At 57.8% G+C, this 227,178-nt stretch carries 210 protein-coding genes, 6 tRNA genes and 7 pseudogenes (2 of these 223 running past the window's edge); 147 read left to right on the plus strand and 76 right to left on the minus strand.

Annotated elements, in window-relative coordinates; all coding sequences use genetic code 11:
* The 6 genes from mlaE to murA form a co-directional block, all read left to right on the plus strand.
* Positions 1-90 carry the final stretch of a lipid asymmetry maintenance ABC transporter permease subunit MlaE gene (gene mlaE / locus C2E16_RS02680; protein WP_038628786.1) on the plus strand. Its footprint begins 693 nt before the window's first position, so the window shows 90 of its 783 coding nt (coding positions 694-783); its start codon lies off the left edge, out of view; it ends in the stop codon at positions 88-90.
* A gap of 4 nt (positions 91-94) precedes the next feature.
* Positions 95-643, plus strand: a complete 549-nt coding sequence (mlaD, locus tag C2E16_RS02685) for an outer membrane lipid asymmetry maintenance protein MlaD (protein ID WP_038628785.1) — start codon at positions 95-97, stop codon at positions 641-643.
* Between the two features lie 12 nt (positions 644-655).
* A complete protein-coding gene (gene mlaC, locus C2E16_RS02690) occupies positions 656-1,294 on the plus strand; it encodes a phospholipid-binding protein MlaC (protein WP_084969947.1) in 639 nt (212 codons plus the stop codon).
* On the plus strand, positions 1,287-1,592 hold the full coding sequence (gene mlaB, locus C2E16_RS02695; protein ID WP_038628781.1) for a lipid asymmetry maintenance protein MlaB: 306 nt from the start codon (positions 1,287-1,289) through the stop codon (positions 1,590-1,592). The genes mlaC and mlaB overlap by 8 nt, the downstream gene beginning before the upstream one ends.
* Before the next feature lie 117 nt (positions 1,593-1,709).
* Complete coding sequence (gene ibaG / locus C2E16_RS02700) at positions 1,710-1,964, plus strand: BolA family iron metabolism protein IbaG (RefSeq protein WP_038628779.1); 255 nt, start codon at positions 1,710-1,712, stop codon at positions 1,962-1,964.
* 68 nt (positions 1,965-2,032) lie between these two features.
* Entirely contained in the window at positions 2,033-3,292 is a 1,260-nt protein-coding gene (murA, locus tag C2E16_RS02705) for a UDP-N-acetylglucosamine 1-carboxyvinyltransferase (RefSeq protein ID WP_084969946.1), read from the plus strand.
* 75 nt (positions 3,293-3,367) lie between these two features.
* Here murA and C2E16_RS02710 read toward each other — a convergent pair whose 3' ends face one another.
* Together C2E16_RS02710 and ispB are read right to left on the minus strand one after the other, a co-directional pair.
* Entirely contained in the window at positions 3,368-3,634 is a 267-nt protein-coding gene (locus C2E16_RS02710; RefSeq protein ID WP_038630163.1) for a helix-turn-helix domain-containing protein, read from the minus strand.
* Between the two features lie 362 nt (positions 3,635-3,996).
* Positions 3,997-4,968 carry an octaprenyl diphosphate synthase gene (ispB, locus tag C2E16_RS02715; protein ID WP_038628775.1) on the minus strand — a complete coding sequence of 324 codons (972 nt, stop codon included), beginning with the start codon at positions 4,966-4,968 and terminating at the stop codon, positions 3,997-3,999.
* Positions 4,969-5,226: 258 nt separating this feature from the next.
* Between ispB and rplU the strand changes: the two genes are divergently transcribed.
* The 3 genes from rplU (at position 5,227) to cgtA (ending at position 7,192) form a co-directional block, all read left to right on the plus strand.
* Positions 5,227-5,538 carry a 50S ribosomal protein L21 gene (gene rplU / locus C2E16_RS02720; RefSeq protein WP_038628773.1) on the plus strand — a complete coding sequence of 104 codons (312 nt, stop codon included), beginning with the start codon at positions 5,227-5,229 and terminating at the stop codon, positions 5,536-5,538.
* A 15-nt stretch (positions 5,539-5,553) separates the two neighbouring features.
* A complete protein-coding gene (gene rpmA, locus C2E16_RS02725; protein ID WP_038628771.1) occupies positions 5,554-5,811 on the plus strand; it encodes a 50S ribosomal protein L27 in 258 nt (85 codons plus the stop codon).
* Between the two features lie 208 nt (positions 5,812-6,019).
* Positions 6,020-7,192: an Obg family GTPase CgtA gene (gene cgtA, locus C2E16_RS02730; protein ID WP_038628769.1), complete on the plus strand. Its 1,173-nt coding sequence runs from the start codon at positions 6,020-6,022 to the stop codon at positions 7,190-7,192.
* Between the two features lie 193 nt (positions 7,193-7,385).
* On the opposite strand, the gene pmrB is transcribed toward cgtA, so the two are convergent.
* From pmrB to dacB, 3 genes are read right to left on the minus strand one after another with little or no spacing between them, the layout of a single operon-like run.
* Positions 7,386-8,441, minus strand: coding sequence for a two-component system sensor histidine kinase PmrB (gene pmrB, locus C2E16_RS02735; RefSeq protein ID WP_084969945.1), 1,056 nt, complete (start codon positions 8,439-8,441; stop codon positions 7,386-7,388).
* Positions 8,438-9,100 (minus strand): two-component system response regulator PmrA, encoded by a 663-nt coding sequence (gene pmrA, locus C2E16_RS02740; protein ID WP_084969944.1) that lies wholly within the window; start codon positions 9,098-9,100, stop codon positions 8,438-8,440. Before pmrA ends, pmrB begins: the two co-directional genes overlap by 4 nt.
* 5 nt (positions 9,101-9,105) lie before the next feature.
* Positions 9,106-10,539 (minus strand): serine-type D-Ala-D-Ala carboxypeptidase, encoded by a 1,434-nt coding sequence (gene dacB, locus C2E16_RS02745; protein ID WP_084969950.1) that lies wholly within the window; start codon positions 10,537-10,539, stop codon positions 9,106-9,108.
* A gap of 249 nt (positions 10,540-10,788) precedes the next feature.
* On the opposite strand from dacB, the gene greA reads away from it, so the two are divergent.
* Positions 10,789-11,265, plus strand: a complete 477-nt coding sequence (gene greA / locus C2E16_RS02750; RefSeq protein WP_038628763.1) for a transcription elongation factor GreA — start codon at positions 10,789-10,791, stop codon at positions 11,263-11,265.
* A 122-nt stretch (positions 11,266-11,387) separates the two neighbouring features.
* Here the strand turns inward: greA and yhbY are convergent, their stop codons facing one another.
* Complete coding sequence (yhbY, locus tag C2E16_RS02755; RefSeq protein ID WP_038628761.1) at positions 11,388-11,681, minus strand: ribosome assembly RNA-binding protein YhbY; 294 nt, start codon at positions 11,679-11,681, stop codon at positions 11,388-11,390.
* A 125-nt stretch (positions 11,682-11,806) separates the two neighbouring features.
* On the opposite strand from yhbY, the gene rlmE reads away from it, so the two are divergent.
* The 16 genes from rlmE to C2E16_RS02835 all read left to right on the plus strand — a co-directional run bounded on the left by rlmE (position 11,807) and on the right by C2E16_RS02835 (position 29,855).
* Positions 11,807-12,436, plus strand: a complete 630-nt coding sequence (gene rlmE / locus C2E16_RS02760; RefSeq protein WP_038628759.1) for a 23S rRNA (uridine(2552)-2'-O)-methyltransferase RlmE — start codon at positions 11,807-11,809, stop codon at positions 12,434-12,436.
* Positions 12,437-12,491: 55 nt separating this feature from the next.
* Positions 12,492-14,426, plus strand: coding sequence for an ATP-dependent zinc metalloprotease FtsH (ftsH, locus tag C2E16_RS02765; protein WP_038628757.1), 1,935 nt, complete (start codon positions 12,492-12,494; stop codon positions 14,424-14,426).
* Positions 14,427-14,509: 83 nt separating this feature from the next.
* A complete protein-coding gene (gene folP, locus C2E16_RS02770) occupies positions 14,510-15,343 on the plus strand; it encodes a dihydropteroate synthase (protein ID WP_038628755.1) in 834 nt (277 codons plus the stop codon).
* Positions 15,344-15,347: 4 nt separating this feature from the next.
* Positions 15,348-16,682, plus strand: a complete 1,335-nt coding sequence (gene glmM / locus C2E16_RS02775; protein WP_038628753.1) for a phosphoglucosamine mutase — start codon at positions 15,348-15,350, stop codon at positions 16,680-16,682.
* Between the two features lie 330 nt (positions 16,683-17,012).
* A complete protein-coding gene (secG, locus tag C2E16_RS02780) occupies positions 17,013-17,345 on the plus strand; it encodes a preprotein translocase subunit SecG (protein ID WP_038628751.1) in 333 nt (110 codons plus the stop codon).
* A gap of 54 nt (positions 17,346-17,399) precedes the next feature.
* Positions 17,400-17,486: transfer RNA gene (locus C2E16_RS02785), tRNA-Leu, on the plus strand.
* Positions 17,487-17,545: 59 nt separating this feature from the next.
* Positions 17,546-17,622, plus strand: a tRNA-Met gene (locus tag C2E16_RS02790).
* Between the two features lie 210 nt (positions 17,623-17,832).
* Positions 17,833-18,285: a ribosome maturation factor RimP gene (gene rimP, locus C2E16_RS02795; RefSeq protein ID WP_038630160.1), complete on the plus strand. Its 453-nt coding sequence runs from the start codon at positions 17,833-17,835 to the stop codon at positions 18,283-18,285.
* Positions 18,286-18,309: 24 nt separating this feature from the next.
* On the plus strand, positions 18,310-19,797 hold the full coding sequence (gene nusA / locus C2E16_RS02800) for a transcription termination factor NusA (protein ID WP_084969943.1): 1,488 nt from the start codon (positions 18,310-18,312) through the stop codon (positions 19,795-19,797).
* Positions 19,798-19,814: 17 nt separating this feature from the next.
* Positions 19,815-22,505, plus strand: a complete 2,691-nt coding sequence (infB, locus tag C2E16_RS02805) for a translation initiation factor IF-2 (RefSeq protein ID WP_038628747.1) — start codon at positions 19,815-19,817, stop codon at positions 22,503-22,505.
* 98 nt (positions 22,506-22,603) lie between these two features.
* Positions 22,604-23,008: a 30S ribosome-binding factor RbfA gene (rbfA, locus tag C2E16_RS02810; RefSeq protein ID WP_038628745.1), complete on the plus strand. Its 405-nt coding sequence runs from the start codon at positions 22,604-22,606 to the stop codon at positions 23,006-23,008.
* A complete protein-coding gene (gene truB / locus C2E16_RS02815; protein WP_084969942.1) occupies positions 23,008-23,952 on the plus strand; it encodes a tRNA pseudouridine(55) synthase TruB in 945 nt (314 codons plus the stop codon). The genes rbfA and truB overlap by 1 nt, the downstream gene beginning before the upstream one ends.
* A 106-nt stretch (positions 23,953-24,058) precedes the next feature.
* Positions 24,059-24,328, plus strand: a complete 270-nt coding sequence (rpsO, locus tag C2E16_RS02820; RefSeq protein WP_038628742.1) for a 30S ribosomal protein S15 — start codon at positions 24,059-24,061, stop codon at positions 24,326-24,328.
* Between the two features lie 286 nt (positions 24,329-24,614).
* Positions 24,615-26,744, plus strand: a complete 2,130-nt coding sequence (pnp, locus tag C2E16_RS02825; protein ID WP_038628741.1) for a polyribonucleotide nucleotidyltransferase — start codon at positions 24,615-24,617, stop codon at positions 26,742-26,744.
* 123 nt (positions 26,745-26,867) lie between these two features.
* Positions 26,868-27,752 (plus strand): lipoprotein NlpI, encoded by an 885-nt coding sequence (gene nlpI / locus C2E16_RS02830; RefSeq protein ID WP_084969941.1) that lies wholly within the window; start codon positions 26,868-26,870, stop codon positions 27,750-27,752.
* A 177-nt stretch (positions 27,753-27,929) separates the two neighbouring features.
* Positions 27,930-29,855, plus strand: a complete 1,926-nt coding sequence (locus C2E16_RS02835; protein ID WP_038628738.1) for a DEAD/DEAH family ATP-dependent RNA helicase — start codon at positions 27,930-27,932, stop codon at positions 29,853-29,855.
* Between the two features lie 77 nt (positions 29,856-29,932).
* Here the strand turns inward: C2E16_RS02835 and C2E16_RS02840 are convergent, their stop codons facing one another.
* The 3 genes from C2E16_RS02840 to ubiU all read right to left on the minus strand — a co-directional run bounded on the left by C2E16_RS02840 (position 29,933) and on the right by ubiU (position 33,030).
* Positions 29,933-30,946: a luciferase-like monooxygenase gene (locus tag C2E16_RS02840; protein ID WP_084969940.1), complete on the minus strand. Its 1,014-nt coding sequence runs from the start codon at positions 30,944-30,946 to the stop codon at positions 29,933-29,935.
* A gap of 200 nt (positions 30,947-31,146) precedes the next feature.
* Entirely contained in the window at positions 31,147-32,025 is an 879-nt protein-coding gene (locus tag C2E16_RS02845) for a U32 family peptidase (protein WP_038628736.1), read from the minus strand.
* Between the two features lie 9 nt (positions 32,026-32,034).
* On the minus strand, positions 32,035-33,030 hold the full coding sequence (gene ubiU / locus C2E16_RS02850) for a ubiquinone anaerobic biosynthesis protein UbiU (RefSeq protein WP_084969939.1): 996 nt from the start codon (positions 33,028-33,030) through the stop codon (positions 32,035-32,037).
* 205 nt (positions 33,031-33,235) lie between these two features.
* On the opposite strand from ubiU, the gene ubiT reads away from it, so the two are divergent.
* Together ubiT and C2E16_RS02860 are read left to right on the plus strand one after the other, a co-directional pair.
* Positions 33,236-33,760, plus strand: coding sequence for a ubiquinone anaerobic biosynthesis accessory factor UbiT (gene ubiT, locus C2E16_RS02855; protein ID WP_038628734.1), 525 nt, complete (start codon positions 33,236-33,238; stop codon positions 33,758-33,760).
* Positions 33,754-34,263, plus strand: coding sequence for a GNAT family N-acetyltransferase (locus C2E16_RS02860; protein WP_038628732.1), 510 nt, complete (start codon positions 33,754-33,756; stop codon positions 34,261-34,263). Before ubiT ends, C2E16_RS02860 begins: the two co-directional genes overlap by 7 nt.
* Here C2E16_RS02860 and C2E16_RS02865 read toward each other — a convergent pair.
* A complete protein-coding gene (locus tag C2E16_RS02865; RefSeq protein WP_038628731.1) occupies positions 34,244-34,546 on the minus strand; it encodes a GIY-YIG nuclease family protein in 303 nt (100 codons plus the stop codon). The genes C2E16_RS02860 and C2E16_RS02865 overlap by 20 nt on opposite strands.
* A gap of 89 nt (positions 34,547-34,635) precedes the next feature.
* Between C2E16_RS02865 and C2E16_RS02870 the strand changes: the two genes are divergently transcribed.
* Entirely contained in the window at positions 34,636-35,067 is a 432-nt protein-coding gene (locus tag C2E16_RS02870; RefSeq protein ID WP_038628730.1) for a YhbP family protein, read from the plus strand.
* 51 nt (positions 35,068-35,118) lie between these two features.
* Here C2E16_RS02870 and C2E16_RS02875 read toward each other — a convergent pair whose 3' ends face one another.
* Positions 35,119-35,640, minus strand: a complete 522-nt coding sequence (locus C2E16_RS02875; RefSeq protein ID WP_038628729.1) for a type 1 glutamine amidotransferase domain-containing protein — start codon at positions 35,638-35,640, stop codon at positions 35,119-35,121.
* A 145-nt stretch (positions 35,641-35,785) separates the two neighbouring features.
* On the opposite strand from C2E16_RS02875, the gene C2E16_RS02880 reads away from it, so the two are divergent.
* Positions 35,786-36,427, plus strand: a complete 642-nt coding sequence (locus tag C2E16_RS02880) for an NAD-dependent epimerase/dehydratase family protein (RefSeq protein WP_038628728.1) — start codon at positions 35,786-35,788, stop codon at positions 36,425-36,427.
* A 164-nt stretch (positions 36,428-36,591) separates the two neighbouring features.
* Here C2E16_RS02880 and nrdG read toward each other — a convergent pair whose 3' ends face one another.
* From nrdG to C2E16_RS02895, 3 genes are all read right to left on the minus strand, one after another.
* Positions 36,592-37,056, minus strand: a complete 465-nt coding sequence (gene nrdG / locus C2E16_RS02885; protein WP_038628727.1) for an anaerobic ribonucleoside-triphosphate reductase-activating protein — start codon at positions 37,054-37,056, stop codon at positions 36,592-36,594.
* Positions 37,053-39,173: an anaerobic ribonucleoside-triphosphate reductase gene (gene nrdD / locus C2E16_RS02890; protein WP_084969938.1), complete on the minus strand. Its 2,121-nt coding sequence runs from the start codon at positions 39,171-39,173 to the stop codon at positions 37,053-37,055. The genes nrdG and nrdD overlap by 4 nt, the downstream gene beginning before the upstream one ends.
* A 214-nt stretch (positions 39,174-39,387) precedes the next feature.
* Positions 39,388-40,515 carry a MurR/RpiR family transcriptional regulator gene (locus tag C2E16_RS02895; RefSeq protein WP_084969937.1) on the minus strand — a complete coding sequence of 376 codons (1,128 nt, stop codon included), beginning with the start codon at positions 40,513-40,515 and terminating at the stop codon, positions 39,388-39,390.
* A gap of 328 nt (positions 40,516-40,843) precedes the next feature.
* Here C2E16_RS02895 and C2E16_RS02900 point away from each other — a divergent pair, with 328 nt between their 5' ends.
* The 4 genes and pseudogenes from C2E16_RS02900 to celB all read left to right on the plus strand — a co-directional run bounded on the left by C2E16_RS02900 (position 40,844) and on the right by celB (position 44,299).
* Positions 40,844-41,149, plus strand: coding sequence for a PTS sugar transporter subunit IIB (locus tag C2E16_RS02900; RefSeq protein ID WP_038628725.1), 306 nt, complete (start codon positions 40,844-40,846; stop codon positions 41,147-41,149).
* A gap of 72 nt (positions 41,150-41,221) precedes the next feature.
* On the plus strand, positions 41,222-41,575 hold the full coding sequence (locus C2E16_RS02905; protein ID WP_373996380.1) for a PTS lactose/cellobiose transporter subunit IIA: 354 nt from the start codon (positions 41,222-41,224) through the stop codon (positions 41,573-41,575).
* Positions 41,568-42,868: pseudogene (locus C2E16_RS02910) on the plus strand (6-phospho-beta-glucosidase). Before C2E16_RS02905 ends, C2E16_RS02910 begins: the two are co-directional and overlap by 8 nt.
* Before the next feature lie 48 nt (positions 42,869-42,916).
* The gene (gene celB, locus C2E16_RS02915; RefSeq protein ID WP_084969935.1) at positions 42,917-44,299 is read left to right on the plus strand and encodes a PTS cellobiose transporter subunit IIC; all 1,383 of its coding nucleotides are present in this window, start codon (positions 42,917-42,919) and stop codon (positions 44,297-44,299) included.
* Between the two features lie 61 nt (positions 44,300-44,360).
* On the opposite strand, the gene treC is transcribed toward celB, so the two are convergent.
* Positions 44,361-46,028: an alpha,alpha-phosphotrehalase gene (gene treC, locus C2E16_RS02920; RefSeq protein WP_038628718.1), complete on the minus strand. Its 1,668-nt coding sequence runs from the start codon at positions 46,026-46,028 to the stop codon at positions 44,361-44,363.
* A 355-nt stretch (positions 46,029-46,383) separates the two neighbouring features.
* On the opposite strand from treC, the gene C2E16_RS02925 reads away from it, so the two are divergent.
* Positions 46,384-48,780 (plus strand): beta-N-acetylhexosaminidase, encoded by a 2,397-nt coding sequence (locus tag C2E16_RS02925; RefSeq protein WP_038628716.1) that lies wholly within the window; start codon positions 46,384-46,386, stop codon positions 48,778-48,780.
* Positions 48,781-48,841: 61 nt separating this feature from the next.
* Here C2E16_RS02925 and ridA read toward each other — a convergent pair whose 3' ends face one another.
* The 4 genes from ridA to argF all read right to left on the minus strand — a co-directional run bounded on the left by ridA (position 48,842) and on the right by argF (position 51,972).
* Positions 48,842-49,228, minus strand: coding sequence for a 2-iminobutanoate/2-iminopropanoate deaminase (gene ridA, locus C2E16_RS02930; RefSeq protein WP_038628713.1), 387 nt, complete (start codon positions 49,226-49,228; stop codon positions 48,842-48,844).
* 81 nt (positions 49,229-49,309) lie between these two features.
* Positions 49,310-49,771 (minus strand): aspartate carbamoyltransferase regulatory subunit, encoded by a 462-nt coding sequence (gene pyrI, locus C2E16_RS02935; protein ID WP_038628711.1) that lies wholly within the window; start codon positions 49,769-49,771, stop codon positions 49,310-49,312.
* A 12-nt stretch (positions 49,772-49,783) separates the two neighbouring features.
* Complete coding sequence (gene pyrB / locus C2E16_RS02940) at positions 49,784-50,716, minus strand: aspartate carbamoyltransferase (RefSeq protein WP_038628708.1); 933 nt, start codon at positions 50,714-50,716, stop codon at positions 49,784-49,786.
* 236 nt (positions 50,717-50,952) lie between these two features.
* Positions 50,953-51,972, minus strand: a complete 1,020-nt coding sequence (argF, locus tag C2E16_RS02945) for an ornithine carbamoyltransferase (RefSeq protein WP_038628706.1) — start codon at positions 51,970-51,972, stop codon at positions 50,953-50,955.
* 161 nt (positions 51,973-52,133) lie between these two features.
* Here argF and rraB point away from each other — a divergent pair, with 161 nt between their 5' ends.
* Positions 52,134-52,559: a ribonuclease E inhibitor RraB gene (rraB, locus tag C2E16_RS02950; protein ID WP_038628704.1), complete on the plus strand. Its 426-nt coding sequence runs from the start codon at positions 52,134-52,136 to the stop codon at positions 52,557-52,559.
* A 70-nt stretch (positions 52,560-52,629) separates the two neighbouring features.
* Entirely contained in the window at positions 52,630-53,400 is a 771-nt protein-coding gene (gene miaE / locus C2E16_RS02955) for a tRNA isopentenyl-2-thiomethyl-A-37 hydroxylase MiaE (RefSeq protein WP_038630158.1), read from the plus strand.
* 43 nt (positions 53,401-53,443) lie between these two features.
* Here miaE and C2E16_RS02960 read toward each other — a convergent pair whose 3' ends face one another.
* From C2E16_RS02960 to pepA, 6 genes are all read right to left on the minus strand, one after another.
* Positions 53,444-53,755, minus strand: a complete 312-nt coding sequence (locus tag C2E16_RS02960) for a DUF2645 family protein (RefSeq protein WP_084969934.1) — start codon at positions 53,753-53,755, stop codon at positions 53,444-53,446.
* Complete coding sequence (locus C2E16_RS02965; RefSeq protein WP_052133967.1) at positions 53,752-54,048, minus strand: hypothetical protein; 297 nt, start codon at positions 54,046-54,048, stop codon at positions 53,752-53,754. The genes C2E16_RS02960 and C2E16_RS02965 overlap by 4 nt, the downstream gene beginning before the upstream one ends.
* Positions 54,049-54,147: 99 nt before the next feature.
* Positions 54,148-54,651 (minus strand): GNAT family N-acetyltransferase, encoded by a 504-nt coding sequence (locus tag C2E16_RS02970; protein ID WP_038628699.1) that lies wholly within the window; start codon positions 54,649-54,651, stop codon positions 54,148-54,150.
* Between the two features lie 256 nt (positions 54,652-54,907).
* Positions 54,908-57,763 (minus strand): valine--tRNA ligase, encoded by a 2,856-nt coding sequence (locus C2E16_RS02975; RefSeq protein WP_084969933.1) that lies wholly within the window; start codon positions 57,761-57,763, stop codon positions 54,908-54,910.
* Positions 57,764-57,768: 5 nt separating this feature from the next.
* A complete protein-coding gene (locus C2E16_RS02980; protein ID WP_038628695.1) occupies positions 57,769-58,227 on the minus strand; it encodes a DNA polymerase III subunit chi in 459 nt (152 codons plus the stop codon).
* 175 nt (positions 58,228-58,402) lie between these two features.
* Positions 58,403-59,914 carry a leucyl aminopeptidase gene (pepA, locus tag C2E16_RS02985; protein ID WP_084969932.1) on the minus strand — a complete coding sequence of 504 codons (1,512 nt, stop codon included), beginning with the start codon at positions 59,912-59,914 and terminating at the stop codon, positions 58,403-58,405.
* Positions 59,915-60,178: 264 nt separating this feature from the next.
* On the opposite strand from pepA, the gene lptF reads away from it, so the two are divergent.
* The 4 genes from lptF (at position 60,179) to C2E16_RS21295 (ending at position 64,441) form a co-directional block, all read left to right on the plus strand.
* Positions 60,179-61,279, plus strand: a complete 1,101-nt coding sequence (gene lptF / locus C2E16_RS02990; RefSeq protein WP_084969931.1) for an LPS export ABC transporter permease LptF — start codon at positions 60,179-60,181, stop codon at positions 61,277-61,279.
* Positions 61,279-62,355, plus strand: a complete 1,077-nt coding sequence (gene lptG, locus C2E16_RS02995; RefSeq protein WP_038628689.1) for an LPS export ABC transporter permease LptG — start codon at positions 61,279-61,281, stop codon at positions 62,353-62,355. Before lptF ends, lptG begins: the two co-directional genes overlap by 1 nt.
* A gap of 417 nt (positions 62,356-62,772) precedes the next feature.
* A complete protein-coding gene (locus C2E16_RS03000; RefSeq protein WP_084969930.1) occupies positions 62,773-63,180 on the plus strand; it encodes a DUF2382 domain-containing protein in 408 nt (135 codons plus the stop codon).
* 28 nt (positions 63,181-63,208) lie between these two features.
* A complete protein-coding gene (locus C2E16_RS21295) occupies positions 63,209-64,441 on the plus strand; it encodes a YsnF/AvaK domain-containing protein (protein ID WP_280173646.1) in 1,233 nt (410 codons plus the stop codon).
* An 8-nt stretch (positions 64,442-64,449) separates the two neighbouring features.
* Here the strand turns inward: C2E16_RS21295 and C2E16_RS03010 are convergent, their stop codons facing one another.
* Both C2E16_RS03010 and C2E16_RS03015 read right to left on the minus strand, forming a co-directional pair.
* Positions 64,450-65,733 (minus strand): DUF445 domain-containing protein, encoded by a 1,284-nt coding sequence (locus C2E16_RS03010; RefSeq protein WP_038628687.1) that lies wholly within the window; start codon positions 65,731-65,733, stop codon positions 64,450-64,452.
* 72 nt (positions 65,734-65,805) lie between these two features.
* Positions 65,806-66,288 carry a winged helix-turn-helix domain-containing protein gene (locus C2E16_RS03015; RefSeq protein ID WP_167401651.1) on the minus strand — a complete coding sequence of 161 codons (483 nt, stop codon included), beginning with the start codon at positions 66,286-66,288 and terminating at the stop codon, positions 65,806-65,808.
* A 565-nt stretch (positions 66,289-66,853) separates the two neighbouring features.
* On the opposite strand from C2E16_RS03015, the gene C2E16_RS03020 reads away from it, so the two are divergent.
* From C2E16_RS03020 to C2E16_RS03035, 4 genes are all read left to right on the plus strand, one after another.
* Positions 66,854-67,372, plus strand: a complete 519-nt coding sequence (locus tag C2E16_RS03020; protein WP_052133963.1) for a fimbrial protein — start codon at positions 66,854-66,856, stop codon at positions 67,370-67,372.
* Between the two features lie 89 nt (positions 67,373-67,461).
* Positions 67,462-68,094 (plus strand): fimbrial biogenesis chaperone, encoded by a 633-nt coding sequence (locus tag C2E16_RS03025; protein ID WP_257152251.1) that lies wholly within the window; start codon positions 67,462-67,464, stop codon positions 68,092-68,094.
* A 130-nt stretch (positions 68,095-68,224) separates the two neighbouring features.
* Positions 68,225-70,645 carry a fimbria/pilus outer membrane usher protein gene (locus C2E16_RS03030; protein ID WP_244555249.1) on the plus strand — a complete coding sequence of 807 codons (2,421 nt, stop codon included), beginning with the start codon at positions 68,225-68,227 and terminating at the stop codon, positions 70,643-70,645.
* A 20-nt stretch (positions 70,646-70,665) separates the two neighbouring features.
* Complete coding sequence (locus C2E16_RS03035) at positions 70,666-71,613, plus strand: fimbrial protein (RefSeq protein ID WP_159378765.1); 948 nt, start codon at positions 70,666-70,668, stop codon at positions 71,611-71,613.
* Positions 71,614-71,684: 71 nt separating this feature from the next.
* On the opposite strand, the gene C2E16_RS03040 is transcribed toward C2E16_RS03035, so the two are convergent.
* A complete protein-coding gene (locus tag C2E16_RS03040) occupies positions 71,685-72,206 on the minus strand; it encodes a DUF2501 domain-containing protein (protein ID WP_038630151.1) in 522 nt (173 codons plus the stop codon).
* Between the two features lie 243 nt (positions 72,207-72,449).
* On the opposite strand from C2E16_RS03040, the gene C2E16_RS03045 reads away from it, so the two are divergent.
* A tRNA-Leu gene (locus C2E16_RS03045) sits at positions 72,450-72,534 on the plus strand.
* A 164-nt stretch (positions 72,535-72,698) separates the two neighbouring features.
* Positions 72,699-73,967, plus strand: a complete 1,269-nt coding sequence (locus C2E16_RS03050) for a tyrosine-type recombinase/integrase (RefSeq protein WP_084969925.1) — start codon at positions 72,699-72,701, stop codon at positions 73,965-73,967.
* A gap of 22 nt (positions 73,968-73,989) precedes the next feature.
* Here the strand turns inward: C2E16_RS03050 and C2E16_RS03055 are convergent, their stop codons facing one another.
* The 5 genes from C2E16_RS03055 to C2E16_RS03075 all read right to left on the minus strand — a co-directional run bounded on the left by C2E16_RS03055 (position 73,990) and on the right by C2E16_RS03075 (position 77,434).
* Positions 73,990-74,445, minus strand: a complete 456-nt coding sequence (locus C2E16_RS03055; RefSeq protein WP_084969924.1) for a hypothetical protein — start codon at positions 74,443-74,445, stop codon at positions 73,990-73,992.
* Between the two features lie 8 nt (positions 74,446-74,453).
* A complete protein-coding gene (locus C2E16_RS03060) occupies positions 74,454-75,395 on the minus strand; it encodes a hypothetical protein (protein ID WP_084969923.1) in 942 nt (313 codons plus the stop codon).
* 467 nt (positions 75,396-75,862) lie between these two features.
* Positions 75,863-76,138, minus strand: coding sequence for an ogr/Delta-like zinc finger family protein (locus C2E16_RS03065; protein WP_084969922.1), 276 nt, complete (start codon positions 76,136-76,138; stop codon positions 75,863-75,865).
* A 1-nt stretch (position 76,139) separates the two neighbouring features.
* A complete protein-coding gene (locus C2E16_RS03070) occupies positions 76,140-76,697 on the minus strand; it encodes a phage polarity suppression protein (RefSeq protein ID WP_084969921.1) in 558 nt (185 codons plus the stop codon).
* A complete protein-coding gene (locus C2E16_RS03075; RefSeq protein ID WP_084969920.1) occupies positions 76,694-77,434 on the minus strand; it encodes a phage polarity suppression protein in 741 nt (246 codons plus the stop codon). Before C2E16_RS03075 ends, C2E16_RS03070 begins: the two co-directional genes overlap by 4 nt.
* A 535-nt stretch (positions 77,435-77,969) precedes the next feature.
* On the opposite strand from C2E16_RS03075, the gene C2E16_RS03080 reads away from it, so the two are divergent.
* The 13 genes and pseudogenes from C2E16_RS03080 to C2E16_RS03145 all read left to right on the plus strand — a co-directional run bounded on the left by C2E16_RS03080 (position 77,970) and on the right by C2E16_RS03145 (position 88,245).
* On the plus strand, positions 77,970-78,236 hold the full coding sequence (locus C2E16_RS03080) for a helix-turn-helix transcriptional regulator (RefSeq protein ID WP_084969919.1): 267 nt from the start codon (positions 77,970-77,972) through the stop codon (positions 78,234-78,236).
* The gene (locus C2E16_RS03085) at positions 78,233-78,451 is read left to right on the plus strand and encodes a hypothetical protein (RefSeq protein ID WP_084969918.1); all 219 of its coding nucleotides are present in this window, start codon (positions 78,233-78,235) and stop codon (positions 78,449-78,451) included. Before C2E16_RS03080 ends, C2E16_RS03085 begins: the two co-directional genes overlap by 4 nt.
* A 7-nt stretch (positions 78,452-78,458) precedes the next feature.
* Positions 78,459-78,887, plus strand: coding sequence for an ash family protein (locus tag C2E16_RS03090; protein ID WP_084969917.1), 429 nt, complete (start codon positions 78,459-78,461; stop codon positions 78,885-78,887).
* Positions 78,884-79,108: a hypothetical protein gene (locus C2E16_RS03095; RefSeq protein WP_084969916.1), complete on the plus strand. Its 225-nt coding sequence runs from the start codon at positions 78,884-78,886 to the stop codon at positions 79,106-79,108. Before C2E16_RS03090 ends, C2E16_RS03095 begins: the two co-directional genes overlap by 4 nt.
* Positions 79,105-79,428, plus strand: coding sequence for a DUF5375 family protein (locus C2E16_RS03100; RefSeq protein ID WP_084969915.1), 324 nt, complete (start codon positions 79,105-79,107; stop codon positions 79,426-79,428). The genes C2E16_RS03095 and C2E16_RS03100 overlap by 4 nt, the downstream gene beginning before the upstream one ends.
* 14 nt (positions 79,429-79,442) lie before the next feature.
* Positions 79,443-81,776: a phage/plasmid primase, P4 family gene (locus C2E16_RS03105; RefSeq protein WP_084969914.1), complete on the plus strand. Its 2,334-nt coding sequence runs from the start codon at positions 79,443-79,445 to the stop codon at positions 81,774-81,776.
* A 277-nt stretch (positions 81,777-82,053) separates the two neighbouring features.
* Positions 82,054-82,497 carry an STM2901 family protein gene (locus C2E16_RS03110; RefSeq protein WP_084969913.1) on the plus strand — a complete coding sequence of 148 codons (444 nt, stop codon included), beginning with the start codon at positions 82,054-82,056 and terminating at the stop codon, positions 82,495-82,497.
* Complete coding sequence (locus tag C2E16_RS03115; protein ID WP_084969912.1) at positions 82,491-82,841, plus strand: DUF1493 family protein; 351 nt, start codon at positions 82,491-82,493, stop codon at positions 82,839-82,841. Before C2E16_RS03110 ends, C2E16_RS03115 begins: the two co-directional genes overlap by 7 nt.
* 442 nt (positions 82,842-83,283) lie before the next feature.
* Positions 83,284-84,432: pseudogene (locus C2E16_RS03125) on the plus strand (tyrosine-type recombinase/integrase); the annotation flags it as partial.
* Positions 84,433-84,487: 55 nt separating this feature from the next.
* Positions 84,488-85,185 (plus strand): IS1-like element IS1A family transposase gene (locus tag C2E16_RS03130; protein ID WP_233987823.1). Its coding sequence is split into 2 segments (ribosomal slippage): positions 84,488-84,737 and positions 84,737-85,185, totalling 699 coding nucleotides; the frame shifts between segments, so codons are not numbered across the junction.
* A 188-nt stretch (positions 85,186-85,373) separates the two neighbouring features.
* Positions 85,374-85,997, plus strand: coding sequence for an RNase A-like domain-containing protein (locus tag C2E16_RS03135; protein ID WP_306552685.1), 624 nt, complete (start codon positions 85,374-85,376; stop codon positions 85,995-85,997).
* A 7-nt stretch (positions 85,998-86,004) separates the two neighbouring features.
* The gene (locus C2E16_RS03140; RefSeq protein ID WP_038628661.1) at positions 86,005-86,304 is read left to right on the plus strand and encodes a contact-dependent growth inhibition system immunity protein; all 300 of its coding nucleotides are present in this window, start codon (positions 86,005-86,007) and stop codon (positions 86,302-86,304) included.
* 222 nt (positions 86,305-86,526) lie between these two features.
* Positions 86,527-88,245 carry a DUF4153 domain-containing protein gene (locus C2E16_RS03145; RefSeq protein ID WP_084971476.1) on the plus strand — a complete coding sequence of 573 codons (1,719 nt, stop codon included), beginning with the start codon at positions 86,527-86,529 and terminating at the stop codon, positions 88,243-88,245.
* 86 nt (positions 88,246-88,331) lie between these two features.
* Here the strand turns inward: C2E16_RS03145 and C2E16_RS03150 are convergent, their stop codons facing one another.
* The 3 genes from C2E16_RS03150 to C2E16_RS03160 all read right to left on the minus strand — a co-directional run bounded on the left by C2E16_RS03150 (position 88,332) and on the right by C2E16_RS03160 (position 90,691).
* Complete coding sequence (locus C2E16_RS03150) at positions 88,332-89,000, minus strand: YecA/YgfB family protein (RefSeq protein ID WP_084971478.1); 669 nt, start codon at positions 88,998-89,000, stop codon at positions 88,332-88,334.
* Positions 89,001-89,099: 99 nt separating this feature from the next.
* On the minus strand, positions 89,100-89,678 hold the full coding sequence (locus C2E16_RS03155) for a class I SAM-dependent DNA methyltransferase (protein ID WP_038628655.1): 579 nt from the start codon (positions 89,676-89,678) through the stop codon (positions 89,100-89,102).
* The gene (locus C2E16_RS03160) at positions 89,678-90,691 is read right to left on the minus strand and encodes an HNH endonuclease (RefSeq protein ID WP_038628653.1); all 1,014 of its coding nucleotides are present in this window, start codon (positions 90,689-90,691) and stop codon (positions 89,678-89,680) included. Before C2E16_RS03160 ends, C2E16_RS03155 begins: the two co-directional genes overlap by 1 nt.
* Positions 90,692-90,941: 250 nt before the next feature.
* On the opposite strand from C2E16_RS03160, the gene C2E16_RS03165 reads away from it, so the two are divergent.
* The 8 genes and pseudogenes from C2E16_RS03165 to crtB all read left to right on the plus strand — a co-directional run bounded on the left by C2E16_RS03165 (position 90,942) and on the right by crtB (position 99,195).
* A complete protein-coding gene (locus tag C2E16_RS03165; RefSeq protein ID WP_038628651.1) occupies positions 90,942-91,364 on the plus strand; it encodes a hypothetical protein in 423 nt (140 codons plus the stop codon).
* A gap of 194 nt (positions 91,365-91,558) precedes the next feature.
* Entirely contained in the window at positions 91,559-92,113 is a 555-nt protein-coding gene (locus C2E16_RS03170) for a YtfJ family protein (protein ID WP_038628649.1), read from the plus strand.
* A gap of 238 nt (positions 92,114-92,351) precedes the next feature.
* Entirely contained in the window at positions 92,352-93,257 is a 906-nt protein-coding gene (locus C2E16_RS03175; protein ID WP_038628647.1) for a polyprenyl synthetase family protein, read from the plus strand.
* 43 nt (positions 93,258-93,300) lie between these two features.
* On the plus strand, positions 93,301-94,344 hold the full coding sequence (fni, locus tag C2E16_RS03180) for a type 2 isopentenyl-diphosphate Delta-isomerase (protein WP_038628645.1): 1,044 nt from the start codon (positions 93,301-93,303) through the stop codon (positions 94,342-94,344).
* Positions 94,341-95,606, plus strand: coding sequence for a glycosyltransferase (locus tag C2E16_RS03185; protein ID WP_104951408.1), 1,266 nt, complete (start codon positions 94,341-94,343; stop codon positions 95,604-95,606). The genes fni and C2E16_RS03185 overlap by 4 nt, the downstream gene beginning before the upstream one ends.
* Positions 95,603-96,778, plus strand: coding sequence for a lycopene beta-cyclase CrtY (gene crtY, locus C2E16_RS03190; RefSeq protein WP_104951409.1), 1,176 nt, complete (start codon positions 95,603-95,605; stop codon positions 96,776-96,778). The genes C2E16_RS03185 and crtY overlap by 4 nt, the downstream gene beginning before the upstream one ends.
* Positions 96,771-98,252, plus strand: a complete 1,482-nt coding sequence (locus C2E16_RS03195; protein ID WP_084971623.1) for a phytoene desaturase — start codon at positions 96,771-96,773, stop codon at positions 98,250-98,252. Before crtY ends, C2E16_RS03195 begins: the two co-directional genes overlap by 8 nt.
* Positions 98,249-99,195, plus strand: a pseudogene (crtB, locus tag C2E16_RS03200) (15-cis-phytoene synthase CrtB). The gene C2E16_RS03195 and the pseudogene crtB overlap by 4 nt, the downstream one beginning before the upstream one ends.
* On the opposite strand, the gene C2E16_RS03205 reads toward crtB, so the two are convergent.
* Both C2E16_RS03205 and C2E16_RS03210 read right to left on the minus strand, forming a co-directional pair.
* Positions 99,113-99,682: a sterol desaturase family protein gene (locus C2E16_RS03205; RefSeq protein ID WP_038628635.1), complete on the minus strand. Its 570-nt coding sequence runs from the start codon at positions 99,680-99,682 to the stop codon at positions 99,113-99,115. The pseudogene crtB and the gene C2E16_RS03205 sit on opposite strands and share 83 nt — an antisense overlap.
* A 162-nt stretch (positions 99,683-99,844) precedes the next feature.
* The gene (locus tag C2E16_RS03210) at positions 99,845-100,855 is read right to left on the minus strand and encodes a LacI family DNA-binding transcriptional regulator (RefSeq protein WP_038630150.1); all 1,011 of its coding nucleotides are present in this window, start codon (positions 100,853-100,855) and stop codon (positions 99,845-99,847) included.
* A gap of 1,317 nt (positions 100,856-102,172) precedes the next feature.
* Between C2E16_RS03210 and ascF the strand changes: the two are divergent.
* The 5 genes and pseudogenes from ascF to C2E16_RS03235 all read left to right on the plus strand — a co-directional run bounded on the left by ascF (position 102,173) and on the right by C2E16_RS03235 (position 112,896).
* Positions 102,173-103,632 (plus strand): annotated as a pseudogene (ascF, locus tag C2E16_RS03215) (PTS cellobiose/arbutin/salicin transporter subunit IIBC).
* A 12-nt stretch (positions 103,633-103,644) separates the two neighbouring features.
* Positions 103,645-105,072, plus strand: coding sequence for a 6-phospho-beta-glucosidase (locus tag C2E16_RS03220; RefSeq protein ID WP_038630148.1), 1,428 nt, complete (start codon positions 103,645-103,647; stop codon positions 105,070-105,072).
* Positions 105,073-105,726: 654 nt separating this feature from the next.
* Positions 105,727-108,759 carry an autotransporter outer membrane beta-barrel domain-containing protein gene (locus tag C2E16_RS03225; RefSeq protein WP_084971150.1) on the plus strand — a complete coding sequence of 1,011 codons (3,033 nt, stop codon included), beginning with the start codon at positions 105,727-105,729 and terminating at the stop codon, positions 108,757-108,759.
* Positions 108,760-109,122: 363 nt separating this feature from the next.
* Positions 109,123-110,511: an MFS transporter gene (locus C2E16_RS03230; protein ID WP_084971142.1), complete on the plus strand. Its 1,389-nt coding sequence runs from the start codon at positions 109,123-109,125 to the stop codon at positions 110,509-110,511.
* A gap of 3 nt (positions 110,512-110,514) precedes the next feature.
* Entirely contained in the window at positions 110,515-112,896 is a 2,382-nt protein-coding gene (locus C2E16_RS03235) for a glycoside hydrolase family 3 N-terminal domain-containing protein (protein WP_038628631.1), read from the plus strand.
* Between the two features lie 78 nt (positions 112,897-112,974).
* Here the strand turns inward: C2E16_RS03235 and C2E16_RS03240 are convergent, their stop codons facing one another.
* From C2E16_RS03240 to C2E16_RS03250, 3 genes are all read right to left on the minus strand, one after another.
* Positions 112,975-113,616 (minus strand): response regulator, encoded by a 642-nt coding sequence (locus tag C2E16_RS03240; RefSeq protein WP_084971144.1) that lies wholly within the window; start codon positions 113,614-113,616, stop codon positions 112,975-112,977.
* A 7-nt stretch (positions 113,617-113,623) separates the two neighbouring features.
* A complete protein-coding gene (locus C2E16_RS03245; protein ID WP_084971146.1) occupies positions 113,624-115,138 on the minus strand; it encodes a PAS domain-containing sensor histidine kinase in 1,515 nt (504 codons plus the stop codon).
* A gap of 85 nt (positions 115,139-115,223) precedes the next feature.
* On the minus strand, positions 115,224-115,769 hold the full coding sequence (locus C2E16_RS03250; RefSeq protein WP_103790867.1) for an RNA polymerase sigma factor: 546 nt from the start codon (positions 115,767-115,769) through the stop codon (positions 115,224-115,226).
* 286 nt (positions 115,770-116,055) lie between these two features.
* Between C2E16_RS03250 and sctW the strand changes: the two genes are divergently transcribed.
* From sctW to sctU, 12 genes are read left to right on the plus strand one after another with little or no spacing between them, the layout of a single operon-like run.
* Positions 116,056-117,186: a type III secretion system gatekeeper subunit SctW gene (gene sctW / locus C2E16_RS03255; protein WP_084971148.1), complete on the plus strand. Its 1,131-nt coding sequence runs from the start codon at positions 116,056-116,058 to the stop codon at positions 117,184-117,186.
* A gap of 12 nt (positions 117,187-117,198) precedes the next feature.
* Complete coding sequence (locus tag C2E16_RS03260) at positions 117,199-119,409, plus strand: FHIPEP family type III secretion protein (RefSeq protein WP_104951410.1); 2,211 nt, start codon at positions 117,199-117,201, stop codon at positions 119,407-119,409.
* Positions 119,409-120,269 (plus strand): FHA domain-containing protein, encoded by an 861-nt coding sequence (locus tag C2E16_RS03265; protein ID WP_038628625.1) that lies wholly within the window; start codon positions 119,409-119,411, stop codon positions 120,267-120,269. Before C2E16_RS03260 ends, C2E16_RS03265 begins: the two co-directional genes overlap by 1 nt.
* Positions 120,263-121,618: a type III secretion system ATPase SctN gene (gene sctN / locus C2E16_RS03270; RefSeq protein ID WP_104951411.1), complete on the plus strand. Its 1,356-nt coding sequence runs from the start codon at positions 120,263-120,265 to the stop codon at positions 121,616-121,618. The genes C2E16_RS03265 and sctN overlap by 7 nt, the downstream gene beginning before the upstream one ends.
* Positions 121,602-122,057: a hypothetical protein gene (locus C2E16_RS03275; RefSeq protein ID WP_052133958.1), complete on the plus strand. Its 456-nt coding sequence runs from the start codon at positions 121,602-121,604 to the stop codon at positions 122,055-122,057. The genes sctN and C2E16_RS03275 overlap by 17 nt, the downstream gene beginning before the upstream one ends.
* A complete protein-coding gene (locus C2E16_RS03280; protein ID WP_052133957.1) occupies positions 122,054-122,716 on the plus strand; it encodes a type III secretion system HrpP C-terminal domain-containing protein in 663 nt (220 codons plus the stop codon). The genes C2E16_RS03275 and C2E16_RS03280 overlap by 4 nt, the downstream gene beginning before the upstream one ends.
* Positions 122,713-123,237, plus strand: a complete 525-nt coding sequence (locus tag C2E16_RS21055) for a hypothetical protein (RefSeq protein ID WP_257152252.1) — start codon at positions 122,713-122,715, stop codon at positions 123,235-123,237. Before C2E16_RS03280 ends, C2E16_RS21055 begins: the two co-directional genes overlap by 4 nt.
* 41 nt (positions 123,238-123,278) lie before the next feature.
* Positions 123,279-123,752, plus strand: coding sequence for a FliM/FliN family flagellar motor switch protein (locus C2E16_RS21060; protein ID WP_257152253.1), 474 nt, complete (start codon positions 123,279-123,281; stop codon positions 123,750-123,752).
* Positions 123,753-123,755: 3 nt separating this feature from the next.
* A complete protein-coding gene (gene sctR / locus C2E16_RS03290) occupies positions 123,756-124,412 on the plus strand; it encodes a type III secretion system export apparatus subunit SctR (protein ID WP_038628618.1) in 657 nt (218 codons plus the stop codon).
* A 7-nt stretch (positions 124,413-124,419) separates the two neighbouring features.
* Positions 124,420-124,680: a type III secretion system export apparatus subunit SctS gene (gene sctS / locus C2E16_RS03295; protein WP_038628616.1), complete on the plus strand. Its 261-nt coding sequence runs from the start codon at positions 124,420-124,422 to the stop codon at positions 124,678-124,680.
* The gene (sctT, locus tag C2E16_RS03300) at positions 124,680-125,495 is read left to right on the plus strand and encodes a type III secretion system export apparatus subunit SctT (RefSeq protein WP_038628614.1); all 816 of its coding nucleotides are present in this window, start codon (positions 124,680-124,682) and stop codon (positions 125,493-125,495) included. The genes sctS and sctT overlap by 1 nt, the downstream gene beginning before the upstream one ends.
* Positions 125,488-126,573: a type III secretion system export apparatus subunit SctU gene (gene sctU, locus C2E16_RS03305; RefSeq protein WP_038628612.1), complete on the plus strand. Its 1,086-nt coding sequence runs from the start codon at positions 125,488-125,490 to the stop codon at positions 126,571-126,573. The genes sctT and sctU overlap by 8 nt, the downstream gene beginning before the upstream one ends.
* Before the next feature lie 126 nt (positions 126,574-126,699).
* On the opposite strand, the gene C2E16_RS03310 is transcribed toward sctU, so the two are convergent.
* The 11 genes from C2E16_RS03310 to C2E16_RS03360 form a co-directional block, all read right to left on the minus strand.
* On the minus strand, positions 126,700-127,131 hold the full coding sequence (locus C2E16_RS03310) for a type III secretion system chaperone (RefSeq protein WP_038628609.1): 432 nt from the start codon (positions 127,129-127,131) through the stop codon (positions 126,700-126,702).
* Between the two features lie 12 nt (positions 127,132-127,143).
* Positions 127,144-132,660 (minus strand): AvrE-family type 3 secretion system effector, encoded by a 5,517-nt coding sequence (locus C2E16_RS03315; RefSeq protein WP_104951412.1) that lies wholly within the window; start codon positions 132,658-132,660, stop codon positions 127,144-127,146.
* Between the two features lie 186 nt (positions 132,661-132,846).
* Positions 132,847-133,035 carry an HrpT family type III secretion system protein gene (hrpT, locus tag C2E16_RS03320; protein ID WP_102752010.1) on the minus strand — a complete coding sequence of 63 codons (189 nt, stop codon included), beginning with the start codon at positions 133,033-133,035 and terminating at the stop codon, positions 132,847-132,849.
* 8 nt (positions 133,036-133,043) lie between these two features.
* Complete coding sequence (sctC, locus tag C2E16_RS03325; RefSeq protein ID WP_227746505.1) at positions 133,044-135,107, minus strand: type III secretion system outer membrane ring subunit SctC; 2,064 nt, start codon at positions 135,105-135,107, stop codon at positions 133,044-133,046.
* Positions 135,108-135,208: 101 nt separating this feature from the next.
* Complete coding sequence (locus C2E16_RS03330) at positions 135,209-135,436, minus strand: HrpF protein (RefSeq protein WP_038628603.1); 228 nt, start codon at positions 135,434-135,436, stop codon at positions 135,209-135,211.
* A 74-nt stretch (positions 135,437-135,510) separates the two neighbouring features.
* Positions 135,511-136,113 carry a type III secretion system stator protein SctL gene (sctL, locus tag C2E16_RS03335; protein ID WP_038628601.1) on the minus strand — a complete coding sequence of 201 codons (603 nt, stop codon included), beginning with the start codon at positions 136,111-136,113 and terminating at the stop codon, positions 135,511-135,513.
* Positions 136,100-136,666 carry a serine kinase gene (locus tag C2E16_RS03340; protein WP_104951413.1) on the minus strand — a complete coding sequence of 189 codons (567 nt, stop codon included), beginning with the start codon at positions 136,664-136,666 and terminating at the stop codon, positions 136,100-136,102. The genes sctL and C2E16_RS03340 overlap by 14 nt, the downstream gene beginning before the upstream one ends.
* Positions 136,663-137,439 (minus strand): type III secretion system inner membrane ring lipoprotein SctJ, encoded by a 777-nt coding sequence (gene sctJ / locus C2E16_RS03345; protein WP_084971627.1) that lies wholly within the window; start codon positions 137,437-137,439, stop codon positions 136,663-136,665. Before sctJ ends, C2E16_RS03340 begins: the two co-directional genes overlap by 4 nt.
* Positions 137,440-137,444: 5 nt before the next feature.
* Positions 137,445-137,816 carry an EscI/YscI/HrpB family type III secretion system inner rod protein gene (locus tag C2E16_RS03350; protein WP_038628597.1) on the minus strand — a complete coding sequence of 124 codons (372 nt, stop codon included), beginning with the start codon at positions 137,814-137,816 and terminating at the stop codon, positions 137,445-137,447.
* A 67-nt stretch (positions 137,817-137,883) separates the two neighbouring features.
* On the minus strand, positions 137,884-138,123 hold the full coding sequence (locus C2E16_RS03355; RefSeq protein WP_038628595.1) for a hypothetical protein: 240 nt from the start codon (positions 138,121-138,123) through the stop codon (positions 137,884-137,886).
* A gap of 167 nt (positions 138,124-138,290) precedes the next feature.
* Positions 138,291-139,283: a sigma 54-interacting transcriptional regulator gene (locus tag C2E16_RS03360; RefSeq protein ID WP_038628593.1), complete on the minus strand. Its 993-nt coding sequence runs from the start codon at positions 139,281-139,283 to the stop codon at positions 138,291-138,293.
* Between the two features lie 466 nt (positions 139,284-139,749).
* Between C2E16_RS03360 and C2E16_RS03365 the strand changes: the two genes are divergently transcribed.
* Together C2E16_RS03365 and C2E16_RS03370 are read left to right on the plus strand one after the other, a co-directional pair.
* Positions 139,750-140,520, plus strand: a complete 771-nt coding sequence (locus C2E16_RS03365) for a hypothetical protein (RefSeq protein WP_038628591.1) — start codon at positions 139,750-139,752, stop codon at positions 140,518-140,520.
* 73 nt (positions 140,521-140,593) lie between these two features.
* Positions 140,594-141,610 (plus strand): hypothetical protein, encoded by a 1,017-nt coding sequence (locus C2E16_RS03370; protein WP_257152255.1) that lies wholly within the window; start codon positions 140,594-140,596, stop codon positions 141,608-141,610.
* 123 nt (positions 141,611-141,733) lie between these two features.
* Here C2E16_RS03370 and C2E16_RS03375 read toward each other — a convergent pair whose 3' ends face one another.
* The gene (locus C2E16_RS03375) at positions 141,734-142,723 is read right to left on the minus strand and encodes a lytic transglycosylase domain-containing protein (RefSeq protein WP_104951415.1); all 990 of its coding nucleotides are present in this window, start codon (positions 142,721-142,723) and stop codon (positions 141,734-141,736) included.
* 191 nt (positions 142,724-142,914) lie between these two features.
* Between C2E16_RS03375 and C2E16_RS03380 the strand changes: the two genes are divergently transcribed.
* The 8 genes from C2E16_RS03380 to C2E16_RS03415 all read left to right on the plus strand — a co-directional run bounded on the left by C2E16_RS03380 (position 142,915) and on the right by C2E16_RS03415 (position 151,256).
* The gene (locus C2E16_RS03380) at positions 142,915-145,677 is read left to right on the plus strand and encodes a sigma 54-interacting transcriptional regulator (RefSeq protein ID WP_038630136.1); all 2,763 of its coding nucleotides are present in this window, start codon (positions 142,915-142,917) and stop codon (positions 145,675-145,677) included.
* Between the two features lie 89 nt (positions 145,678-145,766).
* A complete protein-coding gene (locus C2E16_RS03385; protein ID WP_038628585.1) occupies positions 145,767-146,189 on the plus strand; it encodes a PTS sugar transporter subunit IIA in 423 nt (140 codons plus the stop codon).
* Between the two features lie 15 nt (positions 146,190-146,204).
* Entirely contained in the window at positions 146,205-146,675 is a 471-nt protein-coding gene (locus C2E16_RS03390) for a PTS sugar transporter subunit IIB (RefSeq protein WP_038628583.1), read from the plus strand.
* Positions 146,676-146,689: 14 nt separating this feature from the next.
* Positions 146,690-147,466, plus strand: coding sequence for a PTS mannose/fructose/sorbose/N-acetylgalactosamine transporter subunit IIC (locus C2E16_RS03395; protein ID WP_038628580.1), 777 nt, complete (start codon positions 146,690-146,692; stop codon positions 147,464-147,466).
* Positions 147,447-148,283 carry a PTS system mannose/fructose/sorbose family transporter subunit IID gene (locus C2E16_RS03400; protein WP_084971454.1) on the plus strand — a complete coding sequence of 279 codons (837 nt, stop codon included), beginning with the start codon at positions 147,447-147,449 and terminating at the stop codon, positions 148,281-148,283. Before C2E16_RS03395 ends, C2E16_RS03400 begins: the two co-directional genes overlap by 20 nt.
* Positions 148,284-148,293: 10 nt before the next feature.
* Entirely contained in the window at positions 148,294-149,355 is a 1,062-nt protein-coding gene (locus C2E16_RS03405) for an SIS domain-containing protein (RefSeq protein ID WP_038628576.1), read from the plus strand.
* Positions 149,356-149,376: 21 nt separating this feature from the next.
* Positions 149,377-150,387 carry an SIS domain-containing protein gene (locus tag C2E16_RS03410; RefSeq protein WP_038628574.1) on the plus strand — a complete coding sequence of 337 codons (1,011 nt, stop codon included), beginning with the start codon at positions 149,377-149,379 and terminating at the stop codon, positions 150,385-150,387.
* 101 nt (positions 150,388-150,488) lie between these two features.
* The gene (locus C2E16_RS03415) at positions 150,489-151,256 is read left to right on the plus strand and encodes a class I SAM-dependent methyltransferase (RefSeq protein ID WP_038628572.1); all 768 of its coding nucleotides are present in this window, start codon (positions 150,489-150,491) and stop codon (positions 151,254-151,256) included.
* 105 nt (positions 151,257-151,361) lie between these two features.
* On the opposite strand, the gene C2E16_RS03420 is transcribed toward C2E16_RS03415, so the two are convergent.
* Positions 151,362-151,799 (minus strand): DcrB-related protein, encoded by a 438-nt coding sequence (locus C2E16_RS03420; protein ID WP_038628570.1) that lies wholly within the window; start codon positions 151,797-151,799, stop codon positions 151,362-151,364.
* Between the two features lie 248 nt (positions 151,800-152,047).
* Between C2E16_RS03420 and C2E16_RS03425 the strand changes: the two genes are divergently transcribed.
* On the plus strand, positions 152,048-152,611 hold the full coding sequence (locus C2E16_RS03425; protein ID WP_084971452.1) for an RcnB family protein: 564 nt from the start codon (positions 152,048-152,050) through the stop codon (positions 152,609-152,611).
* Between the two features lie 145 nt (positions 152,612-152,756).
* Here the strand turns inward: C2E16_RS03425 and C2E16_RS03430 are convergent, their stop codons facing one another.
* From C2E16_RS03430 to C2E16_RS03450, 5 genes are all read right to left on the minus strand, one after another.
* Positions 152,757-153,884, minus strand: a complete 1,128-nt coding sequence (locus tag C2E16_RS03430) for an NAD(P)/FAD-dependent oxidoreductase (RefSeq protein ID WP_038628566.1) — start codon at positions 153,882-153,884, stop codon at positions 152,757-152,759.
* Positions 153,885-153,927: 43 nt separating this feature from the next.
* Complete coding sequence (locus tag C2E16_RS03435) at positions 153,928-154,998, minus strand: Gfo/Idh/MocA family protein (protein ID WP_104951416.1); 1,071 nt, start codon at positions 154,996-154,998, stop codon at positions 153,928-153,930.
* Entirely contained in the window at positions 154,998-155,771 is a 774-nt protein-coding gene (locus C2E16_RS03440) for an amino acid ABC transporter ATP-binding protein (protein WP_052133955.1), read from the minus strand. Before C2E16_RS03440 ends, C2E16_RS03435 begins: the two co-directional genes overlap by 1 nt.
* Entirely contained in the window at positions 155,761-156,588 is an 828-nt protein-coding gene (locus C2E16_RS03445; RefSeq protein WP_038628562.1) for an amino acid ABC transporter permease, read from the minus strand. The genes C2E16_RS03440 and C2E16_RS03445 overlap by 11 nt, the downstream gene beginning before the upstream one ends.
* A gap of 79 nt (positions 156,589-156,667) precedes the next feature.
* Positions 156,668-157,486, minus strand: a complete 819-nt coding sequence (locus C2E16_RS03450; protein ID WP_038628560.1) for an ABC transporter substrate-binding protein — start codon at positions 157,484-157,486, stop codon at positions 156,668-156,670.
* Between the two features lie 201 nt (positions 157,487-157,687).
* Between C2E16_RS03450 and C2E16_RS03455 the strand changes: the two genes are divergently transcribed.
* On the plus strand, positions 157,688-158,758 hold the full coding sequence (locus C2E16_RS03455; RefSeq protein WP_084971335.1) for a LacI family DNA-binding transcriptional regulator: 1,071 nt from the start codon (positions 157,688-157,690) through the stop codon (positions 158,756-158,758).
* Between the two features lie 107 nt (positions 158,759-158,865).
* On the opposite strand, the gene opgB is transcribed toward C2E16_RS03455, so the two are convergent.
* Entirely contained in the window at positions 158,866-161,157 is a 2,292-nt protein-coding gene (gene opgB / locus C2E16_RS03460) for a phosphatidylglycerol--membrane-oligosaccharide glycerophosphotransferase (protein WP_084971336.1), read from the minus strand.
* On the opposite strand from opgB, the gene C2E16_RS03465 reads away from it, so the two are divergent.
* Positions 161,135-161,473: a hypothetical protein gene (locus C2E16_RS03465; protein WP_144380572.1), complete on the plus strand. Its 339-nt coding sequence runs from the start codon at positions 161,135-161,137 to the stop codon at positions 161,471-161,473. The genes opgB and C2E16_RS03465 overlap by 23 nt on opposite strands.
* 18 nt (positions 161,474-161,491) lie before the next feature.
* Here C2E16_RS03465 and C2E16_RS03470 read toward each other — a convergent pair whose 3' ends face one another.
* Both C2E16_RS03470 and C2E16_RS03475 read right to left on the minus strand, forming a co-directional pair.
* Positions 161,492-163,258 carry a glycerol-3-phosphate dehydrogenase/oxidase gene (locus tag C2E16_RS03470; RefSeq protein ID WP_084971338.1) on the minus strand — a complete coding sequence of 589 codons (1,767 nt, stop codon included), beginning with the start codon at positions 163,256-163,258 and terminating at the stop codon, positions 161,492-161,494.
* A gap of 156 nt (positions 163,259-163,414) precedes the next feature.
* Positions 163,415-163,804 (minus strand): tautomerase family protein, encoded by a 390-nt coding sequence (locus C2E16_RS03475; RefSeq protein WP_084971340.1) that lies wholly within the window; start codon positions 163,802-163,804, stop codon positions 163,415-163,417.
* A gap of 105 nt (positions 163,805-163,909) precedes the next feature.
* On the opposite strand from C2E16_RS03475, the gene C2E16_RS03480 reads away from it, so the two are divergent.
* The gene (locus tag C2E16_RS03480) at positions 163,910-164,836 is read left to right on the plus strand and encodes a LysR family transcriptional regulator (RefSeq protein ID WP_084971342.1); all 927 of its coding nucleotides are present in this window, start codon (positions 163,910-163,912) and stop codon (positions 164,834-164,836) included.
* 137 nt (positions 164,837-164,973) lie between these two features.
* A complete protein-coding gene (locus C2E16_RS03485) occupies positions 164,974-166,518 on the plus strand; it encodes a methyl-accepting chemotaxis protein (protein ID WP_084971344.1) in 1,545 nt (514 codons plus the stop codon).
* Positions 166,519-166,527: 9 nt separating this feature from the next.
* Here the strand turns inward: C2E16_RS03485 and C2E16_RS03490 are convergent.
* A pseudogene (locus tag C2E16_RS03490) lies at positions 166,528-166,806 on the minus strand (histidine phosphatase family protein); the annotation flags it as partial.
* 77 nt (positions 166,807-166,883) lie between these two features.
* Positions 166,884-167,396, minus strand: a complete 513-nt coding sequence (locus C2E16_RS03495) for a hypothetical protein (protein ID WP_038628545.1) — start codon at positions 167,394-167,396, stop codon at positions 166,884-166,886.
* 730 nt (positions 167,397-168,126) lie between these two features.
* On the opposite strand from C2E16_RS03495, the gene C2E16_RS03500 reads away from it, so the two are divergent.
* On the plus strand, positions 168,127-169,374 hold the full coding sequence (locus C2E16_RS03500; protein WP_038628543.1) for an acid phosphatase: 1,248 nt from the start codon (positions 168,127-168,129) through the stop codon (positions 169,372-169,374).
* 61 nt (positions 169,375-169,435) lie between these two features.
* On the opposite strand, the gene C2E16_RS03505 is transcribed toward C2E16_RS03500, so the two are convergent.
* The 5 genes from C2E16_RS03505 to C2E16_RS03525 all read right to left on the minus strand — a co-directional run bounded on the left by C2E16_RS03505 (position 169,436) and on the right by C2E16_RS03525 (position 174,422).
* Positions 169,436-170,842: a PepSY-associated TM helix domain-containing protein gene (locus tag C2E16_RS03505; protein WP_104951417.1), complete on the minus strand. Its 1,407-nt coding sequence runs from the start codon at positions 170,840-170,842 to the stop codon at positions 169,436-169,438.
* Between the two features lie 44 nt (positions 170,843-170,886).
* Positions 170,887-171,399, minus strand: coding sequence for a DUF2946 domain-containing protein (locus tag C2E16_RS03510; protein WP_084970671.1), 513 nt, complete (start codon positions 171,397-171,399; stop codon positions 170,887-170,889).
* Positions 171,400-171,596: 197 nt separating this feature from the next.
* Positions 171,597-172,055, minus strand: a complete 459-nt coding sequence (locus C2E16_RS03515; protein ID WP_038628537.1) for a YbaK/EbsC family protein — start codon at positions 172,053-172,055, stop codon at positions 171,597-171,599.
* Positions 172,056-172,150: 95 nt separating this feature from the next.
* A complete protein-coding gene (gene fhuF / locus C2E16_RS03520) occupies positions 172,151-172,954 on the minus strand; it encodes a siderophore-iron reductase FhuF (protein ID WP_084970670.1) in 804 nt (267 codons plus the stop codon).
* A 364-nt stretch (positions 172,955-173,318) separates the two neighbouring features.
* Entirely contained in the window at positions 173,319-174,422 is a 1,104-nt protein-coding gene (locus C2E16_RS03525) for a GGDEF domain-containing protein (RefSeq protein ID WP_084970669.1), read from the minus strand.
* 238 nt (positions 174,423-174,660) lie between these two features.
* Between C2E16_RS03525 and C2E16_RS03530 the strand changes: the two genes are divergently transcribed.
* On the plus strand, positions 174,661-174,945 hold the full coding sequence (locus C2E16_RS03530) for a DUF1435 family protein (protein WP_038628531.1): 285 nt from the start codon (positions 174,661-174,663) through the stop codon (positions 174,943-174,945).
* 241 nt (positions 174,946-175,186) lie between these two features.
* On the opposite strand, the gene C2E16_RS03535 is transcribed toward C2E16_RS03530, so the two are convergent.
* The 4 genes from C2E16_RS03535 to rsmC form a co-directional block, all read right to left on the minus strand.
* Positions 175,187-175,273 (minus strand) — tRNA-Leu (locus C2E16_RS03535).
* Between the two features lie 25 nt (positions 175,274-175,298).
* A tRNA-Leu gene (locus tag C2E16_RS03540) sits at positions 175,299-175,385 on the minus strand.
* A gap of 34 nt (positions 175,386-175,419) precedes the next feature.
* Positions 175,420-175,506, minus strand: a tRNA-Leu gene (locus tag C2E16_RS03545).
* A gap of 151 nt (positions 175,507-175,657) precedes the next feature.
* Complete coding sequence (gene rsmC, locus C2E16_RS03550) at positions 175,658-176,689, minus strand: 16S rRNA (guanine(1207)-N(2))-methyltransferase RsmC (protein WP_038628529.1); 1,032 nt, start codon at positions 176,687-176,689, stop codon at positions 175,658-175,660.
* Positions 176,690-176,796: 107 nt separating this feature from the next.
* On the opposite strand from rsmC, the gene C2E16_RS03555 reads away from it, so the two are divergent.
* From C2E16_RS03555 to yjjG, 3 genes are read left to right on the plus strand one after another with little or no spacing between them, the layout of a single operon-like run.
* Entirely contained in the window at positions 176,797-177,210 is a 414-nt protein-coding gene (locus C2E16_RS03555) for a DNA polymerase III subunit psi (protein ID WP_038628527.1), read from the plus strand.
* Positions 177,179-177,619: a ribosomal protein S18-alanine N-acetyltransferase gene (gene rimI, locus C2E16_RS03560; protein ID WP_038628525.1), complete on the plus strand. Its 441-nt coding sequence runs from the start codon at positions 177,179-177,181 to the stop codon at positions 177,617-177,619. Before C2E16_RS03555 ends, rimI begins: the two co-directional genes overlap by 32 nt.
* A gap of 46 nt (positions 177,620-177,665) precedes the next feature.
* Positions 177,666-178,346: a pyrimidine 5'-nucleotidase gene (gene yjjG, locus C2E16_RS03565; RefSeq protein WP_038628523.1), complete on the plus strand. Its 681-nt coding sequence runs from the start codon at positions 177,666-177,668 to the stop codon at positions 178,344-178,346.
* Positions 178,347-179,024: 678 nt separating this feature from the next.
* Here the strand turns inward: yjjG and C2E16_RS03570 are convergent.
* Positions 179,025-179,264 carry a hypothetical protein gene (locus C2E16_RS03570; protein WP_084970668.1) on the minus strand — a complete coding sequence of 80 codons (240 nt, stop codon included), beginning with the start codon at positions 179,262-179,264 and terminating at the stop codon, positions 179,025-179,027.
* 10 nt (positions 179,265-179,274) lie between these two features.
* Between C2E16_RS03570 and C2E16_RS03575 the strand changes: the two genes are divergently transcribed.
* The 36 genes and pseudogenes from C2E16_RS03575 to C2E16_RS03765 all read left to right on the plus strand — a co-directional run bounded on the left by C2E16_RS03575 (position 179,275) and on the right by C2E16_RS03765 (position 220,545).
* The gene (locus C2E16_RS03575) at positions 179,275-179,778 is read left to right on the plus strand and encodes a hypothetical protein (RefSeq protein WP_038628520.1); all 504 of its coding nucleotides are present in this window, start codon (positions 179,275-179,277) and stop codon (positions 179,776-179,778) included.
* Positions 179,779-179,805: 27 nt separating this feature from the next.
* Positions 179,806-180,330, plus strand: a complete 525-nt coding sequence (gene tssJ, locus C2E16_RS03580; protein ID WP_084970667.1) for a type VI secretion system lipoprotein TssJ — start codon at positions 179,806-179,808, stop codon at positions 180,328-180,330.
* 12 nt (positions 180,331-180,342) lie between these two features.
* Entirely contained in the window at positions 180,343-181,686 is a 1,344-nt protein-coding gene (gene tssK, locus C2E16_RS03585; RefSeq protein ID WP_084970666.1) for a type VI secretion system baseplate subunit TssK, read from the plus strand.
* Between the two features lie 22 nt (positions 181,687-181,708).
* A complete protein-coding gene (locus C2E16_RS03590) occupies positions 181,709-182,947 on the plus strand; it encodes a DotU family type VI secretion system protein (RefSeq protein ID WP_084970665.1) in 1,239 nt (412 codons plus the stop codon).
* A 3-nt stretch (positions 182,948-182,950) separates the two neighbouring features.
* Positions 182,951-186,571 (plus strand): type VI secretion system membrane subunit TssM, encoded by a 3,621-nt coding sequence (gene tssM / locus C2E16_RS03595; protein WP_038628512.1) that lies wholly within the window; start codon positions 182,951-182,953, stop codon positions 186,569-186,571.
* 16 nt (positions 186,572-186,587) lie between these two features.
* A complete protein-coding gene (gene tagF / locus C2E16_RS03600; RefSeq protein ID WP_038628509.1) occupies positions 186,588-187,298 on the plus strand; it encodes a type VI secretion system-associated protein TagF in 711 nt (236 codons plus the stop codon).
* 21 nt (positions 187,299-187,319) lie between these two features.
* Positions 187,320-188,342, plus strand: coding sequence for a type VI secretion system protein TssA (gene tssA, locus C2E16_RS03605; protein ID WP_038628507.1), 1,023 nt, complete (start codon positions 187,320-187,322; stop codon positions 188,340-188,342).
* A 78-nt stretch (positions 188,343-188,420) separates the two neighbouring features.
* Positions 188,421-188,948, plus strand: coding sequence for a type VI secretion system contractile sheath small subunit (tssB, locus tag C2E16_RS03610; RefSeq protein ID WP_084970664.1), 528 nt, complete (start codon positions 188,421-188,423; stop codon positions 188,946-188,948).
* 2 nt (positions 188,949-188,950) lie between these two features.
* Positions 188,951-190,456 carry a type VI secretion system contractile sheath large subunit gene (gene tssC / locus C2E16_RS03615; RefSeq protein WP_084970663.1) on the plus strand — a complete coding sequence of 502 codons (1,506 nt, stop codon included), beginning with the start codon at positions 188,951-188,953 and terminating at the stop codon, positions 190,454-190,456.
* Positions 190,457-190,935: 479 nt separating this feature from the next.
* The gene (locus C2E16_RS03620) at positions 190,936-191,934 is read left to right on the plus strand and encodes a hypothetical protein (RefSeq protein ID WP_084970662.1); all 999 of its coding nucleotides are present in this window, start codon (positions 190,936-190,938) and stop codon (positions 191,932-191,934) included.
* Positions 191,931-192,347 carry a hypothetical protein gene (locus C2E16_RS03625; protein WP_084970661.1) on the plus strand — a complete coding sequence of 139 codons (417 nt, stop codon included), beginning with the start codon at positions 191,931-191,933 and terminating at the stop codon, positions 192,345-192,347. The genes C2E16_RS03620 and C2E16_RS03625 overlap by 4 nt, the downstream gene beginning before the upstream one ends.
* 74 nt (positions 192,348-192,421) lie before the next feature.
* A complete protein-coding gene (locus C2E16_RS03630) occupies positions 192,422-192,820 on the plus strand; it encodes a lysozyme inhibitor LprI family protein (protein ID WP_084970660.1) in 399 nt (132 codons plus the stop codon).
* Between the two features lie 231 nt (positions 192,821-193,051).
* The gene (locus tag C2E16_RS03635; RefSeq protein ID WP_084970659.1) at positions 193,052-193,534 is read left to right on the plus strand and encodes an Hcp family type VI secretion system effector; all 483 of its coding nucleotides are present in this window, start codon (positions 193,052-193,054) and stop codon (positions 193,532-193,534) included.
* A gap of 254 nt (positions 193,535-193,788) precedes the next feature.
* Positions 193,789-194,148, plus strand: coding sequence for a T6SS amidase immunity protein Tai4 family protein (locus C2E16_RS03640; protein ID WP_084970658.1), 360 nt, complete (start codon positions 193,789-193,791; stop codon positions 194,146-194,148).
* A 118-nt stretch (positions 194,149-194,266) separates the two neighbouring features.
* Positions 194,267-195,091 (plus strand): lysozyme inhibitor LprI family protein, encoded by an 825-nt coding sequence (locus C2E16_RS03645; RefSeq protein ID WP_081981838.1) that lies wholly within the window; start codon positions 194,267-194,269, stop codon positions 195,089-195,091.
* Between the two features lie 192 nt (positions 195,092-195,283).
* A complete protein-coding gene (tagH, locus tag C2E16_RS03650; RefSeq protein WP_104951418.1) occupies positions 195,284-197,293 on the plus strand; it encodes a type VI secretion system-associated FHA domain protein TagH in 2,010 nt (669 codons plus the stop codon).
* On the plus strand, positions 197,293-198,087 hold the full coding sequence (locus C2E16_RS03655) for a PP2C family protein-serine/threonine phosphatase (protein WP_038630133.1): 795 nt from the start codon (positions 197,293-197,295) through the stop codon (positions 198,085-198,087). Before tagH ends, C2E16_RS03655 begins: the two co-directional genes overlap by 1 nt.
* Positions 198,088-198,106: 19 nt before the next feature.
* Positions 198,107-199,093: a hypothetical protein gene (locus C2E16_RS03660; RefSeq protein WP_084971554.1), complete on the plus strand. Its 987-nt coding sequence runs from the start codon at positions 198,107-198,109 to the stop codon at positions 199,091-199,093.
* Positions 199,094-199,109: 16 nt separating this feature from the next.
* Entirely contained in the window at positions 199,110-199,940 is an 831-nt protein-coding gene (locus C2E16_RS03665) for a type VI secretion system accessory protein TagJ (protein ID WP_038628491.1), read from the plus strand.
* The gene (tssE, locus tag C2E16_RS03670; RefSeq protein ID WP_038630131.1) at positions 199,933-200,511 is read left to right on the plus strand and encodes a type VI secretion system baseplate subunit TssE; all 579 of its coding nucleotides are present in this window, start codon (positions 199,933-199,935) and stop codon (positions 200,509-200,511) included. Before C2E16_RS03665 ends, tssE begins: the two co-directional genes overlap by 8 nt.
* A gap of 2 nt (positions 200,512-200,513) precedes the next feature.
* Positions 200,514-202,388: a type VI secretion system baseplate subunit TssF gene (gene tssF, locus C2E16_RS03675; protein ID WP_104951419.1), complete on the plus strand. Its 1,875-nt coding sequence runs from the start codon at positions 200,514-200,516 to the stop codon at positions 202,386-202,388.
* A complete protein-coding gene (tssG, locus tag C2E16_RS03680) occupies positions 202,385-203,425 on the plus strand; it encodes a type VI secretion system baseplate subunit TssG (protein WP_038628489.1) in 1,041 nt (346 codons plus the stop codon). The genes tssF and tssG overlap by 4 nt, the downstream gene beginning before the upstream one ends.
* A gap of 101 nt (positions 203,426-203,526) precedes the next feature.
* Positions 203,527-206,139, plus strand: a complete 2,613-nt coding sequence (gene tssH, locus C2E16_RS03685; RefSeq protein ID WP_038628487.1) for a type VI secretion system ATPase TssH — start codon at positions 203,527-203,529, stop codon at positions 206,137-206,139.
* A 27-nt stretch (positions 206,140-206,166) separates the two neighbouring features.
* On the plus strand, positions 206,167-207,609 hold the full coding sequence (locus C2E16_RS03690; protein ID WP_104951420.1) for a serine/threonine protein kinase: 1,443 nt from the start codon (positions 206,167-206,169) through the stop codon (positions 207,607-207,609).
* A gap of 68 nt (positions 207,610-207,677) precedes the next feature.
* A complete protein-coding gene (locus tag C2E16_RS03695) occupies positions 207,678-208,574 on the plus strand; it encodes a DUF3829 domain-containing protein (RefSeq protein ID WP_084971746.1) in 897 nt (298 codons plus the stop codon).
* Between the two features lie 86 nt (positions 208,575-208,660).
* Positions 208,661-210,799, plus strand: coding sequence for a type VI secretion system Vgr family protein (locus tag C2E16_RS03700; protein WP_104951421.1), 2,139 nt, complete (start codon positions 208,661-208,663; stop codon positions 210,797-210,799).
* A gap of 2 nt (positions 210,800-210,801) precedes the next feature.
* Complete coding sequence (locus C2E16_RS03705; protein ID WP_038628482.1) at positions 210,802-211,956, plus strand: DUF2169 family type VI secretion system accessory protein; 1,155 nt, start codon at positions 210,802-210,804, stop codon at positions 211,954-211,956.
* Positions 211,949-213,217 carry a DUF4150 domain-containing protein gene (locus tag C2E16_RS03710; RefSeq protein WP_084971446.1) on the plus strand — a complete coding sequence of 423 codons (1,269 nt, stop codon included), beginning with the start codon at positions 211,949-211,951 and terminating at the stop codon, positions 213,215-213,217. The genes C2E16_RS03705 and C2E16_RS03710 overlap by 8 nt, the downstream gene beginning before the upstream one ends.
* A gap of 9 nt (positions 213,218-213,226) precedes the next feature.
* Entirely contained in the window at positions 213,227-213,994 is a 768-nt protein-coding gene (locus C2E16_RS03715) for an ankyrin repeat domain-containing protein (RefSeq protein ID WP_052133953.1), read from the plus strand.
* A 233-nt stretch (positions 213,995-214,227) separates the two neighbouring features.
* Positions 214,228-214,551 carry a hypothetical protein gene (locus tag C2E16_RS03720; RefSeq protein WP_144380571.1) on the plus strand — a complete coding sequence of 108 codons (324 nt, stop codon included), beginning with the start codon at positions 214,228-214,230 and terminating at the stop codon, positions 214,549-214,551.
* A 68-nt stretch (positions 214,552-214,619) separates the two neighbouring features.
* A pseudogene (locus tag C2E16_RS20945) lies at positions 214,620-218,244 on the plus strand (RHS repeat-associated core domain-containing protein); the annotation flags it as partial.
* 93 nt (positions 218,245-218,337) lie between these two features.
* Positions 218,338-218,649 carry a hypothetical protein gene (locus tag C2E16_RS21065; RefSeq protein ID WP_167401645.1) on the plus strand — a complete coding sequence of 104 codons (312 nt, stop codon included), beginning with the start codon at positions 218,338-218,340 and terminating at the stop codon, positions 218,647-218,649.
* An 11-nt stretch (positions 218,650-218,660) separates the two neighbouring features.
* Positions 218,661-218,930, plus strand: a complete 270-nt coding sequence (locus C2E16_RS03745; RefSeq protein WP_038630129.1) for a hypothetical protein — start codon at positions 218,661-218,663, stop codon at positions 218,928-218,930.
* Between the two features lie 60 nt (positions 218,931-218,990).
* A protein-coding gene (locus C2E16_RS03755) for an IS1-like element IS1A family transposase (RefSeq protein ID WP_233987823.1) occupies positions 218,991-219,688 on the plus strand; the annotation gives its coding sequence in 2 pieces (ribosomal slippage) (positions 218,991-219,240 and positions 219,240-219,688; 699 coding nt in all).
* Between the two features lie 12 nt (positions 219,689-219,700).
* Positions 219,701-219,955 (plus strand): annotated as a pseudogene (locus tag C2E16_RS03760) (ADP-ribosylglycohydrolase family protein); the annotation flags it as partial.
* A 251-nt stretch (positions 219,956-220,206) separates the two neighbouring features.
* Positions 220,207-220,545 (plus strand): hypothetical protein, encoded by a 339-nt coding sequence (locus C2E16_RS03765; protein WP_038628466.1) that lies wholly within the window; start codon positions 220,207-220,209, stop codon positions 220,543-220,545.
* A 3-nt stretch (positions 220,546-220,548) separates the two neighbouring features.
* Here C2E16_RS03765 and C2E16_RS03770 read toward each other — a convergent pair whose 3' ends face one another.
* Both C2E16_RS03770 and C2E16_RS03775 read right to left on the minus strand, forming a co-directional pair.
* Complete coding sequence (locus tag C2E16_RS03770; RefSeq protein WP_133052043.1) at positions 220,549-221,352, minus strand: DUF4225 domain-containing protein; 804 nt, start codon at positions 221,350-221,352, stop codon at positions 220,549-220,551.
* Positions 221,353-221,659: 307 nt separating this feature from the next.
* Complete coding sequence (locus C2E16_RS03775) at positions 221,660-221,965, minus strand: hypothetical protein (protein ID WP_038628465.1); 306 nt, start codon at positions 221,963-221,965, stop codon at positions 221,660-221,662.
* 262 nt (positions 221,966-222,227) lie between these two features.
* On the opposite strand from C2E16_RS03775, the gene C2E16_RS03780 reads away from it, so the two are divergent.
* The 6 genes from C2E16_RS03780 to C2E16_RS03805 all read left to right on the plus strand — a co-directional run.
* Positions 222,228-223,259, plus strand: a complete 1,032-nt coding sequence (locus tag C2E16_RS03780) for an SPOR domain-containing protein (RefSeq protein WP_133052042.1) — start codon at positions 222,228-222,230, stop codon at positions 223,257-223,259.
* Between the two features lie 313 nt (positions 223,260-223,572).
* Positions 223,573-225,162: a peptide chain release factor 3 gene (gene prfC, locus C2E16_RS03785; protein WP_038628460.1), complete on the plus strand. Its 1,590-nt coding sequence runs from the start codon at positions 223,573-223,575 to the stop codon at positions 225,160-225,162.
* A 314-nt stretch (positions 225,163-225,476) separates the two neighbouring features.
* A complete protein-coding gene (gene osmY / locus C2E16_RS03790; protein ID WP_038628458.1) occupies positions 225,477-226,091 on the plus strand; it encodes a molecular chaperone OsmY in 615 nt (204 codons plus the stop codon).
* A 126-nt stretch (positions 226,092-226,217) separates the two neighbouring features.
* The gene (locus C2E16_RS03795) at positions 226,218-226,379 is read left to right on the plus strand and encodes a DUF1328 domain-containing protein (RefSeq protein ID WP_071883711.1); all 162 of its coding nucleotides are present in this window, start codon (positions 226,218-226,220) and stop codon (positions 226,377-226,379) included.
* 56 nt (positions 226,380-226,435) lie between these two features.
* A complete protein-coding gene (locus C2E16_RS03800; RefSeq protein ID WP_038628457.1) occupies positions 226,436-226,621 on the plus strand; it encodes a CsbD family protein in 186 nt (61 codons plus the stop codon).
* An 8-nt stretch (positions 226,622-226,629) separates the two neighbouring features.
* Positions 226,630-227,178 carry the 5' portion of a patatin-like phospholipase family protein gene (locus C2E16_RS03805; protein WP_084970038.1) on the plus strand. It continues 507 nt past the right edge of the window, so the window shows 549 of its 1,056 coding nt (coding positions 1-549); its start codon is at positions 226,630-226,632; its stop codon lies off the right edge, out of view.

A 227,178-nucleotide genomic window follows, 5' to 3' on the forward strand; every position in this document is an offset into this window, starting at 1 on the left:
AGCCGGGCTACGACGCGCACCGTCGTACACGCGTCGCTGGCGGTACTCGGTTTAGATTTTGTGCTGACGGCACTGATGTTTGGGAATTAAGGCAATGCAAACCAAAAAAAGTGAAATCTGGGTAGGCGCGTTTATGCTGCTGGCGCTGGTCGCCATCCTGTTTCTCTGTCTGCGCGTAGCGGACGTGAAATCGCTGGGCACTGAACCGACATGGAAGCTTTACGCGACCTTTGACAATATTGGCGGCCTGAAAACCAGTTCGCCGGTGAAAATCGGCGGCGTGGTTATCGGCCGCGTCACGGACATCTCGTTGGACGAGAAAACCTTGTCGCCGCGCGTCACGATGGCGATTGAAGACAAATATAACCATCTTCCCGACACCAGCTCGCTGGCAATCCGCACCCAGGGGCTGCTGGGCGAGCAGTATCTCGCGCTAAACGTCGGCTTCGACGATCCTGATATGGGAACGGCGATCCTGAAAGACGGCGACACGCTGCAGGACACGAAATCGGCGCTGGTGCTGGAAGACCTTATCGGTCAGTTCTTGTATAAGAGCGGCGACGGCGGCCAGAACAGCCAAAATACGCAGCAGGAGCAGGACGCGCCGGCGCAGCCGGCGCCTGCGACCCCGGACCAACCTTAAGAGGCTATAGATATGTTTAAACGTTTATTGATGGTCGCTATGCTGGTCATCGCACCGCTGGCGGCAAACGCGGCGGACCAAAGCAACCCCTACAAGCTGATGAACGAGGCGGCGCAAAAAACTTTTACCCGTCTGAAAAATGAGCAGCCGAAAATCAAGCAGGATCCGAACTACCTGCGCGAAATCGTGCGTCAGGAACTGCTGCCTTATGTGCAGATCAAGTATGCCGGCGCGCTGGTGCTCGGCCGTTACTATCGTGAAGCGACGCCGGCGCAGCGCGAAGCCTACTTCAAGGCGTTCGGCGATTACCTGGCGCAGGCGTATGGCCAGGCGCTGGCGCTCTATCATGGTCAGACTTACCAAATCGCCCCGGAGCAGCCGCTTGGCAATGCCAACATTATCGCTATCCGCGTCTCAATCATCGATCCTAACGGCCGTCCGCCCGTGCGCCTGGATTTCCAGTGGCGTAAAAACAGCCGCACCGGCGAGTGGCAGGCGTATGACATGATTGCAGAAGGTATCAGCATGATTACCACCAAACAAAATGAGTGGAGTGACACGCTGCGCACCAAAGGCGTTGATGGTTTGACGCAGCTGCTGAAAAACTATGCGGCTCAGCCGATTACGCTGGATCAGAAAAACAATGGCTGACGATCTGCGCTGGCACGTAGAGGCAAAAACGCTTTTCCTGCAGGGCGAACTCGATCGCGAAACGTTGATTGGTCTGTGGCAGCAACGGGAAAAGGTGATGCAGCACATTGAGACGATCGATGTCTCTGGCCTGCAGCGTGTCGATTCTGCGGGACTGGCGCTGCTGGTGCATTTGCGCCAGATAGCGCAGCAGCAGGGAGCCCGCCCCGTTTTTAGCGGCATCACGGATAAATTACACTCCCTGATTACGCTATACAATTTACAGCAGATCATTGTTTCTGCTAATAATCCTGTCTGACCAAACGGGATTGCCGTCTAAGCCCCTGCATCGTCAGGGGCTTTTTGCTTGTTTAAGATAAATGCGCTTTCAACTAATATAACAGCCTGTTTATCATCAACCGAATCCAGAAAAATCATGGAAAATAGCGAAATTCAGACAGTGCTGATGAACGCACTGCCTTTAACTGAGGTCCACGTAAGCGGCGACGGCAGTCACTTTCAGGTTATTGCCGTAGGCGAAATTTTTGCCGAGCTGAGCCGTGTGAAAAAGCAACAGACGGTATATGCGCCGCTGATGGAATATATTGCCGATAACCGTATCCATGCTGTTTCGATCAAAACCTACACACCTGAAGAGTGGGCGCGGGATCGTAAGCTAAACGGTTTCTAAGCTGTTGACGCGGCACACGGCCCGCGATTCAACAGCCTTTTGAGTATTGACAACAGAGAGCAGTTGCAATGGATAAATTTCGTGTACAGGGTCCGACCCGGCTGAGTGGTGAAGTAACCATATCCGGCGCCAAAAATGCCGCGCTGCCGATCCTGTTCGCCGCTCTGCTGGCTGAAGAGCCGGTAGAGATTCAGAATGTCCCAAAACTTAAGGACATCGATACCACCATGAAGCTGCTGAGTCAGCTGGGTGTCAAAGCGGAGCGCAATGGGTCGGTGCATCTGGACGCCAGCAAGGTCGATGTTTACTGCGCCCCTTATGAACTGGTGAAAACCATGCGCGCGTCCATTTGGGCGCTGGGGCCGTTGGTGGCGCGCTTCGGCCAGGGGCAGGTTTCTCTGCCGGGCGGCTGCGCCATCGGCGCGCGCCCTGTCGATCTGCATATTACCGGTCTTGAGCAGCTGGGCGCCGAAATCAAGCTGGAAGAGGGCTACGTTAAGGCGTCGGTTAATGGGCGTCTGAAGGGCGCGCATATCGTAATGGATAAGGTGAGCGTCGGCGCGACGGTGACCATTATGTCCGCCGCGACGTTGGCGACCGGCACCACCGTGATTGAAAACGCCGCGCGCGAGCCTGAAATTGTCGATACCGCCAACTTCCTGAACACCCTGGGCGCTAAAATCACCGGCGCGGGCGGCGATCGCATTACTATCGAAGGCGTGGAGCGCCTGGGCGGCGGCGTTTATCGCGTGCTGCCGGATCGTATCGAAACGGGCACCTTCCTGGTGGCTGCGGCTATCTCTGGCGGCAAAGTGGTGTGTCATAAGACGCAGCCCGATACGCTGGATGTGGTACTGGCGAAGCTGCGCGACGCGGGCGCGGATATCGAGACGGGCGAAGACTGGATCAGCCTGGATATGCACGGCAAACGTCCGAAGGCGGTGAATGTGCGCACGGCGCCGCATCCTGGTTTCCCTACCGATATGCAGGCGCAGTTTACGCTGCTGAACCTGGTGGCGGAAGGCACCGGCGTCATTACCGAGACGATCTTCGAAAACCGTTTTATGCATATCCCGGAACTGATCCGTATGGGCGCGCATGCGGAAATTGAAAGCAATACGGCGATCTGTCACGGCGTTGAAAAACTGTCCGGCGCGCAGGTCATGGCGACCGATTTACGCGCCTCGGCCAGTCTGGTGCTGGCGGGCTGCATTGCCGAAGGCACTACGATCGTGGATCGTATCTACCATATCGATCGCGGCTATGAGCATATCGAAGATAAGCTTATCGCAATGGGCGCCAGCATCGAGCGCGTCAAAGGCGAATAGAATCGCGTATTCTTTCGGGAATCATGCTGAACAACAGCCTCCGCTTTGCGGGGGCTGTTTTTTTTAGGACTGGCGTCAGGGACGAGAGCGGATAAGATTCTTGCGATCCAGCAGCTTATTCGTTTTGGGGTCGTAATAGCGGCTGGGCCAGATTTCTGCAGGATGAACGGCAAGCGCTTCAGCAATCAGCCATTCGCCTTTCGGCCAGGGACGATTAAGCGCATTAGCCAGCGTTGATGAACTTAGTCCCGCTTTACGCGACACGGCCGCCAGAGAGGTTCCCTTTTTATGCAGGGCGGCGATGATATCGGCAGTGTGCCAGTCCTTTTTTGTACGGTTCACATTCTTTTTCATAGCGCATTTCTCCCTATGCTTATTTCACCTGATGGAAACAACCGGATTTTTTAAGAAAATTTAAGTTAAACAGGATTTGCTAATCAGGTTGTTAACCCACAATATTTTTCTTATTAAACAATTTATAGTGGGTTTTTATAGCAAACAGGCTCCATATGTTTCCAGTAATTTTTGAATGAGGCCGACAAAATGTGTTTTTCTTCGCAAAAAGATTAATAAAGACTGCAACACAAACGGTGAAGCGGAAGGCAGATAGCAGAATGGGTTAAAAGCGGCGCGGAAAGCGACGCAAGAGAAGAGATTACCGAAGGAGAGAAACGGGAGCCTGAGTCAGCTCCCGCCGTCATATATCAGGAATCGCGCTGTACGGCCATATGCGCCAGCGCTTCGAGCGCGCTGCGCCAGGGGGATTCAGGCAGCGCCTGCAGGGCGGCAATCGCTTTATCCGCTTCCTCTTCGGCGCGGCTGCGCGTCCACTCCAGCGATCCGCACTGACGCATCGTTTCCAGAACCGGATCCAGCAGATGGCGACCATTTCCCTGCTCAATCGCTTCACGAATCATCGCCGCCTGCTGCGCGTTGCCGTGGCGCATCGCATGCAGCAACGGCAGCGTCGGCTTGCCTTCGCTCAGATCGTCGCCCACATTTTTACCCAGCGTTTCGCCGTCGGCGCTGTAATCGAGAAGATCGTCGATCAGCTGAAATGCGGTGCCGATATAGCGGCCATAATCCTGCAAAGCCTGCTCCTGCGTCGCGCTGCCGCCGGCGAGAATACCAGAAGATTGCGCCGCCGCCTCAAACAGGCGCGCCGTCTTGCTGTAAATGACGTGCATGTAGCTTTCTTCGGTGATGTCGGGATCGTTGCAGTTCATCAGCTGCAGCACCTCGCCTTCAGCGATGACGTTTACCGCCTCCGACATCAGCGCCAGAATGCGCAGCGAGCCCAGGCTGGTCATCATCTGAAAGGCGCGGGTATAGATAAAATCGCCTACCAGCACGCTGGCCGCGTTGCCGAAAGCGGCATTGGCGGTCGCTTTGCCGCGGCGCATATCCGATTCATCGACGACATCATCATGCAGCAGAGTGGCGGTATGAATGAATTCAATCAGCGCGGCGATAGTGACGTGCTGATTCCCCTCATACCCTAAAGCGCGCGCCGCAAGAATGGCGATCATCGGACGAATACGCTTTCCGCCGCCGCTGATGATGTAGTAACCCAACTGATTGATGAGCGAAACATCTGAATTCAGCTGTGAGAGAATGGTCTCGTTGACGGCCGCCATGTCTTGCGCGGTTAATTCATTAATTTGTTCTAAATTCATCAGTCTGTTCAGCTATTGCTCTGTTCAGCGCCATGTTAAGCGACTTTGCCCATGTCTGTGCCACGTAATGTATTACAGATTGTACTTGAAAAACGAGGCTCTTGAATCCTGAGTATGGCGCTGCGTTTTTTTTCTGCAATCCTTTGCTATGTCCTCTTGTCAAGCCAGGGAATTTTGCGTAGAATTCGCGCCCTATTGTGAATATTTTATCGCGCCGCCTGACAATTGAAGAAGGCAAGCGCAGAAGCGGAGTTTTATATGTACGCGGTTTTCCAAAGTGGTGGTAAACAACACCGAGTAAGCGAAGGTCAAACCGTTCGCCTGGAAAAGCTGGACATCGCAACCGGCGAAACTATTGAGTTCGATCAGGTTCTGATGATTGCAAACGGTGACGACGTAACTATCGGCGCACCGCTGGTTTCAGGTGGCGTGATCAAAGCAGAAGTTGTAGCTCATGGTCGTGGCGACAAAATTAAGATCGTTAAGTTCCGTCGTCGTAAACACCACCGTAAGCAGCAAGGCCACCGTCAGTGGTTCACTGATGTGAAAATCACTGGCATCAGCGCCTGAGAGGAGATCTGACAAATGGCACACAAAAAGGCTGGCGGCTCGACACGTAACGGTCGCGACTCTAACGCACAGCGCCTGGGCGTAAAACGTTTTGGCGGTGAATCAGTACTGGCTGGCAACATCATCGTTCGTCAGCGTGGCACCAAATTCCACGCAGGCACCAACGTTGGTCTTGGCCGTGACCATACTCTGTTTGCTACTGCAAACGGTAAAGTAAAATTCGAAGTTAAAGGCCCGAACAACCGTAAATACGTCAGCATCGTTGCTGAGTAAGGTTGTCGCGCTGCAGGTTGATTAATCAGCCTGCCAGAGAATGAAAGCCCCGCAGAGTATTGCGGGGCTTTTTACATTTTGAGCTTGCCTGATTTGCTGTACACTTTACGTACAGCCTTTCCGCAACGGGTCATCGCTTATGGCCTCGGCGGAATACAGCCGCACCGGCATGTCCGGTCGCCAGGTGAATGATTTACGGAGAAGGTAAATGAAGTTTGTTGATGAAGCGACAATTCTGGTTGTCGCAGGTGATGGCGGTAATGGTTGCGTCAGCTTCCGTCGTGAAAAATATATCCCGAAAGGCGGCCCTGACGGCGGTGACGGCGGTGACGGCGGTGATGTCTACCTGCTGGCTGACGAAAACCTCAACACGCTGATCGACTATCGTTTCGAGAAATCGTTCCGCGCCGAGCGTGGACAGAACGGTCAGAGCCGCGACTGTACCGGCAAACGCGGCAAAGATATCGTGATTAAAGTGCCGGTCGGCACGCGCGTGATCGATCAGGGCACCGGCGAAACGTTGGGTGACCTGACGCGGCATGAGCAGAAGCTGATGGTGGCGAAGGGCGGCTGGCACGGCCTGGGCAACACCCGTTTTAAATCGTCCGTTAACCGTACGCCGCGTCAAAAGACGATGGGGACGCCGGGCGAAAAACGCGATCTGCAGCTGGAGCTGATGCTGTTGGCGGACGTCGGCATGCTGGGCCTGCCTAACGCCGGTAAATCCACCTTTATCCGCGCCGTTTCCGCCGCAAAGCCAAAAGTTGCCGACTATCCGTTTACCACCCTGGTGCCAAGCCTTGGCGTGGTGCGCATGGACAGCGAAAAAAGCTTTGTGGTAGCGGACATCCCTGGTCTGATTGAAGGGGCTGCTGAAGGCGCAGGTCTGGGCATTCGCTTCCTGAAACATCTTGAGCGTTGCCGCGTGCTGTTGCACCTGATCGATCTGGCGCCGATCGACGAATCCGATCCGGTGGAAAACGCGCGCATTATCCTCGGCGAGCTGGAAAAATACAGTGAGAAACTGTACCGCAAACCGCGCTGGCTGGTGTTCAATAAGGTCGACCTGCTGGATCAGGAAGAGGCGGAAGCCCGCGCGAAAGCGATCGTCGAAGCGTTGGGCTGGGAAGAAAAATATTACCTGATCTCTGCCGCCAGCCAGACCGGTGTTAACGCGCTTTGCTGGGACGTCATGTCCTTCCTGATCGCCAATCCGAAAGAGGCGGAAGAGGAAGAGAAGAAACCTGAGAAAGCAGAATTCATGTGGGATGACTACCACCGTGAAGCGCTGGAGCAGGCGGAAGAAGAAGTGGACGAAGAGTGGGACGACGACTGGGATGAGGATGACGACGAAGGCGTCGAAATCATCTACCAGCGCTAAATGGCCGCTCAACGATAAGCCCGGTTACGCCGGGCTTTTTTATGCCCATTTTTTACTACCAGAGCAAAAAATAGCCAGATGATAAAGAAAATGTTTATCATCCCCTAATTATTTATCGTTGGGGGACACCACGCCTTATCGTCATTTCCTTTTTCTTTTCAGTGCGCTGTTTACTCTGTTTGCCGCCGCTTCTTCAGTTCAGGGTGGCGGGCAACCGGCATTGCGCATCCAGACCGGAACGATCGCGGCGATTGCTGAGCTGCAGCTTGCCGCCGTGCAGCTGTAAAATGCGCAGCACAATATTTAATCCCAGCCCGCTGCCGCCGTAGCGACGATCGCGACGATGAAACGCCTGCGTCAGCTCGCTCGCGGTCTCTTCATCAATGCCACCGCCCTCGTCCAGCACGCGCAGCAGGCTGCCTTCCTGTTCGATCTGGAGCTGTAGCGTGATTGCAGAGGCTTCCGGGCTGTAACGCGACGCATTCTCCAGCAAATTACGCAGCATCAGGCGCAGCAACACGGCATCGCCCTGCACCCGACCATCCTCTTGCGGCCAGACCAGACGCTGTTGGCGCTGCTTCATCATCTCTTCTATTTCGTCCTGTAACGGAGCGAAAATATCCTGCTGCCAGCTCAGCGTTTGATAATGCCCGCTGGCCAACGCCTGTCCGGCGCGCGACAGCATCAGCAGTTGCTCAATGACATGCATCAGCTGGTCGACGCGCGCCACCAGCATCGGCGCCTGCTTAATTTCCTGTTGCGCCAGCAGTTCCAGATGCAGTCGCAGGCCCGCCAGCGGCGTGCGCAGTTCATGCGCCGCATCGGCGGTGAATAATCTTTCCTGTTGCAGCGTCTGGTTAAGACGCGCCAGCAGCTGGTTGAGCGCGCGCGTCACCGCCACGATCTCCTCCATATCGGAAAAGGTCGGCAGGGGAGTGAGGTTATCAGCGGAGCGTTCGGCCAGGCTGGCCTGTAGCGCGTTCAACGGGCGAATGATCCAGCTGATGGCCCAGAAAGAGAGAATAAGGGTAAAGCCCACCATCACCAGCGAAGGCAGCAGCAGCGAGGCGATCGCTTCGCGAATTTCGTTTTCGACATGTTGATTGCGCGACTTCGCCGTCAGCGTTTCGTTGACCAGAAAGCCGATCTGTTCCCGGCTCTCATGCCAGAGCCAGATCGCGCTCATTAGCTGACAGGTCAGCAGGATCAGCGCCAGCATCATCAGCAGCCGCCGACGCATGCTGTTCATTGACGTTCTTCCAACCGGTAGCCGACGCCGCGCACCGTTTTAATGCGATCTTTGCCCAGTTTGCGGCGCAGATTATGAATATGCACTTCCAGCGTGTTGGAGCCGTTATCATCCTGCCAGCTGTAAAGATCCTGCTGCAGCGTCTCGCGATGCACCGTCTGGCCAATACGCATCAGCAGGCGCGTCAGCAGCGCGAACTCTTTCGGCGTTACTTCAATCGGCTGATTTTCGACGGAAACCTGAAGCGAGGCGAGATTCAACGTCAGATCGCCGTGCTGAATTTGGTTATCGCTGCGCCCCTGATAGCGACGGATCAGCGCGCGCACGCGCGCCTTCAACTCCGCCAGGGCAAATGGCTTAACCAGATAATCGTCGGCGCCGGCATCCAGTCCGCTGACCCTATCCTCCAGCGCATCACGCGCCGTCAGGATCAGCACAGGCAGATCGATGCCCTGCCGACGCCAGCGCCGCAGCAACGCCGCGCCGTCCATATCCGGCAGGCCGAGATCGAGAACGATGAGGCTGTATTGCCCGCTGTGCAGCAGCGTCTCCGCCTGCGCGCCTTTAGCGGCACAGTCGGTGACATAGCCTTCGCCGCCCAGCGCAAGGGCGACGCCCTCCTGCAACAGCGCATCATCTTCTACGATAAGTATTTTCATCAGTCTCAGTTATTTTGATAGAGATCCTTATATAAACGGCTTTCGAAGCGCACCAGCGGTACCCGACGTATTTTCTTATCCTCAGGCGGCACGGCGTAACCGGAGAGGAACTGCACGAAAGCGACGCGCTGCCCGCTGGCGGTAGTGATAAAGCCAGCCAGATTATAGACGCCGGAGAGCGAACCGGTTTTCGCGGAGACTTTGCCGTCGACGCCCGCCTCATGCAGCCCGCCGCGATAACGCAGCGTGCCGTCGTAGCCTGCCAGCGGCAGCATCGAGATAAAGTTTAGCTGCTGATCGTTTTGCGCAATATATTGCAACACTTCCATCATGGTCGCCGGGGCGATCAGATCGTGACGCGACAGCCCGGAGCCGTCGACCTGAATGCTGTTGCCCAGATCGATATTCGCCTTTTGACGCAGAATGCGACGCACGGCGTCGGAGCCTGCGCGCCAGGTGCCCGGCACGTTAAAATAGTGATGACCGATAGTACGGAACACCGTATCGGCAATCATATTGTCCGATTTTTTCAGCATGGTTTTCAGCAGGTCGCGCAGCGGCGCGGACTGCGTTTCCGCCAGCACGGCGCCAGGTTCGGTGACGCGCGTCTGGCGGACAAGATGGCCGGTATAGTCAATACCCGCGTCATGCAGCATCGCTTTCAAAATCGCGCCCGCCCAGGCGGCGCCGTCCTGTATCGAAAAAGCCAGCGGCAGAGGCTCGCTGCGTTGCGTCATGCAGCCCGTCAGCGTAAAGCGGTTCAGCTCGCCCGGCACCACGTCCAGCTCACAGTAGGGCGCGTCCGGCGAGCCCTTAGCTAAGGTGCGCACCTGGCTGAACATATTGACGGGATAGTAAGACGCGACGCGGATAAAGGCGTTGTCGTCAGGGCGTTCGGCGCTATAAAGCGAAACGGAGAAACAGTTCTTATCGACGATGGCGGCGGCTGGCGGTGCGCTAAAACATTGCGTGATATCATTCCATGGCCAGCCTGGCGCCTTGTCGTGGCTGGCGAAGACCGAGGTATCGATCACCAGATTGCCCTGAATATGGGTGATGCCCTGTTTGGTCAGCGCCGCCACCATATTGCGCAAATCCTGACGCGACAGCGTCGGATCGCCGGCGAAGCGTGCGACCAGATCGCCTTTCAGCGTGCCGTCGGCAACTTTGCCCTGGGTTTCCAGCGTGGTGCGAAAGCGAAAGTCAGGGCCCAGCTCCAGCAGGGCTGCGAGCGCCGTCACTACTTTCATGGTGCTGGCTGGCAAAGCCATTTGTTTACTGTGATAATCGACCAGCGGCGTTGATGAACCCACTTTTTGTGCCATCAGCGCCAGGTTTGCGCCATCCGGTAAGTATTGTGTGTATTCTTCCACAGGTGCTGCGTGAGCTTGCAGCATAAACGCACAGGTTAGTCCGGTAACAAGTCGTGAAAATCGCATAATCTCGCGGTAACTGACGGGTGAAGCCGTCATACTACGGTGCATCACGGTAGAAAGTAAACGATGACCCACAGGGAACTCTGGGTTAAAATACGTATCAAAATGCAAACCTGAATCCTGACCTGGAGCTTGCTCCGGGTCAGGTTTCTTTTGTTTGCGAATCAGCCGGTAGCGTTGCACAACGCGTCTGGCCGACGACCACTGGTCAGGACGACAACAAGCAAACAGGACCGATGACGAGGTATTAAAATGAATCAGATTCCGATGACGTTAAGGGGCGCAGAGAAGCTGCGTGAAGAACTCGAAGAGCTGAAGACCGTCAGACGCCCCCGTATTATTGCCTCCATTGCGGAAGCGCGTGAACATGGCGATCTGAAAGAGAATGCCGAGTATCATGCCGCACGCGAAGAGCAGGGCTTTTGTGAAGGGCGTATTCAGGAGATCGAGGCCAAGCTGTCTAACGCGCAGGTTATCGACGTAACGAAAATGCCAAACAATGGCCGCGTGATTTTCGGCGCGACAGTTTCCGTTCTGAATCTTGATACTGACGAAGAGTCGACCTGGCGTATCGTCGGCGACGATGAGGCAGACTATAAGCAGAATTTAATTTCCGTGAACTCGCCGATGGCGCGCGGACTGATCGGTAAAGAGGCGGACGACGTGGTGGTGATCAAAACGCCAGGCGGCGACGTCGAGTATGAAATTCTGAAAGTAGAATATCTTTAATCACTGCAACGCAGCTTTAAAGCGTCGCATGATTGTAAAGAAAGGAAAAAGGCCGCATCGCGGCCTTTTATCCAGTGCAGGAGCGTGGCAATTTCTTCCGGCTGAGTCATCAGCGAACGCGATTAACGCGGCAGGGAGATTTTACGTTCTTCTGTCGGGCGGTACAGCACCAGCGTCTTGCCGATAACCTGCACGTTACAGGCTCCCGTTTCGCGAACAATGGCTTCCACCACCAGGTTTTTCGTTTCCCGATCTTCGGTAGCGATCTTCACCTTAATCAGTTCGTGATGCGTAAGCGCCTGATCGATCTCGGCCAGCACGCCTTCGGTAAGGCCGTTGTTGCCCAGCATAACGACAGGTTTCAGCGGGTGCGCCAGACCTTTCAGGTGCTGTTTTTGTTTGGTACTCAGATTCATCGTATATTTTTACTTACATTGGGATTGAAAACGGTACATTCTACCGCCATCTCTGGTATATCACCAAACGCGACAGCCGTCAGTTTGGTTATTTATCGCTACGATGAAGAATAGTTGGAAAAAGTATGACAGGTAAAAAGCGTTCAGCCAGTTCCAGCCGCTGGCTTCAGGAACACTTTAGCGATAAATATGTGCAACAGGCACAGAAAAAAGGGTTGCGTTCGCGCGCCTGGTTTAAACTTGATGAAATACAGCAGGGCGATAAGCTGTTTAAGCCCGGCATGACGGTAGTTGATCTCGGCGCCGCCCCCGGCGGATGGTCACAGTATGTCGCAACCCAAATCGGTTCGAAAGGGCGTATCATTGCCTGTGACATTCTGCCTATGGATCCTATCGTTGGTGTCGATTTCCTTCAGGGCGATTTTCGTGAAGAATCGGTAGTGAAGGCGCTGCTGGAACGCGTCGGCGAAGAGAAAGTTCAGGTTGTCATGTCCGATATGGCGCCCAACATGAGCGGCACCCCCGCTGTGGATATTCCCCGGTCGATGTATCTGGTTGAGCTGGCGCTGGAAATGTGTCGCGATATTCTGGCACCCGGTGGCAGCTTTGTAGTGAAAGTATTTCAGGGAGATGGCTTCGATGAATACCTGCGGGAAATTCGCTCCCTGTTTACGAAAGTGAAAATTCGTAAGCCGGACGCTTCGCGGTCACGTTCACGCGAAGTGTACATTGTAGCGACAGGGCGCAAACTATAGTACCCTACGCTGTCTGTTAACACAGTTGTAATATGAGGTTAATCCCTTGAGTGACATGGCGAAAAACCTGATTCTCTGGTTAGTCATCGCGGTCGTGCTGATGTCTGTCTTCCAGAGCTTTGGGCCCAGCGAGTCGAATGGCCGTAGGGTTGATTATTCAACCTTCCTGTCGGAAGTGAACCAGGATCAGGTCCGCGAGGCACGTATTAACGGGCGTGAAATCAACGTTACCAAAAAAGACAGTAATCGATACACGACCTACATTCCCGTCAACGATCCCAAGTTGCTCGATAACCTGTTGACTAAAAATGTAAAAGTTGTCGGTGAACCGCCGGAAGAGCCGAGCCTGCTGGCTTCTATCTTCATCTCCTGGTTCCCGATGCTGCTGCTGATTGGCGTCTGGATCTTCTTTATGCGTCAAATGCAGGGCGGCGGCGGCAAAGGCGCGATGTCCTTTGGCAAAAGCAAAGCCCGCATGCTGACGGAAGATCAGATTAAAACCACTTTCGCCGACGTCGCAGGCTGTGACGAAGCGAAAGAGGAAGTCGGCGAGCTGGTGGAATACCTGCGCGAGCCGAGCCGCTTCCAGAAACTGGGCGGTAAAATTCCGAAAGGCGTTCTGATGGTGGGCCCGCCGGGTACGGGTAAGACGCTGCTGGCGAAAGCGATCGCCGGCGAAGCGAAAGTGCCGTTTTTCACCATTTCCGGCTCCGACTTCGTGGAAATGTTCGTCGGCGTGGGTGCGTCACGCGTACGCGATATGTTCGAGCAGGCGAAAAAAGCTGCTCCCTGCATCATCTTCATCGATGAGATCGACGCCGTTGGCCGTCAACGCGGCGCTGGCTTGGGCGGCGGTCACGATGAGCGTGAGCAGACCCTGAACCAGATGCTGGTCGAGATGGATGGTTTTGAAGGCAATGAAGGCATCATCGTTATCGCCGCGACCAACCGTCCCGACGTGCTTGACCCGGCGCTGCTGCGTCCAGGCCGTTTCGACCGTCAGGTCGTTGTTGGTCTGCCGGACGTGCGCGGCCGTGAGCAAATTCTGAAAGTCCATATGCGTCGCGTGCCGCTGGCTACCGACATTGACGCGGCAATTATCGCGCGCGGCACCCCTGGCTTCTCCGGCGCCGACCTGGCTAACCTGGTCAACGAAGCGGCGCTGTTTGCCGCACGTGGCAACAAGCGCGTTGTATCGATGGTAGAATTCGAGAAAGCGAAAGATAAAATTATGATGGGTGCGGAACGTCGCTCCATGGTAATGACGGAAGCGCAGAAAGAGTCTACCGCCTACCACGAAGCGGGCCATGCCATTATCGGTCGCCTGGTGCCGGAACACGATCCGGTGCACAAAGTAACGATTATCCCGCGCGGCCGCGCGTTGGGCGTGACCTTCTTCCTGCCGGAAGGCGATGCGATCAGCGCCAGCCGTCAGAAGCTGGAAAGCCAGATTTCTACGCTGTACGGCGGTCGTCTGGCGGAAGAGATCATCTACGGACCGGAGCATGTTTCCACCGGCGCCTCCAACGACATTAAAGTTGCCACCAATCTGGCGCGTAACATGGTGACGCAGTGGGGCTTCTCGGAAAAACTGGGTCCGTTGCTCTATGCGGAAGAAGAGGGTGAAGTGTTCCTCGGCCGCTCAGTAGCGAAAGCCAAGCATATGTCTGACGAAACCGCGCGCCTGATCGATCAGGAAGTGAAGCAGCTGATTGATACCAACTATCAGCGCGCTCGTCGTATCCTGAACGAAAATATGGATATCCTGCACGCGATGAAAGACGCGCTGATGAAGTATGAAACCATCGACGCGCCGCAAATCGACGACCTTATGGCGCGCCGTGAAGTGCGTCCGCCGGCAGGCTGGGAAGATCCAGGCACCGGTTCCGGCAGCTCGGATAACAACGGTTCGCCGAAGGCGCCGCGTCCGGTTGATGAGCCGCGCACGCCGAATCCAGGCAATACCATGTCTGAGCAGTTTAATAAATAACTGTAAAAGACATCTGAAAACCCCGGCTGGTCCGGGGTTTTTTACATCCAGAATATGACCAAACGCAGAAAGGAAAGTTAAAGATGAAGCTGTACGCTCGGGATTCCCACCTGGATTTGTCACATCCCCATGTCATGGGCATTCTTAACGTCACACCTGACTCTTTTTCCGACGGCGGCCAGCACAATACGCTGGTTGCGGCGCTGACCCATGCTAATGAGATGATTAACGCCGGTGCGACCATTATCGATATCGGCGGTGAATCTACCCGGCCCGGCGCAGAGGAAGTCAGTACTGAGCAGGAACTGGAGCGCGTTATTCCCGTCGTGGAGGCAATCGCGCAACGCTTCGAAGTGTGGATTTCCGTCGATACGTCAAAACCTGAAGTCATAAGGGAATCAGCGCGAGTAGGCGCTCACATCATTAACGATATCCGCTCGCTTCAGCTTCCCGGCGCATTGGAGGCGGCGGCGGAAACTGGCTTGCCGGTTTGTCTGATGCATATGCAGGGCGAACCGGCCAGCATGCAGACGGCACCGCACTATGACAATTTGCTGCAGGAGATCGATGAGTTTTTCGCCCGGCAAATCGCCCGCTGTGAAGCTGCCGGGATTAAAAAATCGCAGCTGCTACTCGACCCAGGCTTCGGATTCGGTAAGAATCTCAGCCACAACTATCAATTACTGGCGCATCTGGCCGACTTTCACCATTTTGGTCTGCCGCTGCTGGTTGGTATGTCGCGCAAATCGATGATTGGACAACTGCTGAATGTAGGGCCTTCTCAACGTCTGACCGGCAGCCTGGCTTGTGCAGTGATTGCAGCTATGCAGGGTGCGCAGATTATCCGCGTACACGACGTTAAAGAGACCGTAGAGGCGATGCGCGTCGTCGAAGCGACACGTTCAGCGAAGGAATAAACGCATGAGTAACCGTAAATATTTTGGCACCGACGGCATTCGTGGCAAAGTAGGCGAAATGCCTATCACGCCTGATTTTGTACTTAAGCTTGGCTGGGCGGCAGGTAAGGTGCTGGCGCGCCACGGCTCTAAAAAAATCATTATCGGCAAAGATACCCGCATTTCCGGCTATATGCTGGAATCGGCGCTGGAAGCGGGTCTGGCCGCCGCCGGGCTTTCCGCCTCCTTTACCGGCCCGATGCCTACGCCAGCTGTTGCCTATCTGACGCGCACTTTTCGCGCAGAGGCAGGCATCGTTATTTCTGCATCGCATAACCCGTTTGAAGATAACGGCATTAAATTCTTCTCCTCTGAAGGGACCAAGCTGCCGGATGACGTGGAAGAGGCGATTGAACAGGAAATGGAAAAGCCGCTGACCTGCGTGGAATCGGCGGAACTGGGCCGCGCCAGCCGTATCGTCGATGCCGCAGGCCGCTATATTGAATTCTGTAAAGGCACCTTTCCCAGCGAGCTGAACCTTAACGGCCTGAAGATCGTTGTCGACTGCGCGAATGGCGCTACTTATCACATCGCGCCGAACGTTATGCGCGAGCTGGGCGCGAAAGTCATCACTATCGGCGTGCAGCCGGACGGCATGAATATCAACAAAGAGTGCGGCGCTACCGACGTGCGCGCCTTACAGCAACGCGTGCTGGAAGAGAAGGCTGACGTCGGCCTCGCTTTCGACGGCGACGGCGATCGCGTGATGATGGTCGACCATCTCGGCAACAAGGTCGACGGCGATCAGATTCTCTATATCATCGCACGCGAAGGTCTGCGTCAGGGGCAACTGCGCGGCGGCGTCGTGGGCACGCTGATGAGCAATATGGGTCTCGAACTGGCGTTAAAACAGCTCGGCATTCCATTCGCGCGCGCGAAAGTCGGCGACCGTTACGTACTGGAAAAATTGCAGGAAAAGGGTTGGCGTCTGGGGGCAGAAAACTCCGGTCACGTTATCCTGCTAGATAAAACTACCACCGGCGACGGCATTGTGGCTGGTTTGCAAGTACTTACCGCTATGGCGCGTAACCATATGACGCTGCACGATCTTTGCAGCGGCATGAAGCTGCTGCCGCAGATTCTGGTAAACGTCCGCTTCAGCGGGGCTACCGATCCGCTGGAAAACGCCGAAGTAAAAGCGGTGACCGCCGAGGTGGAAAAAACGCTGGCGGGACGCGGACGCGTGCTGCTGCGCAAGTCGGGCACCGAGCCGCTGATCCGCGTCATGGTGGAAGGCGAGGATGAGGCGCAGGTTACCGCGCTGGCGCACCGTATTGCCGATGCGGTAAAAGCGGTATAATTTTCATTGAAGACGGCCTGAAGCGTTTTATCGACGTGCGCCGCACGGCTGCATTTTATGGCGGCGCGCGCGTTAAGCTGTCTGAAAACTGTAAAGATAACGGGTGGCGCAATAGCGGTCACTCACTAACGGAACCAGTTGTTTCGGCGTAAAAAAACAGCGCTTTGCCGCTTTTTTCTGCAATCGACGCGCGTGTTTAAAAATGCGCTTGCAGATGCCGACACCTTTGGTTAGTATTCACACCCGCTTCTGATGGGAGATGACAATCATTCCCCGTTATTGGTTTGAAGCTTTTGATGTGCGGTGACCGCGCAAGGAAACAGGTTGATTATGTACGAAGCTCTGTTAGTCGTTTTTCTGTTAGTGGCAATTGGCCTTGTGGGTCTGATCATGCTGCAACAGGGTAAAGGCGCTGATATGGGAGCCTCTTTTGGTGCAGGCGCTTCCGCGACGCTGTTTGGATCTGCTGGTTCTGGTAACTTCATGACCCGTATGACCGCAGTGCTGGCGACCCTGTTCTTCATTATCAGCCTGATTCTGGGTAACCTGAACAGCAACAAGACAGCCAAAGGCAGCGAGTGGGAAAATCTGACTCAGCCGGCACAGTCTCAACAGACTGCTCCAGCTAAACCGGCAGCGCCGGGCAGTGATATCCCGCAGTAAGCAGTAAGTTTCAAGCTTTCGACGTGACTCAGGATAGGGTCGCAGTCTTAAAGTGCCGAGGTGGTGGAATTGGTAGACACGCTACCTTGAGGTGGTAGTGCCCGATTGGGCTTACGGGTTCAAGTCCCGTCCTCGGTACCAAATCTCAGTTTTACTTGCATTTTGTGCATGTTCGGCGTAATATTCGCCACGTTTTCGGACGCGGGGTGGAGCAGCCTGGTAGCTCGTCGGGCTCATAACCCGAAGGTCGTCGGTTCAAATCCGGCCCCCGCAACCACTTTCCCTTAGAGTTATTTTTCAAATATACTGTATGCATCTTCGGACGCATCTTCAGCTAATTTTGAAAAAAATTCTTTGGATGGTGTGCCGAGCCGCAGCTGCGGCATACAGGGTCCAGTCGCATTAAGCCCCGAATTTTCGGGGTTTTTTGTTATCAGGAATCGCAACACTGGGCTATATGCCCTTTTTTTATGTCTTGGGGGTGGGCTTGTCCACATTAGAGCAGAAATTAACAGAGATGATTTCAGCACCGGTAGAAGCGCTTGGCTACGAACTGGTCGGTATCGAGTTCATTCGTGGTCGCACATCAACGTTGCGCATCTATATTGATAGTGAAGATGGCATCAATGTTGACGATTGTGCTGATGTCAGCCACCAGGTAAGCGCGGTAATGGATGTGGAAGATCCCATCACGGTCGCTTACAACCTTGAAGTTTCCTCGCCGGGTCTTGATCGCCCACTGTTTACCGCTGAGCATTATGCACGATTCGCAGGTGAGGAAGTGAGCCTGGTCCTGCGTATGGCCGTCCAGAACCGCCGCAAATGGCAGGGCATCATTAAAGCTGTCGAAGGCGAAATGATTACGGTGACCGTCGAGGGTAAAGACGAAGTGTTCGCGCTGAGTAATATTCAGAAAGCGAACCTGGTCCCCCACTTTTAAAAGTCCGGATTGAGGCTAACCAGGATGAATAAAGAAATCTTAGCTGTTGTAGAAGCCGTTTCTAATGAGAAAGCCCTGCCGCGCGAAAAAATCTTCGAGGCGCTGGAGAGCGCACTGGCCACTGCAACCAAGAAAAAATATGAGCAGGAAATCGACGTGCGCGTCAGCATCGATCGCAAAAGCGGCGATTTCGATACTTTCCGCCGCTGGCAGATCGTTGAAGAAGTAACGCAGCCGACGCGCGAAATCACGCTGGAAGCTGCCCGTTACGAAGATGAGACCGTCAATCTCGGCGATTTCGTTGAAGATCAGATTGAATCAGTAAAATTCGATCGTATCACTACGCAGACCGCTAAACAGGTTATCGTACAGAAAGTACGTGAAGCCGAGCGCGCGATGGTTGTCGATCAGTTCCGCGAGCAGGAAGGCGAAATCATCACCGGCGTGGTGAAAAAGGTTAACCGCGACAATATTACGCTCGACCTCGGCAACAATGCTGAAGCGGTGATCCTGCGTGAAGATATGTTGCCGCGTGAAAACTTCCGTCCAGGCGACCGTATCCGCGGCGTGCTGTATGCTGTACGCCCGGAAGCGCGCGGCGCTCAGCTGTTCGTCACCCGTTCCAAGCCGGAAATGCTGATCGAACTGTTCCGTATTGAAGTGCCGGAAATTGGTGAAGAAGTCATTGAGATCAAAGCAGCGGCCCGCGATCCGGGTTCACGCGCTAAAATTGCAGTGAAAACTAACGATAAGCGTATCGATCCTGTTGGCGCCTGTGTCGGCATGCGCGGCGCGCGCGTTCAGGCTGTTTCCAGCGAGCTGGGCGGCGAACGCATCGATATCGTACTGTGGGACGACAACCCGGCGCAGTTTGTGATTAACGCCATGGCGCCTGCCGATGTCGCCTCAATTGTGGTGGATGAAGATAATCACACCATGGATATCGCCGTAGAAGCTGGAAATCTGGCTCAGGCGATTGGCCGTAACGGCCAAAACGTACGTCTGGCTTCACAACTGAGCGGTTGGGAGCTGAACGTGATGACGGTCGATGATCTGCAGGCGAAACATCAGGCGGAAGCGCACGCCGCTATCGATGTCTTCACCAAACACCTGGACATCGATCAAGAGTTCGCCACCGTGCTGGTCGAAGAAGGCTTCTCCTCCCTGGAAGAGTTGGCGTATGTGCCGATGAACGAGTTGCTGGAAATTGAAGGCCTGGACGAAGAGACCGTAGAAGCACTGCGCGAACGTGCGAAAAATGCGTTGACCACCCTGGCGCTGGAGAAGGCTGAGAGCCTTGGCAACCGCGAACCTGCGGACGATCTGCTGAACCTTGAAGGTGTGGATCGCGCTCTGGCCAATAAACTGGCGGCAAGAGGTGTTTGCACGCTGGAAGATCTGGCTGAGCAGGGTGTCGACGATCTGACAGATATCGAAGGCCTTGATGACGAGAAGGCCGGCGCTTTGATTATGGCGGCGCGTAATATCTGCTGGTTCGGCGATGACGCGTAATAACAGGAAGGAACAGCATGACAGATGTAACCGTAAAATCGCTGGCCGCAGAGATACAGACTTCAGTGGAACGCCTGGTACAGCAGTTCGCTGATGCAGGGATCCGTAAGTCTGAAAATGACTCTGTGACCCAGCAAGAAAAAGAAACCTTACTGACGCACCTGAATCGCGATAATGGCAGCCCGTCAGGCAAATTAACGCTGCAGCGTAAAACGCGCAGTACCTTGAATATTCCTGGCACCGGGGGTAAAAGTAAGTCGGTGCAAATCGAAGTCCGCAAAAAGCGCACCTATGTAAAAGAGGATGCTGAGGCTGAAAAAGCTAAAGCTGAGGCAGAAGCGCAGGCGCAGCGTGAAGCGGAAGAACAGGCTCGTCGTGAGGCGGAAGAGAAAGCCAGGCGCGAAGCAGCGGAAAAAGCGAAGCGTGAAGCCGAAGAGCAAGCCAAACGCGAGGCCGCGGAAAAGGCTAAGCGCGAAGCAGCGGAAAATGAGAAAGTGAGCAACCAACAAACCGACGATATGACCCGGGCCGGCCAGTCTGATAAAGCCCGCCGTGAAGCCGAAGCCGCAGAGCTGAAGCGTAAAGTGGAAGAAGAAGCCCGCCGTAAGCTGGAAGAAGATGCGCGCCGTGTTGCTGAAGAAGCACGCAAACTGGCCGAGCAGAAAGCAGGCGACTGGGAAGTAAAACCAACCGAGAGCGATGACGCTGACTACCACGTCACCACGTCTCAACATGCCCGTCAGGCTGAAGATGAAAACGACCGTGAAGTTGAAGGCGGCCGTAGTCGTACTCGCACGGCAAAAGCACCGCGTGCACGTAGCAAAGGCAATAAGCATTCGGAAGCGAAAACCGATCGCGAAGAAGCCCGTGCGGCCATTCGTGGCGGTAAAGGCGGCAAGCATCGTAAAGGCAGCGCGCTGCAGCAGGGCTTTAACCGTCCGGCTCAGGCCGTTAACCGTGACGTCATCATTGGCGAAACCATCACCGTTGCGGAACTGGCTAACAAAATGGCGGTTAAAGGCTCACAGGTCATCAAAGCAATGATGAAAATGGGCGCCATGGCTACCATCAACCAGGTCATCGATCAGGAAACTGCCCAGCTGGTCGCGGAAGAGATGGGACATAAAGTGATCCTGCGCCGCGAGAACGAGCTGGAAGAAGCGGTAATGAGCGATCGTGATACCGGCGCTGCTGCTGAATCCCGTGCGCCTGTAGTTACTATCATGGGACACGTTGACCATGGTAAAACCTCGCTGCTGGACTATATTCGCTCTACTAAAATCGCCTCTGGCGAAGCGGGCGGCATTACCCAGCATATCGGTGCTTACCACGTTGAAACCGATAACGGCATGATCACCTTCCTCGACACCCCGGGCCACGCCGCGTTTACCGCGATGCGTGCGCGCGGCGCGCAGGCGACGGATATCGTGGTGCTAGTTGTTGCGGCGGACGACGGCGTGATGCCGCAGACCGTTGAAGCCGTTCAGCATGCGAAAGCGGCTGGCGTGCCGGTTGTGGTTGCCGTTAACAAGATCGATAAGCCTGACGCCGATCCGGATCGCGTGAAAAACGAACTGACTCAGTACGGCATCATTCCAGAAGAGTGGGGCGGCGAGAACATGTTCGTTAACGTTTCTGCGAAAGCAGGTACTGGCGTTGACGATCTGCTGAACGCGATTCTGCTGCAGTCTGAAGTACTTGAGCTTTCAGCAGTTCGCGCCGGCATGGCGAGCGGCGTGGTTATCGAATCCTTCCTGGATAAAGGTCGTGGTCCGGTGGCTACCGTTCTGGTGCGTGAAGGCACTCTGCATAAAGGCGACATCGTACTGTGCGGCTTTGAATATGGCCGTGTGCGCGCGATGCGTGACGAGATGGGTCATGAAGTCACCGAAGCGGGACCTTCCATTCCGGTTGAGATTCTGGGCCTTTCCGGCGTACCGGCGGCAGGTGATGAAGCGACCGTAGTTCGTGACGAGAAGAAAGCGCGTGAAGTTGCGCTGTATCGTCAGGGCAAGTTCCGCGAAGTCAAACTGGCGCGTCAGCAGAAATCGAAGCTGGAAAACATGTTCGCCAATATGAACGAAGGCGACGTGTCCGAACTGAACATCGTTCTGAAAGCCGACGTACAAGGTTCTGTCGAAGCGATTTCCGACTCCCTGCTGAAGCTGTCTACTGATGAAGTGAAAGTGAAGATCGTGGGTTCAGGCGTGGGTGGTATCACCGAAACCGACGCAACGCTGGCCGCGGCTTCCAACGCTATCATCCTGGGCTTCAACGTCCGTGCCGACGCTTCTGCGCGCCGTGTTATCGAAGCGGAAAGCCTGGACCTGCGCTACTACTCGGTCATCTATAATCTGATCGATGAAGTGAAGGCGGCGATGAGCGGTATGCTGGCGCCGGAATACAAACAGCAGATCATCGGCCTGGCCGAAGTGCGCGATGTGTTCAAATCACCGAAGTTTGGCGCGATTGCTGGTTGTATGGTTACCGAAGGCGTGGTTAAACGTCATAACCCAATCCGTGTACTGCGTGACAACGTGGTTATCTATGAAGGCGAGCTGGAATCCCTGCGTCGCTTTAAAGATGACGTCAACGAAGTGCGTAACGGCATGGAGTGTGGTATCGGCGTTAAGAACTACAACGACGTTCGCACCGGCGATATGATCGAAGTCTTCGAAGTGATCGAAATCCAGCGTACCATCGAATAACGATCGCATCGCAAGTGGCATTTGGGAAGCTCGGCGCTTCCCCTAACTGAGCCCCGCCCTGTCTGGTCGGGGCTCAGCCATTATCAGGAGAAATAATTATGGCGAAAGAATTTGGTCGCCCGCAGCGCGTCGCACAAGAACTGCAAAAAGAGCTCGCGATGATCATTCAGCGGGAAATTAAAGATCCGCGCGTAGGCATGATGGTGACCGTCTCTGGCGTGGAAGTTTCACGCGATCTGGCTTATGCCAAAGTGTTTGTTACCTTTCTGAATGACGAAGATGCCAATTCCATTAAAGCAGGCGTAAAAGCGCTACAGGATGCATCAGGTTACATTCGTTCGCTGCTCGGCAAAGCGATGCGTCTGCGCATCGTGCCTGAACTGACCTTCTTTTACGATAACTCGCTGGTTGAAGGGATGCGCATGTCCAACCTGGTGACTAACGTAGTGAAAAACGACGCTGAGCGCCGCGGACCGGCGGAAGAAGACGACAAGGAGGAGTAATGAGCCGTCCTCGTCGTCGCGGCCGCGATATTCATGGCGTGCTGCTGCTGGATAAGCCGCAGGGACTGTCCTCCAATGACGCTTTGCAAAAAGTGAAGCGTATCTTCCGTGCGAACAGAGCGGGCCACACCGGCGCGCTGGATCCCCTGGCGACCGGCATGCTGCCTGTCTGTCTGGGAGAAGCGACAAAGTTTTCCCAGTATCTGCTGGACGCCGATAAGCGTTATCGCGTGATTGCCCGCCTGGGCGAGCGTACCGACACCTCGGACGCGGACGGGCAGATTATCAGCGAGCGGCCCATCGCTTTCAATCAGGCGCAGCTTGACGCCGCGCTGGAAAGCTTTCGCGGCGAAACGCAGCAGGTGCCGTCGATGTATTCGGCGCTGAAATATCAGGGCCGCCCGCTGTATGAATATGCGCGTCAGGGCATCGACGTGCCGCGCGAAGCACGCGCCATCACCGTTTACGAGCTGCAGTTTATTCGCTGGCAGGATAACGAGCTGGAGCTGGAAATTCACTGCTCTAAAGGCACCTATATCCGCACCATTATCGACGATCTGGGCGAGAAGCTCGGATGCGGCGCGCATGTCATTATGCTACGTCGCCTACAGGTCGCGCGCTATCCCATCGGAAAAATGGTCACGCTCGATCAGCTTTACGCGTTGCAGGGCGAGCCGGGCGATTTGACTCCAGAAGCGCAGGCGCAGCTGGACGCGTTGCTCATGCCGATGGACAGCCCGGCGTCGGATTATCCGGAAGTGAACCTGAGCGAAACGGCCGCAGGCTACTTCAGACAGGGGCAGCCGGTGCAGGCCGCCAACGCGCCGCGCGACGGTCTGGTGCGCGTAACCGAAGGGGAAGCGCGTAAGTTTATCGGCATGGCGCAAATCGCCGAAGATGGCCGCGTGGCGCCCCGCCGTTTGGTAGTAGAATATTCTGCCTGAGTCATTTGCACTCATCTCAGCCTGAGAGTAGAATAATGCGGCTTTACATGGGGTCGCTGAATTAGAGATTGGCACCCTGACATTCATCATTTAACTGGAGTTCATTATGTCTCTAAGTACCGAAGCTAAAGCAGAGATCGTTGCTAAATACGGTCGTGGCGCTAACGACAGCGGCTCAACCGAAGTTCAGGTTGCTCTGCTGACTGCTCAGATTAACCACCTGCAGGGTCACTTCTCTGAGCACAAAAAAGACCACCACAGCCGTCGCGGTCTGCTGCGCATGGTTTCCCAGCGTCGTAAGCTGCTGGATTACCTGAAGCGTAAAGACGTTGCGCGTTATACCAGCCTGATCGAAAGCCTGGGCCTGCGTCGCTAAGTCTCAACGTGCTGTTTTATGGCGCTCGCGCGAGAAGGACAGCATGGTGCAAGTTTCGTAAAAAAGGGGGCCTCCGGGCCCCTTTTTTCAAGCAAGCCGCAGCAATCCATAGCAAACTATTGTATTGTTGCAGTATGTGATCTTCACTTGCAGAGGTTCGCGCGGCTAATGAGAAACCTTCTCCCAACGGGCGTAAGGTTTGTCATTAGTCGCGAGGATGCAATGAAGGTTGAAACCCCACAGCAGGCCGTTTAGTTGGGCCTGCTTTGACGTAAAGGAAGTTATTTTGCTGAATCCGATTGTACGTAAATTCCAGTACGGTCAGCATACCGTGACGCTTGAGACCGGTATGATGGCGCGTCAGGCTACCGCGGCTGTTATGGCCAGCATGGACGATACTGCTGTATTTGTAACCGTTGTTGGTCAGAAAAAAGCGAAACCTGGTCAGGACTTCTTTCCGCTGACCGTTAACTATCAGGAGCGTACCTACGCTGCTGGCCGTATTCCAGGCAGCTTCTTCCGTCGTGAAGGCCGCCCAAGCGAAGGCGAGACCCTGATCGCGCGTCTGATTGACCGCCCGGTTCGTCCGCTGTTCCCGGAAGGCTTCGTGAACGAAGTGCAGGTTATTGCGACCGTTGTGTCCGTTAACCCGCAGGTTAACCCGGATATCGTTGCGATGATCGGCGCCTCTGCCGCGCTGAGCCTGTCCGGTATTCCGTTCAACGGTCCGATCGGTGCTGCGCGCGTTGGTTATATTAACGATCAGTATGTGCTGAACCCGACTTCTGACGAGATCAAACAGTCTCGTCTGGACCTGGTCGTCGCGGGTACTCAGGGCGCGGTGCTGATGGTGGAATCCGAAGCGGATATCCTGACCGAAGAGCAGATGCTGGGCGCAGTGGTATTTGGCCACGAGCAGCAGCAGGTTGTGATCGAAAACATCAATGCGCTGGTCGCCGAAGCGGGCAAACCGCGTTGGGACTGGCAGCCTGAAGCCGTTAACGAAGCGCTGAATGCGCGTATCGCCGCGTTGGCGGAGTCTCGCCTGAGCGACGCTTACCGCATCACAGAAAAACAGGAGCGCTATGCTCAGGTTGATCTGATCAAATCTGAAACTATCGCTGCGCTGCTGGCGGAAGATGAGTCGCTGGACGAAGGCGAAATCAGCGATATCCTGCACGCTATCGAGAAAAACGTGGTGCGTAGCCGCGTTCTGAACGGCGAGCCGCGTATCGACGGCCGTGAAAAAGATATGATCCGCGGTCTGGATGTTCGTACCGGCGTACTGCCGCGTACGCATGGCTCCGCGCTGTTCACCCGTGGCGAAACGCAGGCGCTGGTCGCCGCGACGCTGGGCACCGCGCGTGACGCGCAGAGCCTTGACGAGCTGATGGGGGAGCGTACCGACAACTTCCTGTTCCACTATAATTTCCCTCCGTACTCCGTAGGCGAAACCGGTATGGTGGGCTCACCGAAGCGTCGTGAAATTGGTCACGGCCGTCTGGCGAAGCGTGGCGTTCTGGCCGTTATGCCGAAAATCGATGAATTCCCGTACACCGTACGCGTGGTGTCTGAAATCACCGAATCCAACGGATCTTCTTCTATGGCTTCCGTTTGCGGCGCTTCTCTGGCGCTGATGGATGCGGGCGTGCCGATCAAAGCGGCCGTAGCCGGCATCGCGATGGGTCTGGTGAAAGAGGGCGAACGCTATGTCGTGCTTTCTGACATCCTGGGCGACGAAGATCACCTCGGCGATATGGACTTTAAAGTTGCCGGTAGCCGCGACGGTATCACTGCGCTGCAGATGGATATCAAAATCGAAGGCATCACCCGCGAAATCATGCAGGTGGCGCTGAACCAGGCTAAAGGCGCGCGTCTGCATATCCTGGGCGTAATGGAGCAGGCTATCAGCACGCCGCGTGGCGATATCTCTGAGTTCGCACCGCGTATTCATACCATCAAGATCAATCCGGACAAGATTAAGGACGTGATTGGTAAAGGCGGTTCGGTCATCCGTGCGTTGACTGAAGAGACCGGCACCACGATCGAAATCGAAGATGACGGCACCGTGAAAATCGCGGCGACCGACGGCGACAAAGCGAAGCATGCGATTCGTCGTATCGAAGAGATCACCGCTGAGATCGAAGTAGGCCGCATCTACAACGGCAAAGTAACCCGTATCGTCGACTTCGGCGCCTTTGTGGCTATCGGCGGCGGTAAAGAAGGTCTGGTCCACATTTCTCAAATCGCTGACAAGCGCGTTGAGAAAGTGACCGACTACCTGCAGATGGGTCAGGAAGTGCCGGTTAAAGTGCTGGAAGTGGACCGTCAGGGCCGCGTGCGTCTCAGCATCAAAGAAGCTTCAGAACAGCAGCCGCAGGCGGAAGCGGCAGCCGCTACCCCTGAAGCAGAGTAAAAGCGCGTTCGACATTGAGCCCTCCTCCAGAGGAGGGCTGTTTCGTTGCGAGGGCGGGAATCCTTGTGCATGGCAGGCGGATGACAGGATGTACATCCCAATGTTGGTATTCGGGAGTGGGAAATGAAGCCTTTTTTGCGCTGGTGTTTCGTTGCGACAGCTATCACGCTGGCAGGATGCAGCAACTCAAATTGGCGTAAGAGCGATGTGCTGGCGGTTCCGCTACAGCCAACTCTGCAACAGGAAGTGATCCTGGCGCGCATGGAACAAATTCTTGCCAGTCGCGCCCTGACCGATGATGAGCGTGCACAGCTATTATATGAACGCGGAGTGTTGTATGATAGCTTAGGTCTGAGGGCATTAGCGCGGAACGATTTTTCGCAAGCGCTGTCTATAAGACCAGATATGCCTGAAGTATTTAATTATTTAGGTATATACTTAACGCAGGCGGGCAACTTTGATGCCGCCTATGAAGCGTTTGATTCTGTACTTGAGCTTGATCCAACTTACAATTATGCGCATTTAAACCGTGGTATCGCCCTCTATTACGGCGGTCGATACAAGTTAGCGCAAGATGATCTGCTGGCGTTTTATCAAGACGATCCTAACGATCCGTTCCGCAGTCTGTGGCTTTATCTCGATGAACAGGAGATAAACGCTAAACAGGCCAGGGTGATGCTGAAACAGCGTTACGAGAAGGCGAATCGCGATCAATGGGGATGGAATATTGTCGAGTTCTACCTTGGCGACATCAGTGAAAAAACGCTGATGGAACGTCTCAAGGCGGACGCAACGGATAACACCTCGCTCGCTGAACATCTCAGTGAAACCAACTTCTATTTAGGTAAGTACTACCTAAGTCTGGGGGAGAAGGATAACGCGGAAGCGTTATTCAAACTGGCGGTTGCTAACAACGTACATAACTTCGTTGAGCACCGATACGCATTGTTGGAACTGGCGCTGTTAGGCCAGACACAAGACGATTTAACAGAATCTGACCAGCAATAGCTGACGAACACCTGAGTCCTTTTTTGAAAAAATGTCATCACCTTTCGGGGTGACGGCTTTTTTGTTCGTCAAAACATCTAATTTGAGCCGGTTCACATTTTTCAATGAAAATGATTGCATATTTTCAGGACGAGTTATGTAGACTGGCCGCCGTAATCTAAGAGGCACTTGTACTACATGACTGATATCCAAACCACTTTTTCCGACCTGGGTCTTAACGAATCTATCCTCACCGCTCTGAATGACATGGGCTATGAGAAGCCGTCTCCGATCCAGGCCGCCTGTATCCCGCATCTGCTGGAAGGCCGCGATGTGCTGGGTATGGCGCAAACCGGTAGTGGCAAAACCGCAGCGTTCTCCTTGCCGCTGCTGAACAATATCGACAGCGAATTGAAAGCGCCGCAGATTCTGGTTCTGGCGCCGACGCGTGAGCTGGCGGTTCAGGTTGCAGAAGCCTGCAACGATTTTTCTAAACATATGCGCGGCGTAAACGTGCTGGCCCTGTATGGCGGTCAGCGTTACGACGTGCAGCTGCGCGCGCTGCGTCAGGGACCGCAAATCGTGGTCGGTACGCCGGGTCGTCTGCTTGACCACCTGAAACGCGGCACGCTGGATCTTTCTAACCTGCGCGGCCTGGTGCTGGACGAAGCGGATGAAATGCTGCGCATGGGCTTTATCGAAGACGTAGAAACCATCATGGCGCAGATCCCGGAAGGTCATCAGACCGCTCTGTTCTCTGCCACCATGCCGGAAGCGATTCGTCGCATTACGCGTCGTTTTATGAAAGATCCGCAGGAAGTGCGCATCCAGAGCAGCATCACTACGCGTCCTGACATCAGCCAGAGCTACTGGACCGTCTGGGGCCGTAAAACGGATGCGCTGGTGCGTTTCCTGGAAGCTGAAGACTTTGATGCGGCGATCATCTTCGTTCGCACCAAAAACGCGACGCTGGAAGTGGCTGAAGCGCTGGAGCGCAGCGGTTACAACAGCGCCGCGCTGAACGGCGACATGAACCAGGCGCTGCGTGAGCAGACTCTGGAGCGTCTGAAAGATGGCCGTCTGGATATTCTGATCGCGACTGACGTTGCGGCACGTGGTCTTGACGTGGAGCGTATTAGCCTGGTGGTTAACTACGACATCCCGATGGACTCAGAATCCTACGTTCACCGTATCGGTCGTACCGGTCGTGCTGGCCGCGCCGGTCGCGCGCTGCTGTTCGTGGAAAACCGCGAACGTCGTCTGCTGCGCAATATTGAGCGCACCATGAAGCTGACCATCCCGGAAGTCGAGCTGCCGAACGCAGAACTGCTGAGCGCCCGTCGTCTGGAGAAATTCGCCGCTAAAGTACAGCAGCAGCTGGAAAGCAGCGATCTGGAGCAATACCGCGCGCTGCTGAGCCAGCTGTCGCCGGAGAGCGATCTGGATATGGAAACGCTGGCGGCCGCGCTGCTGAAAATGGCGCAGGGCGAACGCCCGCTGATTCTGCCGCCGGATGCGCCGCGTCCTCAGCGTCGTGAATTCCGCGAGCGTGATGACCGTCGTGACGATCGTCGCGGCAGCCGTGAAATGCGTGGCGAGAGCCGTGAAGGCGGCGAACGTCCGCGTCGCGAGCGTCGTGACGTTGGCGACATGGAGCTGTATCGTATCGAAGTGGGCCGTGACGATGGCGTTGAAGTACGTCATATCGTGGGCGCTATCGCCAACGAAGGCGATATCAGCAGCCGTTACATCGGTAACATCAAGCTGTTCGGCACTCACTCAACGATCGAACTGCCGAAAGGCATGCCGGGCGAAATCCTGCAGCACTTCACCCGTACGCGTATTCTCAACAAACCGATGAATATGCAGCTGCTGGGCGATGCGCAACCGCGTGAGCGTGGCGAACAACGTGCCGATCGCGGCGGTGAGCGTCGTGGCGGCGGTCGCGGCAGCTTTGGCGGCGAACGTCGCGAAGGTGGCCGTGAAGGCGGTCGTCGTTTCAGCGAGCGTCGTGAAGGCGGCCGCAGCGGCAGCTTCAGTCGTGAAGGCGGCAACAGCCGTGGTCCGCGTCGTGAAGAAGGTGCTGGCGCAGGCGCCGGTGCAGTGCGCCGTCGCGATTACTAATCGCTTAGCGTAAAAAATAAAAAACCAGCCGCAAGGCTGGTTTTTTTATGCCTGTTATTCAGGCCGCGCAGAAATTATCAGAGCGCCTGAGACGCCTGCATCGCCAGCTCAAAAGAGCGCAAACGCGCCTGATGATCGAAAATCTGCCCGTTGACCATAATCTCATCCGCCTGCGTTTCACGTATCAGCGCCGCCAGGCCATGCTGAACCTTGGTGCTGTCGCCCACGATCGACATGCTTAACGCCTGCTGAACGCCATACTGCTCGGATGGCGACCAGAGGTTGTCCATGTTTTCCACCGGCTTCGGCAGCGGGCCCGGCTTACCGCGGCGCAGGTTGATAAACTGCTGCTGCATAGACGTGAACAGGAAGCGCGCCTCTTTTTCGCTGTCGGCGGCGACGATATTGACGCATACCATGGCGTAAGGCTTATCAAGCCGTTCGGAAGGCTGGAAATTCTCACGATACATATGCAGCGCCTGGAACAGCAGGTCGGGCGCGAAATGCGACGCGAAAGCGAACGGCAGACCCATTTTCGCCGCCAGCTGCGCGCTGTAAAGACTGGAGCCCAGCAGCCAGACCGGTATCTGCAAGCCAAGCCCCGGCACCGGCTGCACCGGCAGTTCCGCATCTTTATCCGCATCGAACCAGGCAATCAGCGTTTCCACATCTTCCGGGAAACTGTCGATCATGCCGGCGTTGCTGTGATGACGACGTAAGGCCATCATGGTGCGCTGATCGGAGCCCGGCGCGCGTCCCAGTCCGAGGTCGATACGGCCCGGATAGAGCGACTCCAGCGTGCCGAACTGTTCAGCAATCACTAACGGCGCGTGGTTGGGCAGCATAATGCCGCCGGAACCAAGACGCAGCGTAGTGGTATTCGCCGCCAGATAGCCGATCAGCACCGACGTTGCGGCGCTGGCGATGCCGGTCATATTGTGATGTTCTGCCAGCCAGTAGCGATTAAAGCCCAGTCTTTCCGCCTGCCGCGCCAGCGAAAGCGAGGCGTGAAAAGCGTCACGCGGTGTGGCCCCCTGCGGAATAGGGGCCAGATCGAGTACTGACAGGGGAACGTTTTTTTTCTCAGACATATCTGCTCACTTTGTTGGCTGTAGTGCGGACGCGGCAGTTGCCCGTCGACGTTACAGAAAAACATGCGCCTACTTTACCGTATTGCAGTTTTAGCAGAGTAGCCAGAATATGCCCTGAGAGCAAAGCGGCTTGCGAAGAGTAAGGCCAGCGTAACGTAAGAAAAACGGCGGTTCAGAGAGCGATCCGCCGCTTTGTGACATCAGGACTGAAGCGCCATGCCAGCCAGTTTGCGCCAATAGCCGTTGCAGTCGTTGCGTTGCGCCATCATCAGCGGCGCCTGGCCCTGTTCATTTGCGCGGAAGCGGTCAATCAGCGCCAGCGTCTGTTTGTTTTCCGGCGACAGACGAACCACATCGACCAGGCCGTGCATGCTGGTCAGGTCATTGCCGAGGTTATAACAGTAGCCGCTCATGGTCTGGATGCCGTTCAGCACGAAAACCTGTTGATCCTCCTGCGACAGCACGCGGCGGCCCTGCGGATAGTTAATGCAACAGGTTTCGCACTCATCTTTAGGCTTGTTTTCCGAGCGCGCGGTAAAGCAGCGCGCCGACAGCGCCAGCGGCAGATGGCCATAAGCCAGCACTTCGGTTTCAAACTTGCCGTGGATGCCTAATTCGTCGCACTGCTGCTGAATGCCCAGCAGCCAGTCACGCGACAGCTCGACCGGCATGCACCAGCGCGTCATGCCAAGCCGCAGCAGCATACGCAGCGTCATTGCGTTATAGCAGTTAAGCGCATGGCCCACGACGAACGGCAGTTTCTGCTCCGCCGCCATATTAACCGTGCCGAGATCGTTCGCCTCGATAAGAAATTCGCCGTTGTCGACGTAGCGTTTAATTTCCTGTAGCTCAGAAGTGGATTGCACCAGCGCCAGTGTGCTGAACACCACCTGTTTGCCGCTTTCCTGCAACAGATGGGCGAACTCAAGCCATTGCGGAAAGCGAGTGGCCCGGCGCTTGCTGCATACTGACTCGCCCAGATAGACGATCTCCGCGCTGCTTTCTGCGGCGGCCTGATAAAAATCAGCCAGCGTTTCCGTCGGCCAGTACCAGAGCACCGGCCCTAAAGAATATTTCATCACCTTTCCTTATTGCCATTTGCGGTGGTAGGCGCCCAGCGTGGTTTGCGTGCCTTCCGACAGCGAACCCAGCTCCGTCATCCAGCTCTCCTGAACGGCGAAGGCGGAAGGATTCGCTTTGCAACGATCTATAGCCTGGCGCCAGATGCGCGCGACCTGGGCGACATAGGCTGGGCTGCGCTGGCGACCTTCGATTTTCACCGAGGCGATATTGGCGGCCAGCAGCTCCGGCAGCAGCTCAAGCGTATTCAGGCTGGTAGGCTCCTCCAGCACGTGATAGCGCTGTCCGTCGACCTGATAGCGCCCTTTGCATAAGGTGGGATAGCTAGCGTTTTCATTGAGATCGTAACGATCGATCAACACCTCGTTCAGGCGCGACTCCAGCCCGGACGGCGTCTGCTGCCAGCGTACAAAGCGCGCGGGCGAGCAGGCACCGACGGTATTCGGCGATTCGCCGGTCATCCAGGAGGAAAGATAGCAGCGTCCTTCCGCCATAATGCACAGGCTGCCGAAGGCGAAAACCTCCAGCGGCACCGGGGTATTCCGCGCCAGCTGGCGCACCTGATGTATGGAAAGCACGCGCGGCAGCACCACGCGCGCGACGTCGAAATGCTGATGATAGAAGCGGATCGCTTCCAGGTTCGTAGCCGATGCCTGTACTGAGACATGGCGCTCGATATGGGGATAGCGGCTGGCCGCATATTCCAGCATCGCCAGATCGGCGATAATCAGCGCGTCGGCGCCGATGTCGGCGGCCATATCGATGGCGTTCTGCCAGCGGATAAAGCCATTGGGATGCGCGAATGTATTGATGGCGACATGCAGTTTGCGCTGATGCTGATGCACAAAGCGCGCGGCCTCTTTCAGCCGTTTATCGGTAAAGTTCAGACCGGCGAAATGACGCGCGTTCGTGTCATCTTTCAGACCGATGTAAACTGCATCCGCTCCATTTTCGATCGCTGCCTTCAGCGCGGGCAGGTTGCCCGCCGGGCAAAGGAGTTCCATGACATATCCTGTCAGCAATAAATACTTGCGCCCGAGTGTAGACAAGCTCAGCGCGAGAAATTTTGATTTAAGGCAGCGAATGGCGTATTGATCGGGTAAGTGTTGCTGAATTGTTCAACTTGATGTGTGATTTATTGATCCAGCCACCCAGGGAAAAATAGCGCTGTGGCAAAATAGTGCTTATTTGTTTTGAGGAGTGAAAACTGTGTTAAATATGCTTCGCGCTCAGTGCGTTAATCAGGGACCGCGCCTGCTGCGGCTGCCGGTGCGGTACACGCCGTTTGCGATGAAAAAAATCCTGCTACAGCAGCTATTAAATATGCAGTTTCGTCATGCGCTGGCGGAAGGTGAGTTAGACTTTCTGCAGGGGCGCTGGCTGGGCATTGAGATTCAGGACATCGCATTGCGCTGGGCCGTTACGCTGGAAAACGGCGAGCTGGCGATCGACAATCGCGATGAGGCCGACGTCTGGTTTCGCGGCAATGCCAACGATCTGCTGCTGGTCGCCGCGCGTAAAATCGACCCGGACACGCTTTTTTTCCAACGCCGCCTGGTGATCGAAGGTGATACCGAGCTGGGGCTGGAAGTGAAGAATCTGATGGATGCGATCGAGCTGGAACATATGCCAGCGCCGCTGCGCATTGGGTTAATGCAGCTGGCTGACTTTGTCGAAGCCGGCCTGAACGAGGACGCGAAATCCCCGGGAGATCGCGCAGGTGTTTCATGTTAATTCGTACCGAAATAGGGGTGGACGCCGCCGGAATAGACAGCCTGCTGCGCCGCTGCTTTCCTGGCGGGGCCGAAGCTGATCTGGTGCAACGGCTGCGTGAAGATGGCCAGTTGACGCTGGGCGTGGTAGCGACCGACGATGAAGGACAGGTATTGGGCTATGCGGCCTTCAGCCCGGTCACGTTGCAGGAGGAAGATCGCAACTGGGTAGGGCTGGCGCCGCTGGCGGTTGACGAGAGCGTCCGTCGCCAGGGCATTGGCAAACAGCTGGTTTTTGAAGGGCTCGATACGCTTAACGAATTTGGCTATGCGGCAGTCGTGGTGCTGGGCGATCCCGCCTGGTTCGGCCGTTACGGCTTTGAACCGGCGGCGCGTCACCAGCTGCGCTGCGCCTGGCCGGGCACGGAAGCGGCGTTTCAGGTCTATAAGCTGGCGGACGATGCGTTTGTCGATGTGAGCGGCGAAGTGCAATATTCAACGCACTTTAACCGTTTCTCTCGCTAAGCCACGCCAGCAGCGAGACGGGCTGGCTGGCGACCAGCCTGAGCTTTTCCTGCCGTGACAGCTGTTTAACCTGATACTCCAGGCGGGAAGCCATCGCCCGATCGCCCGCTTCGCAGGTCAGCAGCAGCTCCAGCGGGCCTTTTCCTCGCAGCGCTTTTGCGCCGGTGCCTTTCTGATGCTGTTGAAAACGGCGCGGCACATTATTGCTGATGCCGGTGTAAAGCAGGCCGGCGGCGGTGCGTACAATATAGAGCTGCCAGCGCGCAGCGGTGGTTTCACTCATGTTCATAACCCTGGTTGCGATCGGGGCATTGTAGCGGCATCCACCATCGTGCGTCATGAGCGGCCAGCATTTTATTACCGGAGAGCGGGTTGTCTGACGTTAGCGCAATAGTACGTTATTTAAAAAAGCAGCATGTGCTGTCGCTGTGTTGTCGTGATGATGATGCGCTCTGGTGCGCCAACTGTTTCTACGTTTTCAATGAGGCGCGCATGGCGTTCTGGATTATGACGGAGACGGAGACGCGGCACGGCGCGCTAATGGCGCAGCAGCCGCAGGTGGCCGGCACGATAAACGGTCAGCCTAAAACGGTAATGCTGATTAAAGGCGTACAGTATCGCGGTGAGGCGCATCGCCTTTACGGCGAACAGGAAAGTGCGGCGCGTGCCGCCTACTGCCGACGGTTTCCCGTGGCGCGCGCGGTTTCTGCGCCCGTCTGGGAGATCAGGCTGGATACGTTAAAAATGACTGATAACGCGCTGGGATTCGGCAAGAAGCTGCAATGGTTGCGGCAGAACGTCTGAGGCGCGGCGGAAAGCTGTGCGGCAAATCAGGGCCGCACAGCCGAGCGGCTTTTAGCTCATATTCAGAATGCGCAGTGATTCCTGATTAAAGGCGGGCAGATCTTCCGGCGTTCGGCTGGTCACCAGCTTATCATTATCCACCACCACTTCTTTATCATAAAAATCCGCGCCGGCGTTCTTCAGATCGACCGCAATCGCTTTTACGCAGGTCATCTTACGTCCTCGCACGCCGTTCGCGCTGATCAGCAGCTGCGGGCCGTGACAGATAGCGAAAATCGGCTTGCCGCTGGCGACAAACTCTTTGGTAAAGTTCACGAAGCGATCGTCGCCGCGCAGGCTATCCGGCGAATGGCCGCCAGGCAGCAGCAGCGCATCAAACTCCGCCGGGCTGACGTGGTCGATATCTTTATCTATTTTTACCTGAGCCTTTCCCTGCTTGCCCGTTACCGTTTTACCGGCTTCCATTTCGATGGTCACAACTTCATGGCCCGCTTTGGTATAGGCTTCTGCAGGGGAGGTAAATTCAGAGTCTTCAAATTCATCGGTAATCAGTACCGCTATTTTCTTGCTCATCTTTATCCTCCTGTATGTGTGGAACTACTGGTTAAGCCTGGTTGAGTATGCTGAAAAATCAAATCCTCACCGGCAACATCTCTGCTAATCTCAGCTTCAGCAGACTGCTGTGCCTCAGCGCAGCGCGCGTCGAAGGGGAGGGAAGATGAGTCGGATATTGTTAACCGGAGCCAGCGGTCTGGTGGGAAGCCACCTGCTGCGTATGCTGATTGCGGAGCCGCGCGTCAGTGAGATCGTTGCGCCCACGCGTCGGCCGCTGCCGCCCATGAATAAAGTGATTAATCTGGTCGAGGAAGATCTGACGGACGTATTGCGACCGCTAAAGCTGCCCATTGATATCGTGTTTTGCTGTCTTGGCACCACGCGCAAGCAGGCGGGCAGCAAAGCGGCCTTTGTGCATGTCGACTATACGCTGGTGGTGGATAGCGCCATCGCCGGGCAGCGGCTTGGCGCAAAGCATATGCTGGCGGTGAGTGCGCACGGCGCCAGCGTTCGCTCGCTGTTCTTCTACCGGCGGGTCAAAGGCGAAATGGAACGGGCGCTACGACAGCAAAACTGGCCGCGTCTTACGCTCATTCGTCCCTCGCTGCTGCTGGGCGATCGTCAGCAGCCGCGTCCGGGGGAAGATTTCCTTGCGCCGCTGTTTAAGCTGTTGCCCGGCAACTGGCGCGCGGTCGCGGCGAAAGATGTCGCCGGCGCGCTGATGCGCGAGGCGTTCTCTCCCTCGCCCAGCGACGTAAATATCATTGAATCGGCGGCTATCCCCCGACGCTCGTTAATAAAATAAGTGAATAAAAGCCAACCTGTATTCATTTCTTCGCGGCCTGCCCGAAATATTATTCACCCCTTTCCACGGTCCAGGTCGCTACGTTATTCAGGTTGCATGCGCGTCCATTATGTCGCCAATCTCGTCTTCATTAACTGGCGCGTTGACGCTGTTGTGGAACTGATTCAGCGCAGATAGTGAATCACCTGGTTGCTGCTGCCGCGCCAGACCAGCGCGGGGTCTTTCAGGGCCTGGACAAATTTACCGTCTACCAGCACATCCAGCTCGGCGACCACTTTACGCTGCGCGGCGCTTAGCGCCGCCAGCGTATAGCCGGTCCACATCCAGATATCCTTTCCTGGGCAGTCGCGGCGCACGCGGCGCACCAGCCGCAGCACATCCGGCACGTTGGCCGGATGCAGCGGGTCGCCGCCGGAAAGCGACAGCCCCTGACGCGGAATACGGCGATCGTTCAGATCGCCGATCAGCTGCTCTTCCATTTCGATGGTAAACGGCACGCCGGAGTTAAGTCGCCAGGTGCGCTGGTTATAGCAGCCGGGGCACTGATGCTCGCAGCCGGCGACAAACAGCGTACAGCGGGTGCCGGGGCCGTTTACGACATCGACCGGATAGTACTGATGTATGTTCACAGGTGTTTTACCCGCCGTTTCACCTCTTCCTGTTTCCCTGCGTTAAACGGTCGCGCGTCGGGGCTGCCGAGATAGCCGCATACCCTGCGCGTTATCGATACCCGTGCCGGATCGTGATTGCCGCAGGCGGGGCAGGTAAAGCCTTTACTGGTGCAGTCGAACTCGCCGGTAAAGCCGCATTCGTAACACTCGTCGATAGGCGTATTGGTGCCGTAATAGGGAACGCGGTCATAGCTGTAATCCCAGACATCCTCCAGCGCTTTCAGGTTGTGCTGCAAATTGGGATATTCGCCGTAACAGATAAAGCCGCCGTTGGCGATAGCCGGATAAACCGCCTCGAAATCGAGCTTATCGTACGGGTTAACCTTTTTCTCTACGTCGAGGTGGAAGCTGTTGGTGTAGTAACCTTTATCGGTTACCCCTTTCACCTGACCGAACTCAGCGGCATCCAGACGGCAGAAGCGATCGCAGAGGTTTTCACTGGGCGTGCTGTAGAGGCTAAAGCCGTAGCCGGTCTCCTCTTTCCACGCATCCACCGCCTCGCGCAGGCGGGTGACAATAGCGACCGCCCTGGCGCGCAGCGTGTCATCGTCATAGAGATGCGTTTCGCCGCCGCTCAGGGCGTTAATGGTTTCATGCAGGCCGATATAGCCCAGCGAGATAGAGGCGCGGCCGTGGCGGAAGATCTCCGCCACATTATCATCCGCCTTGAGCCGCACGCCGCAGGCGCCTTCCATATAAAGAATCGGTGCCACGCGCGCTTTGGTATGCTCCAGACGGGCAATGCGCGTCATCAACGCTTTTTTGGCGAGCTCTAAACGTTCATCCAGCAGCTGCCAGAAACGCGCTTCATCGCCGCGCGCCTCCAGCGCGATGCGCGGCAGGTTCAGGCTGATGACGCCGAGATTATTGCGTCCGTCATGCACCTGTTCGCCATTTTCTTCCCAGACGCCGAGGAAACTGCGGCAGCCCATCGGCGTTTTAAAGGAGCCGGTCACGCTGACCACACGGTCGTAGTTAAGAATATCGGGATACATGCGTTTGCTGGCGCACTCCAGCGCCAGCTGCTTGATGTCGTAATTAACATCGCCAGGACGGCGGTTCAGCCCTTCGCGAATGGCGAAGACCAGTTTGGGGAAAACGGCGGTTTTACGATTCTTGCCCAGCCCGGCGATGCGGTTGCGCAGAATAGATTGCTGAATCAGGCGCGCCGCCCAGCTGGTGCCGAGTCCGAAGCCAAAGGTGACGAACGGCGTCTGGCCGTTGGCGGTATGTAGCGTATTAACCTCATACTCCAGCGACTGAAAAGCGTCGAAGCACTCTTTCTCCGTGCGTTCGCGCGCGTAGCGCTCGCTTTCGGCAATCTGCCACTCCTGCGCCACCGCCAGATGTTTCTCGTAGCTGGCCTCGACAAACGGCGCCAGAATTTCATCGATGCGGTTAATGGTGGTGCCGCCATAAATGTGGCTGGCGACCTGCGCGATAATCTGCGCCGTCACGGCGGTTGCGGTAGCGATGGATTTCGGCGGCTCGATTTCCGCATTGCCCATCTTAAAGCCGTTGGTCAGCATCCCTTTCAGATCGATCAGCATGCAGTTAAACATCGGGAAGAAGGGCGCGTAGTCGAGATCGTGATAGTGGATTTCGCCGCGCTGGTGGGCACGCACCACGTCGCGCGGCAACATATACTGCTGGGCATAATGTTTCGCCACGATGCCCGCCAGCAGATCGCGCTGGGTAGGGATCACCTTGCTGTCTTTGTTGGCGTTTTCGTGCAGCAGCGCAGGGTCGCTTTGCTCCACCAGGCCGCGGATCGCTTTGCTCAGCTTGCCGCGCTGTTCGCGCGCCAGATCCCGGTCATGACGGTATTCAATATACTGGCGCGCCAGCTGAGGATAACGTCCCGCCATCAGCAGATCTTCTACCGTCTGCTGGATCTCATGAATATCCACGCGATCGCGGCTGCACATTTTTTCGCTGACCTGCTGCGCGACCGTCACGCAGTAAGCATCATCTTCAACCTGAGCGGCGCGCGCTGCAGCGCGAATAGCCTCAGCGATGCGCTGTTGATCAAAGGGTACCTGACAGCCGTCCCGTTTTACCACCGTCGTTGTCACCACCGATCTCCTTCGACGTCATTACTATATGTAGATTTGGTGGTAAATAGTAAACGCTATATATGGTGTTTTCGCCTTATTTAACCCTTCTTTTATTGATGCAGGACAAAGATCGCGGAGGGCGGCTGAAAAGTTAAACGAAGAGGGGAAAGCGGGGTGTTTTATCGCCTCCCAGGGTTGAGAAAGGAGAGAGAAAAGGCGTTGGGAAGGCTGCTCATTCACCTTTTTCCGCCTCGGCTTTCAGCAAATCCAGCGTCATCAGCAGGCCATAGCGCGCCAGACCGGGATCGTCAGGCAGCACCAGCAGCGTATCCGCCAGGGAGGCCAGCGGATCGGTGGCCGTAGTCAGCGCAATCACCGGAATATCACGGGCGCGCGCCTGTAACGCGGCGTTGCGTATAGCCGCACCCGACGGTCCAATAGCGAGCGCCAGCAAGAGCTGGTCCCTTTCCAGCATGGCGACGCTCATGCCGATCAGCGCCGCCTCCTGGCAAAGCGTAGACATCAAGCCCTGCGCCATGAGCTGATGCTGCACCTGCAGGCCGAAAATCGCCTCGCTGCCGCCGTTTGCGACGATGGTCACGCCGCGCGCCTGACCCAGCAGGCGGGCAGCCTGAGCGTAATGCGCAGGGACGTTTTGCTGTAACTGCTGGTGCAGCGCCTGTTGAACTGTCGCCAGCCGCTGCTCGCCTGCGGAAGAGGGCATGGCCGCGGCGGGAGACGACAGGTAAGGGGAATGACTGGCGGAGGCCTGGGCCAGCTTCATACGCAGCTCGCGGATATCTTCGCAGCCTACCGATTTTGCGAAGCGGGTAATGGTCGCCGGGCTGACGCCCGCATAGCTCGCCAGCTGCTCAATGGTGGCGGAGGCGGCGAAATTGACATCATCCAGTACCGCACGCGCGACGCGGCCTTCCTGCTGGCTGAGCTCATTCAGACGTTTACGAATCTGAAACAGAATATCGTTGAAATCTTCGCGCCCAATCGAGCGGGCGAAACGCTTCAGCGTTTCAGCGCTGACGCCAGCATTCACCGCTACTTTCTCCAGCGAGGAAGACATGGCGTAATCGAGATCGCCGGTAACCGCAGGCGGCACCTGACCATCCGGGTCGCCGGGATGATTGAGCGAACGCAGCTGCTGCATAAAATCATCCAGATCGCGGCAGCCGACGGAGCGGGCGAAGGCGGAAAGGGTGTCGGTGCTGACGCCAGCCCGCAGCGCCAGTTGCTCAAGGGTCGCGCTGCCGGAAAAGCGTAAATTATCCAGCACAAAGCGCGCCAGACGTGATTGCGGGCGGGGCAGCGTATTCAGGCCGTTCTCAAGTTGCCAGACAAGATCCATAACGGTTAAGGCTCCTGCAAACCGGATGGGATTATCATAACCGCCATCCTGCTGTGAAAATAATTTTCATGGCTATTTTTTCGATCTGGATCGGATTTTTAATTTAAATTTATGAAATAAAAAGATAAAAAGTTAAACAGGTAATTTTACGTCATAAATAATTGCCATGGCGATCACAGCTATGAAAATTATTTTCAAAAAATGATCTTCCTAATGTCTTATTTATCAAACAGTTAATAAATCCAGCTAAAAAACGATGACGGCGGGGTATTTACAGCGTCAATTCTCTCTGGCTTATATTTGAGCAAATCTGAACGGGAGAAACACGATGCATATTGTCCTTTGCTGTGCGGCAGGCATGTCCACCAGCATGCTGGTGTCGAAAATGAAGGCGGAAGCGGAGAAGCGTCAACTGGCGGTGCGCATCGACGCCGTACCGGTCGCGGAATTTGAACGTATTATCGATGACGCCGATATCGTGCTGTTAGGGCCGCAGGTGCAGTTTGAGGCGTCGCGCCTGACCGCCATCGCCGCGCCGCTGGGCAAACCGGTCGCCGTTATCAACATGATGGATTACGGCACGATGCGCGGCGATAAAGTGCTTGATACCGCGCTGGCCCTGATGCCGTCCTGATTACGTCGGCGTTCCGCCGACATTTTACCCATTATCGAAGCAAACGCGTCCAGGCGACGTGCGGCTTGCTGCATGCGAATTTTGGTACGGGAGGAAGGGATGGAGCTGGAAAACCTGATTATGGAACTGCTGGTTCATGCTGGCAGCGCGCGCAGTCATGCGCTTGCGGCGCTGCGTCAGGCGCGGGCCGACGATTTTGACGCGGCGGAAACGTCACAGCAGGCCGCCCGGGTGGCGATCGGCGCGGCGCACCGTCTGCAAACTGAACTGATCGGCCTGGACGAGGGCAGCGGCAAACTGCCGGTCACGCTGATCGTCGTGCATGCGCAGGATCATCTGATGAACGCGATGCTTATTCAGGATCTGGCGGCGGATATCATCGCGCTCTATCGCCGCCTCCCTTACGCAGGAGAACAGTATGCTTAAAATTGCGGTTATCGGCGGCGGCAGCAGCTATACCCCGAGTTGATGGAAGGGCTTATCCGCCACTATCAGCAGGTGCCGATCACAGAGCTGGCGCTGATGGATGTCGAAAGCGGACGGCAAAAGGTGGCCATTATCGCCGACCTGACGCGCCGTATGCTGAAACGTCACGGTATGGAGCAAGTACAGGTCAGCGTCCACTTTGAACTGGACAGCGCCATTGAAGGCGCCGCCTTTGTGCTGACGCAGCTGCGGGTCGGCCAGCTGGCGGCGCGCGCGGCGGATGAGCGGCTTGGTCTGAAATATCAGATGCTGGGCCAGGAAACGACCGGCGTTGGCGGCTTCGCTAAGGCGCTGCGCACCATTCCCGTGCTGCTGGAGGTGGCGCGTAAAGTCGAGGCGCTGGCACCCGACGCTTTTATCATCAACTTCACTAATCCTGCGGGGATCGTGACCGAAGCGGTTTCGCGCTACAGCCGGGCGAAAATCATCGGCCTGTGCAATGTGCCGGTCACCATGCACCATATGATCGCCGATATGCTGCAGGCGCCGCACGATCAGGTAAAGCTGCGCTTTGCCGGGCTGAACCATATGGTCTGGGTGCATCAGGTAATGCAGCAGGGCAGGGATGTCACCGATCAGGTGATTGAGATGCTCTGCGCCGGACATGCGCTCTCGATGAACAATATTCAGGAAGTGCCCTGGCCCGCCCATTTCCTGCGCGCGCTCAACGCGATTCCCTGCCCCTATCACCGTTACTTCTGGCAAACCCGCGCCATGCTGGCGGAAGAGATCGAAGCGGCCGCTGCAAAAGGCACGCGCGCGGAGCAGGTGATGAAAGTTGAAGAGGAGCTGTTTCGGCTTTATGCCGATCCGCAGCGCGATCGCAAGCCGGAGCAGCTTAATTTCCGCGGCGGCGCTTTCTACTCGGAGGTGGCGGTCGATCTGATCCGCAACATTCACACCAATAGCGGTCGGGAGATGGTGGTGAACTGCCGCAACAACGGTGCTATTCAGGGGCTGCCCGACGATGCCGTGGTGGAAACCAACTGCCTGATCGACGCGCTGGGCGCGCACCCGCTGGCGTTTGGCCGCCTACCGCCGGCCATGAACGGCTTGACGCAACAGGTAAAAGATTTCGAGCGCCTGACGATCGAGGCGGCGGTGCATGGCGATCGACGCAGCGCGCTGCTGGCATTGATCGCTAATCCGCTGATCGGCGACCTGAGCGTCACCGACGATCTGCTGGCGGAAGTGCTGGCGATCAACAAAGCCTGGCTGCCGCAGTTCGCGTAAGCAGGCGCAGGCTGCTAACCATCATCTCGTTCTACGGGAGGGGAAACTATGACTGGCAAGAGATCGTTGATAGAGCGTTACGTGCTGCCCGCGGCGCTTAAGGTCGCCGGGCAGAAGCATGTGTTGTCGGTGCGTGACGGCATCATACTAAATATGCCTTTTATGCTGATCGGCTCATTCTTTTTGATATTCGCTTACCTGCCGATCCCCGCCTGGGCGAGCATGATGGCGGGGCTGTTTGGCGATGCCTGGCGCGATAAGCTGCTTTATCCGGTGAAGGCGACCTACGACATCATGGCGATTATCTCCAGCTTCGGCATCGCCTATCGCCTGGCGGAGAAATACCGCACTATCGATCCGCTGACCAGCGGGGCGATGGCGCTGGTGGCCTTTATCATGACCATTCCGCAGCATACGCTGTTCGCGCCCGTAGAAGGCGCGGCGCAGCAGATCGTGGACGGCGTGATCCCGATGAACCTGGTCGGCAGTCAGGGCCTGTTCGTGGCGATTGTGATTTCGCTGATGTCGACGGAGATTTATCGTTTTATCAGCGGGCGCAATCTGGTTATCCATATGCCGGAAGGGGTGCCGCCAGCGGTCGCTAAATCTTTTCTCGCGTTGATCCCCGGCTTCTGCGTGCTGGCCGTGGTACTGCTGCTGCGCCTGGCGGTTGAGGCGTCGCCCTTTGGCGATATCAACACCATGATCAGCACCATTATCGGCATTCCGATGCATCACGTTGGCGGAACGCTGCCGGGTATGATCTTCTCGGTGATCCTGATTGGCGTGCTCTGGACGCTGGGGCTGCACGGCGACGCCATCGTGCTGGTGTTTATTCAGCCGGTCTGGCTGTCGAACATGACGGAAAACCTGGAGGCGTTCCAGCATAACCAGCCCGTTCCGCACATCATTACCCAGCAGTTCTACGATCTCTGGATTGCGCCGGGCGGCACGGGCGCGCTGCTGGGGCTGGTGATTTTTATGCTGCTGCGCAGCCGCAGCGTGCAGATGAAACAGCTGGGTAAAATCGCCGCGCCAGGCGCGCTGTTTAATATCAGCGAGCCGATGGTGTTCGGTATCCCGCTGGTAATGAACCCCTGGTTTTTCCTGCCGTTCATTCTGACGCCGGTGGTGCTGGTGCTGGTCACCTGGACGGCGATGTCGCTGGGATGGGTGGCGCCGCCTGCGGGGATCGCTTTGCCGTTCACTACGCCGATCTTCTTCAGCGGCTACCTCGCCACCGGCGGCCATATTTCCGGCAGCGTGTTGCAGGCGGTGAATCTGGGTATCTCAATGGTGATCTACTATCCCTTCTTCCGCGCCTGGGACAATTTAAAACGGCGTGAGGAGCAGGAGGCGATCAGCAGCGCTGAAAAAAACGCGGCCGAAAGCGGTCTGGTTGCTGGCGGAGAGCGTCAGGCCCGGATATAAGTCGGCAGAGGCTGCGGTAAGAAAAACGGCGCGCCGGTTGACCGACGCGCCGATAACAGAGCTAGTGGTTTTTCTTCTGGTACCACCAGACGGCTTCCCAGGGACGCAACATCATCTCGCCAGGTTCCGCTTTGGCGTCAGGGTAGTTGCTCATCAACACTTCCCAGCTGTCGCCAAAGTTTTCTTCCGGGTGCCAGCTTTGCGCTTCCCGGCTGAAGTTGGCGATCACTACCAGCGTTTCGCCTTCATACTGACGACGATAACACCACAAATAAGGATGCGACGGCAGCAGATCGAGATAGTCGCCCCACGTCAGGATTAAATAGCGCTTACGCAGCTGAATCAACTTCTGATAGGCGTAAAAAATCGAATCAGGATCGGCTATCGCCGCTTCCGCATTGATGGTTTCATAGTTGCGGCTCATGCCGATCCAGGGCGTGCCGACGGTAAAACCGGCGTTTTCGCTGGCGTCCCACTGCATCGGCGTACGGCCGTTATCACGCGATTTACTGGCGAGGATCGCCAACAGATTTTCGCTGTCGCGGCCCTGCGCGCGCAGCTCGGCGTACATATTGTGGCTTTCGATGTCGCGGTAATCGATGATACGGGTAAAGCCGGGGTTGGTCATGCCCAGCTCCTCGCCCTGGAAGATATAGGGCGTGCCCTGCATGCCGTGCAGCACCATCGCCAGCATCTTCGCCGACTGTACGCGATATTCGCCGTCATCGCCCCAGCGCGACACTACGCGCGGCTGATCGTGGTTACACCAGAACAGCGCGTTCCAGCCCCGGTTATGCATGCCTTGCTGCCAGTGGGTGAAAATTTTCTTCTGCGCCACCAGATCCAGCGGCGTTAACGTCCACTTCTGACCGTTCCAGAAATCAACCTCGACATGGTCGAAGCTGAACACCATCGACAGCTCGTCGCCCTCCAGCGAGCCATATTGCTGGCAGTGCTCCAGCGTGGCGGAAGACATTTCGCCCACCGTCACCAGCTCGCGCGGTCGGAAGACGTCGCGGCTCATTTCGCGCATATATTCATGAATGCGCGGGCCGTCGGTATAGAGACGCAGCCCGTCGCCATCGGGATCGTCAGGAAAATCCTGATGCTTGGAGACCAGGTTAACCACGTCGAGACGCAGCCCGTCGATGCCGCGATCGGCCCAGAAGTTGACGATCTGCTTCAGCTCGGCGCGGACGTTCTCGTTTTCCCAGTTCAGGTCCGCCTGCTCCGGCGCCCACAGGTGCATGTAGTACTGGTTGCTCTCTGGGTGCCAGCGCCAGGCAGAGCCGCCGAACTTCGACTTCCAGTTATTCGGCGGTTCGGTCGGCGTACCGTCGCGCCAGATATAGTAATCGCGGTACGGGCTTTCCGGGTTCAGCGACTCGTGAAACCAGTGGTGCTGTGTTGAAGAGTGGTTAAACACCATATCGAGGATAACGCGCAGCCCGCGCTTGTGCGCCTGTTCAACCAAATGGTCGAAATCGCTCATCGTGCCGTAAGCGGGATCGATGGCGGTGTAGTTCGCCACGTCGTAGCCGTTATCAACCTGCGGTGAAATATAAAAAGGCGTGAGCCAGATCGCATCGACACCCAGCAGTTTCAGGTAGTCCAGACGCTGAATCACACCGGCCAGGTCGCCTGTGCCACTACCGGTCGTATCCTGAAAACTTTTGGGATAGATTTGATAAATGACGCCGTTCTGCCACCATGGTGGAGTTTTATTCATTGCTCAATCCTGATTGCTTATTGGGGCGCAAATGCCCGCCCGTTTTATAGAAAGTGTCTTCATTTACACACTCAATAAGGTTAGCTACTCCTTGCGAATCCGAAACGTTTAACGTGACGGAATTCACTGAAAAACGCAGTTTTCCCTAACAGACGGAGCGGCGGCATCGCCGTCACAGCACGGTTTTCATTATCTTCGCTTTTTAACGCGGAGTGGGTAAATCTGTTTTGACGGATGTTGCAAAAATTTACCGTGCTCCAGGATTTGCCCCGCCGTTATCTTGTCCGCTGTAATGAAATGTGATTAATGGAATTTTTACACGGTTTCCGATCCGCCATGATAAAAGGACCTCGCCATGTCGCTGCGTCATACCGTTTTTACCTTGCCTCTGCTGTTTTCCTGTTGCTTTACCGTTTTCGCCGACCCTGTCCCGCTGCCGCTGATGCCCTGGCCGCAGCAGGTAGAGCAGCCGCCGACCGGCGGCCGGCTGGCGCTGACGCCGCAGCTTCAGCTGCATATCGTCGGCGATCTTCCTGAAGGCGCCGAGGCGCGCTGGCGTGAACGCATCGAACGTCAGACCGGCTGGACGCTGCTGCCCGATACCTCCTCCGCTGCGCCGACGCTTACCGTGCGCGTCGCCAGGCAGGTTGATGCGCTGCCGCAGCTGGAAAGCGATGAAAGCTACCGCCTGGTGGTTAACGGCACGGGCGCGACGCTCAGCGCACCCACGCGTTTCGGCGCCTTGCGCGGTATGGAAACCTTGTTGCAGCTGGTGCAGAACGACGGCGAGGGCGCTTTTATTCCTTTCGTGACCATCAACGATCGTCCGCGCTTTCCGTGGCGCGGCGTGTTGATCGACTCCGTGCGTCACTTTATTCCCATTGAAACCATTAAGCGCCAGATCGACGGCATCGCCGCCGCCCGCATGAACGTCTTTCACTGGCATTTGACGGACGATCAGGGATGGCGCTTTGCATCTTCGCACTATCCGCAGCTGCAAGAGAAGGCCAGCGATGGGCTGTTCTACACGCAGCAGCAGATGCGCGACGTGGTGCGTTACGCGGCGGATCGCGGCGTACGCGTGGTGCCGGAGCTGGATATTCCTGGCCACGCCTCCGCTATCGCCGTCGCGATGCCGGAACTGATCGCCGCGCCGGGCCCTTATCAGATGGAGCGCGGCTGGGGCGTATTTAAGCCGCTGCTCGATCCGTCGAACGAGGCGGTATATCGCGTTATCGATACGCTGGTGGGCGAGATGGCGGCGATCTTCCCCGATCCCTGGCTGCATATCGGCGGCGATGAGGTGGATGCGCAACAGTGGAACGACTCACCGCGCATTCAGCAGTTTATGCGTGAGAAAGGGCTGGCCGACAGCCATGCGCTACAGGCCTGGTTTAACCAGCGGGTCGAGAAAATTCTTGAAAAGCATCAACGGCGTATGGTCGGCTGGGATGAGATCTGGCATCCCGATCTGCCGAAGTCGATCCTGATCCAGTCCTGGCAGGGACAAGATGCGCTGGGCGGCGTGGCGAAACAGGATTATCGCGGCATTCTCTCCACCGGATTTTATCTCGATCAGCCGCAGTTCGCCTCTTATCACTACCGCAACGAGGTCTGGCCGACGGCGCTAAACGATGTCGACCGCATCAGGGTGGACGAGCGCGCCCAGAGCTGGCAGTTTACGCTGCCGCGCCTGAAGGGCAGCCCGGTAAAAGGCAGCTTTACTCTGGTGGAAGGAAAGTCGGGCTGGCGCGGGTTTATCGATTTCGCCGGCAAGTCGCGGCGTCTGGTGCAGCAGGTAACCTGGCTGTCGCCGCAGGAGGTCACTTTCAACGTCGACAGCTGGATGGGGCCGCTGCAACCGGTCGTCACGCTGCAACAGAACCAGCTGACGGGCTATTTCCGCGTGGGCAACGTCCGCTATCCGGTAACGGGAGAGCGCCTTGCCGCCACGCCGCAGGGCATTGAACCGGCGGTGCCGAACGCGACGCAGCTACAGGCCAACCTGAAGGGCGGCGAAGCGGCGCTCTGGGGAGAAAATGTCAGCGCCGGGGTGCTGGATATTAAACTGTGGCCGCGCGCTTTCGTGGTCGCCGAGCGGCTCTGGTCAGCGCAAAACGTCACGGACGAAGAGAATATGTATCAGCGGCTGGCGGCGGTCGACCGCTGGTCGGCGGTATCGGTGGGATTGCAGCAGCATACTCAGGCGTTGACCGGCATGATGCGTTTAGCCAACCGCACCGATGTCGTGCCGCTGCAAATTTTCGCGCAGGCGCTGGAGCCCGCGCACTATTACACTCGCCAGCATCTGAAATTCCAGGCGGGACACTATACGCTGGCCGAGCCGTTGAACCGGCTTGCGGACCTGTTGCCCGCCGAGAGCATGTCGGTAAGAAGGCTGACGCAGCAGGTTGACGCGTTGATCGGGAATCGCGGCAGTCAGCAGGCGGCGCAGGCGATCCGTCAGCAGCTGACGCAGTGGCGAGACAACGTGCCGCAGGTCGCGCCGTTACTCGACGCCAATTATCAGCTTAAAGCGCTGCGGCCAGTGGCGACGCAGATCGCGACGCTTAGCGATATGGGGATGACGCTGATCAATGCATGGGAAAACGGTCAGCGCATCCATGCGGAGGCGATCGGGAAGATGCGCGGTCAGCTGGACGCGGCGGCGCAAACGCAGGATGAACTGGTCATTGCGCTGGTCAGGCCGCTGGAAATACTGCTGCGCGCCGTGGCGTCAGAAAAGCGGTAAAAGCGGGATAGCCGTTAAACAAGTGAGCAGGCTGCCGCAACCGGCGCGGCAGCCTGGCGTTTTAGCGACGAACGGCGATCGCTTCGATTTCGATTTTCACATCTTTCGGCAGACGCGCCACTTCTACGCAGGAGCGGGCCGGGAAAGGCGCGCCGTGTTCGCTGAAGAAGGCTTCATAGGCGGCGTTAACGGTAGCGAAGTCATTGAGATCTTTCACGAACACGGTGGTTTTCACGATATCGCTGACCTTCAGTCCGGCCGCTTCCACGATGGCCTGAACGTTTTCCAGCGACTGACGCGCCTGCGCCGCGACGTCATCAGCGACCGCGCCGGTTTTGGGATCGACCGGAATCTGGCCAGAGGTGATGATCATGCTGCCCAGATCAACGCCCTGAACGTACGGACCAATGGCGGCTGGGGCTTTTTCCGTGCTGATTTCGCGTGACATAAATTCTCCTGATTAGTGGCATGTTGCGAGGCGGGCGGCCTGCCCGCCGTATCGCCCCCATTATAGGGAGACGAAAAGTGATTACCAGTTCGCCAGCACCACCTGATGAGCGAACTCTTTCTCGCAGTATTTACACTTCAGTAGCACCGACTCGGCGCGTTTTCTTACCTGAAAGCTGGAGCAGACCGGCTCGCTGCGGCTGATGCAGTTGCTGTTAGGGCAGGTCAGCACACGCTCAATGCGATCCGGCAGCGTCGGCACGATTTTAGCGACCACGTTGTAATCATCGATGCGGTTAACGGTGGCGTGCGGCGCATAGACCGCCAGCTGGTTGATCTGATCGTCGGTTAAAAAGGTGTTCTCGATCTTGATGAGATCTTTCCGGCCCAGCGCGCCGGAAGGCAGGTTAAGCCCGATAGTGATGCGCTGATCGGTTTCCGTCAGGCGGAACAGCGTCAGCAGCTTAAAACCGATCTGCGCCGGGATATGATCGATCACCGTACCGCGCTTGATCGCTTCAACCTGGAGTTTATCTTGCATCATCTTCTCTTCTCCTTACAGAACCGGATCGCTGTTCAGCACCAGCGCCAGCAGCGCCTGACGTGCGTAAATGCCGTTGCCGGCCTGCTGGAAATACCAGGCGTGCGGCGTTTTATCCACATCGGTGGCGATCTCATCCACGCGCGGCAGCGGGTGCAGCACTTTCATATTGTCGCGCGCGCCCTGCAAACCGGCGGCGCGCAACACGAACTGGGCTTTGACGTTGGCGTATTCGGAAGGATCGAGACGCTCTTTCTGCACGCGCGTCATATAGAGGATATCCACCTGCGGCACCACCTCTTCGATACTGCCGTGACGGCTCCATGGAATATTCCGCTCATCCAGCATATCGGTGATGTAGGCGGGCATCGCCAGCGCTTCCGGGGCGATAAAGAAGAAGCGGTTGCCCTCGAACTTCGCCAGCGCCTGAGTCAGCGAGTGAACGGTGCGGCCATATTTCAGGTCGCCGACCATCGCCACGTTGAGGTTGCTGAGACGGCTTTGCGTTTCCTGAATAGTGAACAGGTCGAGCAGCGTCTGCGTCGGATGCTGGTTGGCGCCGTCGCCGGCGTTCAGCACCGGAATGCTGCCGGAAAATTCGGTGGCGAGGCGGGCCGCGCCCTCCTGCGGATGGCGCATCACAATGGCGTCGACGTAGGTGCTGATAACGGAAATGGTGTCGGCCAGCGTTTCGCCCTTTTTGCCCAGCGAGGTATTGCTGCTGTCGGAGAAGCCGACCACCGCCGCGCCCAGGCGCTGAATGGCGGTTTCAAAAGAGAGGCGCGTGCGCGTCGAGGCTTCAAAAAAGCAGCTGGCGATCACTTTATGCTTCAGCAGCTCCGGCTGTGGATTCGCTTTCAGGCTGGCCGCCGCGTGCAGCACCAGCTCCAGCTCTTCGCGGCTGAGATCGTTAATCGAAATAATATGCTTGTGATACAGCGGATTCATGCGTCGCTCTCCTTCAGGCGTGCCGGATTAAGGACGAAAAAAAAGCCCCTGCAATGAGGGGCTTTTACGATCGGTCGCTGACGGAAGGAAACAGGCGCCGCGCCTGCGTTCAGGCGTGATTGAGCGATGCTTATCGTGGTGCTCAGCGGCATAGGTCCTCCCGGCAAATTGTCGGGCATTATACGCAATCAGCTTTCTGCTTCAAGCAAAAATCGCGTAGAGGTTAACCGTTTGCGTTACGCTGTCGGCGCGGGTTTCGTCAGCGTGGCGACCATCACCGCTTTGATAGTGTGCAGCCGGTTTTCCGCCTGATCGAAGACAATACTGTGCGCCGATTCGAATACCTCGTCGCTCACTTCCATGCCGCCGTGCAGGTCATACTGTTCCGCCATCTGTTTGCCGAGCGTGGTCTGATCGTCATGGAAGGCGGGCAGGCAGTGCAGGAACTTCACCTGCGGATTGCCGGTAAGCCGCAGCATCGCCATATTCACCTGATAGTCGTGCAGCAGGGCGATGCGCTCCTGCCAGCGCTCTTTCGCCTCGCCCATCGATACCCAAACGTCGGTATAGATAAAGTCCGCCTGCTGCACGCCTTCGGCGATATCCGCCGTCAGGGTGATTTTGCCGCCGTTCTGGCTGGCGACGTTTCGGCACTCCTCAACCAGATCCGCTTCCGGCCAGCAGCTTTGCGGCGCCACCAGACGCAGGTCGAAACCCATCAGCGCGGCGGCCTCCATCAGGCTGTTGCCCATATTGTTGCGCGCGTCGCCAACATAGGCCAGCGTCATGGCGCGCAGCGATTTTTGCGGCAGATGCTCCTGCATGGTCAACAGGTCGGCCAGCAGCTGCGTCGGATGAAACTCATCGGTCAGGCCGTTCCAGACCGGTACGCCAGCGTGCTGCGCCAGGGTTTCCACTACCGCCTGGCCGTGGCCGCGATACTGAATGCCGTCATACATGCGGCCCAGCACGCGCGCGGTATCTTTAATTGACTCTTTATGGCCGATCTGGCTGCCGCTGGGGCCAAGATAAGTCACCCGCGCGCCCTGATCGTAGGCGGCAACTTCGAAAGAGCATCGGGTGCGGGTCGATTCTTTTTCGAAGATGAGCGCGATATTCTTGCCCTGTAGCTGCGGAATCTCCTCGCCATTTTTTTTCGCGATTTTTAATTCAGCGGCGAGCGCCAACAGCGCGTTGATTTCAGCAGGGGTAAAGTCGAGCAGCCTGAGGAAATGACGTTGGTAAAAGTGGCTCATACAGCGCTCCTTGTTCTGTAACAAATGAATTAAAATTCAATCTAACCGTATGAATATGCATTTTCAACCCTGAGTGCAATAAACTTTTGCTTTTGTGTAGTGGCGCGGAGTGCAGTGTGGGAAAATAATCACATTGTTTGCCACACACTGAGGAACCCATCATGGCATATGAAGAATTACTGGAAGAGCAGCGCGAAGAGACCCGAGCGATTATCGAAGAGCTGCTGGAAGACGGTAGCGACCCTGATGCGCTCTACACCATTGAGCATCACCTCTCCAGCGACAGCTTCGACGCGCTGGAAAAAGCGGCGGTCGATGCGTTCAAGCTGGGCTATGAGGTCACCGACCCGGAAGAGCTGGAGCTGGAAGATGGCTCAACCGTGATGTGCGTGGATATCCTGAGCGAACTGGCGCTGAACCCTGAACTGATTGACGCCCAGGTTGAGCAGCTGGTTATTCTGGCCGGCAAACATAATGTGGATTACGACGGCTGGGGCACCTATTTTGAAGATCCCGATGCGGAAGACGAAGATGAAGAAGGCGAGGGTGACTACCTCGATGACGACGACAACGGCGTTCGTCACTGATCTTCCGCCGTCTGACCATTGATCCGGCGCGTCGCTGTTGTTCGGCGCGCCCTTTAACCGTAGCTATGCCATGAATTACGCCGATCTTCTTGCCCCTGTTCATCAATTTCTGCACTGCCGCACGCCGCAATCCTGGATCGAGGAGGCGCGCAAACCTGAGAACCTGACGCTGCTGCTGACCGACCATCTGGTTTGTGAACTCAAAGCGGCCCAGACCGCCGTCTGGCTGATCCGTAAATATGTGGCCGATAAGCCGAGCGGCGACGCCATCCTGGCCTGGCTCCAGCCCTATGAAGCTTTTATCTTTCGCGAAGATCCCGACAGCGGCTTTATCGAGGCGCATAAAAACCTGTCGAAGCGCATTATCGCGCGCAACGATATCCCCTGGGGCGACGAGCTGCTGGATAAAATGGTGCTGCTGATTAAAGAAGAGCTGCACCATTTCTATCAGGTTTGGGAAATCATGCAGGCACGCGGCATTCTCTATCAGAAAATCACTGCCAGCCGCTATGCCAAAGGGCTAATGCGCGAAATCACCACGCACGAGCCGGAAACGCTGGTGGATAAGCTGATCTGCGGCGCCTACATTGAAGCGCGCTCCTGCGAACGTTTCGCCAGCCTGGCGCCGTTTCTTGATGAGGAACTGGCGAAGTTTTACGTCTCGCTGCTGCGTTCCGAAGCGCGTCACTATCAGGACTATCTGGCGCTGGCGGCGCGCATCGCGCCCTTTGACATCAGCGAGCGCGTACAGCAAATCGGCGCGGCGGAAGCGCGCCTGATTCAGGCGCCGGACAGCGAGCTGCGTTTTCACAGCGGCGTGCCGGACTGGACGAATCAGTAAACCATTCGCTCCCGGAGGAAAACGGCTGGGAGCGAAGCCGCTATCAGCAGAACTGTAACCGACCGAAAAAACACCAGTACCAGAACGCCAGTAATAATATGGAGAGCAGCATCAGATAAAGTGCGCGATGTTTGCGGCACAGGCTGAACCAAAGAAGCGGCAATATCATCAGTAGCGTCAAAGGCGCGGTAAAATCACGGCTGTCATCGACGACCAGATACTGCATAGCATCACATACCGTGTTTATTCCCTCGTCGCCAATATATTGCTCTTCTTTGAAGTAAGAGAGATATGCGATGTTAAAAAAGCAAAAGCCGCTGTAAAGCAGGGCTAAGCAAAGTTTCTTCCAGTTCATTTTCCCTGCCCCAGTATTCTTTTTAGCGTTTCTTTTTTTCTACAATACGTCTGCCATAAGACTCCAACTTCAGCAATCGCTACGCCAGCTAATAATATGGCTGGAATTTTTTCCTCCTGCGCTATTTTTATTACCCTGCTTTTGTTATATACCAGCCAGGCGGCTTTATATGCCCACAAATAATTTTCCCCAGTAAGAAAACGTCGGTTATTAGGCAAAAACCAAAACCGCATGAAATCTACCCCGTTCCAGTGAGGGAAACCTTCCTCATCAACTTTACAAAACATATTCATAGCGCCTCCCTGGCATAATGCATACGTGCTAACTTTCACTGACTGTTTACTGTTAGGTCAATAATCGTTCTATCCACGCGCCGACAATAAAAAAGGCGCTTACAGCGCCTTCAGCATTCTGACCTCGCAGTCGACGTGGCCGGTACAGCCCAGCGGCCCGTCGATATGTTCAAAGCCGAGCTTCTCATACAGCCGAATCGCCTGCGTCAGGCTGGCGGTGGTTTCCAGATAGCAGCGCTTAAAGCCGCGTTCGCGGGCGAAATCGAACGCCTGCTGCGCCAGCTGCCATGCCACGCCCCGGCCGCGCAGCTGCGGCAGAAAATACATCTTTTGCAGCTCACAAATATCCGGCGCGCTGCATTGCAACGGCGCAATTCCGCCGCCTCCTGCTACCTTGCCGTCCAGCTCGATAATCCAGTAGGCGCTGTTTGTTTCGCTGTAAAGCTCAAACAGATGATCCAGGTTCGGATCGGAAACGGTATAGCCTTTATCGGCGGTCAGGCCGAATTCCGCCGAAACGTGACGGATAACCTGGGCGATATGCGGATTATCCGCCAGCGTGATGGGGCGAATGCGTAGCGAAGTGTCGGAAGCGATAGTCATCGTCTGGCTCGGAATAAGAAAATCAAAAAGAGTGTAATAACATCGCTCGCCGGGTGATGCAATGGCTGCGGCGTTGAGAAAATTTCAGTCTGGCGCAGGGAGAAAAGGGGATATCGCAAAAACCGTAGCATCCTGCTCACCCTGACGCCGGTAAAGCACGGCGCATAAAAAAACACCCCGGCGGCGTAAGCCGTCAGGGTGAGTAGAAAGGCGGAATAAACCGTAACGAAGCGCGACGCCACGGTTGCTTCCAGCCTTACAGCGCGGCGATCACGCCCTGCTGTTCGATCAGTTTGGCTTTGCCCTGTTCCAGCTCCGCCATACGGTCGCGTTCTTTTGCTACTACCGCTCCTGGCGCGCGCGCGACGAAGGATTCGTTGCCCAGACGAGACTGAATTTTCTCCATCTCGGCTTCGACTTTCGCCAGCTCTTTCGCCAGACGATCCAGCTCCGCCTCTTTATCCACCAGACCCGCCATCGGGATCAACAGCTCGGCGCCGTCCACCAGTTTGGTGACGGAAAGTGGGCCTTTATCGCCCTGCGGCAGCAGCGTGATATCGCTAAGACGCGCCATCGCCTGCAGGAAGGTGCGGTTATCGGTCACGCGACGCTGGGCATCGGCGCTGGCGCCGCGCAGCAGCAGCTCCAGCGGTTTGCCCGGAGAGATGTTCATCTCGGCGCGAATATTACGCACCGCCACGATCGCCTGCTTCAGCCATTCGGTATCGGCCAGTGCCGCATCGTCCGTTTTCGTCGCGTCATACGACGGGAACGGTTGCAGCATGATGGTATCGTCGCTGATGTTTTTCAGCACTTTCACGCGCTGCCAGATGGTCTCGGTAATGAACGGAATGATCGGATGCGCCAGACGCAGCAGCGCCTCCAGCACCGTCACCAGCGTATGGCGCGTGCCGCGCAGCTCCGCCTCGGAACCGTTGTGCATTACCGGCTTGGTCAGCTCCAGATACCAGTCGCAGAACTGATTCCAGGTGAACTCGTACAGAATGTTGGCGGCGATATCGAAGCGATAGCTGTCCAGCGCCTCGCGGTACGCCTTCACCGTGTTGTTGAACTCGGCCAGAATCCAGCGATCCGCCAGCGACAGCGTCATTTCGCCGCCGTTCTGTCCGCAATCCTGATCTTCGGTGTTCATCAGCACAAAGCGGCTGGCGTTCCACAGCTTGTTGCAGAAGTTGCGGTAGCCTTCCAGACGCTTCATATCCCAGTTGATATCGCGGCCGGTAGAGGCGAGCGCCGCCAGGGTAAAGCGCAGCGCGTCGGTGCCCGCCGGCTCGATGCCGTTCGGGAACTGCTTCTCGGTGCGCTTGCGGATTTTCTCCGCCAGCTGCGGCTGCATCATGTTGCCGGTGCGTTTTTCCAGCAGCGCTTCAAGCGTAATGCCGTCCACCATATCCAGCGGATCGATGACGTTGCCTTTCGATTTCGACATCTTCTGGCCTTCTTCATCGCGGATCAAACCGGTCATATAGACGGTTTTAAACGGCACCTGCGGCTTGCCGTTTTCATCCTTCATGAAGTGCATGGTCAGCATGATCATGCGCGCGATCCAGAAGAAGATGATGTCGAAGCCGCTTACCAGCACGCTGGTCGGGTGGAAGGTGCGCAGCGCTTCGGTGTTTTCCGGCCAGCCCAGGGTAGAGAAGGTCCAGAGACCAGAGGAGAACCAGGTGTCCAGCACATCTTCATCCTGACGCAGCGCGATGCTGGCGTCGATCTGGTTTTCCGCGCGCACTTCTTCTTCGCTGCGGCCAACATAGACGTTGCCTTCTTCGTCATACCAGGCGGGAATGCGGTGACCCCACCACAGCTGACGGGAGATACACCAGTCCTGAATATCGCGCATCCAGGAGAAGTACATGTTTTCATACTGCTTCGGCACAAACTGAATGTCGCCGTTTTCTACCGCTTCCACCGCAACTTTCGCCAGCGGCGCGGTGCGCACGTACCATTGGTCAGTCAGCATCGGCTCGATAACGACGCCGCCGCGATCGCCGTAAGGCACGGTCAGATCGTGGGCTTTCACTTCTTCCAGCAGGCCCAGCTCGTCCACGGCGGCGACGATCGCTTTACGCGCGGCGAAACGTTCCATATTGCGGAACGCTTCCGGCAGCGTGGCGTCGTAGACGTCGGACGCTTCGCCGTTAGTGTCGTAAACCTGCGCGCTTTCACGGATATCGCCGTCAAAGGTCAGGATATTGATCATCGGCAGCTTATGACGACGACCAACTTCATAGTCGTTAAAGTCGTGCGCCGGGGTGATCTTCACACAGCCGGTACCTTTTTCCATATCGGCATGTTCGTCGCCCACGATCGGAATACGACGGTTCACCAGCGGCAGCATAACGAATTTGCCGATCAGATCTTTATAACGCGGATCTTCCGGGTTGACCGCCACACCGGTATCGCCCAGCAGGGTTTCCGGGCGAGTGGTGGCCACGACCAGGTAATCTTTGCCGTCAGCGGTTTTCGCGCCGTCGGCCAGCGGGTAGCGGATATGCCACATGGACCCTTTGGTTTCGCGGTTTTCCACTTCCAGATCGGAGATGGCGGTGCGCAGTTTCGGGTCCCAGTTGACCAGGCGTTTGCCGCGGTAGATCAGGTTTTCTTTATGCAGGCGAACAAAGACCTCTTTAACGGCGTTAGAGAGACCCTCATCCATGGTAAAGCGCTCGCGCTCCCAGTCGACGGAGTTGCCGAGACGGCGCATCTGGCGGGTAATGGTGCCACCAGACTCCGCTTTCCACTGCCACACTTTGTCGATAAAGGCGTCGCGACCATAATCCTGGCGTGTTTTGCCTTCTTCAGCGGCGATCTTACGCTCTACGACCATCTGAGTCGCGATACCGGCGTGGTCGGTGCCCACCTGCCACAGCGTGTTCTTACCCTGCATGCGCTGGTAACGCACCATGGTGTCCATAATGGTTTGCTGAAAGGCGTGACCCATATGCAAGCTACCGGTAACGTTCGGCGGCGGGATCATGATGCAGAAGCTTTCCTGGCTGGCATCGCCATTCGGTTTGAAGTAGCCCTGCTTTTCCCAATGCTCGTAAAGCGGCTGTTCGATCTCTTGCGGATTATATGTCTTTTCCATTTCTGCTATGTCGTTTGCGGCTGTGGCGGGGTTGCCGTATTCAAGTGGAAGCCGACGCTGCGATACGCTTTATAACGGTCGCGCGCCTGCTGTTTCAAAGATTCTTCGTAAGGGACAAAGTCTATCACTTCATGGAAAGCGGTGGCAAAATCTGCAAACTGCGGCAGCAGGCTGATCAGCAGATCGCGCGGCGCGTTGCCGCGGCGCTGCGGCCAGGCGAGCTCTACCGGTGCGCCATATTTCGGCCCTTCGCCAGCCAGATTGTGCGGCACAAAGGCGTTGGCCGGACGCTGCCACAGGGCTTCATCCAGTCGGATGGCCTGCTGCTCATCTTCACAAGCGATCAGCACGCGCTTGCCTTCACGCCAGCGCATTTCCGCTAAATCGCACACCAGCGCCTCGACGGCGCTCAATCCTTCCGTCTGCGCATCGGTTTCCAGAAGATAGAAGGTGGCCTTTTTCATCATTTATGCCTGTCGGCGTCGGACGTTGATGTCAGACGCGGAGTTAATGCCTGATTCGTGTTCTAACGTTTGACGCGGCGTACCGGTAAAACGCGGCGGCCTGCGTCGTTTCCGAAAGCGCAAACCGGCTACGCCGCTTAAGTTTTGGCGGCGTAGCCGTCAGCGTTATAACAGCTTAGTCGTCGCCGTTCATTCCGGCGCGGTTCAGCAGGAACTGAGAGAGCAGGGCGACCGGACGGCCGGTGGCGCCTTTGGCCTTACCGGAACGCCAGGCGGTGCCGGCGATATCCAGGTGCGCCCAGTTATATTTACGGGCGAAGCGCGCCAGGAAGCAGGCCGCGGTAATCGCGCCGCCGGGACGGCCGCCGATATTCGCCATATCGGCGAAGTTGGATTCCAGCTGTTCCTGATATTCGTCAGCCATCGGCAGACGCCAGGCGCGGTCGCCCGCCTGCTCGGAAGCGCCGATCAGCTCGTGCGCCAGCGGATTATGGTTCGACAGCAGGCCGCTGATATGGTGGCCCAGCGCGATCACGCAGGCGCCGGTCAGTGTGGCGACGTCAATCACCACTTCAGGATCGAAGCGTTCAACGTAGGTCAGCGCGTCGCACAGCACCAGACGTCCTTCCGCATCGGTGTTCAGCACTTCCACCGTCTGGCCTGACATGGTGGTCAGCACGTCGCCCGGACGGAACGCGCGACCGCCCGGCATGTTTTCACAGCCCGCCAGCACGCCCACCACGTTCAGCGGCAGGTTCAGCTCCGCCACCATACGCATGACGCCATAGACGGACGCGGCGCCGCACATATCATATTTCATCTCATCCATGCCTTCAGCCGGCTTGATGGAGATGCCGCCGGAGTCGAAGGTCAGCCCTTTGCCCACCAGCACAATCGGTTTCGCTTCCGGGTCGGGGCTGCCTTTATAGTCGATCACCGACATCAGCGATTCGTTCTGCGAGCCCTGGCCCACCGCCAGATAGGCGTTCATGCCCAGCTCTTTCATCTGCTGTTCGCCGATGACGCGGGTGGTGATGTTCTTGCTGTAGGCGTCGGCCAGCTGGCGCGCCTGTGAAGCGAGATAGGCGGCGTTGCAGATGTTCGGCGGCATGTTGCCCAGATCTTTCGCCGCTTTTACGCCGGCGGCGATCGCCAGTCCGTGCTGGATCGCGCGCTCACCGCTGGTCAGTTCGCGGCGCGTCGGCACGTTGAATACCATTTTGCGCAACGGACGACGCGGTTCGACTTTATTGCTTTTCAGCTGGTCGAAGCAGTAAAGGGTCTCTTTCGCCGTCTCTACCGCCTGACGCACTTTCCAGTAGGTGTTGCGTCCTTTCACGTGCAGTTCAGTCAGGAAGCAGACCGCTTCCATCGAGCCGGTGTCGTTCAGCGTATTGATCGTTTTCTGAATCACCTGCTTATACTGACGTTCATCCAGCTCGCGTTCTTTACCGCAGCCAATGAGCAAAATACGCTCGGAAAGAATATTCGGCACATGATGCAGCAGCAGCGTCTGGCCTACTTTACCTTCCAGCTCGCCGCGGCGCAGCAGGGCGCTGATATAGCCGTCGCTGATTTTATCCAGCTGCTCGGCGATCGGCGACAGACGGCGCGGTTCGAAGACGCCCACAACGATACAGGCACTACGCTGTTTCTCCGGGCTACCGCTTTTTACACTGAACTCCATGCACTCTCCTGAATCTTAAAGACAACGGCGCTGGCTGCGGCTAGAATGTACCGCTTCGTAACGCTTACGCCGTTGCGTACGACGTTTCTGATAAAAAAGGACGTCAGTTTGTGTTTCAGTGACATTGTTATTTTTTACGTCACCTGAACGCTTGTGTCATACACTAGATCTATGACAACGGCCATTGATGATGAAAAATGGCGAATAAGCGTTGAAACTATCGATTTTCCAGCAAAAAGACAAGTTTTCACAGGCATACGAAGCGTGATTATCATTAGATATCTGGTTCGGGAAACGCTCAAAAGCCAGCTGGCAATACTCTTTATCCTGCTGTTGATCTTCTTCTGTCAGAAGCTAGTCAGGATCCTGGGCGCTGCCGTCGATGGTGAGATCCCGACAAACTTAGTTCTTACCCTGTTGGGGCTCGGCGTGCCGGAAATGGCGCAGCTTATCCTGCCTCTCAGTCTGTTTCTGGCCATTTTGATGACGCTGGGGCGGCTCTACACCGAAAGTGAAATTACGGTGATGCACGCCTGCGGCCTCAGCAAGGCGGTGCTGGTCAAAGCGGCGATGTTCCTGATGCTGCTGACCGCGGCGGCGGCGGCGGTCAACGTCGTCTGGCTCAGCCCCTGGTCGTCGCGCTATCAAAGCGAAGTGACGCAGAACGCCAAGGCCAACCCCGGCGCCGCGGCGCTGGCGGCCGGGCAGTTCCAGCAGTCGAGCGACGGCAACAGCGTGCTGTTTATAGAAGACGTGAAGGGCAATCAGTTTGGCCACGTTTTCCTTGCGCAGCTGCGTCCGAAAGGCAACGCGCGTCCATCGGTGGTGATGGCGGACAGCGGCCATATGGAGCAGCGGCCGGACGGCTCGCAGGTGGTGACGCTGGACAAAGGCACGCGCTTTGAAGGCACCGCGCTGCTGCGCGACTTCCGCATTACCGACTTCACTAACTATCAGGCGATCGTCGGTTATAAATCCGCGACGCTCGATCCTGACGACGCGGAGCAGGCGGCGTTCGTTAACCTGTTCGGCAATCCGTCGCCGGGTTTCCGTTCTGAGCTGCACTGGCGCCTGACGCTGATCTTCTCGGTGCTGGTGATGGCGTTGATGGTGGTGCCGCTGAGCGTGGTGAACCCGCGCCAGGGCCGTGTGTTGTCGATGCTGCCGGCGATGCTGCTTTATCTCATCTTCTTCCTGTTGCAAAGCTCGCTGAAATCAAACGCCTCGAAAGGGCGGCTCGATCCGGCGATCTGGATGTGGGTGGTGAACCTGAGCTATCTGGCGCTGGCGATTGGGCTGAACCTGTGGGATACGGTGCCGATGCGGCGCCTGCGCGCCCGCTTTACGCGTGGAGGCTCAGTCTGATGTTTGGCGTACTCGACCGCTATATCGGTAAAACTATCTTTAATACCATCATGCTGACGCTGTTTATGCTGGTTTCCCTTTCCGGCATTATCAAGTTCGTCGATCAGCTGCGTAAAACCGGACAGGGCGCCTATACCGCGCTGGATGCAGGCTACTACACGCTGCTGAGCGTGCCGAAAGATATCGAAATCTTCTTCCCGATGGCGGCGCTGCTTGGCGCGCTGTTGGGGCTCGGCACGCTGGCGCAGCGCAGTGAACTGGTGGTGATGCAGGCGTCCGGCTTCACCCGCTTGCAGATTGCGCTCTCGGTGATGAAAACCGCGATTCCGCTGGTACTGCTGACCATGGCGATCGGCGAATTCGTCGCCCCGCAGGGCGAGCAGATGGCGCGTAACTTCCGCGCGCAGCAGCTACTCGGCGGTTCGCTGCTCTCCACGCAGACCGGCCTGTGGGCGAAAGACGGCAATAACTTCATCTATATCGAACGCATCAAGGGCGACAACCAGCTGGACGGCGTCAGCATCTACAACTTCAACGATGAACGTCGTCTGAAGAGCGTACGCTACGCGGCCACTGCGACGTGGGATAAAGAGACGCGTCGCTGGAAACTGGGGCAGGTGGATGAATCAGACCTCAATAATCCGCAGCAGATTAGCGGCAAGCAGAGCCTCAACGGCGAATGGAAAACTACCCTGACGCCGGACAAGCTTGGCGTCGTGGCGCTCGATCCCGACGCGTTGTCGATTCGTGGTCTCTATAACTACGCCAAATATCTGACGCAGAGCGGCCAGGAAGCGGGACGCTACCGCCTCAATATGTGGGGCAAAATTTTTCAGCCATTATCGGTCGCCGTGATGATGCTGATGGCGCTCTCCTTTATCTTCGGTCCGCTGCGCAGCGTATCGATGGGCGTGCGCGTCGTTACCGGTATTAGCTTCGGCTTTCTGTTCTACGTGCTGGATCAGATCTTTGGCCCGCTCAGCCTGGTGTATGGATTGCCGCCGATAATGGGCGCCATTCTCCCCAGCGCGGCTTTCTTCGCCATCAGCGTCTGGATGCTGATGAAGCGTCGTTAATCCTCTGGCGCGGCACGCTGCTGCCGCGCCAGCTTATCTTCCCCTTTATTTTTACCTTCCCGCGATAGCGAACGCCTTATGGCCCTGACAGGATAAATGTAAATTTGGGCGCTTCACTGCCTTCTGCCGCTACGTTTATTAAATCCTGATTATTTAGAGTCAGTTATTACGCCGCGCGTTTTTATCCCAACCAGGATACATATAGAAGTTAATTTTTTGTTAATGAAAATGGCAGCAAACAGGGCCATTTAATCATTCATTGTCAGGCCAATTTATATTTCTTAACAATTTGCCCTGGTCGATTATTTCATAATTCACCGTTTGGTCTATGCTTTATAACTATTACGGTAAGTTATCGGTAAACAACCAGATAATGAACGCAAACTCTGACACGGCGCTATTCGCGGAGGAAAAGTAATGGATAAGAAAATTGCGCCGCAACAGGACGAAGCGGAACAGCATGAAATCATTCCGTTGGCAGAGGAGCAGGCGGAGGTTACCACCACTCGCGTAGTGGACCGCCGCATCCGTATTCACCGCTCTACCACGACGGCTGAGAAGCTGCTGGAGACGGAACTCTGGCATGAAGAGGTAGAGATAAAACATATCGAAAAAAATGAAACGCTTGAGGAAGGTTATTTTCCCCAGGTGCGACAGGAAGGCGATGTGTTAGTTGTGCCGGTAATTGAAGAGCAGGTAGAAATTATTCGGCGCCATATATTAAAGGAAGAAGTTCATATTCATAAGCTGAAAAAGAATGAGCAATTTCAGCAAAAAGTTACATTACGTAGCCAGGAGATAGAGATCAGCAAGGAAGATAATTAACCGTAAACCTAAGCACGAGGAGACTATTATGGCACATGAAAAAATCGTTACTGCTTTTAATCAAATACAGCAGGCGGAAGTCGCTAAAGAGAAACTGATTGCCGAAGGTATCGCGGAAAATCATATTGATATTATTTCAGGTGAAAGATTACGCGTAGAAGGTAAAGAGATCCGTCACCCAAGCTTCTGGCAGCGCCTGTTCGGCGATGACGTAGATGACGACTACGCAACCGAGTACAACAAAGCCATTCAGGGCGGCGGCGTACTGCTGACAGTCCGTGCGCGCAAAGAAGATGCGGATCGTATTGAAACGCTGTTGGATCAATACTCCACCGACTATACCGCTTCTTATAACCGCGGCGCCTCGACCACTGACCGTGAATTCCTGGGCGAAACCGATGATGTTTCTGGTCGCACCACTTCAGCTGGTTTCAACGCTGGCGCTAAAGGCGTAACAGGCGATACTGACCCGACGGCGGGCGTACCGGGCACGCTGGATCACGACAGCGGTAAATCTACGGTGGGCAAAACAGGCGCAACCGATCTGCTGACCGGCAAGGATAGCACCACCGGCGTAACCGGTGCTTCAACCACCGGCGTAACTGGCACCACCGCAGCAGGCGTAACGGGCGCAGCCCTGACGGGCAGTGAAAACCATGAAGCGCTGAAGCTGGCGGAAGAACAGGTTGATATTGGCAAACGTCAGGTCAGCGATGGCGTGGTGCGTCTGCGTCGTTATACCGTTGAAGACGAAGTGGCTGAAGACGTTTCGCTGTTTGAACAGCATGCTGACGTATTCCGCACTGCGGTTGACGAGCCCGCTTATCTGAGCGACGTCGACTGGTCTGAAAAAACCATCGAAGTGGAAGAATCCCATGAAGTGCCGACGGTAAGCAAAACAGCGCGCATTAAAGAAGAGGTTGGCGTACGCAACGAAACGTCTGAGCGCGTAGAAACGGTGAAAGATACCGTACGTCGTCAGGAAGTTGAAGTGGAACAGACCGGCGGCACCGGCCTTGAAAAAGATCGCCTGACCGGCGTCGGCTCAACTACCGGAACCACGGCTGGCACGACCGGAACCACAGCAGGCACGACCGGAACCACAGCTGGCACGACCGGAACCACGCCTGGCGCGACCGGAACCACCACCGGCGTTACTGGCGCGACAGGCGTCACCGGCACTACGACCACCGGCTTTGAGAAAGACAGCCTGACCGGCAGCGACCTGGATAAAGATCCGCTGACCGGCGTTAAGAAGTAATCATGCCCTTAGCCCGCGCTGAGCCATTGCCACAGCGCGGGCAGCTGCGTTATTCCCCACAGCAGCAGTCCGATACAGCCTCCCACCAGCGTGCCGTTAATCCGTATAAACTGTAAATCTTTACCGATATTCAGCTCGATCTGCTGCGACATCTCGCGTGCGTCCCAGCTTTTCACCGTGTCGCTGATATGTCGGGTAAGAAAGGCGGCGAACTCCGGCGCCACCGTCTGCGCCGCCTGTTCCATATGCTGATTCAGCGATGCGCGCAGCGCGCCGTCAGTTACCAGCGTTTCGCCCAGCCACAGGCCCGCTTCGGTAACACGCTGGCCGATGCGTGAATCTTCTGCGTTCAGATCGGCCTTCAGCCAGCTTCGCAGGTCGCCCCACAGCTCGCCGATATAGCGGTTAAGCGCCTCGTCTTCTTTCAAATAGCCTTTAATCGTTTCCGCGCGCTCCGCCATATCGGGATCGTTCTTCAGGCGCGTAATCAGTTTTTCCACGGCGCGGTTAAAGCCCAGACGAAGCTCATGGCCCTGATCCTGGCTGACATCGTCCAGCAGCGAATTTACCGCACTGGAGACCAGCTCGGCGCTGTGCTCGCCCAGCCATTCGGTCGGCAGCACCCTGGCCTTAATCGGATGTTCGCGTTTCAGCCAGCGCACAATCTGCATGGCGATAAACTCACGCGTGCTCTCCTTATTAAGCAGACGCAGCAGTTGTTCAATCGCCGCATCGAGCAGCGCCTGATGGCGATTATTTTTGGTCAGGCTTTCCAGCAGCAGGGCGCTGGACTGGGTTAAATCGACCTTATCGATCGCCTTATGCACCGCGCGGCGGATAAAACCCTGGATGCGCGCGTCGTCGGTAAAGTCGAGAAAGCCGCGCATCAGTTGCAGCAGATGTTGCCCTACCCGCTGTGCATTGTCCGGGGCGCTCAGCCAGTTACCGATCAGCTGCGCAGGATCGTGACGGCGTATCAGCGCCAGCAGTGACTCGGTGCCTAAAAACTTCTCCTGAACAAAACGGCCGAGATTTTCGCCGATGCGATCTTTATTGCGGGGAATAATGGCGGTATGGCGGGAAATAAAGGGCACCGGCACACGACGAAACAGGGCTACGACGGCAAACCAGTCGGCCAGCGCCCCCACCATGGCGGCTTCCGCGATCGCTTTTACGCCGCTGACCCAAAGCCGGGGTGGCAAAAACAGTGTGGTAATAAAGGTAGCTGCGGCAATCAGCAGCAGTGAAAGCGCCAGGCGCTTAGCTCGCTTGAGTTCGTTTATTTTCTCCATGCTACCAGCATAGCGTAGCGCGTTAAGAAAATCGTGCGCCTTTCGTCGCGAGCATCGGCTTTGAAATCCGTTTCAGCCAAAGGCGATCCACAGCGCAAGTAAGGTAGCCAGCAGAAGCAGCCACAGCGCCAGCAACAGCCTGGTGCCGCCTTTCTTCCGCTGCGGCGCATTGGTTTTGTCTGTTGCCGTTGCATCCGACACTAACGCTATCAGCGCCTTATCTTCGCTTTCTTCTACCCGCGCAGAAAGGGTAATGCCTTTTTTCGGTACGGTAATAATGATGTTTTCATCGATACCGGCGCGCTTTAAAGTTTTTCGTAAGATAGAGATGTTTTGATAAAGCGTATTAACTGTTACTTCCATCCCATGTTTCCGCCAAACCTCGTTCATAAACTCATCCTGCTTAATAATATCTCCTCTGCGCTCAATCAGTAATGCCAGACAGCGGCTTGCTGGCTGATTAATTTTCATATCTTTTTCCGGGTAAAATTTACTTGAGGTTAAAGTATGATTTACCGGATCGAAGATAACATTATTATTAATGCAGTAGAACATGATTAATTCCTCGGAGGTATTATCCATAAGTAACAACATGCAACTGGCGAATAGCGGCTCACGCTAGCATAACGACATTACCCATTCAAACGCTGCCAGGAAATAGATGTGTTAAAAAAGATACAAGATCTCAATTAGAATGCTTTTTGATTTTTTTGATTTTTAATTATGTAATGTTTCACTTTTGATTTATTGATTTTAATCACTTTTAACGACTCCTGAGGCATGGAAATTAAATAATTTATTCTGATGTTATGAACTTTTATTTTCTTTTTGTGAACTTTTAATTTTTCACTTTTACTTCCCCGGTTTTGTTGTCATTTTACTTTCGGCAAAGCGATTTTGGCGTGGTTATCAGCTGTCTCTATTATATAAGCGCCTGTATCTTACATAATCGAGTAATAACCTGACGTAATTATTCTTTGCTTCTGTTGCTCTGTGTAGTTTCCGTGCGATTGCGTCTTAACACTTTTTAAAGACGTTTTTTACTGCCCGGGAATAGAGCCGTGTCCTTACCTTTTCAGGACATTGAAATATTAATCTGACACTTTATTAAGGGGTATATATGAAAGGCTTTAAACTAACTCTGGGTATGGCACTGCTATTTTCCTCCGCTGCGGCGATGGCCTTTGACGGCACCGTTAATTTCAACGGTGAGATCATTGATAACACCTGTACCGTGGCGCTGGGAAATGGCAGCAATAGCCTGGTCGTGCCGATGGGCTCTGTTAACAAAAGCAGCTTTACCGGCAGAGGCTCTATCGCGTCTACCACGCAGTTTGTGCTGACCATGACCGAATGTCCGTCAGTCAATGCGCGCGTGAAATTTGATGGCCAGGCTTATGATGGTGATGATACCGTGCTGCAGCTGATGGGTGGCCCAGGCGTAGCGACCGGTGTCGGCATTCAGCTCTATGATCAGAATATGGAGGTGCTGCCGCTGTTCACGCCGTCTTCTGTCTATGCATTGCAAGAGGGTGAGCCTAACGATCTGAAATTCTATGCAAGCTATATCGCTATGTCTAACAGCGTAACGGCTGGTGCGGCGAATTCCGTAGCAAACTTTACCGTCACCTATAATTAATTAACGTGGCAATGGGCCGGTTCGCTGGCCCATTGCTTTTTGAGATTGCGGCAATGAATAAACGGACTTTTTCCTTTCTGTTGCTTTTTATGCTGCTGAATAATGCCGCGTCGGCAGGCGTTATTGTCGGCGGCACGCGTATTATTTTTAACGGCGCGGTAAAAGAGAACACGCTTAGCGTCACAAATCCCGATGAATCGCCATGGCTGATTCAGTCCTGGGTTGAAAGCGATGGCAAAAGCAAAGCGCCTTTTATTTTCTCGCCGCCGCTTTTCCGTCTTGATGCCAGGCAGAAAAATATATTGCGCATTATTCACACCGGCGGCGATTTACCCACGGATCGGGAGAGCCTTTTTTGGGCGAATATTAAATCTATTCCCACCGCGCCCGATGTGGATAACGCACTGCAAATCGCTATTAAAACCCAGATTAAACTGATCTATCGCCCGGCGAGCCTGAAAAACGGCTTTTTACCGGAGCAGATGAAAAAGCTGCAATGGCGCTGGCAACAGGGGAAGCTTCAGGTTACTAACCCCACGCCTTTTTATATGAACTTTCAATCAATTGAAATTAATGGCAAAGCGGTTTCTGAACCGCAATGGGTTGCGCCGTTTGCCGAGAAGCAATATTTACTTCCCCAGCTCGCTGCGACCGGCACGGTGCGGTGGCGCCTGATTAATGATTATGGCGCGCTGACTGAGACATTTCAGGCCAGCTATTAATTTATCTCTTAATAATAAAAACAGTAACGCTATTCGGAAAGGACAACATATGGCGGGCGCATGGATACGCCTTTTATTATTACTAACGATAACTTTCGCCATTATACAGCCCGCGATAAGCGATAGCAGTTTGCATTTTAATCCGGCGCTGCTGGAACAGCAGGGTGCTGAAAACGGCGCGGTGGACCTCTCCGCCTTTGAAAATATGCCGCAGCCGCCCGGCGTCTATCGGGTAGAAGTGGTGTTGAACAATGATATCCAGGAGACGCGCGACGTCGCTTTCTCTCTGCGTGATGGTCAGCTACAGCCCTGTTTGAGCGTGGAGACGCTGGCGCGCTACGGCATTAACGTGGCGCGTTACCCGAAGCTGCAACAGGAAGAAGGCTGCGCCGATCTGAAGCAGATCGACGATGCCAGCGCGCGACTGGATGTTAGCGCGCAGCGGCTGCTGTTGAGCGTTCCGCAGGCGGCGCTAAGCAACGTTGCACGCGACGCGGTGCCGCCGACGCGCTGGGATAACGGCATCAACGCGCTGATGCTGAACTATCGCTTTAGCGGAGCGCAGAGCCAGGCACTGGAGGCGCATCGCAGCGGCAGCGATAGTCAGTTCCTGAGCCTGCGTCCCGGCGTCAACGTCGGTCCGTGGCGGCTGCGCAACTACAGTACCTGGTCGCGCAGCCAGGACGGCACAACAAGCTGGGATCACCTTTACACCTGGCTGCAACGGGAGATTGTGCCGCTGCGTGCGCAGCTGACGCTTGGTGAGAGCAGCGCGCCTGGCGATATCTTTGACAGTATCCCTTTTCGCGGCCTGCAGCTCGCCTCGGATGAAGATATGCTGCCCGACAGCCTGAAGGGGTATGCGCCGGTTGTGCGCGGCATCGCCCGCAGCCATGCGCAGGTTAACGTCTGGCAGAACGGCCATGTTATCTATCAGACCTACGTCGCGCCTGGCGCTTTTGAAATCACGGATATCTATCCTACCGGCGGCAGCGGCGATCTTTATGTCACTATCAAAGAGGCGGACGGCAGCGAACAGCGGCTGGTCGTGCCCTTCGCCTCGGTGCCGGTGCTACAACGCGAAGGCCATCTTAAATACAGCCTGACCGGCGGTGAGTATCGCGGCTATGGCCATAACGCGGACGGCAAACGTTTTTTGCAGGGAACCGCGATTTATGGCCTGCCGCAGGCGTTTACGCTCTACGGCGGGCTACAGCAGGCGGAGAACTACCGCTCGCTGGCGGCGGGCGTCGGGAAAAACTTCGGTTATCTGGGGGCGCTATCGCTGGATGTTACGCTGGCGCGCGCCAAACCGACGCATCAGGATTATGAGCAGGGGCACGCCTGGCGCATGCGCTATGGCAAAAATTTTGTCGAGACCGGCACCAGCGTGGCGCTGGCAGGCTACCGCTATGCGACGGAAGGCTTTTACAGCCTGAGCGAGATGCTGGATCGCGACGGCGACAGTCAGCGCTGGCCGTGGGATCGACGACGGCAGCGGGCCGAGATGACGCTCAATCAGAACTTATGGACAGGCGCCGGCGCGTTGACGCTGAGCGCCATCAATGAAGATTACTGGGACAGCGCTCGCCATGTGCGTTCGCTGAGCGTTGGCTACAACAACAGCTGGCGCAGCATTAGCCTCAGTCTGAACTACAGCTATAACCGCAACGTGCTGCGACAGGATGCGGGCGATACCATTGCGCAGGAAGATAAGGTGCTGGCGCTTTCGCTCAGCGTGCCGCTCGGCCGTGAAAGCGGGCGGACCTGGGCAAACTATCAGTTGAACAGCACTCGCCACGGCGGCGACAGCCAATCGCTGGGGCTGAGCGGCATGGCGCTGGCGGATAACAACCTGAGCTGGAGCGTGCGGCAGGGTTATGCCACGCGCAACGAAGGCAGCAGCGGCAGCGCAGAGCTGGACTATCGCGGCGGCTACGGCGAGGTGGATGCGGGCTACGCCTGGGATCGCCACAGCCGACGCCTCAGCTATGGCCTCAGCGGCGCGCTGATGGCGCACCGGGACGGCATTACCCTCAGCCAGCCGCTGGGCGAGACGGCTGCACTGATAAAAGCGCCAGGTATCGCCGGCGCGTCGGTCGCCAACCAGACCGGCGTCCGCACCGACTTTCGTGGCTATACCCTGGTGCCCTATGTCAGGCCATTTCGGGTGAATGAGCTGTCGCTTGATCCGCTGTCGCTGGCGGATAACGTGGAGCTGGATCAGACCAGCGCCCAGGTCATTCCTACGCGCGGCGCCGTGGTGCGCGCTGATTTTAGCGGTCGTACCGGCCAGCGCGCCCTGATCAGGCTGACGCGCAGCAATGGCCAGCCGGTTCCCTTCGGCGCCACGGTCAGGCTGGCGGATGAGAACGCCGACTACAGCAGCATTGTCGGCAATGAAGGTGAAGTCTGGCTCAGCGGCCTGGGCCCACAGGGCACGCTGCTGGTGAGCTGGGGCAAAAACGCCGACAACCAGTGTCGCGCCAGCTTTGTCCTGCCGGAAGGAAAAAGTCAGCCAGTGAGCCAGCTTCAGGCGACCTGCCGTTAAACGCACCATAAGGAATGGATATGAAGAAGTTAACAGGAGCGGCGGGCGGGATGATGTTGGTAGCCATGCTGCCCGCCAGCGGCTGGGCCGCAGGCTGCGATATCGATGCGACCAGAACGCAGCGCGTCACGCTGCCGGATCTGCTGATCGATCCTAACCTGCCGCCGGGCAGCGTCATCGGCAGTAAAATCGTCAGCCTGGCGGGCGCGGCCGCGCAGCGCTGCTCCGGCAGCATTTCCTATCAGTCGATGATGACCGGCAGCTGGAGCCGACCGAGCGGCGTGTTGCCCGATGTTTATGAGACCGGCGTGCCGGGCGTGGGAGTAAAGATCTCTGATTATCTGTTCAGCGATCGGTCTGTTCCGGTTTCGGAGACGCTGACGCCCAACCCGAACGCGCCGCTGCCCGGTTTTGATATTCAACTGCTGTTTTACCGCATCGGCGACATCACGCCGGGCAGCTTCCCCGGCGGCGAAGTGGCGCGCTTTACGCTGCCCGACAGCAGCGGCAACGCCGCCGTCGCGCTTAGCTTACAGGCGGCCTCCGGCAGCGTGCGCATGAAAAGCTGTTATGCCAAATCTCCGAACCTGATTGTGCAGCTCGGCAGCGTTAACCGCCGCACCTTTGTCGGCATGGGCAGCACCGTGACGCCGACCGCTTTTAACGTGGAGCTGATTTGTCAGGGCGACCTGCCGGTCAATGTTTCTTTCTCGACAGCCAGCGGCGCGTCGTCGCCGGAGCCGGGCATCGTGCCGATTGAGAACGGAGAAGGATCTGCCAGCGGCGTGGCGGTAAAGGTTATGCATCGCGACGGATCGCCGCTGCGGTTTGATACGCCGCAGCCTTATCACCTTAATGGCGAACCGGAGATCAAGATTCCGCTGCTGGCGACCATGACGCCAGTCGGCAACCGTATCACGCCCGGCAAGGTACGCGCGACGATGACCTTTACCATTACGCAGAACTAGAGGAAAAGGGAATGTCATGATGGAGACGCTCTGCGCCCGCAGAGAGCAGGGCGCAGAGCGGGAGGCGAGTATCAGGAGATAAAGTTTTTACCCTGTTTCAACACCACATCACAGGCTTTGGTTTTCACCTTCTCACCGAGCGGGGTGTTGCTCAGGCTTTTCAGGTTTAGCTGCTGGCCGTTGCCAGTGTTCAACAGCCCCATCAGACCCTGTTGATAGTCAGGCTGCTGCGCCTGCGCGGTGCTGTTTTGCAGGCCGAGCTTGCTCAGCACCTGATCCTTGATGCTGGCGACATTGTTATCCACCACGTTATGCTTCACGCAGTATTCCATGATGCCGGCGGCGTTAGTCATGCTGTTGCTGCTTACCGCCTTATCGCCGCCGTTCAGCAGGCCGGCAAGGGAGGAGAGCGACAGGCCGTTCTGCGCATTTGCGCCGTTCTGAGTGTTGCTGGTGGTATTACTGTTTTGCTGGCTCAGCTGCGACGCCGCGCTGCTGAGCTGATCCTGCCAGCTTGCCGCCAGCGCCGTTCCCGCCACCATAAAAGAGAGCATACCTGTCGTCAGCGTCACCCGCTGTAAGAGCCTTTTCATTTTTAACCCCATTTTTATATCCGGCGCGCCAACAACAGCGCGCCCGCTATCAGCTGGATAGGACTGCCGATGGGGCGGGGAGTTCCGGCTAATGCGCCGCAAAGCGGCGTCAGAGGCGGTGATTGAGAATAGTCTGTATGGTGAGGCGAAATTTTCGGCACTTAGCGCACACGACGGACAATTGAGGTTGCGCAGGTGGCCGGTAAGGGTATAATCCTCAACGTTTTCCGCATACCCTTCAGTGCCGAAGTGGCGAAATCGGTAGACGCAGTTGATTCAAAATCAACCGTAGAAATACGTGCCGGTTCGAGTCCGGCCTTCGGCACCAAGACCTCTTCCAAGACCATCCGAGAAAGTCCATCAAACCCTTTAAAATCAAGGCGTACAGCGGTTTTTGTATCCGGTGTTGTCCGAGTCCGTCCGTTGAAATCCAAGGGGCACTGGGGGCATAATTGGGGGCATCTTAACTTCGATTAGAAATGTGCCCCCAAAATGAAGCTCAACGCCAGACAGGTAGAGACCGCAAAGCCTAAAGACAAAACCTACAAAATGGCCGATGGTGGCGGTTTGTATCTTGAGGTTTCGGCTAAGGGTTCTAAATACTGGCGCATGAAATACAGGCGCCCCTCTGACAAAAAAGAGGATCGCCTTGCTTTTGGTGTTTGGCCTACTGTTACGCTTGCTCAGGCTAGAACAAAGCGCGATGAAGCTAAAAAGCTGTTAGTGCAGGGCATAGACCCAAAAGCCGAACAGAAAGAAGCTCAGGCCGAGAATTCAGGGGCATATACTTTCGAAACCATTGCTCGTGAATGGCATGCCAGTAACAAGCGCTGGAGTGAAGACCACCGATCACGCGTCTTACGCTATCTTGAGCTTTATATCTTCCCTTATATCGGTTCATCCGACATTCGCCAGCTTAAAACTAGTCACCTGTTAGCCCCGATTAAAAAAGTTGATGCCAGTGGAAAGCATGACGTCGCTCAGCGCTTGCAACAGCGCGTCACGGCCATTATGCGTTATGCCGTACAGAACGATTACATCGACTCAAATCCAGCCAGTGATATGGCCGGTGCTCTATCGACAACCAAAGCGCGACATTACCCTGCTTTACCCTCAAGCCGATTCCCTGAGTTTCTTGCTCGTCTTGCTGCATATCGTGGCCGTGTAATGACGCGGATCGCGGTCGAGCTTTCATTACTCACTTTTGTGCGTTCCAGTGAGTTACGTTTCGCGCGTTGGGATGAGTTCGACTTCGATAAATCTCTCTGGCGTGTACCTGCAAAACGAGAAGAAATTAAGGGCGTGCGTTATTCGTACCGTGGCATGAAGATGAAAGAGGAGCATATTGTTCCACTTAGTCGACAAGCGGTGATTTTGTTAGAGCAGTTAAAGCAGATTAGCGGTGATAAGGAGCTGCTGTTTCCGGGGGATCACGACGCAACTAAGGTTATGAGTGAAAACACCGTAAATAGCGCACTACGTGCGATGGGATATGACACGAAAACTGAGGTCTGCGGGCATGGATTTAGGACGATGGCGCGGGGGGCGCTTGGTGAATCAGGATTATGGAGTGATGATGCGATAGAGCGCCAGTTGAGCCATTCAGAGCGTAATAATGTACGTGCAGCTTATATTCATACTTCTGAACATCTAGATGAGAGGCGTCTTATGGTTCAATGGTGGGCGGATTATTTAGATATAAGTAAGCATTCTCAAGTCACGCCATATGAGTTTGGAAACACGCTTAAAGTTAAATATTAAGAAATGCCGGTCAAAAGCTAACTTATTTTTTCTGCATTTGACCAAGTGTAATTACAGTTATTAATATTATGTGAACAATATTAAGAATGAGAATGTATAAACCACATTTCAAAATTGTTAATGCAACATTAAATGGCATTATGATAGCCACCATGCATAATAAAAATGTTACCAATAAAAAAATAATGCTCTGCCCATATATATGGTAGAATATATTTATATATCCTTGCTGTCGCCACCTTAGAAAAGAAGTCTTATCAGATACCGATATAATGTAAGCGCCAATTGCAGCAATGAATCCAGTCATTGTGAAACTGAAAGTCCCTAATAATGTAGCGATACCGATTATACCTTCAGGTTTTATCGCTATGTATTGGTTTTCACAAAACACCGCAATGAGAGAAAAAACAACAGCAGTAAGAATGCTTACACCCCACGTGGCTATATTAATTTTCATTATTGCTTGGTTAGTAAGCATCGTTATCCTCAACTTTTTGTTTTGTGGTAACTTTCTGTTTTTAGAGCAGCCCACACCGGATCAATAATACCTGAATGTATGCGTCCAGTAAATTTTTGTGCATATGTACTCACTTCACTTATAACAACTTGGTTTTTATATATTTTTTCAAGTATTTGCTCTTCAATCTTTGTTTTGAGATGAGGGTTTATTATATCAAAAATATTCTGATTTTGATCTAAAATAAACTCTTTCACATTTGATTGAAATTCATCCGCCTTAGCTCTGAAATAAATTTCTGCATACTCTTTGTCATTGGATGAAGATAAGCTTGAGAGTAATGGTTGTATATAATCCTTCACATTCTCTTTTCTATCTTTTCTTTTTACGATAATTTGTACTTCCATATTGTCTGATGGGTCCTTGCCAAACAATCCATTTATTACATCCCCAACAGAATCATTATTTAACTTCACTCGCGCTTCAGTGATGAGTTTGAATTTCGTAGCCGATGTGGATTTGATTTCTATTTTTAGCGTGCAAAGCTCGAAGGTGTAAATATGCGATTGAAAATCTTGATTAATTATTTCGTTAATAAAGAATTGCAAATCATCAATGTCAGCATTACCTTTACCCTCGGTTACTCCGATTATTGAATGTTTAGGGTCAACAAAAAAGTAAGTGACTTTCTCTAGACTATCTTTACCAAGCACAGACGCCAAGTCATTTACCACACCAGTTGCTCTATCTACAGCTTTAAATGCTGTAGTAATTGCTGGCGTGGTCAAATAGTATATGCCATCAAATGAGGTGGGCATGGCTAGGTACAGTCTTTTTAACCCTTTATTTTTCTCAAAAAGAGATTTTTTTCTATGCAAACAAAAATTTTTGATAATATCTGAAATGTTATCAAAATAAACTTGTTGATTTCTATTGTCGGTTATTCTGTAAGTGAAATAATTTAATTTCATGTTCTCTTTCGCCTAGAGTGTTGATTTTTTTATCATTGATCAGAAATATACTTTTAACAAGTATGCCTGCTCATTTTTTTGGGGAGGTCAATATATTATGTATTGGTATTGTTCACCTGCGTGCCTCGTAAGAGCATCAAACCTACTTTATGCATTTGCCACTGACCCATAAACGTTTATCTGCATACATCTGCGATGTACACAGGGTACGAAAATAAATGTGCATCATTGCTATTGGCGCGCAATGCTCTCCCCACCCCGCCTGCCCGCTTCATGTAGCGGTTTTCATGCAGGTGCATGAGCGTCCCGAAACCGCGCCGCCACTGGTCGGAACGGGAGAATTGCAGGTGCATTTATTCATGCGTTTTCATGCGGCATAGTCATGCACTGCCGCAACGGCGGGCCAGCCAGAGAAAAAGCCACAAAAAACCCGGCGCGGTGGCCGGGGAAGGAATCAAGTCGAATGCTCAGGCGGGAGCGTGCTGCCGGTTCGACAGCCTGCTGGCTGCGCCGTAGCGGTTAAGCGTCTGCGGTGCCCGCTTCGGGGTTTCCGGCGCCGGTTCGGGTGTTTCTGCTGCCTTCTGCGGCTTCATAATGATGCTGTCCAGGCTTTCCAGCGTGGTGAAGGTGCAGGAGCAGTCAATATTACGGCACTGATACCAGGTCTTTTTCAGCGTGCCGGTCTGGTACTCACTGGTACGGGTGTGGGCGGTGGTGCCGCACTCCGGGCATTTCATGGCCATCTTAGCGGCCCTCCTGCTGTGCATTCAGCTTTTCCAGCCGAAACCGGTAGCCTGCATCCCTGGCCGGGGTGCGGATGGCGGCAGCGTCATCGCGCACTGCGCTGTCAGGATACAGCCCTGTCTCATTGAGGATGGCCTGGTATTCTTCAGCCACCACGGGCGCGCTGATTTCAGCCTCGCGGACAACGGCGGCACGCAACGTTCGCATGGCGGTTTCCAGCCCGGCGGGGCCGTTCAGGTAAGGTGCCAGCGCACCGGTCAGCGCAGCGCCATGCGCATCCATAAAGGCGGTCAGCGCTTCACTCACACACGTATCAATCACATAACGATGTGCCTGAAGCACGTCACCGGCGGCACAGATAATCTGCCAGGTCAGCACGTCCTGCCATTCACGCAGGTTATCCGCCTGCTCGGCGTAATCAGTGGGTTTGCCCTCACTACTGAACAGTGTTTCAAGCTGCTGCTGTTTGTTTTCACGGTCAGCGCGCAGGATGCGCCAGCTTTCACCGGCACTGCGGTACTGGCTCAGGGCATCCTGTGGGGTGATTGCGTTTATCATGCTTTATCTCCTGCGGCCTTCTGTTGCTTAACCCTCATTCTGTGGCGGGCTGCGGGAGTGGGGGCCAGGCGCGCATCGCTGTATGCCTGCGGGGCCGGATACAGCCCGGTTTCTTCAAGCAGCGCATCGCCCTCAGCCGACGGGTTGTGGTCCACTGCTTTCGTCATGATTTCTTCGTGGATGAACTGCCTGAACATCGTGGTGCTGTCATTCACCCCTTCAACCCCTCCGTCGTGTTCGTTCCGCATGGCAAGCCAGCGCAGGCTCAGGGCGTGTATCAGCGCCTGGCCGTGTTCTTTCATAAATTGCGCCCAGACGTGACGGGCATGGGCATTTATCAGGGACTGGTGCGCGCTGGTATAGGCCACAGCCCGGTCGCCGGTGGTCCAGGGCAGGGTTTCAGTTTCGGCCTGGTGCGCGGCCAGCAGGTCATCGAATTCGTCCAGCGTTTCGCGGCCCAGCGCAATTTCGGCGCGCAGCTTCTTCATGCGTGGCGTCATTGCGCCCTGGTTTTCACGGAACAGCTGGCGCCATTCTTCGTTCTGCGCTCTGGCTTCTGCCTCCGTTTCTCCACGGCGTTTGCGGATGGTCTCCGCCATGCCTGCGGCATCTGCCTGTTTCTGGCGTGCGGCAAGCCATGCGGATTTGCTGCTTTTTACGCGCTCCAGCGCCTGCTGTGTGGCGGCAGGCAGGGCGGCAATGGCATCAGTGGTCGGGGTCCGGGTGGTGTCGGTCATAAATGGCTCCGTTGCGGTGTTTTCGTTAACGCCATTGTGCCGTTGCTGGCACAACCCGGCTAACGGACAGCGTTGTGTCAGCCACCAGACAAAAAAGCCTTTCTTCTGGCGAGCCAGGGAAGGTTTCACGCAAGCCATTATTCAGCTTTTAGTTTTATATATATCCTTCACCATTCTTCACCAGAAAGAAAAATAAAGGAAATACAGCTAATTAAGAGGTGAACAGTTTAGAAACAATCCTTCACCCTCTGTTCACCATTCTTCATCCCTCAGAGGGCACTAATAAATTATTTCGCATGGTAATTCCTTTTAATTTAACGGTTTTCATTGGCGGAAACTTACTCTTCGTTTTACTCCGTTTCTATTCGTTCATATTCGTTTTTATTTGTTAGTAATGAGCGAAAAACAACCGTTTTGTAGAGGCGCTGGCACAATCCGGGCTTGTTGCTTTGAGCGAAAATATGCTGAAAATAAAGAGCTACCCGACGCCGGACACGTTCGCCCGGCCCCGTATGGAACAAACAAGAGGTAGCCCATGCACAGCACGTTATCCGCACATTCTTCCGCTCCGGCGGCCCCGGTTATGCCTGCAACGATGCCGGTTCAGGAGCGCTTTATGCGCCTTCCGGAAGTCATCCACGTCTGCGGCCTGTCCCGCTCGACCATTTATGACCTTATCAGCCGCGACGCCTTTCCGGCCCAGATTTCCCTGGGCGGCAAGAACGTGGCATGGCTTGCCAGCGAGGTAAGCGCCTGGATGAACGAACGCATCGCCGCGCGCGGTCAGGAGCGTGCCGCATGATTATGCTGACCATTGGCGGTAAAACGCATGACCTGTCCGTGGCCGACGCGAAGCAGCTGGCGCTGGCGATTGCCGCTGAGGTGGACGAGCCGGGGCAGGCACGACGTTTTCGCGGCACTGATACCGCCTTTTGCGTGCAAAGCGCAGGCGCGGCCCCTGCAAAAACCGATATGCAGACGTTTTCCCGCGCCGGTATCACCCTCACTGACTGCTGAGGCCCATATGCTGTTTTTTCCTGCTTTCCCCGGCTTGCACGCCGGGGCCTTTCCCTGGTACAGTATTTCCGCTGTCGCAAAATCGGCAGCCGGGATTGGCGTCCCGAATACAACATTGGCGACACCAGACGCGCCTTGCGTCTTTTTTTGTGTCTGTGCCCTGATGCACCCATTTTTCGCGCAATGGCTTGTAATCCCTTGTGCCTGTCGAGTAATGGTGGCTCAGGCGGGGGCTTCTCACGAAGCGCCGGTTTCCAATGTTGCCGGTTACGCCAACCCTGTCTGGGCTACCACCAGTGAAATTGGCGTTTCCGGTGGTAGCAGCAAGCTACTAACATTGGAGATTGCCCTTATGGCTACGGTCCTTAACTCCCCACACCCTCAGTTCTCACTGATCTTCGCCGCCCGCCTGCCGGTCCGGGAGGGGCGCGCATGAACCACATCCTGATTTCGTATTCAGACCTGCTTCGTCTGGAGCATCTGCGCAATGCCGGGCGCTTCGTCAGTGACATGACGGCCCTTCAGGACTGCCACGAACAGCCGCAGCCGCTTCAGCACGCGCAGCTGGCCTCACTGGTGTTTCTCATCACTGAACAGCTCGACGCCGTGGTGACACGCTGCCATGACGGCGTGATGAATGAAGAGGTGAAACCATGAATACCCATGCCCTTTCTCCTGACCTGCGCGCTGCGCTTTCCCGCCGGGCGGTGGCCTGTGCCTGGCTTTCCCTGTGCCGCAGACAGCAGCGCTACCCCATGCTGACGCTAACGCGTCTTGAGCAGGCGATTGAAAACGAGCTGGAAGGCTTTTACCTGCGCCAGCATGGCCGGGTGCGCGGGCAGGAGATTGCCTGCGCGCTGCTGGATGACCTGCTGGCCACCGGGCCGCTGAAGTCAGCCCCGTGCCTGAGCTTTCTGGGTCAGGTGGTGATGGACGAGCTGTGCGGACGTCTGGAAAGCACGCCGCTGCTGCACTGAGGGAGAAAATCATAATGAAAATGACCGTATCAGACGCGGCAAAAGCCGCCCGGGGCCACTGGCCCCGCATTCTGCCCGCACTGGGCCTGAACGTGGTGAAGAACCGCCACATGCCGTGCCCGGTGTGCGGCGGCACCGACCGCTTCCGCTTTGACGACCAGGAGGGGCGCGGCACCTGGCTCTGCAACCAGTGCGGGGCCGGTGACGGCATGGACCTGGTGAAAAAGGCGCTGCGCATTAACCTGACCGAGGCCGCCGCGCGCGTGAACGGCCTGACCGGCAACCTGCCGCCGGTGGATGATACTGCCGTTGCCCCTGCAGACGCCGAAGATGATGAAGCGGCACGCGAAACTGCCGCCGCGCTGGCCCAGGAGCTGGTAAGCAGCGCCCGTGAAGCCGCCGGTAACGCCTACCTGTCTCACAAGGGCTGGCCTGAGCAGTCCTGTCTGACGCTGACGAAGCCGCAGAAGATAGCGATAACCATCTACCGTCCCGGCGACATGATGGTGCCGCTGCATGACATGAGCGGTCAGCTGGTTAACGTGCAGCTCATTAACGCGGAGGGCGTCAAGCGCACCCTGAAGGGCGGACAGGTTAAAGAGGCCTGCCACATTTTTGGCAGCGGAAAACCGGCAAAACGCATCTGGCTGACCGAGGGATACGCCACCGGCCTGACGGTGCATAACCTGAGCGGCGATGAGGTGTGGGTTGCCCTGTCGTCCTCTAATCTTCTTTCCCTGGCTGGCCTGGCGCGGGAGAAACACGCCACGCTGCCGCTGCTGATTGCCGCCGACCGGGACCTGAACGGCGACGGCCAGCGGAAGGCGCAGAAGGCCGCTGAAGCCTGCAACGCCACGGTGGCGCTGCCGCCGGTGTTTGGTGACTGGAACGATGCGTACACGCAGCAGGGCGAAGCAGTTACCCGGCAGGCCCTGCGTGAGGCCGCCGTACCGCCTGCGGCCAGTCCGTTTGACGTGATGAGCGAGGCGGAGTTTACCGCCATGAGCGCCAGCGAGAAGGCAGAGCGCGTGGCGGAGCATTACCGCAGCAATCTTGCCGTGGACGCCAGCGGGGAGATTCTCTGTCGCTACGAGGCAGGCGCCTGGAAGGTGATTTCCGGTAACCAGTTCGGGCGCGACGTGGCGCAGCTGTTCCAGCGCCTGCGCGCGCCGTTCTCAGCGGGCAAAATCGCGGGCGTGGTGGACACGCTGAAGCTGATGCTGCCGCAGCAGGCCGCACCACAGCGTCAGCTTATCGGCTTTCGCAACGGCGTACTCGATACGCGCACCGGCCTCTTCAGCCCGCACCGCCGGGAAAACTGGCTGCGCACCGTCAGCGACGTGGACTATACCCGCCCGGTAGAGGGCGAAACGCTGGAGCGCCACGCGCCGCACTTCTGGCAGTGGCTGGACCGTGCCGCCGGGCGTAACGCGGAGAAACGCGACATCATTCTGGCCGCGCTGTTTATGGTGCTGGCGAACCGCTACGACTGGCAGCTGTTTCTGGAGGTGACCGGTCCCGGCGGCAGCGGCAAAAGCATTATGTCAGATATCGCCACCATGCTGGCCGGTGCGGATAATGCCACCTCCGCGACCATCGAGACGCTGGAATCGTCGCGTGAGCGCGCGTCCGTTATCGGCTACTCACTGATTATTCTGCCGGACCAGGAGAAGTGGAGCGGCGACGGCGCGGGCCTCAAGGCGATTACCGGCGGTGATGCGGTGTCCGTGGACCCGAAGTACAAAGACGCCTACTCCACGCACATCCCGGCGGTGATTCTGGCCGTGAACAACAACCCGATGCGCTTTACCGACCGCAGCGGGGGCGTGTCGCGCCGCCGGGTGATCCTGCATTTCCCGGAAATCATCCCGGCAAACGAGCGCGACCCGCAGCTGAAGGAAAAGATACAGTCAGAGCTGGCCGTTATCGTGCGCCAGCTGATGCAGCGCTTCAGGGACCCGCAGGACGCCCGCAGGCTGCTTCAGTCGCAGCAGAACTCCGGCGAGGCGATGCGCATCAAGCGCGACGCTGACCCGATGGTGGACTTCTGCGGCTACCTGTTTGCCACCGCTGAGCCGACTGGCCTGCACATGGGCAACGCCAGCATCCGCCCGTTACAGCCCAGGCGCTACCTCTATCACGCCTATCTCGCGTATATGGAAGCCAACGGCTACCGCAACCCGCTCAGCATGAAATCATTCAGCCAGGCACTGGAAAGTATCCTGCGTGAGTACGGCCTGAACTACCTGAAGCGGCGCACGAAAACAGGAATACAGACCAACCTCGACCTGACGGATGAAAGCAGCACTGACTGGCTGCCGAAGTGTGACGATCCGGCAGCAGCCTGACTACCCGAACCGGCGAAAGCCGGTTTTTTTACGCCCATCGTTCATCCGGGGTGAAGGGTATACGTCACCCTTCACTCATGCATCACCAGATAACTTGCTGATATATAATAATAAATTTCATGGATGAACAGTGTGAAGGATTATTTATAAAATCTTTTTTTATGCTGCTTTTTCGAGCCAGCATTTCCAGGTGTAATTACACAATCTCAAATTTTGATTGTGGACGAATATTAATCCGGTAGATATGGTATTGATACAGCCATAAATGAGGTGCGAAATGGATACAGTTGAAGAGCTAGGCGGCACATATTTTTACAAAGGAATGTTTAATCTCACCGCAGGGGAGCTTTTTTTCTTCGTGTTTTTGGATGAGGCTCAAAAACAACTTGGTGTAGAGGATATAGCTACATTAGCACTGATAATTTTAGGTCAGCCAACCCAAAGTACGCGAGCGAAACCAGCCGGGACGACGAAAGGAACGTCAATCTTGAGCGCAAATCTTCGCGTTTGGTTAAAAATCAGGGTACACCGCTGGCCTACCCTTACAACTGAGAGCATTAAACGGCTAAAGTTTACTTACGTTAATAATCTGGGTGCTTTTGCTGGACGCTGGATACCTATACTTGGGATAGGTTTTATAATGAATGATGTGACTCAAATCGCATGGAAAACGACCCATAACTATAACCTGATTGCAAAGAAAGGTGACAAGCTATGGTAAAAGACACGACAGAAAGCGCTGTTTTGGAATGGTATGACAATAACTATAATTCTAAACCTCTTTTCTCAAGAGAGAAGCCTGAGTTAACGCTTGAAACCAGCCTATCGACAGGAAAATATCCCTGGGCCAGGGAAACAGGTGATGAAATTATGAAAGATTATTTTGAACGTTTTAATGTTGATAATAGCGAATTCGACTTTATTGCATATTGGCCTTATGAAAAAGGTTTGCTGCCTAACTTCTTAAGACCTAAATCTCAAAAAATCCCCAATGTTGAACCAAAGCCTCTGACGCTTCGTATGCTCATTGAATCAGCAAAAGCTGGTCGTTGGCTTTTCAGCTAATTGGCTTAACAACATCTCCCTGTCGGGAAGTATATTCTGCGGTTAGGTTCCGTTCATCGGATCCTAACCCATAAGCCGGAAAAGTTTGCTAAAAGAGTATTTTTCAATCGCATAGAGCATCTGGCAGCAGACGATCGCTTAAAAAAATCAGGGGGCACAAAAGGGGGCATTTAATAATTTGTTTTTTACAATTACATTATAAAACAAAAGCTTAAATGATTGTTTGAGTCCGGCCTTCGCACCATCGGAACATCAATAGACGTCAACGGACGTCTTTTTTTGTGCCTGAAATCCAGTATCCGCAAGGCTTTCCTCGCTTTTTCACTCAACCTAAGTCAACCTGATTCAATCTACATCAACTTACTGATGCGGGTACAACTGCGGGTATATCCCGGTTCGATAATGTTTGTACCCACACAGAACCCTTGAAAGGATACTCATCATGGCTCTGAGTGATGTGAAGGTTCGTTCGGCAAAGCCGGAAGCAAAAGCCTATAAGCTTACCGATGGTGACGGCATGGTATTGTTGGTTCACCCGAATGGCTCGAAATACTGGCGGCTTCGTTATCGCTTTGGCGGTAAAGAGAAGATGCTGGCGTTGGGGAAATATCCTGAAGTTTCGCTGGCGGATGCCAGGGCACGCAGGGATGAGGCCCGTAAGCTATTAGCTAATGGTGTCGATCCCAGTGAGAATAAGAAAGCCGTTAAGGTAGAGCAGGAGCAAGAGGCGATAACGTTTGAAGTGGTCGCCAGAGGCTGGCATGCCAGCAATCAGAAGTGGTCTACATCGCACAGTGCCCGTGTTTTGAAAAGCCTTGAAGATAATCTCTTTGCTGCTATTGGTAAGCGGAACATTGCGGAGCTGAAGACACGAGATTTGCTTGTACCCATTAAGGCGGTGGAATCATCCGGACGACTCGAAGTTGCCGCCCGTTTACAACAGCGTACTACCGCGATTATGCGCTTTGCTGTGCAGAGCGGCTTAATCGACTATAACCCCGCGCAAGAGATTGCCGGTGCGGTTGCTACGGCGAAAAGACAGCATCGTGCTGCATTGGAACTTAACCGCATTCCTGAATTACTTCACCGCATCGATCACTACTCTGGCAGACCGTTAACCCGACTGGCTGTCGAACTCACGTTGTTAGTTTTCATCCGTTCAAGCGAACTGCGTTTTGCCCGCTGGTCAGAAGTGGATTTTGATACTGCCATGTGGACGATTCCAGGGGAGCGTGAACCGCTGGAAGGCGTTAAACATTCTCAGCGTGGTTCAAAGATGCGGACTCCACATCTTGTTCCTTTGTCGCGGCAGGCTCTGGCTATTTTGGAAAAGATCAAAAGCATGAATGGGAACCGTGACCTGATCTTCGTAGGAGGTCACGATCCGCGTAAACCCATGAGTGAGAACACGGTGAACAAGGCTCTACGAGTGATGGGTTATGACACAAAAACAGAAGTATGTGGACATGGTTTCAGGACGATGGCTTGTAGCTCATTGATTGAGTCGGGGCTGTGGTCGAGGGATGCGGTGGAGCGGCAGATGAGTCACCAGGAGCGTAGCTCTGTTCGAGCAGCTTACATCCACAAGGCGGGTGATGCTGCCAACTTACTGATTTAGTGTATGATGGTGTTTTTGAGGTGCTCCAGTGGCTTCTGTTTCTATCACCTGTCCCTCCTGTTCAGCTACTGACGGGGTGGTGCGTAACGGCAAAAGCACTGCCGGACATCAGCGCTATCTCTGCTCTCACTGCCGTAAAACATGGCAACTGCAGTTCACTTACACCGCTTCTCAACCCGGTACGCACCAGAAAATCATTGATATGGCCATGAATGGCGTTGGATGCCGGGCAACCGCCCGCATTATGGGCGTTGGCCTCAACACGATTTTACGTCACTTAAAAAACTCAGGCCGCAGTCGGTAACCTCGCGCATACAGCCGGGCAGTGACGTCATCGTCTGCGCGGAAATGGACGAACAGTGGGGCTATGTCGGGGCTAAATCGCGCCAGCGCTGGCTGTTTTACGCGTATGACAGGCTCCGGAAGACGGTTGTTGCGCACGTATTCGGTGAACGCACTATGGCGACGCTGGGGCGTCTTATGAGCCTGCTGTCACCCTTTGACGTGGTGATATGGATGACGGATGGCTGGCCGCTGTATGAATCCCGCCTGAAGGGAAAGCTGCACGTAATCAGCAAGCGATATACGCAGCGAATTGAGCGGCATAACCTGAATCTGAGGCAGCACCTGGCACGGCTGGGACGGAAGTCGCTGTCGTTCTCAAAATCGGTGGAGCTGCATGACAAAGTCATCGGGCATTATCTGAACATAAAACACTATCAATAAGTTGGAGTCATTACCTGTCGCCTGTACAGCTGGCGGCCGTACTTTCAGACAAGACAGTAACGGAAGCCGAGACTATCAGTAACAGACTGCTTGGTGGATTAGGCGTTTTGCTTGGCGGCGTTGAAATGGCCGGAGCAGCAACGTTATGTATAGCGCCAGAGCCAACTGGTCTGACTAAAGCAGGATGTATGGTCGTTGGCGCTCATAGCCTGGATAGCGTACATGCCGCAGCTCAGCAGATGATATCCGGTAGGGATACGCGTTCAGCTACATATCAGTTAGCAGTGAGCGCAGCCCGACAGCTAGGGGCTGATGAAGATACAGCATTAAAAATAGGCATGACGGTTGATATTGCTGTTCCGATTGGATTTGCAATAGTTATTGGCGCAGCAAGAGTCGCAGCTGTCAAAGCTGGCCGTGTCAGGCTGATCGAGCATGAATCCTTAACCGGATTAAAACCGGGCGGTCATACTCTGGCAAATCATGTAGGCAAAACAGACAGTGAACTGTTGGCTCGATTTGAACAAAATAAGCGGCTCATGATGTCGTCAACATTTAAAAATCTGAATGTTGCTGAGAGCGTTATTTCACGGGCGCTTTATATTAACCGGGATGGTATCAAATCTGCATTAGCTGGCGGTAAGCGAGGTGTACGTCTTACTATCAACTATCCTGCCGGACGTGAAATAGGATATGGATATGCCCGTGGAAATACCCAGCGAATAAACATGTACGCTGTACGTATTGTTATTGATATTCAGGAATATAAAGGGAAACCTTATTATATTCTTACCGCCTTCCCGACCCCATAGGTGAGTTATGCAAAGTTTTTATCACCTTGATCAATTGATTCAGGGCTATTTTAATCAGGATCACGACATCATTAATGATGATAAGGACACGGTTGAAGGCATCATCGGATTGTTCATAAAAGCTGCGCCGGAATGGATGTTGAAAGAGCTGATAGAAGAAGTCGATGATTTTATAGACAGCTATAAAGGGCATCTGAATGAGGAGTTTAAAAACCGATATGGCTACGATTTTTCACCGGAGCTTTGGGAAACGACAGCTTATGACTTCTTGATAACGGTGCGCAGACTGGCGCTTAGCAGCATGTAAGCGCCAGCCATTCTACGTGCTCTCATAAAAAATAGGGGAGCGCAAACGGGAGCATTGAAGGCTTTTTTATTAGCTTATATCGTGAGGCGAGTCCGACCTCCGCATCCACAGAACGCCAACAGACCTTTCCCTCTTTATTTCCCACCCTCCTAAACTGGCCTTTCACCAAAAACTGGCGTATGAATAACGGCATTTCGAACAATAAATCAGCAAGGAATCGCTATGTTGCAAAAAGAGATTTTCCCGGAGAGCACTAAGTGGACAATTATCGCTATCGGCATTCTCGCTGGACTGCTATGGGCGTTACCGGCCGGGCTCCATCTGCAAGACCGCTATGCGTTTTACCTGCCGCCGCTTGTGCTGTCTGCGGCCTGCGTGCTCGCTTTTACCCTTTATCGCCTCAACGCTGTTAAGCCCTGGCTTTGTGCGCTGCTGACGCTGCCGTTTATCGCGCTGATGACAGGCTGGCGGCGCTGGAACTTCCCTGAGATGTCGACAGGCGAATTTCAATTCCAGAACAACTGCGCCGTCCTGTTTCTGCTCATTCTGGTGATGCCATTTTTGGCTGCCTTCTGCAATAAACCGACGCACAAGCAGGGTAAAGCGTCATTAAGCGCGTTCATCACCGGGGCGCTGTGGAGCCACACTTTTACCGTTGGCGTCACCGCCATTATGACCGGGCTGTTCTGGCTGGTGCTGATGTTGTGGAGCAAACTCTTCAGCATGATCGGCATTAAGCTGTTTGAGCAGCTCTTTTTTGATAATGCTTTTTTCCCGTCAATGGCGACCGGAGCGGCCATCGCCGCCGGTATTGTATTTTGTCGTCGTCTGCCGGGTGCCGCTGGCATGTACCGTCATGTGATCACGCTGGCGGTCAATGTACTGCTGCCGTTGCACGCCATCACCTCACTGCTGTTCCTGGCCTGTTTACCTTTTACCGGGCTGTCGATTATCCCGAAGTATTTTTCAGCCGCGACGCTGCTGCTGTCCATGACGCTGCTGATGCTGGCATTCAGCGCGATAGTCGGCGAAAAAGCACCTGGGGAATCACGCTGGCAGCGTGGAATAGCGCGTCTGGTGCTGGTTGCGCAATGTCTTACGCCGCTACTGGCTGCGCTGGCGGGGTGGGCGCTGTGGCTACGTATCGCCGAATATGGCTGGACGGAAGAGCGGGTTTATGGCGTTGCCAGCGCGCTTCTTGCCTTTAGCGGCTCGCTGCTGCTGTTAAGGGCTCAGCGACGCGCCTGGTCACAGGGCGCTGGCAACATGAACACCTTTATCGTTTTGATGTTGGTGTTGTCGGCCTGCGGCTGGTTTTTGCTGCATACGCCAGTGTTAGACCCGTTGCGCATTAGCGTGAAAAACCAGCTGGCGCGGTATGAGCAAGGCGAAGCAAAAGCGGACACGGCAGATCTTTATACCTTCAGCAACGCAGGACGTCGGGGTAAAGAGATGCTGAAAAGGCTCAAGGCGCATCCGCAGTGGCTTAAAGAGCCTGGTGAGCAACAAGCGATGCTGATGCAAATCCTGGCCGAAAAACAGACCGCCAGCACTAAGCCAGGCGTTAGCGATTTGCAGCGTAGCATCCCGCTGCGCGCAGGCAGCGAAGCGCCACCGGAAAGCTGGTGGCAGTCTCAGGCACAATATATTGATAACTCGCTTAGCCTCTGCCTGATGGATGCGGGTTCCTGTCTGGTCTGGATGCAGGATCTCAATAATGATGGCGTGCCGGAAGTGCTGCTCTATAACCGCAATCGCCCTGGGATTACGGTTTATACCCGGCGGGGTGAAGATTGGCGTTACGCGGGCAACGTGACGCTGTCGAAAAGTGCCGATAAAGCCATCCGCGAAGCGATGCCGAAAGCGGTCATCAAGCCCTGGCGAGATCTGGAGATTAACGGTCAGCGCTATCCGGTACAGTATTATGGTTTTGACGATTAACAGGGCGTTCCTCGCTCAGCCAGCGCCTGTCACGTCAGCGCGCCGATAGAAAACAAATAAAAAATGCGCCCGCAGGCGCATCTCATTTAGTGCAAACAGCACTGCTTATACTTCTTACCGCTGCCGCAGAAGCAAGGGTCGTTCCGGCCCGGCTTCTGTTCAGCGACGATCGGCTGCTGCGGCTCGGGCACCGCTTCCGGCTGAGCAATCCAGTAATCGTGCAGCGCCAGCGCGGCAGGGCGGATGGCGGCGAAACGCTCCTCCATTTCCTCCGGGGAAAGCGTCTCCAGCTGCGGGAAGTTCTCTTCCTTGCCGTGCAGGGCGATGGCGTCCAGCGCGGGATGCAACGCTTCCGGCAGCGCTGACCAGTCGCTCAGCGCCACGCCGCGCATATAACCGAAGCACCACTCTTCCACCACGGTGAAATCTTCGCCTTCGGTCTCACGCACGCCAAACAGCGGATCGAACTGATCGGGAAACTCCGCAAGACGATCGGCGATGTCGTTCATATGCTGGAAGCAGAGTTCCATAAAGCGGTTCATCTCGCGCTCGTTGCTCCATTTAGGGACACGGTTCTGCCCGCCCCAGAGCGCAACCAGCCACTCGCTCGGCTCGATGGTTCTCGGACCGGAAAGCACGGCGGTTAACAGGCCATCCAGTTCGGCGACATCCACAATCGACTCGTCGCTGCCATATTTCTCCAGTATTTCGTCAAGCCATTGCAGCTCTTTCTCGGTCAATGGGCCTTCTTTCATACTGTGCCTCCTGGGCGCTTAAGTTTAAAACCGCAGCAGTGTACACGCTTATTCACTGAGCTTAGCGATAAATCTGGCAACAGGCCTGACGGGGGCTTATCACTTCCGCCTGACCAGCCCGTTTACCCACACTTCATGTCGTCCCGGACGCTTATCCTCGCTCAGCCAGATATCCTGTAGCGTCACGCCATCCAGTTCTTCAATCAGCTCACGCAGTCGCGCCTCGGTAAGATCGGTAAAGCGTCGGCCACTCTGTTCGCGCTCGCCGCTGCCGCGCTTAAAAGACAGATACCAGACGCCGCCCGGCTTTAGCGCCTGCGCTAAGCGAGTAAACGTCTCCGGCAGTTCCGCTTCGGCGACATGCAGCAGCGAAGCGCAGCACCAGATGCCGCCGTAGCGCGCCGGGGCGCTGAACTCATCGAAGCGCAGCGTTTTTACCGGCAGACCGGTCAGCGCGCGGGCGCGTGCCGCCATCTCGCTGGCGGCGTCAAACGCGTCGACCAGATAGCCGCGTCTCAGGAAAGCCAGCGCGTCGCGCCCGGAGCCGCAGCCCGCGTCCAGAATAAGCGCCTCCGGCTCCAGGCAGGCGAGAAAGCGATCGTGCAGCGCGGACATATCCACCGTGACCGTCTCGTCGAAAAAGCGCTGCGCGTGCTGCTGGTAATAATCGATGCTCATCAGAATATCGCGTCTCCCTGCGCTGTGGGTTCCCATTGATGAATCAGCGTATCCAGACCGGTCTGCCAGGCGCGCTGCAAAAAGGCATGGCGCTGTTCCGGCTGCTTGCCGGTCTGCCGTAGCAGCGTCTCGCGCAGGGGCAGGTGGCTGTTAATAAAATACTCGTTGCGATGGTGCAGGCGCGCCAGCAGATAAAGCGAAGGAATGCGGGCGAACTTGCCGCTCTCGCCGCGGTTGCAGTTCTGGCAGGCCAATACCAGGTTCCAGACGCCGTTGATATTACTTACCTTATGTTGCAGGCTCCATGGCAGAAAATGGTCGACGTCCGCCAGGTTCTCATCGCCCGGCGTCAGGCTGATGGCGCGATAGCAATAAAAGCAGCGCCCCTTCTGGTAACCGTTCAGGCTGTTGCGGCAGCTGGTGATATTTACGCGCCGCTCGCGCTGACGGCTGAACAGCAGCTGCTGCTGGTCGTCATACTCCACCGCAATCAGGTTGCGCGACACGCCCATCTCCCAGGCCTGCTCCACCAGACGCCAGCGCGCGTCGGTCTCATGGATCAGGTTGTTAAACTGCTCGCTCTCCGTCAGGCGATAAAAGTTATCGGTCAGGCGAATGCCCTTTGCGGTTTTACGCTCATCGACAAAAAAGCGCTGCGCTATCTCGGCGTGGTTCACGTTGTGAAACGCGTTGAGAACGTTATTAAAACCGCGCCTGATGGTGATCTCCGTCAGCTGCGCTTCGCTCAGCTCACCCTGATTAAACTGCGCGCAGGCGTCCAGAAACTGGCTGCGGTTAGCGGTAGTCTGCTTCGGCGCGTGCTGCAAATGTTGACACAGATGGCGGGCAAAAGGAGCGGCCAGCGCCTCAAGGGTGATCAGCTCGCTGGGCTGCGCATGCAGATCGTAAAGCGCGTGCGCCAGGGCGAACTTATAGGAGGCGGCGTTCTTGCCGAAAAGGATTACGCCGCGCCAGTAGTTCTCCAGCGTCGGGTCAGCCTGATAGAAGCGCATAGGGTTATCCTGATGATGCTGCCTGTGCAGGGCAGTAAGCGTTAACTTAACCTGTAACGGCATCACATAATAAACCATCAGCGTTCGAATGATGAGCGAATCAACGATCTGTTATACGACTCTGCCAGCCATGACAGGATCCGATCTGGCGGAAAGCAGGGCCGGAGTTTCCCGGAAGAAAGGGTGTTGATATTATAAAAATGCGCCTTACGGCGACGATTCTATGGATGGATAAAAAAGGGCATTAAATATGCAATGGAAAACGGTTATTAAGCGGCTGCACGGTGCGTTAACGGCAATATTATTGTTAATCGTCATCAGCTTTATCGCTTTAAATTCTTCTGACGAGCGCTCTGAAGAACGACTTATCTCATCACGCCAGCTAAACGAAAATACATGGCTTTATGTCACTGGCTACAGTGGCGGCGGCGCGACTGTTGCGAACAGTTACCGCTATTACCTCTCAGGTAAAATTAAAGGCGATATCGGCGCCAGCCTCGCTAAACAGGTTCCTTTTCTTATTGCCGCCGGCAGCGGGGTGAACGTAACGATGGATGGCGATGTTATCGATATCAAATATGGCGGCCGGGTATTTTCATTTAATAACTCAATTATTTATGAATATCGTGGGGAGACCTTCCGGCCGCATCTGAATTTTCAGGCAAGCAATTAACTTTTATACATCGTCTTTCCCGCACCTTGTCATATCAATCCTGTCGGCTGCCATTGCCCACAATCGCTATAGCCGTCCCGCGCCACGCTAAAACCTATATTGCCAGACCTTACCCTTTAATCCTCCGCTTCGTCTTATACTTCATCCTGATTAATCTTTACCGTGGGCGGATTGCCCCATTACCGGAGAAGCGAATGACATTACGCGCGGCGATAGTGCTGTTAACCGGCGGGCTGCCTTTTTTCGCCTCGGCCCATAACTTTGTGGAAGGGGAGCGCGTGGCGCCGGTCGGCGTGGCGGAACGAGGCGAACTGCAATTACAGCAGGGCGAGCTGCGCTATCAGGCCTGGAACAGCGCGCGCCTCAGCGGAAAAGTGGGCGTGGTGCTGCATATGGCGGGACGGCTGTCGGCCAAAGATCAAAACGCCGCGCTGATCGACGCCATCGGCAAAGCGGGCTTTCCGGCGAACCGATTCGCGGTCACCACCATCGTCAATACCGACGACGCCATTCCCGGCAGCGCGCTGTTCGTGCGGCGCAGTCTGGAAGAAAGCAAACGAGAAACCCCGGCCGCGCAGTTCGTGGTGGACGATCGCGGCGCGACGCAGCGCGCCTGGCGGCTCCAGACGGGCGGTTCCGCCATCGTCGTGCTGGATAAAGGCGGACGGGTGCGCTTCGCCAAAGATGGCGCGCTGACTGCCGCCGAGGTGGATCAGGTGATGGTGCTGCTGCGTCAGCTACTGGCGTAGCCGCACATTGTTAAATCCAGGTAAATAGTTGTGACGCCGCCGCTGCATAAAAGGAAATATCTGTAGATTGCGCTACGCTTTCCAGACACAGCAGGGGAGAAATAAGCGGGCAAGCGGCTGTTCATGCTGCAAAAGTTCTCTCCTGTCCCAGCGTACTGCAGGTCATTACGGCTTACTGGCAGCCGTTACATGCGCCATTCGTCTTACTCCGCCACGACGAGGAACCAGGACCGTAACGATGAATGCCAACGCCGATAAATGCGTCAACCATGAAGATGAACTAAAGGCGCTGCGCGAGGCGCTGCAAACCCGCCTCGATCAGCTGCTGCCTGCGGGCGAGCAGCAGGATCTGGTTTATACGGCGATGCGCGAAGGCACGCTGGTGGCGGGCAAGCGGGTGCGTCCGCTGTTGCTGGTGCTGGCGGCGCGCGACCTTGGCTGCCGCGCCGATCAGCCCGGCCTGCTCGATCTCGCCTGTGCGGTGGAGATGGTTCATGCCGCTTCGCTGATGCTCGACGATATTCCCTGCATGGACAATGCGCTATTGCGTCGCGGCCGTCCCACCATTCACCGGCAGTATGGCGAAAACGTCGCTATCCTCGCCGCCGTAGCGCTGCTTAGTCGCGCCTTCGGCGTGGTGGCGGAGGCGCAGTCGCTGTCGCACGCCTGTAAAACCCAAGCGGTGGCGGAACTCTCCACCGCCGTCGGGCTGCAAGGACTGGTGCAGGGGCAGTATCTCGATCTGTACGAGGGCGCCGAGACGCGCAGCGCCGAAGCGATCCTCCTTACTAATGAACTGAAAACCAGCCGCCTGTTCGACGCCACGCTGCAAATGGCGGCGATCGTCGCCGACGCGACGCCGCAGGCGCGCCACCGGCTGCGCTGCTTCGCGCAGGATCTGGGGCAAGCGTTTCAGCTTCTGGACGACCTCGCCGACGGGCTGCACGGCACCGGTAAAGATCTGAATAAAGATCACGGCAAATCGACGCTGGTGGCGATGCTTGGCGCGGAGGCGGTGCATCAGCGGCTGCGCGAACATCTGCGCAGCGCGGATGAGCATCTCTCCAGCGCCTGTCAGCGCGGCGTCTCTACGCGGCGTTTTATGCACGCCTGGTTCGACAAGCAGCTGGCGCTGTTCGGCTAAGACACGGTTTTTATCTCAGGATGCCATAGCGACTGGAGCGGCAATGAAGGATAGGGAACTGACCCAACGCAAAAACGATCATCTGGATATCGTGCTGAATCCGGCGCGCGCGCTGAAAAAGCACGGCACCGGCTTTGCGGAATGGCGCTTTGAACACTGCGCGACGCCGGAGTTGCATCTGGATGAGATAGATCTGCGCAGCGCGCTGTTCGGCAAGGCGCTGCGCGCGCCGCTGTTGATCAGCTCAATGACCGGCGGCGCCAGCCGCGCCAGAGAGATTAACCGTCATCTGGCGGAAGCGGCGCAGGCGTTAGGGCTGGCGATGGGCGTCGGTTCGCAGCGCGTGGCGCTGGAAAGCGAAGATAACTGGGGTCTGACGCGCGAACTGCGCCAGGCGGCGCCCGATATCCCGCTGCTGGCGAATCTGGGCGCGGCGCAGATCGCCGGACGCAACGGCGTCGACTACGCGCGCCGCGCGGTCGATATGATCGAAGCGGACGCGCTGATTATCCATTTAAACCCGTTGCAGGAAGCGTTGCAGGGCGGCGGCGACCGCGACTGGCGCGGCGTGCTGACGGCGATAGCCAACACGGTGAAAGCGCTGCCGGTGCCGGTGGTGGCGAAAGAGGTCGGCGCCGGCATCTCGGTGCCGGTGGCGCGACGGCTGGCGGAAGCGGGCGTGACGATGATTGATGTGGCGGGCTCCGGCGGCACCAGCTGGGCGGCGGTAGAGGGTGAACGCGCCGCGACGCCGCATGCCCGCGCCGTGGCGATGGCCTTTGCCGACTGGGGCATTCCCACCGCGCAGGCGCTGCGCAATCTGCATCAGGCGCTGCCGCAGATGCCGCTTATCGCATCCGGCGGCGTCAGCGACGGCATCGATGTCGCGCGCGCCATCGCGCTGGGCGCGACGCTGGCGGGGCAAGCCGCAGGCGTGCTGGGCAGCGCCACCGCCTCCAGCGAGGCGGTTATCGCCCACTTTCAAATTATTATCGATCAGCTGCGGGTCGCCTGTTTCTGCACCGGCAGCCCCAACCTGCGCGCGCTGCGTCAGGCGACGCTGGTGCGCGTCGGGGATGAGGGATGAGCCACTACGCGGTTATCGCGCCTCCGCTCTACAGTCACGTCCGCGCGCTGGAAGCGCTGGCGCAGCAGCTGATCGCCCGCGGCCATCGCGTTACCTTTATGCAGCAGGCGGAAGCGCGCACGCTGCTCAGCGACGCGCGCATCGGCTTTTGTCCGCTCGGTGAACGCAGCCATCCGCCGGGCAGCCTGGCGCGCACGCTACGCTTAACCGCGCACCCGGCCGGAATGGGCATTTTTCGGCTGATCGAGGATATGGCGAAAACCAGCGATATGCTCTGCCGCGAGCTGCCCGCCGCGCTGGAACAGGCGGACGTTGACGGGCTGATCGTCGATCAGATGGAGGCGGCGGGCGGGCTGGCGGCGGAAGCGCTGGGGCTACCTTTCGTGTCGGTCGCCTGCGCGCTGCCGGTGAACCGCGAACCGCACCTGCCGCTGCCGGTCATGCCGTTTAACTACGCGACCGACGCGCGCAGCCAAAAGCTTTATCACTCCAGCGCCCGCGTCTATGACTGGCTGATGCGCCGCCACGGCGAGGTTATCGCGCGCCATGCGCGCGCCTTCGGCCTCGGCGAACGACGCGCTCTGCACGAGTGCCTGTCGCCGCTGGCGCAGATCAGCCAGACGCTGCCCGCCTTCGATTTTCCCCGGCGGCACCTGCCGTCGCACTTCCACGCCGTCGGGCCGCTGCGCCACAGCCGCGCCGCGCCCGACGAGGCGCCATCTTCTGCGCAGCCGCTGGTGTTCGCCTCGCTGGGTACCCTCCAGGGACACCGTTATTCGCTGTTTCGCACCATCGCGCGCGCCTGCCGCCAGCTTAATGTTCGACTGCTGATCGCCCACTGCGGCGGGCTGAACGCAGAGCAGGCGGCGCGGCTGCGACGCTATGGCGCCGGGGTGACCGATTTTGCCGACCAGCCCGCCGTGCTGCGCCAGGCGCAGGCGGTGATCACTCACGGCGGGCTGAATACCGTGATGGACGCGATAGAGAGCGTCACGCCGATCCTGACTATCCCGCTGGCGTTCGATCAGCCGGGCGTCGCCTCGCGCGTCGTCTACAGCGGTATTGGTCGTCGCGCCTCGCGTTTTACTACCGTTGACGCGCTGGCGAAGAACCTGGACGCGCTGCTCAGCGATAAAGGCTACCGTCAGCGGCTGACAGTGATGCAGGCGCAGCTTGAGCATGCCGGCGGCGCATCTTACACGGCGGAGGTGGTCGAGCAGGCGCTGCGCGAGCGCCATCCGGTGATGGCGGCCTGCGCATGAAGCCGCAGTGGGATCTGATTCTGGTCGGCGGCGGACTGGCCAACGGGCTGATCGCCTGGCGGCTGCGCCAGCTTCAGCCGCAGCTGAAGATGCTGCTGCTGGAAGCGGGCGCGGAGCCGGGCGGCAATCAAACCTGGTCGTTCCATCAGGACGATCTCACACCGGCGCAGCACGCCTGGATCGCGCCGCTGGTGGCGCACCGCTGGTCTGGCTACGACGTGCGCTTTCCGGCGCTGACGCGCCGGCTTGACGGCGGCTATCTGAGCATCACTTCCGGGCGTTTCGCGGCGGTGATCGCGGAGGCGCTGGGCGATAGCCTGCGCACGCGGACGCCGGTCAGCGCCCTGACGCCGGAAACGGTGACGCTGGCGGACGGCAGCCTGCTGCGCGCCAGCGCGGTAATTGACGGGCGCGGCTATCAGCCAGGTGCGCATCTGACTATCGGCTTTCAGGCGTTTCTTGGGCAGCAATGGCGGCTGAGCCAGCCGCACGGGCTGACGCGCCCGCTGTTAATGGACGCCACGGTGGATCAGTCGGCGGGCTACCGTTTTGTTTACACCTTGCCGCTCTCGGCTGACAGCCTGCTGATCGAAGATACCCATTACATCGATCGCGCCACGCTCGGCGATGACCGGGCGCGCCAGCATATCGCCGACTACGCGGCGGCGCAGGGCTGGGCGCTGGAGAGGCTGGAGCGCGAGGAGCAGGGCAACCTGCCGATCACGCTGGCGGGCGACTGCCGCGCCTTCTGGCAGCAGAAAGCAGGCCAGCCCTGTAGCGGACTGCGCGCCGGGCTGTTCCACTCCACCACCGGCTACTCCCTGCCGCAGGCGGCGGCGCTGGCCGATCTTATTGCCCGGCAGCGCGATCTCTCGTCGGGCGCGCTGTTCGCCCTGACGCGCGACTACGCGCAGCGGCAGTGGCGACGCCAGCGCTTCTTTCGCATGCTTAACCGTATGCTGTTCCTTGCCGGACGTCCCGACGGACGCTGGCAGGTGATGCAGCGTTTTTACCGACTCAACCACGGGCTTATCGCCCGCTTTTACGCCGGTCAGCTTACATTGGCCGACAAGGCGCGGATTCTGACGGGCAAACCACCGGTACCGGTCGGCGAAGCCTTGCAGGCCGTACTCAAACAGACTCCCCGGCTGCGAGCGTTCAGTGATGAATAAAACAGTTGTAATCGGCGCCGGTTTCGGCGGCCTGGCCTTAGCGATCCGCCTCCAGGCGGCGGGCATTCCCACGCTGCTGCTGGAGCAGCGCGACAAGCCGGGCGGCCGCGCCTATGTTTATGAAGATAAAGGGTTTAACTTTGACGCTGGCCCGACGGTGATCACCGACCCCAGCGCAATAGAGGAGCTGTTCACTCTGGCGGGCAAACGCATGGCCGACTATGTCGAGCTGCTGCCGGTGACGCCGTTTTACCGCCTTTGCTGGGAATCGGGCCAGGTCTTTGACTACGACAACGATCAGGCGCGGCTGGAGGATCAGATCCGCCGCTTCAATCCGCGCGACGTCGAAGGCTATCGCCGCTTTCTGGCCTACTCCAAAGCGGTGTTTAAAGAGGGTTACCTGAAGCTCGGCACGGTGCCGTTTCTTTCGTTCCGCGATATGCTGCGCGCTGGTCCGCAGCTGGCGCGTTTACAGGCGTGGCGCAGCGTCTACGGCATGGTGGCGAAATTTATCGAGGATGAGCGATTGCGCGAGGCGTTCTCGTTTCATTCGCTGTTGGTGGGCGGCAATCCGTTCGCCACCTCCTCTATCTACACGCTGATTCATGCGCTGGAGCGGGAGTGGGGCGTCTGGTTCGCGCGTGGCGGCACCGGCGCGCTGGTGCAGGGGATGGTGCGGCTGTTTCAGGATCTCGGCGGCACGCTGGAGCTGAACGCCGAAGTGACCCGGCTGGAGGCGGAAGGCGCGCAGATTAGCGCAGTACAGCTGGCGGACGGCCGCCGCATTGAGGTGGCGGCGGTCGCCTCCAACGCCGACGTGGTGCATACCTACGAAAAGCTGCTGGGGCATCATCCGGTAGGCGCGTCGCGCGCCGCGTCACTGAAACGCAAGCGCATGAGCAACTCGCTGTTCGTGCTCTATTTTGGTCTGAACCATCACCACAGCCAGCTGGCGCACCACACCGTCTGCTTCGGACCGCGCTATAAAGCGCTGATCGAGGACATTTTTAACCGCGACACGCTGTCGGACGATTTTTCGCTCTACCTGCATGCGCCCTGCGTCACCGATCCTTCGCTGGCGCCGCCCGGCTGCGGCAGCTACTACGTGCTGGCGCCGGTGCCGCACCTTGGCACCGCCGATCTCGACTGGGATGTCGAAGGGCCGCGCCTGCGCAACCGCATCTTCGCTTACCTGGAGCAGCACTATATGCCTGGCCTGCGCGACCAGCTGGTGACGCACCGCATGTTCACGCCGTTTGATTTCCGCGATCGGCTCGGCGCGCATCACGGCTCGGCCTTTTCCATCGAACCGATTCTGCGCCAGAGCGCCTGGTTCCGCCCGCACAACCGCGACAGCCGTATTCCCAATCTCTATCTGGTCGGCGCGGGCACCCATCCGGGCGCGGGGATTCCCGGCGTGATCGGCTCGGCGAAAGCGACCGCCGGCCTGATGCTGGAGGCGCTGTCACGATGAACGGCACGCTGATGGATCACGCCACCGAAACCATGGCGGCAGGCTCGAAAAGCTTTAATACCGCTGCAAAGCTGTTTGACGCGTCGACCCGTCGTAGCGCGCTGATGCTCTACGCCTGGTGCCGCTATTGCGACGATGTGATTGACGGTCAGGCGCTGGGTTTCCGCGATGCGTCCGCTCTCAGCGGCAGCGCGACGCAGCGGCTGGCGATGTTGAAAACGCAAACGCAGCGCGCTTTTGCTGGCGCGGAGATGCAGGAGCCTGCCTTCGCCGCCTTTCAGGAGGTGGCGACGCGCCATGCCATTCCGCCGCAGCAGGCGTTCGATCATCTGGAAGGGTTCGCGATGGACGTGCGCGACACCCATTACGAAACCTTCGAGGATACGCTGCGCTACTGCTATCACGTCGCGGGCGTGGTGGGGCTGATGATGGCGCGGGTTATGGGCGTACGTAATGAAGCGGTGCTGGATCGCGCCTGCGATCTGGGGCTGGCGTTTCAACTGACCAACATTGCGCGCGATATTGTTGAAGATGCGGAAACAGGGCGCTGTTATCTACCGGCGCAGTGGCTGGCGGAAGAGGGGATCGGCAGGCAGCAGGTCGCCGATCCGGTTAACCGTGAGAAGCTGGCGCGTCTGGCTCAGCGGCTGGTGGCGGCCGCCGAGCCTTACTACGACTCCGCGCGCGTCGGGCTGGCTGGCCTGCCGCTGCGTTCCGCCTGGGCGATCGCGTCGGCGCACGGGTTTATCGGGAGATCGGGGTGAAGGTCAGCGCCGCCGGGCCTCGCGCCTGGGATCGGCGTCAGGGCACCAGCCGCGCGGAGAAAATCGCGCTGCTAATGAAAGGCGCGGCGCTGGCGATCAGTTCCCGCGTCGCGTCGACGCCGCCGCGTTCTTCCGATCTTTGGCAGCGTCCGCATCGGCATGGCGGTCATGCGGAGTAGCGTTTTCGCCGCGCGACGCTCTGGTGTTGCGGCTGCGCAGCACCGCCTGCAATTTTGACACCGGCGGCGCATAGAGAAAGCCGAAGGAGACGCAATCCTCTTTGCCGCGCACCGCATGATGCAGGCGGTGCGCCATATACAGCCGTTTCAGGTAGCCGCGGCGCGGAATATAGCGAAACGGCCAGCGCTGATGCACCAGGCCGTCATGCACCATAAAATAGAGCGCGCCGTAGAGCGTCATACCGGCGCCGATCCACTGCAACGGCCAGACGCCGGAGGTGCCGACGGCGATCAGCACAATCGCCAGCACGGCGAACAGCAATGCATAGAGATCGTTGACTTCGAACCAGCCGGTGCGCGGTTCATGGTGTGAAAGATGCCAGCCCCATCCCCAGCCGTGCATGATGTATTTGTGCGCCAGCGTCGCCACGATTTCCATGACGGCGACGGTCGCCAGCACAATCAGGGTGTTCCACAGCACGAGCATCGTGACTCCTGTTTTAGCGGATAAATAGCGTGTCCATCGCATTAAACGGCAAGGGCTCTGCTTTGCGTTGCCCGTGGTTGCAGGCGTCTGAAAGGCGTCAGCCGCTTCGATGAGTGTACGTGATGCAGAGTATAGCAACAGAGTCGTCGGGCTGCCGCGTGCTCAGGAGGCGGCGTCGCTTACCGATTCGCGCAGCACCAGCCCGGAAATAAGCGCCTGCTGCGGGGTCATGTCGCCGCCGTCGAGCATTGAGATCAGGCGGTCAATCACCTCATGGATCATGCCAGTGACCGGGTCTTTGACGCTGGAGAGCGCGGGGAGCAGGAAGGGAGCGATGGGAATATCGTCAAAGCCGAGCAGCGAGACATCATCCGGCACGCGCAGTCCGGCCTGAGTCAGCTGCCTCAGGGCGCCGACCGCCATATCATCGTTGCTGGCGATCAGCGCGCTGAAGGCGACGTTGTTTGCCAGCAGGGTCGCCACCGCTTTTGCGCCGCAGGCGGGCGTCCATTTTCCTTCGACGATGCGCTGCGGTTCGACGACGATATCAGCCTGGCGCAGCGCCTCTTTATAACCGGCAAGGCGTTCCAGCGCAGTAGGTGAATCGAGCGATCCGGTAATAAAGGCGATTTCCCGGTGGCCGCGTTCGATCAGCGCCATGGCGGCATTAAACGCCGATCCTTTATGGTCGCAGAAGACGGCGTGGCTGGGATGTTTACGCAGCCGACGATTGACCACCATAATCGGCTGGCGCGTCTGTCCGATGATGTCGTCCATGTCGTCGATGGTGAGAAAGCGCGGGTAGAGGATAATAGCGTCACAGCGCAGGTCGAGCAGGAATTCGATCGCCTCGCGCTCCTGCTGCGCGCTGTGTTTGCCGTCAACGAGGATCAGTTGTCGGCCGCTTTCTTCCACTTTTTTCGCCGCCTGGGAGAGGATTTCGCTGAAGTAGCTGCCGCTGTAGAGAGTGTTGGTGACGACCATGCCGATGCACTGGGATTTGCTGGTCGCCAGGTTACGCGCCAGCAGGTTAGGGCGATAGCCCGCGGCTTCGATGGCGGCGAAGACCTGTTTGCGGGTTTCTTCGCTGACATAGCCTTTGCCTGACAGCACACGCGAGACCGTCGCTTTGGAGACGCCCGCTTTTTTCGCCACTTCCTGCATTGTTGACATCATCTTCTCCCAACCGTGATCCCTTGCGGCTCATTCTAAACATTTTTACGTCAGGATCGCGGATTATGTTGCGTGGTCCCTGATGAACACGTCAAAGGCAACGCTTTCTTTAAGCTATATAAAACTCAGCACCCCAGTACCGAACCACAGAGTTGGGGGCGCAGGGGCAGGAACCTGCAGGCGGGTTGTTTGGTGGGGCTGCGGTGATGCGGCGTTGGCTGGCTGCTTAGTGAGTCAGCGGCGGTGCGGTGTTGGCTGGCTGTTTGGTGGGACAGCGGCGATGCGGTGTTGGCTGGCTGCTTAGTGAGTCAGCGGCGATGCGGTGTTGGCTGGTTGCTCAGAGCGTCGGCGGCGGTGCGGTGTTGGCGGGTTTTTCAGTGAGTCAGCGGCGGGCGGGCCGTTTCGTAAAGACGTCGTCAATCCATCCCTGGAGACTCCGCCGCGTCATCCCTGACGCGGAGGCTTTACTACACGGCCCGCCCGCCGCTTCCTTTAGCTTCGGTGTTGCCTGTGCCGCTGGGTGTCGCTTTGGGTATCGCCTGCGCCGCTTCGTTTGGCTTCGGTGTTGCCTGTGCCGCTGGGTGTCGCTTTGGGTATCGCCTGCGCCGCTTCGTTTGGCTTCGGTGTTGCCTGTGCCGCTGGGTGTCGCTTTGGGTATCGCCTGCGCCGCTTCGTTTGGCTTCGGTGTTGCCTGCGTCGCTGGGTGTCGCTTTGGGTATCGCCTGCGCCGCTTCCTTTGGCTTCGGTGTTGCCTGCGCCGCTGGGTGTCGCTTTGGAAGTCGTCTGTGCCGCTTTGCCGGGCTGATGTGAAACACAGAATTCACATACTAAAGCACAGAGTTAGGGGAGCGAGGGGGCCGGAACCTGTAGGCGGACCTCCCGCGCCAGGGAAGGCGCGGGCGGAGGCGCCATGGATGGCTTTATGCCGTTCCGCCGAAAGGTCCGGCCCCTTGCGACCGGCACCTGCCAGGGCCGCAAACCGGCACCTGACAGGGCTGCAAACCGGCACCTGCCAGGGCTGCAAACCGGCACCTGCCAGGGCCGCAAACCGGCACCTGACAGGGCCGCAAACCGACGCCCACCCGACCACGACCAGCACACGCGCGATCCTTATCACAAATCTGAAAGCTCAAAAAGAAATCAGTTGATCTCCATTCACAACTTAACCAATCTGATGTGAAACCGGTTACCTATTTTGTTGCAGACGGGAAGCGCCAGTGAAAACTTACGCAGGTTGCTTCCACAACTACCTGAATAAACTATAAAAATGCCGTCTACCCTACGGCACGGTGCGTCATAACGAGAGGTTTCACACTCATGTCAAAGAATTACGCAACAATCTCGCGCTCAATCGTTGAGGCGATAGGTGGTGGTGATAACGTGGCGGCAGTGACTCACTGCATGACGCGCCTGCGCTTTGTGCTGAACGACAGCACCAGCATCAACAGCGCTGCGCTGAAGGCCATTCCCGGCGTCATGGGCGTGGTGCAAAACGACAACCAGTGCCAGGTTATCATCGGCAACACCGTTTCTCAGGCCTACGCTGAAGTCCTCAAACTGCTTCCCGCCGGGGCACAGGTGCTACGGGCCGAACCGCCAAAAGGGAAACTCACCCTGAGACGCATCGGCGCAGGGATCCTGGATGCATTGATCGGCACCATGTCCCCCTGATCCCGGCGATCATTGGCGGATCGATGGTCAAACTGCTGGCGATGATCCTCGACATGACCGGTCTCTTTCCGAAAGGATCTTCCACCATCGCCATCCTGAACTTTATCGGCGACGGCGCTTTCTTCTTCCTGCCGGTTATGGTCGCCGCCTCCGCCGCGATCAAATTTAAAACCAATATGTCGCTGGCGATCGCCATTGCCGGCGTGCTGGTCCATCCCGGTTTTATCGATCTCATGGCGCAGGCGGCGAAGGGTCAGCCCGTCGACTTCTTCGGCGTGCCGGTCACCGCGGTCAAATATACCTATACCGTCATCCCGGCGCTCTGCATGACCTGGATACTCTCGTATATCGAAAGATGGGTGGATAAAATCACCCCGGCTGTCACTAAAAACTTCCTCAAGCCGATGCTGATCGTCCTGTTCGCCGCGCCGATCGCCATCCTGCTGATTGGGCCGATCGGCATCTGGATCGGCAGCGGCATCTCGGCGGTGGTCTATACCATCCACCACTATCTCGGTTGGCTCTCCGTCGCCATCATGGGCGCGCTCTGGCCGCTGCTGGTCATGACCGGTATGCACCGCGTCTTCACGCCGACCATCATTCAAACCATCGCTGAAACCGGCAAAGAGGGCATGGTCATGCCATCTGAAATCGGCGCCAATCTCTCGCTGGGCGGATCTTCACTGGCGGTCGCCTGGCGCACCAAAAACCCGGAGCTGCGTCAAACCGCGCTGGCGGCGGCGGCTTCCGCAATAGTGGCGGGCATCTCCGAGCCCGCGCTCTACGGCGTAGCGATTCGGCTCAAACGCCCGCTGGTGGCCAGCCTGATCAGCGGCTTTATCTGCGGCGCGGTGGCGGGCCTGGCCGGACTGGCGAGTCACTCCATGGCGGCGCCGGGGCTGTTCACCAGCGTGCAGTTCTTCGACCCCGCCAACCCGATGAGTATCGTCTGGGTATTTGCGGTTATGGCGCTGGCGGTCGTGATCTCCTTTATCACCACCCTGATTTTAGGCTTTGAAGACATTCCGGTGACGCCGGAGCAGACCAACGCGGCGTCAGCATCCGCCGACTGGCCCGCAAACTCTCAGGCCGTTAAAACGCATTAACAGAGGATGTATATGGAAACCAAATTTCCCGCAGGATTTTTATGGGGCGGCGCGATTGCGGCGAATCAGGCCGAGGGCGCCTGGCGCGAGGGCGGCAAAGGGCCAGGGACGATAGATATGATCCCGCACGGCCCCGAGCGCATGGCGGTAAAGCTGGGCCAGCAGAAGCGTTTTAGCTGCCGTGACGACGAATTTTATCCGTCGCACGAGGCGATCGATTTTTATCATCGCTACAAAGAAGATATCGCTCTGATGGCGGAAATGGGCTTTACGGTATTTCGCACCTCCATCGCCTGGAGCCGCATCTATCCGCAGGGCGACGAGCTGACGCCCAATGCGGAGGGCATTGCCTTTTACCGCGACCTGTTTCTTGAATGTAAGAAATACAACATTGAGCCGTTGGTCACCCTGTGCCACTTCGATGTGCCGATGCACCTGGTGAAAGAGTACGGTTCCTGGCGCAGCCGCAAAATGGTGGACTTCTTTACCCGCTATGCGCGCACCTGCTTTGAAGCCTTCGATGGGCTGGTGAAATACTGGCTCACCTTCAACGAAATAAATATTCTGCTGCACAGCCCGTTTTCCGGCGCCGGGCTGGCGTTCGACGAGGGGGAAAACCCGCAGCAGGTAAAATATCAGGCGGCGCACCACGAACTGATCGCCAGCGCGCTGGCGACCAAAATCGCCCACGAAGTCAACCCGCAAAACCAGGTCGGCTGTATGCTGGCGGGCGGCAACTTCTACCCTTACTCCTGCAAGCCAGAAGATGTCTGGGCGGCGCTGGAAAAGGATCGGGAAAACCTTTTCTTTATCGATGTGCAGGCGCGCGGCGCTTATCCCGCCTGGACCCGCCGCATGTTCCGCGAGCAGGGCATCACCCTCGAAACGCTGCCGGGCGACGACGAAATCCTGAAAGACACCGTCGATTTCGTCTCCTTCAGCTACTACGCCTCGCGCTGCGCCTCGGCGGAGATGAACAGCAACAACACCAGCGCCGCCAACGTAGTTAAATCGCTGAAAAATCCCTGGATTGAGGCGAGCGAATGGGGCTGGGGCATCGATCCGCTGGGGCTGCGCATCACCATGAACATGATGTATGACCGCTACCAGAAACCGCTATTCCTGGTGGAAAACGGCCTGGGCGCCAGGGATGAGCCTGACGCCAACGGCGAAATTCATGACGACTACCGCATCAGCTACCTGCGCGAACATATCCGCGCAATGGCGGAAGCGATCGACGACGGTATTCCCATCATTGGCTACACCAGCTGGGGCTGCATCGATTTGGTCTCCGCCTCGACCGGCGAAATGAGCAAGCGCTACGGCTTTATCTATGTTGACCGCGACGACCAGGGCAAAGGCACGCTGGCGCGCACGCGAAAAAAATCGTTCTGGTGGTATAAAAAGGTTATCGCCAGCAACGGCGCCGATCTCGATTAATCAAATGGGCCGGTAACGGTCCGTTTTTTCTTAAGGTATTTTGCTACAGGCTTTATCTTTAATTACGCGATATTTGGCTACGTAAAACGATTCGCTCCCGCACGATATTTCCCATTTTCCCTGTCTCCGATCTTTTTATAAGCATATTCCGCTGTACGTCACCTTTTTATTATTAATATTAAACGGATATCTTCCGCCTGACGCGCGCCGCGTATAATAATCTGCGCAATGAAATTATTTCTTTTAAATAATTAACACATCTAAATTAATCCTTTGTTGCCGCACATTTTCTTCTTAATAAGATGATTCCTACTCATAATTGATAAATTAGTTGTTGATTATTTTATTTTTTATTCTGTTTTTTTCTTAATCATAAAGATATATGAAAATAGTATGAGTGAAATCACCTTTTTACGTATCAATATTTCCGCATGTAACTGGCGGAAATAATACTTTTCTGCTTTACCTGATATTTGCGCCGAGGCATTCAGCGCGGCGCATTCTTTTTTGCAAACTTAACGCTTTTAAAAATCCTTGTTTAAAAACCAATAATGGACGGTATCTTCAATGGTAAAAAGAAGCAGGTTGACTGTGGCTCAGCGCGTATTATCGCCTGAGTCAGATGGGCGGCGCGCGCGTTTAAGCGTTCTGGCGATGGCGGTATGCCTGGGATCGATGGGCCAGGCGGGGGCTGCCAGCTATATCGAGCAGGGCACGGCGGGCAATCCAGCCAGCTGGCGCAGCAGCGAGTTCAACGCTGAATGGGGGCTGGGAGCGATTCACGCTGACGCGGCCTATGCCGCCGGCTACAGCGGCAAAGGGGTAAAACTGGGGATCTTCGATCAGCCGGTTTACGCAAAGCACCCGGAATTCTCCGGCGCGAATAAAGTGATCAACCTGGTGACCAAAGGCATCCGCGCCTACACCGATCCCTACATTCCGGTAAAAGCAGGCGATCCGTTTGAATATAACGGCACGCCGAGCGTTGATTCCGACGGCGAACTGGGATCGCATGGTACTCACGTCGGCGGCATTGCGGCAGGCAGCCGTGACGGCGGCGAAATGCACGGCGTGGCGTGGGGGGCGCAGATCGTCAGCGCGGAAAACGGCGATCCGGGCCCGGAAGACGGCATTATCCTCGGCAACGACGGCGCGGTCTATAAAGCGGGCTGGGATGCGCTGCGCGAAAGCGGCGTACGCATCATCAACAATAGCTGGGGCATCGGCATCACCGATAAATTCGCCGAGGGCGGCAGCAATCCCGCTTATCCGCACTTCACCGTAAATGACGCGCAGAAACAGTTTGACCAGATTAAGCAGATCCTCGGCACCGTACCGGGCGGCGCCTATCAGGGCGCGATTGATGCGGCGCGCAGCGGCATCGTCACCATTTTCGCCGCCGGCAATGATGACAACCTCAACAACCCGGACGCGATGGCGGGGCTGGCTTACTTTGTGCCCGATATCGCGCCGAACTGGCTCTCCGTCGCCAGCCTGCAACAGAATGCCGCCTCCGCCGACGGCACCCCTTACACTATCAGCACCTTCTCCTCCCGCTGCGGCTACACCGCCAGCTTCTGCGTCTCGGCCCCCGGCTCGCGCGTCTACAGCTCGATAATCGAAGGCACCAGCGTCGATAACCTCACCACCGGCTACGCCAAATACAGCGGCACCTCAATGGCGGCGCCGCACGTGGCGGGCAGCGTCGCGGTGCTGATGGAGCGCTTTCCTTATATGACCGGCGCGCAGGTGGCGCAGGTACTGAAAACTACCGCCACCGACATGGGCGATCCCGGCATCGACGCGCTCTACGGCTGGGGCATGATCGATCTGAGCAAGGCGATCGATGGTCCGGGCATGTTCTATACCGTCGAGGATATTCCCGAAGCGCTGCGTATACCGGACCCGGAAGGCGTCGCCTACGGCCCGACGCAGTTTGTCGCCAATATCCCCGGCATCGGCGCCGAAGTGGATAAAGGCACGCCCTATGCACGCCTCTGCAATCAGGTACAGTGCGGCTTCGACGTCTGGTCGAACGACATTTCCGGCCACGGCGGGCTGACCAAAGAGGGCACGGGCGCGCTCTGGCTCACGGGCAGCAACACCTACAGCGGCCCGACGCTGGTCAATGCCGGGCTGCTGTCGGTAAACGGCTCGCTCACCTCTGACGTCACGGTGCAGCGGCAGGGCGTGTTGGGCGGCAACGGCAGCATCGGGGCCTTACGGGTGGCGCGCGGCGGCACCGTGGCGCCGGGCAACTCGATCGGCACCCTGAACGTGGATGGCGACGTCACCTTTGATGAAGGCTCGCGCTACGCGGTAGAAGTGGCGCCGGACGGCCGCAGCGACCGCATCGCCAGCAGCCGCGCCATCACCATTAACGGCGGCGAGGTGGCGGTATCGCTGGAAAACAGCGCTAACCTGCTGAGCCAGAGCGAAGTGCAAAGCCTTGCCGGACGTCAGTACAACATCCTGACGGCGACGCAAGGCGTCAGCGGCGCCTTTACCAGCGCATTGCCGAGCTACGCCTTCCTGGGCACCACGCTGGGCTACCAGGCAAACCAGGTCTCGCTGACGGTCGGGCGCAACGACGCCACCTTCGCCAGCGTGGCGGCCTCCGATAACGAGCGCGCGGTCGCGGCGGCGGCGGAAGCGCTGGGCGCGGGCAACCCGGTCTATGAAAGCCTGCTGCTCAGCGGATCGGCGGGCGAGGCGCGTCAGGCGTTCCGTCAGCTCTCCGGCCAGGTGCATGCGGATATCGCGTCGGCGCAGGTCAACGACAGCCGTTATCTGCGCGACACGCTCAACGATCGCCTGCGTCAGGCGGAAGGGCTGGGCGGCGTCAACGATATCAAGGCGGACGAGGGCGGCGCCTGGGCGAAACTGCTGGGCGCGTGGGATCACGCTTCCGGCGACGACAGCGCCACCGGCTATCAGGCTTCGACCTGGGGCGTGCTGCTGGGGCTGGACTCCGCCTGGGCGGACGACTGGCGCATGGGCGTCGCGACCGGCTACACCCGCACCTCGCTGGATGGCGGCTACGGTTCAGACGCCGACAGCGACAACTATCATCTCGGCGTCTACGGCGGCAAAGAGTACGGTTCATTAGCGCTGCGTGCCGGCGCAGGATACACCTTGCACCGTTTCGATACCTCGCGCGCCGTGCGTTACGGCAGCCAGTCCGACCGCGCCAGCGCGCAGTACAGCGCGCGCACCGAGCAATTCTTCGCCGAAGCGGGCTACCGCATTCCGGCCGGACCGGTGAGCCTGGAGCCATTCGCCAATCTCTCTTACGTCAACTTCCAGAACAACCGCATCGCGGAGCAGGGCGGCGCAGCGGCGCTGCATGGCGACAAGCAGCATATCGACGCCACGCTCTCCACCCTGGGCCTGCGCAGTGATGTCCAGTGGAACGTCACCCGGGAAACGGCGGTGGCGCTGCGCGGCGAGCTGGGCTGGCAGCATCAGTACGGCGACCTCGCTCGCGGCGTTGGGCTGAAGTTCAACGGCAGCGACACGCCGTTTGTGGTAAACAGCGTCTCCGCCTCGCGCGACGGGGCGGTGCTCAAAGCCAGCGCCGAGGTGGCGATCAACAGCAACGCCCGGCTGTCGCTGGGCTACAGCGGCCTGCTCTCCGGGAATTATCAGGACAACAGCGTCAACGCGGGCTTCAGCTGGAATTTCTGAAATCCGTCAACCACGGGGCCGACACGGCCCCGTTTTTTATACTTAATTCTCCGCCTGCCGTTTATTCTGCGCGAAGAAAGGGCACGATATTCGCGCCGCCGTTAAATACGCGCTGTGATAGCGATCATATTTATAAAAAAGGTAAAGCCGTTATCGCTTTTCATCATTGACAGAAAAAGCGCTGGCGGTTCGGAAATAACTTTGTGTTCATTATTAATTCGCCTCGCGTCACATTTACGCAAAAACATAAAACGGCAAATAAATTTAGCAATTGTCATTCCCTCTCTCTTTTACAACATTAACGGGCACGGCTTAATCAAGCCCTCCGTTAAATAACGCGCTGCGGGTAGAAGGGGAGTAATAATGGCGACCTGTTCCGTATTGGGTAAAAAAGAAAAAATAGGCTACGGCCTGGGCGATATGGCCAGTGCGCTGGTCTGGCAAACGGCGACGCTGTTTCTCGCCTATTTTTATACCGACGTTTATGGGCTGCCCGCAGCGATTATGGGTACCATGTTTCTGCTGGTGCGCGCGCTGGACGCCTTCGTCGATCCCTGCATCGGCGCGCTGGTCGATCGCACCCGCACCCGCCATGGCCGCTTTCGTCCCTGGCTGCTCTGGTTCGCGGTGCCGTTTGGCGTCTGCTGCCTGATCACCTTCTACGTGCCGGACGCCGGGCCGACGGTGAAAATCATTTACGCCTGCGTTACTTACACGCTGCTGAGCCTGGTTTACTCCGCCATTAACGTGCCCTACTGCGCGATGCCCGGCGCGCTGACGCTCGACCCACGCGAGCGCCATTCGCTCCAGTCCTGGCGATTCGGGCTGTCGTTTATCGGCGGGCTGATCGTCACGGTAATTGCGCTGCCGCTGGTGAACTGGTTGGGCGATGACAACCCGCAGAAAGGCTATTTCTATGCCATGAGCCTGATGGGCATGCTGGGCGTGGTGCTCTTTTTTTGCTGCTTCGCCATGACGCGTGAGCGTTATTATTCCGCAGCGGAAAACAGCGGTTCGATGCTGAGCGATTTAAAAACCCTGACGCGCAACAGTCAGTGGCGCATTATTTTCATCTTTAATATTTTGCTACTGACCGCGATAGTCACGCGCGGTTCCGCCACGCTCTATTACGTGAAATATGTGCTGCTGCGCCCGGAGCTGGTTTTCGCCTTTATTGTTTCCGGCATGGCGGCGGCGCTGCTGGGCGCCTTATTATCCGAACGGCTGCTGGGGAAATTCGACCGCGTGCGCGCTTACCAGTGGACGATTATCACTTTCGTGCTGCTCGGCTCGTTGATTTTCTTTTTACCGCCGGTCGCGCTCTGGTGGATATTCGGCATTAATATCGTCTTCAGCTTTATTCAGAACCTGACGACGCCGCTTCAGTGGGCCATGTTCTCCGACGTGGTGGATTATGAAGAACAGCGCAGCGGGCGGCGGCTTGACGGGCTGGTGTTCTCCACCGCGCTATTCGCCATTAAGTTCGGCCTGGCGCTCGGCGGCGCGCTGGTCGGCTGGATTCTGGCGCTGGTGGACTATCTGCCTAACCAGGCGCAGCAGTCGGCAGGCGTGCTGACCACCATCAACGCGCTTTTCACCCTGATTCCTTCGGCGCTGTTTCTCAGCATGGCGCTGCTGCTCTGCCTCTACAAACTCAGCAGCCGAAGAGTGGCTGAGATTGCCAGCGAGCTGGCGCAGAAGCGTCAGCATCACGAAGACACGCCTCCGCTTGTTTCCGCAATTCAGGAGTAATGTATGACCGCAATTTATCAGAACCCGCAGCGCCCGGTGGCGGAACGCGTCGCCGATCTGCTGGCGCGTATGACGCCGGAAGAGAAGTTCGCCCAGATGCACGCCTTCTGGCTCATCCTGTCCGCCGACGGCAACCACCGCGAACGCAGCGACCTCAGCGACAGTTTTTCCGGCGCCGGTCAGCTGAACGACCTGAACGCGCGGCTACGGCGCGGCGTTGGACAAATTACGCGCCCGCTGGGCACGCACGTAGTTGACGCGCGCGATGGCGTCAGAGCAGCCAACCGCCTGCAAAAAACGCTGATGGAGGAGACGCGGCTCGGCATCCCGGCGCTGTTCCATGAAGAGTGTCTGGTCGGCCTGCTGTGCAAGGACGCCACGCTGTTTCCGTCGCCGCTGAACTATGCCTCCACCTGGGACCCTGAGCTGATCGAGCAGGTGGCCGCGGCCATCGGCGAAGAGGCGCGATCTACTGGCTGTCGGCAGGGGCTGGCGCCGGTGCTGGACGTTTCGCGCGACGTGCGCTGGGGGCGCACTGAAGAAACCTTCGGCGAAGATCCCTGGCTGGTCGGCGTGATGGCGACCCATTTCGTCAGGGGGCTCCAGGGCGAAAAGCGCGACCTGCTGGCGACGCTGAAACACTATGTCGGCCACTCCTTCAGCGAAGGGGGACGCAACCATGCGCCGGTGCATCTCGGCTTCTGCGAGCTGAACGACACTTTCCTGCTGCCGTTTGAGATGGCGGTAAAGCTGGCCAATGCCGGTTCCGTGATGCCCGCCTATCACGACATCGATAATCAGCCTTCGCACAGCGACGCCTTCCTGCTGACCACGCTGCTGCGCGAGCGCTGGGGCTTTGACGGCATCATCGTCGCCGATTACGGCGGCGTCAGCCTGCTGCATCAGCATCACGGCGTGGCGCGCGACGCGGCGGAATCCGCTGCGCTGGCCTTTAACGCCGGGCTGGATATCGAACTGCCGAAAGATGACTGCGCGCAGCATCTGGCGCAAGCGGTCGAGCGCGGGCTGATTACGATGGAAAAAGTCGATGAGATCGTGGCGCGTCTGCTGACGGAAAAATTCCGTCTTGGACTGTTTGAACAGCCCTACGCCGATGAAAACCGCATCAGCCTGCAAAGCGAGAATGCGCGGCGGCTGGCGCGCGAGACGGCGACGCGCTCGATTACGCTGCTGGAGAATAACGGCGCGTTGCCGCTGAAGCCGGAACAGCGTGTAGCGGTGATCGGCCCGACGGCGGACGATCCGCTGGCGCTGCTCAGCGGCTACAGTTTTCCGGTACATCTGATCATCAGCGATATGCAGGACCAGGCGGCGCAGGTCACCACGCCATTGCAGGCGCTGCGCGAGGCGCTGGGCGACACGCAGGTCAGCTATGCGCGCGGCTGCCATATCATTGAAAAACGCATGGCGGGCGCGCCGGTTTTCCCCGGCGACAGCGCCGGCAAGCCGATGCAGCAGTCGCCGGTGTCGCAGGATACGTCCCTTATCGCCGAGGCGGTGGCGCTGGCGAAAAACAGCGACGTGGTGGTCGCCTGCGTTGGCGACCTGGCGGGCCTGTTCCAGAGCGGCACGGTGGGCGAAGGTTCGGATACGGACAGCCTCACGCTGCCGGGCGTGCAGCAGCAACTGCTGGCGGCGCTGGTCGCGACCGGCAAGCCGGTGGTGGTGGCGCTGACCGGCGGACGGCCTTATCACCTGAGCGGGCTGGAGGATCGCGTGGCGGCGCTGCTGATGGCCTGGGCGCCGGGGCAGGAGGGCGGCTACGCGCTGGCCGACGTGCTGACCGGCCGCGCTGAACCGACAGGCAGGCTGGTACTGTCGGTGCCGAAAAGCGCTGGCGCGATGCCCTACTACTACAACCACAAGCTGAAAAGCGGCGGCACGCCGTTCGCCTTTCATTTCGGCGCGCGCTATCCGTTCGGCTACGGCAAAACCTGGACGGAGTTTACCTACGGCCCGCTGAGCCTGGCGCAGCCGGAGACGCCGGTGGCGCAGGGCACCATTGAGGTTGCGCTGGAGATAACTAACAGCGGCCAACGCGCGGGCAGCGAGGTGGTACAGCTCTACGTGCGTGACAATGTCGCCTCGATGGTCAGGCCGGTGCAGGAATTGAAAGCCTTTCAGCGCGTCATGCTGGAGCCTGGCGAAACGGCGCGGCTAACCTTCTTCCTGCCGACCGACATGCTGAACTTCACCAGCCGGGAAGGGGAGCGCATCGTCGAGCCTGGCGAGTTTGAATTGCAGGTGGGCGCCTCCAGCGGCGATATTCGTCAGCGGACGGTAGTGACGCTAACCGGCGAGACGCGGCGGCTGCCCCAGCAGTGGCGGATGCTCAGCCACTGCGAAGTTGCGCGCGGTCGCTAGTGCGGCTAAGGGCGCTTTCACCGTTTCCACCCGCGTCGGGATGCCGAGGTTCGGCGCGGATATCGGTGAAAGCGCCCGCTACTGCACCAGATGATGACTGATGGCGTACTTTACAATCTCGGCGTTGGTGGTGAACTTCATCTTCTTCATCAGCCGCGATTTATAGGTGCTGACGGTTTTATTGCTGATCACCAGCGCGTCGGCGATGGCGTTGATGCTTTCGCCGTGCGCCAGCATGATCATAATTTGCCGCTCGCGCATCGTCAGGTTCTCATGCGGCGGTCGGTCGCCGCTCTGGTACTGCGAAAAGACAATCTCCTGCGCCAGCTCGTGATCGATATAGCGTGAGCCGCGCGCCACCTGGCGGATCGCCGCCAGCAGCGCCTCCGGGTTTTTATCTTTGGTGATATAGCCCAGCGCGCCGCAGTAGAGCACGCGGCGGGCGATCTGCGGCTCGTTATACATGCTCAGCACCAGGATGCGCAGCGCCGGATATTGCAGAGTGATGCGGTTGATCAGATCCTCACCGCTGATGCCGGGCATAGAGATATCCAGCAGCAGCAGATCCACGCCGCCTTCGCGCAGCCGTTCCAGCACCTGGCCGCCGTCGGCTGCCTCGCCCACCACCTTAATGCCGTCGTCCAGCAGGAAAATCTGCTTCAGTCCCTCGCGCATAATGGCGTGGTCGTCAGCGATCATCAGGCGAATTGCTTGTGTCATCGGTTACTCACTTATTTTTCTTCGTAAACAGCGTGCGGGAGAGGACCGGCGGCCGGTGGGGGAAGCTCAGCTGTACGCGTGTGCCTTCGCCGGGCTTGCTGTCGATCACCACCTCGCCGTTCAGCATTGCCGCCCGCTCCACCATGCCCGGCAGCCCCCAGGCGTTAGGGCGCACGCGGCGCATATCGAAACCTTTACCGTTATCGACCACATCAATGCGCAGCCTGTCGCCATCCTGCTTCATAAAGAGATAGACGCTGGTGGCCCCGGCGTGGCGCTGCACGTTGGTCAGCGACTCCTGCACCACGCGAAAGGCGGCGGTGACGCACTCGTCGCTAAGGCGGAGATCTTTCCCGTGAGGCGGCACAAAGATACAGCGGGTCGTATTATGCTTGTTGAACTCGTCGCGCAGCCACTCCAGCGCCGGCACCAGGCCGAGATTCAGCATATTGGGCCGTAGACGGGTGGAAACGTCGCGCACCACCTGAATGGTACCGTCGACCAGCTGCATCAGATTATCCACCTGCTGATGCACCGCGTCGCCCGCTTCCGGCGACTGCATGCGGATCAGCGACAGTCCGACGCGCAGCGACGTCAAATGCTGCCCCAGCTCATCGTGGATCTCATGAGCGAGGTGTTTGCGCTCCGCTTCGCGCTGCGCCTCCTGGTTGCGCGCCAGCAGGCGCAGCTGCTGATGCGCCTCGCGCAGCTCCTCTTCCGCCAGCCGGATGGCGGTAATATCGCGCCCGACCGTCAGCACGCTCTCCAGCTCTCCGTGCAGATCGAACTCCGGCACGCTGCGCACATGCAGGATGCGTTTGCGATCGCCGTGGTTCAGCGTCAGCTCGCCCTCCGCCTGCTCGCCGCTCGCCAGGCTGTGCGACACCAGCCGCAGCAGCGCCATGCCCGCCTCGTGGTGCGGCACCGCTTCGGTCAGCTGCCAGCGGTAAATATCCTGTTCCTGGCCGTCAAACCATTTCAGCACCGGCGGGTTGACGTAAACGCAGCGCAGCGACAGATCGAAGCGCGCGATCATATCCGGCGAGTTCTCCACCAGGGCGCGGAACTGCTTCTCGCGTAGCTGCTGGATCGCCTCTTTTTGTTTCAGCTCGCGCACGTCGCGCACCACGCACAGCGCATGCGGCACGCCGCCGTGCAGGTAGAGACTGGAGCTGACCTGAACGGAGATCGGCTCGCCCCGGCGCGGAGTATGCTGTGAGGTAAAGGTGATCCCTTCCGGTCGCATCGTCAGCTTCCACCACAGCGCCGCCACGTCATCATCTTTGAGTTCATGATCGAGCGCGGCGAAACTGACCTGCATCAGCGCGCGCTGGGAAAAGCCCATTAATTTGCATGCCTTTTCGTTGACATATTTTATCCGCAGCGCCCGGTCCACTAAATAAATCGCATCGTGAATACGATTTAACGCAATAGAGGAGAGGGTATCGGACGGCGTCAGCGCAGGATTAAGATAATCGGAATAATTCTGCAATCGCGGCTCTCCAGATCGGGTCTCATTCATGCGCTTAGCAGGAAACTTCGCGCGATGCTAATAAAATAAACTTCCCTGTTGCCTTTCCGCTTTTCAATACAACCTCAGAATAATCTCAGGCGTAAACGCGGCTTTTTAATGTTTCTCTGGCGCGGGAAAGACGGGAGCGTACGGTGCCCACCGGAATATTAAGCTGCTGCGCCACATCCTGATAGCTGCCGTCATGACCAACCAGAATCGACAGCATGGTTTTTAGATCCTCCGGCAACGTTTCGATAGAGGCGAGGGTAGCGCCTAAAACCCGTTCATTTTCCGTGATATCGCTCGGATCGCTGTCATAAAGCATACCGGTAAGAATCTCATCGTTGAGCGTATCAAATAAAAAGCGACCCTGCTGATTTTTATAGTAATTACGGATCAGATTAATTGCGATGCCGAACATCCAGGTTTCCGGGCGCGAGGCGCCGATAAATTTATGACAGTTGCGCAGCACCTCCAGACAGGTCATCTGGGCAATATCTTCCACATCCTCATAGTTCGCCACGCGTTTGCGAATGAAATTCAGCAATTTCTTATTATTTTTCTTGAAAACATCAGACCAGTCGATATTGACGGCAACGGCTTCTACGGTTATTGGCTGGCTGGCAAGAGTGGTCATCATCTTATTTTCTCCAGAGGAATCAAAAGTGATTGCCTCATGGCTATAGCAAGCGCTGTGCCAGCAAAAATTAACGAACTAACAGCTTGTTTTTATTATTTACGCGCTACTCATCCAGGATATATCTGAGAAAAAAACGGCAAAACCGCTTTTATTTGCTGTGCCATTTTTTACACAAGTTTCGCTGATTAATAATTTCCTGCCGGTGAGGTTTTTTATTTCATCTTTTTTTGGAACCTGGCGCGCGGCGAGCCCACTTAACCGGGGTCAACCTGATGAGGAACGGGCGATGCTGAAGCCAAACCTGCCGCTAATGCCGCACCCTTTTAAAGCCCTGATGAAAGCCGCCGACAGCGGGCCGAACAAAAGCGCCGAGCGGGCGGGGCAAAGCGTGGCCGATACCAGCGCCAACGACATGAAAGAAGAGGTGGGGCTGATGTTTTCCGAGCGCGCCGAAAGCCAGAAAAAGGCCGAGCAGCGCCGTCAGCAGCAGCATGGGCTGCGCCATCGGCAGCAGGCGGGCAAAGTGCAGCTGCACAAGCTCTACGCCATGCTCGACTCCGGCGATCCGTCGCGGCGCGAAGCGCATCTGAGCCAGCTGCGTGACACGCTGAAGCGCAAACCGCCGGCGGATACCGATGAACTGCTGTCGCAGCTGGATAACGATCCGGCGCGCTGCGATCTGCTGCTGCGCGTGATGGAGCGCGAGGCGCGCGATCAGGGCGACAACGCGCTGTGCGAAACCATTAGCCGCCATCTGGAGACGCTGCAAACCCAGCACGGCGAACGCCTGCGCGCCGGGCTGAACACCGCCGCGGCGTTTGCGGAATACAGCGCGCACCCGCAGCAGCGTCAGACGCTGCGCAATCTCTATTACGACAGCATCGTGCATCAGCAGTCGGCGCTGGCGATGGTCGATCTGCTGCTGGCGCACACCGATCCGACGCAGTTCGTCTCCGGGCTGCGCACGCTGCAACGGGCGCTGGCCGACGATATCGCCGCGCTCGCCTCCTCGATCAGCACCGGCGCGCTGCGTCATATCCAGAACGGCCTGGCCGAGGCGCGTCAGGTGGGGCACACGCTGGAAGAGAGCCAGAAAATGCTGGACCGCATGGCGGGCAAGATGACGCTGCACGCCATCGGCGCGACGGAACTGACGCGCCGCCTGTTGCATTTCAGCCATCACGGCGCCTGGCAACAGGATCTGCAACAGCTGGGCGAAGACGTGGTGGCCAACGCCAGCCCGCGCCAGCTGTCGATGTTTTTCAACGCGGTGTTGCCGCTGGTGCGCAGCCTGCCGCTGGCGCTGTGGAAAGTGAAAGACGGACGCAAAACCGCACTGACGCTGCTGGCGAACCACAGCGCGGCGCTGCTGGGCAACGAACGTAAACAGGCGCATCGCGCCTGGAGCAAGCGGTAAGAGAGACGTGAGATGAACAGCCTGTTTTTAATCCTGAATAAAATCGCCATCAGCGCCATGCAGCGCTCTGAGATCGTCGGGGCCGCCTTCGCGCTGGCGCTGGTGTTTATGCTGATCATTCCGCTGCCGTTGCCGCTGATCGATACCCTGATCGCGCTCAATATCTGCCTCTCTTCGCTGTTGATCGTGCTGGCAATGTACCTGCCGAAACCGCTGGCGTTCTCCACCTTTCCGGCGGTGCTGCTGCTCACCACCATGTTCCGCCTGGCACTGTCTATTTCGGTCACGCGCCAGATTCTGATCCAGCAGGACGCCGGGCATATTGTCGAGGCGTTCGGCAGCTTCGTGGTAGGCGGCAACCTGGCGGTGGGGATGGTGATGTTCCTGATCCTGACCGTGGTCAACTTCCTGGTGATCACCAAAGGATCGGAGCGCGTGGCGGAAGTGGCGGCGCGCTTCACCCTCGACGCTATGCCGGGCAAGCAGATGTCGATCGACAGCGATCTGCGCGCCGGGCTGATCGACGTGCATCAGGCGAAGTTGCGTCGCAGCGATCTGGCGAAAGAGAGCCAACTGTTCGGCGCGATGGACGGCGCGATGAAGTTTGTAAAGGGCGACGCCATCGCCGCGCTGGTGATCCTGTTTATCAACCTGATCGGCGGTATCAGCATCGGCGTGTTACAGGTCGGGATGTCGGCGGGCGAAGCGATGCACGTCTTCTCGATCCTTACCATCGGCGACGGGCTGATCGCCCAGATCCCCGCGCTGCTGATCTCGCTGACGGCGGGAATGATCATCACCCGCGTCTCCTCAGACGCCGACACGATCGACGCGCCGAATATCGGCCGCGAGATCGCCGAGCAGCTTACCAGCCAGCCGAAGGCCTGGATCCTCGCCTCGATGGGAATGCTGGGCTTCGCGCTGGTGCCGGGAATGCCGGGAATGGTCTTTACCCTGCTGGCGCTGATTACCCTCAGCAGCGGCGGCTTTCAGGTATGGCGCGCGCGTCATACGCTGCGCCTTGCCCAGCCGCAGATGGAAAACGAAGTGATCCCGCCGGAGCTGAACGGTCGTGAAGATCTGCGCCAGTTCAACCCGACGCGCCCCTATCTGATCCAGTTCCCGACCGTCTGTCGCGGCAAAGCGGAAACCCTCGATCTGGTGCAGGAGATCCGCCGCCTGCGCAACCGCATCGTCTACCACTTCGGCTTTACCCTGCCGGCGTTCGATATCGAATTCAGCGACCGGCTGGAGGCGGACGAGTTCCGCTTCTCGGTCTATGAGATCCCGAAAGTCATGGGCACCTTTAACACCGGCTGCGTGGCGGTGGAGGCGCGCTGGCTGGAGAGCCTCAGCGCGCAGGAGCAGCAGGCGCTGAGCGCATCCGCAGAATCGACCGCCGTCGCCGCGCCCGCCGCAGGCCAGGAGGCGGCGCAGGCGGAAGCCGCGCCGCTCAAACCGGCGTTGGGCCAGGCGCTGCGTCAGGAAGCGGACTATCTCTGGCTGCCCGCCGACCATCCGCTGCTGGAAAATGAAGCGGTGGCGCGCTGGACCGCCGCCGAGCTGCTGCTGAAGCGCATGGAGAACGCCATTCATGCCAGCAGCCCGCACTTTATCGGCCTGCAAGAGACGCGCGCGCTGATGGGCTGGCTGGAGAGCGAACAGCCGGAGCTGGCGCAGGAGCTGCAACGCGTCATGCCGCTGGCGCGCTTCTCCAGCGTGCTGCAAAAGCTGGTGGCGGAACGTATTCCGCTGCGTTCGGTGCGCGCCATCGCCGAAGCGCTGATCGAACATGGCCAGCACGAGCGCGACGTCTTTTTGCTTACCGAGCAGGTGCGTATCACCCTGAAAACCCATCTGTGCCATCAGTACAGCCAGGCGGACGGCATTCACGCCTGGCTGCTGGCGCCGGAGCTGGAAGAGGCGTTGCGCGACAGCCTGCGTCAGACGCAAAACGACATCTTCTTCGCGCTCAGCCAGGAACAAATTCAGTCGGTGCATCAGCAGGTGCGCCGCGCCTTCACCACCGGCAACGAACGGCAGTCGGTGCTGCTGGCGGCGCAGGATCTGCGCGGCCCGCTGCGCGCGCTGATCGCCGAATCTTTCCATCAGGTGCCGGTGCTGTCGTTCGCTGAACTGGAACCGGCGCTGGCGGTGCATGTGCTTGGCCGCCTGGAAGCCGATCCCGCCTTTTATTCACTCACCAGCTGGGAGGGAGAATAATGTTTGAACTGCGCGTGCTGTCCGGCCTGCATTGCGGCGCCGCTTTACCGCTCAGCGGCGATCTCTGGCAGATCGGCGCCTCGCCGCAGGCGGATCTGCTGCTGAGCGATGAAAGCGCCGCCGACAGCGAACGCTGGCTGCGCCGTCATGAAAAAAAATGGTGGCTGGCGCAGCAGGCGGAAGCCGAAGAGGGCGAACCGGTCACGCCGGAGGAGCCGTTTGTGCTGGGCGGCGTCTGGCTCTGCGTCGCGCGGGCCAGCACGCCGTGGCACGAGGCGGCGGCGCTGCCCGCCAGCGCGTTCGTCGCTCCGGCCGCCGCGCCGGAAGCGCCTGTGGCGCGCGCGTCCGGTACGCCGCGCTGGATGCGCGGCGTACTGTTCGGCCTGCTGCTGCTGTTCAGCTTTACCGTGGTGAGCTGGATATTACAGCCGACGGTGGCGCAGCCCGCCGCGGAGAGTTCGCGTCCGGCGTGGGGCACGGTAGAGGATCTGCGCGCGCCGTTGCAGATTATGCTGCGCGAGCGCGATCTGGCGAACAACGTTCAGATATCCCGTCAGGGCGAGCGTCTGCTGCTGAGCGGCACGCTGAACAAAGCGCAGATGAGCGTCTTCAACCGCATGATGACGCGCTTCTATGCGCGCTACAGCGCCAGCGCGCCGGTAAAAAGCGCGGTGCGTCCGCTGGAGAAAAAGCTGCCGTTTCGCATTGTGCAGATCGCCACCGGCGCACGCGCCAATATCGTCACCGACGAGGGCGATCGGCTGTTTATCGGCGATCAGATCGGCGATCTGCGGCTGGTGGCGATCACTGACGATCGCGTGGAGTTCAGCGGCCGCGATCCGATTACGGTGAAATGGTGATGCGCGCGGATCTCGACAGCTGGTTCAGCCAGCAGCAGCAGCGCCTGCGCCAGCCCGACGCGGTCAGCGTCTGCGGCCGCATCACCGGCATCAGCGGCATTCTGCTGGAGTGCAGCCTGCCGCGCGCGCGCATCGGCGATCTCTGCCGCATCGAACGCGACGGCGACAGCGTGATGGCGGAAGTGGTGGGCTTCAATCCGCAGCATACATTGCTGTCGGCGCTCGGCCCGCTGGACGGCATCGCCCAGGGCGCGCGCGTGACGCCGCTCTATCTGCCGCACAGCATCTGCGTCTCCGATGCGCTGCTTGGCTGCGTGCTGGACGGCTTCGGCCGTCCGATAGATGGGCAGGGCGTCGGCGCTTTCGCGCTGCCGGGCGAGGCGGAACATACCATTCCGGTGCTGGGCGACGCGCCGCCGCCCACCGCGCGTCCGCGTATTTCAACGCCTCTGCCGACCGGCGTGCGCGCCATCGACGGCATGCTGACCATCGGCGTCGGCCAGCGTGTCGGCGTTTTCGCTGGCGCGGGCTGCGGCAAAACCACGCTGCTGGCGGAACTGGCGCGCAACGCCCCCTGCGACGTCATCGTCTTTGGGTTGATCGGCGAACGCGGCCGCGAGCTGCGCGAATTCCTCGATCACGAGCTGGACGAGGCGCTGCGCAGCCGCACGGTGCTGATCTGTTCCACCTCCGATCGCAGCAGCATGGAACGCGCCCGCGCCGCCTTTACCGCCACCGCCATCGCCGAAGCCTTCCGCGAGCAAGGCAAAAGCGTGTTGCTGATCCTCGATTCCCTGACCCGTTTCGCCCGCGCCCAGCGCGAAATCGGCCTGGCGCTGGGCGAGCCGCCCGGACGCGGCGGCCTGCCGCCCTCGGTCTACACCTTACTGCCGGGTCTGCTGGAGCGCGCGGGGCAGACGCAGAGCGGCGCGATCACCGCGCTCTATTCGGTGCTGATTGAGGCGGACTCGATGAACGATCCGGTCGCTGACGAGGTGCGCTCGCTGATCGACGGCCATATCGTGCTGTCGCGCCGCCTGGCGGAGCGCGGCCACTATCCGGCGATTGACGTGCTGACCAGCCTCAGCCGCACCATGAGCAACGTGGTGTCGCGCGAACAGATGCGCGACGCCACCCAGCTGCGCCGCATGATGGCCGCCTGGCAGCAGGTGGAGATGCTGATCCGCCTCGGCGAATATCAGCCCGGCCACGACGCGATGACCGACGCCGCCGTCAACGCGCAGCCCGATATCAACGGCTATCTGCGCCAGGCGACGCGCGAGCCCAGCGAGTGGCAGCAGACGTTGCAGCATCTTTCGGAGGTAAGCGCCCATGCGCCGGAAAATTAATCTGCCTGACGAACTGCCCGCCGGGGAGAGCGGCGAAAACCTGCGCGAGGCGTTCGCGCTGCTGCTGCCGATCCGCCGTCAGCGTTTGCGCCGCAGCGAACGTCAACAGCGCCAGCATGAACAGCGGCTGGCGCAGCTGCAAAGCGCGCAGCGCGACGCCGAACGGCAGCTGACGCAGCGGCGGGCGGCGTATCAGACGCTGCGCGACGGTTTTGACGGGGCGCATCTTGGACATCAGCCGCTGACCGAATTACAGCGTGGGCTGCAACAGGAGCAGCGCGCCGCCGACGCGATGCAGCGCCAGCGTCAGATCTTAAGCGACTGCGCCGTGCAGTGCGACACGCAGAGCGCCCGGCTGGCGGCGGCGCGCGCGGAAACCCAGCAGCGCCAGCGCGAGCTGGAGAAACTGGAAATGCTGATGCAGGAGATGCCGTCATGAATCCTTTTATCACCGAGCGTCCCGCCACGAAGCTGCGCCCTGAACCGGAGCGGCGCGAACCACGCGCGCAGGCGGAAGATCGTCCACGCGCCGCGCCGCAGCCGACGCGTCCGAAGCCCGCTCAGCCGCAGCCCGCCAATGCGCAGCCGAAACCGCAGCCGCGCGGCGCGGAGCGCGGCCGCAGCGAACGTAGCCCGACCAGCGCCCAGAGCGGGGCGGCGAAACGCGGCGAACAGCCGGAAAGCGCCTGCCCGGACGGCATGCTGTTCAGCGCCCTGCTGGATACATCGCCAGCGCCACTGCCGCTCTCCATCGGCGTAACGGAACTCCCGACCCAGCCGCGCTTTGCGCCGCCCGCCGCTTCGGGCGCATCGGGCGCGGCGCCGATGGCACTCTGGCAGCCGCTGGAGGCGGAGCTGGGCCGCGTGGTCGATCGCCAGCCGGACGGCCCGGTCGCCATGACGCTGCTGCTGCCGCGTCTCGGCGAGGTGGACGCGCGTATGCAGCCGCTGACCGCTGGCGGCTGGGATATTGCGCTGCGTTTCTCCCCGTCGGCGCTGGGCGCGCTGGAGGCGCATCAGGAGCGCTGCCGTCAGGCGCTGCGCCGCCGCATGGCCTGTCGCGTGCGCCTGCGTTTTGAACAGCGGGGGCAGGCATGAAACGGATTTCGCTGCCGCGCCTGAATGCGGAGGAGGCGCGGCTGCGCCAGCGTATCGGCGCCGGTCAGTGCTTCCCTTATCAGCTGAATGACGACGCAGGCGCGCTGACGCTGCGCCTGACCAGCGCCGCCCCAGCCAGCGACGCGCTGGCGCTGCGTTGCGACGGCGGCCCGCTGTGGATTGGCGAGGCGGAAAGCGTGCTGGCGCTGCTCTCCGACTGTCCTGCGCTGCCGTACGCTGAAGCGGCGCTGACGCCCTGGTACTGGCCGCTGTTCAACCAGGCGATCAGCCCGCAGATCGCCACGCTGCTCGGCGAGCTGGCGCCTGACGATGTCGCCGCGTCCGCCGCGCCCTTGACGCTGCGGCTGACGCTGACGCTGGGCGACCTGCGCGCGCAGGGCAGCCTGACCGCCCCGATCGCCACGATCAACGCTCTGCTGGATAAGCCGGGCTGGCAGCCGGTGAACACGGCGCTGCCCGACGCGCTGCCGCTGGGTTTCCCGTTGATCCTGGGGGGCTGACCCTGAGCGTCGCGCAGCTCACGCGGCTGCGGCCTGAGGATGTGCTGCTGCCCACGCGTGCCAGCTTCTCCCCTGACGGCGAAGGCAGGGTGCGGCTTGGCGGCCTGCAACTGAGCGGCACGCTGAATGGCGAGGCGGACCGCGCCTTTTTTACTCTTTCTGACCTGGAGATCCCCTCTGTGACATTTCCCTACGATAACGATGATACGACCCCTGTTGAGCACTCTGAAGAGGAATGGCAGGACGAACCGACGTCGGAGGTCGCGGCGTTTGACGCGCTGCCGCTGGCGCTGACGGTGCGCTGCGGTCAGCTGCGCCTGACGCTGGGCGAGCTGCAACGACTGAACCGCGGGGCGACGGTGATGGTGGATAACGTGCAGCCGGGCGAAGCGCTGCTCTGTCACGGCGATTTCCCGCTGGCGAAAGGCGAGCTGGTGGATGTGGAAGGGCGGCTGGGGCTACAAATCACCCATATGCTGCCGGGCAGCGTCAACCCCCTGAGCCACGGCAGGTAAGCGATGACGGAGATGCAGTCGCTTAACCCGATGATGCTGGCGCTGTTCCTCGGCGCGCTTTCGCTGGTGCCGATGTTGATGATTATCTGTACCTGTTTTCTGAAGATTTCGATGGTGCTGATGCTGACGCGCAACGCGATGGGCGTGCAGCAGGTGCCGCCTAACATGGCGCTTTACGGCATCGCGCTGGCCGCGACGCTGTTCGTGATGGCGCCCGTGTTCAACGATATCAGCCAGCGCGTGCAGGCGATGCCGCTCGATTTCAGCAATATGGAGCGGCTGGAATATACCTTCGGCAACGGCGCGGAGCCGCTGAGAAACTTTATGTCGCACAACACCGACCCCGATATTCTGGTGCATTTACAGGAGAACGGCGCGCGCATGTGGCCGAAAGAGATGGCGCAGAGCATCACGCCGCAGAGCCCGCTGCTGATTATTCCCGCCTTCGTGCTGTCGGAGCTGCAAAACGGCTTCAAAATCGGCTTTCTGATTTTTATTCCGTTCCTGGTGGTCGATCTCATCGTTTCCAACGTGCTGCTGGCGCTGGGGATGCAGATGGTGTCGCCGATGACCGTTTCGCTACCGCTGAAAATCCTGCTGTTTGTGCTGGTCAGCGGCTGGACGCGGCTGCTGGACGGCCTGTTCTACAGCTATCTGTGAGGCGGCGATGGAGATATTGACCTTTTTTCGCCAGGCGATGCTGCTGGTGGTGCTGCTCTCCGCGCCGCCGCTGATCGTCGCGGTGCTGGTGGGGATTGTGATTTCGCTGGTGCAGGCGGCGATGCAGTTGCAGGACCAGACGCTGCCGTTCTGCCTGAAGCTGGTGGCGGTCGGCATGACGCTGGTGCTGACCGGACGCTGGGTTGGCGTGGAGCTGATTCAGCTGACGCAAAACGCCTTCGCCATGATGTCGCGGGTGGGCAGCTGATGCTGTGGAGCGACGCGCTCGACCAGCTGTTCAACGCGCTGCTGGCGCTGCTGCTCGGTATGGCGCGCATTTTCCCCTGTCTGCTGCTGACGCCGATTTTCTCCTTTTCCGCCATTAAAGGGGTGCTGCGCACCGCGATCGTGGCGGCGCTGGCGCTGTTTATCGCGCCGCTGCTTTACCACGATATGCTCGGCGCTTCGCTGTCGCTGGTCGCTTATGCCGGGCTGGCGATCAAAGAGCTGATCCTCGGCACATTGATCGGCCTGATCCTCGGACTGCCGTTCTGGATGTATGAATCGGTGGGCGCGCTGTTCGACAACCAGCGCGGCGCGCTGATGGGCGGGCAGATCAACCCGCAGCTGGGGCCGGACGCCACGCCGCTGGGCTACCTGATGAAGCAGGTAATCATCCTGCTGCTGATCGTCGGGCCGGGCCTGAACGCGGCGACGCAGCTGATCTGGGACAGCTACCGCATCTGGCCGCCGCTGACCTGGCTGCCGCCGCTGAGCGCGCAGGGCTGGGAAGTGTGGCTGGGGCTGCTGAAGGAGACCTTCGTCAGTATGGTGCTCTACGCCGGTCCGCTGGTAGGGCTGCTGCTGCTGCTTGATTTCGCCGTCGGCATCATCAGCATTTACAGTCCGCAGATCCAGGCGACGGTGCTGGCGATCCCGCTGAAATGTCTGCTCGGCCTGCTGTTTTTCGTGCTTTATCTGCCGCTGCTCAACCACCTCGCCGGCGAACGGCTGTTTGAGCTGCGCGATCTGAGCCATCTGCTTCCCCATCTGTTTGATACAAAAGGCGCGGCACATGAGTGAAAAAACGGAAGACGCGACCCCGCAAAAATTGCAGGAGTCGCGCAAAAAAGGGCAGGTCAGCCAGAGCCAGGATATTCCCAAATTGCTGATTTCGATTGGCATTCTGGAAGCGATTTTCGCGCTGGTGGACAGCGGCATGCAGCGCATGGAATCGATGATCATGCTGCCGCTGATGCGTATCGGCCAGCCGTTCGGCCACGCGATGGAGGAGGTGGTGACCGACTCGCTGATGGTGCTGCTGCTGTTTTCCACCCTTGTCGGCGCAATCGCCATGCTGCTGCGCATTGTTGGCGGCTGGCTGCAATTCGGCCCGCTGTTCGCCGTGGAGGCGATGATGCCGAAGCTGGAAAGCCTGAACCCGGTGAACCACTTTAAAAATATGTTTTCGGCGCGGCAGTTCACCCAGCTGCTGACCAGCATTATCAAGGCGACGGTCATCGGCGTCGTACTGTGGTTCGCGCTGGAGCCGGAGATCGGCAATCTGGCGCGGCTGGCGCAGACCGATCTCAACACTTTCTGGCACGGCGTGCTGTCGCTGTTTATCAAGGCGGCGCGCCAGGTGCTGATGGCGCTGCTGGCGATGAGCGCGCTCGATTTCGGCCTGCAAAAATATTTCTACCTTAAGCAGCAGCGTATGAGCCACGAGGATATTCGCAACGAATATAAGCAGAGCGAAGGCGACCCGCATATGAAAGGGCACCGCCGCCAGGTGGCGCACGAAATCCTGAACGAAGCGCCCAGGGCGCCGCGTCAGGTGGCGGTGGAGGAAGCGGACGTGCTGCTGGTCAACCCGACCCATTTTGCCGTCGGGCTTTACTATCGTCCGGGGGAAACGCCGCTGCCGCGCCTGCTGTTTAAGGCCAGCGACGACGACGCGCACTATCTGATCGAGCAGGCGCAGCGCGCGCGCATTCCGGTGATCCGCTATATCTGGCTGGCGCGCACGCTTTATCGCACCACGCCGGAGGGCGGCTGGATCCCGCGCGAAACGCTGAAGGCGGTGGCGCAGGTTTATCGCCTGCTGCGCGAGCTGGAGGATCACTATATGGATGAGGTGATTGAAATGGAGGATGAATAACGTGAGCCAGCTGTTTAATGCTGACAGCTTTGCTGGCGCAGGCGTGGCCGCTTCCCTGAACCAGCCTGTTTCATCCGTGTATCGATACGCCTGACGGCCCGTCTGTGCGACAGGCCGTCGCTCAGGCTAAGCGGCCGTCTCCGCCGTTTCCGCCAGGCGCGTCAGCAGCGTCGGCATAAAGCCCCGGATCTGCTCTCCCTGCTCGATAAAGGCGTTCACCAGCGTGGTGAAGCGCGGCGCATCCAGCTGCTCCAGCGGCTGCTGACAGCAGAGCCGCAGCGTCAGCTGCGCATCCAGCGCCAGCCAGCAGCCGCGCATCGCCTCCATCTCAAAATTCATTGCCAGCAGCGCGCGCCACATGGCTGGATCGTCCGCCATCTCCTCTGGCGGCATAATACGGCAGTGCAGCAGCAGGTTCTCGCCCGGCGGCAGCTCCATCACCACCAGCTCCTGTTGCTGCGCGTCCAGCAGGGCGCAGACGCCGTTCTCCAGCGTCAGTTCAGTATTCAGCGTGCGGCCATAGTGATCCAACAGGCGCTGTAAAAGGATATTGCTCATGTGTGGCTCCCGTTAACTTTTCAGTACCCGACCGTTCTGTTGCGCGACGCCCAACGGAACGGCCAGCTGTTCGGTGCTGCGCTTCGCCAGCTCGCCTTCCAGCGTGTAAGAGAGCGGGCTTTGCTGATCGCGGCCATAGCTAAAGCTGATTTTCCCCAGGTTGCGGCTTTTGGCGATCGATACGCTGCTGCCGCCGCCCAGCAGAAACATCGGCGTGGCGACGCCGTCGCTTTTGCTTTTGCTTTCGGTAAAGGCGATCGACTTGATGCGCATATCGCTACGCGTTTGCAGGCGCTTCTCCAGTTCGTCGCGGCTGATGCGTCCGGCAAGCCAGTCGGCGTTCAGGCGCTCTTTCATTTCATCCTTCGGCTCCAGCGTCACTACCGCCTGGGTATCGCTGGAAAGCTGCATCTGCTGAAGCAGCCCGCTGAGATGCGTATCGTTCGCCATCATCGCGCGGATGCGGTTGGCATTGCTCAGCTCATGGTTGGACTCCGTTTCATGGCTGAAGAGATCGCCTATCCAGTGCAGCAGGCCGTTGCCGTTGATTTTGGCGAGGTTGTTATAGGTGGATTGATATTCCGCGCTGCCCGGCAGCGGCACGCGCTGGGTCAGCGCCTCACGCTGCTGGCGCAGCTTCACCAACTCGCGAATAGCGCCATACTGCGCGTTGTTGGTGACCTTGCCCTGCGCTTCGTGCTGGCCGAAAAAGGTCAGCAGCGCATCAAGCTTCTCATCGGGCGTTTTTGCCGTTTTATCGCTTTTCGCGTCGGGATCTTTCAGCGACGCCATCAGCTGCGCCGTGGCGCGATCGGTAAAGGCTTTCGACAGGCTTTCGGTCAGCTTATCGATATGGGTGCCCGCCAACCGCTGCGGCTGCGCCAGTTCCAGGCTCAGCGCCTGTTTGGTGCGGTTATCGAAGCTGAAGCGCACCCCCGCGCCGGTGATGGCGGAGATCGGCTGGCGCGCCTGATCGGTGCGGTTAGTCACACCGGTGGGCGACATAAAGCGCGCGTCGGCGCTGCCCTGGTTAAAAAAGCGCGCGCGGTTATCGCTGCGGGTATGTTTGTTGCTGCTGGCGTTGCCGTTGTTGTTGCGCTCGCGCGATGCCGCCGCGATGTTGGCGCCGACCGAAACGCCGCCGCCGACGCGCGTCATGGCGATGTGCTCCTTCTCGTTTTTATTGGTCATCGGTACGCCGATGCTGGCCTGCGCCGCGCCGTTGGTGTCGAGGCTGGCAGTCCAGGTGCTGCCGTTTTTCACCTTATGGTCGTTGCCGCGATCCAGCAGCTCCAGCGGATCGATCTGGTCGCTGGCCAGGCGGCTGAGGAAGCTGTTCAGCTCGTTCTCGCCCAGGCTGAAGGTAACGCTGTTCTGCGCCTGACGTTGCAGATTCGCGGACGCCGCGACGCCCAGCCTGACCACCGGCGAAGCGGTGTGGCTGTCGTTTTTACCGAAGCTGACGTCGTTGGGGTCGACATGGCCGGTCAACACGTTGTAGCCCAGCGCGGTAAAGGGCGCGATGCCGCCAGAACCGTTGCGTCCCACGGTCACCGTCAGGCCATCTTCGCCGCGCGTAAAGGCGAGGCTGTAGCCGCGATCGGCGTTGACGCGCGCGCCCGTCACGTTAAGCGTCTGGCTGCCCGGCAGCACCATGGAGGAGGCGAAGGCGCCGTAGCCGCTGTTAAACGTCAGACTCTCGCCGTTGCTCAGGGATTTCAGCTCTTTCTCGACGTTCTCAATCAGCTGCGCCTGGTTCGGCGCGTTAAACAGGGTGCGCGAGGTGAGGTTAAGGCCGTGGTGCGGCTTGCTGAAGGCGTTGGTCATCTTCCTGATGGCGTCATAGCTCGCCTCCACCTGCTGAAGATTGGCGAAGCCCTGGTCGGTGAGCTTTTTCACCGTATTGCCGCCCCAGGTCTCGTCGCGCAGCTTGCGGATATTCTTTTGCAGCTCGGCGCGCGCGGTCTCCTGGCTGTCGCCGAACGCCAGGCTGCGCTCATAAATATCGATCGCGCTGTGCAGGCCCTGCTGCGTCATCGCATCCAGAAACAGCCGCGACTTCACCAGCCCCAGCTCATCGCCGCTGTCGCGCACCGGCTTTTCGACGTTGGGCTTAAGGTGATCGATCGTCAACCGGCTCTTTTGCATGCCGGTCACCACGTTCTGCGCCGCCGTCGTGTGTGCCGAAGGGTGGTTGGCAATCATCTGATGCAGCGTGCCGACCATGCGGGTGTCGCGCTGGCGTGAACTGCTGAGATGGCCGCCATGCGTGTGTTTAAGCCTGGCTGCGTCGGTATTGATCTGGTTATTCTCGTTAAGCACGCCGTAATGCTGACCCACCGCGCGGCTTCGCAGCATCAGACTGTGTCCCAGATCTTCGGCGAAGGCGTTGATCTCTTCATGCAGCGCCGGATCGCGGGTATGAATATTCAGCTTTTGCAGGCGCTGCTCCAGCGGCGGTTTGCGCTGCGTGGTATGGGTATGCTGCGCAGTGATATCGTGCGCGATCTGGTTCTGCGCCTGATAGAGCGGCGACAGTCCCTCATGGCCTTTAAAGCGCTGCTTCACTTCATGGTTAAGGTTTTTCAGCGGACGCGGGCAGAGGCCGCCGGAGGTGCGCAGTACGAACGCCTCCATACGTTTTCTGAACGGGTTGTTCACTTTCGTCGTGTCGTTGCCGGTGCTGCCGAACAGATCGATCTCCCGCTTCCAACTGACGTGGGTACCGGGAATGCGTCCCGTTTTGCTCGCGTCGCCCAGCCGACCGAAGGTTTCGGCGGAGCTGTTGTTTTGGTGCGCGCTCAGCGCCTGCTGGCGGTTAACCGGCTGCCAGGCGCCCGCCTCCAGACGCGCGGCGTTGCCGTTGCTGTCCGCCGCCATCAGGCGACCTTTTTCGTCGGTATGCAGGCTGGCCAGCGTGCCGAGGTTCGGCGGCGCGCTTACCGGCTGCCAGCCGTTGCCGCCATTGCTCTGCCACTGCTTGCTGTCCAGCATAAACAGTTGACCGCCGCCGGTCAGGCCGAACAGCTTATTGTGTTCGTTGACCACTATATCTTTCAGCTGTGCCTGCTTCGCCGCGTCGCCGGTCAGCCCCTGCGTGGCGGGCAGCCCGACGGAGGTCAGCGTCTGCGTCGGCAGACGATCGCGGCGCTGGCCCGGCGACGTCTGGTGCAGCTTCACTTCGCCGCTCTCATTCAGCGACAGCAGACGCCCGTTGCCCAGCGGGGCGATAGTCTGCGTTTTGCTCTCTTTGCCCAGTCCGTGCACTGCCAGATCCGCTTTGACGCTGTTTTTCACCTGGGTCAGCTGGAACAGGTTGTTGTGATAGAGGGTTTTATTGCCCGCCTGATTGATTTTCAACGGCTTCGCTTCGCCATCTTCCACCTTCATCGGCATGCCGTCGCTGCCGCGCACCAGGCGGTCGGCTTTCTCCGAGGTCGGCTCCCAGCGCTGCGACGTCGAATCGTAAAAGTGCACGTTGCCGTCCATCAGCGCCAGCTTGCCGAGACGTCCGCAATCCACCACCGCGTGCGGCAGCGGTTCGCTGCGCCGCAGGCCCTTCTGGTAATCCATCACCATGCTTTCGCTCAGGTTCCAGCCCGGCGTCACGCCGTTGGCGTCGAGCTGGCAGCTGTGTTCATTGTCCATGCGGTCTTTGACCGTCGCATGCAGACGGCCCTGGCCGTCGCTGTGCAGTGCGGCGATCTGCGCTCCCGCGCCAAACGCCGCCTGCACTGCCTGGTTGCGCGGATCTTCGCTGAAGTTGATTTCGCTGGCGCCTGCGGCGGGCGGCGCGGCGCTGAACAGCTTGCCGTCGGGATCGACCGCCAGAATCTGGCCGCCGTGCAGCGCGATGGCGCCGAGGTGAAAATCGCTCTGCTGGCCGTTTACGCTCTGCTTCATCGCCAGCTTCGGACTTTGCCAGTCATGGGTGGTGATGCTGTTCAACAGCCGTAGGTGCTGCGCGTGCGTCTCTTTATCTTTTAATACCACCGCCATTTCACCCTGCGAACCGGCGCTAAAGGCGGCGATTTTGTCATCGAACATCAGGCTTTTTTGCTGGCTGCTGAGGTTGTGCAGACGCTTGTCGCCCTGAATCGCATAGAGCTGGTTATCGCCCTGGCGGCTGAGCTTATCGAAGGTTTTTTCATCGACGCCGTGCGTCGGCTCCCAGCGCTGGCTGCTTTCATCGAACCGGTGGAGGCGCTTCTCATGCAGGCGCAGATGCTCGGTCTGGGCGCCGTCGGCGCGCTGGTGGCTGAAGATGCCGGTCAGCATGCTCTGCACCGCCTGATCGGGCAGCGGACGATGCTCGCGCACGCCGTTGTGAAGCAGCGCGATGCGCTGGCCCGCGCGGTCCATGCGGGGCTGTTGTTCCGGCGCAACGGGCTTGCTGTGCGCGATGGCGGTAAAGGCGAGCGGCGAATCCTGTACGTTCAGCAGGCGGCCGCTGTGATCGAGCAGCACGTGCTGATGCTGGCCGTTATTGGCGTGCCAGCGGTAGCGCTGGTCGGTTTTCCCCAGCGTCTGTTCCAGCAGCGGCGCGAGCGCGGGAGAGGCGTTGATGTTCAGGCGTTCGCCGTTCAGCGACAGGTTGTTCAGCAGCCCGTTCAGCGGCGTCGCCGCGCCCGACGGCGGCTGGCTTTCGGGAGAAGGGCGCTCCATCCGCTGACGCTGCGCCTGCTTCGCCGCCAGCGTGGTTTTTTCATCCGCGCTGAGGGCGGCGGCGTGGCGCTCCGAGATCTGATCGACCAGTTGCAGCATAGTGTTGCTCCAGTCGGCCAGCGACGCGGCGGTGTCCGTAACGGAAGCGGTTCTGCCGGAATGCGGTTCGGCGAGCGCGGAAAGCGAATGGCGGCGCGCCGGTGCGGCAGGACGAGGCGTTTCGCCGCTTCCGCTGAGGGAGTGTCGGCGCGCCGGCGGCGGCTTTACCGGCCTGCCGTCAACCGGCGTCGCGTTGGCCTCGCCGGTGGAGTGCCGTCGCCGCAGCGCCGGGCCGTTGTCCGCCTGCTGAGCGGCATGTGGGGTTTCCGCGCCGCTCACTGAATGACGGCGCGCGGGCGGCGCATTGACCGGCCAGGCATCGACCGGCGTCGCGTTGGCCTCGCCGGTGGAGTGACGGCGCTGCAATGCCGGGCCGTTGTCCGCCTGCTGAGTGGCATGTGGGGTTTCCGCGCCGCTCACTGAATGACGGCGCGCGGGCGGCGCATTGACCGGCCAGGCATCGACCGGCGTCGCATTGGCGTCGCCGGTGGAGTGGCGGCGTTGCAATGCCGCTCCGCCTTCCGTCTGCTGGCCGCCGCGCGGCAACTGCGGCTCTGAACGCTGACGGCGCAGCGAGGAAGCGGCGCCCGGCTGCTGACGGGCAGAAGCGGGCGCCCGCGCCGCGCCCTGAAGTAAATTGCTGCTGCTGCGCTGCGTGGCGCGCGCCGAGCCCTGGGCGACAGCGGATGAGACGCTGCTGCGGGCGCTCATGGCGCTCACGCCGCGCGCGGCGGCGGCGCCAGCGATAACAGGGGGGAAAGCCATTTAACCTCCTCGGCGAATAAACAGATAACGACGCGAACGCGTCGAACCGATCCCTGAGTGGCTTATGCGGTGAGGCGGTTCCAAAAAAAGCGCGGACAGCAAGAAAAATGGAGCGCGGCAGAGAGCGTAAAAAGCAGGAAAGCGGGCGAGCAAAACGCTGAAGCGGGTTTTGCTCGCATGGAGAGCTCAGGGATGCACCTGAACCTGCGTGTAGTCATACGGGCCGTTGCGCAGCTCCGGCTGCCACCAGATAGTGAGCTGTTGCAGATTGGACTGCGGACGACAGCGCATATCCTGACAGCCCGACGGCGCTTTTGGCGCGCAGGCGCCCAGCAGCAGAGTCGTCAGAACGGTTAACGCGAGTTTACGTAGCATAGCGATCCTTAACGTAACAGACGGCCGGCGCTGACGCCGCCGGAGGATGAGAGCAGCGAGACGCGGCCCGGACGGGCGGCGGCGCCGGGTTCAAAAGCGACGTAGACCTCGGCGGATTCGCCGGGACGCAGCTGGGCGCGCGGCCAGACAGCGACCGCCAGCGTGCGGTCGCTGCGGCAGCTCGCTTCGTCGAAGCGCCGGGTCACGTTGCTGTTATTGGTCACCACGCCGACGGCGATCTGCACCGAGCTGTTGTGGTACCACTGATGACGACGATAGTCGTTGAACAGGCCGCCCGGCAGGCGACAGAGCGCGCTCAGCGTTTCGCCGCTGCCGCCGGTCGAAAAGCCGGTCGGCACGCGGTTTTCCGCCAGGTCGCGCAGCGCCGTCTCCACCAGGCTTTTCATATCGGTATATTTATGACGGCGGTTGACGTCGCCCATCGCTTCATTCAGCTGCGTGCGGTTCTCATCGGCGATGTAGCGCGAAGGATCGACCTGATCGCCCACCAGATGCGGGGTGATGATAAACAGCCGTTCGCGCTGCGACGTTTCATGGCGGGTGGAAGTGAACAGCTTGCCGATCAGCGGAATGCTGCCGAGGATCGGCACGCGACGCTCGCGATCGCCGCTCTGCTTGGTGTGGAAGCCGCCCATCACCAGCGAGCGCCGCTCCTGCACCAGCGCCTGGGTGCTGATCACGCCGTTGCTGGTGCCTTCCGCTTCGCCGTCATCGTTTTTCTCCAGCTTGCCGTCTTCGACGTCGACAATCAGCTGCACCGACGACTGGCTGCTGCCGATGGCGCGCGGCGTGACGCGCAGGCTGGTGCCAGCGGTGACCGCCTGAATATCGGCAACCCGTTCGCCGACGGCGCGGATAAAAGCGGTGTCGCTGAAGTCGATCACCGCGGGCTGATTCTCCAGCGTCATGATCGACGGATTGGCGATGATCGAGGCGGTGCCTTCGCCTTCCAGCGCCTGAATATCGGCGAAGAAGCGGCGGAAATCGGTGACGAACAGCGTGCTGGGGCCGGAAAGCAGCGTCGATCCGCCGCTGACGTTGCCGAACTGGCCCGCCCAGCTGCTGGAAAGGCGCGCCAGTTCGTTGCGATCGATATCGACGATCAGCGCGTCAATTTCGATCAGCTTCTGCGGCACGTCGATCATGGCGATCAGCGACTGGTAGGCGCTGCGGTATTTCGGATCGTCTCGCACCAGCAGGGCATTGTTGCGCACGTCGGCAGAAACCCGTCCCGCCATGGCGCTCAGCGCGCTGCCAGCGGAAGATCGATCCTGATGCGAACCGCGACCAATCAGCTGGTTGAGCACGTTCTGCGACTCCATCCGCATCTGCTCCATACCGTCATCGCCGCCCTGACCGCTGCTCATGCCTTTGGCGCTGTCGCTGCTGCTCTGTCCCAGCAGTTCGTTCAGCATGGTGGCGACGCCCGGCACCAGCAGCGTCTGATCGCGGTAGCGAATATTGCGGTCGGCCACCGAAGCGTACTTCAGCGGAAACGCCATCATCTCTTTCGGCGATTTATCCTCTTTTGGCGTGTCCGATTTTTTGGCGAAGTCGGCAATCAGATTGACGTACTCCGGCGGACCGGTGACCAGCACCACGCCCTCGTCAGGCAGCTCGCCCCAGCCGAAGCGCGGCTCCAGCAGGCCGACGCCCTTCAGCGCCTGTTTGATATCGGGCGCGGCGTCGGGCGAAATTTCCAGGCGGCGCGAGGTTTGCGCCGACAGCGGGCTGACGTAGAGCGTGTTGTTATAGACGAACCACTGAAAACGGTACTCCAGCGCCAGACGGTTCAGAAACGCCTCCGGGCTGGCGGCGCGCAGACGGCCGGTCACGTTGCTGTCGGGCAGCGTGCCGATATTGATGTCGACGCCGAAGCTGTTGGTGAAGTCTTCGAGAATAATATTGAGCGGCGTGTTGTCGGCGGAATAGGCGTAGGCGCCGTTCTTCCAGGCTTCCGGCGTGCTGGCGTACAGCGGGCTGCTACAGGCCAGCAGCAGCAGGGCGGCGGCCCAGCGCAGCGGTCTTGTTATTGCGGGCAGGGTGATCACACCTTACTCCTTTCTTCTTGATGTCACGATCGGGCGGGAAAGCCTGTTAGCGGCAGCCGTAGCTGCCGCGCGTCAGGGAAGCGGCGGCGGGCGCCGACGCGTCAGTTAATGGCATCGATAATCGCTTTGCGGATGCCGAACTTGAACTGGGTGTACTGCGAGCTGGCCCAGCTGGCGTTGGACATATCCAACAGCTGGTTCTGGAAGGCGTACATATCGCTGAGGCTGAACGGCTGGCCCGACATCTCTTTAGCGAATTGATAGGTCTCGTTGTGGGTGCGGCTGGACTGGCTGGATAACCGGCGTTGCAGTAAATCTTCGGAAGGCATGGCGCATCTCCTTTAGGTTAAGATCCTCCCTTGAGTGGCGCTGGCGCGCGTTGGGTTCCGCGCCTGATAAAAAATTATCCCTCTGCGCCCAAAGCCTGACAGAACGTTCGCCAGCCGATCGCCATTTCGCCCTGGTCGGTCACCAGCCGCAGGCTCTCCGGCGGCAGCCCTTCGTCGGGCGCCAGCCGCCAGCGCAGCGCCGGACGTTCGCTGAGCCAGGCCGCCAGTGTCGGCTGCTGAGAAGGCGCGCAGCAGAGCGTCGCCTGGATTTCCGGCGCGCAGCGGTTCAGCAGCTGGGTCAGCAGCGCCTGCAGGCGATCCTGCGGCGGCACCTGCGCCAGACAGTGCGACAGCCCCTCGGCCAGCAGGCGGCTGGCCAGTTCGACCACCTGGCGCTGCTGCGCCTCGCGCTGTTGTTGCCAGTCGTCGAACAGCGGCTGCGCCTGTTGCCAGAAGCGCGCCTGCGCGTCTTCGCAGATCGAAATCGCGTCCGCTTCCGCCTGCTGGCGAATCTGTCGCGCCTCCTCCTGCGCCTGTTCGATCAGCGCCTGCGCCTGATATTGCGCGGCGTCCAGCAGCGATTGCGCCTGCGCCTGCTGCGCCAGATCGTCGCGGCTGAGCACTGCCTGCTGCGGTCCCGGCGGCGTAAAACAGGCGATCTGCTTAAGACGCCACATCGTCCGACTCCTGTTCTTCCTGTGTGGGCCGACAGCGCCACAGCGCCGCTTCCCAAATCGGCCGTAGCCGTCGGGCGGGCAGCGCCAGCGGCGGTGAGGGGCAGGCAAGGGCGGCGTCGCGCGGGAAGGCCATGCGCAGCCGAAGCCAGCAGTCGGGCGCGAGCGCCTGCAACAGCGTCAGCGCCGATGCCGATGTCGGAGAGACGTTTTCCGGCAGCCAGCTTTCCGGGCGCAGCCCTTTCGCCAGCCGTCGGCACCAGATTTTATCGTCGCCGGGCAGCGCGGTTTCCGCGCCGCAGACGGCGGCGACCAGCAGCAACAGTCGCGTTTTTTCCGCTTCATCCAGCGAGGCGATTGTCAGCAGCAGCGGCTGCGGCGCTGGCAGCGGCGCGGGGTCGATGCCCCATTGCCGTCCGATTGTCCCGGCGTGCAGGCGCGTCAGCCGCTGCTGTTGCGAAGGCGACAGGGCAAACCAGGCGTCTTGACGCCAGCTGTCATGCGCCGCGCGCCAGTAGCCGCTGTGCCACCACGTCAGCCACGCCTGCGCGGTCATGACGATTTCCCTGGGTTGGCGACCGTATGGCGCGCGCTTTTTTTGCCGGCGCGCAGCGTCACGATGCCGAGAATCAACAGCAGCAGCACGCCCGCGACGCTTAAGACGCCTTTTGTCAGCGAATACTGCCCCGGCGAAAGGGTAAAAGGCCCCATCTTCACTGTTTCAACGCGATCTTCATACATTTTGGCCGGTACGAACACGATAGCGAGATCGCGATCGTCGCGCCCCACCAGGCCGGGAATACTGGTCGCCACCAGGCGGCGAATGCGCGGCTCGATGCTGTCAGGGTCGAGCGTGTCGTGATATTTGATAAACACCGAGGCGGAGGCGGGCTGTACCGGTTCGCCCGGCGCGATGCGCTCCGGCAGCACCACATGCACGCGCGCCACCACCACGCCGTCAATTTGCGCCAGCGTCGATTCCACCTCCTGCGACAGGGCGTAGATATAGCGCGCCCGCTCCTCCATCGGGCTGGAGATCACGCCGCTTTTCTGGAACACCTCGCCGAGATTGGTGCGCGCCTTGCGCGGCAGCCCGGCCGCGTCGAGAATATTGACCGAACGCTCAATATTTTCCGACGCCACCCGCACCGAGACGCCCGTTTTATCCACCTGCTTGCTGGCGGCGATATGGTAGCGGTTCAGCTCAGCGATAATGTCGTTAGCGTCGTTTTCCGCCAGGTTGCTGTTCAGAACGGTATCGTCGCCGCAGCCGCTCAGCAGCAGAGCAAGCGCACCGATCAGCAAGGCTTTCACCAGAGAAGGTCGCATAGCGTTTACTGTAGGTTGGTTAATTTATCCAGACTCTGTACGCCTTTAGCGATGATCTTGGCGTTCATCAGGCTCTGTACGTAGTAGTCCGACAGCGCGGCGTTGGCGGCGCTAAAATCGAGCGAGCTGGTGGAGCGCGAAGCGGTCTCCAGGTCGCGGAATGCGCTCTGCTGCGCCTGCTGGTTGCGCGCGATCGCCCCGGTCAGGCTGCCGATCAAATTGGGCGCCTCGCCGGAACCTGCGGATGCTGACGCTTCCGGCGCGTTGAGCGCCGCGCTGAACCACTGCGCGTCGGCGCCGTTGGCGGCTGGCGCGTCGTTGTCCGCTTCCAGCGTAACGGAAGGGGTCGGCAGAGAAGATGCGTGATTAACTTTCATCGGTTCGGCTCGCTGTGAAAGAAGAAGAGAGGGAGGAGTCAGGCGATCTCCTCCCTGCCCGCGACGCTTAGTACTGGATCTTCACCTGGGCGGCCGCCGAGCCCGCCTGCGCGGCGCTGTCGGCGATGCCGTTGATGCGCTGGTTTTCCGCGTCCAGCTTGGCTTTCGCCACCTGGTTCTGCTGCATCTCTTTCTGTACGCCCTGCATTTCCATCATAAAGTCTGCGCCGCCCAACGCGCCTGAAATCTGGCTCAGGGAGCTGGCGCCGCCGGTGATGAAGTTAGAAATACCTGAAGTTGCACCCATGGTTGTTTCCTCGCTAATGGTTGATTGGTACTGCTGCAATGGTTTCGTTAGTTAAGTGGCGAGGCGACGGCGGCGGTTCCAAAAAAGCGGATTTTTTTCTCACGGGCGGGATACACGGGGCGCCGGGCGCGCAATCGGGCGCGCGGCGCTCAGGGCGGAAAGCGCCTTCAGGCGCTCAGCTTTAGCTGCTTCAGACGGTGGTAAAGGGTACGGCGCGGAATGCCCAGTTCATGCACCACCTCATCGATGCGGTGGCCATGACGATGCAGACACTCATGGATCAGGCTGCGCTCAATGCGGCGCAGACGCTCTTTCAGGACGATCGATTCCGCCTGCGGGATCGCCTGCTGGCAGAGCGGCGGCAGCCCCAACACAAAGCGCTCCGCCGCCGCTTTCAGCTCCCGGATGTTGCCCGGCCAGTTATGCAGCAGCAACGCTTCGTCCAGCCCTGGCGCACGCGGCGGCAGCGGCTGATCGAGCCGCTGGGCGGCGTCCTGAGTGAACTGGCGGAACAGCGGAATAATCAGCTCCGGCCGCGAACGCACCGTCGGCGTCGCCAGCGTAATGGTGTTCAGGCGGAAATAGAGATCGCGGCGGAAACGGCCCTGCGTCACCAGCTGCTCCAGCGGCGTCTGGGCGGCGGCGATCACCCGCAACGTGAGCGGAATGCAGCGTGTGCTGCCGAGACGCTCGATGGCGCGTGTCTCCAGCATGCGCAGCAGCTTGGCCTGTACCGTCAGCGGCATGCTGTCGATCTCGTCGAGAAACAGAATGCCGTTGTTCGCCGCCTCGATATAGCCGGGACGCGAGTGGCTGGCGCCGGTGTAGGCGCCGGAGACCACGCCGAACAGCTCGCTTTCCGCCAGGGTTTCCGGGATCGCGCCGCAGTTGACCGGCACCAGCGGGCCACGGCAGCCGGAGCGTTCGTAGATGCGGCGCGCCAGCGTATCTTTGCCGGTGCCGGTTTCGCCTTCCAGCAGCACATCCACATTCAGAGGGGCGATAGTCTCAACCAGTTTATGCAGATGCGCATGAATATCTGCCGTCGGAAAGGCGCACCCCGTGAGCGCAGGCGAATTCAGCGGGGACAGATCAGCATGGCCGGTGCGCCGGCTCTCTTGCGCCGGGCAGCGCGTGCTGGTGGTAATCGCTTTAACCATAATGTCTCCAGTAACTCGACACGAATTTTTGCTGCGCGTAGTTATACGCTGATGTGGCAATGACAATTGTGAAGTTTTTTTTATGGCATGCCGGTCATAAAAAATTACAAAACCATTCGGTTTCCTTACTTTCCGCCATAACAATCTGCGACAGCTATCAGTCTGGGCTGATAAACACGTAGGGATTTCCAACGTCGCTGTAGGGATTTCCTGACAGAATGACGTTCAGCCCTGTTACCGTGCCGCTTGCGACGACGCCTTGTACATCAAGGGCGTCAGATGAAATTTTTATGTCTGTGCGCTGCCGCACACCTAATTTGCACAGAAATGGAACTCCCCATTCCCCTGCGCCACTTACAAAGCGAGTCAGAGCCTGCGAAGCCTTGAAAAATGTCGGCAACCGGCGAGCAGGCTGGGTCTGTAAAGCTCAATTCATTCATAAATGTAACGTTTAATCGGAGGATGTATGGGATTCAAAATCGGCGGTTTCGGCGGCGGCAAAACAACCATGCCACCACCTGATTTATCCGGCAAAGGGCGTCAGGATATCGGTCCGAACGGGCCGCGTACCAACACCACGACGCCGGGCGGCAATATCACCAATAACAGCACCAGCCTCAATAACGGCCAGGGTGTGGACGGGAAAAACGGCAAGGGCGGCAAGTTGGGCGGTAACCTGCTCGACTTTGGTCTGAACGCTGGCGGCGGCGCGCTGGGCCTGACGGGCAGCGGCCTTACCGGCGGCACCGGCGCCACCGCCAATAACCTGTACTCGACCACCGCGCAGCCTGGCAATCAGAGCGGCGGCCTGCTCTCATCGGGCGGCAAAAGCGGCGGCGTCGGACAGATGCTGCAACAGCTGCTGATGCTGATTGGCCTGCAACAGCTGCTGAAAGGCGGCGGTCAAAATCCGTTGCAGCAGGCGAGCCAGCAACAGCAGCAGCCAGCTGGCAATCAGGCGGCGCAGGGCAATCAGGGCGGCGTTAACGGCATGATCCAGCAGGTTATGCAGATGATGCAGCAAATGATGCAGCTGATGCAGCAACTGACCGGCATGCAGCAGGGCGGCGGCAACAGCGCGGGCGCGCAAAGTAATAATGGCGGCCAGAACAACGCACAGTCCGGCGGCGGCAACATGCTGGGCAATCTGCTGAATTCGGTGATGCAGATGACCGGTCTGAATGCGCTGATGTCGCTGCTGGGCGGCGGTTCGCAGAATAACGGAGGCGTGAAGTAATGGCGTTAAACGTTAACGGAGGGGGCATCGCCCCCTTTTTCCTGATAAACCCGCGCCCCCGTCCGGCGCGCTGTTGGCCAGCGTCACTGAGCAGCCCGCGCTAAAAAACAGCGGCGTGCTCAACTACGGCGGCGCGGCGGCTAACGCGCCGCTGCTGGACGATGTGTCCGGCGAAGCGCCGCAGGCGAGCGGCGGACAGCAGGGCGCTTTTTTACAAAGCCTGCTGATGCTGATGGGGTTACAGGCGCTGATGCTGAACCTGACGGCCGGACAACAGGCGCAGCAGACGGCGACGCCGGATGAGAAGCTGCAAAATCTTACGCCGCTCATTACCCAGAACGGCGGCGCAGGCAATGGACAGGTGCGCGCCAGCGAGCATGACACCAGCGTCAGACCGACGGAGGAGAACCTGACCGGCCGTCCGCCGGGCGATAACCGCAGCGCGGAAGCGATCCTTGACGAGAACCCGGTACTGAAAAATCTGGGCAATCAGAAGGATATCAAACGCGATCGGTTGAAAGAGCGCTTCGGCGACTGGACCGCCGATAACCCCGATCCGAAAAGCCGCGCCGACGCCGCCTACAATATGGCCTGCGTGCTGAACAGCGTGAAAGGACTCAACGATCGTGACGGCGAGAGCCGCGGCGATGTACACGGCAACGGGAAAATCGAGGGGATCACCAAGGATGGCGACGCGCGTCACGGTACCGAAGCGGGCGTATTGAAGGATATCGCCGAAAATGGATTGAGCGCGCTGCCTGCGGACGGCAATCTGCCGCAGACGAAGGATACCCACGTGCGCAAAGACGGCACCAACAAGGATAACTTCCAGTGGGGCATGGGCGAAATCGGCCGCGTGTTGTCCAATATCCCTATTCTGAAGTCGATCCTGGCGCCGGTGTTTAACAATATCGGCGAAGCACGCACCCTGGGCGAGGTCTTTAGCGGCGGCTTTAAAGGACTGGCCGAGGGCGCAATGGGCCTGGCGCGCGGGCCGGTCGGCTGGGCGGTGACGGCGGCTACCGATACGATCTCCATCGCGCTGGAGAACAGCGGCAAAAACAAGAAAGACCCACCGCCTTTTTCATGAGGCAGCTTTTTCATGAGGCAGAAGGCGCAATCCAGGTCCCTGCACCGCCGGCGCAGGGACTTTTTTACGAGTGGAGTGCGGACGACGCTGCCTCCCCGCGCCTGACGCGCAGGGAGGCGGTTATCACGCGGGCAGAGTGCCCTGGCCGCTGCTGATGATCGAGGCGAAATTCATCACCTTGTTCACATAGGTGGCGTCGCCGGTGCCGGTTTTCGAGATATCGCTGAGATCGTTAACGTTGACGTTAAGCGGCCCGGAATTGTAGGCACGCAGCGCCGCGCCCATATTGCCGCCGAAGTCGCCCAACTGCTCTTTCATATAGAGCGCGCCCGCCATGATGTTGTCCGCAGGATTACTGGCGCTGGCGTTCGGCCCCAGCAGATCGGGGTTTTTGCTCTGCAAATCGGCGAAGGTGTTGCTGTTGACCTGCATCAGGCCGCTGTCCTGCAGGCCGTTGCCGCCGTTAACCGTGGCGGCGCCCAGGTTGCCGCGCGACTCCTGCCAGATTTGCGCCGCCAGCACCTCGCCGGGCACGCCTGTTTTTTGCGCTGCATTCTGGATCGCGCCTTCATACGGCTTCAGCGCCTCTGGCAGATGCAGCCCGCTGCCGCCGGACGGCGCGGTGACGTTGTTGCCCGCGCCGTTAACCGGCGTGGCCATGCCGTTGCCGGTCGGTCCGTTCGGCGTTGCCCCGCTCAGGCCGTCGGAGCCGGGTTGGGGGACGCTCTGGCCGCCGTCAGGCGCAGCAGTCAAATTCTGCGGCGAGCCGCCAACGCCTGAAGCGGCCGCGTTCTGCTGACCGCCGTCGCCGTTCTGCTGGCTGGCAAGCTGTTGGAGCAGCGGCATCAGCGACGAAATCAACGCGCTGATCAGCTGGGTCAGCGTCTGGGCGATAGCGTTATCCACCTTCTGCTGCGGATTGCCGCCGTTCTGGCCGAGCAGCGCCGCAAGATCGGTGCCGCCGCCGCCGCTCTGACCGAAATCGATCGGCGAATTCATCGCGCCGGATGCGAGTGGGCCGCCGGTCGCCAGCGGATTTTTGTCGCTCAGGTTGCTCAGATCGGGTGGCGGCAGCGTTTGCAGGGGGCCGGGCCCTCCGGGTAGTGTGATCATGCTCAGGTCCTTATTGCGTGTGGGGTCAGTCTGTTAAGTGGCGCAGACGCGCAAAGGGTTCCTGCTGCCCCGCAAAGGTGATGCGACAATCTGTGCGGCATGCCACAAAACGGCAATTCCCCAGCGCGACGAACGCCCGCATCGCTGACTTCGCGGCATCATAGCCCTTGATGTAAACCGGGGAAATCATGATGCGCAAAGATAAATTACTGAATTTTCTGCTTAATCAGACCGATTTTTTTGACCCGCAGCACCTTAGCGAGGTCTTCACCGCCAGCTGGCTGGCGCAGCGCTTCGCCATGCAGCGCAACACCGCCAGCCACTATCTCAACCAGCTGGTCGCCGAGGGACAGCTGATAAAAATCAATACCCGCCCGGTCTGCTTTCTGCATAAGGGCAGCTTTGAGCAGCAGTTCTTTCCGCTGTCGCGCAGCGAATATAGCAGCGTCGATGAGCTGTTAGCGGAGGAGGGGGATCGCGCGCCCGCCGCCGACCATTTTGCGCTGCTGATCGGCCATGACGGCAGCCTGAAGAAACCGATCGAGCAGCTGAAAACCGCGCTGTTCTATCCCGACGGCGGACTGCCGCTGTTGATCACCGGCGACAGCGGCACCGGCAAAAGCTATATGGCGCAGCTGCTGCATGAGTACGCCATCGCGCAGCAGGTGATCGCGCCCGACGCGCCCTTTATCAACTTCAACTGCGCTCAGTACGCCAGCAATCCCGAACTGCTGGCCGCCAACCTGTTCGGCTATGTGAAGGGCGCCTTTACCGGCGCGGTCAGCGATCGGGCGGGCGCGTTCGAGGCGGCGCAGGGCGGCATTCTGTTTCTCGATGAGGTGCACCGTCTCAACGCCGAGGGGCAGGAGAAGCTGTTTACCTGGCTCGACCGCAAGGAGATCTTCCGGGTGGGCGAAACGGCGCAGGGGCAGCAGGTGCAGGCACGGCTGATTTTCGCCACTACCGAGGAGGTGCACAGCACCTTTCTTACTACCTTTATCCGTCGTATTCCCATTCAGGTGACGCTGCCCGATTTGGAAAGCCGCAGCCAACAGGAGAAGCAGGCGCTGATGCGGCAGTTTTTCTGGCGCGAGGCGCAGCGGGTGGGCGGCAACCTGCGGCTCAGCCCGCGGCTGACGGCGGCGCTGGAAAGTCATATCTGGCGCGGCAACGTCGGCGAGATGAAGAACGCGGTGAAATACAGCGTCGCCTCCGCCTGGGCGCGGCAGCGCGGACAGACCACTATCGAGGTGACGCTGCACGATCTGCCGGAGACGGTGATGGCGCAGCTGCCCGCGCTCGGCGACCCGCAGGTGCCGGACGAGCCGCTGCTGATCGATCGCGCCGCCTCGCCCGACTGGCTGCTGCGGCAGCAGAACGGCGCGCGCCTGCTAATTCAGGAGACGCAGCTTAGCGTGCTGGCGCTGTTCGCACGCTGGCGCGGCGGGCTGATGGCGTGGGAAGAGATGGAAAAGCGCATGGGCGGCGAGATTGAGATGCTGTTCGACCGGCTGATTTTCGATAACCGCGATCGGGAAGCGTCGTCGATGCTGCTGCTGACCAGCAGCCAGGTGCGCGAGGAATTCTACCGGCTGGAGAAGCGCTTCGGTCTGCAATTTAACGGCAACTGCATCTACGCCCTGAGCCACTATCTGTTACAGCGCGCCAGCGAAACGCCAGCACGCCTGAATACGGAACTGATGCGCCAGCTCTCGCACGCGCTGGAACAGCGCTATCCGCTGCTCTGCCGCTTCTGCCATGAAGTGCTGTCGGCGGTGACTCATAAGCTCGATTTGCAGCCGCAGCGCATCGACGCGCTGCTGCTGATCCTCTGGCTGCAAAAAAGCGGCGCGCTGAGCCAGACGCAGATGACGCGCGCGGTGATCCTCGCACACGGCTACGCGACCGCCAGCAGCATCGCCAACGTGGCGAATCGTCTGTTGAAAAGCAACCTGTTCGAATCGTTCGATATGCCGCTGGACGTGACGCCGGAAGCGATCGCCAGCGAGGTGATGAACTATATCGAGCGCAACGCGCTGGCGTCCGGGCTGGTGATTCTGGTGGATATGGGATCGCTGAACCTGATCCACCAGCATTTCCAGCGCCGCATCACCACGCCGGTGGCGATTATCAGCAACGTCTCGACGCGCATGGCGCTTTACGTGGGCGAACGCATCCTGCGCGGCGACTACCCGGAGGCGATCGTCAGCGAGGTGGCCGCCGACCTGCCGATCGAGCACCAGCTGATCTGGCCGCAGCAGAACAAGCCGCGCGCCATTATCACCGCCTGCGCCACCGGACTCGGCGCGGCCAGCAACCTGAGCGCGCTGTTGAAGGCGAGCATCCCGGAGGCGCTGGCGATTGAGATGGTGGCCTGCGACGACGACAGCCTGACGGATGAGGCGAAGCGCGCTTCGCTGCTGGCGCGTTATGAGGTGCTGGCGGTGGTCGGCACGCTCGATCCCGGTCTGCCGGTGCCGTGGATTTCGCTGGAGTCGCTGATTTCCGGCCAGGGCAGCGCGGCGCTGAACACCCTGCTCGGCGGCCTCGCCAGCGCCTCGCAGATTGAGGAGATCAATAACCAGATCGTGAAAAACTTCTCGCTGCGGCGGGTGATCGAGTCGGTGACCATTCTGGATACCGGTAAGGTGATTAATCAGGTCGAACAGTTTTTGCTGCGCTATCAGCATCTTGTCGGACTACAGCTCGCCAACGATCGCAAGGTGGCGCTCTATATTCATATCAGCTGCCTGATTGAGCGGCTCATCCGTCAGGCGGCGATTCAGCGTTACAGCGGAACGCAGCGTCCGTCGCGGCAGCTCAATCCGCTGCGCGAGGCGCTTAGTGTCATTGAGGCCAGCTACAGTGTCAAAATCCCCGACGCCGAGCTGCATTACATCCACGATATTTTGCATCGCCAGACCGAATTTATCCCGTCAGATCAAGAGTTTTAATCCCTTCTGCCGCTTCGTTTCCGGCGCGCCACTATTTCTGGCACGCCGGTTGCTCTTATCTCTGCGTGGAAACGCTTGATGAGGTCAGGATGAAACGTCACTACATTTTTGCCAGCCACGGCACCTTCGCCGCCGGCATCCGTCATTCCGTCGAGTTAATACTGGGCGCCCAGCCGCACCTGCACACGCTGTGCGCCTATGTGGATGAAAACGAAGATTTAACCCGCCAGGTGGATAGCCTGATGGACGCCTTTACGCCGCAGGACGAGCTGATTGTCATTACCGACATCTTCGCCGGCAGCGTGAACAACGAATTTATTCGCTATCTCCATCGACCCGATTTTCATCTGCTGGCGGGCTTAAACCTGCCGCTGGTGATTGAGATGTTGATCGCGCCGCCGGACGAGCCTGCGCTTCAGCTTATCCACGAGGCGCTGGCCAACGCCAGAGAAGGCATGCAGTACTGCAACCAGACCATCAGCGGCGCCCGCTGCGCCGACAAAGATTTCTGAGCGAGGAGGATAACAATGATAAAGCTCTTACGTGTCGATCACCGACTGCTGCACGGCCAGGTGGCCTTTTCCTGGACGCAATATATTGGCGCCGACTGCATTCTGATCGCCAACGACAGCGTGCCGAACGACGACCTGCGCAAAACCACCATCAAGCTGGCGAAGCCGCCAGCGGTGAAGCTGGTGATCAAAAGCATCGACGACGCCATCGAGGCGATCAAAAGCGGCGTCACCGATAAGTACAAGCTGTTTATCGTCGTCGAGTCGGTGGCGGACGCCTGGCGACTGGCGTCGGCGGTGCCGCAGATCGTCAGCATCAACCTCGGCGGCATCAAGGCGCGCGAGGGCAGCCGCAATATCTCGAAAGCGATTAACGTCCTGCCGGAAGAGATTGCGCTGTTGCAGGAGCTGACGCAGGCGGGGACGGAAATTGAAATCCGTCAGGTACCCGGCGATCGCAAACAGCTGTTTACCGAGGCGCTGTAGCGCGGGGAGTCACCATGACAGAGGCACTTCTGCTGGGGCTGGTGGCGTTTATCGCTCAGTCCGAATATGCGCTCGGCACTTCGCTGCTCTCGCGGCCCATCGTCACCGGCCTGCTGACCGGGCTGGTGCTGGGCGACGTGCAAACCGGGGTGATAATGGGCGCGACGCTGGAGCTGGCGTTTATCGGCTCGTTTTCGGTCGGCGCGTCGATTCCGCCCGATGTGGTGACCGGCGGCATTCTCGGCGTCGCCTTCGCCATCACCTCCGGCGCAGGCACCGAGACGGCGCTGCTGCTCGGCCTGCCGATCGCCACCCTGACGCTGGTGTTGAAAAACGTCTATCTGGGGCTGTTTATTCCCACGCTCAGCCACAAGGCGGACGTCTATGCGGAGCGGGGCGATACCGGCGGCATCGAACGCATGCATCTGCTGGCGGGGTTCGGCCTGTCGCTGATGCTGGCGACCATCGTCACCGTTTCATTCCTTGTCGGCAGCGGCGCGGTGAAAAGCCTGCTCGACGCCATCCCCGAATTTATTAAACACGGGCTGAGCGTGGCGACCGGCATCATTCCGGCGCTCGGCTTTGCGATGCTGGCGCGGCTGCTGATCAATAAAAAGGTAGCGCCCTGGTTTTTCCTCGGCTTCGCGCTGATGGCCTACCTGAAAATTCCGGTTACCGGCATCGCCATTCTGGGCGCTATCGCCGCGGTGGTGATGGTCAACGTGACGCATCAGCCTGTGCAACGCGCCTCGACGGCGCAGGGAGTTGAGAATGACGAAGATGATTTCTGACAACGAAAACCCGACGGAGCCGACCATCACCCCGCGCGATCTGCGCCGCGTGTTCTGGCGCTCTTTCCAGATGGAGTTCTCCTGGAACTATGAGCGGCAGATGAACCTGGCGTTTGTCTACGCGCTGATGCCGGTGCTGAAAAAGCTCTATACGCGCCATGAAGATCTGGTCAGCGCGCTGAAGCGCCACCTGGTGTTCTTCAACACCACGCCGCATATCGTGACGCTGATCCTCGGCATCACCGCGGCGATGGAGGAGAAAAACCGCAGCGGCGGCGGCATGGACAGCGCCTCGATCGATAACGTGAAGGCGTCGCTGATGGGACCGCTGGCAGGGCTGGGCGACTCCTTCTTCTGGGGCACGCTGCGGCTGATCGCTACCGGCATCGGCACCAGCCTGGCGCTGAAGGGCAATATTCTTGGGCCGATCCTGTTTGTGCTGATTTTCAATATTCCGCACATCCTGGTGCGCTGGCTCTTTACCCGCTGGGGGTACGTGCTGGGCACCGGCGTGCTACAGCGCATCCAGCAGAGCGGCATGATGGAGAGCGTCACTTACGGCGCGTCGATCATCGGCCTGATGGTGGTCGGCGCGATGACCGCCTCGATGATCGATATCACCATTCCCATTACCTTCGGCACGGGCGAGGCGAAAACCGAGGTGCAGTCGATCATCAACGACATTATGCCCTGTCTGTTGCCGCTGCTGAGCTTCGGCATCGTTTACTGGCTGCTGGGGAAAAAGGTGCAGCCGCTGGCGATTATTGGCGGGATGGCGGTGGTCGGCATCCTGGGGTCCTGGATTGGTCTGCTCTGAGGAGAAAAGCATGTCGGTCACCATGATGCACTGTATCGAAAGCGAGCCGGAAATTCTGGCGCGCATACTGAACGAATATGAAACGACGCTGGCGCCGGTGCGGCAGCGGCTGGCGCAGGGGCCGGTGCGACGCCTGCTGATCCTCGCTACCGGTTCGTCGATGAACGCCGCCCAGTGCGCCGCGTTCGCCTTCAGCCAGTGGGCCGGGGTGCAGGTGGAGATTAAAGAGCCGTACCCCTTTACCCACTACGAGCGGCTGGACGAGCAGGCTGACTGGATCGTCGCCCTGTCGCAGAGCGGAAAAAGCCACTCCACGCTACAGGCGCAGCGCAAGGCGCAGGCGGCGGGACGACAGGTCTGGAGCCTGACATCCGATCCGCACAGCCCGCTGGCGCGCGAGGCGGATGCGCTGCTGGACATCAACTGCGGCATTGAGCCGGTGGGATTCGTTACCGTCGGCTTCAGCGCCACGGTGCTGAACCTGCTGCTGATGGCGATGATGATCGGCGAAGCGCAGGGCGAACTTGGCGCCGCGCGGCGGGAGAGTCTGCTTCAGTCGCTGCGCGCGCTGACGCGCTATCTGCCGGAGACGATGCGCCGCACCGACGCATTTATCGATCGCCATCAGACGCTGCTGGCGCAGGCGACGCGCTATGTCGCCATCGGCTACGGCGCGCTGGCTGGCGTGGCGCAGGAGTTTGAGACCAAGTTCACTGAAACCGTGCGTTGCCCCTCCAGCGGCTTTGAGCTGGAAGCCTATATGCACGGCCCCTATCTGGAGGCGAACGCCAGCCATCTGCTGCTGTTTATTGAAGATGCGCCCAACTCACGCAGCGCGGCGCTGCGCAACTATATGCGTCCGCACGTTCGGGCCGCGCTGACCCTTAGCGCGCAGGGCGACGGCGATGAAACCACGCTGGCGCTCGATTTCCCTCTCGATCCCTTGCTCGCGCCGCTGCTGCTGATTGTGCCGGTGCAGATCATGGCGTACCGCGTCGCCACGCTGAAGGGCATCGATTTAGGCGTGCGGATTTTTGACGATTTCGACAAGGTGCTGCAAAGCAAAATCTAATCATTCCTCAGGAGAAATAATATGTTGGGTTTTAATCAGGACGAGTACCTGACCAGTACTCGTGAGATCATCGCTGCGCGCGAAATCGCCGAACAGGTGGCGGAAACCATTCACCAGACGGGCTTCAGCAACCTCTTTTTCGCTTCGGTCGGCGGCTCGCTGGCGCCGATGATGGCCATCAATGAGTTCGCCAAAGAGTGCACCGCGCTGCCGGTCTACGTGGAGCAGGCGGCGGAGCTGATCGCGAAAGGCAATAAAAAGCTGAGCAAGGATTCGGTGGTGATTACCCTGTCGAAATCGGGCGACACCAAAGAGTCAGTGGCGATAGCCGAATGGTGCAAGGCGCAGGGCATTCGCGTTGTCGCCATTACCAAAAACGCCGATTCGCCGCTGGCCGCCGCCGCCAGCTGGCATATTCCGATGCGCCATAAAAACGGCGTCGAGTTTGAATATATGCTGCTCTACTGGCTGTTCTTCCGCCTGGTGGCGCTGAACGGCGAATTTGCCGACTACGACCGCTTCGCCAGCCAGCTGGAACAGCTGCCGGAAAACCTGTTGCAGGCCAAGCGCGACTTTAACGATCGCGCCGACGCCATTGCCCGCCAGTATCACGCCAGCGACTATATGATGTGGATCGGCGGCGCGGAGATGTGGGGCGAAGTCTACCTCTTTTCGATGTGCATTCTGGAGGAGATGCAGTGGAAGCGCACCAAATCGGTCAGCTCGGCGGAGTTTTTCCACGGCACGCTGGAGCTGCTGGAAAAAGAGGTGCCGCTGTTCCTGGTGAAAGGCGAAGGCAAATGCCGCACGCTGGACGATCGCGTCGAGGCGTTCGCCCGTAAAATCAGCGACCACGTCGTCGTGATCGATCCGCGCGACTACCGTCTGAGCGGCATTGACGAAGCGTACCGCTGGATTATGGCGCCCTGCGTCGCCTCCACGCTGCTGGTGGATCGACTGGCGGCGCACTTTGAAAAATATACCGGCCACGACCTGAATATCCGCCGCTACTACCGCCAGTTTGATTATTAATGCCGCCCGCCCTTTCCGCAGCCGGAGAGGGCGGCTTCCGGCTTAACTTCGCTTCTCTAAAGTTGCATAATTAATGCAACTTAACTTGGCGCGAGGTCATCATGTCTGACAGTAATAAAGCGGGGCATACTTTTCTGGCGAGCCTGGGCAAAACCCGGCTGCGCCCCGGCGGCGCGGACGCGACCGAATGGCTGTTTGCGCAGGCCGGATTTACCGCCGAAAGCCAGGTGCTGGAGATCGCCTGCAATATGGGCACTACCTCTATCGAGCTGGTTTCCCGCTTCGGCTGCCGGGTTCACGCCGTGGATATGGACAAGCAGGCGCTGCGCAAGGCGCAGGAAAACGTTGACGCCGCCGGTCTCGCCGACCGCATCCAGCTGAGCGAAGCTAACGCTCACCATCTTCCTTTCCCGGATAACAGCTTTGACGTGGTGATTAACGAAGCGATGCTCACTATGTATGCCGATAAGGCCAAACAGCGACTGGTGCGCGAATATTATCGCGTACTGAAACCCGGCGGCTGTTTGCTGACGCACGATATTATGCTGACGCGCGGCGAGCTGGAAGCGCAGGCGGATACGCAGCTGCAACAGGTGGTGAAATCGAACGTCAGCCCAATGACGCAGCCCGAATGGCAGGCGCTGTTTTATCAAAATGGCTTTAGCCAGGTAGCGACGCATCACGGCCCGATGACGCTGATGTCGCCGCGCGGCATGTTAAAAGATGAAGGCGTGCTGAGAACGCTGAAAATTATTTTTAACGGGCTGAAAAACCGTGAAAACAGACGGCGCTTTGTTGGGATGTTCCGCTATTTCCGCTCTCAGCGGCGACAAATGAACTATATCGTCTGCTGTTCGCGCAAAAGCTAAAAAGGGAAGGATGGCGCCTTCCCGCTGAAGGTGCGGCCAGCCTGCGCCGCCCGCGTTAAGGTTGCGGCAGCACAGGCCGACGCGGATGCATCGAGCCTGTGGAGATCAGGCGGTTGGCGTAAAGCTGGCAAGCAGCGCGGAAAACTGCGCGCATTCCTCGTCGGTCAGCGCGCCGTTTTTAGTCTGGGTAAACACCAGAATCTGCGATGCGTTCAGCATGAATATCGCCTGCTGCTGTGCGATGGGGCGACCCTCGCGCTGGAAGGTGGTGACGATCCGCTCTCCCTCGATCTCTTGTTTCCCCAACCGTGCGCTGTCGCGCTGCTTCGTCTGCCAGTTCGGCAGATGCTTTTGCATTAACGCCAGCTGGCCGCTGATATAGTCTTGCAACGTCATGCCCGGCGGCAGCCGATCGCGCGATATGGTATAAGTGGGGGCGGCGATGTTTGCCGTTCTGAACAGGTTAGCGGTCTGATCCAGATAGCCTTCGGGAAGGGTAATGCTGCCTTCGGTAAACAGGCAGCGGGATGCTGTTTGGGTCATTTTTGCAGTTCCTTTTGCATTGAAAAATATGATTTTTACACAGCGAAAACGAAATAACCATATGCCAGGTAAGGAAAAGTGACACATACGGGTGCCTGCGGTAGAGCGGTTGTTGAAATAATGATCAGCCTGTAGCGAAAAACATTAAAGTTCACAATAAATGTTGAGACTGTTGACGTAACCAAGGGTAATTTGTTGTCACTAAAATAAGCGCCCGTAACAGCGGGGCAGGGATAACAGGAGAAACCATGCGTAACACTCACAAACTTTTATTTTCGGGCGCATTGATTAGCGCGTTGGCATTCACTTCTGTCGCCTATGCGGAAGGCGAGCAGGCTACGGACCCGGCGCAAACGCAGGAAAATCCGATTCAGTCGGCGCCGCAGACGCAGGGCAATCCGGGACAGCCGGCGCCGGAACAAACGCCAGCGAATCCGGCGCAGCCGGTGCCGCAGACGCCGGACCAGCAGAACCAGCAGGACCCAACTCAGGGCGCGCCGGAAAGCGCCATGCCGCAGGACCCGACGCAAACCCGGCCGCAGGCTGAAACGCCGCCGGACGCCGCGCAGGCGCCAAAAGAGCCGTACGAAGTCACCGAGTTCTTTAGCGATTCCCGGCGATACACGATTGGCGATACGGTGCCGGAAAAATATCACAGCAAGACTTATGAGATCACCGAGTGGCAAAAACGTCACCTGCCTGCCCCGGAGGCGGATAGCCACTGGACCTACATGGGCGGCAACTATGTGCTGATCACTAAAGGCGAAGGAAAGATCGTGAAGGCGAAATCGGGCGATATCTTCTTTCACTAAGTCATAACGGGAAACCAGCTGTTTGCGGCCAGCGCTTTATCGGCGTCTGGCCGCTGTCGTTTCTGGCTTTTAGCGCGTCGGGCGAGGCGGAGCTACCACAGCGCACCGCGTCGCCGGGGCAGGCAGGCCGCCCCGGTTTCAACGGTTACGCCTGGCTAAAGCGTTCGGCGCGGAAGGTGGCGAACATCGGGTGGGGCTCGCCGCTGATAATCTCATCCGCCAGCAGCTCGCCGGCGATCAGCGCCAGCGTCGCGCCTGAGTGGGTAAAGGCGACGAAGCAGCCCGGCGCCTTTTTCAGTTCACCGAAAACCGGATTGCCGTCGCCCGGAATCGGCTTCAGACCCGCTTTCCAGCCGCTGGCGCGCAGCGCTGGCCGGCCGGCGATCAGCTTGCTCGCCTCCTGTACCAGCTCCTCTACCACCGCTTCCGGGATGGTGTACTGTCCGTCTGCGGCGCGGCGAATATGTTCCTCATACCAGTCATGATCGATCGCCAGCGTCGCGCCCGGATTCGGACGTATCGCGGCGCGCGGCGTGTTCATCACCACATCTACCGGCGTATCGATGGGATCGGTCGTGACCAACATCGATACCGGCGATCCGTTGGGAATCTTCACGCCCAGCGGCGCCACCACGTCCGGGGTTTGCGGGCCGCAGGCGACCAGCACCGCGTCGGCATCAATCTCGCCTGCCAGCGCCGTGGCGACGCCGCAGGCGCGTCCGGCGGCGTCGGTTTTCACTGCGGCTTTACCGGCATGCTCTATCAGCCTGCCGCCGCGCTGATGAAACTCCTCCATCAACCAGCCGATCAGGTGCGGCAGGCTGACCCAGCCTTCGCCGGGGTTGAAAATCGCCTTGTCGGCCATCGCCTCCGGCGCGATATTGCGCGCGCAGCCGCCGACGGTTTCCGGGCCGACCAGCTTCGAATCGTAGCCGTGCGCGCTTTCCAGGGCGTGGCGCGCGTGCGTGCCGCGATCGTCGTCCGCCGCCCAGTAGAGGCCGCCGTCAAAGCGCAGCCACGGAAGATCGGGATGTTGCGCGAACAGCGTGCGGTAGCGATCGATGCCCGCCATACGCAGCGCATGATATTCACGCGCGCGCTCGCCAGCGGAATTGAGCCAGGATAGCGAGCGGCCAGAGGCGCCGGAACACAGCTCCGCTTCGGTAATCAACACCACCTGCGCGCCCTGGCGCAGCAGATGCACCGCGCTGGAAACGCCAATCGCGCCGCCGCCGATCACGGCGACGATTTTTTCATTTTTCTGCAAAGACATAGGGTGGTTCCTTGTTCAGGTAACAGATTGAATAGGGGCCGCCTCAGGCGTTGCGGACGGCGTAACGGGTATGCAAATCTTCAATCAGGCGCAGCGCCGCCAGCGATTCGGCGGCGTCCACCGGCGGCGGGCCGCCCTCCAGCAGCGCATTGGCCAGCAGGCGGTAAAAGGCGGGGTAATCGCCGCGCTCGGTTTCAACAGGCTTATTTTCGCCATCGCGGGTCAGCGTCCCCCAGCGGCTGGCCTCCTCTATACCGTACCGCGCGTCCAACGGCGTCATGCCAGCTGCAAGCAGGGGCTCCTGGTTATCCAGTCCCCACTTGGTAAAACCTGCGCGGCTGCCCAGCAGATGAAAGCGCGGCCCCTGACGGGCGGCGAGTCCGTTCATCCACAGCCGGGTGCGTATGCCGTTTGCGTGCAGCAGCGAAACGAAGCTTTCCTCATCCGCATCCGACTGCGCGGGCAGGGTATGGCGCGCCAGTTCGGCATAGCTTTCCGTCACCGGGCCGAACAGCTGTAACGCCTGATCGATAAGATGGCTGCCGAGATCGAGCAGCAGGCCGCCGCCTTCCGCCACGTTGGCGCGGTCGCGCCAGTTGCCGAAGCCCTGCGGGCGCCACCACTCAAAACGCGATTCAAAGCTGCGCACTTCGCCCAGCGCTTGCTGGCTAAGCAGCCTGCGCACCGTCAGAAAATCGCCGTCCCAGCGTCGGTTCTGAAATACCGTCAGCAGCGTGCCCGCCGCCTGCGCGGCGGCGATCAGCGCTTCGCCGTCGCGGCTGTTGGCGACAAAAGGCTTATCGATCGCCAGATGCAGGCCGCGGGCGATAGCCGCCTCCGCCTGCGCGCGATGCCCTTCCGGCGGCGTGCCGAGCACGATCAGATCGAGCCGCAGCTCGCCCGAGTCAATCAGCGCCAGCAGCTGCGGCCAGCTCTCCACCAGCCGCGCCTGCGGATAGCGCTGCTGCGCCAGCCTGCGCCGTTCCGCGTCGGCGGTGACAATCGCCGTCAGCGCAAAGTGCGGATCGGCGGCCAGCAGCGGCGCGTGAAATACCTGGCCGGATATGCCGAACCCCACGACCGCCGTGCGGATCTTTCCTTGCAGCAAGGGCATCAGAGCACCTCCGATAAGAAGCGGCGCAGGCGCGCCGAGCGGGGACGTTCAAAGATCGCTTCCGGCGTGCCGCTCTCGACGATCTCGCCTTCGTCCATAAATACCACCTGGTCGGCCACCTTGCGCGCGAAGCCCATCTCATGCGTGACCACCACCATCGTCATGCCGCGCTGACAGAGATCGGCCATCAGATTCAGGACCCCTTTCACCAGTTCCGGGTCGAGCGCCGAGGTCGCCTCGTCGAACAGCATTACCTCCGGGTCCATCGCCAGCGCTCTGGCGATCGCCACGCGCTGCTGCTGACCGCCAGAGAGATCGCGCGGCCGATGATCGGCGCGCTGCGTCAGCCCCACCTCGTCCAGCCGCAGCCGGGCGATCTCCAGCGCCTGCTGCTTCGGCAGCTTTTTAATTTTCCACGGCGCCAGCGCCACGTTTTGCAGCGCGGTGTGGTCGGGAAACAGATTAAAGTGCTGAAACACCATGCCGATGCGCAGGCGCAGCGCGTCCGGCTTCTCTTTCAGTACCGAGCGGCCCGCCAGCAGCACATCGCCGGTTTTCGGCTCGTGTAGCCGGTTGATGCCGCGCAGCAGCGTCGATTTGCCCGACCCGGACGGGCCGATAATGCAGGTGGTGCTGCCCGCCGGAATATGCAGCGAGACGTTGCGCAGCACCTCGACGTCGCCATAGGCCAGCGTCAGGTTGCGCAGCTCCAGCGTGGCGCCGTGAAAGGCGGGCTCCTGCGTGGTATCCACAGCTAAGGCGTTATTCAGCATACTGTTGCTCCCGATGGGTGGAGAGAGGGGCCGTGCGGCCGGGCTTCAGCGGAGGCGTGCTCTGCTGCACTTCATCCAGCTCTTTCAGGCCGCTCTGCGGCGCGCTGGCGCGGCGGCGGCCGGTGCGGTAACGCTCGTCGATGGTATTAACCAGATGAGTCATCGGTACCGTGATCACCAGATAGAACATCCCTGCCAGCATCAACGGCGAGAGGTTGCCGGTCAGCACCGCGGCGTCCTGGCCGACGCGGAACAGTTCGCGCTGGCCCACCATCAGCCCCAGCAGGTAGACCAGCGAGGAATCTTTGATGATCGAGATAAACTGGTTCACCACCGCTGGCAGCACGCGGCGAATGCCCTGCGGAATGATGATCAGCGCCATGGCGCGGCCGTAGCTCATGCCGAGCGCGCGGCAGGCTTCCAGCTGGCCTTTATCGACGCTCTGAATGCCGGAGCGAAATATTTCCCCCATATAGGCGCTGGCGATCAGGCTGAGGGCGAAGATGCCGAGCGGGTAGGGCGTTGGGCCGAACAGCTGATAGCTAAAGCGCGCCAGGCCCTGGCCGATCAGCAGGATAGTTAAAATCGACGGCAGGCCGCGAAACAGATCGGTATAGATGCGCGCTGGCAGGCGCAGCCAGCGTGACGGCGAGATCGCCATCAGCGCCAGCAGCAGGCCGAAGCTGGTGCCCAGCACGGTAGCGGCCAGAGAGATGATCAGGGTATTGATTAAACCGGTCCCCAGCAGCTGGGGAAAAACGGCCATCATCGACGGGAAATCGAAGAAGGTCCGCGACAGAATCTCGAACAGGTCCATAGTAAGCACTCGCTTTTTTCAGGGGCGGGACGCAACTATCCCCGCCCGGTGGAACAGGCTGGTTTCTGAGAAGGCGGTATTACTGCGCGCCGGGCAGGTACTGTTTCGGCATCGGCGAGCCTGGGAACCACTTCTCATAGAGGCGTTTCCAGGTGCCGTCCTGCATGGCGTCGGTGATGGCTTTATCCAGTGCCGCTTTCAGCGCGGGCTTCTGTTTCGCAATGGCGAAGCCAGCGGGCGCGTCAAACGACGGAATATCGGCCGCGTGGACCAGTTTGAAGCGAGCGGCATAGCTTTTGGCCGCCTCGAAATCGAGGAAGACGGCGTCCAGCGTGCCATTATTCAGGGAAGAGATGGCGGCGTTGTTGTCGGGGAAGCGCACCAGATCGGTCTGCGGGAAGTGTTTCACCGCATAGCTCTCTTGCAATGTGCCTTGCACCACACCCATACGGCGTTTCGCCAGCGTGCCGACATCCTTGATGCCAGTATCGCTGCGGGTCAGCACCGTCAGGTAGCCCGCCAGATAGCCGGTGGTAAAATCGACGGTTTTGGCGCGCTCCGGCGTAATGCCGATCGCCGCGACGCCAGCGTCATACTGCCCGTTAGCGACCGCGGGCAGAATGCCGGAAAAATCCTGACCGATAAAATCGACCTGCTTAACGCCAAGGCGATGGGCGACGTTGGTAAAGAATTCAATATCGAAGCCGGTAAAATTGCCTGAAGCATCGGTAAAGGTGTAGGGTTTTGCATCGCCCAGACTGGCGACCCGCATATGACCGGGTTCAATCAGGCCGTAGGGATTGTCGTCCGCGGCGGCGGCGCGGGTAGAGAGAGTCGCGATGGAGGCCGAGGCGATAAGCGCGACGGCCATTTTGAACAGGATGTTGTGCGATTTCATAAGTAGTCCGTTTTTGTTGTTAAAACATCAACGACTATTGAAACCGGGGTCGTTTAATTAGTATGAGACCGGTCTCAATGCAGGTGCTGATTATGGAGAAGAGTCGTTGTGAGACCGGTCTCAAATCAGTTACAGTGATATTAAGCACAGCCTTTCTGAGTCGTCAATGATCGAACCTTCAACCTGTGATTCGAATTAATTATGACAAGTACAAATATGCGAATGAAAGCCCCGACGACCGCCGACGTGGCGCGCGAGGCGAAGGTTTCTAAAGCGCAGGCGGCCAGGGCGCTGGGCGGTTACGGCGCCGTTAGCGAGGAGGTCATGACGCGCGTGCAGGCGGCGGCAGAGCGCCTCGGCTATCGCCCTAACGAGCTGGCGCGCAGCATGAACACCGGGCGTTCCAATACCCTGGGCGTTATCGTCGGCGATATTGAGAACCCCCATTTCGGCCTGGCGCTGCGCGGCATTTCCGATGTGGCGCGCGAGGCGGGCTACCACGTCATCCTTAGCAACAGCGACGAACAGGTGGCGATTGAGCAGGAAGCGGTGCGCGTCATGCTGGAAAAGCGGGTCGACGGCATTATCGTCGCGCCTTGTAGCTCCGCCGCCAGCCACAACCCGCATCTGGCGCAGGTGCTGGCGGAGGGCAGGGCGCTGACTTTATTCGATCGTGCGGTATATGACATGGATGTGGAGGTGATCGGCGTCGATTTCACCCGTACGGCGCAGCAGGCGACGCAGGAGTTGCTGGAAGCGGGGCACCGCCGCATCGCTTACGTCACCAGCATGAACTGCGCGGAGCCTTACCGCAGCCCGGAAGACATGGGGCTGACGCCAGTGGCCCAGCGTATCGCCGGTATGGAGCAGGCGTTTCGCGTGGCGGAGGTGCCCTTCGCGCCGACGCTAATCAAGCCCAACGCGCTGGACGACGCGGCGGTGGCGCGTATCGTTGAAGAGCTGTTCGCCGATGCCGCGCCGCCGACGGCGGTGATCGCCTCTGACAGTCTGATCGCCCAGTCGCTGATGCGCGAGTTTCATCTGCGCGGCCTGCGCATCCCGCAGGATCTGTCGTTTGTGATGTACGATAATTTCCCCTGGACGGAGATCGTCTCGCCGCCGCTGTCGGTGATTGCGCAGCCGGTGTATGAAATGGGCTGCGAGGCGGCGCGGCGTATTATCGCCCAGATCCGCGGCCAGGATCCCGGCCCGATGCCTGCGTTTGAAACGCGCTACATCCGACGCGGCTCGACCGGCCCGGCGCCGCGCTGAACAGGCCGCTCAATCTGCGGCAAACGGTAGAACGTTTTGCGTAAGCGCGGTATGAAGGCCAATAAAAAAGGGAGCGGTTGTCCGCTCCCTTTTGTTATTTAACCCGACTAACCGGCTACCGGCACCACTTTGATTTCCACCATGCCGATACCCAGCTTGCGCGGATCCTGACCAATGATATTACCCTCGTTAGAGAGCTGCGGTTCCGGCGGCATAATCACCAGCTGGCTGCTGCCGTTGGGGTTGGTGAAGTGCAGCGTCACGGTACTCACCTCATGGCCCAGCGTCATGGTCTGCTGCTGGTCGCCGACGCGCACCGGAATCGGGCGCTGCGCATTGGGGCCAAAAGCTTTGGCGCGGATCACCAGATCGAAACGCGGCGGCAGCGGTTTGACGTAATCGATCGTCACTTCCGGCGCGAGGTTAGCGTTGGACCAGCGGCCCCAGGCTTCCGGCCGGGAAATGCCGCTGAACTGCTTCACCGCCAGCGGCGCGCCCGGCACGTCGAGCTTAAAGCTATCCGCCTCGTAGCGAATATCGTTATCGGCGATCTTCAGCGCGGCCACATTTTGCTGATGGCGCAGCGCATCCAGCTTCTGCTGGGGGATACGCACTTCGCCCTGCCAGTTCGCGCTGTCGATGCGTTCTACCTGCGGCTGCGCGCCAAGCTGACCCTGCGCCACGCAGAGGTCGGTTGAGAGCGCCAGCGTCGGCTGCCACAGCCGCGCCATTTTAAAGCAGCGGTCGACCCAGACGAATTTCTCATCGGCGGCGAAATCGGCCAGCTGATAGCGCAGCGGCGCGGCATATTCCCCTTCCGGCAGCGGCTCGACTTTATCTTTGCTAATTTTGAGCAGCAACGGCAGGCTGAAATGCGCGCCGGAGAAGCTGATGCTGTTTTTCTCGCGGTCGACGCTAAAACGGTCGATACGTTTCGGGAAGCCCCACAGCTGGATAACGTCCGGTTTCCATGTCAGCACCTTTTTCTTCATATCGAACTGATCCGACAGCGACCGATCCGAGAGGGAGCTGCGTCCAAGGCCTATCGCCTTGTCGCCGCCGAGCAGATCCAGCACGGTGGCGCCGTTATCCAGCGAGCTGCGCTTCATCGTCAACAGCTGCGGCTGCGCGCGGTCGCCGCGAATCACCATAAACAGGTTGTCGCGCTGATGGGCATTCAGGTATTTCCATGCGGTATTGTTCATCGCCAGGTGATCGGACGAGACCACAATCAGGGTGTTTTTCGCCCACGGCGACGCGAGAATGCGTTCTATCAGGCGCGCCACGTGCTGCTGACTACAGGCGACGGCGCTGAACGACTGGTTCGGTTTGCCTTCATAGCTGTAGCTTTTACGATCGCAGCTGCGCGAGATAAAGCCGTCCGGGTGATGGGTGTCGACCGTCAGGGTAAACAGGGCGAAAGGCTGTTTCTGCTGCGACAGCTGCTCGAACTTCTGCCATACCTCATCCATTACCGTATCGTCATAGAAGCCCCAGTTATTGCGGTAGGCTGGATCGGCGACCTGATCTTTCAACTCCTGCAAGCCGTACAGATGATCGATGCCGTGCGACTTCAAAAAGGTATCTTTGCCAGCGAAGCGCAGATCGGCACCCTGCATAAAATATGTCTGATAGCCGGAGTTTTTCAGGATGTCGCCCAGGCAGATATTCTGCGGGAAGAAGCTGGAGAGCGATGCCGAGGCGTTGCCTTCAAAGGGGGCGAACAGCGGAATGCCGCACTGCGAGGCGACCATCCCGGCGATGGTGTATTCGGTGCCGGGCAGCTGCTCGGTCTGTGAGAAATCGAGCGCCTGCTGCTGTTTCAGGCGGCTCAGCTCCGGCGCCAGGCCGGGAAATGCCTGTTCGTCGAACCAGGTGCGCTCCAGGCTTTCGCCATAGATATAGACCAGGTTCAGCGTCGGTTTGGCGATCTGCTTTTGCGGCACGTGATACCACTGCGCGAAGTCGGAATCGCCGACGCGGCTCTGCGAGCCGAGCAGATCGACCACCTGCTGAAAGGCGGGCGTGGTTTTAATCGAGCTGATCGCCAGCAGCAGCGCCAACAGGCTGTAGCCGAAATGGTGCGGCCGATCGCCGCGTCGCCGCAGCAGCCAGGAAAGCAGGCAAAAGACCAGAAACAGCGCCAGCACCAGTCCGATGCCGGGCAGCACATATTTGCTGACGCCTGCGCCTGTCAGACTGTTGGTCAGGGTATAGAGCACCGCATCGTTAATCCCTTCGCCGGTGAAGTAGTTACTGGCGTACAGGGTGGCGTTAAGAATGATAAACAGGCCAAGCACCAGCAGCAGCGCCAGATACCAAAAGGTATTGCGTCCGGCTTTACAGGCGTAAATAACAATCGACGCCACAAACAGGATGACTGAAAAGAGTTCAGACAACGAAATTTCCTCATGCGCAAGCGGGCGGCTATCGCGCGCCAGAATCGCTTTTATGACAGGGGAGAGCAGAATTTTTTCAATCTATCCTGACTGTCACATCCCTGCAATACGCCATATCACAACTGTGGCGCGCAGCGCGCAAATTCAGACATTGAGCGGGCTGAACGTGCAGCGGCAGCTTTGTGAATATGCGCTGGCGCTTCGGAGAAAGGGTGCGTCGGACGGCGGGACGTCGCGCACCGGGTCAAAGTTGCGCCAGAAACCGGTAGCGGTAGAGGCATCTGATAAAACGCTGAGCATCAGCAGTAAAAAATAACGCTAACAGGCTTTACGGCTAAACGACCTGCATCTCTTCTGCGGATTGAGAAGAGGAGGCTAAACGAAGCCCGGAGACGCCGTGCAGACGCGCCAGGCGGGAAAGGGTCCGTTCCAGCTGCTGCTGGCGACAGGCATCGTTCCAGCCCATCTCCTGCGCCATCAGGTGCGCGATTTCCGCCATCAGCGGCGGCGTCAGCTGGCCGGAGATGCCGAGCGCGGTGCGGCGCAGCAGCAGGTCTTCCAGCATCACCACCTGTTCCTCCTTAATCAGCCAGCGCAGCTCGGTATCACTGTAGTCGGCGTGATGCTGCAACGGCTGCTCATCGTTCGCGGCGATTTGGCGCAGCAGCGGCTCGGCACGCGTGCCGTAGCGCTCCACCAGCCGATCGATGCGGCTCTCCGGTAGCTGATATTTGGCGCTCAGCTCGCGGATCCAGCTAGCGCGGCGTTCCGGGCAGGGAAAATTGCGCCCGCCGCCGATCGCCATATTTTCGGTAGAACGCAGACGTTTCTCGCCCAGAAGCCGCAGCACCCGATCCGCTGCCTGTTCGCCGAAACGGCGGAAGGTGGTCCATTTGCCGCCTACCAGGTTCAGCACGGAAAAATCGCGCGTGGCGTCAGGCGGAAAGTAAACCAGCGAATGGTTACGCGTGATGCGGCCGCTCACTTCAGTGTCGCTGGCGGGCAGCGGACGCACGCCCGCAAAGGTGTAGATCACGTCGTCGTCGGTGACGTCGATATGCGGAAAGATAAAGCGCAGCGACTCAAGAATATAGCGCTGTTCCTCTGCGGAGCAGGCGATATCGTCCGGGTCGTCGACGCGAATATCGGTCGAACCGACCAGCACCTTGCCGTACCAGGGGAACATAATGCAGACGCGTCCGTCCTGATTTTCGTAATAGACCATTTCGTCGCGCAGCTCGGCCAGCAGCGCCGGGCTGTCGATGATCAGGTGCGATCCTTTCGTGCCGCCGATAAGCTTCGGTGGATCCGCCGGCAGCAGGCTGTGGTTGATCTTGTCGATCCAGGCGCCGGTGGCGTTGACGATCACATGCGGCTCAAGGGTGAAAATCGCGTTGGTGAGATTGTCGCGCAGCGTTACCCGCTCGCCGTCGCTCTCCACCAGGCTGACGTAGTTCAGCGCCAGCGCTGCGGCGTTGCTGTTTTCCGCATCCAGCACCAGCTCCACGCCCAGCCGCTCCGGCGCTTTGATCCAGGCGTCATAGTAGGTGGCGCTGTATCTTACCCAGTCGGCGAAGCCGGGCCAGCGAGTACGGGTTTCCGCCGTGTTGTTGAGCCGATGACGCGGCATATTGCCCTGCTGACGGGTATAAAAATCGTAGAGCGACAGGCCGGTTTTGATCAGCAGCGCGCCGCGTCGCGTTGGCTGTTCGCCCAGGCGTAAGAAGCGTTTGCTGGCGTTGACCAGGCCGCCGCCCCAGCTATCGATGGGCACCGTGGTGCGCAGGGGAGAGACGTAATGAGGGGCATTTTTTAGCAGCCGGTCGCGCTCCTGCACCGACTCTTTCACTAAATCGAACTCGCCGGTTTCCAGATAGCGCAGGCCGCCGTGGATCATACGCGACAGCGCGCCGCTGGCCGCCTGGCACCAGTCATCTTTTTCCACCAGCACCACCGGCACGCCCTGCAACGCCAGCTCGCGAAAGGTACTGATGCCATTGATGCCGCCGCCGACAATCAGCACCGGCGTGCGATTGCGCTGGCGCAGCGCGGCGAGCTTCTCTTCCCGATTGCGCTTCACCACCACTTCCTGTTTCCGCATTTTTTCCTCCTCCGCCAGCCGCAGGATGCGCTGGCTCAGCGTTAACGGCTTGCTCCTGCAATTATTTTCGCCGTGGGAGGAGAGGGCAAAAAATGGGCCGCATAAAGTCCATATATGTGACCTGGATCGATATTTTTCTGTAAAACCGCGCGGCCGTTACAGGTCGCCGGTCAGGTACTGCGCCACGCCGTTGGCGAAGCTCCAGTCGCCTTTGTCGTTAGAGATAAAGCTGATCATCAGATCGCTGCCGCGCACGCCGCAGCAGCTCTCCAGCTCGCGCGCCAGTTCGGCCATAAACCGCTGCTTCTGTTCGCTGCTACGTGGGCTGGTATAGACACGTACCATTACCAGGTTATCGCTGCGCGTCAGGCCGAGGCCGGTATCTTCAAACACCATCTGATAGCGTTTGTTTTCATGAACAATCTGGTAGCGGTCGCGCTCCGGCACCTTAAACGCCGTTAGCACCGCCCGATGCGCCGCGTCGAGCAAGGTTTTTAGTTCACGTTCCGAACGGCCTTCAATCAAATCGAATTGCAGCAGCGGCATGGTTTTCTCCCGTTAAGCCTCTCTTTGGCCTCTATCCTGGCCGCTTCTCAACGGAAGAAAAAGCGGTATAGTTGAACGCATTGTTTACTATTTTGAACAATTGTAATGAAACTGAAAACGGACGCGCTCTGGCTGCATCTGCACTGGCTGACGGTGCTGGCGGAACAGGGCAGCTTTACCCGCGCGGCGGAGCGGCTTGAAGTCAGCAAGGCGGCGATGAGCCAGAAGATTAAAGAGCTGGAAACGCTGGCGGGCGTGCCGCTGGTACTGCGCACCACGCGCAGCGTGCGGCTGACCGAGGCGGGAGAGAAGCTGGTACAGGAGCTGCGCACGCCCTTCGCCGAGATTGAACAGAGCTTCTACGCCGTGCGCGACAGCAGCGGGCCGCTGCGCGGACGGGTGCGCATCACGGCGCCGGTCGCCTTTGCCCGTCAGCAGTTGCAGCCGCATATCCGCGATTTTTTGCGCCTGCATCCGCAGGTGCGCATCCAGCTGGAAGTGACCGACCGGCTGGTTTCGCTCGCCAGCGAAGGGTTCGATCTGGCCATCCGCCACAGCAACGCGCTGCCGGAAACCCATGTCGCCCAGCTATTGTGCGACACTCAGGCGCTGCTGGTGGCGTCGCCCGCCTGGCTGGCGGCGCACGGTGAACCGCAGCACCCGCAGGATCTCAGCCGTCACGACTGCCTTTACTACCCGCGCGGCACCGAGCCGCCGCGCTGGCGCTTTAGCGATCCGGCGCAGCCGCAGCGGGAGATCGTGGTCGAAGTGCGCGGCCCGTTCGCCACTAATAACAGCGAATCGATCCGCGATGCGGCGCTGGACGGGCTGGGGATTGCGATGCTGCCGGATTTCAGCGCACGTCAGGCGCTGGCGGAAGGAAGGTTGCGTCAGCTGCTGCCGCAGTGGCGTATTATGGGCGCCTTCGCCAGCCATATCTGGATCGTTCGACCCTGGGCTGCTCGCGTGCCGCGCGCGGTCACGGAGCTTAGCCAGTGGCTGCGCCAGCGCTTTCAGACGCCGGCGCGCTAGCGTTGTGCAGCGGGTCGGAAAACCGGCCCGTGAAAGTGAATTATTGTTAAAGTTTTATGATCCGCCTGCCGATTAGCCTTCAGTTATTCCCTGCACAAAATAATTAAGATCTTCATACTCAGGACAAGGCTCGTCATATGACTAATCAGCCCCACGTTACGCAGCAGGCCTGTCAGCTCGACGATGACACCACGCTGATGACTACCACGGATGCGCAAAGTTACATTACCTACGCTAATCAGGACTTCGTCGAGGTCAGCGGCTATGAGCGCAGCGAAATTCACGGTCAGCCACATAATCTGGTGCGCCATCCCGATATGCCGAAGGCCGCCTTCGCCGATATGTGGGCGACGCTGAAGCAGGGGCTGCCCTGGACCGGATTGGTGAAAAACCGCCGTAAGAACGGCGACCACTACTGGGTGCGCGCCAACGTAGTGCCGGTGATCCGCAACGGCGAGATTGCCGGCTATATGTCGGTGCGCATCAAGCCGGAGCCGCAGGAAATCGCCGCGGCAGAGACGCTTTATCAGCAGATGCGCGAAGGCAAGCTGCGCGGCTGGCGGCTGAATAAAGGGCTGCTGGTGCGCAGCGGCCTGCTCAGCCCGCTGTCGTGGCTGAAAACGCTGCCGCTGCGCTGGCGTATTCGCAGCGGCGTCGGCTTCTGCTGGTTAGGCGTCGCGCTCAGCGCGCTGGCGGTCGGCTTACAGGGCGGAGCGCTGGCGGCGTTTACTGGCCTTTCGCTGATGATGGCGCTACTGACGACCGGCTGGCTGGAGTGGCAGATCGCCCGGCCGATGGAGAAAGTGTGCCGCCAGGCGCTGGACGTGGCGAGCGGCGCTTCGCAGAAGGTCGACCATCTTGACCGCGCCGACGAAGTGGGCATGACGCTGCGCGCCGTCGGGCAGCTTGGGTTGATGTTCCGCTGGCTGGTCAATGACGTGCGCGATCAGGTGATGAGCGTCCATCAGGCAAGCGACGAGCTGGCGCAGGGCAACGAGAAGATCGCCAGTCATACCGAGCAGACGGCGGCCAGCGTGCAGCAGACGGCGGCCACCATGAATCAGATGACTACCACGGTCAACAGCAACGCGGAAAGCACCGGCCAGGCGAATACCTGGTCAATTACCGCCAGCAACGCGGCGGTGCACGGCGGCGAAGTGATGCAGAATGTGGTCGGCACTATGGATGAGATCGCCGCCAGTTCAAAACAGATCGCTTCTATTACCGGTCTGATCGACAGCATCGCCTTCCAGACGAATATCCTGGCGCTGAACGCGGCGGTGGAAGCGGCGCGCGCGGGCGAGCAGGGCAAAGGCTTCGCGGTGGTGGCGGGCGAGGTGCGCAATCTGGCGAAACGCAGCGCCAGCGCCGCCAGCGAGATCCGCCATCTGATCGAAGCGAGCGTGCTGAAAGTGGAGTCCGGCGCTGGTCAGGTGCATCAGGCGGGGCAAACCATCGCCGATATCGTGGAAAAGGTGCAGAACGTCACCGATCTGTTGCAGCAGATCAGTACCGCCACCCGCGAACAGGGCACTGGCCTGAGCGAAGTTGGCAAGGCGGTGGAGGAGCTGGATCGCATTACCCACCACAATGCTTCGCTGGTGGAGGAGGGCGCGCAGGCGTCGGCGCGCATGAAGGATCAGGCGCGTCTGCTGGTCGACGCGGTGAATGTGTTCCGCTAACGCGTCGCGTCAGAGAAAGGCGCGGTGATACACCGCCGTGCTCCAGTAACGGCTGCTGGCGTGTTTTTCCGCCAGCCAGCCCTGACGACGCAGTTCGCGCGCAATCAGCTTATTCGTAATGCCGTGTCCGGCCAGCAGCACAGCGCCGCGCTCGCTGAGCGCGATCAGCTGGCTGGCGGCCTGCGCCGCGCGACGGCGGGCGTGACGGAACGACTCTACCGAGCCGCCGTAGCCGCAGAACCAGAGCAGGCGCAGCAGCGACAGCCAGAGGCCGGGCGGTAGCGCAGGCGTTTTAACCGGCAGCAGCGCCACGTCGCGAAAGCTTCCTTTGCTTTATGAGTCGGTAAATCCTGCCGGGGCCAGATTCAATACTTTATGACTGCATGCACAACCGTCATGCCCAGCGCATTGCTACGTTTAGTGACGCGAAGAGTGCCGCCATCAAAGTAATCGCCCGCCGGTTCGCACACTTTTATGCGTCTTTTCAGGTCCGGATCGTCAACGTAAGCGCCAGAACAGTCGTTACGGCTGCGTGCAGAATACTCACTGGTGGCAGTATAAGTACTCGTTGTACCAGGAAGCAGCCAGACAACGGTGCTGAGCAGGATATAGCTAAAGATGGCAACAATCAGAACTGACCCCGCATAGAGCTTAATATTGCTCATAATGCCGTGGATACGCTTATCCTTATCCCGTTTTTTAATGCAAAAAGAAAGGCACAAACCGAGGATGAGTCCCGCGACAAGCAGCATATGCAGCGTTTTTCGGGCAAGGAAAGTACTTTGGTTGATTGTGTTATGCCACGCAAAGAAAGCAAATATGCAGCCAAGCCCACCTGTGGTTGCTAATAGTAAACGGGGGTACGAAAGGGTATTCATTTGTCACTCTCTCCATGAGCCAGCATCAGGTTCAGGGGACTGAAGTCTGGGATTAACCCCACCACAGAGATATTTCTTTCAGCACCTGAAGACGCTTGTGTTAAGCATGCACTTAACAAATTCGCCTTAAACCCAAATCCGAAGGAATAGGTAAGGGCGGTCTTATTCTGCTGAAATACTTTCTCACTGACAACTGACAAGACTCCGCTTCTGACGCAGAGCAGACTGGTTTCGTTCTCCCGCTACAGGCTCAGCAGGCCTTGAAAGAGGCTCAGAGGCGAAACCAGCTACAGGGCGGCGTGACTTTTCTGTGGCGTCTGCGATGGATGATCCAATACCTGAAAGGTTCAGGAGCGGATGAAGAGAGAGAGCTTTCCAGGTCGAGCGTTCTTTTATAGAAAAAGGCAGTTACTTTAATGGGGAGAAACCGCAATTAGCGGAAAGCGGACCCGGCTGCCCAAAATCAGGAGGTATACTCGATAAAATAGTAGTGATTACGGACGATTCAACGGCGTATTTTTTAATTCTCTGTTTCTGCGCTATTCATCCGGGGCTTTATCACAATGAAATCCTCAATAACTAACGGGCATTTCTGATTTTCCGGGCAAGACGTCATTTCCGTTCTGCCCGCTCTCCACAGAAGTTTTACAAAACTTTTCCTGTCATCAAACTGTCATCGCGCCGATTCAGGCTGACGGCGATAAGTTTTATTAACAAGGAAAAGAACGTGATGAAACCGACTTTGCTTAGCCTCCTGCTACTGTGCAGCACCGCCTCCGCCGCCGACTTCGATCGCATTTCCGCGATTGTCGACGCCACCACGCCCGCCAGCGATAGTCAGGCCTTTACGCAGCTGGAGGCGCGCAGCTTACAGGCGCTGCGTCAGACGCTACAGGGATCGCAGCCGCAGCTCACGCGCGATGCGCTGGAAAAGGCGAAGCAGGGCGCGCCGCAGGCGGATAAAGCCTGGTTGAAAGCGAGCGGTTATGACTTTGCGGTGAAACAGCAGCAGCAGGCGGATATCGCCCTGCTTGAATCCTTTAATACGCTGCCGGCGGCGGTTAAAGCGCAAAGCATGGCGACCGTTACACGCATTAACCGCGACGCGACCCGCGGCGAACGCCAGCAGGCGCTGGCCGATGCGGAAGGTATCGGCTATCTCTATTTTCTCGCCGATGCGCTGGGGCCGAAGCTGGGCCAGGCGTTTTTAACCGCTTACGATAAGGGCGAGCTGGCGAAGGCCGCCGCACTAATTAAAGCCAGCGAAATCAGCACCTCCGCCGCAAAGGATTATTTTCACTATCCGCGTCCCTTCCTGCAGCCGGGCAATCAGATCCATCAGGTGCCGGACGACGTGGTGGTAAAAGACGGCAAGCCTTACGGCGCCAGCGGCGGCGCCTTCCCCAGCGGGCATACCAATACCGGCTACACCGATGCGCTGCTGCTGGCGGAGATGCTGCCGGAGCGTTTCGTGCCGCTAATCGATCGCGGCGCGCGCTACGGCTATTCGCGCGTGGTGCTGGGCGTGCATTATCCGCTGGACGTGATCGGATCGCGCATGATTGCCGAGCGCAACGTGGCGCACGATATGAACGATCCCGCCTGGCGCAAGCTGTTTGACGAGGCGAAAGGCGAGCTGCGCAGCGCTCTGGCGCGCGAGTGCGGCGGCAGTATAGCGCAGTGCGCGCAAAGCCCGACGCAGGACGATCCTTACCGCGATCCGGCGATGAAGGACTTTTATCGCTTTACCATGACTTACCAGCTGCCGCGGCAGGCGGCGGCGAAGGCCCCGTTTAACGTGCCGAAAGGAGCGGAGGTGCTGCTGGAGCCGGTGCTGCCGCAGCTGAGCGTCGCGCAGCGGCGAGCGCTGATGGCGAAAAGCGCGCTGGCGGACGGCTATCCGCTTTCTGGCGGCGACGGGGAACAGAACTTCTGGCAGCGCCTGAATCTGCATGAGGCGGTGACCGCGGCGCGCTGAACGGTGCCGAAGAGGGTATTTATCAACGAAAACGGGCCGACATCGCGTCGGCCCGTGCTTATCAGGCGCGCTGCGCCTGTCGCCAGCGCCAGATGTCGATCAGCAGGAAGCAGACCAGGCTGATGCCCATTAGCGGCAGGCTAACGGCCAGCGCCACCGTTACTACCGACAACAGAAAGCGCAGGCTGAGGCTCATGCCTCGCCAGGCCTGAATCAGCGTCTCCGCCGGATGGTGGCGCGGCTGAGCGGGACGGCGCAGCCACCAAAGGCGATAGCCCAGCGCGATTAGCACGCAGAGCGCCAGGCCGAAAAAGGCCAGCACCAGCTGGTTCGCCAGGCCGAAAAGAATGCCCATATGCGCATCCACGCCCCAGCGCGTCAGCTTCGCCAGCAGGCCGAACTGCGCGAATTCCACCTTATCCGTCACCTGAAAGGTGTGCGGGTTGACCGCTACGCTGTCGACCTGCGTCGGCCAGCGGCGATCGATTTCGCTGACGATCCACGCCCGGTCCGCCTGGGCGGCGGGTCGGATCTCCAGCTTCGCGGCATCGATGCCGCTGGCGCGCGCGGCGGCCAGCACGCTATCGAACTGGCTTGGGCTGAGCGGCGCGTCGGGCGCATGATGCATCATATGACCGTGATGCTCCGCATGTTCATCCATCATCATCGGCGGCATCGCGCCGTCGAGCTGCGTGTTGACCGCGGGCGTCAGCCAGCCGAAATGGCTGCGCATGGCGTTGATGTTGTCGCCCGCCCAGCGCGACCAGGTCAGGCCGGTGGCGGAGAAAAACAGCAGGCCGATCAGCAGCGCCACGCCCAGCGTGCCGTGCAGCGCGCGCAGCCTTAACAGACGCCCCGTGCGCGATGCGCTGTTGCGTCCGGCGCGCTTCGGCGCGCGCTGCGTCGCCCAGAGCAGCACGCCGCCCAGTGCGGCCACCCACAGCCAGCTGGCGGCCAGCTCGCTGTAGTTGCGTCCGATATCGCCCAACAGCAGGCTGCGATGGAGGTAATCGATAGTGGTGCGCAGCGGCAGAATGCCGCTGGTGCCGTAGACCGTCAGGTCGCCGCGGATTTGCAACGTAATCGGGTCGACGAATACCGCGCGGCTTTCCGACGGCGCGCTGTTGGCGAAACGAAACATCACCCGCGTGGTATCGGTTGCCGTCGGCGCGGGGCGCACGGCGGCGATAGCGGCATCTTCGCCAACATAATGCAGCGCGGCGTCGACCTGCGCGGAGAGCGGCTGCGCCGGGCCGGACGCATCGGTAGTCAGCTGCTGCGCATAGAGAGAGTGCTCCAGCTGCGGCGTCAGTACATAGAGCACGCCGGTCAGCGCGGCGACAAAGATAAAGGGGCCGATAAACAGGCCGACAGAGAAATGCAGACGACGCATCAGCTGTAAGAATGCCTGCCTGCTTTGCGCTTTTTCAGCGTGTGCCGATGCCGTCGGCACGATTTTTTCCGACATGATGGTTCCTTTGCCCGCGTGCGGGCGATAAAAAATGGGCTGGGTTAAACGACAGAGAAGGCGTTAACCGGCGGCCCGCGCGGACGGAACCAGAGAGGCGTCCAGCTGGCGACAAAAGGCTGTAGCTGGAGAGGCGCGGCAGGGATCGCTGCCTGCAACAGCGTCCAGAGTTCAGGCAGGCGAACGGAATCAATCGACAGATGGATCAGCAATACGCAGTAGCCGCAGGCGCTATCGTCCATCATCGACATCGGGTGATGTTTTGGCAGTGATGAAGCGGCGTGCTGCGTTTTGGCGGAAGAGGGCGGCGTCGGCTGCGCATCGTGTTGCGTTAGCGCGCTATCCTCATGTGGCATCATCCCGGAAGCGTCGTGCATCATCATCTCGCCGTGCATCATCATCATGCCGGAGGCGTGGTGCATCATTGCTTTTCCATAGCCACGCTGCGCCATCAGCGATTTGGAAATCACCGGTGCGATAAACAGTAGCAGCATAGCCAGTAACGCCAGCCAGGCGGGCAGGCGGCTGCGGGCTACGGCAAAATGGATCAGCGACACGAATCACCCTGTTAAAAAATGACGACATAATTGTACGCGAAGCGCAGGGAGAGAAATAATTTTTTTACAGAAGGGAAAGCAGACAGGGTGTTCGGGCTGTTTCGCTGAGGTGGGCCTGAGGCGCGCGATGCGCCCGTTCCGACGGCGCGTAGCGGCGGGCGTTATCGTCGTCGCCCGCCGTGAAAGGTTCCGCGCGCTTACTGGCAGACGTCGACCCATTCGGCATCGGTTAACGCCGCCATCTGTTCCGGCGAGATGCGCACCGCGCTGTGAGTCGCGCCCGCCGCTGGCAGCACTTCGCTGAAGCGCTTCAGAGAGATATCGCAATAAACCGGCAGGGGATGCTCCAGGCCAAACGGACAGACGCCGCCGGGCGGATGGCCGGTCCAGTTCAGCACCTCGTCGGTGGTCAGCATGCGGGCTTTAGCGCCCAGCGTCTCTTTTAATTTGCGATTGTCCAGCCGCAGGTCGCCGCCGGTAACGATCAGAATGACCCTATCTTTGACCTTCAGCGACAGGGTTTTAGCGATTTGTCCCGGAACGACGCCATGCGCTTTGGCGGCAAGATCGACGGTCGCCGTACTCTGATTCAGTTCGATAATGGCGATTTCAGGGGCGCGCTCGGCAAAAAACTGCCGTACAGACTCCAGGCTCATGCTGCTCTCCACAAGAAACGAAGGTGATAAAGCTGCCATAACCGGCGGAATCTGTAAATGTTATGCGGCGGTGAGGCGCCGCCGCTGGAGAGAAATTAAACAGGCTTGAGGGTGCAGTCGCCGCAGCGGTCAATCGCAGGCAGTCGATAGCGCTGACAGCAACTGCGACGCTGCATGGCGCCGTCGCGCGGGATAACGGTGCGGTAAAGTGGGTTGTCGCTGCCGTCCAGCAGATGACGTGAGAAGAACAGCGCGTGTTCCAGCGTCAGCAGCGTCGCTTCATCCACCCAGCTTTTCATTTCGCCAAGGAACCAGTGCATCAGGTAACCGTTATTGTTCCAGATTAATTTGGCGTTGATGTCGCCATGCTGCTCGATGCCTTCCACCGCCGGAATAAGGTGGCGCTGGATCATGCGGTCGATACGCTGGTGCGCATTCAGGTAACGCGCCTCTTCATCTTCGTGCGCGTCGATCCAGAATTTATCCGGGCGGCCGCTTTCATGAAATTGCAGATGGAAATGGCGCAGCGAACAGTCCAGCGCGCGCGTTTCCATCACCAGCGCCAGCATCATCGGCGGTACGATCAGGCCAAAATACCACTGCGCCCACAGCGATTGCAGCGGCTTTGCTTCACGCGTCATCTCAGGATAGTTACGGTAGATCTCATCAGCGTAGCGCGCCAGCAGCGGCGTAAAGTGCGCGCTTTGCGACCACGCCGGCTGCGTTAACGTATCGGCAGGCGCCGCTGCGTCAGGACTGGTAAAGCGCAGGAAGTCCAGGAACCAGGCGCGATACTCGCTGAACAGGCTGTGCAGCGCAGTAGTGAGCGACGTATCGCTCTGCATAAAGATGACCGGAGAGGAACCGTATTCATAAGCCTGACGCGTAACAATAGCCATAGGGCTTCCTGTGTGAACGACTGCTGAATGGTGATAAGAAAACAAATGATAATCGTTCTTGATTGTATCCAGGAAGAAAAAGGGTGGCAAGCGGCAGAGCAAAGGTTGAACAAGGTCGGCACGGAAAATCAAATAACCCTGCGCAGACTCAGGATTAGCTAACTTTTTATTGACGGGCGAGTCACAAAAAAGAGGCGTATTCAGAAAGAATTAATAAAAAAATCGCGCCGGTTAGCCAGCGCGGCTGCATTAATCTGCTCGGTTATCGCTAAGGCGTTACGGTAAAACAGTAAGCCCGAACAAATTTGAATTAAGTATCATTATTAATAGCGGCTGAATATTTATATTGTGAATCGCCTTTTCATCATTGCATTAAATCGGCCGGCTGCGTTAATCGATTTGTTTCGCAAAGTTCTTCCCAGGAAAGAATGGTATTTCTGCCCCGGTTCTTGGCCACATATAATGCCCGGTCGGCATTAGCGATCGCCTGTTCCGCATCTTCTTCAAATATTGGCGCAATACCCGCGCTGATGGTGACGTGCGTAGAAACCCGATCGTTAAAACGGTGGGGAATTTCCAGGTCCAGCACATGCTGACGGATACGTTCGGCCAGCCGCATAGCGATAGCAGCGTTAACGTTGGTCATTAATACCAGAAATTCCTCGCCGCCGTAGCGCGTCACCACGTCGCGCGAACGCACCGCATCTCTTATCGCCGCTGAGACCCGCGCCAGCGCCTGATCGCCCATGGCGTGACCGTAGTTATCGTTATAGGCTTTGAAATTATCAATATCCAACAGCATGACGAAATGGCTGCCGGCATGGTTCTCAAGGATATTTTCCAGCCGGTTTTTCAGGCCGCGCCGGTTGTAAAGGCCGGTCAGCGGATCGAGCATGCTGAGATCGCTGAAGGTCTGCTTCTCCTCATACAGCTGGAACAGCAGCCGACGCGTAAAGTGATCGCTGCGGCGCTGCATCAGGCTTTGCAAGGTGAAGCCGAGCAGCGGCAGCGCAATGGTGAACAGCAGGGTAAGCGAATGCTGGCCGCGATCCAGCACCAGCACCATCAGCGAAGGCGGAATGATATGCAGGCTGAACGCCAGCAAATGTTCATTCAGTGAGATGGCGCTGATAAAGAAGATGGTCATCAGGCTGATTAAAAGAAAACTGCCGTCGAAATAAAAGATCAGTGCATTTTTATGCAATATCAGCCAGGCCCATAATATGCCCATAATTAAAGCCGTAACGGATAATATCGGTTTCCTTGTTACAGGCTTAAGCAAGACGACGGCCAGCAGAAATAAACTCAGCGTAACAATAAGCGTTGCCGGCAACGAGAATGTCAAATTCTCACCTTTATTTATCGGTAACATAAAAAAAAGTGATGTCGCCATGTTGAGAAAAAGAAAAAGCATCAACGAAAGGCGATATTTGCTGTGAAGCAATTCTTCATAGGTCTGTAATTTCATTGTTATCACTCGGGACGGCCCTGAAAAATCAAAGCGCCATTGCCACAGTAAAAGAAGTTACTCTGGAAATGATTTTGAGCTGTTATTATATGCTTATGGGAATAAGAATAATCCTGGCAATCTACCACTTTATAACTGGTCTGTCATCCTTGTGTACAAAGATTCAACACAAGAGAGGTGCAAAATGATAAAAATTATCATATGCTATTGGTAATCATTATCATTTGGTGCGACGGATATGCTGATGGCGATTATGGCGGCCTGCGGGCTGTGGGGCGTAAGCTGGGCAATGGGGAAACGGCTGCAAAGCGCATGGGGCGTGATTCTGCCAGGCGCGCTGATGCCGGTGGTGGCATCCATTCATCTCACTTTTAACGAATGGCGCTGGCTGTTAGTCGCCGCGCTGCTGTTAACGCTGGTCATGCTGATCCATCATCGGCTGCGTCGCTATATCTTGCTGCCTTCCTGCATTGCGCTGGCGAGCGTGCTGGCGGCGGTTTCTGTGAACGCTGGCGGCCTGTAAGGAAACAGGGGCTGAAAAAACGCGTATGACGGCGACGGCAACAAGGAAACAGGGCGTCCTGCGAAAATCATCGTCACGCAAGCTGGCGCGGTTGATGAATGCATGGGTCCAGTGAAACGAGCCAAAGCCGTAAAGCGGAAGCAGCGTAATGCGAACAGCGCGGTTAGCGCAGGGAGAAAGAGAGAAAGAGAGAAAGAGAGAAAACAGGATAATGCGGAAGAACTACCGAGGGCGACAATATTGGTGCGAAGAGAGGGACTTGAACCCTCACGTCCGTTAAGACACTAACACCTGAAGCTAGCGCGTCTACCAATTCCGCCACCTTCGCATAACATTGTCTTCATATCACCGCATGGTGCGAAGAGAGGGACTTGAACCCTCACGTCCGTTAAGACACTAACACCTGAAGCTAGCGCGTCTACCAATTCCGCCACCTTCGCGCAGATGCTGTGCGATATGAATTTTCGTGGTCTTTGGTGCGAAGAGAGGGACTTGAACCCTCACGTCCGTTAAGACACTAACACCTGAAGCTAGCGCGTCTACCAATTCCGCCACCTTCGCATTCCGGCAATGCTTTACAGCACTGCAACCACGGAGGCGAATTCTGGAGATTTTTACCGGGGACGTCAACAGATATTTCTCGACTCTGTTGCGATTGCTGTAAAAAACAGCACCTCCCCGGGAAGTGGCGATTTAATCGCCGCGTTAGCGCTTAGCGAGCGCGAGCGGCGCGTCCCCAGACGGCACGATAAACTTTAAAACGACCGGTTTGCGCCAATACCTCGTGCTGACCGAAGGTTTCGTCCAGCACCTGCGGGTAGGGCAGGAAGGCGTTCGCCACCAGCCGCAGCTCGCCGCCGGTATTCAAATGCTGCGCCGCGCCGCGGATCAGGGTGCGCGCCGCCTCAAGGCTGGTCTGCATGCCTTCATGAAACGGCGGGTTGGAGATGATCATATCGAAACGGCCGGTTACGTCGGAATAGACGTTGCTGGCGAAGACTTCGCCCTCCAGCTGATTCGCCGCCAGCGTCGCTTTGCTGGCCGCCAGCGCGGCGGCGTCGACGTCGGTCAGCCACAGGCGCACCTTCGGCGAATGATGCGCCAGTAGCGTCGCCAGCACGCCCGCGCCGCAGCCGATATCCAGCACTTTGCCTTTGGTATGCGGCGTAAAGGTTGAGAGCAGCAGGGCGCTGCCGCCGTCGAGACCGTCGCGGCTGAAAACGCCAGGCAGCGTTTTGATCGTGCAGTCGTCGATCTGATATTCATCCCAGAACGCGTCGGCATCGAACGTCGGCTGCTGCGTCAGTCGGCCATGATAAAGACCGCAGCGACGCGCGCTGTCGATTTTGTCCAGCGTCGCCCACGCCTCCAGCATGCCTTCGGCGCTGCGCACGCCGCTGCGGTTTTCGCCAATCACGAAAATATCGCTGCCGACCGGCAGCAGCGACAGCAGATTTTGCAGCTGGAACTGCGCTTCCGGCTTGTTTTTCGGCCAGTAGTAGATCAGGGTATCGCATTCCGCTACCGCGTCCGCCGTCGCCACCAGGCCAAACTGCGCGCGGTCGCCCATGCTGCGGCTTAATGATTGCCAGTGATGGTAATATTGCGTATGAACACGGCTCAGTTGCGTTTCCAGCTGGGCGGGCAGGTCATCCTGCAAATCACCGGCAAACAGCACGCGGCGCGCTTGCCATTCATCACTGTGGCGCAGGATCACTTCACTCGCCGGGGTAAAAGCAGACATCAGGTAACTCCTCAGAAATCAGAGCGCAGAGTATAGTGGTTTGTTGGCGCATGTTCGATGGGTTTGCTAGCATAGCGGCGCATTATAAGGGCGTAACGGGAATATCTATGTCATCCAGACGTGACTGGCTACTACAGCAAATGGGCATTACGCAGTATAAGCTGCGGCGTCCGCGCGCGTTGCAGGGCGAGATCGCCATCACGCTGCCGCCGGACACCCGTCTGCTGATCGTGGCGGATATCCCGCCCGCCGCCGGGGACCCGCTGGTCAACGATGTGCTGCGCGCGATGGCGATAGCGCCGCAACAGACGCTGAGCATTACGCCGGAACAGCTCGCCATGCTGCCTGACGATCGGCCCTGCGCCAGCTGGCGGCTGGGCACCGACGCGCCGGTATCGCTGCCGGGTCCGCAACTCTCCACGCCGCCGCTTGAGGCGCTCTATTTTGACGCCGACGCGAAACGCGCGCTCTGGCGACAAATTTGTGAATATGATGCCGATTTCTTTACTCACTCCGAATGATCTTCCGCAGGCGCTCGCCATTGAGCGGCGCAGCCACGCTTTCCCCTGGACGGAGGCGACCTTCGCCAGCAATCAGGGCGAACGTTATCTCAACTACCGTCTGGACGTTGACGGCCAGATGGCCGGTTTCGCCATCACCCAGTGGGTGCTGGACGAAGCGACGCTGTTCAATATCGCCGTCGATCCGGCATATCAGCGCCGCGGCCTGGGCAAAAAGCTGCTTAATCATCTGATCGAACAGCTACAGCAGCGTGATATTTTCACGTTGTGGCTGGAAGTGCGCGCCTCTAATCAGGCGGCGATCGCGCTCTATGAGCAGACAGGTTTCAATGAAGTATCGGTGCGCCGTAACTATTATCCGGCACATCACGGCAGGGAAGATGCCCTGATTATGGCGCTTAGCTTGTAAACGCTGGCGCGCGGGGCGCCCTGAAGTGCCGTAACAGGAGAAAACTATGCTGGAAAACTGGGACTGGATCCTTTTTGACGCTGACGACACGCTGTTTCACTTCGATGCGTTTGCCGGCTTGCAGCGGCTGTTCAAAGAGTACAATGTCGATTTCACTACGGCGGACTATCACGAATATCAGGCGGTGAATAAACCGCTGTGGGTGGAGTATCAAAACGGCGCCATTACCGCGTTGCAGCTACAGCATCAGCGTTTTAGCGGCTGGGCGGAGAGGCTGAACGTGACGCCGGACGCGCTGAACAGCGGCTTTCTTTCCGCTATGGGCGAGGTGTGCGTGCCGCTGGAAGGCGCGGTCAATCTGATGAACGCCCTGAAAGGCAAAGTGAAGATGGGCATCATCACCAACGGCTTTACCGCACTGCAACAGGTGCGCCTGCAGCGCACCGGCTTCCGCGACTATTTCGATCTGCTGGTGATCTCAGAGCAGGTGGGCCACGCCAAACCGCATCCGGCGATTTTTAACTATGCGCTGGAAAAAATGGCGCATCCGCCGCGCGAGCGGGTGCTGATGGTCGGCGACAATCCTGATTCAGATATTCTGGGCGGGATTAACGCCGGGCTGAAAACCTGTTGGCTGAACGCGGACGGCAGAGAAAAACCTGAAGCGATCACCCCGGACTGGCAGGTCAGTTCACTGCATGAACTGCAATCCATTCTGTTTGCTTAAGTTTTAAAAACCACCCCTTTTTAGTTATATCCACTGCGATAGCGGCCATCAGGCCGCTTTTTTTATGGGTTATTCGCTGTAAAACAGCATCCTGCTTTGTTGGTTCGCTCTGGAACCGCTTTTCCAGAGAGTATTTCAACAAAATTAGATCCAGTTAAGAAAAAAATTTGCCCTTCAGAATGGCGGTTTTTTTTGTCGTTTTTAGCCGTGAGTCGCGCGGTAAGTACAATTTATCTGATATTTTGTAAGAATATTCCTATAGAAATTATTAAGAATAATCAGAATTTGTGATACTTTCATCAATTAAGCTTTACTAATGTAATTCTGTTTGCTACCGCCCCGTTGAATTATCGCAAAGACGATGTAAACTTGCGCGAAACAGGACAACCAGCACATAACAAAAACCGCCCCGGGATCTGCGATGCAATCTCGTGCGGTAGCAATGGTTGAACCCCCGCTTAAATTAATATTGAATTTTAATCATTTTTCTCTTTTTTCTGATGCAGGCCGCCGGTTGTGGGCAAAGCACTACACACAAAACGCCGTTACGCGCTTCCGGCGCGGCCAGTCAGAACACTTCACCAGAGAATACCAGGAATGCAATCAGGGATGATAAGCAATGGTTGAGGACGCTTCACTGTATCCTCGCCGTCAGGATGACGCGCGCTGCGTTTCCGGTCACCCGTCTTCTTTTATGTTGAGCAAATCGTGCATTTGCGACGCTATAACACAATCCAAACACGCAAATAATTTGTCAATCGCGCCGTTGGCCTGCAAAGGGCGAAACGGACTGCTGCTGTGCGTTTGCCTGGCACGGCCGGCTATTTCTACACCTTTTTTGACTCCATCGCAGGCGATAACTTGTGCGCCGCCCTGCGCGGCATAATCATTTTTGTTAATTAATTGGGATAAATACATGAGGATCGTGGTGAAAATTCGAATCGCATTAGGTCTGCTTTTTGTATTAAGCGTTGCGGGCTGTAAGTCGCCGCCGCCGGTCAATGACGACACCATCGTCTCCAGCACCGTCGATGGCGTCACGCTGACTTATCGCCATGCCATTACGCCGCCGCACACCTTCTCACCGGTGAACGAAGAGTACCGCGCGCTTTATAACGCTTCCGTGATGAGCCGTCCCGACTTCGGCGGCAAGGTGGTACGCCATCTGGAGAATGCCCAGCCTTATACCGTGTTGGGCCGCGTGGAGAACAACTGGCTCGCCATCGCTGAGAAAGATCAGGATCAGCTGATTGGCTACGTGCCGCTGCGCGCCGTGGTGAAAAGCGCGCTCTATGAAGAGACCATCAAGGCGGATCAGCGCCGTAAACGCGTTCGCGCCACGCAGCCGGCGAAAAAGAAAACCTGCGTCGCGGTGGATGGCGACAGCAAAGCGTGCCAGAACAGCAGCAGCGGCACATGGATTATCGATTAATAACGTGTCAGTAATGGGTAATCCATTATGAAACAACGAAACTTTTTGCGCCTGTGTCAGCAGGCGCTTTTCCTGACGGCGCTTACCTTGCTGGCAGGCTGTATATCATTTTCACGCAGCGATCCTTCCCATTACCGTCTGTTATTTCAGGCGCGGCCACCGGTTAATGATTCAGCGCCGCTAAAGCTGCGCGTGCTGCTGCTGAAATCGGACGCCGATTTCATGTCTGCGGATTTTTATTCGTTGCAGACGAGCGCGCAAACCGTGCTGGGCGGTAACCTGCTCAACAGCGAGCAGTGCTTCTTAATGCCGGGTCAACGCAATAAAACCCTTACCGTAGAACGCACGCCTGAAGCGCGCTATATCGGCGTGATGGCTGAGTATCAGTCACTCAACGGCAAAAAGTGGCGTCTTTCATTAGCGCTGCCCGCGCCGGGCGAGGCCGCTTCAGATGCCCACTGGCAGGAAGCGGATGACGCGTTGCAGGCCAGCATTATCGTCGATAACCGCGGCGTGCGCGTCGCAGGCAAGTCCGCGTCAACAGCGGAATAACGGAAAGCCATTATGAACAAAGCAGAAAAGGTGGTCTGGAGCGAAGGCATGTTCCTGCGCCCGCATCACTTCCAGCAGTCGGAAAGCTACCTGCAAAGCACGCTGCGCGACTGGGGCGCCGCTCAGCGTTCGTACCTGTGGGGCTTTACCAGCCTGGAGTTCGACGAGGCGATGCTGCGCCAGGGGAAAATCGCCCTGAGCGCCGCCAGCGGCCTGCTGCCGGACGGCACCCACTTCGCCTTTCAGGATCCTCGCCAGGCGCCCGCGCCGCTGGAGATCGCGGATAACCAGAGCAATGTCGACGTGGTGCTGGCCCTGCCGGCGCGGCGCAACGGCCGCGAAGAGGTGATTTTCAGCGAGTCGGCGGATTCGCTGGCGCGCTATCTTAGCTTCGAGCGCGAGGTAGACGACTTTAACGCCATCTCCGTCGGCCCGGCGGCGGTGCAGTTCGGCAAGCTGCGTTTGAAACTGATGCTGGAAAGCGAGCTGACCGCCGAATGGACCGCTATCGGCGTAACGCGCGTGATCGAAAAGCGCGGCGACAAACAGCTGCGCCTCGACGCGGGTTACATTCCGCCGATGCTGAACGCCATCAATCATCCGCTGCTGTTTGACTATCTGAACGATATTCATGGACTGCTGGCGCAGCGCAGCCAGCAGATCGGCCAGCGCCTGCGTCAGCCCGGCCGTTTCAATACCGCCGAAATGGTCGATTTCATGCTGCTGGCGCTGATCAATCATCATCTCGGTCTGGTCTCGCATCTGAAAAACCTGCCGCTGCTGCATCCCGAACAGCTGTTTAGTCACTGGCTGGCGTTTGCCGCCGAGCTGTCGACCTGGACGCCGCAGCGTTCGCCGGACGCCGCGCTGCCCGTTTATGACCATGACGATATCGCCCGCAGCTTCAGCAAACTGATGCTGCTGCTGCGCCAGGGGCTGTCGCTGGTGATGGAGGAGAGCGCGGTGCAGCTGCCGCTAACCGAGCGTTCTCACGGGCTGAACGTGGCGACGGTGCCGGACGCGTCGATGGTGCGCGAATTCGGATTCGTGCTTGCCGTGCGCGCCAACGTGCCGGGCGAAGCGTTACAGACGCACTTCCCGGCGCAGATGAAGGTGGCTCCGGTAACCAAAATCCGCGATCTGGTGCAGCTTCAGCTGCCGGGCTTGGTGCTGCGCGCAATGCCGACCGCGCCGCCGCAGATCCCGTGGCACGCCGGCTACAGCTATTTCGAGCTGGAGAAGGGCGGAGAGCTGTGGAAAGAGATGGAAAGGTCGGGCGCGTTTGCGCTGCATCTGGCGGGCGAATTTCCCGGCCTGGATATGGAGTTCTGGGCAATTCGCAGCCAGTCCGTCTGAAACGTTAGAATGAGCGCTCACCATGCAGGAACGACATTTTACCGGCAGCGATGCCGCCTTTTCCGGCGCCAGCAGCAATAACCCGCTGGTTGCCGCCGCTAATCCTTTGCTTAACGCGATCCCGCAGATCCGTCACTCCGTTACGCATGACGATCCGGCCGCGCTGCGTCAGCGCCTGATCGATCAGGTGCGCCACTTTGAGAAAAACAGCCAGCGCGCCGGTCTTCCTTACGAGGTGATCGTCGGCGCGCGCTACTGTCTTTGCACCGCGCTGGACGAGGCGGCGGCGCTGACGCCGTGGGGAAGCCGGGGCGTCTGGCCCGGCAATGGCCTGCTGGTGACGTTTCATAACGAAACCTGGGGCGGCGAGAAGTTTTTTCAGCTGCTGGCGAAGCTGTCGCAGAATCCGCGCGAACATATCTTGCTGCTGGAGCTGATCAACTACTGTCTGCTGCTGGGTTTCGAAGGGCGCTACCGCGTGCTGGATAATGGCCGCTCGCAGCTGGAAACCATCCGTCAGCGGCTGCTGCAAATGATCCGCGGCGTGCGCGGCGGCTACCCGCCGGCGCTGTCGCCTCATCCCGAAGATCAGCCGGTGATGCGTAAAATGTGGCGGCCGGTGGTGCCGCTTTGGGCCTGCGCCGCCCTTGTCGGCTTCCTCGCCTGCCTGCTCTATATCATTCTCAACTGGCGGCTGGGCGACGTGACCAGTCCGGTGCTGGCCTCCGTTTACCAGACGCCGCTGCCGGAAGTAACTATTCGCAACCCGGCGCCGCGCGCGCCTGCGGTGCTGAACCTGCGCGCTTCCCTGCGCCCTGAGATCGAACAGGGGCTGGTGGCGGTACGCGACGAGGCGGATCAGAGCGTGGTGACGCTGAAAGGGGATGGCCTGTTCGCCTCCGGCTCCACCGCGGTGCGCGGACGCTACGAGGCGGTGATCGACCGTATCGCGCAGGCGATGGATAACGTCAGCGGCAAAATCCTGGTGACCGGCTACAGCGATAACGTGCCGATCCGCAGCGCCCGCTTCGCCTCTAACTATGAGCTGTCGCTGGCGCGCGCGCAGTCGGTGCAGGAAATGCTGCAAAAACATCTGTCGCAACCCGGACGGACGAAGGCGGAAGGCCGTGGCGAAACCAACCCGCTGGTTCCCAACACCACGCCTGAGAACCGCGCCCGCAATCGTCGGGTGGAGATCACACTGTTAGTTTCGCCGGAAAATACGCGCGCGGAGCTAAACGGACTGCAGCAAGGGAACTGACAGATGCTGAACATACTGTTTTCCATTATAACCAGCCGGCTGATGTGGGGCTTCGTTGGCATCACCGCGCTCTCCTTTATCATCTGGGTTATCGGCCCGGTCTTTTCCATCGTCGATTCGCGTCCGCTGGAGTCGGAGCAGAATCGCCTGATCAGCATCGGACTGCTTTATCTGGTCTGGGGAATTAGCAATCTGGCGCCGCGCCTGTATAACGCCTGGATCAACCGCAAGCTGATGGGCAGCCTGAGCCACGGCGAGCCGGGCGTTGACAGCGATCGCAAGCGGCTGACTAATGAAGAACAGGTGCTGGCCGAACGCTTCGATGAAGCGTCGCGGCTGCTGAAAAAGGCGCACTTCAACCGCGCCGATCGCCGTAACCCTTTCTGGGCGCAGCGCTTCAGCCGCCAGTATCTCTATCAGCTGCCCTGGTATGTGATCATCGGCGCGCCGGGCGCGGGCAAAACCACTGCCCTGGTCAACTCTGGCCTGCAATTTCCGTTGGCGGACCGTTTCGGCAAAACCGCGCTGCGCGGCATCGGCGGCACCCGCAACTGCGACTGGTGGTTCACCAACGAAGCGGTGCTGCTGGATACGGCGGGGCGCTACACCACGCAGGAGAGCCAGCAGGCGCAGGACGCCAGCGAATGGCAGAAATTTGTCGATCTGCTGCGTAAATATCGCGGACGCCAGCCGATTAACGGCGTGATTGTGACCATCAGCGTCTCGGATCTGCTAACTCAATCGGCGGAAGCGGCGCAGCAGCAGGCGCTGAATCTGCGTCAGCGTCTGACGGAGCTGCATGAACAGCTGGGCATCCGTTTTCCGGTCTATGTGCTGGTGACCAAGGCGGACCTGTTGAAAGGCTTCCGCGCCTGGTTTTCGAAGCTGGATAAAGCGCAGCGCGAACAGATCTGGGGCTTCACCTTTCCGTGGGAGCGGGCGAAGCTGGCCGATTTCGATCTCGCCAGCGCGTTCAGTCAGGAATATGCGCTGCTGCAACAGCGTCTGGACGCGGGCCTGGCGGATACGCTGATTATGGAGAGCGACGCGCAGGCGCGTGCGGAAAGCTATCTGTTCCCGCAAGAGTTCGCCGCGCTGCGTCCGCTGCTGGCGGACTACCTCAACACCGTTTTCGCCCGTTCCAATTTTGAAACCCAGTTCTCTCCGCGCGGCATCTATTTCGCCAGCGGCACCCAGGAAGGCCTGCCTTTCGACCGCGTAATGGGTGAGCTGAGCCGCGCGCTGCATCTGCCGCAGGCGGGCGAGCAGGGCGGCGATAGCGGTGCCTGGGACAGCGTACGTAAAGAGGCGCCGATTCCGGCAAATAAAGGCCAGAGTTTCTTCCTGAAGGATCTGCTGACCAACGTTATTTTTCAGGAAGCGGGGCTGGCGGGCAGCAACCGCTGGTGGGAGTTGCGCAATCGCGCCGTTCTGTGGTCCGGCTATGCGGGCCTGCTGGCGCTGTTGATTGTCGTATCGGCGCTGTGGCTGACCAGCTACGGCAAGAATAAAAGCTATCTGCAGGAGGTGCAGGCGAAAGTGCCGGGCGTCGCCGAACAGAGCAAGAATTTGCAGTCCGGCGGCGAGAGCGATCTCTTTGCGCTACTGCCGTTCCTTAACAGCGTGCTTACCCTGCCGGAAAGCAACGATTTCGACCTGAACGATCCGCCGTTAACGCGCCGCATGGGGCTTTATCGCGGTGTTGAAGTCAGCGACGCGACGCAGACGCTTTACCAAAAATCGCTGAAGCAGCTGCTGCTGCCGCAGGTGGCCCAGCTGATTACCGGCTGGCTGCGCGGCGACAACGGCAGCGACGCCGATTACAGCTACGAGGCGCTGAAGGCGTACCAGATGCTCTATCAGCCGCAGCATTACGACGGGAAATTCCTGCATGCCTGGGTGATGCTGAACGTGCGGCGCAGCCTGCCGCAGAATGTCACCCAGGCGCAGTTAAGCCAGCTGGATCGTCATCTGGCGCAGCTGCTGGAGACGCAGATTCAGGCATCGCCTTACGCTCGCGACGACGTGTTGGTAAAGCGCGAGCAGGCGCTGATTAATCAGATGCCGCTGTCCGGCCGCGTGTATGGCCGCCTCAGACGCCTGCTGGAACAGGATGAAAATTTGCCGCCGGTTTCCCTTGCCGATTTGGGCGGTCCGCAGAGCGAGTTAGTGTTTACCCGTAAAAGCGGCAAGCCGTTAAGCGAAGGCATTCCCGGACTCTTTACCCCGGAAGGATACTGGAACCGCTTCGATAAAAATATCGATGCGGTGACTGCGGCGCTGCACAAGGATGACGTCTGGGTGCTGGGCGGCGCGACCGCCGATGAAGATAAGCAGCAGACCAACAACGCGGTGCGTCAGCGCTATATGGAAGACTTTATGCGCCGTTGGGATGAGCTGCTGAGCGATATCCAGCTCAACAACAGCGCCGATCTGTCGCAGCGCATTAACAGCGCGCGGCTGCTTTCCGGCAGCAATTCGCCGCTGCGCAAGCTGGTGGTGAATCTGAGCCATTATCTGATGCTGGAGCGGCTGCCGACGGAGAAAACGCAACAGCAGACGGGCGATCAGGGCAACAGCGCCACCCGCACGCTGGAAGCGCTGTTCCGTGCGCGTCAGCCCGCGCAAGCGGCGACGGCGGCGCAAACGCCGGAGCAGCGGGTCACTGAACATTATGCGCCGGTGATTGAGCTGGCTCAGCCGCTGGAGCAGGGCGGCAAAACCATCGTCTTCGATGATTTTCTCAAGCAGATCGATGAGCTTTATCGCTACCTGACGGCGGTGCAGGATGCCGCCAACAGCGGCATGCCGCCGCCGTCGGGCGAAACGATCGGCCGGCTGCAGGCCAGCGCCGGACGGTTGCCGGGATCGCTGCAAAATATGTTTACCCACCTGGCGGTCGGCGCCAGCAGCGACGCTCAGCGCCGCGATATGGAGAACGTTCGCAAGCGCATCAACGTCGAGGTCGGCAGCTTCTGCCGCCAGGCGATCGCCGGACGCTATCCGCTGTCGCGCAATGGCCGCAGCGAAGTCACCCCGGACGATCTGGCGCGCATGTTCGCGCCCGGCACCGGCCTGATGGACAGCTTCTTCCGCGATAATCTGGCGACCAAAGTGGACACCACTCACGCAAGCTGGCGCTTTATGCCGGGCATTGACGGCAAAAGCCTGCCGGGGGGCGAGGCGCTGCTGCGTCCTTTTCAGCAGGCTCAGAGCATCCGCGATGCCTTTTTCGCTAACGGCGCGACCATGCCGTCGTTCCGCGTCACTATCCGCACGGTGCGTATGGACAACGATATTCTCAACCTGACGCTGGATGTGGATGGTCAGCTGCTGCGCTACAGCCATGGCCCGCAGGCGGTGCAGCTGATGAGCTGGCCCGGCAGCGGCGGCACCCGCCAGGTGCGCATGCAGCTGGGCATGGCGGACGGCACCACCTCGACCCTGGTGACAAACGGCGCTTGGGCGCTGAACCGCTTTTTCGACCGCGCGGCGCTGTCGGCGGGCGGCAACAGCCTGAGCCGGCAGGCGACATTTAACGTTGATGGCCATCGCGTCACGCTGGAGTTTACGCCGAACAGCATCCGTAACCCGTTCCAGCTTCCTGGCTTTGCATGCCCATAACTGCAAGGAAAAGATTATGAGCCACTCCCCTGCGATCGGCTGGTATGGGAAATTGCCCAGCGCCGGCGACTTTCTCCAGCGTCGTTTTCCTGATGCCGTTGCCCGACAATGGACCCACTGGTTTCAGGTCGGGCTGCTGAACTGGCAGAAAAATGAAGAACAGCGTCCGGGCGAGACGCAGCGCTTTGCCAAAGCGCCGGTATGGAATTTCGTGGTGCCGCCGATGCTGGGCAGCCAGCTGGTGCAGATGGGCTGCCTGCTGCCCGCGCGTGACAGCGTGGGGCGTCAGTATCCGGTCTGCGCCCTGTTCAGCTTCACGCCGACGGAGTGGTCAAACGCCCGCCTCGTGCTGGCTGGCGAATGGTATCAGCGGCTGGGGCGTACGCTACTGCATGCAGTGAACAACGGCTACTCCGCCGATAAGTTGGATGATGCGTTGCTGGCAATCCCGTCGCCGCCGCTGCCCGATGCATCGCAGCGCTCCGATATTCTCGACGTTATCGGCTATGGCGAAAACGCCACCAACCTCAGCTGGAAGCAGGTGGCCGAGTGCTTCGATCCGCAGCGCTACACCAGCTTCTGGTGGACCAATCAGTGCGACGGCTATCCGCTTTACACCCATCTGCATAGCGGCAACTTTACCGGCCAGCTGTTTTCGCTGCTGTTCGACCCGGCAGGCGGCGCGCGACCGGGACGACACGGGCTTTATCCGCCCATGTTTGACTGATTTTTTATTGCGAGGATTGCGATGAACATCGATGCGCTATTGGCCCCGATTAGCAGTGAACAACCGTGCGGGGAGAATCTGGAGTATGACGCCGATTATATGGCGATGATGCAGGCGTGCGAAGGTAAGCCTGAACAGCAGTTCGGCGACACCATTATCCCTGCTGAGCCCGCCGACTGGAACAAAGTCGAAAAGTTGGCGACCGGACTGCTGAACCGCACTAAAGATCTGCGCGTAATGTTAGCGCTTACTCACGCCTGGACGCAGATGAAAGGATTGCCGGGCTACGCCAGCGGTCTGAAGCTGATTGAGCAGGCGCTGCTGCTCTACTGGGAACCGCTCTGGCCGCTGCTGGAAGAATATGGCGAACGCGATCCCTTCTATCGTATCAACGCGCTGGCGGCGCTGGGCGATAAGTCAGCGCTCACCTCCGCAGTGCGTCAGGCGCCGCTTCTGCGCAGCGCCGCAGATCAGATCTCCCTGCGTGACGCCTGCGCGCTGCTGGACGGCAGCAAAACCGAAGTCGTGGACTACCCCGGTGGCCGTCCTCGTCTGAATGATGAGCTGGCACGCGGCGAACAGCCCGCCACTGAAGCGCTTTTTCAAATAAGTGAGCGTTTACAAACTATCCGTGAAACCCTGGTAGAGCATCTGGGTGAAAGCGGCGCGCCGGAAATGGCGCAGCTGCAAAAAATGGTGAGCCTGGTGACGCAGGCGTGTCAGGCCACTGACCTGACGACGCTAATGCTGGGCGGCGACGCCGCTTCGCAGACGGAACAGAGCATCGTTGAAAGCCGTCCGGCCGCCGCGCCGCCGCGTATGCAGGCCGACTGGCGCAGCAGCGACATTACCTCGCGCGCCGACGTGCAGCTGGCGCTGGAGAAGGTGAAGCAATACTTCGCCCGTTATGAACCCAGTCATCCGGCGCCGTTAATGATCGATCGCGTGCAACGGGTGATTGAACTCGATTTTATGGAGATTATCCGCGACCTCGCGCCGGACGGCGTGCATCAGCTGGAAAATATTTTTGGCCGCCGCGACTAAGCCGCAGCCCTCTATCCTGTAGCCTGGCCTGACGCGTCGGCTGCTGACTTTTACCGCGCATATCTGATGGAGAACATCATGGCAACGACAAAATCCAGTGGGCAGAAGTTTATTGCCCGTAACCGCGCGCCACGCGTACAGATTGAATACGATGTGGAGATCTACGGCGCTGAGCGCAAAATCCAACTGCCGTTCGTCATGGGCGTCATGGCCGATCTGGTCGGTAAACCGGTGGAACCGCTGCCGGGCGTCGATGAGCGTAAATTTATGGAGATCGACATCGACAACTTCGATCAGCGCATGAAAGCGCTGAAGCCGCGCGTCGCTTTCCAGGCGGAAAATACCCTGACCGACGAAGGCCGGCTGAACATCGATCTGACCTTTGAAAGCATGGAGGATTTCTCGCCCGACGCGGTGGCGCGCAAAGTTGAACCGCTGAATAAGCTGCTGGAAGCGCGCACGCAGCTCTCCAACCTGCTGACCTATATGGATGGTAAAAACGGCGCAGAAGAGTTGATTGCAAAAATTCTGCAAGATCCGACGCTGCTGAAGTCGCTAGGCCATCTGGCGAAACCGGAAGAAAACGTCAAAGGTGATGAGGAATAACGATGAGCAATAATCCATCACAGCAACAACAGCCGCAGCAGGAACAGCAGTCCTGGAATCAGAATGAATTCAGCGCCCTGCTGAACAAAGAGTTCCGTCCGAAAAGCGATCAGGCGCGCGCCGCGGTGGAAAGCGCGGTGAAAACCCTGGCGCAGCAGGCGCTGGAAAACAGCATTACCGTCTCCAGCGACGCTTACCGCACTATCCAGGCGCTGATTGCTGAAATCGACGAAAAGCTGTCACGTCAGGTTAACCAGATCATTCACCATGAAGATTTTCAGAAGCTGGAGGGCGCCTGGCGCGGCCTGAGCTATCTGGTCAACAACACCGAAACCGACGAGATGCTGAAAATCCGCTTTATGAGCATCTCCAAGCAGGAGCTGGGCCGCACGCTGAAGCGCTACAAAGGCGTGGGCTGGGACCAGAGCCCTATCTTCAAGAAGATCTATGAAGAAGAGTATGGTCAGTTCGGCGGCGAGCCGTTTGGCTGCCTGGTGGGTGATTACTATTTCGATCACAGCCCGCAGGATGTTGAGCTGCTGGGCGAAATGGCGCGCATCGGCGCGGCGGCGCACTGTCCGTTTATCACCGGCACCGCGCCAAGCGTAATGCAGATGGAAACCTGGCAAGAGCTGGCGAACCCGCGCGATCTGACCAAGATTTTCCAGAATACCGAATATGCCGCCTGGCGCAGTCTGCGCGAGTCGGAAGATGCGCGCTATCTGGGCCTGGTAATGCCGCGCTTCCTGTCGCGCCTGCCGTATGGCATCCGCACCAATCCGGTAGACAGCTTCGATTTTGAAGAAGAGACCGAAGGCGCCAACCACAGTAACTATACCTGGACCAATGCGGCCTACGCGATGGCGGCCAACATCAACCGCTCGTTTAAAGAGTTTGGCTGGTGCACCTCGATTCGCGGCGTGGAATCGGGCGGCGCGGTGGAAAACCTGCCTTGCCACACTTTCCCCAGCGACGACGGCGGCGTAGATATGAAATGCCCGACCGAAATCGCCATCAGCGATCGCCGTGAGGCCGAGCTGGCGAAAAACGGTTTTATGCCGCTGGTGCATCGCAAGAACTCCGATTTCGCCGCCTTTATCGGCGCGCAGTCGCTGCAAAAACCGGCGGAGTATCACGATGCCGACGCCACCGCCAACGCGCGTCTGGCGGCGCGCCTGCCGTATCTGTTCGCCTGCTGCCGCTTCGCGCACTACCTGAAGTGCATCGTGCGCGACAAGATCGGTTCTTTCCGCGAGCGCGAAGAGATGGAGCGCTGGCTGAACGATTGGGTAATGAACTACGTGGATGGCGATCCGGCCAACTCCTCGCAGGAAACCAAATCCCGCAAACCGCTGGCGTCAGCGGAAGTGATGGTGGAAGAGATTGAAGATAATCCGGGCTACTACGCCGCGAAATTCTTCCTGCGTCCGCATTACCAGCTGGAAGGACTGACTGTATCGCTGCGTCTGGTTTCCAAACTCCCTTCGCTGAAAACCAACGATGCGTAAGTGATGGCGCCGGGCGTTATGCCCGGCGCATACCCGGCCTGCCCGTAAAAAAGGGTTACCTGGTCAGCCTGATAAAAGGAGGCTATGGCTAATCTTAATACCTGACTGGTAGGTTCCCTGGGTAAAGGTAAAAAGCATATTGGGCAAAAGAGAAAATGGGGAAAATGCTTTGAAGCTGATCAAAACCATACTGCTGCAACTCATTGCGCATTTTTTGAGTCTTATCTCATTCGGCATATTCTTTTTAAATTCTTTTTATTACGCTTTTTTTTCATGGCTGGAAAGGGACTGATAAAGACAACTTGATTAATGCTGTTATAGCAGGATTAATTACTGTTATAAGTTTGATTCTCTACGCTGTAGCAGAAAAAATAAAAAGAAAACATTAATGCAGATTATTTATGATTCCTTTTTGTTTTTTAAATAAATATAGCTTAGCTGTGACTCCTTTCTTTCTAACATATTTTTGAGATAAAAGCATGACGACTAAATCAGGTCCTCAGGTTCAACCCGGTTATTGTATCGTGCAACAACCTGGAACATTAGCATCGCAAGCGCAAATGATTTTTCAGGACAGAAACAGAGATGCTATTAATTTTTTCATGCAAATAAATAACGATACGCCATGGGTTAAACCAGGCCAGATCCTTATTGTTGCCGATCCAAATAATAGTAATCAAGCATATCAACTTTATGAATTAAAAAAAGCCAAAGAGAAAGTGAGCCATGCGTTAGCGACGACAGACGTTCCCGTATCCACTTTCCTGAATGCTAATTATGGTACTATTGCTGCGCTTACTAATATTATGGATAAAACCGTAGGGGCAGTAAGCGACGCTGGGGAAAAATATTTCTCTCGAATTACTGATATCTTAAAAAATATTGAACGTACTTATCAAAATCAATACAGAACCCAGGGTAGTTTAATTAGCCAGCAATTCTTTAGTGAAAGAGCTCGTCTTTTTTCTGAGTTAGATTCTCATCTCAATAGTTTAGTGAGACGTGGATTAAAATTTCGACCATACGAAGATCTTAAACGTGCATTAAATTTATCTAGCCGCTCTATTGTTCACGATTGGCAAAGCGCTGGGATTGGAGCAATAAGAGGATACTCATCTTATATTGATCGCGCTGCCAGTGCTGCCAAATACATGAAAACTGGCGGATGGATAGCGATTGGGTTTGCAGGTTTAAATACAACAAATGATGTTCATCAGGCTTGTACTACTGGTAGAGAGAATCAATGTAGAAAAGTTGCAGTTAAAGAATATAGCAAATTTGCATCCAGTACGGCGGCTAGTATTTATGGCGGTTCCTTAGGCGCGGCTGGTACAGCAGGAATTTGTATTGCTTTAGGCGTACCTACAGGTGGCTTGGGAACACTTGCATGCGGTATAGTTGGTGGCGTAGCCGTAGGCACCATAGCGGGCACAGCTGCTAAGAAAGGAACAGATTACTTAATGGACTTAATTCTATGAGTGCGGAACATATGCTTTTCCTGGTGGTTCTATTCTTCATTATGCTTTTTATTATAGCTACAGGATATGCCTATTATTCATACAAAAAGCATATTCAGGATTACACGATTTTTTTGCAAGAATATCGCCGAAACGGCTTGTATGTTGACAGTATCAGTAATGTCAGTGAGAACTTTGGTTTTGCATTCTATTATTTAAAAATCATGTTTTTCATTCGCCTTCTCAAAAATAAAAAAATGTATGTGGAAAAAGGGAAGCCGGTTGAAAGAAGATGTTATGATTATATGAAGAGCTTGCCTGAAGAGCAGATAGCATGGATGCGGAGCTGGAGAGTTAACTTCTTTGTGCAAGCTGTTCTTTTTGTTACGTCTGTCGCGCTCGTCTACATACATAGTGTTATTTATAATTATTAAATAACAACAGATTATTATTTTAGAGAGGCAGGGCGACAACGCGCCAACTATCTAAAACGAAATACGTAATTCTTATGAAGAATATTTTCTTAAGTATGACACTGACAAAGTTATTAGCCTCTTTCAACGTATTTAGTAGCGATGATTGTAGTTCAGCAAATGATGATGCTGATGTGAATTCATGTTCGTTACAGCAGAAAAAGAATGCGGAAGTTGAACTAAATAAAGAGTACTCAGAAGCGAAGAAAAGACTGGCTGTCTCATTTGATGCTGATAAAAAATTATTGAATGAGTATTTAACTCTCCTTCTTGAATCGCAAAGGGGTTGGTTAAAGTATCGTGATGCTCAATGTAAAATTGAATCCTTTATGGCAGATGAAAGCACGCCTGTTTATGAGTCTATAAATGATAGCTGCATTGCCAGGCTGGATAAAGGCAGAACAGCTCAGTTAAAAAATATGCCTTATGAGTAATAAATCCCGATAGTTTTAATAAATAACCAGTCAGTACTATTTTATAAACTAACTTTCAAACTTTTAAATATTAAGAAGTAAATAAGAGAAATTTTGAATACTATCCTGCGATATTATTCAGAAAAGAGGCAAAGGTAAAATATGGACTGTTTTATTCAGCCCCATGCTTTCCTGTTTGCCATATCACTGCTTTATCGAAAGCATTATTTAACCAATAAAGAGTAGATAACTATGGCTATTGATATGTTCCTGAAGGTTGACGGTGTTACCGGCGAGTCTCAGGACTCCAACCACAAAGGCTGGACTGACATCACTTCTTTCTCCTGGGGCGCATCCCAGCCGGGCAACATGTCCGTTGGCGGCGGCGGCGGCGCGGGTAAAGTAAACTTTAACGACCTGCATGTTGATGCGCTGGTCGACAAGTCTACTACTGCCATTCTGAAGCACTGCGCCAGCGGTAAGCACCTGAATAAAGTCGAGCTTTCCGTATGCAAAGCAGGCGGCCAGCAGGTTGAATATACCAAAATCACTCTGGAAGATGTGCTGGTAACGTCTGTGCAATATACCGGTACAGATAATGGAGATACTGTCGGCGTGAGCTATGCATTCCAGGCGTCTCGTGTGAAACAGCAGTATTGGGAGCAGACCGCTTCCGGCGGTAAGGGTGCTGAAAGCAGCGCTGGCTGGAACATCAAAGAAAATAAAGAAATGTAATTTTCAGGCACCTTCTCCCAGGGGAAGGTGCCGAAAAGATTAAAATAAGATAAAAATATGGTGTAAAAGAGTAGTTTTTTATCCGTTTTACCATAAATAGTTGATAAGGTTTTATACGTTATTATTGAATTAATATAAGATCATTTCCAGCTTAACTATTTTTAATTTTATCTTCTTACCAAGGTTTTATTGTTTATTTTTTGTAGGTAACTATCTATGGATGAATGCTATTTACCTCAGGTAAGCGAGAAAATATGGATTTTAAAATAATTCTGCTGGGTGTGTTTTTTTATGCAAATTATGCGAGTGCAAAGACTGATTATTCTCCAGAGCAATATATTAAAAACTACGCATTAAGCACCTGTATATCTCAAGGATACAATACCAGAGAAGTAAAGAACGATGCAGCGGCCGCAGCGCGCGGATATCTGGAGTTTGGTGATTACTCTTTAGCGGCGCACACGGCAGTAAGAAAGTTAGGCGAAGAATACCTCGCAAAGCATTACGGCAGTCAATCTGGCGAACCAATGGTGCTGGCTAAGTGCGTTGATTTCTACCATAGCCCAGAACTGGATAAATTGATTAAGCATTTCAAAGGAAAACAGGATAATTAACGCCATGTTATTTCCAGACTAAATAATCGCCGGCTCATTTTAGTATGTTTGCTTTTAAAATAATATAGAAAGTTAATAGTATATAGAAAGCGTTTTTTATAGATATCCTAAATATTTTGTGCCTTTAGAAAAGATGTTATATATGAAAAATACATGCATTCGTCGCACATATCCTTTTATATTAATGTTATGTCATGCCACTGCGCTGGCGAATAACGTAACTGAGGTTATCCCTACAGGCGTTTGGCAAGTTAAACATGTTTATATAGATACGTCAGTAATGTCTTCCTCTCATACGTTACCAAACGATCCTTCTTTGGTAGGGCGAACGCTAAAATTCTCGCAAGAGAATATTAATGGATCAATGTTAGCAGGAAAGGGTTGCATGCATCCTTCTGTGCAGCCGCAGCAACGCACTTATTTAGATAAACTGCTGTCATCAACCTTTGGCACAACGAAAGAAGGCTCAATTGCCGCCAATTATTTACTGCCGCAAAAAGCAGAGGCTCAGGTAAGTCCGTTGGTTATTGACTGTACTGAAGGTTTATTCGGGCCTTCCGGTGAATCTATTGACAGTTGGTTGGTATGGCTCTCTGAGCAGTCAATAATGATTAACTGGGATAACAATACTTTGTTAACATTAGATAAAGTGCAAGCTGATGCACTGCCTTCACCTTCTTTTAACTGCCAACGCGTGACTGCTGTTACGGAAAGAAAAATTTGTACCTCATTTGAATTGGCGGCATGGGATCATAGCGTTAACGATGCGTATAAAATGGTTGAGGCTGAGCTCAAAAGACTTGGCAAGCCTGAGGAATTAGATGAGTTAAAAAAATCGCAAAGGAAATGGATAGCTGACAGAAATGCATGTAATGAAGATGAAGTTTGTCTGGCTAAAAAAATGGAAGAACGCGTGTTTGATTTAACGGCAAGCATTGAGTAATCAGATAAAATAAAAAGTAATTCAATTTCGCAAATTAAAAATCTTTTCCACGCTTTCTATCGGAATTAAAGATTTTTTAAATGTTATTTTTACATATTAATTTATTTTCTGTCTTTTGCCGTTCAAACCCCGCCGGTTTTCTAAAGACCCGCGCGGTTTGAACGCCGAATATCACAAACGCAGGATACCGTTATGCGCTTTACGATTATAACGAACAAACCGGGACATCAGCCGCCGCAGAGCAGCTGTGACTTTTTACCGCCTGGCGGCACCATCGGCCGCGGCGTCGATAACAATCTGGTGCTGCCCGATAACGATCGCACTATCTCCCGCCTGCAGGCGATTGTGCATGTCACCGCTGACGGCGAATGCCGCATTACCAATCGCGGCAACGTTACGCGCGTTGAGCTGAATGATATTCCGCTGGAGCGCGGCCGCCAGGTTGAACTGCAGGATGGCGATATTCTCGGCATTGATGAGTATCGTCTGCTGGTTAACGATCTTTCCGCCGCCGCGCAGCCTGCCGCACAGGCCGCCGCGCCGGTTTCCCGTCCGGCGCCGCAGGCGACCGCAACGGCGGGGCAGTCCGCAGGCGGCACCGCGGCCATTCCTAGCGAAATCTGGGAGAGCCTGGCAAAAGAGTTTTCAATTTCCGACAGCATCTCCGCGAACCGTATGAAACCTGCGGCGTCAGCAAGCGACGCGCATCCATTGACGACGCCGTCGACGGAAAACCGCAACCCGGAAGATCCGCTGGCGCAGTTTAATACCGGCGAACCGCTGAGCCTGGAGCGCCGCAGCCAGGCGCCCGACGCGCTGTTTGAAAAGGATGAGCTGTTTAAATCAGACAGCATCTTTAACGACAGCACGCCGACCACTCTGGTGCAGCCTGCCGCGGAAAAGGCGGCGCAGCCGAAGGCGAAAGGGGGTGAGATCGATCCGCTGGCGCTGTTTGGCGGCGGCAACGCCACACCCGCGCAGCTTAACGGCGACGATCCGCTTGGCCTGATGATGGGCGGCGCGGTGCCGCTGGCGCACCCGGAAGATGAACCGACACAGCAGACACAGCTTCGCGCGGCATCCAATGCCTCAAACGCGCCCGTGACATCCGCTCAGCAGGCGCCAACCGCGCGCGAGTCGGCTCCGTTTGGCGGGCAGGCAGCCGCGCAGCCGCCATCGCCGACGCATCAGGATCTGCCTGGCGCCTCGGCGCCGTCGTCTGGATCGTCCGACGATCTCTTTGGCGGCGCGGAGGATCTTGCCAACTCGCCGCTGTTCGCCGATGAGCCGCCGAAGTCTGCCGGTAAAGACGCCGACTTTGCCGCGCCGGATCAGACGGATGAGGCGCTGAGCGCTTCGCCGCTGTTCGCCGATCTGCCTGCGGAGGAGCCGGGGGCGATTGAAGCTTCACCCCTGTTTAACCCGCCGCCGCGCCAGCCGGAAACGAACGACTACGGCGGCATTACGCTGCCGACGCCGCAGGCAGTGCAGCGCAGCGTAACGCCGACGCCGAAGGGACGTCTGCGCATCGATCCGGTCGCTTCCACCAGCAGCCAGCCGCAGTCGAACGACAGCGGCGGCGAAGCGTTGCAGGGCGAGCTGTTGCAGGCGCTGCTGGACGGCATGGGCCTGAACGATATGCAGCCGACGCCGCGCTTCGATCGGGAAAACATGCAGCAGCTGGGTCAGATGCTCGGCATGTTCTCGCAGGGCACCGTCGCGCTGCTGTCGTCGCGTTCGATTCTGAAACGCGGCGTAAAAGCGGATATGACAGTGATCCTCGACGACGCCAACAACCCGTTTAAGCTGCTGCCCTCCGGCAAAACCGTGCTGATGCAGATGTTTGGCAGCCGTATGCCCGGCTTTATGCCGCCGAAGCAGGCGGTGCGCGACGCGCTGGTTGACCTGCAGGCGCATCAGCTGGGCATGATCGCCGGCATCCGCGCCATCATCGCCGCCATGCTGCAATCTTTTAATCCGCAGCAGCTGGAAGAAGAGGCGCGTCAGGAAGGCGTCACATCGCGTCTGTCGCTGCCCGGCAGCCGTAAAGCGGCGCTGTGGGAGCATTTCAACCGCCGCTATAACGAAACTGCGGGCGAAATTGAAGATGACTTCCATACGCTGTTCGGCGAAGCGTTTTTACACGCTTACGATATGGAAGTTAACCAGTATAAAGACTCACAGACCGCCTCGGATGAATGATGAATATCACCATTGCCTCAATGTCGAACCAGGGAACCCGCGAGAGCAATCAGGATCAGACGGGCGACATCGTGGGCGAGCGATCCGCCTGCTTTGTGGTCTGTGACGGCGTCGCCGGTTTCCCCGGCGGCGACCTTGCCGCAAAGCTGGCGCGCAACACCATTATCGAGCAGTTTGATGGTGACGAGCATCTCGACGCGCAGCAGATCCGCCAGTACGTCAATAGCGCCAACCGGGCGATTCGCCAGCAGCAGAAGCAGGAACGCGACTACAGCCGGATGGGTACGACGCTGGTCAGCCTGTTTATCGATCGCGATTACCAACTGGCCTACTGGGCGCACGCGGGAGACAGCCGCCTCTACCTGTTTCGGCGCGGCTACCTCTGTCACGTCACGACCGATCACAGCCTGATCCAGCAGATGAAAGATGCCGGACATCAGACCGACGGCATCAACAGCAATTTGCTCTATTTCGCGCTGGGGATGGGCGATGAAGGCCGCGACGCCAGCTACAGCGACGTGGTGCCGATCGAGGACGGCGACGCCTTTCTGCTCTGCACCGACGGCTTCTGGCATGGCGTTTCGCAGCAGCAGATGCAGCAGGCGCTGCATATGGTGAACACGCCGCAAGAGTGGCTGACGCTGATGCATCAGGCATTAAAAAACAACGAGGAACAGTCGGGCGGCGATCAGGATAACTACAGCGCGATGGCCGTCTGGATCGGATCGCCGCAGGATACGACGCTGCTGCACTCGCTCTCCGAGGCGGCGCAGTTTATTCCCCTTCGCGACTAACCATTTTAAAAGGAACGTTATGAAACTTTGGTTAACCGGTGTGTTAACGCTACTGATGGCCACCAGCGCCTGGGCGGAAAATTACAATATCGCCTCTTCCCGTTCGAAAAATCTGGATGTGTGGATCGATAACGTCAAAAGCCAGGCGCCGCAGGACTGGTGCGCGCGTCAGGTGCCGCTGCGCATTGTATTGAAAGGCGACAACTCGACCGCAGTGCTGGACGATTTTATGCCGAAAGTCGGCGCGCTGATGGTGCGCGCGTGCGGCAAGCTCACGACGCTGAACTGGCATACGGAAGACGCCAGCGGAAAATTGTTGGCGCAGGGCAGCGCGCAGAAAGCCAGCGGCTGGCAGGCTATTGTCACGCCTGAAGCGCCGCAGCCGCCCGCCGTGGCGGAAACGTCCGACGCATCGGTCGCGCCCGCGGTGAATCCCGCAGAGCTCTCTCCGCCAGCCGACACCACGCCCTGGCTGCAGTTCAGCCTGCTGGACGGTTGTCATTTCCGTACCTGGTGGAAGGACGAGGATCGCACCAGCGCGCTGTTCGTACCGGCCAAAGAGGGGATGAAGTGCGGCGAAAACGGCTGGCTGAGCGGGCAGGGACAGCTAACGCGCATCGGCCACGGCGCCGCGAAAAATCAGCCGGTCACGTTCCTGGAGGGGTTCCCGATAATGGGCCTGACCACGAAAAGCGACAAGCGCGGCCTGCAAATCACTACCGTTAATAACGAACGCATGGTACTGACCAACGAACGTTCGCCGCAGAGCTGGATGATTCTGCCCTGGTCCGCCGATCTCAACGGCTGGCAGGCAACCGGCGTGGTGGCGGTACAGATCAGCGCGGCGGAAGCGGGTGACGAAAGCGCGCTGAAGGCGCGCCTGGATGAGGTGCGCAAGGTCTGGGCCTCTTATCTTAACGACGCGCCGCTGACCATTAAGCTGGTAAATGAACTCTATCCGCAGTTGAAAGATCCCACCGCCGGCGCCTGGCGAACCCTCAACTAATCAACAAGGAAGCGCGATGCACTCTTTACATCAACTGCTGGCGGGAAGCTCGCTGGATGAAACGCTGGCGCGCGTTGAAGCGCAGATTAAAGCCGCACCGGGCGACGCCGATCTGCGCGCCGCGTTTGTACAGCTGCTCTGCCTGGCGGGCAACTGGACGCGGGCGCAAACCCAGCTGAAATCCTGGGCGGCGCTGAAGCCGCAGGCGCAGCCGACGGTGACGCTGCTGGATCAGGCGATCCGCGGCGAGATTCAGCGTGCGGCGGTGTTCGCCGGCCAGGGAGAGCCGCGTCTGCCGGGCGACGCTTATGGCTGGACCGCGCAGCTGTTCTCCGCATTGCAGGCGGATATTGCGGGAGCGCGCGCGCAGGCTGACGCATTGCGTAACGCTGCGCTGGAGGCCGCCGCGCTCAATCCCGGCAGCGCGCTGGCGCAGGGCGATGAAGAGGCGCAGCCGTTCGGCTGGCTGGTGGACGGCGACAGTCGCCTAGGACCGGTTTGCGAACTGCTGGTCAACGGCCACTATTTTTGGGTGCCGTTCAGCGCTATCGCCGCGATGCGCTTCCAGGCGCCGACGAGCGTGACCGACCTGGTGTGGCGCCATACGCTGGTGCAGCTGGTGGACGGCGCCGAACAGGTGTGTCAGGTGCCGGTACGCTATCCCTTTGACGCCGACGCGCAGGATCGCCTGCGTCTGGCGAGCCTGACCGAATGGCGACCGCTGGACGAAGCGCAGCAACACTATGTTGGTCAGGGACAGAAGGTGTGGCTGAACGACGAGGCGGAGTTCCCGCTGCTGAGCCTGGAGACGCTGACCTTTGTCGCCAGCGATGTGGCTGATGCGTAGCGACAGCAAAACGCAGCCGGTCGACAGCGGCGAGCTGCTGCGCGGCGGCTTCCGCTTCCGTAAAGATCAGAACAGCCTGAGCGCGCGCGACAAGCTACAGCCGTCGCTGTTGGATCGCCTGACGGACAACGAGCCGGACAAGCGGCAGGAGAGCAGTAACCAGCAGCTGATTTCGCACAGTACGCTGAGACGCCATGTGCTGCGCGATCTCCAGTGGCTGTTCAACACTATCAACAGCGAAGCGCAGCACGATCTGGCGCCGTTCAGTCAGGTACGCCGCTCGGTGCTGAACTTTGGCGTTTCGCCGCTGGCCGGGCAGCGGATGTCCGATATTGAGTGGCACGATATTCAGCGCAAGCTGACCGAAGCGATCATCAATTTCGAACCGCGCATTCTGCCGCAGGGCTTACAGGTGCGCTGCATCTCCGACACGCGCTCGCTCAATCTGCATAACGTCTTGTCGATTGAAATCAAAGGCCGCCTTTGGTGCGTGCCTTATCCGCTGGAGTTTCTGTTCCGCACCGATGTGGATCTGGAAAACGGCAACTTTGAGCTGAAAGATGTAGGTTAAGCATGGACAGTAAACTGCTCGAATACTACAACCGCGAACTGGCGTACCTGCGCGAAATGGGCGCGGAGTTTGCGGAGCGCTATCCAAAAGTGGCCGGTCGCCTCGGCATGCGGGGCATCGAGGTCGCCGATCCTTACGTTGAACGCATGATGGAGGGCTTCGCCTTTCTGACCTCGCGCGTGCAGCTGAAAATGGACGCGGAGTTTCCGCGCTTTTCGCAGCGTTTACTGGAGATGATCGCGCCCGGTTATCTGGCGCCGACGCCGTCGATGGCGATCGCCGAGCTGCATCCCGACAGCAAAAAAGGGGACATCAATCGCGGCTTCCGCGTGCCGCGCGGCACCATGATGGACAGCCAGCTGCTGAAGAAAAACGGCGTCACCTGCAGCTACACCACGGCGCACGAGGTGACGCTGCTGCCGTTGCAGATCAAACAGGTCGAACTGGGCGGCGTGCCGGCGGATATTCCGCTGGGGCAGATGGGGCTGAGCCAGCGCGGCGCGGTCAGCGCGCTGCGCATCCGCGTCGGCTGCGACAGCAGCACCACGCTCGATCATGTCGATTTCGACCGGCTGGAGTTCTTTCTGAGCGGCCCCGATATCGAAGCGCTGAAGCTGTTGGAGCTGGTGATGCAGCACACGGTGGGGATCTTCTGTCAGACGGTGGGCGCATCGCCGCGCCGTCAGGTGCTGCGCGATGACGCGCTGAAGCAGGAAGGTTTCGAGCCGGATCAGGCGCTGCTGCCGGACGATCTGCGCAACTTCGACGGCTACCGTCTGTTACAGGAGTACTTCGCCTTTCCGGCGCGCTTCCAGTTTATCAGCATCAGCCAGCTGCGCCCGCTGCTGCAACAGGTCGACGGCGAACGCGAGTTCGAGATCGTGCTGCTGCTGGATAAAAGCGACGCCGCGCTGGAACGCGTAGTGGACCGCAGCCATCTGGCGCTGCACTGCACGCCGGTCATCAACCTGTTTCCCCGCGTCGCCGAGCGCCAGAAGCTCAGCGAAAACAGCCATGAATATCATCTGGTGGTCGATAATATTCGTCCGCTCGATTATGAAATCTATGCGGTGCAGAAGCTCTACGGCGCCAGCGAAGGGCAGCGCGACGAACAGATTTTCCGTCCGTTCTGGAGCACCTACAGCCACGACAGCGGCGACTACGGCGCCTATTTTTCGCTGCGGCGCGAACAGCGCACGCTGTCGGAACATGCGCAGCGTTACGGTACCCGCACCGGCTATGTCGGTTCTGAGGTTTTCCTGTCGCTGGTGGATGAACAGCATGCGCCCTGGCGCGACGATTTGCGCTACGTCACGGCGGACGTGCTGTGCACCAGCCGCGATCTGCCGCTGATGCTGCTTCAGCAGGATCAACAGGGCTTCAAGCTGCCCGATTCGGTGCCCGCCGCCGGACTGACGATGCGCAAAGGGCCGACGCCGCCGCGTCCGGCGCTGGCCGAAGGGATGGCGACGTGGCGTTTGATCAGCCACTTGCAGATGAACTACCTCAGCCTGATGGACGGCGAGGATGGCGAAGGCGCTGCCGCGCTGCGCCAGATGCTGGGGCTTTACGCCAATCTGGCGGAGGCGCCGGTGGCGCGTCAGATTGAGGGCATTCGTCATTGCCAGCTGCGTCCGGTGCATCGGCGCGTGCCGGAGCCGGGGCCGATCGTTTTCGCCCGCGGCATCGGCATCGAGCTGACGGTGGATGAGCAGGCCTTTTCCGGCAGCAGTCCATGGCTGTTCGGCAGCGTGCTGGAGCGGCTTTTTTCGCGTCTGGTGGCGATCAATAGCTTTACCGAGATGACGTTAAACAGCCAGCAGCGTGGCGAAGTGGGTTACTGGCCGCCGCGCATGGGCAAAAGGGCGCTGATATGAGTCAGACCAGAAGAATGTCGCTGCGTCTGCGCCGTCTGCCGGATCGCTTCTGGGACGAACTGATGCAGGCGCCGTGGCGCTACGATCTGTTTCAGCTGCTGCGCCGCATCGACGCGCAGGGCGGCGAGAAGTATCCGCTGGGACGCGCGCCGCAGCCGCGACATGAGCCGCTGCGGCTTGGGCAGACGCCCTCGCTGGCGTTCGCTCCCTCAACGCTGGCGTCGGTTAGCGTCAGGGAAGGCAGCGCGCTGCATGACGTTTCTATTCTGAGCTTCGGCCTGTTCGGCCCCAACGGTCCGCTGCCGGTGCATATGACCGAGCATGCGCGCGAGCGGCTTTATCATCATCAGGACCCCAGCCTGACCGCGTTCGCCGACCTGTTTCATCATCGGCTGACGCTGCTGTTTTACCGCGCCTGGGCCGACGCGCAGCCGACGGTGTCGCTCGACAGGCCCGACGGACGACGCTTCGACAGCTATCTCGCCAGCCTGATCGGCATGGGACAGCCCGCGCAGCGCGCCAGAGGCAGCCTGAGCGAACACGCTCGCCTGATGCTGGCGGGCCATCTCAGCCGTCACGGTCGCGACGCCGAAGGGCTGGAGAAGGTGCTGCGGCACTATTTCAACGCGCCGGTACGCATTGTGCAGAACATCCCGCAGTGGCTGCCGCTCGACAGGCGCGAGCGGGCGCGGCTCGGCGCAGGCCGTCAGGCGCCGCGCCTCGGCGAATCAATGTTTCTCGGCGTGGCGGTGCGCGACGTGCAGCATAAGCTGCGCATTGATATCGGCCCGCTGTCGCTGGCGCGCTATAACCAGTTTCTGCCCAATGCGCGCCACGCCGTCGAGCTGCGCGACTGGGTGCGGCAGTATCTGGGCGTGGAATATGTCTGGGAAGTCCGTCTGCTGCTGGCGCAGGATGAGGTGGCGGGCGTAACGCTCGGCGGGCAGGGACGGCTGGGCTACAGCGCCTGGCTTGGCCATCAGCCGACGCCGCAGCCGCGCGGCGACCTGCGGTTCAGCCCGGAGTCGTCCCCTTAACCTGATTTGCGGTAAGCGCCGTGTCATCCGCCGCGGGCGGTCGGACTTACTTTTACCCTGTAAAAAGCGTCACACACTTAACCTATCCGTCAGAGATCATCATGTCAGAAATCAGCCGCGCCGTACTGTTCGGCAAACTGGACACGCTACTATTTACCTCGCTGGAGAGCGCGACGGCCTTTTGCAAGCTGCGCGGCAATCCCTATGTCGAACTGGTTCACTGGCTGCATCAGCTGATGCAGCACCAGGATGGCGATTTGCAGCAGCTGATCCGCCATTTTTCACTGGATGAAGAGGCGCTGACACGCGACATTGTGGCAGCGCTGGATCGCCTGCCGCGCGGCGCGAGCGCGGTTTCTGATCTGTCGGAGCATATCGACAGCGCCGTGGAGCGCGCCTGGGTTTACGGCTCGCTGAAGTTCGGCGTCGCGCAGATCCGCGGCGGCCATCTGCTGATCGGCATGCTGAAAACCTTCAATCTTGCCAACGTGCTGAAGGGCATTTCGCCTCAATTCAGCCGCCTGAGCGCCGACCTGCTGATGGAGCAGTTCGAGACTATCTTCGCCAACAGCAAAGAGGCGCAGCAGGCCGCCGCTCAGCCGCCGGCGACCGCCGCCGCGCCGCAGCAGCAGAGCACGTTGGCGCAGTATGCGCAGGATCTGACGGCGCGCGCGCGCGACGGCAAGATCGATCCGATCGCCGGACGTGACGAAGAGATCCGTCAGATGGTGGATATTCTGATGCGTCGCCGTCAGAACAATCCGCTGCTGACCGGCGAAGCGGGCGTCGGGAAAACCGCCGTGGTGGAAGGTCTGGCGTTGCGCATCGCTGCGGGCGACGTGCCGCCCCCGCTGCGCGACGTTCAGCTCTGGCTGCTGGATATCGGCATGTTGCAGGCGGGCGCGGGCATGAAAGGGGAGTTCGAGGCGCGTCTTCAGGCGTTGATCAACGAAGTGCAGTCCAGCCCGACGCCCATCGTGCTGTTTATCGACGAGATCCACACGCTGATCGGCGCAGGCGGACAGCAGGGCACCGGCGACGCCGCTAACCTGTTGAAGCCTGCGCTGGCGCGCGGTCAGCTGCGCACCATCGGCGCGACCACCTGGGCGGAATATAAAAAGTATATTGAGAAAGATCCGGCGCTGACCCGCCGTTTCCAGACGGTGCAGGTGCACGAGCCGGACGAAGAGAAAGCGCTGCTGATGCTGCGCAGCACCGTCAATACGCTGGAAAAACATCATCGCGTGCTGCTGCTGGACGAAGCGGTGAGCGCGGCGGTGAAGCTCTCCCATCGCTATATTCCGGCGCGTCAGCTGCCGGATAAGGCGGTGGCGCTGCTGGACACCGCCTGCGCCCGCGTCGCCGTCAGCCAGGGCGCGCAGCCGCCGCAGCTGGAGGATTGCCTGCACCGCATCGCCGCGCTGGAAATCGAGCGCGAAATCGCTGAACGCGAAGTGAAAGTGGCGGGCGGCGACAGCGAGCGCATCGCGCGTCTCGACGCCGAGCTGAGCCAGCTGGCGGCGGAGCGCGACGCGCTGGAGGCTCGCTGGCAGCAGGAGCGCGAGCAGGTGGATGCGATTATCGCGCTGCGCGCCCAGCTCTGCGCCGCGTCAGAAGAAGAGGTCGCAACCTTGCAGCAGGCGCTGGCGGAGAAGCAGCAGGCGCTGAGCGAATTGCAGGGCGAAACGCCGCTGCTGTTCGCCGCCGTGGACGGCAACGTCGTGGCGGCGGTGGTCTCCGACTGGACCGGCATCCCGCTGGGTCGCATGGTGAAGAATGAGATCGAGGCGGTGCTGACCCTGGCCGACACGCTTAATCAACGCGTTATCGGACAGCGCCACGGCCTTGAGCTGATCGCCAAACGGGTGCGCACCTCGCGCGCGCGGCTGGACGATCCAAACAAGCCGGTCGGCGTCTTTATGCTGTGCGGTCCTTCCGGCGTCGGGAAAACCGAAACCGCGCTGGCGTTAGCCGAATCGCTCTACGGCGGCGAGCAGAACATCATCACTATTAATATGAGCGAATTCCAGGAAGCGCACACCGTCTCCACGCTGAAGGGCGCGCCTCCGGGCTATGTCGGCTACGGCGAAGGCGGCGTGCTGACGGAAGCGGTGCGTCGTCGTCCCTACAGCGTGGTGCTGCTGGATGAGATCGAGAAAGCGCACCCGGACGTGCATGAAATTTTCTTCCAGGTGTTCGATAAAGGCTGGATGGAGGATGGCGAAGGACGCCATATCGATTTCCGCAATACCATTATTATTCTGACCTCGAACATCGGCACCCCGCTCATCAGCGCCATGTGCGCCGATCCTGAACTGATGCCGGAGCCGGAGGCGCTTGCCGCCGCCCTGCGCGCGCCGCTGCTGGAGGTGTTTCCTCCGGCTCTGCTTGGTCGTTTGCTGGTTGTGCCTTACTATCCATTAAGCGATGTGATGCTGGCTGAAATCGTGCGCCTGCAGCTTAAACGCATCCAGCGTCGTCTTGAAGAAAATCACGGCATCATTTCGCACATTGATGACAGCGTGATTAGCCAGATTGTCCAGCGCTGCACCGAAGTGGAATCGGGCGGACGCATGGTCGATGCCATCCTGACCAATACGCTGCTGCCGCAGATGAGCCAGATATTGCTCACGGCCAGCGCTCGTGATCAGCGTTTCCGTCACCTGCGCGTCAGCTATGACCAGGGTGAGTTTCAATGTCAGTTTGAGGCGTAAGCTTTAGCTATCAGAGAGTTGTCCATCATGCCGGAACACGATAACAACCGGACGGTGCCGAACGCATTGCCGATTGGGTACCGTTTTAATGAGTTTGAGATTAAGGAAGTAATTGGCGGCGGCGGTTTCGGGATCGTTTATCGCGCCTGGGATCATCAGCTGGAACGCACCATCGCCATTAAAGAATTCATGCCTGCTTCGCTGGCGGTACGCAGCGACGACCTGAATCTGGTGCTGCGCAGTGAGCGCTTCAGCAAGACGTTTCATGCCGGACTGAACAGCTTTATTCAGGAGGCGCGGCTGCTGGCGCGCTTTAATCATCCCAACCTGCTGCATGTGCTGCGCTTCTGGGTGCAAAACGACACCGCCTATATGGGCACGGTGTTCTACAGCGGCACCACGCTGTCGCGCCTGGCGGCGCAGCGGCCCGAACAGGTGAACGAGGCCTGGATCCGTCGTCTGCTGCCGCCGCTGTTCGGCGCCATCAACACCATCCATCAGGAAGGCTACCTGCATCGCGATATTTCGCTGGATAACATCCAGATCCAGGAAAATATGATGCCGGTGCTGCTGGATTTCGGCTCCGCGCGCAAGACCATCGGCAACCTCTCCGACGAGACGGAAACCATGCTGCGCCCCGGCTTCGCGCCAATTGAGCAGTACAGCGACGATAACGAAAGCGAGCAGGGGCCCTGGACTGATATTTACGCGCTGGGCGCGGTGCTGCATACGCTGATCGTCGGCGCGCCGCCGCCGGTGAGCGTGGTGCGCAGCATCGAGGATAACTACAAACCGCTGGCGGAACAGCGTCCGGCAGGCTTCTCGTTGCCGCTGCTGCATGCGATTGACAAGGCGCTGGCGCTGAAGCCGGAAGATCGTCCGCAGTCGATCGACGCCTTCGCGGCGCTGATGGAGCTGTCGGTCTCCGACCTGAACGATATCCTTAACGTGAATATTGAAGGGCCGGGCACCATGCTGGTGCCGGTGGTGCCGGAAGCGCCCGCGCCTGCGCCGGTTTCGCCACTGAAACGCTTTATGTGGCCGGGGCTGGCCGCCGCAGGCGTGCTGGTGGGCATCGCCGTCGGCGCGCTGCTCGCCAGCGGAGGCGGCGACGATGCGCCGTCCATCGCCGCGCAGCCTGTAGAGCAAAGCGAAACGCAGGCAACAGCGTCGACGCAGGCGCCGGAAGCGACGCAAACCGCCGCTAACAGCGTGCCGCAGCAGGAATCGACGCCAGCTTCCGCGCCGGAGCCGGAGCCTGTCGCGCAGGTCTATATCAAGCTGCGCATGGGCGACGACGTGGCGCTGAACGGCAACCCGCAGGCGCTGGTGCCGTCGGCGAACGGCTTCGCCTCGCTCCAGCTGCCGCCGGGCGATTACACCTTTACCGTCACCAATCAGGGGACGTCGCGCCAGCAGAAGATCACGGTCGATCGTGAAGGCGTCTGGCTGATCAACCCGCAAAGCTAAAACAATAAAGCGCGGCCGTCTTAACTGGCGGTCATTCATTTCAGGGGTTTATAACGGCAGGAAGGGAAATGGCAAAGGATTCTCCATGGCGCCTGTTGATTGCGGCGGCGCTGGCGCTAACGATTACCGCATGCGATAAAACATCCGATACTGTAAATACTCCCTCTTCGGCGTCGCACGGCGTCGGAACGGCGATTGATGATAAGTTCGCCGCCTTTATCCGGGCGGCGAACAGCGAATCCAGCATGACGTATCATTCATTGCCGGAAGCGTTTTATCACTACCAGCGCGACGTCGCGTCTTTTATGACGACGGGACAAGCGCCCGAGCGCTACAGCGTGGTGAATCCCGCCATGCTGCGCGCCATCAGCGACGCGCTGGCGAACGCGCTCAACATGCCGGGCGCGCTGCCGCCGCTGGATAACGCGGCGCAACAGTATAAAGCCAGTCTCGATAAGATGATCCCGCTGAGCGAGGCGCTGTACGACTATGCCCAGAACAAAACCTGGCTGAGCGACAGCGGCGATCTGGCGCGTCGCAGCCATGCTGAGTACATCGCCGGTTTCGACGCCATCCTGATGCAGCGCGATCGCTTTTTACGCGCGATCGCCGTGGCGAACAACGATCGGATAAAGCTTGCCTGGGAGCAGTCGCCGGAGAACAGCCCCGAGCACTACCGCTACGGCGTGGTGTATCTGTCGCGCCAGACGCTGAAGGCGTTAAACGATCCCGCCCTGTCTGATTCGTTAAACAAAGATGCCGCGACGCTGCATCAGCTCTCCGCCGGCTGGAAACAGCTGGGCAACGGAGAATGTGAGAATATCCTGCACGCGCTGGATGCGTATCTTTCCGCGCTGGACCGCGCCATGCAAGCTCAGGCGCAGGGGCAGGAGACGTCTGACGAAGAGACCATTTTGCCTTTTAACGCGCTGGTCAGCGCCCTGAGTAATAACCGGCAGTGCTAATCCGCGCTGCCGTTTCTTAATTAAACACGCCTTTTTTATTTCCATCGCCCGGCGCCGCCGGGCCCCGCTGATTCTGGAACCGACCCATGTCTGAACGCATCACCGTGCAGCTCCCGCTGGAGGGGCTGCTTTTCTGGAAGCTCGACGGCGTCGAGGCGCTGTCGCACCCCTTTGAGCTGACCGTCACCCTGCTGAGCGCCGACCCGCGCATCGAGCGTCACGCGCTGCTGGGCCAGCCGCTGACGGTCTCCCTGCCGACCGGGCAGTTTCTGTCGGGCACGCGCCACATCAACGGCAAAATCACCCGGATGGCGGTGCGGAGCGAGGAGCTGAGCGGCACGCGCTACGCGGTGTACGCGCTGACCATCGAGCCGGATCTGTGGCCGATGCGGCGGGACAAGAACTCACGCATCTTCCAGGGGCAGACGGCGGTGCAGATAATCCACCGGCTGCTGGCGGAGTACGGGGTGCAGGTGGAGGACCGGCTGAGCGGCAGTTACCGGGAATGGGAGTACTGCGTGCAGTACCAGGAGAGCAGCTTCGCGTTCATCAGCCGGCTGATGGAGCTGGAGGGGATTTATTACTGGTTCCGCCACGAGGCGGACCGGCACGTGATGGTGCTGTCGGACGCGCCGGAGGCGCACGGGCCGTGGCCGGGCTGCGAGGCGATACCCTATCACGTGACGGGCAGCGGCGGGGTGACGTCGGCGGCGGGGGTGAGCCGGTGGGCGCTGGAGGACAGCGTGACGCCGGGGATGTACAGCCTCGACGACTATGACTTCCGCAAGCCGAACGCGTGGCTGCTGCAGGCGCGGCAGAACCCGGCGTCGCCGCGGCCGGGGCAGACGGAGGTGTTCGAGTGGCCGGGGCGCTTTGTGGAGCACGCGCAGGGAGAGAAGTACGCGCGCGTGCGCCAGGAGGAGTGGCAGGCGGCGCACCGTCAGATAAGCGGCGAGGGGACGACGCTGTGCCTGGCGCCGGGGTACACCTTCGCGCTGCTGAACGCGCCGCACGGGCAGGACAACGGGCGCTACCTGACGCTGTGGGTGAAGTACAGGCTGGAGGAGAACCGCTACGCCAGCGGGGAGGGGAAAACGGTGCACCACGTTGAGTTCCGGGTGCTGCCGGCGGAGGTGACGTACCGTCCGGCGGCGGCGACGCCGTGGCCGAAGACGTACGGTCCGCAGACGGCGCGGGTGGTGGGGCCGCAGGGGGAGTCGATTTACACCGACCGCTACGGGCGCATCAAGGTGAAGTTCCACTGGGACCGTGAGTCGGCGGGAGACGAGACGAGCTCGTGCTGGGTGCGGGTGTCGAGCGCGTGGGCGGGCCAGGGCTACGGCGGGGTGCAGATACCGCGGGTGAACGACGAGGTGGTGATAGACTTCATCAACGGCGACCCGGACCGTCCGATAGTGACGGGGCGGGTGTACAACGAGGCGAGCATGCCGCCGTGGTCGCTGCCGGCGGCGGCGACGCAGATGGGGTTCCTGAGCCGGTCAAAGGACGGGACGCCGGACAACGCCAACGCGCTGCGGTTCGAGGACCGGGCGGGCGAGGAACAGGTGTGGATCCATGCCGAAAGGAATATGGATACCGAAGTCGAAAATGATGAAACTCACCTTGTTGGTAATAACCGAAGCAAAACAATTGTCGGTAATGAAACAACGCAGGTGAAGAAAAACCGCACCGAAACGGTCGATCAAAATGAAACGATCACCATACACCAAAACCGCAGCGAAACGGTGGACGGTAATGAAACGATTACCGTGCATTCTAACCGGACTGAAACCGTCGATAAGAATGAAAATATTCGCATCGGGCAAAACCAGTCCGTCACTGTTAATGGCAATCAGACGCTTAAGGTCGATCAGGCTAAAAGTGAAACCATTACCCTGGCGTCAATGCTAAATGTTGGCCTGGCGCAGAATACTAATATAGGCGGCGCCTATATGCTCAATGTTGGCGCCGGCTGGGTGACGACCGTGGGCGCCATGCAAATGCACAACGTGGGCCTGAAATATTCACTCAATGCCGGAAGAGATATCACACTGGATGCTGGCACAACGGCAGAAGTGAGCGCGGAAGAAAAAATCACGCTGGTATGCGGAGAATCGATGATTATTCTGGAGCAGAACGGCACCATTACTCTCAGCGCGAATAAAATCAAGCTGGTTGGTGAAAAGGTTATCGATATTGACGGCACCGAGATACATATCAACTGATTATGGAAAACTTCATTAACCTTAGCGCTTTCCCGGCCATGCTCTTTGAGTCGTTTGATCAACATGATCACGCATTTAGTGTCGTTACTGCTCGTATCAGTTATGACTTCGATATAGCGTCCGGTTCGCTGACTTTTTGTGCGGAACAACCTGAACTGGTAGAGCAGGATGAATATTATGGAGAACCGGGTAGAAGCTCAGTATGTTTCGAAAGCGATCTGGCGCCCTGGAAGCCCCGGCTGGATGTGGTAATTAATGGCACGGCATGGGCGCCGGGAGATAAGCCAGTACGTGAGTTTACCGTAGGCGCGCAAATTGGCGATTTCACACGGCTGCTGCGTATTTACGGTCCACGTGAATGGCGCAAAATGATAGCAGGCTGGAGCCTGTCAGCCGCGCAGCCGATCATCTCTCTGCCGCTACGCTACGAATACGCCGCTGGGGGATTTTATACGCTTCAGGAGGGCGAAGAGTATGCATCGCCCGCGAATACGGCAGGAATGGGCTGGTACAGCGCGGAATACCTGAAGAAAATCAATAAACAGCGATTGCCTGCGCCGCAGATTGAGCTTTTGCCTCAGCCGATAAAAAGTATTGATGAAATCAGCCTGCCGGCGGGGTTTGGCTTTTTTGGCCGCGGCTGGCAGGGAAGAATCGAATATGCAGGCACTTATGACGAAGTATGGCAGCGTGACCGCCATCCTTTTCTTCCGACTGACTTTCGTTTTGATTATTGGTGTGGCGCCCATCCCTGGATGCAATTTCCTTTACCACAGCCTCTACAGGCGGTACCGATTAAACTGAAATACCTCATCAGCGCACAGGAAAAAAGCGATCAGGAAATTTCCTTTCATGTGCCGGTCGAATCACTGTTTATTTTCATCACGACGGCAAAAGGGGCGGGCGTAGCGAAAGATATGCAGCTTGATACGTTGGTTATCGATCTGCCGCAACGAAAGGTGCATTGTACTTATCGTGCAGCCGTTTCTGAAAATATGGAGCCGGTCATGACAGAACTCCGTTTTATTCAGCGTAGCGACAGAGAAGTCATGTTAAAGCGCGCAGAGGAAATGAACGCCGATCCTTCGAGTCAGGAATTTATGCCGCTTCCGCCTTCGCTGGCTGCTAAATTACCGCAGGAAAATCATCATGGCTGAAAACTATGCAGCCCGAAAAGAGGGGCAGTATAAAATCGTTGGCCTTGCGCCTGATGTGTGTTTTACGCCGGGTATGTCAAACCCCGTTCCCTATCCTGTGATTTCCACACTTGCTCCCGCTAAAAATACGGTTGATTCCGTACTTTTTAACGGTAACCCCGCTTTTGTTCATGATGGAAGCTTTAGCCCAGTCACCATTGGAGACGCCGCTGGCAGTAATAAGGGCGTAGTCAGTGGAACAGTGGAAGGGGATTGCTGGTCCATTGAGCACAGCCCGGATACCTGGGTTGGCGGGCTTCCGCTTAATCGTGTTCAGGATCTGTTTGCAATGAACGGCAAGGCGATGGGCGGGCGTGGCGGCAACCTGACGAAAAAGGAAGCCTGGGAAAGGCGTAAGCAACTTATCGCAAAGGGCAAGCAAAGCAGCAATCCTAAGGTGCGTGCGGCGGCTGAACGTCTGGATCTGAATAATACCGGGATAGAAAAGGCGCGATTAGCTGATTACATCTATGAGCCGCGTAACCCTGCTCTGCCTGTGCCTCCGGTGCCGGAAGGCTGGAAGGATATCAGTGATGATCCTGAAGCTTTGGCAAAGTTTAGCCTGAAGCCAGCAAATTTAAATATCCCTGGTGAACCCGGCTTCCGCTCTCGAGTATATGTCCCTGATGAAAATGTTTTTGGCAAAGATATGTCTGCCTCTGTTGTTTTTCGCGGAACACGAATGGAGGAAGGGGTCGACTGGAAAAATAATTTTCAGCAGGGGGTGAATATGCAGTCAAAGTATTATAAGCAGTCTGTGCAAATTGGGAACGCAGTACAGCGCTCACCTACGCCGGTTGATATCGTCGGCCATTCCCTGGGGGGCGGATTAGCTTCCTCAGCATCCAGGGCCAGCGGAAAACCAGGTTGGACCTTTAATGCTGCAGGACTGCATAAAGAAACCGTTAGAAAATATGGCGGCAGTGAATTTACGCCTGAAAAAGGTAAAGAGTACATTACGGCATATCGTGTTAAGGGTGAAGTGCTAACTTCTATTCAGGAACCGGGATTTTGGGGAGGCGCAGGTATCCTGTTGGGTACGAGCATCGCCGGAGCAGGCTTGCTGGGTATAGGAATACTTAATGCGCCCGCAGCTGTAGGAACCCATCATGACCTTGAGGGCGGTACTGGCAATATTGTTGACAAGCATGGTATGGATCAGGTTATTCGCTGTATCGAACAGGAAAAGGCAACGGACGAAGCGTTATTGTCAGCTCAATAAGGCCATTTTATGAAAAACTTCTTTGCTATCAGGAAATACAGTTCAACTCTCTTATGGACAGCGCTGAGCCTGTTTGCAATTTCAGGATGTAACGCAATGAAAATTTACCCTCCCGAAGATTTTTTCCATGGCACGCAGCTTACGCTGGCGCAAAGTATTTATCAGGGCGATCTGGCCTTGGTAAAACAACAGGCTGGCGTAACCGATCTTAACAAGCCCGGCAGGCAGGATATGACGATTCTGTTTTACGCCCTGCATTGCGCACAGGGAGAAAAGCAGCAGCAGCTGGCCATCATGAGCGAACTGGTAAGGCAGGGGGCAGATCCGCTGCAGAATGTGCCAGATATGGGCAGTGTAGCAGGCGTAACGGCCAGTTCATCCTCACCTGAGTATATGGAAGCTCTGCTTGACGGAGGAATGAGTCCTAATGCTGCGGTTCAGAAAAGTCCTATCTTTTATTATTCCGCCTCGGATAATACCCTGAATACATTATCCTTAATGATTCAGCGTGGCGCTAATATCAATCAAAGCGATAATTTAGGCAGAACGGTTCTTATGGAAGCACTGGATGGTATGCAGCTTGATACCGTTGTCTGGCTGCTTAAGCATGGCGCCGATCCGCACGCGGTGGAAACCAACAGCGGCTGGTCGTTTGCACGACAGTTAGCATATGTTGTAAAGCGCAATAATGGTCAGGAAGGTCCCACGCTGGATAAACTCAACGAAATAATAGCGCTGATAAAACAGGCTGGCGTAAGCTGGCCCCCTGCGCAATAAGCTACCTGTTTAAAAGCCATTGAGATCTGGCCCTTTGGCTTTTATCACTTTTTTAATTATCAATAAATATTTATTTTGTTATTTCAGATGGCTTTTTTATTCTCCAATAAGAAGCACCTGGTTGCAGTGTTGTCTGTTAAACAAGTGGCCCTGGTATGAAAATAATTATTCTTATATTGAAACTTATCACTTGCCTCGCGAATTTTGCGATTTCTTTATGGCTACAGTATATAATGGCGAATGGCTTGTTCTGGATGGTTATCTCCATTGTAGGTATGAAGGGGCATGACTGGGGGGGATGGTTAACAGCGTTCAAGCCGATATTAATGCTTTATGCGCTTAATGGCGTAGTGATAGTGATTTGTGGCTTATTGGTAGCCTGGAACTATCTGGATAGAAGAAAGTTTATTTGTTTGTTTCTGGCTATGTTGCAGCTACCGTTTTTTTATTTTATGTCGAAGACCACGCATGGCGATCTCTTCTTCGCTCCGGTTGTCTGGGTTGCGGCGATAGCCTCTGTCGCTGGTTTAGCAAGTAATTATATTAAGCTCAGATGAATCGCTAATTTAATTGGCTATTCGCTGAGTGCCTTATCGTTTTATTCATTATTGCAGGGAGCCCTCCGATGGCAACCGGAAATACCATTGGTAAATTACAATATGCGCCTGCGCCGCAAGGAAACGTTGCGGCAGGAAGCGCCAATCCACCTAAAAAGAAAAGCTGGTGGAGTAGTTACGGCGACTGGGTACATACCGGGCTGGATGTGTTAGGCGCCGTACCCATTGTCGGCGTGGTTGCCGATGGGGCTAATGCGGCAATTTATACTGCTGAAGGCGATTACGGCAACGCGGCATTGTCTGCGGCATCAGCCGCCGCAAACTTCGTGCCCGGAGGCGGAGCCGCATTCAAAGCGGGTAAGCTGGCGGCAAAAACAGGCAAAGCGCTGGAAGCGGCGAAAGCAGGAAAAGCCGTAGCAAAAGAAGGCGCAGAGCTGACTGAAAAGGCCATCGTAAAAAGCGAGAAAGCTGCTTTAAAAGCCGAAGGGAAGGTGGCAAAAGAGGAGACGGGATCGGTTTTACAGGCGAAGAAAGCTGGCAGCGAAAAAGGGGGCAGTAATAAGGGCAAAGGTGGCAAAAAACAGACAGAAAGCTGTAAAAATGGCCTGCTGATTGGTAACCCCGTGAACCCGCTGCTCGGCATTAAGGTACTGGCGGGAGATGATAATCTTGATTTTGCCTTTCCGGCCGCCGTGCCGCTTAACTGGCAACGTTATTACTATTCTGACGAGTTAGCGAATGGTTGGCTTGGACAAGGATGGTTTTTGCCTTTTTCGCCGGAAGTTCGCGAAACGGATGACGTTCTGCGTTATATCGATGAGCAAGGACGCGAAATCGATTTTCCTCGCATCGCTCCAGACCTGCCAGCTCGCCTGCATCGCTATGAACAGCTTACCTTGTCGCAGCCGAAGCAAGGACTTTATCGTCTGTCGACCTCTGACGAACAACGTCACTGGCTGTTCAGCCAGGAAGTGGAGACTGGCCGCTTTTTGATGACGGCTATGGAAGATGCGCATGGCAATCAGCTTACTATCCATTACGACAGCAACAACTTGCCAGCGGAAATCATAGACAGCGCCGGACGTCGCTTTCTGATCCAGTTCGCCGAGCTTCGTCTGTCGGATGGAGAGAATGTCAGGCGTATCGTCGCTGTAAGCTGCCGTCATCCTTCCGAGCCGGAGCTACCTGAAATGCTCTGCCGCTATGACTATTCGGAAGAGGGCGATTTAATTGCCGTGCGTAACGGTAAAGATGAAGTCGTCAGAGATTTCCGTTATCGCAACCATATTATGGTCGCGCATCGTCTGGCGGGCGAAATGGCCTGTTTTTATCACTACGACCGTCACGATGTACACGGCAAAGTGCTGGCGCACCGCAACAGCCTGGGGCAGACCTGGCAATTTGACTATCAGCCGAATGCCACGCTTGTTACTGATGTGCTCGGCCGCATAACGCGTTACGAGTTCGATGATAATCATGAACTGACTGCGCTCGTTAATACTCAGGGAGGAATCACGCGTATTAAGCGTAATGCGCGCGGGCAAGCTATTGCGGTAACCGATCCGGCTGGGCGCATTACCCGTTATCGCTATGACGAACGCGGAAACTGTACGGCGGTAATTTCGCCGGATGGGGAATGACGCGCATTGATTTTCACCCCCACTGGAACAGGCCGGTGCGTATTACCGATATGCTCGGCGCATCGCGTGAATTTACCTGGGATGTGGCAGGTAACCTGATACGTGAAATGGATGAGCTGGGCCGTATCACAGAATATAACCATGATGATGCCGGTAATCTGGTCCGCATTCGCGATGCGGCATCGGGTATTCAGACGTTTACCTGGAATGCGGCGGGTTTCCTTTTATCCCATACGGACTGTTCTGGCCGTACAACGCAGTACAGCTATGACAAATATGGTTGGCTTAAAAGCCGCACTGATGCGGCGGGCAACATCACAACATGGCAACACAACGCTGACGGCTTGCCGGTAAAGGTGTCTCACGCTGATGGCGGTACGGAAATATATGATTATGACCGTTATCGTCGTCTGGTGAGCTTTACCAGCGCCGAAGGCCAGCGCACCCACTGGGAGCTGGGCGGCGATGGTTTGCCTGAGGCGCGTATCAATGCATTGGGTCACCGCATCACTTATCAATATGATGAAGCGCGCCGTCTTACGGGGTTGGTTAATGAAAACGGCGTGCGCTATGAGATGGCCTGGGACGCGCTGGATAATCTTATTCGCGAGTGCGGCTTCGACGGTTGTCAGACGGAATATGAATATGACGCCAGCGGCTGGCCCGTTGCGCGTAAAGAATATGGCAACACCGGAAAGGAAAGCGTCATTCAGACGCGCTGGCAGCGTGATGCAGCCGGACGTCTGCTGGAGAAGCTGGTGGCCCAGGGCAGTAAACGTCAGTGGCAGCGCACCCGTTATCGTTACGATGCAAACGGTCGCCTTATCACCGGGATTAACTCAGGCGGACGCGTAGAGCTGGAATGGGATGCTGCCGGTCAGCTGCTAAGAGAACAAACGCTGACGCGTGGTAAAAGCGTCATTCTGCAACATCAGTACGACGAGCTGGGCAACCGTACTGTTACCACTTTGCCTGACGGACGTGAAATCAGGCATTTTTATTACGGCAGCGGGCATCGCATTCAGGTGAACTGGGGCAGGCGGGTTATCAGCGAGAGCGGGCGTGATGCCCTGCACCGGGAAGTCCGCCGCACCCAGGGGATACTGACCAGCGAATATGTGCATGATGAGGCGGGCCGCCTGATAAGCCAGCGGGCGAGTTACAAAAATCAATTAGTGGTAGGACGTGAATATGCGTGGCGGCGCGACGGGCAGCTGAAGCAGATGACAGACAGCCACAGCGGCGCGCACCGCTACGGCTATGACGCACTGGGCAGGCTCACACAGGCCGGAGGCGAACGGTTTACCTTCGACCCGGCCTATAACCTGCTGGCGCAGGAGAAGGCGCCGCCGCTGAGGGATAACCGCCTGCGGGTACTCGGCGACTGCCTCTGGAACTACGACGCACACGGCAACGTCACGGAGAAACGCGCCGGCCGCCATACCGCGCAGCGTTTTCTCTGGAACGCAGAGCATCAGCTGGAAGCGGCGGTGACCTGGCGTAACGGCACGGAGCAGCGAACCCGTTACGGCTACGATGCGTTCGGACGGCGCAGCTGGAAGCAGGACGCCTTCGGGGTGACGCGCTTTATCTGGGACGGCAACCGGCTGCTGAGCGAGGAGCGGGGCGAACGTCAGCACATCTGGATTTATGAAGATGAAGGCTTTGTGCCGCTGGCGCAAATCAGCACGCGGCGCGGGGAAAGCGAGCATGACGCGCAGGTGTACTGGTATCACACCGACCAGGCGGGGCTGCCGCGTGAACTGACGGGCGTGACGGGCGAGGTGGCATGGCGGGCAGATTACCGCGCCTGGGGCAGAACCGTGCGGGTAGAAGCGGGGCGGGAGGACGCAGGGCCGGTGCATCAGCCGCTGCGTTTTCAGGGGCAGTATTACGATGCGGAAACCGGTTTGCACTATAACCGGTTCAGGTACTATGATCCGGATGCGGGACGTTTTATCAGCCAGGATCCGATAGGGCTGGCGGGGGACTGAATCTTTACCAGTATGCGCCGAATCCGCTGACGTGGATTGATCCGTGGGGGTTAAGTAAGTGTGGTATCGAAGGCAGGTACAAAGAAATTGATAAAACTGACTTGCCTGCCTGGATAAAAGACTCCTTTAAAAACGGTGAATATAAAACTGTAATGACAACCAAAGAAGTAACCTTGTATAGGGTCTTTGGTGGTAATGCAAAAATAGATGGCTCTTTTGTAAGTACATCACCAGCATTGAATAAAATCCAGGCGAAAATAGATTCAGCACTTTTGCCCGAGTGGAAGAATACAAGGTACTTTGAAGCGACTATTAAAGTACCTAAGGGAACGGTTCTTCAGGTTGGGAAAGTTGAAAAGCAAACGATGATGTCAGGTGCGGTACTCAAAGGAGGTGCTGACCAGATCTTGTTGCCACAAGGCTATCCAATGAGTTGGATAAGCGATGTGCGCTTCTTACAGTGAGAAGGTGAATGATGAAAAAAAACAATCTCTTAAGTGAAATAGATAAAACAACTGCTTATATTGAAAATGTAATGAATAATGAAAAAAAAGGAGGTTTGAAAGATTTAATTGCTGACCTTGATAGGCTAAAACTAAAAGTTGTTGATGATGATTTATTCAATAATCCGCTGAGGGGTTTCCCCCGGAAGTATGCAGAAATGTATAACGATTATCTCCATCCTATTACTAATGTTTTAGATAAAATGGAGAAATCTGTTGATAGTTATTTAGAGGCTAACTAATAGTTGGTGATGCTGCCAACTTACTGATTTAGTGTATGATGGTGTTTTTGAGGTGCTCCAGTGGCTTCTGTTTCTATCACCTGTCCCTCCTGTTCAGCTACTGACGGGGTGGTGCGTAACGGCAAAAGCACTGCCGGACATCAGCGCTATCTCTGCTCTCACTGCCGTAAAACATGGCAACTGCAGTTCACTTACACCGCTTCTCAACCCGGTACGCACCAGAAAATCATTGATATGGCCATGAATGGCGTTGGATGCCGGGCAACCGCCCGCATTATGGGCGTTGGCCTCAACACGATTTTACGTCACTTAAAAAACTCAGGCCGCAGTCGGTAACCTCGCGCATACAGCCGGGCAGTGACGTCATCGTCTGCGCGGAAATGGACGAACAGTGGGGCTACGTCGGGGCTAAATCGCGCCAGCGCTGGCTGTTTTACGCGTATGACAGGCTCCGGAAGACGGTTGTTGCGCACGTATTCGGTGAACGCACTATGGCGACGCTGGGTCGTCTTATGAGCCTGCTGTCACCCTTTGACGTGGTGATATGGATGACGGATGGCTGGCCGCTGTATGAATCCCGCCTGAAGGGAAAGCTGCACGTAATCAGCAAGCGATATACGCAGCGAATTGAGCGGCATAACCTGAATCTGAGGCAGCACCTGGCACGGCTGGGACGGAAGTCGCTGTCGTTCTCAAAATCGGTGGAGCTGCATGACAAAGTCATCGGGCATTATCTGAACATAAAACACTATCAATAAGTTGGAGTCATTACCGGCTACGTTATCGACACGCTTGAAGCAGCAATGTGGGCCGTATGGAATACGGATAATTTCCGCGACGCGATTCTTCTGGTCGCTAACCTGGGCGATGATGCTGACAGTGTGGCTGCGACGGCAGGTCAGATTGCCGGCGCGCTGTATGGTTATTCGGGCATACCTCAGGAATGGCGTGACAGGCTGGTACAGGAAAAAAGAATTGCCGCCATGGCGGAAGCGCTGTTCAGGCAGGCCCCTGAGGAAGATTAAAACAGGCGATAGCTCTTTTTACGTCCTGATGCTCAGTGGTGCCTGATGGCATCATTAATAATGTTTTTTAATATACATTAGTCAGCATCTTTAAAAAATACGACTATTTGACGTCCTGCCAGCCGGGAAGCATCTGGGCCTTTTAGCGCGCTATCTCGCTGCCATCTGACGCTATCCCATTATTTTTCCTGCGTGTTTTGACTTTTTTTTGTCTACCGATATAATCGGCGCTTCATGGTTAGGAGAGAGATATGTTCAGAAGCAACCTTGAAGAAAAACTGTATAAAACGGGTTTTTCTGCTGAGGAAATAGGGAAGCTGCGCGCTAATGCGGAAAATCATTCTACTTCGCTGGAAATCGTACTGGCTGATTTGTCTAAAATTTTCCGTTCCCGCATCTATATTTGCATCGCACTGGTCATTATCTGGATGCTCTCCGTCATCTTTCAGGGGACGCAGCGCGCTCTGCCGCTTGGCGCTTCAATGTTAATAGCGCTTGGTTTAATCGCCTGGTTTACGCCGATAAAGCTCTCGTGGAAATCCTGGCTTTATCAGCGCAGCGTCAAAAAGGCGGCAGGCAAAACCAATTAGGTGTTAACGCGAGCAGGTGGCGCCAGACATAATATCAAGAACACTTTTGCCCTTAAGACCCAGGCTGATGTTCTTTTGTAATCGCTTTGTCTGGCTCAGCTTGTCATAGTTGCGGTAAAAATCTTCGCGCAGTGAATAGAACAGACGCCAGGATTCTTTTTTCTTGATAAGGCCATAAACGCTAAAGGCATTAGCCGCCAGATCAACGGTGTTATAGACGGCTAATCCAGAACAGCGTTCAAATCCCATTGCCTCCGCGCCGCCCATATAGGCATCAGCCAGAAACCCTTCTGTCGTTTTGTTGTCGGTGAACAGGCGCTCGATCTCTTTATCGATCCCGTTAATCCCGTTAACCACCAGAATCCCGCCGGCAACCACGCCGACAGGCGACAGGGTACCGACCAGCAACGCGCCGCCTACGACCTGCGAGGCGGAAGTGGCGATATGAACCCCTGTTATCACGTAGCCTTTGATCTGCTGCTGATGGTCGCGAACAAAATCAATGACTGCGAACACTTTCGCTTTACCAGTTGTCAGTAGCCTGTCCTGGATATGTAGATCGTTTATTTCCGATTTTAAAGCTTCGAGGTAGTTCATGCTTTCAGCGGCGGTTTGCGCCCGGCTGATTAGATTGAGATGCTGTTCGGCGAAGCTTTTTGTATCGCTAATGAATTTATGCAGCGTAGGGCCGTAGTTCAGATGGCGTGAAGATATGGTGTGCGCTAGCTGGTTTAATTTGGCGATTTCATTGCGGGCCATTGCTATATAGCCAGCCTTCTCGGCGGTATTATTAATTAATGAACTCATTTTCCTGTCCTTAAAAAAACGATAAGTGATTTTAATGGTTTTGATCGTTTTAACAACCACTTAATCGTCCCGCTTTTGGCTGCGCAAGCCCCTTTAACATCAGCGCAGCCGATCTCCTTTGACTCCCCCGTAAGCCAGAGTTAAATCCTGCTGACGTGGATTGATACCATACGGCGCTGAACGCCCTGCCAGCGCGCAGACGGATGTACAGGGAGAAAGCGCCTGGCAGGGCACTTTCAGCACATGGAGCGAAACGCAGAAGCAGAGCCGCATACCGCTTAAGGGCGCGCAAATAATATCTGGAGTGTTATCGCTTGCCGCGCTTTATCGAGGCTGACCAACTGAAATCAGCCACCTCACTTTCGGCCAGCGAAGAGGGTTTCTTTTTACGCACTGGTTTTTTAGCCGCCAGCGCTTTTTCCTTCTCATTATTTTGCTTGATGGTCATGACCATTTGCCTGGCTTCGGCGGTAAATTCTTTCTCTTTTTTACCGTCTGGCTCTTTACCAGTACGAAGTTTATATTTCTGCACCAGCCCCCTGAACGTTTCCTCTATAACGGCTCGCTCATTCGCATTAAACTGATCGATGGAAATCATTTTTTTGTCGTTCATGGGATACTTTCCTGATAGTGAACTCACTCACCAGGATAGAGGATGCCTGACCTGAGAACAATGAATCTATGCGAAAGGGGGTAACTAAGGTGAAGAGCGCCTGATAACGCTAATCATTTTTGACTCGATCCTGCCCGGCGGTGTTAAATTCCCGTTGGCTCCAGGCGGGCCGATAACAAAGATAATTCTCTTACGCGCGGCTTGCGCCTTGACTCTGACGAGCACAGCTATGTTTTTCTCTTTCTTAACACGACTGCTGATAATGACGGCGGTGACAGGCAGCTATGCGCTGGCCGCCGATCTGCCGGATATTAACGGGGCGATCCTGACGCCGCCTGCCGAACAGTTCTCGAGGATGCCCTCCGCCTCTGATGCGCAGGCACAGCCGTCTGCGTCTGGGATGCCTTCATCAGAAATGGCCGCCACAGAAACACAACCGTCAGTGGCGGAAACGCCTGATGCTGCGCCATCAGTAACGATCTCTGACGCGCCATCGCCGCCTGCGCCCGCAGAGGGCGAAGGGATAAAGCAGGATCAGGTTATCACTACGGTGTTGCAGGCAATCCGCCAGCATAAGTTGACGCCGCTTGCCAGCGACTGCCTGAGCATGAGCTTCGTCGATGACAGCGACGATCCGGCAAACTATCTGATCGACGTGCGGGAAAACCGTCATAACCCGTCCTGCGGCGGCGATCCTGAGACCGCGCCGCATCTGTTTTTCTTTAAGGCGAGTAAAAAGGACGGCGCATTACAGACCGACGCGGGCGTAGAGCCTGATGATTTTTATCCACTGGAAAACAGCGAGCAGCCTGCCATCGCTGCGCTGACGGCGGCCGATTTCGTCATCCAGGTCAACAGTACCACGCTGGCTTTAGGACAGCCCTGGAATGAGGATGTGATGATGAGCCTGCCGCCGGAACGTACGCAGCAGGCGCAAAATCCGGCGCCGGACGCGGAGGTGCCTTATCGTTATTACCAGCATCGCTATGACGTGCTGGCGCTGACGGTCTCCAATGAAGGTTGGGATCGGCAGCAGCGTAGCGCCGACGATAACTATCTGGGGCAGATTACGCTGCTCGACGCCACGCTGGAGACGCATCGCGGCGCGCGCGTCGGCATGACGGTTGCCGAGCTGGAGCAAAAATATGGCCCTGGCGAGGCGGACGAGCGCAACGGCGAAAGCTGGCTCATCTGGCAGCAGGATGAAAAGGTTATCTCCGCGCGTATCGGCAACGGTCTGGTGACGCAAATAACGCTGAGCCAGTTGCAGCACGCCGCAGACGCGCAGGGATAAGCGCGCACTGAAACGGCCTGACGAGATGATGGAAAAAGTTAGCGGGAAAGCGCACAGCGCGCGCGATTTCGGCCTGCTTTTTTTATGTACTTAAGGTAAGCTATGCGGCCTCATTGTCTGACTTTTCAACATTGTTACACGGGGCCGGCACCAATGTAGACCACTACGCTTTTTAGCAGCGTTCATCTGACAGCACAGCGCCTCTCAGGTTAACTGCATGGTTCTGGCTCCGGGCCCGTCAGTGGGCCCTCGTGAATTAACGGCTGTGTCGCCTGCTATTACGCCGCGCCACGGCATCAACAGAAGAATTCCGATGTCTAATACCCCATTTTTGCAAGAAGTGTCGCGTCGTCGCACCTTCGCTATTATTTCTCACCCTGACGCCGGTAAGACCACCATTACCGAAAAAGTCCTGCTGTTCGGACAGGCGATTCAAACCGCCGGTACGGTAAAAGGCCGCGGCTCCAACCAGCATGCTAAATCGGACTGGATGGAGATGGAAAAACAGCGTGGTATCTCCATCACCACCTCGGTTATGCAGTTCCCGTACCGCGACAGCCTGGTGAATCTGCTGGATACCCCCGGACACGAAGACTTCTCCGAGGATACCTATCGCACCCTGACCGCCGTCGACTGCTGTCTGATGGTGATCGACGCGGCGAAAGGCGTTGAGGATCGCACTCGTAAGCTGATGGAGGTCACCCGTCTGCGCGATACGCCGATCCTGACCTTTATGAACAAGCTGGACCGCGATATTCGCGATCCGATGGAGCTGCTGGACGAAGTCGAGAATGAGCTGAAGATCGCCTGCGCGCCGATCACCTGGCCTATCGGCTGCGGCAAGCTGTTCAAAGGCGTTTATCATCTTTATAACGATGAAACCTACCTGTACCAGTCAGGCAAAGGCCACACCATTCAGGAAGTACGCATCGTTAAAGGGCTGGATAACCCGGAGCTGGATCAGGCGGTCGGCGAGGATCTGGCGGCGCAGCTGCGCGACGAGCTGGAGCTGGTGAAAGGCGCTTCTCACGAGTTTGAGCAGGACGCGTTCCTGCAGGGCGAACTGACGCCGGTCTTCTTCGGCACCGCGCTCGGCAACTTCGGCGTCGATCATATGCTGGATGGATTGGTCTCCTGGGCGCCGGCGCCGATGCCGCGTCAGACCGATACCCGCACCGTTGAAGCAAGCGAAGAGAAGTTCTCCGGCTTTGTGTTTAAAATCCAGGCCAACATGGACCCGAAACACCGCGACCGCGTCGCCTTTATGCGCGTGGTCTCCGGTAAATATGAAAAGGGCATGAAGCTGCGTCAGGTGCGTATCGGCAAAGATGTGGTGATCTCCGACGCGCTGACTTTTATGGCGGGCGACCGTTCGCACGTGGAAGAAGCTTATCCGGGCGATATCATCGGCCTGCATAACCACGGCACCATTCAGATCGGCGATACCTTTACTCAGGGCGAAAATATGAAGTTCACCGGTATTCCGAACTTCGCGCCGGAACTGTTCCGCCGTATTCGTCTGCGCGATCCGCTGAAGCAGAAACAGCTGTTGAAAGGGCTGGTGCAGCTGTCGGAAGAGGGCGCGGTGCAGGTGTTCCGTCCCATCGCCAACAATGACCTGATCGTCGGCGCCGTCGGCGTGCTGCAGTTTGACGTGGTCGTGGCGCGCCTGAAAAGCGAGTACAACGTGGAAGCGATCTATGAATCGGTCAACGTGTCGACAGCGCGCTGGGTAGAATGCAACGATGCGAAGAAATTCGACGAGTTCCAGCGTAAAAACGAGATTAACCTGGCGCTGGACGGCGGCGATAACCTGACCTACATCGCGCCGACCATGGTTAACCTGAACCTGACGCAGGAACGTTATCCTGACGTGGTGTTCCGCAAAACGCGCGAACACTAAAAAGCGGCGCGCCCTTCAGCGGCGCGCGCTTCAGGCCTTGCGGAGCCAGCGTTGCGCTCCGCAGGCGCCTTTTCAGTACCATCGCACACTGTTCTTTCCCGCTTACAGACTCCTCTTAAAAACACCATAAAAACGCCTTCTTACCTGTTTTTTAACCAGAAAAACGAGACGAATGGCGATCCTTGTCTATGCTTAGTTTGTCGGACGCAAAAAGCGGCGGTGACATCACCCCGGCGTTCTTTTCGGCGACATCGTGGTTTGTTGTCGCCACGCTTACGGTTGTGAGTGGAATAACGGATAGAAGGAAGATATCGATGAACAAGACTAAGATTACTAAGACTCTGATGGCTGTGATGGTAGGTTCTGCGCTGCTGAGCGGCTCTGCGCTGGCGGACGAATCCGTATCACAGAAAACGCAGAATACGGCGGATAGCGCAGGGTCCAAAATCGATAGTTCTATGAAAAAAGTCGATGGTTTTATGGATGACAGCGGCATCACTGCCAAAGCGAAAGCGGCGCTGGTAGATGATGAAACGATTAAAAGTACGGATATCTCAGTAGAGACCGAGAAGGGCGTCGTTACCCTGAGCGGTTTCGTGGCTTCTCAGGACCAGGCGGAAAAAGCGGTGGCTCTGGTGAAGAAAGTTGAGGGCGTTAAATCCGTCAATGACAAACTACACGTTAAAGACAGCGAAAAACAGTCAGTTAGCGGTTATGCAGGTGATGCTGCAACGACCAGCGAAATTAAAGCTAAGCTATTAGCGGATGATATTGTGCCGTCCCGTAAAATCAAAGTTGAAACCACCAACGGTGTGGTCCAGCTTTCCGGTGCGGTAGAAAATCAGGCACAGTCTGAACGTGCTGAAAGTATCGCCAAAGCGATTGAAGGCGTGAAAAGCGTTAAAAATGACCTGCAGGTCAAAAAATAATGCTTTTCCGGCGCGGCCCTGACAGGCCGTGCCGTCGCTATCCCGTAAAAGAAGAACATTCATGGGGCTACCCCCTGAATTTGCTGAGTAAGCAGTTCGATTTTAACTATGGTAAAGGAGAGGCTTATGTTTCGTTGGGGTATTATATTTCTGGTAATCGCACTGATCGCAGCGGCATTAGGCTTCGGCGGTCTGGCTGGTACGGCCGCATGGGCAGCTAAGATTGTCTTCGTGGTTGGTATTATCCTGTTCCTCGTCAGCCTGTTTACCGGACGTAAACGTCCCTAGGTAAGCATGTCCTCGATGCTGAACAAAAAGATTCAGTGAATTAACGGAGGCCAGTCATGAATAGCGACATCGTTGCGGGCAAATGGAAACAATGGAAAGGCCAGATGGCGCTGATGTGGGCGGAATGGTTTGACAGCGATGACGCCTGGATGTCGGGAAATAATGACTGGCTCTCCGGAATTTTGCAGGAAGATTACGGCAGGGAGCAGCACGAGGCGACCACCGACAAACACCCACGCTGACTCAGGCTATGGGGATACGCATTCCGGTAACGCCTGGCAACATCGAGGCGTTAGCGCAACGTCCTTTCAAACCCGGCAAAATGGCGCTGGTGTGCGAAGGGGGCGGTCAACGCGGTATCTTTACCGCTGGCGTGCTGGATGAATTTCAGCGGGCTAGCTTTAATCCTTTTCAACTCTATTTAGGCACCTCCGCCGGCGCGCAAAATCTTTCCGCGTTTATCTGTGGCCAGCCAGGCTATGCCCGATGGGTCATCACCCGCTATACCACCAATAAACTCTTTTTCGATCCGCTCCGCTTTGCTCGCGGCGGGCATCTCATCGATCTCGACTGGCTAACCACGATTACCAGCCAGGAGCTGCCGCTGGCGATGGCGCAGGCGGAACAGCTGCTTGCCAGTGGCAGAGAATTCTATATGTGCGCCTGCCGCAGCGATGACTACACCGCCCACTATTTTGCCCCCGACAGCGCTAACTGGCTGGAGCTTATCAAAGCATCCAGCGCCATTCCGGGCTTTTACCGCAGCGGCATTGCGCTGAAAGAGGGCAGCTATCTCGAT

It is taken from the genome of Mixta calida, assembly GCF_002953215.1.
Classification (GTDB): Bacteria; Pseudomonadota; Gammaproteobacteria; order Enterobacterales; family Enterobacteriaceae; genus Mixta; species Mixta calida.

What these genes read in the sequence shown, in the direction of transcription:
- mlaD (WP_038628785.1), top strand. Translation starts at nt 95, where the DNA reads ATGCAAACCAAAAAAAGTGAAATCTGGGTAGGCGCGTTTATGCTGCTG.
- mlaC (WP_084969947.1), top strand. Translation starts at nt 656, where the DNA reads ATGTTTAAACGTTTATTGATGGTCGCTATGCTGGTCATCGCACCGCTG.
- mlaB (WP_038628781.1), top strand. Translation starts at nt 1,287, where the DNA reads ATGGCTGACGATCTGCGCTGGCACGTAGAGGCAAAAACGCTTTTCCTG.
- ibaG (WP_038628779.1), top strand. Translation starts at nt 1,710, where the DNA reads ATGGAAAATAGCGAAATTCAGACAGTGCTGATGAACGCACTGCCTTTA.
- murA (WP_084969946.1), top strand. Translation starts at nt 2,033, where the DNA reads ATGGATAAATTTCGTGTACAGGGTCCGACCCGGCTGAGTGGTGAAGTA.
- ispB (WP_038628775.1), bottom strand. Translation starts at nt 4,968, where the DNA reads ATGAATTTAGAACAAATTAATGAATTAACCGCGCAAGACATGGCGGCC.
- rplU (WP_038628773.1), top strand. Translation starts at nt 5,227, where the DNA reads ATGTACGCGGTTTTCCAAAGTGGTGGTAAACAACACCGAGTAAGCGAA.
- rpmA (WP_038628771.1), top strand. Translation starts at nt 5,554, where the DNA reads ATGGCACACAAAAAGGCTGGCGGCTCGACACGTAACGGTCGCGACTCT.
- cgtA (WP_038628769.1), top strand. Translation starts at nt 6,020, where the DNA reads ATGAAGTTTGTTGATGAAGCGACAATTCTGGTTGTCGCAGGTGATGGC.
- pmrB (WP_084969945.1), bottom strand. Translation starts at nt 8,441, where the DNA reads ATGAACAGCATGCGTCGGCGGCTGCTGATGATGCTGGCGCTGATCCTG.
- pmrA (WP_084969944.1), bottom strand. Translation starts at nt 9,100, where the DNA reads ATGAAAATACTTATCGTAGAAGATGATGCGCTGTTGCAGGAGGGCGTC.
- dacB (WP_084969950.1), bottom strand. Translation starts at nt 10,539, where the DNA reads ATGCGATTTTCACGACTTGTTACCGGACTAACCTGTGCGTTTATGCTG.
- greA (WP_038628763.1), top strand. Translation starts at nt 10,789, where the DNA reads ATGAATCAGATTCCGATGACGTTAAGGGGCGCAGAGAAGCTGCGTGAA.
- yhbY (WP_038628761.1), bottom strand. Translation starts at nt 11,681, where the DNA reads ATGAATCTGAGTACCAAACAAAAACAGCACCTGAAAGGTCTGGCGCAC.
- rlmE (WP_038628759.1), top strand. Translation starts at nt 11,807, where the DNA reads ATGACAGGTAAAAAGCGTTCAGCCAGTTCCAGCCGCTGGCTTCAGGAA.
- ftsH (WP_038628757.1), top strand. Translation starts at nt 12,492, where the DNA reads ATGGCGAAAAACCTGATTCTCTGGTTAGTCATCGCGGTCGTGCTGATG.
- folP (WP_038628755.1), top strand. Translation starts at nt 14,510, where the DNA reads ATGAAGCTGTACGCTCGGGATTCCCACCTGGATTTGTCACATCCCCAT.
- glmM (WP_038628753.1), top strand. Translation starts at nt 15,348, where the DNA reads ATGAGTAACCGTAAATATTTTGGCACCGACGGCATTCGTGGCAAAGTA.
- secG (WP_038628751.1), top strand. Translation starts at nt 17,013, where the DNA reads ATGTACGAAGCTCTGTTAGTCGTTTTTCTGTTAGTGGCAATTGGCCTT.
- nusA (WP_084969943.1), top strand. Translation starts at nt 18,310, where the DNA reads ATGAATAAAGAAATCTTAGCTGTTGTAGAAGCCGTTTCTAATGAGAAA.
- infB (WP_038628747.1), top strand. Translation starts at nt 19,815, where the DNA reads ATGACAGATGTAACCGTAAAATCGCTGGCCGCAGAGATACAGACTTCA.
- rbfA (WP_038628745.1), top strand. Translation starts at nt 22,604, where the DNA reads ATGGCGAAAGAATTTGGTCGCCCGCAGCGCGTCGCACAAGAACTGCAA.
- truB (WP_084969942.1), top strand. Translation starts at nt 23,008, where the DNA reads ATGAGCCGTCCTCGTCGTCGCGGCCGCGATATTCATGGCGTGCTGCTG.
- rpsO (WP_038628742.1), top strand. Translation starts at nt 24,059, where the DNA reads ATGTCTCTAAGTACCGAAGCTAAAGCAGAGATCGTTGCTAAATACGGT.
- nlpI (WP_084969941.1), top strand. Translation starts at nt 26,868, where the DNA reads ATGAAGCCTTTTTTGCGCTGGTGTTTCGTTGCGACAGCTATCACGCTG.
- C2E16_RS02835 (WP_038628738.1), top strand. Translation starts at nt 27,930, where the DNA reads ATGACTGATATCCAAACCACTTTTTCCGACCTGGGTCTTAACGAATCT.
- C2E16_RS02840 (WP_084969940.1), bottom strand. Translation starts at nt 30,946, where the DNA reads ATGTCTGAGAAAAAAAACGTTCCCCTGTCAGTACTCGATCTGGCCCCT.
- C2E16_RS02845 (WP_038628736.1), bottom strand. Translation starts at nt 32,025, where the DNA reads ATGAAATATTCTTTAGGGCCGGTGCTCTGGTACTGGCCGACGGAAACG.
- ubiU (WP_084969939.1), bottom strand. Translation starts at nt 33,030, where the DNA reads ATGGAACTCCTTTGCCCGGCGGGCAACCTGCCCGCGCTGAAGGCAGCG.
- C2E16_RS02860 (WP_038628732.1), top strand. Translation starts at nt 33,754, where the DNA reads ATGTTAATTCGTACCGAAATAGGGGTGGACGCCGCCGGAATAGACAGC.
- C2E16_RS02865 (WP_038628731.1), bottom strand. Translation starts at nt 34,546, where the DNA reads ATGAGTGAAACCACCGCTGCGCGCTGGCAGCTCTATATTGTACGCACC.
- C2E16_RS02875 (WP_038628729.1), bottom strand. Translation starts at nt 35,640, where the DNA reads ATGAGCAAGAAAATAGCGGTACTGATTACCGATGAATTTGAAGACTCT.
- C2E16_RS02880 (WP_038628728.1), top strand. Translation starts at nt 35,786, where the DNA reads ATGAGTCGGATATTGTTAACCGGAGCCAGCGGTCTGGTGGGAAGCCAC.
- C2E16_RS02895 (WP_084969937.1), bottom strand. Translation starts at nt 40,515, where the DNA reads ATGGATCTTGTCTGGCAACTTGAGAACGGCCTGAATACGCTGCCCCGC.
- C2E16_RS02900 (WP_038628725.1), top strand. Translation starts at nt 40,844, where the DNA reads ATGCATATTGTCCTTTGCTGTGCGGCAGGCATGTCCACCAGCATGCTG.
- C2E16_RS02905 (WP_373996380.1), top strand. Translation starts at nt 41,222, where the DNA reads ATGCGAATTTTGGTACGGGAGGAAGGGATGGAGCTGGAAAACCTGATT.
- celB (WP_084969935.1), top strand. Translation starts at nt 42,917, where the DNA reads ATGACTGGCAAGAGATCGTTGATAGAGCGTTACGTGCTGCCCGCGGCG.
- treC (WP_038628718.1), bottom strand. Translation starts at nt 46,028, where the DNA reads ATGAATAAAACTCCACCATGGTGGCAGAACGGCGTCATTTATCAAATC.
- C2E16_RS02925 (WP_038628716.1), top strand. Translation starts at nt 46,384, where the DNA reads ATGTCGCTGCGTCATACCGTTTTTACCTTGCCTCTGCTGTTTTCCTGT.
- ridA (WP_038628713.1), bottom strand. Translation starts at nt 49,228, where the DNA reads ATGTCACGCGAAATCAGCACGGAAAAAGCCCCAGCCGCCATTGGTCCG.
- pyrI (WP_038628711.1), bottom strand. Translation starts at nt 49,771, where the DNA reads ATGATGCAAGATAAACTCCAGGTTGAAGCGATCAAGCGCGGTACGGTG.
- pyrB (WP_038628708.1), bottom strand. Translation starts at nt 50,716, where the DNA reads ATGAATCCGCTGTATCACAAGCATATTATTTCGATTAACGATCTCAGC.
- argF (WP_038628706.1), bottom strand. Translation starts at nt 51,972, where the DNA reads ATGAGCCACTTTTACCAACGTCATTTCCTCAGGCTGCTCGACTTTACC.
- rraB (WP_038628704.1), top strand. Translation starts at nt 52,134, where the DNA reads ATGGCATATGAAGAATTACTGGAAGAGCAGCGCGAAGAGACCCGAGCG.
- miaE (WP_038630158.1), top strand. Translation starts at nt 52,630, where the DNA reads ATGAATTACGCCGATCTTCTTGCCCCTGTTCATCAATTTCTGCACTGC.
- C2E16_RS02960 (WP_084969934.1), bottom strand. Translation starts at nt 53,755, where the DNA reads ATGAACTGGAAGAAACTTTGCTTAGCCCTGCTTTACAGCGGCTTTTGC.
- C2E16_RS02965 (WP_052133967.1), bottom strand. Translation starts at nt 54,048, where the DNA reads ATGAATATGTTTTGTAAAGTTGATGAGGAAGGTTTCCCTCACTGGAAC.
- C2E16_RS02970 (WP_038628699.1), bottom strand. Translation starts at nt 54,651, where the DNA reads ATGACTATCGCTTCCGACACTTCGCTACGCATTCGCCCCATCACGCTG.
- C2E16_RS02975 (WP_084969933.1), bottom strand. Translation starts at nt 57,763, where the DNA reads ATGGAAAAGACATATAATCCGCAAGAGATCGAACAGCCGCTTTACGAG.
- C2E16_RS02980 (WP_038628695.1), bottom strand. Translation starts at nt 58,227, where the DNA reads ATGAAAAAGGCCACCTTCTATCTTCTGGAAACCGATGCGCAGACGGAA.
- pepA (WP_084969932.1), bottom strand. Translation starts at nt 59,914, where the DNA reads ATGGAGTTCAGTGTAAAAAGCGGTAGCCCGGAGAAACAGCGTAGTGCC.
- lptG (WP_038628689.1), top strand. Translation starts at nt 61,279, where the DNA reads ATGTTTGGCGTACTCGACCGCTATATCGGTAAAACTATCTTTAATACC.
- C2E16_RS03000 (WP_084969930.1), top strand. Translation starts at nt 62,773, where the DNA reads ATGGATAAGAAAATTGCGCCGCAACAGGACGAAGCGGAACAGCATGAA.
- C2E16_RS21295 (WP_280173646.1), top strand. Translation starts at nt 63,209, where the DNA reads ATGGCACATGAAAAAATCGTTACTGCTTTTAATCAAATACAGCAGGCG.
- C2E16_RS03010 (WP_038628687.1), bottom strand. Translation starts at nt 65,733, where the DNA reads ATGGAGAAAATAAACGAACTCAAGCGAGCTAAGCGCCTGGCGCTTTCA.
- C2E16_RS03015 (WP_167401651.1), bottom strand. Translation starts at nt 66,288, where the DNA reads ATGTTCTACTGCATTAATAATAATGTTATCTTCGATCCGGTAAATCAT.
- C2E16_RS03020 (WP_052133963.1), top strand. Translation starts at nt 66,854, where the DNA reads ATGAAAGGCTTTAAACTAACTCTGGGTATGGCACTGCTATTTTCCTCC.
- C2E16_RS03025 (WP_257152251.1), top strand. Translation starts at nt 67,462, where the DNA reads ATGCTGCTGAATAATGCCGCGTCGGCAGGCGTTATTGTCGGCGGCACG.
- C2E16_RS03035 (WP_159378765.1), top strand. Translation starts at nt 70,666, where the DNA reads ATGAAGAAGTTAACAGGAGCGGCGGGCGGGATGATGTTGGTAGCCATG.
- C2E16_RS03040 (WP_038630151.1), bottom strand. Translation starts at nt 72,206, where the DNA reads ATGAAAAGGCTCTTACAGCGGGTGACGCTGACGACAGGTATGCTCTCT.
- C2E16_RS03050 (WP_084969925.1), top strand. Translation starts at nt 72,699, where the DNA reads ATGAAGCTCAACGCCAGACAGGTAGAGACCGCAAAGCCTAAAGACAAA.
- C2E16_RS03055 (WP_084969924.1), bottom strand. Translation starts at nt 74,445, where the DNA reads ATGCTTACTAACCAAGCAATAATGAAAATTAATATAGCCACGTGGGGT.
- C2E16_RS03060 (WP_084969923.1), bottom strand. Translation starts at nt 75,395, where the DNA reads ATGAAATTAAATTATTTCACTTACAGAATAACCGACAATAGAAATCAA.
- C2E16_RS03065 (WP_084969922.1), bottom strand. Translation starts at nt 76,138, where the DNA reads ATGGCCATGAAATGCCCGGAGTGCGGCACCACCGCCCACACCCGTACC.
- C2E16_RS03070 (WP_084969921.1), bottom strand. Translation starts at nt 76,697, where the DNA reads ATGATAAACGCAATCACCCCACAGGATGCCCTGAGCCAGTACCGCAGT.
- C2E16_RS03075 (WP_084969920.1), bottom strand. Translation starts at nt 77,434, where the DNA reads ATGACCGACACCACCCGGACCCCGACCACTGATGCCATTGCCGCCCTG.
- C2E16_RS03080 (WP_084969919.1), top strand. Translation starts at nt 77,970, where the DNA reads ATGCACAGCACGTTATCCGCACATTCTTCCGCTCCGGCGGCCCCGGTT.
- C2E16_RS03085 (WP_084969918.1), top strand. Translation starts at nt 78,233, where the DNA reads ATGATTATGCTGACCATTGGCGGTAAAACGCATGACCTGTCCGTGGCC.
- C2E16_RS03090 (WP_084969917.1), top strand. Translation starts at nt 78,459, where the DNA reads ATGCTGTTTTTTCCTGCTTTCCCCGGCTTGCACGCCGGGGCCTTTCCC.
- C2E16_RS03095 (WP_084969916.1), top strand. Translation starts at nt 78,884, where the DNA reads ATGAACCACATCCTGATTTCGTATTCAGACCTGCTTCGTCTGGAGCAT.
- C2E16_RS03100 (WP_084969915.1), top strand. Translation starts at nt 79,105, where the DNA reads ATGAATACCCATGCCCTTTCTCCTGACCTGCGCGCTGCGCTTTCCCGC.
- C2E16_RS03105 (WP_084969914.1), top strand. Translation starts at nt 79,443, where the DNA reads ATGAAAATGACCGTATCAGACGCGGCAAAAGCCGCCCGGGGCCACTGG.
- C2E16_RS03110 (WP_084969913.1), top strand. Translation starts at nt 82,054, where the DNA reads ATGGATACAGTTGAAGAGCTAGGCGGCACATATTTTTACAAAGGAATG.
- C2E16_RS03115 (WP_084969912.1), top strand. Translation starts at nt 82,491, where the DNA reads ATGGTAAAAGACACGACAGAAAGCGCTGTTTTGGAATGGTATGACAAT.
- C2E16_RS03135 (WP_306552685.1), top strand. Translation starts at nt 85,374, where the DNA reads ATGGTCGTTGGCGCTCATAGCCTGGATAGCGTACATGCCGCAGCTCAG.
- C2E16_RS03140 (WP_038628661.1), top strand. Translation starts at nt 86,005, where the DNA reads ATGCAAAGTTTTTATCACCTTGATCAATTGATTCAGGGCTATTTTAAT.
- C2E16_RS03145 (WP_084971476.1), top strand. Translation starts at nt 86,527, where the DNA reads ATGTTGCAAAAAGAGATTTTCCCGGAGAGCACTAAGTGGACAATTATC.
- C2E16_RS03150 (WP_084971478.1), bottom strand. Translation starts at nt 89,000, where the DNA reads ATGAAAGAAGGCCCATTGACCGAGAAAGAGCTGCAATGGCTTGACGAA.
- C2E16_RS03155 (WP_038628655.1), bottom strand. Translation starts at nt 89,678, where the DNA reads ATGAGCATCGATTATTACCAGCAGCACGCGCAGCGCTTTTTCGACGAG.
- C2E16_RS03160 (WP_038628653.1), bottom strand. Translation starts at nt 90,691, where the DNA reads ATGCGCTTCTATCAGGCTGACCCGACGCTGGAGAACTACTGGCGCGGC.
- C2E16_RS03165 (WP_038628651.1), top strand. Translation starts at nt 90,942, where the DNA reads ATGCAATGGAAAACGGTTATTAAGCGGCTGCACGGTGCGTTAACGGCA.
- C2E16_RS03170 (WP_038628649.1), top strand. Translation starts at nt 91,559, where the DNA reads ATGACATTACGCGCGGCGATAGTGCTGTTAACCGGCGGGCTGCCTTTT.
- C2E16_RS03175 (WP_038628647.1), top strand. Translation starts at nt 92,352, where the DNA reads ATGAATGCCAACGCCGATAAATGCGTCAACCATGAAGATGAACTAAAG.
- fni (WP_038628645.1), top strand. Translation starts at nt 93,301, where the DNA reads ATGAAGGATAGGGAACTGACCCAACGCAAAAACGATCATCTGGATATC.
- C2E16_RS03185 (WP_104951408.1), top strand. Translation starts at nt 94,341, where the DNA reads ATGAGCCACTACGCGGTTATCGCGCCTCCGCTCTACAGTCACGTCCGC.
- crtY (WP_104951409.1), top strand. Translation starts at nt 95,603, where the DNA reads ATGAAGCCGCAGTGGGATCTGATTCTGGTCGGCGGCGGACTGGCCAAC.
- C2E16_RS03195 (WP_084971623.1), top strand. Translation starts at nt 96,771, where the DNA reads ATGAATAAAACAGTTGTAATCGGCGCCGGTTTCGGCGGCCTGGCCTTA.
- C2E16_RS03205 (WP_038628635.1), bottom strand. Translation starts at nt 99,682, where the DNA reads ATGCTCGTGCTGTGGAACACCCTGATTGTGCTGGCGACCGTCGCCGTC.
- C2E16_RS03210 (WP_038630150.1), bottom strand. Translation starts at nt 100,855, where the DNA reads ATGTCAACAATGCAGGAAGTGGCGAAAAAAGCGGGCGTCTCCAAAGCG.
- C2E16_RS03220 (WP_038630148.1), top strand. Translation starts at nt 103,645, where the DNA reads ATGGAAACCAAATTTCCCGCAGGATTTTTATGGGGCGGCGCGATTGCG.
- C2E16_RS03225 (WP_084971150.1), top strand. Translation starts at nt 105,727, where the DNA reads ATGGCGGTATGCCTGGGATCGATGGGCCAGGCGGGGGCTGCCAGCTAT.
- C2E16_RS03230 (WP_084971142.1), top strand. Translation starts at nt 109,123, where the DNA reads ATGGCGACCTGTTCCGTATTGGGTAAAAAAGAAAAAATAGGCTACGGC.
- C2E16_RS03235 (WP_038628631.1), top strand. Translation starts at nt 110,515, where the DNA reads ATGACCGCAATTTATCAGAACCCGCAGCGCCCGGTGGCGGAACGCGTC.
- C2E16_RS03240 (WP_084971144.1), bottom strand. Translation starts at nt 113,616, where the DNA reads ATGACACAAGCAATTCGCCTGATGATCGCTGACGACCACGCCATTATG.
- C2E16_RS03245 (WP_084971146.1), bottom strand. Translation starts at nt 115,138, where the DNA reads ATGAATGAGACCCGATCTGGAGAGCCGCGATTGCAGAATTATTCCGAT.
- C2E16_RS03250 (WP_103790867.1), bottom strand. Translation starts at nt 115,769, where the DNA reads ATGATGACCACTCTTGCCAGCCAGCCAATAACCGTAGAAGCCGTTGCC.
- sctW (WP_084971148.1), top strand. Translation starts at nt 116,056, where the DNA reads ATGCTGAAGCCAAACCTGCCGCTAATGCCGCACCCTTTTAAAGCCCTG.
- C2E16_RS03260 (WP_104951410.1), top strand. Translation starts at nt 117,199, where the DNA reads ATGAACAGCCTGTTTTTAATCCTGAATAAAATCGCCATCAGCGCCATG.
- C2E16_RS03265 (WP_038628625.1), top strand. Translation starts at nt 119,409, where the DNA reads ATGTTTGAACTGCGCGTGCTGTCCGGCCTGCATTGCGGCGCCGCTTTA.
- sctN (WP_104951411.1), top strand. Translation starts at nt 120,263, where the DNA reads ATGGTGATGCGCGCGGATCTCGACAGCTGGTTCAGCCAGCAGCAGCAG.
- C2E16_RS03275 (WP_052133958.1), top strand. Translation starts at nt 121,602, where the DNA reads ATGCGCCGGAAAATTAATCTGCCTGACGAACTGCCCGCCGGGGAGAGC.
- C2E16_RS03280 (WP_052133957.1), top strand. Translation starts at nt 122,054, where the DNA reads ATGAATCCTTTTATCACCGAGCGTCCCGCCACGAAGCTGCGCCCTGAA.
- C2E16_RS21055 (WP_257152252.1), top strand. Translation starts at nt 122,713, where the DNA reads ATGAAACGGATTTCGCTGCCGCGCCTGAATGCGGAGGAGGCGCGGCTG.
- sctR (WP_038628618.1), top strand. Translation starts at nt 123,756, where the DNA reads ATGACGGAGATGCAGTCGCTTAACCCGATGATGCTGGCGCTGTTCCTC.
- sctS (WP_038628616.1), top strand. Translation starts at nt 124,420, where the DNA reads ATGGAGATATTGACCTTTTTTCGCCAGGCGATGCTGCTGGTGGTGCTG.
- sctT (WP_038628614.1), top strand. Translation starts at nt 124,680, where the DNA reads ATGCTGTGGAGCGACGCGCTCGACCAGCTGTTCAACGCGCTGCTGGCG.
- sctU (WP_038628612.1), top strand. Translation starts at nt 125,488, where the DNA reads ATGAGTGAAAAAACGGAAGACGCGACCCCGCAAAAATTGCAGGAGTCG.
- C2E16_RS03310 (WP_038628609.1), bottom strand. Translation starts at nt 127,131, where the DNA reads ATGAGCAATATCCTTTTACAGCGCCTGTTGGATCACTATGGCCGCACG.
- C2E16_RS03315 (WP_104951412.1), bottom strand. Translation starts at nt 132,660, where the DNA reads ATGGCTTTCCCCCCTGTTATCGCTGGCGCCGCCGCCGCGCGCGGCGTG.
- hrpT (WP_102752010.1), bottom strand. Translation starts at nt 133,035, where the DNA reads ATGCTACGTAAACTCGCGTTAACCGTTCTGACGACTCTGCTGCTGGGC.
- C2E16_RS03330 (WP_038628603.1), bottom strand. Translation starts at nt 135,436, where the DNA reads ATGCCTTCCGAAGATTTACTGCAACGCCGGTTATCCAGCCAGTCCAGC.
- sctL (WP_038628601.1), bottom strand. Translation starts at nt 136,113, where the DNA reads ATGTGGCGTCTTAAGCAGATCGCCTGTTTTACGCCGCCGGGACCGCAG.
- C2E16_RS03340 (WP_104951413.1), bottom strand. Translation starts at nt 136,666, where the DNA reads ATGACCGCGCAGGCGTGGCTGACGTGGTGGCACAGCGGCTACTGGCGC.
- sctJ (WP_084971627.1), bottom strand. Translation starts at nt 137,439, where the DNA reads ATGCGACCTTCTCTGGTGAAAGCCTTGCTGATCGGTGCGCTTGCTCTG.
- C2E16_RS03350 (WP_038628597.1), bottom strand. Translation starts at nt 137,816, where the DNA reads ATGAAAGTTAATCACGCATCTTCTCTGCCGACCCCTTCCGTTACGCTG.
- C2E16_RS03355 (WP_038628595.1), bottom strand. Translation starts at nt 138,123, where the DNA reads ATGGGTGCAACTTCAGGTATTTCTAACTTCATCACCGGCGGCGCCAGC.
- C2E16_RS03360 (WP_038628593.1), bottom strand. Translation starts at nt 139,283, where the DNA reads ATGGTTAAAGCGATTACCACCAGCACGCGCTGCCCGGCGCAAGAGAGC.
- C2E16_RS03365 (WP_038628591.1), top strand. Translation starts at nt 139,750, where the DNA reads ATGGGATTCAAAATCGGCGGTTTCGGCGGCGGCAAAACAACCATGCCA.
- C2E16_RS03375 (WP_104951415.1), bottom strand. Translation starts at nt 142,723, where the DNA reads ATGATCACACTACCCGGAGGGCCCGGCCCCCTGCAAACGCTGCCGCCA.
- C2E16_RS03380 (WP_038630136.1), top strand. Translation starts at nt 142,915, where the DNA reads ATGCGCAAAGATAAATTACTGAATTTTCTGCTTAATCAGACCGATTTT.
- C2E16_RS03385 (WP_038628585.1), top strand. Translation starts at nt 145,767, where the DNA reads ATGAAACGTCACTACATTTTTGCCAGCCACGGCACCTTCGCCGCCGGC.
- C2E16_RS03390 (WP_038628583.1), top strand. Translation starts at nt 146,205, where the DNA reads ATGATAAAGCTCTTACGTGTCGATCACCGACTGCTGCACGGCCAGGTG.
- C2E16_RS03395 (WP_038628580.1), top strand. Translation starts at nt 146,690, where the DNA reads ATGACAGAGGCACTTCTGCTGGGGCTGGTGGCGTTTATCGCTCAGTCC.
- C2E16_RS03400 (WP_084971454.1), top strand. Translation starts at nt 147,447, where the DNA reads ATGACGAAGATGATTTCTGACAACGAAAACCCGACGGAGCCGACCATC.
- C2E16_RS03405 (WP_038628576.1), top strand. Translation starts at nt 148,294, where the DNA reads ATGTCGGTCACCATGATGCACTGTATCGAAAGCGAGCCGGAAATTCTG.
- C2E16_RS03410 (WP_038628574.1), top strand. Translation starts at nt 149,377, where the DNA reads ATGTTGGGTTTTAATCAGGACGAGTACCTGACCAGTACTCGTGAGATC.
- C2E16_RS03415 (WP_038628572.1), top strand. Translation starts at nt 150,489, where the DNA reads ATGTCTGACAGTAATAAAGCGGGGCATACTTTTCTGGCGAGCCTGGGC.
- C2E16_RS03420 (WP_038628570.1), bottom strand. Translation starts at nt 151,799, where the DNA reads ATGACCCAAACAGCATCCCGCTGCCTGTTTACCGAAGGCAGCATTACC.
- C2E16_RS03425 (WP_084971452.1), top strand. Translation starts at nt 152,048, where the DNA reads ATGCGTAACACTCACAAACTTTTATTTTCGGGCGCATTGATTAGCGCG.
- C2E16_RS03430 (WP_038628566.1), bottom strand. Translation starts at nt 153,884, where the DNA reads ATGTCTTTGCAGAAAAATGAAAAAATCGTCGCCGTGATCGGCGGCGGC.
- C2E16_RS03435 (WP_104951416.1), bottom strand. Translation starts at nt 154,998, where the DNA reads ATGCCCTTGCTGCAAGGAAAGATCCGCACGGCGGTCGTGGGGTTCGGC.
- C2E16_RS03440 (WP_052133955.1), bottom strand. Translation starts at nt 155,771, where the DNA reads ATGCTGAATAACGCCTTAGCTGTGGATACCACGCAGGAGCCCGCCTTT.
- C2E16_RS03445 (WP_038628562.1), bottom strand. Translation starts at nt 156,588, where the DNA reads ATGGACCTGTTCGAGATTCTGTCGCGGACCTTCTTCGATTTCCCGTCG.
- C2E16_RS03450 (WP_038628560.1), bottom strand. Translation starts at nt 157,486, where the DNA reads ATGAAATCGCACAACATCCTGTTCAAAATGGCCGTCGCGCTTATCGCC.
- C2E16_RS03455 (WP_084971335.1), top strand. Translation starts at nt 157,688, where the DNA reads ATGACAAGTACAAATATGCGAATGAAAGCCCCGACGACCGCCGACGTG.
- C2E16_RS03465 (WP_144380572.1), top strand. Translation starts at nt 161,135, where the DNA reads ATGACTGAAAAGAGTTCAGACAACGAAATTTCCTCATGCGCAAGCGGG.
- C2E16_RS03470 (WP_084971338.1), bottom strand. Translation starts at nt 163,258, where the DNA reads ATGCGGAAACAGGAAGTGGTGGTGAAGCGCAATCGGGAAGAGAAGCTC.
- C2E16_RS03475 (WP_084971340.1), bottom strand. Translation starts at nt 163,804, where the DNA reads ATGCCGCTGCTGCAATTCGATTTGATTGAAGGCCGTTCGGAACGTGAA.
- C2E16_RS03480 (WP_084971342.1), top strand. Translation starts at nt 163,910, where the DNA reads ATGAAACTGAAAACGGACGCGCTCTGGCTGCATCTGCACTGGCTGACG.
- C2E16_RS03485 (WP_084971344.1), top strand. Translation starts at nt 164,974, where the DNA reads ATGACTAATCAGCCCCACGTTACGCAGCAGGCCTGTCAGCTCGACGAT.
- C2E16_RS03495 (WP_038628545.1), bottom strand. Translation starts at nt 167,396, where the DNA reads ATGAATACCCTTTCGTACCCCCGTTTACTATTAGCAACCACAGGTGGG.
- C2E16_RS03500 (WP_038628543.1), top strand. Translation starts at nt 168,127, where the DNA reads ATGAAACCGACTTTGCTTAGCCTCCTGCTACTGTGCAGCACCGCCTCC.
- C2E16_RS03505 (WP_104951417.1), bottom strand. Translation starts at nt 170,842, where the DNA reads ATGTCGGAAAAAATCGTGCCGACGGCATCGGCACACGCTGAAAAAGCG.
- C2E16_RS03515 (WP_038628537.1), bottom strand. Translation starts at nt 172,055, where the DNA reads ATGAGCCTGGAGTCTGTACGGCAGTTTTTTGCCGAGCGCGCCCCTGAA.
- fhuF (WP_084970670.1), bottom strand. Translation starts at nt 172,954, where the DNA reads ATGGCTATTGTTACGCGTCAGGCTTATGAATACGGTTCCTCTCCGGTC.
- C2E16_RS03525 (WP_084970669.1), bottom strand. Translation starts at nt 174,422, where the DNA reads ATGAAATTACAGACCTATGAAGAATTGCTTCACAGCAAATATCGCCTT.
- C2E16_RS03530 (WP_038628531.1), top strand. Translation starts at nt 174,661, where the DNA reads ATGCTGATGGCGATTATGGCGGCCTGCGGGCTGTGGGGCGTAAGCTGG.
- rsmC (WP_038628529.1), bottom strand. Translation starts at nt 176,689, where the DNA reads ATGTCTGCTTTTACCCCGGCGAGTGAAGTGATCCTGCGCCACAGTGAT.
- C2E16_RS03555 (WP_038628527.1), top strand. Translation starts at nt 176,797, where the DNA reads ATGTCATCCAGACGTGACTGGCTACTACAGCAAATGGGCATTACGCAG.
- rimI (WP_038628525.1), top strand. Translation starts at nt 177,179, where the DNA reads ATGATGCCGATTTCTTTACTCACTCCGAATGATCTTCCGCAGGCGCTC.
- yjjG (WP_038628523.1), top strand. Translation starts at nt 177,666, where the DNA reads ATGCTGGAAAACTGGGACTGGATCCTTTTTGACGCTGACGACACGCTG.
- C2E16_RS03570 (WP_084970668.1), bottom strand. Translation starts at nt 179,264, where the DNA reads ATGTATTTATCCCAATTAATTAACAAAAATGATTATGCCGCGCAGGGC.
- tssJ (WP_084970667.1), top strand. Translation starts at nt 179,806, where the DNA reads ATGAAACAACGAAACTTTTTGCGCCTGTGTCAGCAGGCGCTTTTCCTG.
- tssK (WP_084970666.1), top strand. Translation starts at nt 180,343, where the DNA reads ATGAACAAAGCAGAAAAGGTGGTCTGGAGCGAAGGCATGTTCCTGCGC.
- C2E16_RS03590 (WP_084970665.1), top strand. Translation starts at nt 181,709, where the DNA reads ATGCAGGAACGACATTTTACCGGCAGCGATGCCGCCTTTTCCGGCGCC.
- tssM (WP_038628512.1), top strand. Translation starts at nt 182,951, where the DNA reads ATGCTGAACATACTGTTTTCCATTATAACCAGCCGGCTGATGTGGGGC.
- tagF (WP_038628509.1), top strand. Translation starts at nt 186,588, where the DNA reads ATGAGCCACTCCCCTGCGATCGGCTGGTATGGGAAATTGCCCAGCGCC.
- tssA (WP_038628507.1), top strand. Translation starts at nt 187,320, where the DNA reads ATGAACATCGATGCGCTATTGGCCCCGATTAGCAGTGAACAACCGTGC.
- tssB (WP_084970664.1), top strand. Translation starts at nt 188,421, where the DNA reads ATGGCAACGACAAAATCCAGTGGGCAGAAGTTTATTGCCCGTAACCGC.
- tssC (WP_084970663.1), top strand. Translation starts at nt 188,951, where the DNA reads ATGAGCAATAATCCATCACAGCAACAACAGCCGCAGCAGGAACAGCAG.
- C2E16_RS03620 (WP_084970662.1), top strand. Translation starts at nt 190,936, where the DNA reads ATGACGACTAAATCAGGTCCTCAGGTTCAACCCGGTTATTGTATCGTG.
- C2E16_RS03625 (WP_084970661.1), top strand. Translation starts at nt 191,931, where the DNA reads ATGAGTGCGGAACATATGCTTTTCCTGGTGGTTCTATTCTTCATTATG.
- C2E16_RS03630 (WP_084970660.1), top strand. Translation starts at nt 192,422, where the DNA reads ATGAAGAATATTTTCTTAAGTATGACACTGACAAAGTTATTAGCCTCT.
- C2E16_RS03635 (WP_084970659.1), top strand. Translation starts at nt 193,052, where the DNA reads ATGGCTATTGATATGTTCCTGAAGGTTGACGGTGTTACCGGCGAGTCT.
- C2E16_RS03640 (WP_084970658.1), top strand. Translation starts at nt 193,789, where the DNA reads ATGGATTTTAAAATAATTCTGCTGGGTGTGTTTTTTTATGCAAATTAT.
- tagH (WP_104951418.1), top strand. Translation starts at nt 195,284, where the DNA reads ATGCGCTTTACGATTATAACGAACAAACCGGGACATCAGCCGCCGCAG.
- C2E16_RS03655 (WP_038630133.1), top strand. Translation starts at nt 197,293, where the DNA reads ATGAATATCACCATTGCCTCAATGTCGAACCAGGGAACCCGCGAGAGC.
- C2E16_RS03660 (WP_084971554.1), top strand. Translation starts at nt 198,107, where the DNA reads ATGAAACTTTGGTTAACCGGTGTGTTAACGCTACTGATGGCCACCAGC.
- C2E16_RS03665 (WP_038628491.1), top strand. Translation starts at nt 199,110, where the DNA reads ATGCACTCTTTACATCAACTGCTGGCGGGAAGCTCGCTGGATGAAACG.
- tssE (WP_038630131.1), top strand. Translation starts at nt 199,933, where the DNA reads ATGCGTAGCGACAGCAAAACGCAGCCGGTCGACAGCGGCGAGCTGCTG.
- tssF (WP_104951419.1), top strand. Translation starts at nt 200,514, where the DNA reads ATGGACAGTAAACTGCTCGAATACTACAACCGCGAACTGGCGTACCTG.
- tssG (WP_038628489.1), top strand. Translation starts at nt 202,385, where the DNA reads ATGAGTCAGACCAGAAGAATGTCGCTGCGTCTGCGCCGTCTGCCGGAT.
- tssH (WP_038628487.1), top strand. Translation starts at nt 203,527, where the DNA reads ATGTCAGAAATCAGCCGCGCCGTACTGTTCGGCAAACTGGACACGCTA.
- C2E16_RS03690 (WP_104951420.1), top strand. Translation starts at nt 206,167, where the DNA reads ATGCCGGAACACGATAACAACCGGACGGTGCCGAACGCATTGCCGATT.
- C2E16_RS03695 (WP_084971746.1), top strand. Translation starts at nt 207,678, where the DNA reads ATGGCAAAGGATTCTCCATGGCGCCTGTTGATTGCGGCGGCGCTGGCG.
- C2E16_RS03700 (WP_104951421.1), top strand. Translation starts at nt 208,661, where the DNA reads ATGTCTGAACGCATCACCGTGCAGCTCCCGCTGGAGGGGCTGCTTTTC.
- C2E16_RS03705 (WP_038628482.1), top strand. Translation starts at nt 210,802, where the DNA reads ATGGAAAACTTCATTAACCTTAGCGCTTTCCCGGCCATGCTCTTTGAG.
- C2E16_RS03710 (WP_084971446.1), top strand. Translation starts at nt 211,949, where the DNA reads ATGGCTGAAAACTATGCAGCCCGAAAAGAGGGGCAGTATAAAATCGTT.
- C2E16_RS03715 (WP_052133953.1), top strand. Translation starts at nt 213,227, where the DNA reads ATGAAAAACTTCTTTGCTATCAGGAAATACAGTTCAACTCTCTTATGG.
- C2E16_RS03720 (WP_144380571.1), top strand. Translation starts at nt 214,228, where the DNA reads ATGGCGAATGGCTTGTTCTGGATGGTTATCTCCATTGTAGGTATGAAG.
- C2E16_RS21065 (WP_167401645.1), top strand. Translation starts at nt 218,338, where the DNA reads ATGACAACCAAAGAAGTAACCTTGTATAGGGTCTTTGGTGGTAATGCA.
- C2E16_RS03745 (WP_038630129.1), top strand. Translation starts at nt 218,661, where the DNA reads ATGAAAAAAAACAATCTCTTAAGTGAAATAGATAAAACAACTGCTTAT.
- C2E16_RS03765 (WP_038628466.1), top strand. Translation starts at nt 220,207, where the DNA reads ATGTTCAGAAGCAACCTTGAAGAAAAACTGTATAAAACGGGTTTTTCT.
- C2E16_RS03770 (WP_133052043.1), bottom strand. Translation starts at nt 221,352, where the DNA reads ATGAGTTCATTAATTAATAATACCGCCGAGAAGGCTGGCTATATAGCA.
- C2E16_RS03775 (WP_038628465.1), bottom strand. Translation starts at nt 221,965, where the DNA reads ATGAACGACAAAAAAATGATTTCCATCGATCAGTTTAATGCGAATGAG.
- C2E16_RS03780 (WP_133052042.1), top strand. Translation starts at nt 222,228, where the DNA reads ATGACGGCGGTGACAGGCAGCTATGCGCTGGCCGCCGATCTGCCGGAT.
- prfC (WP_038628460.1), top strand. Translation starts at nt 223,573, where the DNA reads ATGTCTAATACCCCATTTTTGCAAGAAGTGTCGCGTCGTCGCACCTTC.
- osmY (WP_038628458.1), top strand. Translation starts at nt 225,477, where the DNA reads ATGAACAAGACTAAGATTACTAAGACTCTGATGGCTGTGATGGTAGGT.
- C2E16_RS03795 (WP_071883711.1), top strand. Translation starts at nt 226,218, where the DNA reads ATGTTTCGTTGGGGTATTATATTTCTGGTAATCGCACTGATCGCAGCG.
- C2E16_RS03800 (WP_038628457.1), top strand. Translation starts at nt 226,436, where the DNA reads ATGAATAGCGACATCGTTGCGGGCAAATGGAAACAATGGAAAGGCCAG.